Here is a 222,039-nt window from a genome sequence, read left to right as displayed (position 1 = left end):
CTTCGTCGGCTCGTTAACCTCGTTCGGCGCTCCGTCGACCCCGACGACCCCGACGTAAATCGAGATAGGCGCATGACGGAACGGGGACTCTCGAAGGTTATGGTTCAGCGACAAGTCATTACCGGTGAGGGTAATCGATCCTGACTTCGGGTTAATCTCGAAAGCCTGGCTCGGGAGGTCAACCTCGATTAATGCGCCATTCGTCGAGAAGTCCTTTCGCACCCCATCAATGATCGCGGTGACATCGTGAGCGCAAGAGGTGAACCGCTGATACTGGACAGCGGAAAACGCCGAAGTCTCTACGAACCAAGCCCATTCGAAGGAGCCGGATGCTACTGCGTTTTGATGACTGGTCGGCAACTGAATCATCGCCAAGCCTCCGTGACGCTAAAAGATACCTCGGCCAACCTCCCGCCCGTTGCCGAGCGAGAGATAAGAACCGAATCTTCGTTAAGGGAACAAGCCAGAGTCGCCCCCGAATAGGTGACGGAGTCGCTAGCCTCGACTGGGGCTCTCAATGGGGGGACGAGCTCGGCGACGTTGGTCGTCTCGTTGATCGTCTTCACCATGTAGAGTTTGTTATGGCCCGAGAATCGAATCATGCTGCCAATGGCAAGCTGACCGCTAAGAGAGGCAAACTCGACCCCCTTACTTCCTGCCGGAGTCGACAGAGGGTTTAGGACGTCAGTCGACCCGGTATGGTTGTCACTATGGAATGGGAGAGATAGCTCGAACCGACCGGTCCCGCCCCGCTGCCCGGTTAGCCATGCCTGAACCGCAAGAAGGTCTGAGCCCTCGAGCGGGACAGTCGTAACTTGAGCCTCCCAGCGTTGCGCCCCCGTTGATGCGGTCACCAGGGACCCGGACAGAGAACGAGTTCTGGACGTTTCCTGAATCGACTCCAAAGCAACCGAGCGGATGAAGCCGTTTACCGGTGTACTCATTAGATCCTTACTCCTTCAGCCCGTAGACCTTGGCGAACAAGGTCAACGATTTGCCCCCGACGCTGGCGAAGCAAATCATCCATCCCCTTCGAGTCGGTTGCGGATAGCGACAGGTTCACAGTCACGGAACCGCCCTCCGGTCCCTGACCGTCCTTAACCCGATGCGCCGCTTTGACACTCCCTCCGCGAACGCCCGTCGTCACATAGTCCCGACCGTCGACAGTGAAGAACTCGCCGCCCTGCTCGTTGATGCGATAGGTCGAGTTCGGGTTCATGTGACCGCCGAGCGCCCGTCCGGACATGCTCTCTCGGATCTTGGCGACGTTAGCCATACCGGATGCGATGACCGCCGCAGCGATACCGGCAGAGATAGGGAAGGGGAAATCGGCGAAGGCTCGGGTCGCGCCCTCATAGGTATTGCGAATCGCACTGTTGAGGTTCACCAGGGCGGTCGCTGCGTTGAACTCTTTCAGGTGCGCGAGAGCCTTGTCGTATGTCGACGGATCTGGCTCGTCATCCTCGGAACATTTTCCGTCTAAGGTGTTCGATAGAACCTCGCCAGTCTCGAGGCCGGCATCCCTCATTTCCCCGAGCTTCAACTTCACTCGCTCGGCGGTGCGCTCCATCGTTTCATCGATGCCCTGTGCGATGTAATCACCGAGGGGATTCTTCGCGACGAAGTCCAAGGCGTTGCTGTAGCCAGTTCGGAAGGAGTCGATACCCGCCATCGCGACAGCGGCGGTTTCGTCAGACATCAATCCGAGGAAGTTCATCGCCTGAACCATCGTCTTCACGATCCCTTGCACCCCGTCCAAGACGAAGTTAATCGGGGTCTGAAGGGTTCGGATGATCGCCGATAGAACATTCCCTAGAACTTGGAGAACGGAACCGACGGACCTCACTAGCGACTGAACTAGGTTGCGGATCCCTCCGAACCTCTTCGCCGCTTCTAGGATCCAGTTCGCGAAGAACTCAATCGCCGGGGCAACCGTGACGAGGATGGTCTTTCCAATCGTCGAGAATATCTCGCTAATCTTTGCTAGCTGATCCCCCGCATCCTCCACATGCCCAATGTCCAAGCGCGTTAGGACGATGCCGAGCTCGTTAGCTTCCCTCTGCATAGCCCCGATTCCCTCGGAACCAGCATCGAGCATGTTCACCATTGCTCGACCTTCATCGCCGAATATCTCGAAGGCGAGCGCGGCTTTTTGCGCCTGACTATCCATGCCCTGAAATTCGTCGGCGAGGAACTTTAGCTGTTCCTCGGGACGCATGTCGGCGAACTCTTGGGCCGAGATACCGAGATCCTCGAAAGCCTTGTTTGCAGCGCCGCCGCCGTTCCGAGCAAAGAACTCGGCTCGACGAGTCATCCGAGAAAACGCCTTGTCGAAACTGTCGGCGCTCACGCCAGATTGTTCGGCAGCAAAGCGGAGGGATTGAACGGCTTCGGCAGACTCGCCAATTGAATCGGCGAACTTACCCGTTGAGTCGATGGCGTCGGCATGAGCCGACACGAGATCCTTTACCGCCCGAGCGGCTTGAACCCCAATGGTGAGAGCCATTATGTTGCCGATGGCTTTTAGTTGGCGGCTGGTGTTCTGGCGAAACTTTTCGGTTTCTTGATACGCCTTCTTTAGTCCGGAACTGTAGTCTTGTTTGTTAAGCCCGAGTCGGGCGACCAAAGGGTTAAGAGCCATTGTCCCCCCCGTAAAGGTCCATCATCTTGTGATAAGCAGTGAGGCCGGAAGCGGTTGGACCGCTGGGTTCGGTTGGTGCGCTCGCGGCGCGTTCGGAAAGGTCAGGATTGGCGAGCTCGTAAAACGCCATCCATTCAATCAACAAAGACATCGGGCACTGAGACATGAACGAATCCACATCCCAGCGCCCGAGGTCATGACAAAGTCGAAAGGCGAACGCCCGAATTGGCCGGAGCTTTATGGCTCCTTTGCGTCTTCGACACTCGGCATCGAGCCCATCATTTCTTGAGACGCCTCGAAGAGCTTGTCGATAAACCAGACCGGACGCTTCGAGACTTCTTCGACCTGGTCGTTACGGAACAGACGTTGTCCGTTCTCGTCGACAGTGAACGCGACGACGGTCTTCGCCCGATGGTTTTCCATCGACATCGTTACGGCACCAGTCGGAGTAATCTCCGCCATCAGGTACTCGTAGGCGTCCCGATTCTCGGCGGCGGCTTGGACGTAAAGAACGCCCATTTCGCCGAAGTCCACTTCCTTGCGCTCGGGTCGCAACGCGAAGATTTCATCTAGGCTAATGACCTTCGTCATGTTTTCCCCTTAGGTAGTAGGCGCGGTTACTTGCTCGAGAGAGCCGTTAATCTGACCAGACACTTCCAGCTTGATAGAAGCGTTACGCTCGAACTCGGAGAAGTTCCAAGCGCCGAAAGTGATCGAAGCCATCAGGTGTTTAGCGATGCCGGGAATAGCAACTCGAACCCATCGGGTTTCGTTGTTCTCCGAAGCGAGGCGAATGGCGTCCTGACCTTCGTCGGTGTTGTCGGAATCGCTTCCGTCGTCAACGTAGTTGAAGGTGATCGCGAAATCGCGAGCGGCGCCAGTCGTCGCCTTAACCTTCGGACCGGCATCGGTCAGGCTGGTGACGTCTACGAACTCGGAGTCGGCAGAACCCATCGCAGGGATAGAAAGGGGGTCCAAGACTTGAACCCAATCGGCATTAGCGCCGGGAGTCCCGCTCGAGATGTTGCCGCTGTTTACGACTTTCTCGAGGAAAAACTCGGTCCCCACCGGGAGGTGAATCTCGGCGGCTTGTGCAACAGTAGCCATTGGTTACCTCACAATGTAGATAAATTGAATCGACATCCGCATCGAGGCGACGGAGCTATCGCCGGTTGAGTCGTAGGCTGGTTCGGACTGCTCGAGCGGCCCGATGAACTCGATTGAGTCTCCGAGGGCGGCTCCATGAGGGAGCGCCGACTCGATTTCGCCTCGTACATCCAACAATTCGCCATCGAGATCCGCATCGATCGGAGTCGCGGCGTATGCCTCGAAGTTGATGGTCAAGACTCGATATGAGAAGCCGGGACCGCTGGACTCTACGTCTTCGACGTCGTCGCCCATGAAAACCGCGACAGATGGCGCGGCTTCGGCTGGCCTCGAGATTGAGCGATAAACCGGAAACGTCATCGTCGCTTGAAGGTGCGAGACGACGGTATTGATCACTTCCTTTGCTTTAATCGACACACTCAACCTCCGTTATTCCTTGGACATCCAGACCAACCCGGCGAACTTTTTTGGTGATGCCGCTGGGGAGGGTTAACTCGTCGCCTTTCTTCAAAGGCCCGAGCTCGGAAGTCGCAACGGAGAGAATCGTCGACGGTCGATATCCGGCATCGTTCTCGATCTCGTCAGCTTCGATTACCGCAGTGATTACGCCATGGGGGGTTTTCACCACTTCCCCGAGGCCGAAAACGATCCTCGGTCCGAGAGCTGACCAGTCCATATCAATCCGCCTTTTTCTTGCGGCGGGTCGTCACCTTTGGAACAACGACGTCGTGTTTGTAGTGGAAGCCATTCCGAAGACCTTGCACAGAGTCGAGCTCTGCACCGGCTTTAACTGGCGCACCATTCATCCAGAAGTCGCGGATAGCGACGGCTTTCTTCTGTTCGCTCATTGGTTACCTCAAAAAAAAGAGGGGGCCGAAGCCCCCATTCAATTAGGCGGTAACCGCTTTTACGAAGGACTCGGGGTGACGAACTGCAACGTCCATCATCTGATGGATGCCGAGGTCGATGCCGCCGGTCGAAGGGTCACGCAGAGGAACGATTTCAACCGCGCCCCAAAAGCCAATCAGAACGTCGTTAAAGTTGCCGAAGATGGTTTCCTTCGCGGCGATCTGAGTAGAACCAAGCAGCGGATAACCGTTGGTGCTGGCGTTGTTGGAGTCGCCCATCGCAACGAAGATTCCGGAGCCGTCGTCCTTCTTCTTGGTCTTCAGGGCAGACACATGACCGGGAGTCGTCAGGTACGCCAGAGAGCCCATGAGCGCATCGGCGTCACCGAGCTTGCCCTCCATTGCGACGATCTCTTCCCAAGTCATATGCGCGTTGGTGGCGTCGGCAACAGTCAAAGTTTGAACGCCAGACTGGCTCAAGATGCCGGTCGGCTGGTTGCTCGCACCAGAGCCAGAGATGGCAGCGGCGTCGATAGCCAGAGCCATAGACTGAGACATATCCTGACGAACGAAGGCTTCAGCGGCGGGAAGCTGCTGGCGCAGAAGTTCGAAGGTGATCGGAACACTGCCGCCCAAGTGCTTCGGAGACAGGGTCACGGCACCAAGCGGAACGGTGCTCTCGGTTACCGGCGAGCCCTCGGCTACAAAGCCGATGGTGGAGTTGCCGGTCTTCTTCGGGATCTTCACGTTTTCGACCAGACCGGTCATGAAGTTGGCACCCAGACGACCCATAACGGTTTGGGCGCGGAGGGTGTCGATCCACATATCCGGACGGAGGTTTTCGCCGATACCACCGGCATTGGTGGTAGTCGTGTTACGAGCGAAGATCATGTCCATCGGAACGATGATGCCGCCATGGGAGCCGGGACCATGCTGGCGCTTGAACTCCTGAATCATCTCGCGCTCAAATCCGGCCTCGCTCCAATCCTTGCTAACGTCTGCCAGAATGGAGCGCACCAGGGAGAATTCCTCGGGCTTCGCTTCACCAGTGCCGCGCACTACAGCCGGAGCGCCGACATTGCGCTTCGCCTCTTCGGCTTTCTTTTCCTCGGCCTTTTGAGCCTCTTCGCGCAGGCGCTTAGCCTCGGCGATGGCAAACTCGGAAGCTTGCTTTCGGAAGACTTCGACGGTCACGCCGTTGTCTTGTGCTGCTCGAATGGCGTCGTCACCGATGCCAGCATCCGCGCCGATGGTACGAATCTCGGACACCCGAGAGCGTTCCGCTTCGAGGATTTCCTCGGCGGTCTTTTCAATTTCTTTGCTCATTGATGCAATTTCCTTCTCAAATGTTTTTTCGGACGGGGTGTCCTGAGCTCGGCCAATGCCGACGGAGGGGTCTGCCGGGACCGAGACGAAGGAGACTTCGTAAGGTGCCCAGTCAGTTACGCGCACAAGGGGGGAATCTGCGTCCCGTTCCTCGACGTCGTAATCGCGGATTTCATATCCAACTGAGATGTGACGGAGGATCCCGTCTTGGATGTCTTGCCAAGCCTCGGCGGCTTCGCTGTTCCTTCCGATACGGAGACGCGCTCGACCGACCTTGTCCGGGTCGATGCGAACTTCCTCAATCACTCCGATGATCCGGTCGTGGTTGTGCTGCATGAGCACAGCCCCGCCATCGCTCAAGCGAGACAGGTCAACGGAATCAGGGGAGTGAGTTAGGAGTTCGCCGCCGAACCAACGCTCGACGACCATCTCGGAAGAAAACGCGACCTCTACGGTTCGCGCTTCTTCGATGATGGTCTGGTTATCAATCGTCAGATTGCGGCGGTGAGTCTCCGCTCGGAGTCTGCTCAGATTCGTCATCTGGTGCGTACTCCTGCGGGGTTGGGGATGTTTCGCCGTATTCCTCGGCTAGCTCGCGATCCATGCGGCGTTGTTCGTAGACCTCTTCGGGGTCTTGACCCTGCTCCATGATGATCGCGGAGAAGGAAGTGATTCCGAGCTCTACGGCTTTTTGCTTCGCCTGAACTTCCTTGAGCGGGTCGACCCATTCCCATCGTCGACCGACGAACTCATGAAGGCATGTCCGACTGAAATCCTTGGACGGGGGAACCCCGACGATTCCCTCGTTTGCCATGCGGTCATAGAGCCATGCCTCGAAGACGGGAGTCATGAGGTGCTCAATCAAGAGTCTCTGGATGGTCTTCCAATACTCGCGAGTCTCGAGCATCGCGACTCGAGCCGAGGAATAGTTAACCGAGCTCATGTCGTTACCAATCGAGTGATAATCGACATTCATCCCAGACGAGACGCCCTTCAGTGCGCGGGACACGAATGGGTCGTACATCTCGCCGGGGTATGCAGGGTCAAAGGCGGTGAACTGCATGTTCCCGATGTTTTGAAAGGTGCCCGGCTCGGCGGTGATGGTGCCGGTCGATTGGTTACCCTTGAACTGACCGCCCGTCTCGCTATGGAAGAAGCCGAGCTTCGAGGCACCGATTCGGCCAGCGATTAACGCCGCATCCTCGAACTTCGAGAGGTTGTGAAGCCTCGTTAACGAGGTCGCGAGCCATGGGATCCCTCGCTCCTGTCCGACGAACTCTCGAATGAAGATGTGCCGAACATGGCTAGCATCGAGACGGATGCGAGGCGTTGCGACCCCGGCGACGTAACCGAACTCGGACGTATCCTTGTACGACTCGGTCATCCAGTACGCCACCGGGCGACCGTTGTCGTTGTACTCAATACCGAACCTGATGTTCTTCGTTGGCTCGTTGTAGTCGACATCGATTAACACCGGGTCGATTAGCTGAACCTTGTATCCCTCGGAGTCTGAGGTTTCGTAGACGAAAGCCTCGCCGTCCGTTACGAGCAATCCGACGACCTGTAACTGAAGGTCGATCATCGATTGGGTCGTATCGAGTACGCAGTTACCAGGGCGACACCAGGCTTTGAAGTTTCGTTCGATGGATGCGCGAGCGGCCTTGTTCGGCTTGCCGGTTGCGCTACCGGTCAGGGAGTGAAGCCGAAACCCGGCCTCGCCGACGACGTTGTTTCGGACTAGCTGAACCATCCGCTTCGCATAGTCGTTGTTCATGACTTCGCGTCGAGAGCGAGCTCGCAGAACAGTTAGGTCCCGGCGAATGACTTGCGCAATCGTGTAGTTAGCTGAATCCCAAGAAGCAAAAAGGCGGCCATTGCTAGCCGCCTCAAACATGCGTTTCCCGCCTATTGTCGCCTGAATACCGTTGGCGACTGGTGACACGTTCATAAGATTACCCTCACTTCGTCAGTCGCCGATTCGCCATCAATCTCGCCAGCGTCAATCTTCAAAAGCTGAAGCCTTTCCGCAGCGAGCTCCCGGCGATACTGGCTCAGTTCACCGGGCGAATAGGATGTCGCCGCCCTTCCGTTAAGCTGCATGGTCTTGAAGCCAGAGCTCAGGATCCCGAGTAGCGCGTTATCTATCGCCTCGAGCGCCTTGTTCAGCCACTCAAGCCGGTTGTGTTGTTCAGGTGTCAGCATTAGAACCCCGTCAATTTCATGGCGAAGGCTGGTTCGCTCCGCTGTTTCTCTTCGGACTCCGGAGAGAGACTCTCCCGAATGGATTGGAAATCAGGGTCGAGGATCATCACCGCCGCCGTGTTGTAGACGGAAAGATCGAATGCCTCGTTACGCTTTCGGACTTGGTGCCACTCCTGAACCGGTCGCCCCTTGATGTATCGAGTTCGGCGCTCTTCGGCTGCTAGCTGCTCGAAGAACTCGATATCGAACTTCTCGCTAACCGGCCAATGGCAATAGCCCGGCCCCGGTTCGAGGATCTTCATCCTCGCGGTAACGAGCTCCTTCGCCGTATCGACACCAATCGAGAACAGGTTCACCCGCCCTTTGTTGGCTCGAGATGGGCGAGAGATGATGGGCTTACCGGAGCCACCCAGACCCTTAATCGCGAATACTCGACGACCCTCGCGAGGCTTCACGAAGTCATAAACCTGTTGGGTAAAGTGACCGCCCGAGTCGATTACGGTGCAGTTGATTGGGAGCTTCGCCCCCGAGGAATGCTCGTATTGTCCAAGAAGAAATGAATCCAGTTGGTTCCATAGCTCGGGGCGTCCTGGGTCGCCTCGGAACACTCGGAAGTCGACAGCCCATGATTCGAAGCCTTCACCCCATGCTCGAACTTCGGCCTCGAGACGGTCGTCTTGCGTATCGACGGAACAGGTGAGTACCACTGCCCCAGCGGGGACCTCGGCTTCGTAATGCTCGCGACGTCGATAGAGGTCGTTCGAGTCTATGCGCTCGCCTTCTTCCTGCCACGATTCGCCCAGCGTGGTATTAACGAAGGTCTTGAGCTTGCCGAGATCCCCGCGACAGTTCGTCCACTCTTGAACGATGCGGGTCCAACTGGTGAACGACGAATACGCCGTCCAGATATGGAACGTCACTGCGAGCGGTGCCTTAATCGGCTCTAGCTCCCTGGTGAACCAGTCGATTCCGTCGACCGTTCTCACATTGGCTTTGTCGTCTAGCCAGTAGCCCTCTTTGAACAGGGGAATCCATTGGGCATAGCTCCCCAGAGCGCCGCAATGTTCACAGAGATAAGCGGCGGTATCAGGCTCGCCGTCTTCCCACTTGATCCCATGGTCGGCGTCTTTACCGCCCCATTTCAGAGCTTGATGCTCCCCGCAGTGAGGGCAGGGCACCCAGTAGCGAAGGACCATCCCAGACTCGGAAGCCGCTCGCTCGATTTGGCACTCGCCTCGAACCTTCGGGGTTGACCCTCGAATCGACTTGCGGAAGACCGAACCCTCGAGACGCTTATCCCCGAGGAACGTCGGCGAACCTTCCTTTTCGACATCTGGCGCAAACGCCGCGAGCTCGTCATAAACGATGGTGTCCAAGGACTTTTCGCGATAGTTCTTTGCCGTCGCGCCACCCAGACACCAGAGTTGGCGACGGTTGCTGAACTTCTTCGCGTTGAGAGTGTTGTCGGGATGCTTCTTGCCGTACCAGGGCGACAGCGTTCGTACTGCCGGGACGTCTCGAATCATGGTGTCGACATGAGACTTCATGAAGTCGTCGGCGGCTCCGTCCGTCGGCTGAAGTATCATCTGATTGCGTTGTTTGCTTGCCACCATGTAAGCGCAAGCCGCTTTGATCATCTGGGTATATCCAACCCGCGCCGACTTCACCAGGTTGACGACGTCAATCGAGTCGTTGCCCATCGCGTTGAGAATGGCGACTTGCCAACAGAGGGTTTTCCATCGCCCCTCGAGGTATGTCGATTCGGCGCTCAGGTAATAATTCTCGTCTGCCCACTCCGAGGCGGTCATCGGAAGAGGGAGCTCAACCGCGAGCATCCCTTCGCGGATTGCCTCTCGTACTCGACTAAGCTGGATTGTCCCTGATGTAATCAATGATTCGATCCTCGAGGCGTTCGTCGACCCGGCTGATCGTGTTGGCCGCTCTAGCGACCTCGCGGTCGAGAGTCGCCATCGCAGGCTCGGGGATTTCTGGATGTAGTCGCCGCATGTTCAGCGGTAGGGTTTTTAGGATTGAGCCAACCTCGGGCGAGACGTTGGCGAGAACGAAAGTGAGGAAGGCGTAGGGGACGACGTCCCTCCGAGTCTGCTCATTCTTAAGTTCTTGGGCGTCGGCTTGCGCCGACGTAAGCCGGAGCTTTTCGGCCTCTAGCGAAGTCCCGACTTCATCTTCGAGGGATGGCCGGTCATCCCGGCGACTCTGGTTCTCGAATTTCTCCGCGTAGAATGCAGTAACAGCTTCGGAAAATGGAACGCCGATCTTCGTCCGAGACTTAGGCAGGATGCCGGATCGCTGCTTACGCTGGATCGTGGCTATCCCACACCCTAGAAAGTCGGCTAACTCCTGTTGAGTGACGAATTTTGGGATGGACATACATCAATCACCGAACTCATGAAATTTTGGTAAATAGCGAAATCCCGAGCCGAGCGATACCCGCAGTGTTTTCATTGCGAAGGACCCGCGAAACGTCTTGACAAGGCATTAGAGCCATCCCCCCTCCCCCCCCTCCATGGGGGGGACGGGCACAAAAAACCCCGCACATTGGCGGGGCTTGTTCGTTCTCTGTGTGGTGCTACTTGTGGCTCATTGCCCACTCAAAGAATGCATATGCTTCACGAGAGGCCTCGGGCATATGGTGATATTCAGAGCCAAACGACACCCATACATCGCGCACATCATCGAAGGGTATCTCTCCCAGCGGATAGGAGTTGCCATCCTTATCGTATACAGAGACAGGCACCCCGTAATCACCGCCTGTGACATATGTGCGCCCATTGGATACATAGACCTCAGGATTATCGATTGTGGGCAGGATGTAATCAGCGTCCATATGGAATCCATAGAGGCTAAAAATTGCCCCCTCACCAGACCCATGCACAGCTAGGCGCACATCATAAATCGCGGAATCAAACAGATTGCGAGTAAGGGGAGCGCCAGCTTCCTTCAGGACCGCAAAAATGGCGTCTCTATGCGACTCCTTTCCCTCGAGCTCGAGGAATGCCTTCATCGCATACTGTTCGGCGGGAACAAAAGGCACAATATCATGCGCGATTTCTTGCCCGTCGACGAAAGCCGCGACTTTGATCTCGCCTTTTTCGGCCTCTTTCGCGATCTCTTCATTAAGGAAAAGAGTCCGAACGAGCGCATCGCCGATTACCTCTCCGTCGGAATTGAAGGCAAAAAATTCGCAATCGCGCATATTGCAAGCCCAATCCTCATAGGCTCGCATCAGGATATCGGAATCGAAAATGATTTCTTCGCCAGTCGGACTAGAGAGGAACGAGGTTTGCTTCGCATAGCCAAATTCGCCATGGATTCCCATGTCGATTCGCGCCGTTCCATAAAGGTCGCCATCTTGCTTCGGATAGCTCCAAATATCATGCCAATAGCCATCCTTGGACAGCAACTCGCCGACCTTGTCGCCTATTTCACAAATCCGGGGGTAAGGAGCACCTTCATCAACCATGCAGTTATTGACCACCGGGGGAAGATTAGGCGGCGTAACCTCGTTATCAGGAATGTTCGGCTCCTGCGGAATAGTCGGCGCATCGGAGCTAGAGCCACCACAAGCGGAGAGGCCGAGAACGAGCAAAGAGACAAGGGAGATTTTTGTATTCATTTTGAATTCACTGTTAGCTGGGGGTTCGTTATTGCTGCGCCTGACAGGCTTGGACCGCTACTTCGAGCAGGAACATCGCATTTTCGCGATGACGCAAGTCGCGAGAGTTACCACGCAAATTGGTCACGCGACCGACGATGTCTGTCCCGGCGTCAACTACGTCGATGAAGTCGTCGCAGGACAAGCCAAACCGACGGGTTGAACTGCGGCTAACGCCAGTTACGGAGCTCAGTTCTGTAATCCCCAGAGGCTTAGCCTCGATAACGGTATCGCCAATCCGGTAAGCAAGGCGCTCGATCGTTTCGTACTCACCGGCTCGGGTCAGGTGAATTTGAACGTATTCGCCGTTAACGACCGCGATGCGAGTGTACTCATACCCGCCACCCAGTTGCGGAGTGTACGCACCAGGGTTGCGGAATCGCGTCCAAGAACTTCCGTCAAACTCTGAGGCGTAAGACTCGGTCTGAACCCAACGAGGCTCCATTTGAGTCATCACACAGCCTGAAAGAGTCGAAACCATAAGCGCGGCAGCAACTTTCTTTTTCATGCTTCCTCGCAACATTAAATGTTTGTTCGTGTTTGTTGGTTGCGAGTATGCCCCTAGCTGTCCCCCTTGTGTACCCCCTTTGTCCCCGTTTGTGACGAGCGTCGAACAATATCCGCCAATGAAAACGCCCCTTATCGGGGCGCGTTCCATCGGTTCAATGCTATGCGACTTCCGCAGCTATATTCTTGCCACAGCCCTTCCATAGCCATAATCCGCTTTGCCTCTGTGTCGTAGCTGGTCGCCTTGCCATGGATGAACCCGATGCCCTGCCCGTGATACAAGGCTGCTAACGAGTTCTCGGACCGCATCAGGTTATGATGCCCCCAAAATTGTTCGTGGACATTTCGCAAGTCGAGAGCGTGTTCGAATTCACCAGCAAGGGCAGCGCAGCGACCCATTAGCTCCCATTCAACATTAGTTAGGGTTGGGTTCTCGAACTCATTCGGGAAGGCTTCACCGGCATTAGCGGTAGAGGCGACGACAAGAAGAAGCGCGGAAAGTTTGAGTCTCATTGTTCCATCCAAAGGGGAAATGTTTGCAATGCTGCATTATGAACCCTTCTTTCCCTCTGGTGTACCCGCCATGTCCCCTATGTGACCAGCTTCACTACTTCTTTATTCGCTTGTTATAGACCCGAGAAAACTCTTTGTCGTAGTGCTTTCGCATCATTTCCGCGGCTATCTGGTGGATGTCGATCTTCGTACTGTCAGCCTTCACCGGGAGAAACAAAAGCAGAGGCTCGAGAGCCCCATCCGAGCCCCGGTGCCATAGCCCCGGATCTAAATGGCGAACCTGTCGAGGCTTTACCCCAATTGAAGGCACTAGGAAGGTCCTAGCGATTTGGCTTCGTCCCGAGGGCCGCTTGCCCTGCTTGAGCCATGGAATCGCGGATTCGAGCCTACGCTTAACCCACATTCCGTTAAGAGCGCCGAACTTGTTGAGCCGAACATCTCGCGCGGGAATGATTCGGTCGTTGGCTCCGATAATCCCTTCTCGACGGAGCAGCGACTCACCTTTCGACATCCCGCGAAAACGGTCACCACCAGACACCCGGCCCATCATGATACTTTCGACGTTCGGGGAACTGTTATGTCCAAGAACCCCGACCTCTGACGTATATAGATTATCCCTCATACGTGAAGTGCGGAACCGAATCCCCCGCTTCACGTATGGCGTAGTCCCTCCGCTGAAGCGCCGATTTGCAGCATCAACAATCTCCTTCCGGGCTTCCCTTACGACCTTGTCGTTTGCGGTCAGCGCGGCAATCGTCGCATCCCGGTTAACCCGATCGAATCCCTTTTGGAGCTCCTTAACACCCTTAATCATCGCCACCCCTTACCAGAGACGCACCATCTTGATCCGCTTATTCCGGAGGGTAACGTTCCCCTCGCCATAGCAAACGACACGGACGAAGCTAGGCGGAAGCCCTTTCGTCTCGAAGAAGGTCGTCTCAATAGAGAGGGTCGTCGGTAACGTCTGAGGCCGAGTCTTGAACCGAACAGAGTCGTCTTCGTCCATGACCAGCGGGTTAGAGAAGTTCGTCGAGTCGGACCACTCGAACCAGATGGCGCAAGAGTTGTTCCCGCCTAGCTGAACCTCGCAATCGAAGTGCAAGATCCACATCTGTTCAGAGTCACCAGCGAACTCCATCATGTTCGTAGTTTCATTGAACAGGTTGGACACGACAGGGTGATCGCTGGTCGGCTGTCCGTTGATTTGCTGCCCGTTGGTCGTATCGATGGTTATGACCGCTGGCGCTCCGGCAGCGATGACCTGATCGTCGGGGTCTGCGTAATAGCTGAACCCAACATGCTTAGCGTTCATTGCCTCGGACCAGCCGTGACCCTGTCCGTGATAGTTGTAGACCTTATCTTCGTTGGGCGGATGGCCGACAAAGTCCAAGACAGACCAATCGCCATTCTTCCGGCCATATGGCTTCTGGTCTGCCGGTGCATCCTCGAAGGGATGAAAGGGCTCCCACTGCCCGTTATGCCGAGCATATAGGTTGGTGTCGACCGGAGCTTCTTGGACACCCTCACGTACTACCACCCAAGTCCCATCCTCTCGAGCGTACTTCTGAGAGTCGATGGGGGCCTCTCCGAGCGGGTCAAACTTCTGCCATTGCTGGTTATGCCTAGCGTAATACTCGCCATCGTTTGGGGCCTCTCCTATGCCACCGCCACCACCAGTCACCACAGACCAACCGCCATCCTGCCGGGCATACTGGGAACCGTCCTGCGGCGCGTCGGTGATGAATGCGACGTTCGGGTTCTGGGGCTGCAACGGCAATAGTTCGCGGAGCTTTACCGTGTCCCCCAGGCTGTCAGGGACCTGCACCTTCGAAAACGATACCGACTGACAGCCACCCCGAATCGAGAACGTGTAAGTCGTATCGTTATTCCCCATGGTGTTCGGCCATAGGTGGAGCTCTGCGGTCCCGTCAGCCTGAATTGGTGCCTCGATGGAACAAGGGATAATGACGCCCTCGGCGGCGTCGTAATCAGGCGCGGATAAATGCGCTTGAAAAGTGCCGGAGGATAATCGCTGTCCGTTCACCTCGAAGGCGTCGAGGGTTACTTTGATTTGCTTTAACACTTCCGGCGCTCCCTTCGTTAAATGCGCTTTGTCACCTTGAAGGCGATGTCAGCCGCCTTGTGAACGTCGTCGAGGTCAACCGGGTTGTCGTCCCGGCGTTGAAGTTGCTCGGCGATGAAAATCAACATCTGAGCCAGTGCCTCAGAGCCGAGCCGAATCACGAACGGGCGAAGTACCTTAGTCCACATGAAGAAACTCCTCTTCGAATTGCTCGGCTGGCAACCAACCGATAGAACCTTCCTCCCCCTCGCCCTGCTTGATGCAGAAACCGGGGGCGTCGTATGGGCGATCACCGGGCTCGGGCAATCCTCGAAGAATGCAGAAGTCACCCCACTGCATCTTGCAGGCGTGAACGTGTAGAACCTTGGTGTATTGGCGAAACTTCATGTTTGTTCCTCAGTCGTCAGAGATAAATGCCTCGCAGGACTCAGAGCAGCCGCCCGAGAGATACCTCGTTCTCCGGACCCGACCCATGAGCTCGTCTCGAGGGAATTCGGCGAATGTCTCGAGCAACTTCCTCGGCGTGAAGTGCCAGCGATAGATTTGCTCTTTGGGGAACTTGCGCCCCAAGTCCCGAACGCCGCCCTCTTCGAACATGCTCGACCATTCCTCGGCGAGCTCTGGCTCGTCTCGCATCGCGAGCGCAACCTTCGGGGGATTCTTCTTGATGCAGAAGACGCAGTTACCGAGATGTTCCTCGAGCTCTAAGTCGAAGGGCATCTCAGACCACCAGTCCAAGACATCTTGTTTCTCGAAGTCGGAGAGCTCGGCGAGGTATCGGAACCCCGGCTTCTCCTTGAGTCGGCGAGGCTCGTCAGCGCGGATGCCAATCCATTGCGTGATCTCTTTGCCCCAGTTCTGCCGGATGTACTTCCGAGCGATTTCCGTTTTCAGCCGCTCAGTACAGAAACCCCCTCCGGGATTGAAGGGGGTCGAGTGCTTGTAAATCATGGAGCGCCAGGTCGACAGGTCCCAACCAATCTCGTCGATGCTGAGCTTCTCTGGGACCGGACCCTTGCCGAGCTTGTCGGGGAAGTGAGTCTTCAAGCAGTGGAGCTCAATCCCGAAGTGGTCGACGACCTTCCGGATGAACTCATAAGTTCTTGGATGTTCCGCACCGGTATCCATGAACATATAACGGACATCCCAACCCTCGGACTTCCGCTTCTCTTCTAACAGGCTGACAAGGTAGGCCGAAGTTCGGCCTCCTGAAAACGACACGACATGAATCATTCAATCACCAGGCACAAAAAAACCGCCGTGAGGCGGTTGATTCCATTGGTTAGCCATCGCGTCAGCGATGCCATTGTATGTCTTTGCCCTCAGAAGCGCCCGGTCGGCGCTCGGGGGCAAGCGGTTCTGACCCGAGTCAGTTTGGTTTGCCCATCGAGGCTTACCCCTGACCCATCGAGGGGGGACAAAGTCTTCGGGGCTGGGGACGAGCTTCGGCAACCCCTTAAGCCATAACCCGGTTCGCTTCGATGCATCGTCGCCAAACTCGTAAGGGTGAATCCATGCGCTCCGTTCCAGAGTTTTCGCAGATTACGATTACTTTCATTGGGCCAAAAAAAGCCCCCCAGATGGGAGGCTTGTCCGTGATGGCTCCAAATTCAGAGCCTAAATGGGAAGTCAGTAAGACCAACGCGCCGACCGGCTGCGAACGTCGATGTGAACGGTCCCGCCGCTGGCGTTGTAGGCGATGCCGTACTTATTCGGGAAGCGACTTTTGAGGTACGTCGCCAGCTTTGATGCCTTAACGTGTTGGCATCGGATATCCGCCGCGATTCCGAATAGGTGCTTTGAACCGCTCGAACCTCCGACCCGTTCGTTGTGCTGTTGGCATCGGATACCGGAGACGATAATCACCGGGCCTAGGTCATCTCGAATGGTTTGGAGAACGGAAACGAGACGATGGCTCGGGCTGATTACCTTGCCGTCGCAGTCTGGATTTTTGCACTTGCAGCGGAATTCGCTCGACAGGAAGTTACGGGACAGTTGGCGGTTCATATCACAGCCTCTCTCGCTCTAAGTTGTCGACCCTCGCCTCCATGGCTGACAGGATCTCGGACTTGCGATTAAGGCGGTCCCCATGCTTCTCGAGCTTGACGTCGAGTCTAGCTAGATGGCGAGTCGCTTCGACCAAGAGAATATCGACCCCGGTCAGGGCCTCGGCTGTCTTCCGCTGATTCTCCCCAAGCTGGCCGATGTAGCCGACCCCGGCCAAAACCAGACCAATCGCGACACCAGTCGCAACGCCCCGATAGTCCATTTTTGAACCCCCAATAAAAAAACCCCTGAGCCACAGGGGCCTAGGGGTCGCAAGTAATACAGATTTGATCTGGAATCCGTTCCGGCTGAACTTTTCGCAGCCTATCTGGATTTAGAGGTTCGTGTAATTACCCAGAGGGGTCAATAGCGCGTCTGTGACGAGCGTCACAAATTCTCCCGATATTCGGAGTAAATGACGGCGTACTTAATCGAGAACATTCCAGCCACCAGGGCGACGGCTTCGCGATAGGTGATCGCTACCGAGTTATGGGAAACCTCGAACATGGGCGCACACTTACGGAACGACAACCCCATGAAGCTGACGGCGAATACCACCCTCGCGTGATGCCTGAACCGGTCGTCGTTTGCCAGTTGGGCCAGCAGCCGATCAACGGTCATGAACTCGAGCTCAGAGAAGCGATAAATCATCTCCGGCAGCGGTTCGAGTTCGGCCTCTTTCATCGACTTGTAGAAGTTCGCCGCGCTAGGGAAATCCCGAGAGTCCCGTTCTCGAGCCCAATGCCCCCACTCCCGGCAGAGCGAAGACGCCCGACCGATGGAGATGGACGTCGGAGGGGGCGGGGTGATCAGGCTGGCGTTGTGTCGGCGCTCCGCTTTGGACTGTGCATCGATCATTGAATCATTCCCTCCCGTACCAGTGAGCCGAAGTCTTCGACGGTCATAACGAAGTTACCGGTCAGGTGTTGGGTACTAGGGAGCGCCTTAGCCGACACCATCACCCGCCAAGCCATCCGGTCACCCCGGTAAGCAAGGACCGGAACCTTTCCGACCTTGATGGCTTGTTCTCGCGTCTCCGACCACCACCCAGCGACAAGCCCATCGGTCACCCGTTGATACCGCTTGCACTCAATCGCCAGATGGTGAACTAGCGCGATGGCTTCGTCAGGTTGGTTAGGCTCAGGTTCCAGATCGAACCCTCCCGCGAACTGATACTGATCCAACTTCCGGCGAAGCTTGATTCCGGTCCAAGCGTAAAACTCACCCGCGAATTCGCGCTCGGCGACCGCTCCTTTCGTCCTGCTCAACTTGCCCATTTTTTAACCTTGTACTCCTTGATCAAAGGTCAGTGGTCAAGGGGGGATGACCCCCCCCTTTAGGGGGGGGGTCATTCCCCCACCCTAAACCGCTGAGAGTTAACCAAGCTGGAAGCCGCATTCTTACTGGGTTTCTTGATTTCGTAACCGAAGATTACCCGAAGGCTTTCTCATCGATGTCTAACCAAACAGACGAAATCCAGTCCCCATGCGGGTTTGAGCTTGGTTAAGGGGTTTGGTTAAAAATCTCTAACCGAACCTTTTAACCATCGAAAACACCCCTTCTAACCGAACTCTCGGCCGAACATTTTTTGCACTATCCGGCTGAAAAACATACACGGCTGGTCGACGTCGACCCCCCCGCTTTTTCCCTCCAAACTCGATAGAATTTCCCCCCGACGAACACCCGCTCGCTCATGCTTGCCCCCTCGGGGATCAGACGCATTGCCCGGTTTGCGTTGCTGTCCCCAACGGCGAATCGGTCCTTCACATGCTCTTTCAGATCCGGCCAGTCGACGACGTCTCCGAGCCCCTTCATCTGCATAACTTCGACGAACCCGGTCATGGCGTCGTGCTTGGTCTTCATCTTCCGGCTCGACTTCGGAACGTCACCACCAGGGAAGACAGGGAGCAGAGACTCGCGGTTCGCCAAGGTCCATACCTCGGGCTGGTCGTCGATGGCTTCGCGCAATCGGACAGACTCAAAGGTCAGGGTCTTGTTGGGGGCTTCGAACTCCTTACAGAATCCGTCGCCATTGATGGTCAGCCGAGGCCGATCATCTTCTTGGACCTTTTTCACGAACAAGCCGAAGTCCAACGCAGCATGGAATGAACCATGCCCTCGGGGCGTCGGATTTCCGTCGCTGGTCTTCGGGGTGTGGTGGATGACGAGGTTCGTTACGCCGAACCGCTCACGGAGGGAGTCCATCGCCGCGATATACGAATTCATGTCCGTAGCATCGTTCTCCGAGCCTTCCATGGTTCGGGCGAGCGTATCCCAGATGATCAACCCGACCGGGTCACCGGACCTCTCGAGGTTCACGAGCTCAGAGATAACCCGAGACATCCCGTCGATGGAGTTCGGCTTCAGCGCGTAGGGCATCAGAACAACCGGACCCTGCAACCGCTGGTTGAGCATCCGGCCAGCAGCGCGGAGACGGTTCTTAATACCGGCGACACCCTCACCACAGACAATCATCACCCGGCAACGCTTCACCTTCTGCCCGTACCAGGGCGTTCCAGTGGCGACATGAGCGGCTAGGTTGACGGCGAGATAGGTCTTCATCGACTTAGGCGGTCCGAAGATAGAGCCGAGGCTCGCCCCCTGAATCATCCCGTCGACGATCATGTCGATGACTTCCGGCTCGTCGTCCCAATCGACGATCAGCTTCGAACGCCACTTCGGGTCATCGAGCCCTAGCTCGAGCGGTTCCTCGATGGGGCGAGGCTCCCACGTTGGGTTATTCCTCCGGTGAGTCTCGCGGATACTCTCGAAGACCTGTACGAGCTCAGCTTCGGGGAAGTCATCGCCGGCCTCGTGAGCAAACGCCAGAACCCCGCGAAGTAACGTCCAAGCAAGATCCTCGGGATAGCCTCGAGCCAACAGAGAACCCGCTAGGCGAGCATAATCGTTGTTCCTCGAACCCTCCTGAGGAACCTCGAAGGGCAAGTTCTGAATCGGCTCGTATGCGGTCGGGTCGAAGCCGAACCCCCCTTCCTCGAGAGGGACAATGTCGACTGCCGGAGCATCCTCGCCCCGGTTGTAAGCCTTGATCGCGGCAACGTCGGCGAGGGTGATCTCGCCCATGTCGGAGTGATGCGGGTCAGGGCAGAGCGCCGACCACTCGTAAATGACGCCCGAGGAATGAACCGAGCCAGCCGCGACGACGTATCCCCCAGTCCCCCGGATGTCGATCTTGTTCCGGCCAACAGAATTCCGGATGTCGAAGTCGGGCTTCGTGTAATAGAAATGCATCCCCTGAGACGTCGATACCCGAACCGGGGTGTGAGAGAGCTCCGTCTCGACGAAGTGAACCGCCTCTTCGGAATCCGCATCAATCACGATGAACGTCTTCCCGGTCACCAGCCCGATATTCGTCTCACTGGGGAACCGCTCGCACCAGTCTTCGAACTCTTGGTCCGAGACGTCTCGGCTCTGCAACTCCCGCCAAGTTGGGATAGCTGGCTTCTTAGGGAAACCCGCAACCGCCTCGGCCAGTTCAATATGGGTCAGGTCCCGATAATCGTCCCCCATCTTCTTTCGGCGCTCACGAACCGGGAGTTCGTGAGGTCCCGCGACAGCCGGGTTAAGCGGGATGGGCGTAAATCCCCTTTCGAGAAAGTCCGTGAGACGGTCAGCAAACATTTTGATGCCTTGAGGCAATTACGGGCAATCATCGTATGCTCAGCGTGACGAAAACCACAACCATAACGAACAATCTTTTGATGCACTTTTGGTTCTAAGCTTGTATCGCTATGTTCTTGATTTCGCGCCCAGTCCCCTTGTAGTCTCTATTCTGGCCCCGCAGGGGCGCGAAACTGTTATCTGTAGTTAAGGGTTAATATGTCTGCTTACCAACATGACGAAAGACAGCAAGCTATCTGCGACAAAATCCGCACATGGATGGATGAAAATCAAATTACCGTTAAAGGATTGGCGAAGATGACGGGATTATCTGCCGGTACGTTATCGCGTTGTATTGGTTCTGCTCCGACATATCCAATTTCGCAAAAAACCGCTCGTCGCATTGCTTTGTCAATGGGCGTAAATGTCGACGATCTGTGCAAGTATGACGCCCCAAAGTCGCCCGACTGGAAGGAAGACCCAGCCGACGCCGACCCCCGCAGATTGAGCTATAAGACGATGCGCGAGAACGAACTAGCTCACCAGAAGAAAGCCGATTACTTCTCAGCCTTAATCAAAGACCTAGATAAAAAGGTTCTCGATAGAGTAATCGAAGAGCTCCCCGACATTGCTAGAGAAAATGGGTTCGAGGCATGGTTCGAGGCCGGGAAGATGTTCGTCTTCAAAGAGACTCGTAGAGAGGTTCTCTTCGTGAGCGCCGGACTCCATGCCAAAGGCCGATTCACCATCTACAGAAAGCCCATCGAATTAAGCTACATTCCAGACAACCAGGTCGTTGTTATATATGGGCAAATAGACGGAAGAGATTTCGCTTACGGCTTTGGGAAAGACTTTGCGGATGTCTTGGACATAAACCACAAAGAAAAGGTGAGCCATATGCTCGTTATGACCGATGATTTGTTGAAGTCCACAACCGGACTTGATGTGACTCAGTTCAAACTTCTGTGACAAATTCTATAGGGGCTGAAAGATAGTGGAAAGGAACATTTAGCTCACGAAAAGCAACAACGGAGCGGCGGGTACGTCGACGGGACACATCAGAGGCATGACTCCCCGCGCCGCACTAGCGTAATTACCAACATTTACCCCATAGACGGGGACAATCATCGATCATAGACTCCTGATTTAAAGCAAATCATGGAGGCTTTCGCATGGGCTTCGACCTTTCGTGTATCGCAGTAACTAAGATCCTGCGACCACCCCGAATCATCCTGTATGGCGGGGCTGGAATCGGTAAGACGACCTTCGGCGCATATGCCCCAGATCCCGTTTTCATCTTCTCCGAGGATGGTGCTGGGTCCTTGAGCGTGAATGCTTTCCCCCTGGTGAAGTCGTTCTCCGACTTAATGTCGGCGGCAGATTCCCTGTTGCGAGGCGACCACCACTTCCAAACGGTTGTAATCGACTCCCTTGACCACATTGAGCCCCTGATTTGGGCCGAGACTTGCCGCCGCCACGGCTGGCAGGACATCGAGTCCCCCGGATACGGGAAGGGCTATGTATCGGCCTCCGAGGTTTGGCGCGAGTTCCTCTCCGCGATCGATGCCCTTCGCAACGAGCGGCATATGGGGATCATCTACCTTGCACACGATGAGGTTCGTCAGGTTAACGACCCGATGTCCGAGCCCTACGACCGACATCAGATCAAGCTTCATAAGCGAGCTTCCGAACTTGCCCAAGAATGGGTCGACTGCGTTTTGTTCGCGACGAAGAAGCTTGTCATCGTCCAAGACGACGCAGGGTTCAACAAGAAGATTGCCCGAGGCGTCTCCACCGGACAGCGCGTCATGCTGACTCACGGCGAACCGGCGTACCTCGCGAAAAACCGTTACAACCTCCCGGCAGAACTCCCCCTCGAATGGGCGGCATTCGAGAACGCCTTTAACCAGCAGTAAGGAATAAAGATGGATTTTGGATTTGACCCCAGTCAGTACCAGCCAAGCGAGAACAACTTCTCTCCCCTCCCTCGAGGCGAGTACCCGGTTCTGATTACCGGCGCTCGGATGGAAGACAACCAGAAGCGCACCGGCAAGCTTTGCATCGTTGAGCTTCAGGTAACCGACGGTCAGTTCAAGGGTCGTAAGCTTTGGCACAACATGAACATCTGGCACCAGTCCGAACAGGCTCAAGAGATCGGGCGAAAGGAGCTCTCTGGCTTGCTGCAAGCTATCGGGAAGCCGAACTCTCGCAACATGGCTGAGCTTCAAAACACCGTATGTCTCGCTCAGGTCACCCTGAAGGATGGCAAAAACGAGATCTGGGGCTATGCACCTATCCCCGGAGCTCTGGCACAACAGGCCAACCAGCAGCCGCGACAGCATCAGTATTCCGGATCACCGGGCGGCATGGCTGACCAGCGCCAGTACCGAGACGAGGCGTTCCGAGCTCAGGCTAACGCCACCGGCTAGGGTCAGAACTAATGGAGCGAAGCGGCTGCGTCTTGTTGACGAAGTACCTCGAATTGACCGGAGACACCAGGGACGCCGTTAAGAAGCGCATCCAGCGCGGGTACTGGGTAAGGGGAACGCATTTTTACACGATCCCCGGCTTCAAGGAGAAATGGATCGACGTTGAAGCGGTTACCGAATGGGTCAGGAATCACCCATCGTGATTTAATAAGCCCCGCAAGGGGCTTTTTCTTGGAGGAAACATGAGGAACAAGAAACAGGAAGGGATGCCACCCGGCGTCATGATTAGAACCTATGCGAGCGGCAAGGAAGCGATTTACGTCCGTTTCTCCCTTAACGGCAGGGCCTTTAGAGAGAAAGTCGAAGGACTCGACCCGGACAGTCGCCGCGACATTAGAGCGGCTGGACAACTCGTCCAGAGCATCAAGCATCAGATTTTCACTAATACATTCGACTACGCAAGAACCTTTCCAAAAGGCTCGAAGATTGACGAGTTTACTCGTTCTCGAACCCCTCACAACATTCGGACATGGCTGGTCGAGTACCAGAAGATGAACGAGCGCCGAGGATTGTCACCAAACACCGTCGCCAGCTATGAGCGATGGCTCACCAAGTTCGGGCTGATTGACCGCATCCCCCTAGAGCGGCTCAAGGCCAGCGACATCGCCGAATGGATCATGTCTTCGAACCAAGCTGCCTCAGTCATTAGAGGTCAGTTCCGTTTTCTGAGGGCGGCACTCGATGAAGCCGTACTCGCCGACGTCATCAACGCCAACCCGGCCCGGTCGGTTAGGCCTAACCGATACATCCGTACCGACTACGAGGAAAAGGAGTGCGATCCGTTCACCAGGTCGGAGAGAGACGACATCGTCGAGGCCGCTTTTTCCTTGGACGAAAGGGCGGGACTGGTGATCGAGTTCTGGTTCGAGGTAGGCGTTCGGACCTCGGAGTTAATCGGCCTCAAATGGGATTGCGTCGACCTGAACCGGAAACAGATCCACATCCGGAGAGCTCGAACCTGTAACGGCGTCGAGCGGGAAACCGTCAAGACTAAGAAGAGTCGGAGAACGATTGACCTCACGCCTAGAGCTTGCGAACTCCTTAAACGGCAGAAGGCATACTCCTTCTTACTCGGAGAATACGTCTTCCTTAACCGACAGGGAGCTCCGTATCACGACCCCGGTCGCTTCTCTAAGGTCTGGTGGAAGAAGGTCATCGAAGCCTCGGGGGTTCGCTACCGTCGCGCCTACACAATCAGGCACACATACGCCAGTCACCACATCACCGAGGGCTGCAATCTCTTCTGGCTAATGGATCAGATGGGCCATACATCGCTCGAGATGCTCTCTCAGGTCTACGGGAAGTTCATGTCGGAACGGACCGAGAGGGGCTCTCTCGAAGTGCGAGGGGGAGAGAAAGTGTGACAGAGTTCAAAAAACCAAACCACTGCCAAACTTTTTTAGCATCAACAATCACGCAACAACAATATACACAAACATTCTAAATTTTAGACCCGAAATTGGGTTCGTCCGTATATGGCCCCCGCCATCCCTTCGGAAACGTAAGTTCTTGTTTTGACTGTGGATATCTTTTGCCTCCGCGATCCTTTATAATCCCGGTAGATTTTTCTGCCCCTTAGGTCATTACCATGAGTTTCGCCTCCCAGGGCTTCGCCCCAGAGATTGTCCGTGCCCTCGAGCTTGGCGGCTACAGCAAGATGACGCCGATCCAGAGCAAGGCGATCCCCCTGGCCCGCAAGGGCCACGACATCCTGGCCAACGCCCAGACCGGCACCGGCAAAACCGCCGCCTTCGCCCTGCCCATACTGCAGCGGATGCTGGATGATCCCAGCCCCCGGGCCCGGCGCCACATCCGCGCCCTGGTGCTGGCCCCCACCCGGGAGCTGGCCCAGCAGGTCTCGGACAACATCACCCACTACAGCCAGTTCCTGCCCCTGACCTGTGCCGTGGCCTACGGCGGGGTGAAGATGGCCGGCCAGGCCCGGGCCCTGGAGCCGGGGGTCGATCTGCTGGTGGCCACCCCGGGTCGGCTGCAGGAGCTGGTGGAGACCCACCAGGTGAGCCTGGCCAAGGTGGAGTTCCTGGTGCTGGACGAGGCGGATCGCATGCTGGACATGGGCTTTATCGGCGACATCCAGCGGATCCGCGCCCAGATCAAACTGCCCCACCAGACCCTGCTGTTCTCCGCCACCTACCCGCCGAAGATGAAACAGCTGGCCAGCGAACTGCTGAACAAGCCCAAGCTGGTGGCCGTGGGGGAGGACAACCGCACCGCGGAGACCGTGGCCCACGTGTTTTACCCGGTGGACGAGTCCCGCAAGACCGAACTGCTGTCGGAGCTGATTGGCCGCAAGAACTGGCAACAGGTGCTGGTGTTCGTCAACTACAAGGAGCACGCCGACGCCATCGCCGAGGAGCTCAACGCCGATGGCCTGGCCACCGGGGTGTGCCACGGTGACCGCAGCCAGGGCAACCGCCGTCGGGCGCTGAAGGAGTTCAAGGAGGGCAAGCTGCGGGTGCTGGTGGCCACCGACGTGGCGGCCCGCGGGCTGGACATCCAGGGCCTGCCCCACGTGGTCAACTTCGACCTGCCCTTCTTGGCGGAGGACTACGTCCACCGCATCGGCCGCACCGGTCGGGCCGGCCTGCAGGGCCACGCCGTCTCCCTGGTGGGGCGCGAGGATGAGCTGACCGCGGTGCAGATCGAGAAGCTGATTGGCCAGCGGGTGCGCCGGGTTGAGCAGCCCGGCTACGAGGTGACCAACCGGGAGGCGCTGCTGGACAAGCTGCACCACAAGCCGGCGTTTCGCGACCGCCGCGGCCGCACCAACCGCTCCGACGATCAATTCGCCGCAGAGCGCCAGCTCCGGGTCCGCCAGGCGGCACGCAACCGTCTGAAAAACAAATAAACACGGCGCCCTTAGCGGGCGCCTATACTGTCTCCCAGGACCACCGTTTCTGGGAGGCACCATGACCCAACCCCTCTGCACCGAGTGTCAGGCCCTGCTGCAACAGCAGCCGGATCACCCCCACGAGCAGCTCCAGGAGTTTGCCCACAACGAAGCCAGTACCGTGGACGGCGGCTTCAGTGAGCACGAGTACCAGTGTCAGCGCTGTGGCCATCGTTTGCGCCACATGAGCGGCATCATCATGGACAGCGGCTGGAGTGAAATGCCCTGAATTCCCTGCCCGGTGCCGTCAGGCGCCGGGCCCCTCTTGTCGACACCGCCTCCCGCTGCTAACTTCAGAACCTCGAATCCAAACGAGTGTTTAAATATGGACGCCTTTACGCGCGACTACCCCATCCAGGTGGAAATCCCGGTGGCCTGGGGGGAGATGGACGCCCTGCAGCACGTCAACAATGCCGTCTACTTCCGTTACTTCGAGACCGCCCGTCTCCACTTCTTCGACCGCCTGGACCTGATGGCCCAACTGCAGCAGCGGGGGATCGCCCCGGTGCTCAGCGAAACCCGGGCCCGCTTTCGCCGCCCCGTGACCTACCCCGACCGTCTGAGCGTCGGGGCCCGGATCGCCACCCTGGGGGAGGACCGCTTCACCATGACCTACGGCGTCTTCAGCCACCGACAACAGACCCTCGCCACTCTGGGCGAGGCCGAGGTGGTGATGGTGGCCATCGACCGGGGCCGCAAGACGGTGATCCCCGACGCGATCCGGGCGGTGCTGGCCGGCCAGTTGGCCGAAGCGGTGGTCTGAGCGATGTGCATCATCGCCCTGGAGTGGCGACCGGGCAGCGACTGTCCATTGACGCTGCTGGCCAACCGCGACGAGTTCTATGCCCGCCCTGCTGAGGGGGTGCAGTGGTGGCCCCAGGGGTTCTGGGCCGGTAAGGATCTGGAGGCGGGGGGCAGCTGGCTGGGACTCAGCCAGGACGGGGCCCTGGCGGCGGTCACCAACGTGCGGGATCCCGCCGCGCCCCGGGGGGCCCGCTCCCGGGGCGAGCTGGTCACCGATTTTCTCGCTGGCGGCATGGCGGTGGAGGCCTACCAGGAAGGCATTCGGTCGCGCCGGGACGCCTACGGCCCCTTCAACCTGCTGCTGGCCCGGGGCGACCGGCTCTGCTACTACGCCAATCTGGAGGACGAGGTGCAGACCCTGGCACCGGGGCGCTACGGGCTCAGCAACGCCCGTCTCAACACCCCCTGGCCCAAGGTGGTGCGCCTGACCGACGCCCTGGCCCGGGGAGTAGACGGCCCGCTGGCGAGCCTGGCCGAGGCCCTGGCGGATCCCTGGCAGCCGGCGGACGCGGCGCTGCCGGATACGGGGATCGGCTGGGAGTGGGAGCGGGCCCTGGCCCCCATCTTTATCCAGAGCGACCACTACGGCACGCGCAGCAGCACCGCTCTGCGCCTGGACAGGGCGGGGCGCTTTCTCTGGCTGGAGCGGGAATACGGCCCCGAGGGGGCACGGCGTGACGCGGCCCACCGGGGCCAGCTGACACAGCCCCTGGGACGCTAGCGGGGATCCTCCGGCACCTCTTCACCGAGGATGACGTTTTCCGGCATCCCCTCGGGCTGGCAGAACAGCTCCCGGGTGGTCTGGTGCTTCTGGCAGTGGCCGCCGGTTTCGATGCCGGTGGGGCCGATGATGGTGCAGGCGTCGCCGGACTTGAACCCCTTGCAGGCTTCCACCATCCGCGGCGGCAGCTTCACCTTCTCATCCGGGGCCCCCTCCTCCTTGGCCTGGGCCGGCAGGGCCAGGCCTGCACCAATCAGTAGCATCAGGGCCAGCGTGGGTCTTATGGTCATGGTGTTTCTCTCCGTCGGTTCCTGCAGAAAAAGGTAGACGGCTCAGTGACCCAGCGCCAGAAAGCGAAACGGGGCCCGAGGGCCCCGTTGTGGTGACAAGCCTGCGGTTTAGAGCATGTTGTCTTCGAAGGTTTCCATCGCCACCTTCCACCAGTCGATGGTGTCTTCCAGGTTGTCGCGGCTGACGCCCTTGTGCAGGTTGACGGTGAACTCGATGTTCGGATCGCCGTCGCCGTCCAGGTAGGCCTTGCCGTAACGGGTGGTCTCGTTCCACTCGTTGATGTCGGTCAGGGTCACGCCGGTGCCACCCCAGGCAGCGTTGAACTGGATCTCGCGGCAACGACGGCCATCATCACAGCCGTAGAAGTAGATGACGTAGCGGGTGCCGTTGATGCGACCGACGATCATGGGATCCCCTTCCCCATCGGTATCCAGGCTGGCAGAGCCGAAGCCCCGGGCCAGGTTCATGATTTCAGAGGGGTTGGTGGCATCGACGAGGTCGGCGGAAAAAGCGGGCGCCGCCATAATCAGGGCGGAAGCCGCGAAGGCACGGAACAGGGTCATGACCGTCTCCTTGGTCGAAAAAAAGGCAGGTATATGAATTAGTAACAGCGTTACTGCAGGAACCATTGTCGTGTGCGAATGGGCTTCGTTCAACCCACATTCGCGCATTTTTTGCCACTTTCTTGCCACTGGGGGCTCCGTTCGCGGCCTAACCGCCCACCGAGCGCACCTCCGCCTCGGTCAATACCCGCCACTCCCCGGGGGCCAGGGCGGGATCCAGCTCAATGCCGCCGATCGCCTCACGATGCAGGGCGGTGACCTTGTTGCCGATGGCGGCGAACATCCGCTTCACCTGGTGGTACTTGCCCTCCTGGATGGTCAGCAGGGCTTCCCGTTCGGCCACCCGCTCCAGCACCGCCGGCAGGGTCAAGCCGTCCTCGCTGTGCAGCTGTACCCCCTGCTCGAACTGGGCCACCGCCGACTCGGGTACCGGATCCGCCAGCCAGACCCGGTAGCGCTTGGCGCACTGGCGCCGGGGAGCGGTGATCTGGTGGCACCACTGGCCGTCCTCGCTGAGCAGCACCAAACCCGTGGTGTCCACATCCAGGCGACCGGCGATCCTTAAGGTCTCCCGCTTGGGCAGGTCCACCAGGTTCAGGATGGAGGGGTAGAGCTCGTCCACGTTGGAGCAGAGAAAATCCACCGGCTTGTGCAGCATCAGGTAACGGGTGGCCACCGGGCCCAGCGGCCGCCCTTCCAGGGTCACCAGGGTGTCTTCGCTGACTTTGAAACCGGGATCCTTTACCACCACCCCATCACAGGTAACCAGCTGGTCACGGAGGGCTTTCTTGGCCATGGAGCGGGTGAGATCGGTGCAGCTGCAGAGGTATTTGTCGAGGCGCATGGCATCTGGGTTCAAAAGGGTTTGGGCCATTATCCGGATTTTCGCCGCCCCAGGCGATCCCTTCGCGCGCCTTGCGCTTCGGCCAAGGGGTGTTAGCTTCAAAACTCGCCCTTTCGCCTGGAGTCTGCCATGGCCGCCGGAGCCAACTCTCTCAAGTCGATTCTCTACGCCCTCGCCGCCAACCTCTCCATCGCCCTCGCCAAGCTGGCGGCGGCCCTGGTCACCCACTCCGGCGCCATGATGGCCGAGGCGATCCACTCCTTTGCCGACGCCGGCAACCAGCTGCTGTTGCTGCTGGGGCTCAAAACCGCCAAGCGTCCCCCCAGCCCGCAGCACCCCCTGGGCTACGGCAAGACCATCTACTTCTGGTCCTTTATCGTCGCCATCATGCTGTTCAGCATGGGCGGGCTCTACTCCCTCTATGAGGGGTGGCACAAGCTGCACGACCCCCAGCCCCTCAACAGCCCCTGGATCGCCGTGGCGGTGCTGCTGTTCGCCATCGTGGCCGAAGGGCTCTCCTTTCGGGCCTGTCTGGTGGAGGTCAACAAGGAGCGGGCGGGGCGCAGCTACTGGCGCTGGTTCCGGGAAACCCGCTCCAGCGCCCTGCTGGTGATCTTCGGCGAGGACCTGGCGGCCCTGCTGGGCCTGGTATTGGCCCTGGTGTTCGTGCTGCTGACCATGATCACCGGCGATCCCACCTTCGACGCCTACGGCAGCCTGGCCATCGGCGGCCTGCTGGTGCTGATCGCGGTGTTCATCGGCATCGAGGTCAAGTCGCTCATCATCGGTCAGGGGGTGGAGCCGCGGATCCGATCCCAGATGACGGAATTCATCGCCGAGCAGGAGGGAGTGGTCGAGGTGTTCAACCTGCTCAGCCTGCAGCTGGGGGAGGACGTGATGGTGGCGGTCAAGGTGCGCATGGCGCCGCACCCGGACGCCGATGCCATGGTGGCCCGGATCAACGCCATCGAGGCGGCGTTCAAGGGGGCCTTTCCCCAGGTGGTGTGGCTGTTCTTCGAGCCGGACCTGGCCGACTGAGCACCAACCGCCGCTTGTAACAATTTGTAAATGGGTCTAAAGGTTTAATTGAGTCAATAAGATAGGGAGGTCCTATGATTCGATTTCACGCCTTACCCCTGGCCGCACTGATCACCTTCGGGCTGTTCGCCTGGATGGCCTCGCTGGTGCAGCTGGGGGGCCGAGCCCCCATGGTCGCCGCGCCCCCCACCCTGCCGGATCTGGTGTTTGACCGCCAGGACGCCGAGCCCCGCGTCGCACCGCCCAGGACGCTGCCGCCCAAACCCGAGGTGTTGTCACCGCCCCAGACGCCTCCCCGAGGGACCGACGACCCCGGCCCGGGCTGGGGCGCCCCCACCCATCTGGATCCGCCCGAGCGGCCCACCCTCTCCCCGCCCACGGACGGGTTTGCACCGAGCGGTGCCACCCCCTTGGTGCGGATCCCGCCCCGCTACCCCATGGAGCAGGCCCGCGCCGGCACCGAGGGTTACGTGGTGTTGAGTTTCCGCCTCTCCGCTTCCGGTGAGGTGCGGGACATCCAGGTGGTGGAAGCCCAGCCCAAGCGGGCCTTCGAACGCGCCGCTATCGCCGCGCTGCGCCAGTGGCGCTACCGCCCGGGCCAGGACACCGACATCCGCCTGCAGGTGCGCCTGGACTTCACCCTGGCCCCCGAGGCCCCCTAGCGGCCAGCACGCTCCATCGGGCTGGGCTGGGGGTGGCGACGCAACCAGCTCAGCCAGCCCAGCACCAGAACCATGGCGCCCACCCCGTAAATCAGGGCCCAACCCAGGGCATAACCCAGCAGGGCACTGAAGCTGGCCCCCGCCAGGGCCATCCAGCGGTATCGTCCCCCCAGCAGCTTGTAACCCGCCGCCATCGCCAGCAGGTAGATCACCACGAACAGGCCGTTGACCCAGGGCAGCAGGACGTCAAAGTCCAGCCCGGTGAGGTAGGCCACCAGCAGGGAGCTGGCCAGCACACCGGCCAGGCCCAGCAGGGCCCGTTGGGGCACCCGGTGCCGGTTCAGCGGTGCCAGGACGCTGGGCAGGTAGCCCTGCTGACTCAGGCTCCAGATCAATCGGGACATGGCATTGAGGTAGGTGTTCATGGTGGCGATCCCCGCCAGGATCCCCAAAAGCCCAATCACCCAGGCCCCGCCACCGCCGAGGCTGAGGTCAAACAGCGCCACCATGGCCAACCCCTCCCCCTGGGGCAGGGCCAGAACCAGCGCGGTGCCGCACAGGTAGATCCCCCCCACCAGCACCGTGGCCCAGAGCATCGCCGGCACAAAATCCCGTTCCGGCGAGCGGAACTCGGCGGAAAGGTGGCTCATCGCCTCCACCCCCAGGTAGCTCCAGATCGCCACCCCGGCGGCGGCCAGCATAGCACCGCGCTGCCAGGACTCGCCCAGCGGCGCCAGGGAGACATCGGCCCGGCCGAACACTAAAACGGCGATGCCGACCATCACCGCCAGGATCACCAGGGTCAAGCCAAACTGCAGCCGGCCGGAGAGCTGCACCCCCCGCAGGTTGAGACCTACCATGGCCATCAGCACCCCGAGCTGAGCCAGCAGGGTGGCGGCGGGGGAGAGGGGCACCAGGGCGTGGACAAACTCGAAGGTCATCATCATCGCCGCCGGCAGTCCCACCGGGGCGGCGAACAGGAACACCAGCCCTACCGCCGCGCCGGCCCGCGTGCCGAACGCCTGGGCGACGAAGTAGGCGGGCCCTCCGGCGCTGGGGTAGCGCCGGCCCAGCTGGGCGAACACCAGGGTGATGGGCAGCATCGCCAGGATCAGCAATCCCCAGGCCCACATGGCGCCGGCCCCGGCCATGCTCACCGTCAGCTGCGGCAGGATAAAAACGCTGGTGCCCAGCAGGGCGGTAGCCAGCAGGCCGATGCCTTGCCAGCGGGTAATGGAGGGATTTAAGGTGGTCATCGCGGTTCCTTGGCCATCAAACACCGATGCGCTAGTGTACGCCCAGGACGGCCCGCAGGTCGTCGCCAATGACCGGCAGATCGTCGGCTTTCACCCGCAACCGGATCCCAAGGATGAATCCACTCGACAAGTTTGACCAGGCCATCATCACCGCCCTGCGCCACGACGCACGCCAGAGCATCTCCGCCATCGCCGAACAGGTGAACCTCTCCCGCTCCTCGGTTTCCGAGCGGATCAAGCGGCTGGAACAGAACGGCGTGATCCGGGGCTACCGGGTGCTGCTGCGCCCCAGCGCCCGCACCGACGTCAGCGCCTATTTCGAGATCCGCCACAACCAGAAGCAGTGCAAAGCCCTGGCGGACCGGCTCAAGCTGTTCCCCGAGGTGCAAAGCTGCCACGGCATCACCGGTGAAATTGACCTGCTGGTGCTGGTGCGGGCCGACTCCATGCAGCGCCTGCACCAGATCCGCGAAGAGATCGAAGCCCTGCCCGCCATCACTAAGATCGTCACCCACGTGGTGATGAGTGAATGGTTCTGAGCCGGCTCGGATATTCAGGCCATCACACCGCTTCGGTTCGCCATTGCAGGGGCTCACGCCTTCCCCTGCATCCGAAGGCGACTTAAGTTAGGGAAACCGTCCGCCATAGAACGAGGTTGTATGACCATTCGACGCCGTCTTCTGCTGCTTCTCCTGCTCTGGGCCCCGACCGCCTGGGCCGGCCAGGGCGCCATCGCCGCACCTGATCGCCACGGTGCCGAGACCGGAGCCGCCATCCTGGCGGCAGGGGGCAACGCCGTGGACGCCGCCGTGGCCACCGCCTTCACCCTGGCCGTCACTTACCCGGAAGCGGGCAACCTCGGCGGGGGCGGCTTTATGACCCTCTTTGTCGATGGCCAGCCCCATTTCCTCGACTTTAGGGAGACGGCGCCGGCCGCCGCCCACCGGGACCTGTTCCTGGACGAACAGGGTCAGGTGATCCCGGATCTGAGCCTGGTGGGGGGCAAGGCGGTGGGGGTGCCCGGCACCGTGATGGGCCTGTGGCAGGCCCACCAGCGATTCGGCCGGCTGCCCTGGGCGGATCTGCTGGCCCCGGCCATCGCACTGGCCGACCAGGGGTTTCTCCCTCACCCCCAGTTGCTGGCGCGCCAGCAAGACGCACTGGCCTACTTCGGCAAGCGCACCAACTTCGCCGCCCACTTCGGCCAGATGGCCAGCGACACCCCCTTTAAACAACCGGCCCTGGCCGACACCCTGACCCGATTGGCCGAGCAGGGCCCCAAGGATTTTTACCAGGGCCGTACCGCCGAGTTGCTGGTGGCCCAAGCGCTGCGCAGCGGCGGGCTCATCAGCCGGGCGGACCTGGCGGGCTACCAGGTCCACTGGCGGGCGCCCATTCGCCACAGCTGGCGGGGGCGCACCCTGGTGACCGCCCCGCCCCCCAGCTCCGGGGGGATCGCCCTGGCCCAGCTGCTGGCCCTGAAAGAGGCCCGGGCGGCGGACTTTGCCGGTCTGGCCCCCAACAGCGCCCAGTACGTGCACCTGGTGGCGGAGATTGAGAAACGGGTGTTTGCCGATCGCGCCCAGTACCTGGGGGATCCGGATTTCCACCCGGTGCCGGTGGCCAAGCTGCTGGCGCCGGACTACCTGGCCCGCCGGGCCAAGGAGGTGAGCCCCGATGCCATCTCCAACACTCTAGCGGTCAAACCCGGCCTGGAGTCCCCTCAGACCACCCATTTCTCCGTGGTGGATGGCCAGGGCAACGCCGTGTCCCTCACCACCACCTTGAACCTGGACTTCGGTTCCGGGGTGGTGGTCCAGGGGGCGGGTTTCCTGCTCAACAACGAGATGGACGATTTCTCCGCCAAACCCGGGGTGCCCAACGCCTTCGGGGTGATCGGCGGTGAGGCCAACGCCATCGCCCCGGGCAAGCGGATGCTCTCCTCCATGAGCCCCACCCTGGTGGTGGCCGAGGATCAGGTGGAACTGGTGATCGGCACCCCCGGGGGCTCCACCATCTTCACCTCGGTGTTCCAGGTCATGAACAACCTCTATGACCACGGCATGACGCCCACCGAGGCAGTGGCCCTGCCCCGCTTCCATCACCAGTTGTGGCCCAAGGATGAGATCCGTCGGGAGCCCTTCGGCGACCTCACCCCCCAGGTGCGCTCCGCCCTGATGGCGATGGGCTACAAGCTGGTGGTGCAGGACTGGGATCTGGGCGACGTCCAGGTGCTCAAGCGCCAGGGTAGCGGCTGGCAGGGCGCCGCCGATCCCCGGGGCCGGGGCCAGGTGCTGAAGGTCACCACCCCAACCGCGCAATAACCCTCGGGGGGGCCGCGCTCAGCGGCGCAGACCTTGCCAGGCTTGTGGACCCCTTTTATGCTGTGGGGCCAATAACAAGAAGGCGCTTGAGCGCCACAAGGAACCTCATGTCCCCCACCCCACTCAAGGGCTGGCTGCTGGCGCTGCTGGCCACCCTGATCTGGTCCGGCAACTTCATCGTCGCCCGCGGCCTGGCCGAGACCCTCTCGCCCCTGGCCCTGGCGTTCTGGCGCTGGACCGTCGCGGTCGTGGTGCTGCTGCCCTTCGCCCTGGGGCCCACTTGGCGCGCCCGTCATGCCCTCAGGCGCCACTGGCGATTCCTGCTGGCCAGCGCCCTGATGGGGGTGACCCTGTTCAACACCCTTATCTACCTGGCCGGTCACACCACCGAAGCGCTCAACCTGTCTCTCATTGCCATCAGTTCGCCCATATTTATCCTATTGTTCTTAAGGGTGTTTTACGGCGAACGCCTGCGCCTCGGCCAGCTTCTGGGCACCGCCATCACGGTGCTCGGTGTGGTGCTGCTGATCACCGATGGTGATCTGGGGCGCCTGACCGGCCTGGCCCTGGCCCAGGGGGATCTCTGGATGCTGCTGGCGGCCCTGCTGTGGGCCGGTTACACCCTGCTGCTGCGCCACAAGCCGGCGGAACTGAGCCCGACGGTGTTCCTGCTGGCCACCTTTGTGCCCGGCTGGCTGATGCTGCTGCCCCCCTATTGGCTGGACAGCCTGGGGCAGGCTCCGGTGGCCTGGAGCCCCACGGTGATTGGTGCCCTGCTCTACGTGGGCCTGGGCGCCTCCCTGGTGGCGTTTTTCTGCTGGAACCAGGCGGTGCAACAGCTGGGCGCCGCCCGTGCCGGGCTGGTGTATTACCTGCTGCCCCTGTTCAGCGGCCTGTTGGGAGTGTGGCTGCTGGCCGAGCCCATCGGCCTGAGCCAACTGACCAGCATGGCCCTGATCCTCAGCGGCATCGCCGTGGCCACCGGCGTGCTGTCCACTCAACCCAAGAAGGAGACCCCATGACCGATTACGCCGCCCTGCGACGGGACCTGCACCGCCATCCGGAGCTGGGCTTCGAGGAACACCGCACCAGCGCGGTGGTGGTGGAACACCTCAAGCGCTGCGGCGTGGACGAGGTCCACACCGGCTTGGGTCACACCGGGGTGGTGGGGATCGTCCGCGGTGCCCTGGGCGAGGGGGAGCGCATCGGCCTGCGGGCGGACATGGACTGCCTGCCGATGACCGAGGAGAACACCTTCGCCCACGCCTCCTGCCAGCCGGGCAAGATGCACGGCTGCGGCCACGACGGCCACACCACCATACTGCTGGCCACCGCCGAGGCCCTGTGCCAGCACCGCCAGTTCCGCGGAGAGGTGGTGCTCATCTTCCAACCGGCGGAGGAGGGCCACGGCGGCGCCGCAGCCATGGTGGCGGACGGGCTGCTGACCCGCTTCCCCATGAAGCGGGTCTACGCCCTGCACAACTTTCCCGGGATCCCCCAGGGCCACATCCACCTGCGCCCCGGCCCCATGATGGCCAGTTCCGATCGCTTCCGGATCCGGGTCCAGGGCAAGGGAGGCCACGGCGCCATGCCCCACCTGGCGGTGGACCCGGTGCTGGTGGCGGCCCACATCCTGGTGGCCCTGCAAAGCCTGGTCAGCCGCAGCCAGAACCCCATCCGCCCGGCGGTGGTCAGCTGCACCAAGGTGCAGGCCGGCGAAGCCACCAACGTGATCCCGGATCACGCGGTGCTGGAGGGCACCTTCCGCGCCTTTGACCCCGAGGACCGGGCCCGCATCGGCGCGCAGATGGCCACCCTGGCAGCCCACACCGCCCAGGCCTTCGGCGCCAGCGCCGAGACCACGCTGAACCAGGGGGATCACATCGGTTACCCGGCGGTGATCAACGCCGCCGACGCCACGGAGATCGCCCAGGCCGCCGCCCGGGCCGTGGTGGGCGACAGCGCCGTCAAAGCGGACGCCGATCCGGTGCCCGGCAGCGAGGATTTCAGCTTTATCGCCGAGCAGGTGCCCAGCTGCTACGTGCTGATGGGCAACGACCGGGGCAGCGAGCAGGACCAGTATTTCCTCCACCACCCCAGATACGACTTCAACGACGCCCTGATCCCCACCGGGGTGGCCTACTTTGCCAAGCTGGTGGAGTTGGAACTAGGGTAAGGAAAGGCCCACAACCGAGGCAGGCTATGAGATACACCACCGAGGTGCGCATCGCGCAGCCCAGGGCAAAGGTGGTGGCCCTGTTCGACAACCCGGACAATCTGCGCCAGTGGCAGCCGGAACTGCTGAGCATGGAGCCCCTGGAGGGGATCCCCGGCCAGCCCGGCTCCCGCACCCGCTTCCTCTACCGCATGGGCAAGGGGGAGCTGGAGATGGTGGAGACCATCGAGCTGCGTCAGCTGCCGGAACGCTTCCGCGCCGTGTTCGAGGCCGAGGGGGTGTGGAACCGCTGTGACAACCACTTTATCGATCAGCAGGCCCACACCCTGTGGCGAATGGAGAATGAGTTTCGCTGCCGGGGCTGGATGCGGCTGATGACCTGGTTTGCCCCCTGGATGTTCAAACGCCAGACCCGCCAGAGCATGGCCCGGTTCCAGGCCTTCGCCGAACGCGAAGGGGGAGAAGCGGGATCCGGCGGGTCGCAATAGCCGGCGGGCTTTGGTAGTCTGCCCGCCAATTTCCAACCAAAGCGATTCAAATGGAACATCTTTTTTGGCTGGAGCCCGGCCGCATCGCCGGTCGCAGTGGCCCCAATAAAGACCCCTGGCAACCGGGCGAGCTGGCCGAGGCGGGGATCACCACGGTGCTCTCACTCAACGACGCCGACCAGGTGGACGCCGCGGCCCTGGCCGAGGCGGGGATCCGCCACCACCACGTCGCCCTGCCCGACGCCATCCCCCCCGCGGAGCGGGACAAGGACGCCTGCCTGCTGCGCCTGCCCCAGGCTCTGGCCCGGCTCAACCCGGCCCTGACCCAGGGCGAACGGGTGCTGATCCACTGCCGTTCCGGCAAGGACCGCACCGGCATGCTGATGGCCTACCTGCTGATGGTGCGCCAGGGGCTGGCGCCGAAAAAGGCAATGGCCGAGGTGCGGCGGGTGCGCCCCATCGCCTTCTCCGCCGAGGGTTGGGAAGCGATGACCCTAGCGGTGCTGGAGCGGCTCGCCCCCCGCTAACGCCGCCTCCGGCTCCAGCTCCGCCCACAGCGCCTGGAACTGGGCCGTCAGCTTGTGTCGCGGCGCGAAGTGGCACAGCGGCGTCTGCGCCTGGTGGGACTCGCGCATCTTCACCGAGCTGCCCAGGTAACTGCTCATCACCGGCAGTTCCTGATCCGCCAGATCCGCCACCAGGGCCCGGGGCAGCCGGGCCTGGGGATTGAACTGGTTCACCACCACCCCCTCCAGCGCCAACTCCGGGTTGTGATCCCCCTTCAGCTCCAGCAGGTTGTCCATCAGCCGGGTGATGGCTTGGGCGGAGAAGCCGTCACAATCAAAGGGGATGAGCACCGAATCGGCGGCAATCAAAGCCGCTTTGGAGTAGAAGTTGAAATTCGGCGGGGTGTCGATGTAGACCCGGTCGTAGGCCTCCCCCAGCTGGTCCAGGGCATCCCGCAGCTTGAAGATCTTGTAGCGCATCTCCAGCTCCCGCTCCAGGGGCGCCAAGGCCTCGCTGGCGGGCAGCAGATCGAGATCCGGCCAGGGCGTTTCGTACAGGTACTCGCCGGCCGGCGGCAGGGAGCCGAACCAGCCCACGGTTCGCTTGAGCAGGTCCGCCACCGTCGGTCCGCTGCCGGGCCAGCCCAGGTAGTGGCTGCTGTTGCCCTGCACATCCAGGTCCACCAGCAGGGTTTTAAGCCCCGCTGCGGCGCTGATGGCCGCCAGGTTGACGCTGATGCTGGACTTGCCCACGCCCCCCTTCTGATTGAACACCACCCGTCTCATGGTCCACCTCCCTGGTCATCGTCCTGGTGATAATTTAACCAGCCACGGGGCAAAAAAAAATGCAGACACCGTCTGCATTTTTGATATCAATCATGACATTGCCATGACGTGGGGTCAGAGGGCGCGGATGATGCCCCCCTCCACGCGCAGCGACTGGCCGTTCATCGCCCGGTTGGCGGTCAGGTAGACGGTGGCCTTGGCCACTTCGTCCACGTCGACAAAGCGCTGCAGCAGCGAGGTGGGCTCATGATCGGCAAAGTAGTTCTGGGTCAGTTCCTCCACCGGCTTGCCCTCTTTGGCCGCCAGGGTGTCGAAGTAGTTCTCCACCCCTTCGGTCCAGGTGGGACCCGGCAGCACCGAGTTGACGGTGACGTTCTTGCCCTTGGTCAGCTCCGACAGCGCCCGGGACAGGGACAGCAGGGCGGTCTTGGTGACCGAGTAGTGCACCATCTGCCCCAGGGGCTTGATGGCGCATTCGGAGGAGACGTTGACGATGCGGCCGAAGTCCCGCTCCAGCATGGACGGCATCAGTGCCCGGGAGAGGCGCACAGCGCTCATCACGTTGACGTTGAAGTAGTGCATCCACTCGGCGTCGTCGATCGCCTCGAAGGCCTTAACCTCGAAGATCCCGGTGTTGTTGATAAGGATGTCGACGCCGCCGTCGGCCTCCAGTTTGGCCAGCAGGGCATCGCTTTGAGCCGCGTCGGACAGATCCGCCGCCATGGCCAGCGCACGGCCCTCGGCACCGGTGGCCTGGGCCAGCTCGGCCGCCACCGCTTCACAGCGGCCCTGGTCGCGGCCGTTGATGATCACCACGGCACCCTCTTCCAGGTACTGCCGGGCGATCGCCTTGCCGATGCCGCCGGTTGAGCCGGTTACCAATACGCGTTTGCCTTGTAACGCCAGATCCATAGGTCCTCCCACGGGGGTTTTTGGGTGTGGCTCAGAGTGTAGGAGGCACCATCAGAGACAGGAAATGATTCTTGATGATGGTTTTAATAACGTGGCGTTATGAACCTTACTGGGGCTCCAGGTGCTCCACCATCAACTGCACCGTGTCCCGCCCCCGCCAGTGGTTGACGTCCAGCTTGTACACCAGGGTAACCCACTGGATGGCGGCGTTGGGCCAGGTGGCCAGATCGACGTTGAAGGCGATGGCGTCCAGCTGACGGCCGCCGCATTCGGTCTCCAGGGCCAGCTTTAAATGCTTCTGCCCCACCAGGCGCTGGTCCAGGATGCGGAACCGTCCGTCGAACAGCGGCTCGGGGAAGCCCTGGCCCCAGGGGCCGGCCTGGCGCAGCATCTGGGCGGTCTCCAGGGTCAGGTCCAGCGCCCCCAGCTCGCCGTCCGAGAGCAGCTCGCCGGTAAGCGCCGCCTCGTCCAGCTGTTGGCGCACCTCGGCGTCGTAGAGCTCGGCGAAGCGGTCGTAGTCCGCCTCCTTGAGGCTGAGGCCCGCCGCCATGGCGTGGCCGCCGAACTTGAGGATCAGCCCCGGGTGCTGGGTGTCGATGCGCTCCAACAGATCCCGCATGTGCAGCCCGGGAATGGAGCGGGCGGATCCCTTGATCTCACCGCCGCCGGCATCGGCAAAGGCGATCACCGGTCGGTGGTAGCGCTCCTTGATGCGGGAGGCGAGGATCCCGATCACCCCCTGGTGCCAGTCGCTCTGGTAGAGCGCCACCCCCCAGGGCAGGGCCTGCTGCCCCAGGTCCAGCGCCTCCAGCGCCTTGACCGCTTCCTCCTGCATCCCCTGCTCGATCTCCCGCCGCTCGCGATTCAGCGCATCCAGCTCGCTGGCGATCTGACGCGCCTCCACCATGTTGTCGGTGAGCAGGCACTGGATCCCCAGCGCCATGTCGTCCAGGCGACCGGCGGCATTGAGCCGGGGTCCCACGGTAAAGCCCAGATCCGCGGCCACCAGGCGGTTCGCCTCCCGGCCAGAGACCTCCAGCAGGGCCTGGATCCCGGGGCGGCAGCGACCGGCGCGGATCCGCTTGAGCCCCTGGTGCACCAGCAGCCGGTTGTTGGGATCCAGCGGCACCACGTCCGCCACCGTCCCCAGAGCCACGATGTCCAGCAGCTCCGCCATATTGGGTATCGCCAGCCCCCGGGCCTCGAACCAGCCCCGGCGGCGCAGCTCTCCGCGCAGGGCCAGCATCAGGTAGAAGGCCACCCCCACCCCGGCCATCGACTTGGAGGGGAAGGGGCAGGCGTCCCGGTTGGGGTTGATGATCACGTCCGCCGCCGGCAGGGTCTCCCCGGGCAGGTGGTGATCGGTGACGATCACCGTCATGCCGGCGGCCTTGGCGGCGTCCACCCCGGCGTGGGCGGAGATCCCGTTGTCCACGGTGATCAGCACCTCGGCGCCGTCCCGCTGGGCCAGGGCCACCAGCTCCGGGCTCAGGCCGTAGCCGTAATCGAACCGGTTGGGCACCAAAAAATCCAGGTGCTGGCCGCCCATGGCTCGCAGCGCCAGCATGCACAGGGCGCTGGAGGTGGCGCCGTCGGCGTCGAAATCGCCGACGATCAGCACCCGCTTCGACTGGGCCAGGGCGTCCGCCAGCAGCCCCGCCGCTTCCGCCGCGCCGCTCAGTGAAGCGGGGTTGAGCAGGGCACTGAGCTCGGTCTCCAGTTCACTGGCCGCACCGACGCCACGGCGGGCGTAGATCTGGCGCAGCATGGGGGGCAGGCTGTCGGGAAGATGGCGGTCATCGACCTGGGGGCGTCGGGTGATACGGGGCATGGCGTCCGGTCTTGGCAATAAAAAACGGCGCGGGTCCACCGCGCCGTGATATCGGGGTCTGATTCAAGATTACTGGGTTTGCAGGGTCTTGAGCAAGCGCTCCGGCGGCAGGTAACCGGGCACCATGGCACCGTTGTCCAGCACCATGGCGGGGGTGCCGTTGACGCCGAAGGTCATGCCCAGGGCGTAGTGCTCCGCCACCTTCTTGCCGTCGGCGCAGGTGACGTGGTCCACCTTGCCACCACCCTTGGCGGCGGTCATGGCCGCGCGGGGGTCCTTGGCGCACCAGACGTCCTGCATGTCGGTCCAGGACTTGCTGCGCTCACCGCCGCGGGGGAAGGCCAGGTAACGGATGGTGATCCCCATGGCGTTGTAGGCCTCCATGTCGTCGTGCAGCTTGCGGCAGTAGCCGCAGGTGATGTCGGTAAAGACGTTGACCACGTACTTCTCGTCCTTGGCCTTAAACTCGATCACGGTGTCGCTCACCTTGGCCAGCAGCTCCTGGCGGACGCCGCTCATGCGCTGCTCGGTCAGGTTGGTCATGCCGTCGTCGAGGTCGTAGATGGCGCCGTGCACCAGCTTTTTGCCGTCGGCGGTGACGTAAAAGATCCCCTGGGGGGTGATCACCTCGTACAGCCCGGTCACCGGCGATTCGGCGATGGCTTCGGCGGGCAGGCCCAGCTTCTGCTTGAGGGCGTCGGCGATGGCCTGCTCGGGGGTCGCGGCCAAACTGGAGCCGCTGACCAGCAACAGGGCGGCAGCCAGCATCGAAGTGATTGGGTGTTTCATCATGGATATCCTGTTTTACGTCGTTATGGAGTGAGACCCGACCAAGGCGGAAAAAGTTACCGCAGATGGGGCACCAATGCCATCACCGCGGGTGGTGTTGTCGATGCAACTCGGTCAATCGCGCCTGTGCCACATGAGTGTAGATCTGGGTCGTCGACAAATCACTGTGTCCTAAAAGCAATTGTACGACCCGCAGATCCGCCCCATGGTTCAACAGGTGGGTGGCAAAGGCGTGCCTCAAGGTGTGGGGAGAGAGTGGTTTTGTGAGCCCACTCACCTGCGCGTAGAATTTCACCCGGTGCCAGAAGGTCTGACGGGCCATCTGCACGCCCCGACTGGAGGGAAAGAGCACGTCGGAGCGGTTCAGCCCCAGCAGCGCCGGTCGGCCCTGGCGCAGGTAGTGCTCCAGCTGATCCTGGGCCTGCTCCCCCATGGGCACCAGGCGCTCCTTGCCGCCCTTACCCACCACCCGCACCACCCCCTGGCGCAGGCTGACCTGCTCCATCTGCAGGCCGGTCAGCTCGCTGACCCGAAGCCCGGTGGCGTACAGCAGCTCCAGCATCGCCTTGTCGCGAAGCTGGATGGGGTCCTCGGGATCCGGTGCCGAAAGCAGCGCCTCCACCTCCGCCTCGGACAGGGTGTCCGGCAGCTTGCGATCCAGCTTGGGCTGGGCGATCAGCGCCATAGGATCGTCCTCCCGCTCCCCCCGGCGCACCAGATCGGCGTAGAAGCGGCGCAGCGCGGTCAAGCAGCGGGCGGTGCTGCTCTTGGCGCAGCCGGCCTGGCGTCGGGCGGCCAGATAGGCGCGCACCGCCTCACCACCGGCCTCGGCCAGGCGCTCCCCCCGGGGGGCCAGAAACTCGGCAAAACGAGAGAGATCAGAACGATAGGCCGCTAGGGTGTTGTCGGAGAGACCCCGCATCGCCCAGAGATCGTCGCAAAAGCGCTCGATGATTTGGTCGTTTTCCATCAATATCAGCGTATTACCCCTATGCCGCCACCCTAGTCAGGCGCTTTGGTTCGGTCAATGTAAATTTGCGTTATAACCCTTTACAATTGCCCCATTAACATCCGGCCACAGCCTGATAACGTAGGCTGCCATCGGTCCCCCTCGATGGCCAGTATCAGGCCGTGGGGTCGGAGCCCAAGTCAAAGAAGGATTTTTGCTATGCCATTGTTGCTCAGACGCACGATGCCCCTCTGGATTCTGCTGCTCTTTGTCGGTGCCGCCGTGGGGCTGGCCAGTCTCAAGCAGCCGCCGGAGAAGAAGGAGCAGGCGGAGGTGCTGCCCATCGTCGAGGTGGTGGAGGTGGCCAAGAGTGCCCACCGGGTCCACCTGCGCTCCTACGGCGTGGTGCAGGCCAAGCGTCGCACCCAGCTGGTGGCGGAGATCAGCGGCCGCCTGGTGGAGCTCTCCCCCAAGTTCGTGCGCGGTGAGTGGGTGCGCCAGGGCGAGCTGCTGGCCCGCATCGAGCCGGCGGACTACCAGGCCGATCTGATGCAGGCCCAGGCCAACCTGGCCCAGGCCGAAGCCCAGCTGCAGGAGGAGGTCGCCCGCGGCAAGGTGGCGGAGCGGGAGTGGCAGGGGGTGATCGAAGGGATCCCGCCGGAGCTGGGCCTGCGTAAGCCCCAGCTGGCCAAGGAGCAAGCCAATGTGCGCAGCGCCCAGGCCGCCCTGGCCCGAGCCCAGCGCAACCTGGAGCGCACCGAGATCCGCGCCCCCTTCGACGGCCTCATCGTGGCCCGGGACGTGGACCTGGGCCAATACATCAACGTCAGCTTGAAGCTGGGTGAGGTGCAGGGCACCGAGGTGGCGGAGATCCGCCTGCCGGTGCCGCCGGAGGACATGGAGTTCCTGGCCAGCCTGGACGGTGCCGAGGTGATGCTGACCCAGACCCTGGCGGAGCGCGAGCTGAGCTGGCAGGCCACCCTGGTGCGCTCCGAAGGGGTGGTGAACGACGACAACCGCATGGTTTACCTGGTGGCGGAGATCGCCGACCCCTACGGTCTGGAGCAGGACCGTCCCCACCCGCTGAAGTTCGGCAGCTTCGTCAACGCCCGCATCGCCGGGCGGCAGATCGACGGCCTGGTCAACCTGCCCCGCCACGCGGTGCGCAACCAGCGGGTCACCGTCATCAAGGCCGACAACACCGTGGAGCTGCGTCCGGTCAACGTGGTGCGGGCGGATCTGGAGAGCGTCTACATCCAGGGCGGCCTGGAGGACGGTGAGCGGATCAGCTTGAGCGCCATGGACAGCGTGGATTCCGGCCGCAAGGTCAAGGTGCTAGGTGAGGAGGTCCCCGGTGATGCCCCCGGCGCCGCCCAGCTGGCCGTAAGCGGAGCCAACTGATGGAACAGTACGATACCCGACGGGGGATCATCGCCTGGTTCGCCCGCAACAACGTCGCCGCCAACCTGCTGATGTGGGTGCTGCTGATCGGCGGCACCCTCTCCGCCTTCCTGATCAACAAAGAGGTGTTCCCCACCTTCGAGCTCAACCGGGTGATGGTGCAGGTGGCCTACCCCGGCGCCGCCCCCCAGGAGATCGAAGAGGGGATCATCATCAAGATCGAGGAGCAGATTAAGGACATCGACGGCATCAAGCGGATCCGCTCCGTGGCCTCCGAAAGCGTCGCCTCGGTGACCATCGAGGTGAAGGACGATTACGATCCCAAGGAGGTGCTGGACGAGGTCAAACTGCGGGTGGACGCCATCTCCACCTTCCCCGACAGCATCGAACAGCCCAACATCTACCAGCTCAAGCCCACCCCCGAGGTGATGTGGATCTCCATCTCCGGCGAGGAGCTGAGTCTGACCGAGCTTAAGGAGCTGGGCAAAACCATCCGGGATGAGATCACCGCCCTGCCCGGCGTCACCCGGGCCAGCCTGTTTGGCCACCGGGATTACGAGATCGCCATCGAGGTGTCCGAGAGCAAGCTTCGGGAGTACCGCCTGACCTTCGACGACGTCGCCATGGCGGTGCAGCGCTCCTCCATCAACCTGCCCGGCGGTTCCATCCGCGCCGCGGACGGCGACATCCTGCTGCGCACCGACGGCCAGGCCTACACCGGTGAGGAGTTCGAACGCATCGTGCTGCGCAGCCAGGCGGACGGCTCCCGACTCTACCTCTCCGACGTCGCCACCGTGGTGGACGGCTTCGAGGAGCGCCTGGGCTACGCCCGCTTCGACGGCAAACGTTCGGTGGGGATCGAGGTCAACAGCGTCGACAACCAGAACGCCCTGGCCATCGCCGAGACGGTGATTGACTACGTCGAGCGGAAGCAGGCGGAGCTGCCAGCCACGGTATCAGTCGAGTACTGGGGCGACTTGACCCAGTTCCTCTCCGGCCGCCTCAACCTGATGCTGAAAAACATGGTTCAGGGGGCGGCGCTGGTGTTCCTGGTGCTGGCCCTGTTCCTGCAACTGAAAGTCGCTTTCTGGGTGATGTTGGGCCTGCCCATCTGCTTCCTGGCGGCCCTGATGATGATGCCGGTGGAGCCCATGGGGCTGTCCATCAACATGATCACCCTGTTCGGCTTCATCCTGGTGCTGGGGATCGTGGTGGACGACGCCATCGTCATCGGCGAGTCGGCCTACGCCCAGGTGGAGAAGGACGGCCACAGCACCGAGGCGGTGATCAAGGGCGCCCGCAAGGTGGCCATGCCCGCCACCTTCGGGGTGCTGACCACGGTGGCCGCCTTTATCCCCATGCTGATGGTGACCGGCTTTATGGGCGCCATCATGGGCTCCATCGCCGGGGTGGTGATCCTCTGTCTGCTGTTCTCCCTGGTGGAGTCCAAGCTGATCCTACCGGCCCACCTGGCCCACATGACCCCGGCCAAGCCCGGTTACGGCTGGGGCCCCTGGCTGAACCTCAAAGCCTGGCTCAACGGCGGGATCCAGCGCTTTATCCATGAGAAGTACAAGCCCACCCTGCGCTGGCTGATGGAGTGGCGCTACAGCGTGCTGGCCAGCTTTATCGGCATGATGGTCCTCTGTGGCGGCCTTATCGCCTCGGGCCTGGTGCGCACCGTCAGCTTCCCGGACATCCCCTCGGACTTCATCAACGTTCAGCTGGAGATGGAGCAGGGCGTCTCAGAGCAGCAGACCCTCAAGGTGGTGCAGCAGATGGAGACGGCGCTGTTCGCCACCAACGACGCCATCGCCGCCGAGGAGGGCAAGGACGTGGTGCGCCACAGCTTTGTCTGGCTCGGCTCCCGCACCAACGCCTCCATGACCATCGAGCTTATCAAGGGCGAGGCGCGCACCATCGACGGCGTCGAGATCGCCGCCCGCTGGCGCGACAGCATGCCGGAGCTGGTGGGGGTCAAGGTGCTGGAGATCAACGCCTCCACCAACGGCGGGGGCGGCGACGTCGCCTTCCGCTTGAACGGCACCGATCTGGAGCAATTGGTCGCTGCCGCCGATGAGCTCAAGGCCAAGCTGGCCACCTACGATGGCCTGTACGACATCCAGGACAACTTCACCTCCGGCAGTCAGGAGGTGCGCCTGGCGGTCAAACCCGAGGCCGAGGCGCTGGGGATCACCCTTTCCGATCTGGCCCGCCAGGTGCGCTGGGGCTTCTACGGCTACGAGGCCCAGCGGATCCTCCGCAACAAGGAGGAGGTCAAGGTGATGGTGCGTTACCCCGCCGACCAGCGCCGCACCATCGGCCACCTGGAGAACATGCGGATCCGCACCCCTGCCGGCACCGAGGTGCCCTTCTCCAGCGTCGCCACCGTAGAGCTGGCCCAGAGCTACGCCTCCATCAGCCGCACCAACGGGGTTCGCTCCATCACGGTGCGCGCCGACGCCCACAAGGGCCGGGTGGAGCCGGGCAAGATCATCAGCGAGATCAACAGCGAGTATCTACCTGAGCTGACCGAGCGCTACCAGGGGATCACCACCGCCCTGGACGGCTCGGCGGAGGAGGACGCCGAGAATACCGCCAAGATGATCCAGGGGGCCTTCTTCGCCTTCTTCACCATCTACGCCCTGATGGCGGTGCCGCTGCGCTCCTACACCCAGCCGCTGATCATCATGTCGGTGATCCCCTTCGGCATGATTGGCGCGGTGATCGGCCACCTGGTGCTGGGGCTGGATCTCTCCATGCTGAGCCTGTTTGGCATCATCGCCCTGGCCGGGGTGGTGGTGAACGACTCGCTGATTCTGGTGGACTTCATCAACCGGGCCCGGGCCGAAGGGGTGCGCCTCAAGGACGCCGTGGTTCAGGCGGGCACCGAGCGCTTCCGCGCCATCGTGCTCACCTCCCTGACCACCTTCCTGGGGCTGGCGCCCATCACCCTGGAGACCAGCCTGCAGGCCAAGATCGTCATCCCCATGGCGGTCTCCCTGGCCTTCGGGATCCTGTTCTCCACCCTGGTGACCCTGGTGCTGATCCCCACCCTCTACCTCATCCTGGATGACGTGAAGCGGTTGATGAAGTGGTGGTGGCGCCCCGGTGGCGTGCCCCACCCCCTGCGCCGACCCGACTCGGCCATCAAGCCCTGAGCCCAAAACGCCACCGACCCGGTGGCGTTTTTTATGGCCCATCCGACCGGGGACATTGGCCTGCCCTCCAGGCACCCACCTTGGCCCCCCCCGCTCTCATCGCCGAGCGGGCAATAACACGCCCCGCCAATGGGCGGGGCTGGTTCGCAGGGGGTCGGTTAGCCTTGAACGGCCACCGACCCGGTGGCGTTGTTTATGGGCCGTCCGACCCATCCGGCGGCATTGGCCTGCCCTCCAGGCCCCCACCTTGGCCCCCCGCCCTCTTCGCCGAGCGGGCAATAAAAAGCCCCGCCGATGGGCGGGGCTGGTTCGCAGGGGATCGGTTAGCCTTGAACGGCCACCGGGGTCTGCTCGCGCTCGCTGCGCTTGTAGGCCATGCCGGAGACCATCACCAGCAGGGTGAGGGGCAGCCAGGCCATGTGCTGGTCGTACAGCGGCAGGAAGCTGAAGGCACCCACCAGGCCGGGGGCGAAGCCGGCCACGTTCAGGCCGCTCAGCACGCCGATGACGAAGGCGACAGTGATCATGGCACCCAGTACGGTCTTGCGCTGGCTGATCTGCTTGCGGGCGAACACGTACATGATCAGCGCCATGGCCACCGGGTAGACGATGAACAGCACCGGGATGGAGATGGCGATCAGCTGGGACAGGCCCACGTTGGCGACCACGGCACAGGCGGTGGCGACCACCAGTACCCAGTTGCGGTAGCTCAGCTTCGGCACCAGGGAGTTGAAGAACTCGGAACAGGCGGAGATGAGGCCCACGGCGGTGGTCAAACAGGCCAGGGTCACCACGGCGGAGAGGATGAACAGGCCGGGGGCACCGAACACCTGCTGGACGTAGGCGCTGAGGACCGCACCGCCGTTCTCGGAGCCGGCGGCCAGCACGGAGCTGGTGGCGCCCACGTAGAACAGGGAGATGTACACCAGGGCCAGACCCACGGCGGCGATCACGCCGGCCTTCATCAGGTAGCCGGCCTGGGCGCTGGCGTCGGTCACGCCTTTACGACGCAGGATGTCCACCATCAAGGTGCCGAACATCAGGGCGCCCAGGGCGTCCATGGTCATGTAGCCTTCCAGGAAGCCGGTGGTGAAGGCGTTCTCCTGCCAGGTTTCGGTAGCGGCACCGATGGGATCCTGGGGCGCCACCATCACGGAGATGGCCAGCACGGAGAGCAGCAGGATCAGGGCAGGGGTCAGCATCTTGCCCACGGTGTCCAGCAGCTTGCCGGGACGCAGGGCCAGCGCGGTGGCCAGCACGAAGAAGCCCAGGGTAAAGAACAGCTGGGTGGTGGCGGTGCCTTCGCTCAAAAACGGCAGCAAGCCAATCTCATAGGCCACCAGGCCGGTACGGGGGGCCGCAAAGGCCGGACCGATGATGATGAAGATGGCCACGGCCACGGCGGTGCCCACCCAGGCGGGCAGCATCTTGGTGATCACCGGGATCCCGCCACCGGCCTTGGCCACGGCGATCAGGCCCAGCAGGGGCAGGCCCACGGCGGTGACCAGGAAACCCAGCATCGCCGGGGTCAGGTTCTCACCGGCGCTCATGCCGGCCATGGGGGGGAAGATGATGTTGCCCGCGCCCAAGAAGAAGGCGAACAACATGAAACCCAAGCTGAGGGTATCGGTGGTGGTTAATGGCTTGCTCAAAATAAACCTCTACTGCGGCATGTTCTTGTTATCTATCTGCTAATACGCCCGTTGCGCGAATCAATCTGTACACCCAGATTTACACCTTCGGGACCCAATTCCGGCTCGTTCCATGCCGAGTTTTCCATCAACGTGCCGCCTCTCCCCTCGCCATCGGGTGAAAATCGCGTTCACCCATCGTAAAAGTCGGCGAGAAGATTGCTGACTGCGGGGGCAACTAATACCAGCCCCCAGAGGCCACCGCAATGACCCGGCGCCAATCTTAACCATTGAATACACCTGCGCAACATTCCCACTCTAAAGGTGCTACAGCCAAAATCGGCAAAATTTGCTAGAGTCTGCCGCCTCAAAACCCGGAGCCCCCGATGCCCTTCACCTTCAAGCAGTTCCATGTGGATGACCGCGCCTGCGGCATGCCCGTCAGCACAGATGGCGTGCTGCTGGGGGCCTGGGCTACCCTGCCCCAACGGGGACGGGTGCTGGATCTGGGCACCGGCTCCGGCCTGCTGGCACTGATGTGCGCCCAGCGCTGTGACGCCACCATTACGGCGGTGGAGCTGGACGACGCGGCCACCGCCCAGGCCAGGGCCAACTTTGCCGCCAGCCCCTGGTCGGCGCGCCTGAGCGTGCAGCAGGCCGACGTAAGACAGTGGCAGGCGGCGCCCTTCGACGCCATCGTCTGCAATCCGCCCTACTTTACCTCCGGCCTGCGCAGCGAGCGGGGCCCCGCCCGGGCCCAGGCCCGCCACGTGGACACCCTGGACCACGACAGCCTGCTGGCCAGCCTGGTCCGCTTGCTTGCCCCGGCAGGCTGTGCCAGCCTGATCCTACCCCTGGAGGCCGGCGAAGCCCTGGCCCGGCGGGCCGACGCCTTTGGCCTGGTACCGCGCCAGCGGGTGTGGGTGCGGACCCGACCCGAAAAGCCCGCCAGCCGCTTGCTGCTGGCCCTGGGCCGGTCGGGGGAGGAGGCCGAGGGGCAATCGCTGTGCATTCACCAGGCCGACGGCGGCTACAGCCCCGAGTTTCGCCGCCTGACCCAAGATTTTTACCTCAAGATGGGATCCTGATTTCCATGAGCTTTGCCGATTTCGATCTCGATCCGCGCCTGGAACGGGCGCTGACCAAAAGTGGCTACACCAAGCCCACCACCATTCAAACAGCGGTGCTGGAGCCGGCACTGGAGCAGCGGGACATCCTCGCCAGCGCCCCCACCGGCACCGGCAAGACCGCCGCCTACCTGGTGCCCGCGGTGCAGCACCTGCTGGATTTCCCCCGCCGGGAACCCGGCCACGCCCGGGTGCTGATCCTGGTGCCCACCCGGGAGCTGGCGCTGCAGGTAAAGGCCTACGGTGAGAAGCTGCTCAGTGGCGTTGACCTGACCATCGGCGCCATCGTCGGCGGCAAGGACTACCAGGTGGACGCGGATCTGCTGAAGCAGAACATGGACCTGCTGGTGGCCACCCCGGGTCGCCTGATCATGTACCTGGAGAAGGAGAAGTTCGATCCCCGCCAGGTGGAGATGATGGTGATCGACGAAGCGGACCGGATGCTGGACATGGGCTTTATGCCGGTGGTGGATCGCATCGCCGCCGAAACCCGCTGGCGCAAGCAGACGATGCTGTTCTCCGCCACTTTGGAGGGCGAAGGGCTGGAGGGCTTTGTCCGCGAGCTGCTGGAGGATCCCGCCCACTGCGATGCCAAGCCGCCGCGCAGCGAGCGCAAGAAGATCACCCAGTACTACTACCGGGCCGACGACAAGGCCCACAAGTTCGCCCTGCTGACCCACCTGCTGGCCGAGCCTGAGTGCACCCGGGCGGTGATCTTCACCAAGACCCGGGAGGCCGCCATCGAGCTGCACGGCAAACTGTTCGCCGCCAAGGTGCGCACCGCGGTGCTGCAGGGGGCCATGGTGCAGGGCAAGCGCGACGACGCCCTGGAGCGCTTCAAGAGCGGTTCGGTCCAGGTGCTGGTGGCCACCGACGTGGCCGCCCGGGGCCTGGACGTGGCCGGGGTGACCCACGTGTTCAACTACGACCTGCCCCGCAGCAGCGACGTCTACCTGCACCGCATCGGCCGCACCGCCCGGGCCGGCGCCAAGGGGATGGCCATCAACCTGGTGGAGGCCCACGACCAGCCGATGCTGGAGCGGATCCAGCGTTACACCGACGAGCCGGTCAAGGCCCGGGTGATCGACTCCCTGCGCCCCCAGACCAAGGCGCCCCGCTTCAGCAAGCCGAAGAAAAAGGCCAAGAGCGCCACGGGTGCCAAGAAAAAGCCTAAGAAAACCAAGGGTAAGAGCGCCAAGGCCGAGGACGCGCCGAAGCAGCGCCACCGCGACCGCAAGAACCTGGGCAAACGACGGGCCCCCAGCGGCGGCAGCGCGGCGGACAAGGGCACCGCAGAGGAGTGAACGCTCACCCCCGGCCAAACCGCTAGTCCAACTGGCCCAAGCTGTCAACCTCGTGCTAACATCGGCCCATCTTGAAGTACAGGGATGGTAACGTGTCCGAGCCGAGCGATTCACGATCGGACCTGAGCCAGGTGCTGGCCAGGTTTGAGCAAGCCACATCCGATACCCAGAAGCAGCTGCCCTTTATATGGCAGCTGCTTCTGATGGTGATCCTGGTGGCCGGCATCGCCCTGGGGGCCATGAGCGTGAACGCCGAGCTGCTGCGCACCAAGCTGGCGGAGCGCCGCTTCGCCGAGCTGCAGGTGTTCAGCGATCGCATCAACGACGGCATGTTCCGACTGGAAAACCGGGCCGAGCTGATGGCCCAGTACGGCATCGTCGCCCACCTGCTCAAACAGCCCACCCTGGAAGTGGAACCGGTTCAGGCCTTCATTCAGCAGCTGACCAGCACCGAACCCAGCTTCCGCATGATCGCCGTCCTCGACGGCAATGGCCGCCCCATGTTCCAGCAGGGGGAGGACACCTACTTCCGTCTCTCCCGGCGCGAGCTGCAAAAGAGCATCGCCGAGCTGGAGCCCGGCGAGATCTACAGCTCTCCCCTGAAACTGGAGGGGCGCCACGCCCACCGCTGGCTGCTGGTGCCTGTCATCGACAGCCCCCATGGGGCCAAGGCGATGCTGTTCGTGGTGGAGATGTCGGAGGCGTGGAAGAAGTTCCAGTCCATCGACGCCACCGACGGCGCCCCGCTCATCCTGGTGGACGCCCGAGGCAACTGTTTCGGCATCAATCGACCGGAAAAGGTGGGCCGCACCCCCATTCCCCAGGCCTACCCGGAGCTGTGGGACCGGATGGAGCAGAACGACTTCGGCCAGATGGCCGAAGGCCCGCTGCACTTTATCTACATGCAGGTGCGCCCCGGCTCCCAGTCCCCGGTCTACCTGCTGACCTACCTGGACAGCCGCCACCAGCACACCCTGGTCAAACGCTACCAGCGCCAGATCACCGTGGCGGCGCTGATCATCATCCTGATCCTCGCCCGCCTGATGTGGCACCGCCGCTACCAGGCGGACCACAGCCGCGCCCGCGCCCGGGCGGAGCAGCTGCTGGAGCATCTCTACCACGGCAGCCAGGGGCAGATGATCTTCAACGCCGAGGGGCGCTGCATCACCGCCAACCACGCCGCCGCCACCCAGGTGGACCTGCTGCCGGAGCGGCTGCAGGATCGTCGCTTCCGCCACCTGTTCGACAGCGACAGCCTGGGGGTGGACATGATCTGGCAACTGGCCCGCGCCTCCGGTTACTGGGAGGGGCGCCTGGGGCTGCGTCACGCCCCCCGGCTGACGGTCAAGGCCAAGGTGCGCTCCATCGTGCTCAACGACAACGAGCGGTTGTTCCTGGTCACCCTGGAGGAGAACCGCCAGCAGCAGGAGCTGGAGCAGCAGCTTAAGCGGGTGGAGCAGCTCACCGACAGCGCCAGCGGCCTGGCCCTTATCGACGCCAACCAGCGCCTCAAATCCGTCAACCGCGCCCTGGGCCGGATCCTGAACCAGCCCCAGGAGCGCCTGCTGGGGGTAAGCTGGCTGAGCCTGCTGAAGCTCACCAACAGCGATCTGGAGCAGAGCCTGAGCCACCAGCTCAGCAACCGGGGCTACTGGCAGGGGGCCCTGTGGATGAAGCGGGGCGATGGCGGCGTGGTGCGCTGCCTGGCCAACATCCACCAGGGGGACAGCCTGGGCCACGACGACGCCTACCAGGTGCTGACCCTGACCCCGCTGCTGGATCAGAAACTCAATAACGCCGTCCCCGATCAGGAGGAGCGGCCCCGCCACAACCTGGCCCGGGCGCTGACCCAGCCCCCCCACACCAGCGCCGCATTGATGCTGTTCAACCAGAGCCAGCACAACGCCCTGGCCAACTTTAACGACTCCGATGCCCTGCTGTTTCAGCAGCACCGCCTGGTGCAGCTGCTGGACGGCGCCCTGCCCCGAGAGGCCCTGCTGGGGGAAGCCGGCGAGGTGGGGGAGACCGCGGTGCTGCTGCCGGGGTGGAGCGACAGCCAGGCCACCACACTGGCCTCCAGCCTGGTGAGCCTTCTGGAGGAGGGTGACCTGATCGATGGCCTGGTGATCGGCCTGGCCCAGAGTCAGCCCGGACAGCCCTGGCACAGCCTGCTGGACAACGCCCGGGATGCGGTGACCCGCGCCACCCTTTCCGGCCAGCACTACTGTCAGGCCCACACCCGAAGCAGCGCCTGAACGGGCCCGCCAGCGACAAATACGCACAAAAAACACCGCCCGAGGGCGGTGTTTTTGTTGGCGCCAGGAAGGCTCAGAACTTGTAGAGCAGGGTCGCCGCCAGGGTGGTGTCGGTGCTCTTGTTGTCCGGACCCGGGTTGGAGTCGTGCTTGACGCTGTAGGAGAGCTTCATCGCCAGGCTGCCCACCAGGTTGGCGGTCACGTAGGTTTCGCTCCGGGTGATGGTGGAGCCCTCACCGAAGGCGATGTTGGAGGTCACCAGCTGCCCAAACTCGGCGTTTTGAGAGAACTTCCACCAGAAATCCACTTTGACCCGGCCGATGAAGTCGCTTTCGTCGTCCTCATCGGGACGCTTGTCGTCGTCGTACTTCTTGTAGCTGTAACCGGGGCCGGCTTCGGCCAGCAGGGTCATGGTGTCCTGCTCGATGATGCGACGGCCGTAACCCAGTGCGGCACTGACCACGTAGTCGTAGTCGGTGAACTTGTCGATCTCGCCGTCCACCATGCCAAAGACGTACTGCTTGCCGGTGGAGGGGTAGTCCCCCTGGTAGAGGGCGTAGTAGCGTTCACCGGAACGCTCGCCGGTGTCCTCGGCATAGAGGATGTCCAGCAGGTACTGGTTCTTGAGATCGCCGATCAGGTGGGTGGCGTCGATCTTGCCCTTGATGTTGGTGGTTTCGGTGTTGCCCGAGACGATGGTGGCCCCCAGTTCGGCTCCGCCGCTGAAGGTCGGCGCCGGCTCCTCCGCCAGGGCAGAGGTGGCGCCCAGCGCCAGCAGAACGCCCGCGCAGGTAATGGTTACGGATTTCATGCTCACTCCCTGAATACCCGGGTCAAACGACGCCCGGAAACGCCAACATTTTACCAACATTAAGGTTACAGGCACAAAAAAAACGCCTGCATAAGCAGGCGTTTTCCGATTTTTTTTCGTCTTAGATGTGCACTTTCGGGTCCAGCTCGCCGGCCAGGTAGCGCTTGTACATCGCCTGCAGGGACAGCGGCTTGATCTTGGAGCCCTGACCGGCACAGCCGAAGGCCTCGTAGCGGTCCTTACAGATCCCCGCCATGGCGTCCATGGAGGCCTTGAGGAATTTGCGCGGGTCAAACTCGGAGGGGTTCTCGGCCAGGAACTTGCGCACCGCACCGGTGGAGGCCAGGCGCAGATCGGTATCGATGTTCACCTTGCGCACGCCGTACTTGATCCCTTCGACGATCTCTTCCACCGGCACACCGTAGGTCTCCGGGATCTCGCCGCCGAACTGGTTGATCACTTCCAGCCACTCCTGGGGAACGGAGGAGGAGCCGTGCATCACCAGGTGGGTGTCCGGGATCCGGGCGTGGATCTCCTTGATGCGGTCGATGCGCAGCACGTCACCGGTGGGCTTCTTGGAGAACTTGTAGGCGCCGTGGCTGGTGCCGATGGCGATGGCCAGGGCATCCACCTTGGTGGCGGCCACGAAGCGGGCGGCCTCTTCCGGATCGGTCAGCAGCTGATCGTGGCTCAGTACGCCTTCGGCGCCCACGCCATCCTCTTCGCCAGCCATGCCGGTTTCCAGGCTGCCCAGACAGCCGATCTCGCCCTCAACGGACACGCCACAGGCGTGGGCGAAGGCAACGGTGCGCTGAGTCACCTGGACGTTGTAGCCGTAGTCGGCCGGGGTCTTGCCGTCTTCCCGCAGGGAGCCGTCCATCATCACGGAGCTGAAGCCCATCTGGATGGAGCGCTGGCAGACGTCCGGCGAGGTGCCGTGGTCCTGGTGGATGCACACCGGCACGTCCGGGTACTGCTCCAGGGCCGCGTTCATCAGGTAGCGCAGGAACTGGGGACGGGCGTACTTACGGGCGCCGGCGGAAGCCTGCACGATCACCGGGGAATCGGTTTCCTCGGCGGCCTGCATGATCGCACGCATCTGCTCCAGGTTGTTGACGTTAAAGGCGGGGACGCCGTAGTTGTGCTCCGCCGCGTGATCGAGCATTTGGCGCAGAGAGATCAATGCCATGTTGTCAGACTCCAATAGATAGAAAAGAAACGGATAGCGGGCACCTCCTGTGCCCACTTCGCCCGCCGTTCACTGCGGCGGGCCTTGATGATTCAGCCTTGGGCGCGCTGTTCCAGCATGGCCACCGCCGGCAGGGTCTTGCCCTCGAGGAACTCGAGGAAGGCACCGCCTCCAGTAGAAATGTAGGAAACTTTGTCGGCGATGCCGTACTTGTCCACCGCCGCCAGGGTGTCACCGCCCCCGGCAATGGAGAAGGCGTCGGACTCGGCGATCGCCTGGGCGATGCGCTGGGTGCCGGCCCCGAACTGGTCAAACTCGAACACCCCTACCGGGCCGTTCCAGACGATGGTGCCGGCGTTTTTCAGGATGGTGGCCAGGGCCTCGGCACTATCCGGGCCGATGTCGAAGATCATGTCGTCGTCGGCCACCTCGGCCACCGGCTTGAGGGTGGCTTCGGCGTCCTCGGCAAAGCGGGTGCCGCACACCACGTCGGTGGGCACCGGGATGTCGCCGCCGCGGCTCTGGGCCTGGGCGGTGAGGGCCTTGGCCTGGTCGATAAGATCGGCTTCATACAGGGACTGGCCCACCGGATGACCCGCCGCCGCAATAAAGGTGTTGGCGATGCCGCCGCCCACCACCAGCTGGTCCACCTTCTGGGACAGGGACTCCAGCACGGTCAGCTTGGTCGAGACCTTGGAGCCCCCGACGATGGCCACCATGGGGCGGGCCGGGTTGTCCAGGGCCTTGCCCAGGGCGTCCAGCTCCGCGGCCAGCAGCGGGCCGGCGCAGGCGATGGGGGCGAACTTGGCCACCCCGTGGGTGGAGGCCTGGGCCCGGTGAGCGGTGCCGAAGGCGTCCATCACGAACAGATCGCACAGGGCGGCGTAGGCCTTGGACAGCGCCTCGTCGTCCTTCTTCTCGCCCGGGTTGAAGCGCACGTTCTCGAAGATCACCAGCTCGCCGTCCGCCAGCTCAACGCCGTTCAGGTAGTCCTTCTCCAGACGCACCGGGGCGTTCAGCTTCTCTTTGAGGTAGTTGACCACCGGAGCCATGGAGAAGGCCTCGTCGTACTCCCCCTCGGTGGGGCGGCCCAGGTGGGACATCACCATCACCTTGGCGCCGGCCTTGAGGGCCAGCTCGATGGTGGGCAGGGACGCCAGGATGCGGGCGTCGGAGGTGACGACGCCGTCCTTTACCGGCACGTTGAGATCCTGGCGGATCAGCACGCGTTTGCCGGCCAGGTCCTGATCGGTCAGCTTGAGTACGGTCATGGTGGTTCCCTCGTAAGATGTCATTCAGATTCTGTCGCCGCCATCGCCATGGCGGTGTCCAACATGCGGTTGGCGAAGCCCCATTCGTTGTCGCACCACAGCAGCAATTTCACCAGGTGGCCATCGGAGACCCGGGTCTGGGTGCCGTCCACCACGCAGGAGTGGGGATCGTGGTTGAAATCGCTGGAGACCAGTGGGGCCTCAGTGTAGTTCAGGATCCCTCGGAACCGGCCCTGGGCGGCCTCCGCCAGCACCCGGTTGACGGTGTCGATGTCCACCCGCTGGGTCAGGGTCAGGGAGAGATCCATGGCGGTGACGTTGGTGGTGGGCACCCGCACCGCGATGGCTTCAAATTTGTTGTGCAGGCTCGGCAGGATCCGCTCGATGCCCCGGGCCAGCTTGGTGTCCACCGGGATGATGGACTGGCTGGCCGCCCGGGTCAGGCGCAGATCGTCGTGATAGGCGTCGATCACCTGCTGATCGTGCATGGCGGAATGGATGGTGGTGATGGCCCCGCGCTCGATGCCGAACAGGTCATTGAGCAGGGTGATCACCGGCACCGAGCAGTTGGTGGTGCAGGAGGCGTTGGAGACGATGGTCTCCTGGCCGGTCAGGCTGTCGTCGTTCACCCCGAACACCACGGTGGCGTCCACGGCGCTGTCCGCCGGGTGGGAGATCAGCACCTTCTTGGCCCCCGCCGCCAGGTGGGCTTCGCACTGGGCCCGGGTCTTGAGGGCGCCGGAGCACTCCAGCACCAGATCGATCCCCAGCTCGCCCCAGGGCAGGCTGGCCACGTCGCTCTGGTGGTACAGGGCGATGGCGTCGCCGCCGACGTTCAGGGTGCCTTCGCCCACGCTCACCGGCTGGGCAAAGCGGCCGTGGGTGGTGTCAAACTGGGTCAGGTGGGCGATCGCCTCCGGCTTGGCCAGCTCATTGATGGCCACCACGCGGATCTGCTCCCGCAGGCCGGTCTCGTAAAGGGCACGCAGGGTGGAACGGCCGATGCGGCCAAAACCGTTGATGGCGACGCGTAGGGTCATAAGCTCTTCGTGGAGGCACCTGGTCGGTGGGATAGGGATCCTGTTTGAAAACGGGCGCCATTTTAGCTCAGAACAGCCACTTACCAAAGTCCCACCGATAGGGTCGAGAAAATTTACGTATAGAAACGAACAAATCCACCATAACCCGTGGCTCGGCGGCCCGGATGAATGAAATAATACCGACATGAGACTGGATCGCCTGCTGTGCCAACACCCCCAATGGAGCCGCCGCCACGTCCTGACCCTGCTGGTCCAGGGCCGGGTGCGGGTCAACGGCGCCGTGACCCCAGACCCCACCGCCGAGGTGCGTCCCTTCGACGCCGTGACGGTGGATGACCAGGTGATCCAGGCCGCCACCCCGGCCCACTACCTGATGCTGCACAAGCCGGTGGGGGTGCTGAGCGCCACCGCCGATCCAGTGCACCCCACGGTGATGGGGCTGCTGCCGCCTGACCTGGCCGAACAGCTGCACATCGGCGGCCGGCTGGATCGGGCCAGCAGCGGCTTGATGCTGCTGACCAACGACGGTCAGTGGTCCCGTCGGGCCACGGCACCGGAGCGGCGCTCCCCCAAGACCTACCTGGTCACCCTGGCCCACCCCATCCACCCGGACACCGAGCGGGTCTTTGCCGAGGGGATCCACTTCCCCTTCGAGGACGTCACCACCTCGCCGGCCCAGCTGGAACGCCTCGATGAACGCCACTGCCGGCTCACCATCTACGAGGGGCGTTACCACCAGATCAAGCGGATGTTCGGCCGCTTTCGCAACCCGGTGCTGGCCCTGCATCGGGAAGCCATGGGGACGATCCGCCTGGACTCGGCCCTGGCCCCGGGCCAGTATCGCCCCCTGACCCCCGAAGAGGTGGCCAGCGTCTAGACTTGGTCCACACCCGGTCTGGACACTCTGGCGATGACGCGGCGGATCCATCAAGAGAACAACTGCTTCTACCTCACCGGCGCCCTGGTCCTGCTGCTGCTCAGCTCCTCGCTGGAGCAGGTGCTGCCCAGCGGGCCTTTGGAGATCACCCTGCAGCTGGTCACCCTGCTGACCTTCGCCACCTGCATCTACAGCCTGCGCTTCGAGCCGGGCTGGTCCCGCTTCCTCTGGCTGCTGGTGGGCCTGTGGGTGGTGCTGGCGGTGCTCAAGCGCTGGCTGCACGTTCAGCTGTTCGATCTGCTGGGCCTGGTCTTTATGCTGATGTTCTTCATCGGCACCTTCAAAGCCACGGTGCACCAGGTGCTGTTCACCGGCCGCATCACCGGCAACAAGGTGATCGGCTCCCTGGCGCTGTTCCTCCTGCTGGGGCTGATCTGGGCCATCCTCTACCTGCTGATCCTGGAGCTCTCCCCCGCCGCCTTTAACGGCATCGAGGCCAAGGCCTGGCCGGACAACTTCAACCGGGCGGTCTACTTCAGTTTCGTCACCCTGACCACCCTGGGTTTTGGCGAGATCACCCCGGCCCACGCCTTCGCCCAGACCGCGGTCTACCTGGAAGCGATCGCCGGCACCTTCTACCTGGCGGTAGTGGTGGCCAGTCTGGTGGGGGCCAAGCAGAGCGAGGGCTGACGACGCCCCGGCCAAAACCGGGTATACTTCGCGCCCACTCCCCCTTTCAGGCAGCGCAGCATGGTCAACATCGGACAAACCAACACCCTCACCGTCGTCAAGCGGGTGGGCTTCGGCCTCTACCTCGATGGCGGCGATCTCGGTGAGATCCTGCTGCCGAAAAAGTGGGCCCCCGAGGACGCCCAGCCCGGTGACGAGCTGGAGGTGTTCCTCTACCTGGACTCCGAAGACCAGTTCATCGCCACCACCCAGCGCCCTAAGGCCAAGGTGGGCCAGTTCGCCTCCCTCAAGTGCAAGGAGGTGGGTCGGGTGGGCGCCTTTTTGGACTGGGGGCTGGATAAGGATCTGCTGGTGCCCTTCAACCAGCAGAAGCAGCCGATGGAAGCGGGCCGCTACTACCTGGTGTACCTCTACGTCGACCAGCACACCGACCGCATCGCCGCCAGCGCCAAGCTGGACCGCTTCCTGGATAAGACCCCGGCGGACTACCAGGTCGGCGACAGCGTGCGGGTCACCATCGGCGGCAAATCCGATCTGGGCTACAAGGCGATCGTCAACGAGCGCCACTGGGGCGTCATCTACTACAACACGGTGTTCAAACCCCTGAAGCCCGGCCAGCGGATGAGCGGCACCATCGCCAAGGTGCGCGAGGGCGGCCGGCTGGACGTCAGCGTCAACCCGCCGGTGGCCAAACAGGTGGATGCCCTGGGTGAGACCATCCTCGCCTACCTGCGCAAGCAGCCCGGGGGCTTTGCGCCGCTGAACGACAAAGCGGATCCCGAGACCATCAAGGCCCTGTTCGGCGTCTCCAAAGGGGTGTTTAAGCGCACCATCGGCGGCCTCTACAAAGCCGAGCGCATCACCATCTTGAAAGACGGCATCGAGCTGCGCTGAGTCGCCCTCTTCGCTGCACCCGCCCGGCCCCGTGCCGGGCTTTTTGTTGCCGCGTCTATGGCAACCGCCCCCACCTTCTGGCAGCTTTGGGCTAAAACGGACGTTTGATTCTGACGGGCCAGCCACGGCCCCCGACGCAAAGGAGCGCGCCATGCCCAGCTACCAGGCCCCCCTCACCGAGATGCGGTTTGTCCTCCACAGCCTGCTCGACAGTGCCGAGCACTACGCCCAGCTGGGCTACGAGGAGGCCACACCGGACTTGGTGGACGCGGTGCTGGAGGAGGCGGCGAAGTTCACCGAATCGGTGGTGGCACCGCTCAACCGCATCGGCGACGAGCAGGGCTGTCGCATCGAGCAGGGCCAGGTGATCACCCCGACCGGGTTTCAGGACGCCTACCGACAGTACGTCGAGGCCGGCTGGCCCACTTTGGCCCAGCCGGTACAGTACGGTGGTCAGGGGCTACCCTACTCGCTGAACCTGGTCTGCGCCGAGATGCAGTCCGCCGCCAACCACGCCTTCGCCATGTACCCCGGCCTGACCCACGGCGCCCAGGCCACCTTGATGGCCCACGGCGACGCGGCCCTTCAGGCGCGCTTTATGCCCAAGCTGGTCTCCGGTGAGTGGACCGGCACCATGTGCCTGACCGAGGCCCACTGCGGCTCGGATCTGGGTCTGTTGCGCACCAAGGCCCTCCCCCAGGCCGACGGCAGCTACCGCCTCCAGGGCAGCAAGATCTTCATCTCCTCCGGCGATCACGACCTGGCGGAAAACATCGTCCACATCGTCCTGGCCCGCATCGAAGGGGCCCCGGCGGGCACCAAGGGGATCTCCCTGTTCCTGGTGCCCAAGCTGGAGGTGGACGACGACGGCAAGCTCACCGGCCCCAACGGCGTCCACTGCGGCGCCCTCGAAAAGAAGATGGGGATCCACGGCAACGCCACCTGCGTCATCAACTTCGATGGCGCCACCGGCCATCTGCTGGGGGCCCCCAACCGCGGCCTCCAGGCCATGTTTACCTTTATGAACGCCGCCCGGGTGGGGGTGGCCGCCGAAGGGGTGGCCGCCGCCGAAGCGGCTTTCCAGGGGGCCCTGGCTTACGCCCGGGAGCGGCGCCAGATGCGGGCCCTAAGCGGTGCCAAGGAGCCGGAACACGCCGCGGATCCGATCCTGGTGCACCCGGACGTGCGCCGCATGCTGCTGACCCAAAAGGCGGTGGCCGAAGGGGGCCGAGCCCTGGTGTACGAGATGGCCACCTGGGTGGACATCGGCAAGAGCCCGAGCGCCAGCGCCGAGGCCAAACAGCGGGCGGCGGACCGACTCAGCCTGCTGACCCCCATCGCCAAGGCGTTTCTCACCGAGATGGGGTTTGAGGCCACCAGTTTGGGGGTGCAGGTGTTCGGCGGCCACGGCTACGTGGCCGAGTGGGGCATGGAGCAGCTGATGCGGGACACCAAGATCTCCTGCCTCTACGAGGGCACCACGGGGATCCAGGCCCTCGACCTCCTGGCCCGCAAGGTGCTGGGCAGCCAGGGGGCCCTGTTGGAGAGCTACTGCGCCGAGCTGGCCCAGTATTGGCTGGCCCAGACCCTGCCCGACACCCTCAGCCCGCTGCGGGACCAGCTGTTGAGCCAGTTGCAGCGCTGGGGCGATCTCACCCGCGGCATCGCGGCCCGGGCCCAGGCCAACCCCGATGAGATCGGCGCCGCCTCGGTGGATTACCTGATGTTTGCCGGCTACCTGGTGCTGGCCCACCAGTGGCTGAGGATGGCCCTCACCGCCCACCAAAGCCCGGCCCTGGACGCGGATTTTCGCCAGGGCAAGCTGCACACCGCCCACTTCGTGTTCAAGCGCCTGCTGCCCCGGGCCGAGGCCCATGGGGCCCTGGCGGCCCAAAACGGCGACAGCCTGATGGCGATGAGTTCCGCCCAGTTCCGCTGAGCGCGCTTAGGGGGGCGCCAGGGTTGGCGCCCTAGCCGGTGACGGTGTTCCTGGGGCGATCGTCCAGGGCGAAGTAGATGCGGGCCACCAGCAGCTCGGCGGCGATGATGGCGAAGATCACCGTGAAAAAGACCGGGATCCCGTTCAGCGGGCCGATAAACTCCACCCTGGGGCCAAACAGCAGATCGATCGCTTCGAGCATCACGAACTTGGAGCCCACCAGGATGAGGTAGCTGCACAGCGCCCGGTAGATCTTGGGGGCCCGCCCCGGCTTGGCTTTGAAATAGTCGGCCAGGCGCTTCTCGGCACCGATGGAGAGCTTGAGCAGCAGCTGCAGCAGGATGGCGGCGGCCAGTGAGATGGTGAAGGAGTCGATGATCACGTATGACCAGTACTCCACGAACAGGTTGAGCACCGTCAGGTCCACCAGCACCGCCAGGGTGTAGCCGACGAACAACCGTTGGGGGGTGTTGAAACCGTACTCCCGGCCACCACTGGTCATCACCATGCCGCGTCTCCTTTGTTGTTTGGCGCAAGTGTAGCCAAGGGCCGCTCAGCCCGTGCCCAGGGCAGTGAGCACCCGTTGCAGTTGAGGCAGGTGCTCGCTGCCCGGCGGGTGCATCAGCGACAAGCGCCGCACCAGGGGGGTGGGCAGCTGAACCCGGGCCACCCGCCCTTGGGCCAAAGCCGCCTCCGCCGCCAGGTTGGAGACCAGCGACAACCCCAATCCGGCGGCCACCGCCTGCACCACCGCCTCCAGCTGCCCCAGCTCCAGCACCACCCGGTACTCCTCAAGCTTGGGGGCCAGGTGGTGATCAAACTGCTCCCGGCTGCCGGACATCACCTCCCGCAACACCCAATCCTGCCCGGCCAGTTGCGACCAACCCACGGTGCGATTGGCGAGGGGGTGCTCGGCGGGCGCCAGCACCACCATCTCATCCTCCCGCCAGGGGTGGCGTACCAGCTCGCCAAACAGGCTGTCGCTCTCCACCAACGCCAGGTCGAGCTCGAAAGTGGTCAGGCGCTGCTGCAACTGGTGGCTGTTGGCCAGGGTGATCCGGGGCAAGGGCCAGGTTTTGGGCCAGCGCTCGGCCAGCAACCGGGGCAGCAGGTAGTTGCCGATGGTGGCACTGGCCCCCAGGCGCAGCGGCGTGGCCCCGGCGCCGCTTTGGAACAGGGCCAGCATCCCCTGCTCCCGGGCTAGCATCTCCTCCGCCATCGGCAGCAGCAGCCGGCCCTGGGTGTTGAGCACCAGGCGCTGGGCCCGACGGTCAAACAGCGCCACCCCCAGCTGCTGCTCCAGCGCTTTGATCGCCTGGGACACGGCGCCCCGGGTGAGAAACAGCGCTTCGGCACTTATGCCCAGGTTGCCACTGCGGGCCACGGAGGCGAAGATCCGAAGTTGCCTGAGGGAGAGATCCACCATTTAGTAACTCTATACGCGGCATCAAATATCATTCGATATTATTAAATGCTAGGGCGAGGCACAATAGCGACGTCAATCGAGGAGTTCGTCATGTCACTTGCCACCCAACTCAACCGCATCCCTACCCCGCTGGCCGGCCTGGCCCTGGGGATCGCCAGCCTGGGCTACTGCCTGGAGGGGCGCTTCGACGCGAGCGGTTTGTGGCAACTGGCCGGCGCCGGCCTGGGGGGCCTGCTGTTGACCGCGCTGCTGGCCAAGTTCCTGTTAAACCCCGGTCAGCTGAAGATGGACGTCTCCCACGCCGTGGTGGGCAGCGTTATCCCCACCTTCGCCATGGCGGCCATGGTGATCTCCGTCAGCCTCTACCGCTTCCTGCCCTTCCAGGGACAGCTTCTGTGGCTGGCGGCGGTGGCGCTGCACCTGGCGCTGCTGGCCGGCTTCCTCTACCACAGAGCCAAAGAGCCGGGCTGGCATCACATGGTGCCCAGCTGGTTCGTGCCGCCAGTGGGGATCATCGTCGCTGCGGTCACCTGCCCGGATCCCTCCCTGCGCCCCCTGGCGACGGTGCTGCTCTACGGCGGGCTCATTGCCTACGCCCTGATGCTGCCGCTGATGCTCTATCGGCTGATTTTCCACACCAAGGTGCCGGATCCGGCCAAGCCGACCATCGCCATCCTGGCGGCGCCGGCCAGCCTCTCCCTGGCGGGGTACCTGAACCTGGTGAACGACCCCTCGCCGCTGATGGTGGCCCTGCTACTGGGGATCGCCCTGCTGATGACCGCCCTGGTCTACCTGGCGTTCTTCCACCTGATGCGCCTGCCCTTCAGCCCCGGCTACGCCGCCTTCACCTTCCCCATGGTGATCGGCGCCACCGCCCTGTACCACTGCGCCGCCCTGTTCGAGCGCTGGGGTCTGAGCCAGCACCAGGCGTTGCACCGCCTGGCGGATCTGGAGCTGCTGGTGGCCGCCGCCGTGGTCTGCTACGTGGCCCTGCGCTACCTCATCGCCTACTGGCCCAAGCCGCCCAGCGGTCCCGAAGCGCTAAGCCGCTGAAGCAAAACGCCGCCCAAAAGGGCGGCGTTTTTTGTTCAGGGGGCCGGGTTGAGGCCTTCGCGGATCACCCGGGCGGGGTTGCCCCCCACCAGGGTATCCGGCGGCACATCCTTGGTGACCACGGCACCGGCGGCGATCACCGCCCGGTCTCCTACCGTCACCCCGGGGCAGAGAATGGCGCCGCCCCCAACCCAGACGTCGTCCCCCAGGGTCACCGGCTTGGCCCACTCCACCCCGTCGCGCCGGGGCTCGGCCTCCAGCGGGTGGCAGGGGGTGTAAATCTGCACCTTGGGCCCCAGCAACACGTTGTTCCCCAGGGTGACCGGGGCGCAGTCGAGGATGACGCAGTCCATATTGATAAAGACGTTGCTCCCCAGCCGGATCTGGCCGCCGTAGTCGCACTGGAAGGGCGCTTCCAGCCAGAGGTTGTCGCCGCAGGCCTCGAACAGCTGGGCCGCCAGGGCCTGACGGCCGGCCTGATCCGCCATGTCGTGATCGTTCAGTTGCCGACAGCGCTGTCGGGCCGCCATCCTCAGGGCCACCAGGGCCGGGTCCATCCCCTGGTAGGGCTCACCGGCGCGCATGCGGCGCAGTTGTTCGTTCATTACAGGGCTCCCAATAAAAAGGCCGCACCGGAAACCGGGGCGGCCTTACAAATCATCGGTCAGATCACTTCAGGGTGATGCGGGCGAACTTGCGCTTGCCCACCTGGTACACCGCGGTGCCGGCTTCGGGCACCAGCTTGGTGTCGGCGATCTTCTCGCCGTCGATCTTGGCCGCGCCCTGCTTGATCATCCGCATGGCGTCGGAGGTGGTGTTCACCAGGCCGGCGTCCTTGAGCAGGTTGGCGATGGCCACCCCGGCGGCAAACTCCAGCTCCGGCATCTCGTCGGGCATGGCGTTCTTGGAGAAGCGCTGGGTGAAGTCGGCGTGGGCCGCCTCTGCCGCCGCCTCGTCGTGGAAGCGGGCGATGATCTCCTTGGCCAGGGCGATCTTCACGTCCCGGGGGTTGGCGCCGCCGGCCACCTCGGCCTTGAGCCCCTCGATCTCCTCCAAAGGACGGAAGGAGAGCAGCTCGTAGTAGTTCCACATCAGGTCATCGGAGATGGACATGATCTTGCCGAACATCTCGGTGGGCGCGTCGCTGACACCGATGTAGTTATGGGCGGACTTGGACATCTTCTTGACGCCGTCCAGCCCCACCAGCAGCGGCATGGTGATCACCACCTGACGCTCCTGGCCGGCGGCCTTCTGCAGCTCACGGCCCATCAGCAGGTTGAACTTCTGATCGGTACCGCCCAGCTCCACGTCAGCCTCCAGGGCCACGGAGTCGTAGCCCTGCAGCAGCGGGTACATGAACTCGTGGATGGCGATGGACTGGCCGCTGCCGTAGCGCTTCTTAAAGTCGTCCCGCTCCAGCATCCGGGCCACGGTCTGCTGGGAGGCCAGACGCAGCATCCCCTCGGCGCCCAGCTCCCCCAACCAGGAGGAGTTGAACTCGATGCGGGTCTTGGCGGGATCCAGGATCTTGTACACCTGCTCCTTGTAGGTCTCGGCGTTGGCCAGCACCTGCTCCCGGGTCAGCGGGGGACGGGTGCTGTTCTTGCCGGACGGGTCGCCCACCATGCCGGTGAAGTCGCCGATCAGGAAGATCACTTCGTGGCCGAGGGCCTGGAACTGACGCAGCTTGTTGAGGATCACCGTGTGACCCAGGTGGATATCCGGGGCGGTGGGATCAGCGCCCAGCTTCACCCGCAGAGGACGGCCCAACTTCAGCTTGGCCACCAGCTCCTCTTCCAGCAGGATCTCGTCGGTGCCCCGACAGATCTCCGCCAACGCCTTATCCAAATCAGTCATACAAGGTTCCGCTTGGTTTGAATCTGCTAACAAAGCGGATAATGTTACTGGTTAGCACCTATAAATAAAAGGGTGTAGGATAGCGTCGCCAAGCTGCCCTTGGGGTCTTTGTTCAACTGACTGTAGAGAATAAGGAAAGTGTCTCGAAGCCAGGCCCGTCCTGCGATCAATCGCAAGCGAACCGCCCCCCTGCCCGGCCTCGGCCGACGGATGTGGGGCCTCTACCGAACCCTCCCCGGCCCGCACCAGGGGCTCATCCTGCTCAGCCTCTTTCTGGTGCTGGTGGCCCTGATGCTGCCCTCGGGCAAAACCCTGGCGGCACGCCACAGTGACCCCATCCCCACCCACACCCGGCATGACCTGGGATTGAGCCTGCCGCCTTCTCTGGCCGCGGCCGAAAACCCCCGCCTGGAGTGGCGCCCCTTCGAGGTGCGCGCCGGGGACAGCCTGGCCCGGCTGTTTGACCGCGCCGGCCTCTCCCCCCAGACCCTCCATGCCATCAGCCAGCTGCCCCAGGCGGGCCAGACCCTGGTGAAGATAATGCCCGGCCAGGTGATTGAGCTGGGCTTCGAAGGGGAGACGTTGGCGGCGCTGAGCTACGCCATCGACGGTCAGCGCACCCTCAAGGTGAGCCGGGACGAGAGCGGCTTCCTGGAGACGGTGGAGGAGAAGGCGGTGGAGAAGCGCCAGTTCTTTGCCAGCGCCGAGATCACCTCCAACTTCTGGAACGCCGCCGTGGGCGCGGGCCTCTCCGCTAACCAGATCATGCGCCTGGCGGGGATCTTCGGCTGGGACGTCGACTTCGCCTTGGACATCCGCGCCGGCGACCACTTCGCGGTGATCTACGAGCAGGATTACATCGAGGGGCAGTTTGTCGGTGACGGCGACATCCTGGTGGCGGAGTTTTCCAACCAGGGGGAGACCTTCCGCGCGGTGCGCTACAGCGACGGCAACTACTACAACGAGACCGGCAACGCCATGCGCAAGGCCTTCTTGCGGGCGCCGGTGCAGTTCAACTACGTCAGCTCCAACTTCAACCCCCGCCGGCTGCACCCGGTAACCGGCCGGGTCCGCCCCCACAACGGCACCGATTACGTGGCCCCGGTGGGCACCCCCATCATGGCCGCCGGCGACGGCACCGTGGTGGCCTCCAGCTACAACCAGTACAACGGCCACTACGTGTTCATCAAACACTCCAACACCTACGTGACCAAGTACCTGCACCTGTCCAAACGCAGTGTGCGCAAGGGCCAGCGGGTCCGCCAGGGCCAGACCATCGGCAAGCTGGGGGCCACCGGTCGGGTCACCGGCGCCCACCTGCACTACGAGTTTCTGGTCAACGGGGTGCACCGCAACCCCCGCACCGTCAAGCTGCCGGAATCTCGCCCCATCGCCGACAGCGAGCGGGCCGCCTTTACCGAGCTGAGCGAGCAGCGCCTGGCCCAGCTGGCGCACCGCCAATCGATCCTGCTGGCGATGGAGCCCGCTGCCCAAGAGGAACAGCCATGACCTACTGCATCGGCCTGATGTCCGGCACCTCGATGGACGGCATCGACGCCGTGCTGGTGGCCTTCGATGAACACGGCCAGCCCAGCCTCAAGGCGCACCACAGCATCGAGATCCCGCCGCCGCTGTTGGCGGAGCTGCACCGCCTGTGCACTCCCCACGATAAGGAGATCGACCGCATGGGCCGGGCCGATCGGGCCATTGCCCTGGCCTTTGCCGAGGCGGTGCACAACCTGCTGGCCATCGCCGAGGTGCCGGCGGATGAGGTGGCCGCCATCGGCAGCCACGGCCAGACGGTGCGTCACATGCCGGAGGGCCCCCACGCCTTTACCCTGCAGTTGGGCTGCCCCAGCACCCTGGCGGCCGCCACCGGCATCGACGTGGTGGCGGATTTTCGCCGCAAGGACATCGCCCTGGGGGGCCAGGGTGCGCCCCTGGTGCCCGCCTTCCATCAGGCGCTATTTGCCACCAACCGACCGCGGATGATCCTCAATATCGGCGGCATCGCCAACCTCACCTGCCTGCCCGGCGACAAGAGCGACGTGGTGGGCTTCGACACCGGCCCCGGTAATACCCTGATGGACGCCTGGGCCCGGGAGCAGTTCAGTCAGCCGTTCGATGACAAGGGGGCCATCGCCGCCTCCGGTCAGGTCAATCCGGCGCTGCTCACCCGCCTGCTCAGCCATCCCTACTTCGCCCAACCGGCACCCAAGAGCACTGGCCGGGAGCTGTTCAACGCCAGCTGGCTGCGGGGCCACCTGCAAAGCGACGCCAACCTGCCCGCCGAGGACGTGATGGCCACCCTGTTGGCGCTGACGGTGGAAACCATCGCCCAGGGGGCCCGGGCCCACGCCCAGCAGGGGGAGATCTACCTCTGCGGCGGCGGCGCCTTCAACGACACCCTGCGCCGGTCCCTGGCCACCGCCCTGCCCGGCTTTGCCCTGGACACCACCGAGGCCCTGGGGCTGTCCCCCAAGTGGGTGGAGGCCACCGCCTTTGCCTGGCTGGCCTGGCGTCACCTCAATGGCCTGCCCAGCAACCTGCCGGCGGTCACCGGCGCCAAGCGCGAAGCGGTGCTGGGGGGCTGGTACCCGGCCCAATAGACCCAAACAAAACGGGCGCCGAATGGCGCCCGTTTTGGTTTTCACCGCATCACCCCAACAGCACCCACTGGGCCAGGAAGAGCACCAGGAAGAAGGCGGTGGCGTCGGTCAAGGTGGTCAGCACCGGGCTGGCCAGCATCGCCGGATCCATCCCCCATCGGCGCAGCCACAATGGCAGGGCCCCACCGAGCAGCACCGCCACCATGCTGGAGAGGGCGTAGGCCCCACCGACCACCAGCGGCAGCGCCGGCTCAGCGCTGCCACGCAACAGGGCCAGCAGCGACAACACCCCACCGATCACCAGACCCACCATCAATCCGATGGGCCACTCCTTGCGCACCACCTTGCCCACGGCGCCGGTGCCGATGCGATCCACCGCCAGCTCCCGGATGGAGACCGCCACCGCCTGGTTGCCCACCGCCCCGGAGAGGTTGGCCACCAGGGGCAGGAAGGCCGCCAGGATCACCAACTCCTCCAACACCGGCTCGTACCAGGCGATCACTGACACCGCGGCGTAGCTCAGCACCACCGAGGGCAACAAAAACGCCAGCCGCCTGAGGCCCCGACTGGCCAGGGGCATGCTGCGCAGCTCCTCACCGCCGAAGATCCCGCCCCGCTCCAGTGAGGCCTTCTCCGCCTCCTCGAACAGCGCCTCCTGCAAATCCTGCTGGTCCACCACCCCCTGAAGCTTGCCCTGGTCGTCCACCACCGGCAGCACCGAGTAGCGCACGTGGTCAAACACCCCCTTAAGCTCGGCGATGGGCAGTTCGGGGGTCACCGTGGGCACCCCAGTGTCCACCCAGTCCCGCAGTTGCCGGTGGCCCGGCTCGAGCAACAGACGCCTCAAAGGCACGGCGCCGAAATGCCGGCCCTGGTCGTCGTAGAGGTAGAGGTAACGGGTTTCGAAATGCTCGATCTGTTCATCCCGCTGACGCAACGCCTCGACCAGATCTGCCACCGTGGCCTGGTGGGACAGGGCCAGGCGCTCGGTTTTCAGGATGCTGCCGGTGACGTCGGCCTCGTACTGTCGCAGTTGCCCCCACTCCAGCTGCAGGGCCTCGGGCAGGTGGTGCTTGAGACCCATCCAGGTGGGGGCGTCCAGCAGCGCCATCACGTCGCAGCGGTCATCGGACTCCATCTCCTCCAGCAACTGGGCCCCCAACTCGTCGGGCAGTGCCTGCAGCAGGGTGGCGATGTGGGGATCCGGCAGGTGATCGAGCATGTCCGCCGCCTGCCGGGGATGGTCCTTGGCCAACAGGGTCCAGAAGGCCACCGCCTGCCCCGGCTCCAAACCCCGCAAAATCGGCCCCACCAGGGTGACCGGCATGCCGCTGAGCAGGGCCACCAGGCGCACGCCATCCCCCGCCTTCACGCTGCTGAGCAGGGCGGTTTCATACGGGCCGGTATCGGGGATTGGAGTCTGGGGCATGGTGGGGTTCCGCCGTGTGCTTGGGGCCGGCCCGGGCGCCACCGGACGAGCCATAAGGAGACTCCCATCCTAGAGCAGCCCAGCCGCACCGGCCAGACACTGAGCCGTTTGACAAGCTGTAGCGGATAGGGATCGCCCGGGATGGCTCGTGATCGGCGCCCTGTGTGTTCTGCATAGCGGGGTTACACCAGGGCCCAGCGGGCCAGGCTCATGGCCAGCATTGCCAGAATCAGCCAGAGGATGGGCAGCTTTCGTTGCTTGAGCAGGTAGAGGCCCACCACCACCATCGCCATGTCGGCGGCGTCGAACACCGCGCTGATGAACACCGGCTGATAGAGCGCGCTGAGCAGCAGGCCCACCACTGCGGCGTTGATCCCCGCCGCCGCAGCCGCCACCCGGGGTCGGGACGCCAGCGCCTCCCAGCCGTGGTAGAGCACCAGCACCAGCAGAAGGCCCGGCAGGAACAGCGCCACGGTGGCCAGCGCGGCCCCCAGCAGCGGCGCTTCCGGCGCCAGATCCGCCCCCAGGAAGGTGGCCAGGGTGAACATGGGCCCGGGCACCGCCTGGGCGGCGGCGTAGCCGGTCAGGAAGCGATCCGGGGTTATCAGCTCCCCGGTGGTCTCCTGCAACAGCGGCAGCACCACGTGACCGCCGCCGAACACCAGGGCGCCGGCCTGGAAGAAGTCGGCGTAGATCCGGTGCATCAGACCGGAGGCGGGCATCAAGGCCACCCCCACCGCCAATACCAGCAGCAGCAACGGCAACCATTGCACCCGCGGCGGGGTTTCGGGGGGCGTCGCAATGGATGTGGGCGCCTGCCAGGCCGCGACCAAGACCGCGATCCCCAGCACCGACAGCTGCGCGGCCAAGCCGGGCAGCACCAGCAACACCGCGGCACTGAAGATGGCCAGCGCCCAGTGCAGCGCCGTTTGACAGAAACTGCGGCTCATCCCCAACACGGCATCGGCCACCACCACCACCGCCAGCAGCTTGAGGCCGTGGATCACCGCCCCCATCACCGGGCTATCCAGGGCATCGACGCTCAGGGTCGCCAGCAGGTAGAGCAGAATGAACGAGGGCAGGGTGAAACCCACAAAGGCCACCAGGGCACCGGGCACGCCGGCACGGCGGTAGCCCAGGGCAAAGCCCACCTGGCTGGATCCGGGGCCGGGCAGGAACTGGGAGAGGGCCACCAGGCGGCCGTAGGCGGCGTCATCCAGCCACTTTTCCTGTTCGACAAACTTCTTGCGAAAGTAGCCGATGTGGGCGGCCGGGCCGCCGAAGCTGACGCAACCCAGCATCAAAAACTGAACAAACAGGGACCAGATCGATTTCACAGCAAAGACAAATTCATGGGCAAAGTCCCGGTATTTTATCGCATTTTATGACAGCAGGATGACGGCCCGATGGCAGAAGCCCTCACATAACCGCGTTCGACTTGAAAACTCCCCGTTACCTCACAGAAACCTCCGTCGACTTGCCGCCATACTGCCAGGCTTGGGGAGGTAACCGTGCTCGATACCCTGCTGACGTTTAACATCTACCTGTTCTACGGCCTGGTGTTCTTCACCATCGGCTGCGTGATCGCCTTTCGCAACCTTCGCCTGAGTCAGCTGGCCATCGCCTCCGCCCTGCCCGCTTTGGCGGCCTTCGGCTTTATCCACGCCTTCCACGAATGGTCCGAACTCTACATCCAGCTGATGGCCCCTCACACCCCCATGCTGTGGTGGTCGGAGATGAAGATCCTGCGGGTGCTCAAGCTGTGGTTCTCTTTCCTGGCCATGGCCTGGTTTGCCTGGAAGATGCTGGTGATCACCGGCCTGGCCCGCAAGCCCTGGGCCCTGGCCAGCCTGGCGGTCGCCCAGGCGGTGTTTGTGCTGCACCTGGTGGCCAGCTTCCCGCTGATGGAGCTCGACGCTTTCCTGAAGCTGGCCGCTCAGCTGACCCGCTGGATCTTTGGCCTGGGGGCCAGCGCCGTAGCGGGCCTGGCGATGATCTACTACGCCCGCCAGCAGTACCAGGAGCGGCAACTGGCGGGGCACTATTTCGGCTACTGCGGCCTGGCGCTCATCGCCTACGGTCTGGCGGCGGGACTGCTCTCCAGCCAGGCGGGCCTCTGGGTGCCGGCCCTGCGTACCCTGTGCGCCTTCGCCATCCTGGTCACCCTCTACCAGGCGCTGAAGATCTTCGACAAGGAGCGCGAAGCCCAGATCGAGGCCCAGCAGCGTCAGCTGTTCCGGGGAGAGAAGATGCGCGCCATGGGAGAGCTGGCCTCCGGCATCGCCCACGAGATCAAAACCCCCTTGAGCTACGCCACCTTAGGCTGCGATCTGCTGGACAAACAGCTGCCCAACGAGGGGCCCCATCAGCGCCAGATCGCCCGCATCCGCAAGGGGCTGGACAGAGCCACCCACATCTCCCAGGAGGTGCTGCACTTCGCCCGTCAGTCGGAGCAGCCGGATCGGGTGTTCCCCCTCGAGCCGGTGATCCAGTCCGCCCTGGAGCTGATGGGGCACCGACTCAAGGGCTTTACCGTGCACCGCAGCTTGGCGCCCAACCTTCAGGTCAGCGGCGATCCGGTGAAGCTGGAGGAGGTGCTGATCAACCTCATCAGCAACGCCATCGACGCCAGCGGCGACCAGAAACGGCTGGAGATCCACACCGAGGCGGCGGGCGAGCGGATCCGCATCCAGGTTCGGGACTACGGCAGCGGGGTGCCCGAGGCCAAGCAGGCCGAGATCCTGCGCCCCTTCTTCACCACCAAGGACAACGGCACCGGCCTGGGGCTGGCCATCAGCCAGCAGATCGTCCAGCAGCACCAGGGGGAGCTGAGCCTCCATAACTGGCTGCACGGCCTGTGCGTCACCATCCACCTACCGAGGAGCCTCGCATGAGCCTGACCATTCTCCTGGCCGAAGACGACCAGGAACTGCGCCTGACCCTGGAGGAGGCCCTGTCGCTGGAGGGGATGACGGTGATCGCCTGCGACAGCGCGGAAACCGCCCTGGACGCAGCGGAAAACCAGAGCTTTGATGTTGCCGTCCTGGATCTGGTGATGCCCGGCATGAGCGGCGTGGAGGCGATCGCCAACCTGAGGCGATTGCAGCCGGGGATGGGGATCATCATCACCACCGCCTTCGCCACCGTGGACACCGCGGTGGACGCCATGAAAAAGGGCGCCGACGAGTTCCTCTCCAAACCCTTCAACCTGGCGACCCTGGCCACCACGGTCAAACGGGTCAACGTCCAGCGTCAGCCCCAGCCCAAGCTCGACGACGCCGCCGCCGACAAGGTGTTCTCCGCCCTCTCCAACCCCATTCGTCGCCAGACCCTGCTGCAACTGGTGCGCCATCGCCAGCTGCGCTTTATGGACTTGTGCCGCCTGGTGGGGCTGGAGGATCACACCAAGTTCAACTTCCACCTTCGCCAGCTCAAGCAGTCCGGGCTCATCCAGCAAAATGTGAACAAGGTCTACTTTCTGACAACCGAGGGGCAGCAAATGTGCCACTTCCTGCTCCAGGAGTCAGCGGATTAAAGCGCGTAAAAACATTGACTTACAACTCAACTGATAAGGGGATTTCACAACCCGGGCCAGAAGGTTAATTCCCCTTATCTGGTCCTGTTACCGGGGGGTTTGGATACTGATCCTGCCAATAAAAAGACGCTTCGCGCGTCGCAGGAGATGATGATGAAAGCCTTCCAAAAAACCGCACTGGCCCTGCTGATGGGTTCCGTAGCCCTCGTCGGCTGCAGCAGTGACAACGACAACCCGCCGGTGGATCCGCCCGAGCCGCCGCCGGAGAACACCCCGCCGGTGGCCGCTGACGGCACCCGCATGACCGAAAGCAACCTGCCGATCACCATCAACCCCATGCTGCACGCCAGCGACGAGGATGAAGGGGACATCCTGACCCTGGCCGCGGCCACCGTGGACAACGGCGACCTGACCATCCAGGGCGATCGGATCCTCTTTGATCCCAAGGGCTACGTGGGTGAGGCTGCCATCGCCTACACCGTCAGCGACGGCACCGATGAGGCCACCGGCACCATCACCGTGGCCGTGGGTGAAGCCATCTTCGCCGGCAGCCAGAGCTGCCTGGGCTGCCACAGCAACCCCTCCCTGGGCGACATGCGCAGCCACCAGCTGCACGGTCACAACTTCAAGATCATGCAGATCGCCGATGACCAGGTGCCCGAGTTCCCCTACAGCGACGTCTCCGGTGCCCTGGAGCAGATCGACAACAACGGTGAGTCCACCGACAACACCCTGGGTACCCCGCAGACCTACGCCGACGTGAGCTACACCTCCGGTGGTTACGGCTGGAAACTGCGCTGGATGGACAAGGACGGTTACCTGGTGACCGGCTCCCAGGCCCAGCACAATATCCACGCCGAAGCCCTGGGCCTGGACGACCAGATCATGTCCAACTACAACGCCGGCTCCGTGGACAAGCCCTGGGATTGCGGCCACTGCCACACCACCGGCTGGAAGCCTTACGACGAAGCGCTCAACCCGCAGAAGCAGGACGACCTGCCCGGGATCTACGGCACCTTCGTGGCCGAAGGCGTGCAGTGTGAAAGCTGCCACGGTGCCGGTATCGAGCACACCAAGGCGCCGAGCAAGGACAACATCACCCGCTTCGCCACTCCGCGTCTGACCGCGGATCTGCAAAGTGAAGCCATGGGCTATGGCCAGCCGGTGCACTGCGCCGAATGTCACACCCGTGATGGCGACCGTAACCACAAGAACGGCTACGAGAGCAGCTTCAACAAGGCGTTCCCGGAAGGGCCCGAGTACGGCGCTCGTGTGATGGTGCGCAGCGGCCTGCCCCGCCACCACCAGACCCACGATGAGCTGATGGCCATCGATCCGGTCAGCGGCGAGATCACCGGCAAGCACTACGAGAAGTTCCCCATCTACTACGGGGCCGAAAACGCCTGTGCGGTCTGCCACGACACCCACAAGTCCACCCTGAACCAGGATGAAGCCATCCATCAGGGCGCGGTGAAGGCCTGTACCGATTGCCACAGCGGCGACCACGCGGTGGAGTTCAACTCCACGCTGCACGCCAACTTCGAGTGCACCACCTGTCACATGCCCGAAGTGGTGAAGAACGCCACCTCCGGTTACGTCACCGGTGAGGGCCGCCCCACTGCCGAGCTGCGCGGTGACATCCGCATCCACACCTTCGCCATCGACCTGTACAACGAACAGGGCCAGCTGGTGGACGCGGACGCCAAGGACACTCACATGTTCCCCTACCTGCAGCAGCGCTTTGCCTGTGGTCAGTGTCATGCCGAGGCGGACGATTACGCCCAGAAGCTGATGCAGAACCACGACGGCAAGATGCACAAGTAATTCACTCCCTCCCTGCAAAGAAAAAGCGGCCCCTCGGGGCCGCTTTTATTGTTTCTGCGCGGGGCTCAGTTGAGGCTTACCGGCCCCGTCACCTCTTTGAGGCTGAGCTGGCCGGAGCCGCCCTCCACCAGGGTGAAACCGCCGACATGGCGCACCCGGATGTCGCCGGAGCCGTCGTCGACGGTGACAACTCCGTCCACCTTTTCGACGCTCAGGTTGCCCGAGCCGTCCTCGATGCGCGCCGCTCCCGCCACCTCGACGATAGCCAGATCCCCGGAGCCATCGTCGACCTCCAGGTCCCCGCCGATGCGGCTCACCCACAGGTTGCCGCTGCCATCTTCAATGGTGGCCGACCCGGTCACATTGCGCACCCGGGCATCGCCGGAGCCGTCGTCCAGCACCAGGCGACTGCCGCCGTCGATCACCAGGTTGCCGCTGCCGTCCTCCACGGACAGGGCGCCGGTCATGCCGAGGATCTCCAGATCCCCACTGCCGTCGTCCACGGTCAGATCCAGACCGGCGGGCGCCTTGACCACCAGATCGATGCGGGGGGAGTCGCGCCAGCAGCCCATGGTGCTGTGCTGAGTGGCGGTCAGTACCGCGGTATCGCCGCGGCGCTCCAGGCGAAAATCGTGATCCTCCGCCTCCGGGCCGGTGCTGTAGAGGGTGGCCTCGACGCTGATCTCACTGCGCCCCGGCTCGCCGAAGATCAGCAGCTGGCCGGCGTCCGCCTTCACCTCGAACCGGCGAAGGTCCGAGGCGCTGAGCAGCAGGACCTCCTCGGTCTGGTAATCGGCGCTTTGGCAGCTGCTGCCATCGAGGTGGATGACGCAGCCAGAGAGCAGCAGGGGCAGGGCCAGCATCGGGGTCCATCGAATCATTGGGCTTTCCTTAATTGGGTTGAAAATGACGGTGGTGGCCAAAGACAAAGCAAGAGCCGGGCCAGAGAAACAACCCTTTATTTATCAACCGGATAAAAATTGGCGAGCGGCGAGCTGTGGTCAAAGGGCCCACCGGTTGGTTGAATCCCCCACCGGCGGGCTCGGGTTCAGACCGCGCCTTCCAGCGCCTCCTCCTGGGGCGGGGCCACCGTGGCGGCGGCCTTGCGCTCCTGGTGCCGGGCCCGCAGGGCCAGCAGCGCCGGGGTCAGCACCAGGGTCAGCACGGTGGCAAAGGCCAGGCCGCCGGCCACCGTGGTGGCCAGCTGGCTCCACCACTGGGTGGAGGGCCCACCCACCTCGACCACCCGGTGGATGAGGTCGATGTTGGTCTCCAGCACCATGGGCATCAGACCCAGGATGGTGGTGATGGTGGTGAGCATCACCGGACGCAGACGCTGGGCACCGGTGCGCAAGATCGCCTCGTGGGCGGCGATCCCCTGGGCCCGCAACACGTTGTAGGTGTCGATAAGCACAATGTTGTTGTTCACCACGATCCCCGCCAGGGCGATGATCCCCAGGCCACACATGACGATATTGAACGGCTTGCCGGCGATCATCAGCCCCAGCAGTACCCCGGCGGTGGAGAGCAGCACCGCGGTCAGGATAAGAAACGCCTGGTAGAAGCTGTTGAACTGGGTCACCAGGATCACCGCCATGATGAACAGGGCCACCAGGAAGGCGTTGACCAGGAACTGCTGGGACTCCGCCTGCTCCTCGTTCTCACCGGTGAAGCTGGCCTCCACCGAGGGGTGCAGCTTCAGCTCCGGCAAGCGAGCCTGCAGCTCGGGCATCACGTCCCCGAGCTGGACGCCGGGGGCCAGATCCGCCTTGATGGTCATCACCCGGCGGCCGTCGATGCGTCGGATGCTGTCCACCTTGGGGGCGGCGGTGCGCTCGACAAAGTTGGACACCGGCACCTGGCCATAGGGGGTGTTGAGGCGCAGCTGATCGAGCCGCAGGATGTGACGTTTGTCGGCGGGGAAGCGGGCGCGGATGTCCAGCTCCTCGTCGGCGTCGTCGGGGCGGTACTCCCCCACCTTGAGGCCGGAGGTGACAAACTGCACCGTGTTGCCCACGGCGGTGGCGTCGGCGGCGAAACGGGCCGCCTTGGAGCGGTCCACCAACAGTTGCCACTCGATGCCGGGCTTGGAGCCGGTGTCCTCCAGGTTGAGGAAGCGGCCGTCCGCCGCCAGCTCACGGCGCACCTTGCGCACCGCGTCGTTCAGGGCATCGGGCAGGCGCGAGGCCAGCTCCAACTGCAGCGCCTTGCCGGAGGAGGGACCGTTCTGGTCCTTGCGCACCTCGATCTCCAGCCCCGCCAGGCCCTCCAGCCGTTCACGGATCCGCGGCAGCAGATTGTCCGCGGTCTCCCGCTGGTCCCACTCCACCAGGTTCAAGCGGATGTAGCCGATGCGATCACCGCCGTCGGTGCGGGCGTAGAGGGTTTCCAGCTCCGGCATGTCCGACAGCCGGGATTCCACCCGCTTCATCAGCCGGTCCTTCTCGTGGATGGAGAGATCGCCGTAGCCGCGCACAAAGAGGTTGAGCCCCGAGGGCTCCACCTTGGGGAAAAACTCGGTGCCGTGGTTGAACTGGGTGTAGGCGCCGATGATAAGGCCCAGCCCCAAAAAGACGCTGCCCAGCACCTTCCAGGGGTGGCGGATCGCCCGGTCCAGCATCCGCACGTAACGGCCGGACAGCCCGGGCAAGGTGGTGATGTCGCCGGCTTCCGCCTGCAGGATCGCCCGGCGTTGCCCCTCACTCAAAGGCAATGGCTGACCGAACACGCCCCCCAGGGTGGGCACAAAGATGAGCGCCATCAGCAACGAGGCGGTCAGGGTGGCGATCAGGGTCAGGGGGAAGAACTTCATGAACTCGCCCATGATCCCGGGCCAGAACATCAGCGGGGCGAAGGCCGCCAGGGTGGTGGCGGTGGAGGCGATGATGGGCCAGGACATCCGCTGGGCCGCCTCGGCGTAGGCGCGCTTGCGCGGTGCCCCCTCGCTCATCCGCCGGTCGGCGTACTCGGTGACCACGATGGCGCCGTCCACCAGCATCCCCACCGCCATGATCAGCGCGAACAGCACCACGATGTTCACCGTCAGCCCCATGGTGGCCAGGATCAGAATGCCGGTGAGGAAGGATCCGGGGATCGCCAGCCCCACCAGGGCGGCACTGCGCGCCCCCAGGGCGGCGATCACCACGATCACCACCAGCAGGATGGCGGAGAGCACGTTGTTCTGCAGATCGGTGAGCATGCTCTCGACGTCCTCGGACTGGTCGCCGGTGTAGGTCACCTCCAGGGCCTGGGGCCACTGACCCTGGGCCGCCGCCATCATCGCTTTCACCTTGGCCACGGTGGAGATGATGTTCTCCCCGGGGCGCTTCTTGACCTCCAGCGACAACGCCGGCTGCTGATTGAGACGGGCGAAGGAGTTGGGATCCTTGAAGCTGCGGCGCACCGTGGCGATGTCACCGACGGTGACCACCTGGTCCCCCTGCACCTTCACCGGCAGCTCCAGGATGTCCTTCAGCGACTCGAACACCGAGGGCACCTTGATGGCGAAGCGGCCCTCGCCGGTGTCCATGGTGCCGGCGGGCACCAGGCGGTTGGAGCGGGCCACCAGGGTGGCGATGTCCCCCACCTCCAGCTGGTAGCTCTCCAAAAGCAGCGGATCGATGAGGATCTCCAGCAAATCTTCGCGATCGCCGCCGATCTCCACCTCCAGCACCTCCGGCAGGGACTCCAGCTTGTCCCTCAGGGTGCGGGCGATCTGCACCAGGGTGCGCTCGGGGATGGGGCCGGAGAGGGTCACGGTGATCACCGGGTTCTCCTCCGCCAGGGTCACCTCGTGCACCGTCGGCTCCTCGGTGTCCGCCGGCAGCTTGGCCTTGGCCAGGGTCACCTTGTCCCGCACGTCCGCCAGCGCCACCTTGGGATCGAAGCCGGCGTCGAACTCCATCACCAGGCTGGCGTGGCCCTCGGCGGCGGTGGCCCGCAGCTCATCGATCCCCTCGATGCTGCGCAGCTCCTGCTCCATTGGGCGCACCAGCATCCGCTCGGCGTCCTCCGGGGAGATCCCGTCGTGGACGATGGAGACGTAGATCACCGGGATGGTGATGTCCGGCTCGGACTCCTTGGGGATGCTGCGGTAGGTCATGCTGCCGGCGATCAGCAGCAGGACAAAGACCATCAATACACTGCGGCTGCGCGCCAGGGCGGCGGCGATCACCCCGGTCATTGACCCGCCTCCTCGTAGTGCACGTCAACCGGATCGCCGTGACGGACAAAGCCCTGACCCACGGTGATCAGGGTAACCTCATCGGGCACACCGCCGGTCCAGATCCCGTCGCCGTCCGCCTTGACCACCTCGATGGGCAGGAAGCTGACCCTGTCCTGCTCCACGGTCTTGATCCCCAGATTGCCCAGCTCGTCCAGGGCCAGCAGAGCCGGGGTAATGTAGATTGCTTTGCGGGACTCCAGGGGCACGTTGAGCTCGGTGCTTTTGCCCGCCCGCAGTCGGCCATCGGGGTTGGGCAGGGCCACCTCGATGCGGAAAGTGTTGGTGCCCTCGGTGGACACCGAGGCGATGTAGCGGACGGTGCCCTCCACCGGGGCGTCGCCGATAAAGCTGGCGTAGGCGGTCTGGCCCACGGAGAGGCCCACCACGTCGATCTCGGTGATCTGGGCGTTCACCACCAGGGGGTCGAGATCCGCCACCATGCCGATGGGATCGCCGATGGCCAGGTAATCCCCCTGCTCCACCACGCGGTCGTTGAACACGCCGTCAAAGGGGGCGCGCACCGTGGTGTGGGCTAGGTCCAGCTCCAGCCGTTTCACTTCGGCTCGGGCTTTGACCAGCTCGGTCTCCACCTCCGCCTGGCGCAGGCGCCCCTGCAGCCCCTGCTGGGCCAGTTTCAGGCTGGCGTCGAAGTCGATCTGTCGTTGATTGAGCTCCGCCTGGGCCCGGGCCAGTTGCTGGGGTAGATCCCGCTGGTGCAGCTGCACCAGGGGTTGGCCGGCGCGCACCCGGGCACCCCGCTCCGCCAGCACCTCCAGCACCCGCCCCTTCACCTCGGCCCTCAGGGTGGCCATGCGGTCCGGCTCGGTGCGGCCGTAGAGGTTCACCTCCCGCATCACCGTCTGGGCTTGTACCTTGCGCCCGGTCACCTCGGTGGCCTGCTCCTCGGTGGCGGTCGTGGCGGCCTTGGCCTGCTCGGGCTGGTTACCGATGCCGGACAGGATCCAGGCGGCCAACGCCAGGGCAATGACGGCGGCCAGGACGTAGGGGTGACGGGCAAGGGACATGAAAAACTCCGGGGAAAGAAAAAACTGCCTGCAGGATAAGCTTCGTCGCCGCAAAGCGAAACACAAGTTTGTTACTTTTATTTAACAGCTCCGTCAGCAGATTGCACCACCGCCCCCGACCACACCCACCGCTTTGACAAGCACGCCGGTTTTTCGCACAGTGGAGATTCGACACTGGACGTTAAAACACTTTGAAAAACATACGGATATGAATGCAGTTTTCCTAAATGCCCGCCGCACGCTGGCCCTGACCCTCACCCTGTTTCTCACTACCCCCGCCCAGGCCCAGGACCCGGATCAGGTCTACCAGGCCTTCGGCGAGTACCAGCAGGCCCTGGCCGCCGACGACCCGGTGCAAACCGCCGAACACGCCGAGCGGGCCTATCACCTGGCCCAGGTCCACTTTGCCGATGACGACGTGCAAACCGCCATGCTGGCGATGAACTGGGGCTCGGCCCTGGAGGCCCTGAGCCAACATCGGCCGGCGGATAGGGACGACGCGCTCTACCAAGCGCATCGACAGGCTCACCTGGAGATGGCTCAGCAGGCCTATCGCGAGGCCATTGCCCACTACGAAACCGCCCTGGGCCCACAGGCTCTTGAGCTGGTGGACCCACTGTTGGCCTCGGCGCGCCTGGCCTCGACGCCCAAAGAGAAGACCAAAGCCTTCGACCGTGCCCTGACGCTGACCCACGCCAATCCCCTGCTGAAGGCGGAGATCGGCATCCAGGCGTACGACGCCCTGCACGCCACCTCCGAGCGTTCGCAGCAGCGCCAGGCCAAGCGCTACCTCAACCAGGCCCTGGGGCTCTACCAGGCGCAGCTGCCCGAGAACGACGTGCGTCTGATCAACGCCCGCTATCGCCAGGGACAACTGCACTACGCCCAAGGAGAGCGGGTGCTGGCCAGTGAAGTGCTGGAGCAGGTGGTGGCCCAATACGACGGGCTGGATTACTCCCACCCGATCGCCCTGAGCGCCCGCACTCTGCTGGTGGACCTGTACGAACGCCGCGGCAAACGGGCCCAGGCCACGGCCCACTGCGTGGCCATTGGCCAGATGCGCCCCTGGAGCGAGAACCAGGAACAGGCACCGCTGTTTCGGGTGGCCCCGGGCTACCCGACGGAGATGGCCCGCCGCGGCAAGGAGGGGATGGTGATCCTGGATCTGGTGATCGACGCGCAGGGTTTCGTGGCCGAGTCCCGGGTGCGCGAGTCCACCGGCGGCAAGGCGTTTGAACGCAGCGCCATCAAGGCCCTGGAGGGCTGGCGCTACGCCCCCAGGTTTGAAGACGGCGAGCCGGTGGCGGCCGAAACCATGGTGCGACTGGATTTCAGCCTGAACCGCGGCCGCTCCTGAACCGGCGTTCTCGGTCAGGATCAAAAACGCCCCGCAATGCGGGGCGTTTTTCTGGGATTCGGTTTGCGCTTAGATGGAGAAGGAGGCACCGCAACCACAGGTGGTGGTGGCGTTAGGGTTGTTGACGAAGAAGCGGCTGCCCTCCAGCCCCTCGGTGTAATCCACCTCACCGCCCACCAGGTACTGCAGGCTCATGGAGTCCACCAGCAGGGTCACGCCCTCTTTCTCGATGGTGAAATCCCCTTCGTTCACCTTCTCGTCGAAGGTAAAGCCGTATTGGAACCCGGAGCAACCGCCACCGGTCACGTAGACCCGCAGCTTGAGATTGGGATTCTCCTCCTCCGCCAGCAGGGTCTTGACCTTGGTGGCAGCGGCATCGGAAAACTTAATGGGCATGGCTTGTTCGGCGGCGACTGTCATCTTTACCTCTCAACGTTCAGCCCGGCGATTATCCAATACCCGACCAAAGCATTCAAGCTTTGACCCTCATTGTCCGTCGGTCAGCTGGGCCAGTGTGGGCTGGCTCACCAAATCACTGAAGGGGTAGCTGGTCTCGGTGGAGGCGGCCCGCTGGCCACTGGAGGCGGAGACCCGCACCTGAACCACCAGGCGCTCGGGCATGAAATCCGCCGGCAGGGAGAAGTCGCTCTCAATCTGCTGGAAGTAGCGGAAGGAGAAGCGCAGGGCGTCGTTCTCCACCCCCATGGCGGTCAGGTTGCGGCTCACCGGCTGCCCCCGTTCGCTGCCGTGCAGGGTCAGGGTCACGTTGCCCTTGGCGAAGCGCTTGCGGATTTTCTGCTGGGTCAGCACCAGGCGGAACCGGAAGCGGTCGGCGTCGGCGGTTTCATCCAGCACGAAGTCGTGGATCTGCACGCCGTCGGCGCTCTTCTCCGGTGCCATGATGTTGCGGTAGAAGGCCAGCTCCGTCTCCAGCGCCTGCATCTGCTCGCGCTGACGGGCCATCATGTCGCGGGTTTCCAACTGGCTCTGATGCTCCATCCGGATCTCCAGCGCCCGGGTGGCCAGCTCCTTCTCCAGGGTCAGGCGCTGTTTGGCCCAGGCCTTCTTCTGGTCCTGGTAAAGATCCACCTGCTGGTGCAGTGCCCACTGCTCCAGGTAACCGATGCCATAGCCCACCAGGATGAAGCCCAGGGCCGCCAGCAGCAGCACCAGTCCCCGGGGCTTAAAGCGCTGCTCGAAGTGGCTCAGTGCGTGCCAGCGGTGCTTCCATTTTTGCATCATTATCTTCTACTTATCTTTACCAGTGGTATCATCACCCCATCCCCGACCGAACCGCAGACGCCATGCTCGCCGACTACAAGTTCAAGCTGTCCAGCGCCCGAATCAGCCTGCATCTTTGCCTGCTGGGGCTGCTGGTCGGCGCCCTGGCAAGCGGCCTGATCGTGCTCTTCCAGTTGTCGGTTTCCGGACTGCAACACCTTGTATTGATTGAGTCTGGCGATTTTACCGGGCTGCCGATGTGGATGCGAGCGGCACTGCCCATTCTGGGCGCCGGGGTCATCTACCTTCTGGTCAGCCGCACCGATACCGCGTACCGGCGGATGGGCATCGCCTACGTCATCCACCGGGTCAAGTGCCACTACGGCCGCATCTCCCTCACCAGTGGGGTGGGCCAGTTCGTCCACGCCGTGGTCGCCCTGGCCTGCGGATTCTCCGTGGGTAAGGAGGGGCCGGCGGTACACATCGGTGCCACGGCCGCCACCATGATGTCCAAGCGCTGGGAGCTGCCGGACAACACCATGCGGATCCTCTCATCCTGCGGCATAGCGGCCGGGATCGCCGCCATCTTTAATACACCGCTCGCCGGTGTGATCTTCGTCCTGGAAGTGGTGCTGCGGGATTACAAGATCCACTACTTCCTGCCCATCATGCTGGCGGCCATCATCGGTGCCATCATCTACCGCACCGTGTTTGGCGACATCCACGTCTACAGCCACCTGGAGCTGGTGCGGATCCCGCTGGACCAGTACCCCACCCTGCTGATGTTCGGCCTGGTGCTGGGGATCGTCGCCGCGCTGTTCAACCACTCGCTGTTGCTGGTGACCCGCAAGGCCAGCACCCTGGATCTGGGCACCCGCTTTGCCATCGCCGGGGTGGCCACCGCCCTGATTGCCGTGGTGGTGCCCGGCGCCATGGGCGGCGAGTACAGCGCCGTGACCCTGGCCCACTCCCACAACGCCACCATCCTGGGCCTGCTGGTGCTGCTGGTGGCCAAGGCTCTGGCCACCATCGCCGCCATTGGCCTGGGGATCCCCGGTGGCCTGATTGGCCCGCTGTACGGCATGGGCGCCCTGCTGGGGGCCATGGTGGCGCTGATCCTCAGCCCCATGCTGCCGCAACTGGAGGCCTACCAGGGGATCTACGCCGCCATCGGCATGACCGCCCTGATGGGGGTCTGCCTCAACGCCCCCATGGCCTCCCTGCTGGCCCTGGTGGAGCTGACCGACGATGCCTCGGTGATCCTGCCCTTCCTGCTGGTGACCCTGCCGGCCTTCCTGCTGGCCCACGAGGGCCTGGGGGCCCGGGCCATCTTCCTGCGTCAGCTCGACATCATGGGGCTGGAGTACCGGGTCCCGCCCCTGGAACAGGCGCTGCAGAAAACCGGGGTGCTGGCACTGATGAGCCGGGACATCGTGCTGGCCCGCCCTGGTCTGGCGGACGACGAGCTGCTGGAGCTGCTCAAAAGCGCCGACCAGCACCGTCTGCTGCGGTCCACCGAAGAGGGGCAGGAGCTGATCACCCTGCACGCCGACTTCACCGACCACAGCAACAGCGCCCTGAAACAGGAGCCGGTGCCCGGCCTGCCCACCCGGGCCACCCTGGCGGAGGTGTACCGGCTGCTGGAGCCCAAGCGCGGTGGCGCCGTCTACATCTACCTGGACAACCCGGACACGCCGGTGGGGCTGATCACCTGGCCCATGCTGCACAAGTTCTTCCGCGGCGGCGAGGTGTGATCCTCTCAGGCGGATAACCAAACCCCCTTGGGTTATCGCCGGGGGTTATCCGGGGTTTGACGACAAGAGGCGAATTCTATTCAATGGGTTAGGTAACGACTTGGCCTTAAAGCACGGAAGCCCCCATCGCCATGCGCTATCAAATCGACGACTTTATTCTCGACGTCCGTCACCACAGTCTTTATAGGGGCCAGACCCTGCTCAGCAGCGACGAACGCCTCATTCGCCTGCTGCAGCTGCTGATTGAACGGGCGCCGGAGCACCTGGACCAGGCCACTTTGCTGGCGGCCCTCTGGCCCGATACCCGGGTGAGCAACTGGTCCATCTCCCGCCTCATCTCCGACGCCCGCAAGTTGTTCAATGACGCCGGGGCCGACTTCCCGGTGATCCAGACGGTGCACGGCCGGGGCTACCGCCTGGCCAGCGAAGCCCAGGCTCGCCAGGTGCCCTTGCCCGAGTCCCCCAGCGCCCCCGAGCCGATGCCTGCCCCGGAGCAACCCTCAGCGCCACGCCGCCCACTGTGGGCCGCGGCCATCGCGCTGCAGCTGGTGGTGCTGGTCCTGCTGGGCTGGCTTATCCTGGAGCGCAGTGAAGCACCGCTCAAGATCGGTGAGATCCACAACCCGGTGGCCCGGGTGCTCTGGGTGGACGATCACCCGGAGAACAACGCCGAGGAGCGACACCGCTTGCAGCAGCAGTCCGTCGCCGTCTACACCACCACCTCCAGCCACGAGGCGAAGATGCTGCTGGCGATGTACCAGTACGACGTCATCATCTCCGACATGGGTCGGGCCGGGGATCCCCTGGCGGGACTCAAACTGGTGGAGACCCTGCGCCAACAGGGCAACGACACCCCCTACCTGATGTACACCATCCTGCCCTCCGAGGCACAGCGCCGCCTGGTGTTGGAGCACGGGGCCCAGGGGGTGGCGGTGGACGCCGACAACCTGTTCCAGATGCTGTCCCAATATATGCCTGTAACACTTTAAAAAATAACGACTCACTCCAAACAGCAGCCTCTAAGCCATTGTTTTTTATCGACTTCATTATTTTTCAAAAACTTTCAAAGACAAAATCACATCCGAATGCGTATATATCAGTGTGTCAGGCGCGGAGGGCATGCCCTCCCTGCCCAGCTTCGGCGACAACCGACGGGCAGGCACGCCATCCCAACCTGGCGAGCGCAACTTTCCCGGCCAGCAGGACGTTCCTCCGTCTGCTGGCTTTTTTTTGCCCTTTGCCCGCAACTTCATTGCGCCGGATCACAGCTTGCCCACCCGTTCGCTAAGCAGATGAATTGAGTCCGGTTCCCCGCCCCGGCGCCCCTTGCGCCCATCGCCCACGGCGGTATAATCCTCCGAAAAATGGCCACAGCAGGACAAAAAATGAACCGACACGTTGCCCCGCGCACCCAGTGCCGTCCGCCGGCCTTCGGTTCTCTCTCTATTTGCTGTGGTCACGAAAAAAGCCTCCTTTTTTAAGGGGGCTTTTTTTGAATAACACCCACACCCTACAGGCCTACCGGGAGCACATGTCATGGCGAGTTCGCTGTACAAGAAGCACATCATCTCCATTCCGGAGCTCAGCCGCGCTGAGCTGGAACTCATTGTCGAGACCGCCGGCACGCTCAAAGCCGAGCCCAACCCCACCCTGCTGAAGAACAAGGTGGTGGCCAGCTGCTTCTTCGAACCCTCCACCCGCACCCGCCTCTCCTTTGAAACCGCGGTCCAGCGCCTGGGCGGCAGCGTCATCGGCTTCGACAGCGGCGGCAACACCTCCCTGGCCAAGAAGGGGGAGACCCTGTCCGACTCGGTGCAGGTGATCAGCTCCTACGTGGACGCCTTCGTGATGCGCCATCCCCAGGAGGGCGCCGCCCGTTTGGCCAGCGAATACTCTAACGGTGTCCCGGTGATCAACGGCGGCGACGGCGCCAACCAGCACCCCTCCCAGACTCTGCTGGATCTCTTCTCCATCTACGAGACCCAGGGCCGGCTGGATAACCTCAACGTCGCCTTTGTCGGCGACCTCAAGTACGGCCGCACCGTCCACTCCCTGACCCAAGCCCTCTCCAAGTTCAACAACGTCACCTTCTACTTCATCGCACCGGACGTGTTGGCGATGCCCGACTACCTGTGCGAAGCGCTGGACGAGGCCGGGATCCAGTACCACGAGCTGACCAGCATGGACGAGGTGGTCCCCCAGCTGGACGTGCTCTACATGACCCGGGTGCAGAAGGAGCGCTTCGACGAGTCCGAGTACGCCCACGTCAAATCCGCCTACATCCTCTCTGCTGCCACCCTGAAAGGCGCCCGGGCCAACCTCAAGGTGCTGCACCCCCTGCCGCGGGTGGATGAGATCACCGTCGATGTGGACGCCACCCCCCACGCCTACTACTTCCAGCAGGCGGAGAATGGCATCTACGCGCGCCAGGCCCTGCTGGCCCTGGTCCTCAACGAATCCCTGTAATGGAGCCCCTCGACATGACCAAAGACAACAAACTCCAGGTGGAAGCCATTAAGAACGGTTCGGTGATCGACCACATCCCGGCCCACAGCGGCATCAAGGTGCTGCGCCTGTTTCAGCTGCACAAGTCGGAAAACCGCATCACCATCGGCCTGAACCTGCCCTCCTCCGCCCAGGGCAGCAAGGATCTCATCAAGATTGAGAACCTCTTTATCGGCGAGGAGCTGGCCAACCAGCTGGCGCTGCTGGCCCCCAACTGCACCGTCAACCAGATCGAGAACTACGAGGTGGTGCGCAAGCTGCAGCTCTCTTTGCCGGAGCAGGTCACCGGCGTGTTCCAGTGCCCCAACAGCAACTGCATCACCCACAGCGAACCGGTGCAGACCCGCTTTACCGTGGCCAGCAAGGGCGACAGCATCAAGCTCAAGTGCCACTACTGCGAGAAGGCCTTCACCCGGGAGAGCATGACCGAGCGACGCTGAGCGCTCGACCCCGCCAAGGCGCCCACCGGGCGCCTTTTTGCTGGTTTTCCACCGCCCTGTGATCACGCCGCTTGATCATCCCGGTCAAATGATGACACTCTCCCCTGCACAGGACGGCAACCCCATTGCGCGGGCCAACGCCCCGTGGTCGGGTGACACCCCGACCGCGTCGAACCGCACCCTTTGGTGGGCCGGCCACCGCGCCGGCTAGAGAGGATCCAGTAAGGAGAACCATGAACCGCAGCGAATCCCTGTTTGATCAGGCCCAGAAAACCATCCCCGGCGGCGTAAACTCCCCGGTTCGCGCCTTTAAAGGTGTGGGCGGCACCCCGGTATTCATCGACAGCGCCGACGGCGCCTACCTGTTCGACGTCGACGGCAAGCGCTACATCGACTACGTCGGTTCCTGGGGCCCGATGATCCTGGGTCACAACCACGACAGCATCCGCAACGCCGTGATCGAAGCGGCCCACAAGGGCCTCTCCTTCGGCGCCCCCACCCAGTCCGAGGTGGAGATGGCGAACCTGGTCTGCAAGCTGCTGCCCAGCGTTGAGCAGGTGCGGATGGTGAACTCCGGCACCGAAGCCACCATGAGCGCCCTGCGCCTGGCCCGTGGCTTCACCGGCCGCGACAAGTTCATCAAGTTCGAAGGCTGCTACCACGGCCACGCCGACTGCCTGCTGGTGAAAGCCGGCTCCGGCATGCTGACCTTCGGCGAGCCCACCAGCCCGGGCGTGCCGGCGGACTTCGCCAAGCACACCCTGACCGCCGACTACAACGATCTGGACAGCGTTAAGGCCCTGTTCGAGTCCAACCCGGGCGAGATCGGTGCCATCATCCTGGAGCCGGTGGCCGGTAACATGAATTGCATCCCGCCGGTAGAAGGCTTCCTGGAAGGCCTGCGTGCCCTGTGTGACGAGCACGGTGCCCTGCTGATCATCGACGAGGTGATGACCGGCTTCCGCGTCTCCCTGACCGGTGCCCACGGCCACTACGGCGTGACCCCGGACCTGGTGTGCCTGGGTAAGGTGATCGGCGGCGGCATGCCGGTGGGCGCCTTCGGTGGCCGCGCCGACGTGATGGCCCACCTGGCCCCCAACGGCCCGGTGTACCAGGCCGGCACCCTGTCCGGTAACCCGGTGGCCATGGCCGCGGGCCTGGCCCAGCTGGAAGTGCTGCAGCAGCCTGGCCTGTACGACGAGCTGACCGCCAAGACCGAGACCCTGATCCACGGCTTCAAGGCCGCGGCGGACAAGCACGGCGTGCCGATGGCGATCAACACCGTGGGCGGCATGTTCGGCTTCTTCTTCACCGAAGAGCAGAACATCAGCTCCTTCGCCCAGGTCTCCCGCTGCAACATGGACCACTTCAAGGCATTCTTCCACGGCATGCTGGACGAGGGCGTGAACCTGGCCCCCTCCGCGTTCGAAGCCGGCTTCCTCTCCATGGCGCACTCCGACGAGGACATCGCCGAGACCATCGCCGCCGCCGACCGCGTACTGGCCAAGATTGCCGCCGCCTAAGCGCTGAAGCAGTCGATCAAAAAAGCCGCCCTTTGGGGCGGCTTTTTTTGTGGGTGTCGGCGGGCTTAGAAGGCGTATCGGATGCCGATGGCGCCGTCCACGCCGAACTTGGCGCTGTCGTCGAAGTCCAGGTCCGGGGCGATCTGCACAAAGGCGTCCCAGCGGTTGTTGAGGTGGAACTCCAGGCCGAAGGGCACTCGTACCCCGTAGCCGTCATCCCAACCGACGAAGGCACCGCCGCCCACGTACCAGCTCACCGGGATCTCCTCCACCTGGGTAACGGCGCCTCGGGCGAACAGGTAATCCACCGCCACCCCGTCGTTGCCGATAAAGGCGTTCAGCTTGTTGTCGAACTGCATCAGCACGCCAAAGCCCTGGTCGTAACCAAAGCCCCCCTCAATGCGCGCCTGGGCTGAAACGGAGGTCAGGGCCAGGGCCGCCGCCAGGGCGGTAAGCGAGAGTGTTTTCATGGGAAGCGTCCCTCAATCTATCAAAAAGTGTGCAGAATCTACCTCTGTCGGCGCCCGCTGCCAAGGTTTCGTGGCCATTTTTTCGCCCTGACACGAACCCCATTCAGTTCAAGTTGGGTTCAAACGCCGGCGAATGCATCCGCTGGATTGCCGACTTTGCGCCTCCTTGCCTATGGTTTACTCAAGACAAGATCTCGCCCATTTTCAAGGCGACATCAGGCGCTTAAGGATAAACCCCCATGTACGCAGAACTGGCGCTGCTCGGTGTGCTCGTCTTCCTCTACGCCGGGGTCAACGGCCGCATGGCCCGCGGATGGGTCTCCGGGCCCATGGTGTTCGTCGCCGCCGGTTTTTTGTTCGGCCCCGCTGTGATGGGCTGGTTCCAGGGCGACATCGAGCGCGAAGAGCTGCACCTGCTGACCGATCTGACCCTGGCGCTGATTCTGTTTACCGACGCCGCCAACGCCGATCTCACCACCCTGCGCCGCCGCTTTGCCATCCCCGCCCGCATGCTGTTGCTGGGCCTGCCGGGGGTGATGCTGCTGGGCTTTGTGCTGGCCGCCGCGCTGTTTGAGAACCTGACCCTGTTGGAGGCGGGGATCCTCGGGGTGATGCTGGCCGCCACCGACGCGGCCCTGGGCAAGGGGGTGTTTGCCAACCCGGCGGTGCCGGCGCCGGTCCGGGAGGGGCTCAACACCGAAAGCGGCCTGAACGACGGTCTCTGCGTGCCCTTCTTGCTGCTGCTCCTGGCCCTGGAGAGCGGCAGCATCGAAGGGCTGGGGGATGGCCAGGCCCTGGCGCTGTTCGCCGAGGAGCTGGGGATTGGCTTGCTGGTGGGCCTGGGGGGCACCGCCCTGGCGGGGAGTTTCCTGCGTTTTTGCCATCGACGGGGCTACCTGGAGGAGTTGTGGCTCTTTATCGCCGTGGCGGCCCTGGCCCTGGCGCTGTTCGCCACCGCCCAGAGCCTGCACGGCAGCGGCTACATCGCCGCCTTCTCCGGCGGCCTGCTGTTTGGTTACCTGGCCAAGGAGCACACCCACACCGCGGTGATCGGGGCCGAGGTGGATGGCGAAAGCCTGGCGATGCTCACCTGGTTTGTCTTTGGTGCCGCCGTGGTGGGCCACCTGTCCCCCACCCCCACTGTGCTGCTCTACGCCCTGGTCAGCCTCACCCTGGTGCGGATGCTGCCTATCTACCTCTGCCTGGCGGGCAGCGGCGAGTCCCGCTACAGCCGACTGTTCCTGGGCTGGTTTGGCCCCCGGGGGCTGGCCAGCATCGTCTTTACCCTGATTGTTCTGGACAGCGGCCTGCCTGGCGCTCCCTTTATCGCCAATGTGGTGGCCTGCACCGTGTTGCTGAGCCTGGTGCTCCACGGCATCAGCGCCAACCCACTGGCGGCGCGCTTTCGACAGCAGGAGTGAGCTGGCGCTGTTAAGCTTAGTTCGCGACGTCTAGGCCAAAGAGGCAAAGTATTGATGTTGAGGCACTTCATTGGAGCGCTCTTACTGACGCTCTGCGCGGCGACGAGCCATGCCGCGGCCGAGCCCCCCACCCTCTACCACGGTGGCACCATACTCACCATGGAGCGCGACACTCCGGAGGTGGCAGCGGTGGTGACCGAAGGCAAGCGGATCCTCTTCACCGGCTCGCTCGAGGAGGCCCAGTCACGGTATCCCGACGCCCGCAGCGCCAATATGGAGGGGCTGGTGATGCTGCCGGGGTTCATCGAATCGAAGCTGCACCCGGTGTTGGCGGCCATGGCACTGGACATGGTGGTGGTGGCGCCGGAGACCTGGACCCTGCCCAAGGGCACCTGGCCCGGGATGCAGTCCCAGTTCGATTTCCTGGCGGCGCTGAACGAGGCGGAGCGGGGGATGGTGGACCAGACCCAGACCCTATGGAGCTGGGGGTATCACCCGGATTACCACGGCCGGCTGAACCGGCGGATGCTGGATGGGCTCAGCAAGACCCGGCCCATCGGCGTCTGGCACTACGACACCCGCTCCATCATCATCAACTCGGTGCTGATCCAGCGCTTCGCCCTGGATAAGGACACCCCGGCGGCCTACCAGGAGGTGCTGACCGACGGCGTCATCGATTACGAGCAGGCGATGGTGTGGTTTCTGGAGCAGGTTAAAAGCGACATTGCCTCGCCCAGCCGACTGCAGCCGGGGCTGTCCCAGTTGGTGCGCTGGATGCAGCAGCGGGGCTTTACCGCCTACCGGGTGCCCGGGGCCCTGAAGCTGCCGGCCATCGCCACCACCTATCAGGCCCTGCTGCGTCAGCACCCCATCCCCCTCTACACCCACCTCAGTGGCGATACCGTCAACCGGGCCGCCGAGCCCGACCTGGCCCGGCCCAAGGCCTACTGGCTGGGGCTGGTGCCCGACGGGCCGGCAGACGAGATGGAGATCGAACAGGTGCTCAGGGATCTGACCCTGGACGCCGCCCGGGCCTGGGGGCGGGAGAGCGAGCTGGGCAGCATCAAGGCGGGCAAGGTGGCCAACTTCACCCTGCTGAACCTCAACCCCCTGACCCTGTCCGCCGAACAACTGCCCGAACTTCGGGTGCAGGGCACGGTATTCGAAGGGCGCCTGTACCGGGTGGCGCCCTCCATGGAGTGAGCCGGCTGCGGGCGGCTCGCTTAGGGCTGATCGGGCTTCGCCTCCGGCGATTCCGGCTTGAGGTGACGGTCGAAAAACTCCGCCATCATGGTGTGCCAGTGGGTCCGGGTGGCCTTGCCCCGCAGGCTGTGCTTCTTGCCCGGGTAGGTCATCAGATCGAACTGCTTGCCCTCGTCCTGCAGCACCTTGATAAGCCGGGTGGTGTTGGTGAACAGCACGTTGTCGTCCGCCATCCCGTGATAGATGAGCAGCGGCCGCCCCAACGCCTTGGCGTAGGGGAACACCGAGGCGGCCTCGTAGGCCTGGGGCACCTTATCCGGGTGGCCCATATAGCGCTCGGTGTAGTGGGTGTCGTAGAGCCGCCAGTCGGTGACCGGCGCCCCGGAGATCCCCGCCGCGAAGTGATCCCCCGCCTTGAACATCATCATCAGCGCCATATAGCCGCCGTAGCTGTGGCCAAACACACCAATGCGGGAGGCGTCCACAAAGGGCAGGCTGCCCAGGTGCTTCACCCCGGTGACCTGATCGGCCACCTCCGGATCCCCCATCTTCTGGTACAGGGCGTCCTCGAACGCCTTGCCCCGGTAGTTGGAGCCGCGGTTATCCAGGGTGAACACCACGTAGCCCTGCTGGGCCAGGTACTGGTGGAAAGGCTTGTCCCAGCTGTTGGTCACCAGCTGGGCGTGGGGGCCGCCGTAGAGGTAGACGATGGCCGGGTAGCGCTTGGCCGAGTCGAAGCCCGCCGGCTTGTACATGCGGTAGTAGAGGGTGTGACCCTCGGGGGCTCGCAGGCTGCCAAACTCCGGGTTGATCCAGTCGCTCAGGTAGGGGAACAGCGGGTGCCCCGGCTCCACCCGGTTCTGCTCCAGCCAGGTAAGTTGGTTGCCGCGGGCGTCGTGGAGGGAGACCTGGGTGGGGGTGCGGGGATCGCTGAAACGATCGATGTAGCCGCTGCCGTCCTTGGCGAAGGTGACGCTGTGCATGCCGGGGCGATCGGAGATCCGCCGAATTTCCCCCTCGCCGTCCAAACGCACCCGGTAGAGGTGGCGCTCCAGCGGCGTGTCCCGGCGCCCGGTGAAGTAGAGCAGCCCCTTGGCCTCGTCTATCGCCTCGAGCTTGTCCACCACCCAGGTGCCCCGGGTCAGCTGACGCACCAGCTTGCCCTTGAGATCGTACAGGTAGAGGTGCTTGAAGCCATCGCGCTCCGAGGCCCAGACAAAGTGCTGGCCGTCCTTCAAAAAGCGCAGGTCCTTATGCAGGTTGACCCAGGTCGGGCTGGTTTCACTCAGCAGGGTGCGGGTGTTGCCCTCGGCCAGGTCCACCAGGCGCAGCTCCAAGGTCTGCTGATCCCGAGATTGCCACTGGTAGCTGAGCCGCTCGGCGCTGGCCCAGCGCACCCGCGGCAGGTAGATGTCGCGGCTCTTGCCCAGGTTCAGCCACTGCACCTTGCCGTCCGCCAGGGTGATCACCCCCAGTTTGACGGTGACGTTGGGACGCCCGGCGGCCGGGTAGCGCTGCTGGATCATCTCGATGCGATCGGCGTAGATCTCCGAGCGGGTCACCTGGTCCACCGGCGACTCGTCCACCTGGATAAAGGCCAGACGCTGATCGTCCGGCGACCACCAGTAGCCGGTCATCCGGCCCATCTCCTCCTGGGCCACGAACTCCGCCATGCCGTTTTTGATGGGCCCGGCGCCATCCTGGGTCAGCTGGCGCTCCTCGCCACTGGCCAGGTCCACCAGGTAGAGGTTCTGATCCCGCACAAAGGAGACGTAGCCCCCCTTGGGCGACACCTTGATGTCGGTTTCGAAGGCCTCGGTCTGGGTCAACCGGCGGGCCTGCTTCTCGGCGAGATCGTAGTAGAAGACGTCCCCGGCCAGGGGGAAGAGCAGGGCCTGGCCATCGTCAGACCAGCTGTACTCCATGATGCCGCTGCCGTAGATCCGCTGGCGCTCGCGGCGGGCCTTCTCCTCGTCTGAGAGGCGCTCTTCGCCGGCGTGCAGGGTATCGGAGTCCACCAGCAGACGGTTGGCGCCGTCCTCGATGTGGTACTCCCAGAGGTCGTAGCGGTGGTAATCCGCCTCCCGTCCCTTGAGGTAGGTGACCCGACTGCCATCCGGCGAGTAGCTCAGCGCCCGGGGGGCGGTGCCGGAGAGTTTGGGATCGGAGAACAGGCGCTCGATGGTGAGCCGTTCCGCCTGCACCGAGGCGGAGGCCCCGGCCAGGGTGAGGGCCAACAGGGGGGCGATCATCTTCATGGTCTACAGCGTATCCTTGCCAAAGTTGGCGCCAGTTTAGCAAAGGGCCAACCCAATCAACATCTTTGCAACCCAGGCACCGCCCCCGGGGCGTGATCCCCCTCCAAGGCCGGCGGGCCAACCATGTTCAGCGACCGCCAAATGGGGAATACTCTGGGGACACCCACAACGAGAGCGGGCCATGAGCTTTAAATCCCTATTGGGCAAGGTATTGCGCGACGGCGTCCTGGAGAAGGGGCTGATCGACACGGTCAAACCGGCGCTGGCCGACGCCAAACCGGCGGTGGACGAGGCCCGGGAGGCGGCGGACCAGCTGCTGACCGAGGCCGGGGTGCTGAACGCCCCGGACCCGGCCACCGATCCCAAGGGGGCACTGGCCCACCAGCTCAATGCCCTGGTGGCCTGTCTGCTGCAGCGACCCAAGAGCCAGGCCTACTACCTGATGGGGGAGCTGGCCGCCCTGGTGCCCCAGGTACTGGCCGCCCACCCGCGGCTGGGCGGGCTGATGGGCCTGGCCCGCGCCCTGGGGGTCAACCTGGGCCGTCCCGGGGGCGGCCACGGGGAGGCGGCCGCCGGCCTCTCCACCCTGCTGGGGGGTGGGCGCATGGCCCGCACCCTGGCCAGCAGCGGTCAGGCGATGCTCAACGGTCGTGACGCCTACGAGGTGCACGCCAGCCAGGTGCGCCAATGGGCGGACCTGACGCCGCTGCAACAGGCGGTGGTGGAGCAGTGTGGCGTCCTCAACGCCCTGCTGGAAGCCCAGGAGGAGCCGGAGCAGACCGCCGAGCTCAACCAGGGGATCGACCAGCTCGAAGCCCAGCTGCGCCAGCAGGATGAAACCCTCTACCAGGGCCTGGACGCGGCCCACCAGGCCCAGCTCGATGCGCTGCTGCAGGCCGGACTCTGTCGCCAGCCGCACTAGCGCTTAAGGGTCGCTGCGCAGCGCCATCCGCTTGCCCAGCCAGACTCCCAGGGCCAGGGGGGCAAAGAACACCGCCAGCAGGAACAGGATGAAGTAGAGGATCAGCCCCTTGAGGGTCTTGGTCAGCTCCTTGAACACCACGGTCACCGTGTGCTCGGCGATGGTGTCCAGATCCCCCGCCGCCGCTTCACGCTGCTGGGCCAACATCTGGTTCAGCGCCTCACGCTCGTTACGCACCAACTGCGCCAGGGCCTGGCGCTCGGTGGCCAACTGGGCCAGCTTGACGTCGCCGATGTCGTTCAACCGCTCCAACAGCGGCATCAGCTCGGAGTTGAGCTCCTTGACCAGGTTGTGCATCAGCTGGGGGCTCTGGGCCATCAGCAGCTGGAAGCGGTGCGCGGTGGCGCTCATCTCCGCCAGGGTGCGCTGGATCTCATCCACATTGATGTCGGCGTGCAGGGCGTAGAGCTGGGACTTCCAGCTGAGGATCTTGGGGGTCTGCTCGGTGATCATCGCCATGCGATCGGAGATGTCGCTCATCACCTCGGGCACGGTGCCGAAGGTGGTCACCGCCTCGAACTCGCTGATCCCCCGCTCCGCCAGCCAGTCGTTAAAGGCGCTGGAGCGGGCAAAGGTGAGATCCTCGATGGGGTTATCTGCGGCGTGGCGGGCCACGAACGCCCGGTTGCGCTCAAAGTCGTCGCTGCGCTGGAAGCCCTTGGCGGTGCGCTCAAACTCCCGCGCCAGGCGCCGGCTGGCCTCCACCGCGAAGTGCTGATAATCGCCGAACAGTCCCTGCCCCGCCCCGGTGTCGAAGAACTCGACCATCTGCACCGTCAGCACCCAGGTATCCAGCATGGCCGCCACCGGCGAGGCCTGGAAGATCGCCCGCTGCAGCGCCTGCTCGGCACCGATCTTCCACATCAAAGCGTGGCTTTCGATCAGGATATCGGGGGGACGCTCAGACAGCTGGGCCGCGGACAGCTCCAGGACGACGATGCGGTCGGCGGTGTGCTCCACCCGGCTGAAAAACGCGTGGGTGAAATCGCGGCTGAACACCCGCATATTGAGCTGCTCCTGGGGCAGCGGCTCGATGCCGCTTTCCAGGGTGATCTCCAACAGCGAACAGGCGACGCAACCGGCCGCCAGCAGCATCACCGTCAGTGTACGCCAAAGGGTTTTCATGGCCTGCCCTCACCACCGACACAACCTCGGGCCGGCCCTCAGTGGCCAACCCAATAGGAAGGTTATAGGTGATGGAGCGCCATTCGGGGATTATTGCAGCAAAGGATCGTCCTTGGGCAGCTTGCCGGCGATCCACTTGGCCAGGCGATGACGGATGTTGGCGCTGTTCTCCTGATCCTCCGGCAGGGGCGCCATCAGTTGCATGTGCACCAGCATGCGGTAGATGGCTTCGGCCTTGTCGTCCGCCGAGTCCGTGGGCTTAAAGGCGCTGAAGCCGGATTTCACCGCCAGGGCCTCGCCAATCTGCATCGCTTTGCGAAACAGCTCTTTCTCGTTTTTCAGCTTTTTCATTGTGCCGTCCTGACTGCGCTGAGCGTTGTCCACCACGTTAGCACGTTCTCCGCCAACCACCGATCGACACCTGCCGGTTTTCACGCCAATCAAAAATTTGCTAGTTTATTGAGGCATTTAACATGGAGAGTTAGCGATGCGTAATCTGTACCTTACCCTGGCACTGGTGAGCCTGGCCGGCTGTGGCGGCTCCAGCAGCGACGACGGCCCGGAGGACAACCGGCCGGACGGCTTCAACACCTTCGAAAGCGGCGCCGGGATCCACATCGGCGTCATCGGCGACGAAGACTATTCCGACACCACCTACTTCGGCCTGGGCATGTTTGCCCCGGACGGCACCATGGTCAGCTTCAGCCTCGATCAGAACAACGACGCCAATATCCGTTTCACCGACCACAAGGGCGCAGGCACCGACGGCTTCTTCGATGCCGAGGGCCGGGTGTACGACTGCCTGAACGCCGGGGCGTGCCAATGGCACAACAGCACCCTGAACGGCACCCTGAACTGGGATGTGCTGGCCTCCAATATGGAGTGGGCCAGCGAAGCAGAGCCGATGATGATGACCCGGGACGGTGAGGCCAGCTTTATGGTCTACCCCCTGTCGACCCTGGCCGGGGAGTTCAGCAACGGCTACATCACCCTGACCCTGGCCGAGTCCGGTGAACTGAGCGGCTGGGACATCGACGGCTGCAACTGGGCCGGCACCCTGGCCCCCTACGAGGATCTCAACCTCTTCGCCCTCAACCTCACCAGCAGCAATTGCGACTTCGCCGACCGCTTCGCCGGCCTGGCCTTTGTGATGGAGGACGACGAAGAGGGCCACATTCTCTGGGGCCTGACCAGCAGCGAGACCGCCTTCCTGCCCCTGGCCGTGTGGGATGGGGAAACCGCCAGTGCGGCGTCCTACGAGCGCCCCCAGGCCAACCGGGCCACCTTCGCCCTGCGCACCCTGGCCACTCAGGGGCCCATCCGCCGGTAAGGCCCTTGAATACGCGTCCCGGGCCCTGTCCCGGGGCGCTCTTTTTCGCTTCCCCCTTCATCCACATCCGAACAGAAACGACCCCTGTTCAGTGGTCTCCCGCCAGCACCTTGCCCTGCCCCCAAGCCTTCATTGAAGGGCCAAACCCTGTTCTGGTTCGTGCCTGTTTATTCGCCAGTGGCCAATGCGCTAGGTTAGGTGAGCGCTTTAACAAGGAGAGTGAGTGCCATGCAGAAGTTATTGATCGGTTTATCTGTTCTCGCCCTGGCCGGCTGTGGCGGTTCCAGCAGCTCGGACCCGGCGCCGAACCCGGACACCCCCACCTTTACCGCCGCCCAAAGCGGCATCTACCTGGGCACCGTAAGCGGCCCACAGGAGCTGGTCGGGCTGGCCCTGCTCTCCCCCGACGGGGACATTCGCTCGTTAAGCTCAGACCCCTACGACGGCTACACCGTGGCCTTTGGCGAGTTCGATGCCGAGGGCAAGAACGGCAGCTACAGTGCCGAGGGGCGGGTGTTCGGCTGCGACATCAACAGCTGCCTGTGGGAGAACACCAGCCTCAGCGGCCAGCTGCAAAACGGCCTGTTCAGCGGCACCCAGCGCTTTGCCGACAGCAGCGCCGAGTACAGCATCGAGATGCAGCGCGATCCGGACAGCAACCTGGAGTTTGACCTGAGCGCCCTGGGCGGCCGGTGGAGCGACGGCTACACCGAACTGGAGCTGGCCAGCGACGGCAGTTTCAGCGGTCTGGACCTGGATGGCTGCGTGATGACCGGCCAGATCACGCCCCACGACGGGGTTAACCTGCTGAGCCTGACCTTCAGCCTGAGCCAGTGCGAATTCGACGGCCAGTTCGAGGGGTTGGGGTTCATGTTCGTCGACGGGGATGGCCACAACATCTGGGCCCTCACCTCCAGCGAGCTCTACGTCTTCCCCTTTATTGTCTGGGACGGCAAGGCCACCTCCGGCCAGGCTCCGCGGTTTGAGCTCAACCTGCGCACCCCCACCGGCGATGGCCTCAAAGGCCTGCAGGGGATGGGCAAGCAGCGCCGCTGAGCCGCTCACAAACAGACGCCCCGCCAATCGGCGGGGCGTTTTTGTTGCCTCAGTCGGTGGCGGCCACCACCGTCAGCCAGCGAGCCTTCTCCTGGGGCGGCAGGAAGCTGGCCTTAAAGCCATTGGCCGCCAGCTGGCGCACCTGGTCGCGGTTCAGCGCCAGAGCCTCAACGCAGGCGGTGAAGTTCTCCAAAAGGTAGCCACCGAAGTAGGCCGGATCGTCGGCATTCACCGTCACCAGCAGATCCTGGGCCAGCAGCCAGGCCAGGTTGTGGTCCTTGAGATCCTCCACCACCTTGAGCTTCAAGTTGGACAGCGGGCAGACGGTCAGGGGCACCTGCCGCCGGGCCAGCTCGGCCACCAGCTCCGGGTCCTCCTGGCAGCGCACCCCATGGTCGATGCGGGCCACCTGAAGCCGCTCCAGCGCCTCCCAGATGTAACTGGCCGGCCCCTCTTCCCCGGCGTGGGCCACCAGTTCAAACCCCTGGCGACGGGCCGCGGCAAACACCCGCTCAAACTTGCTGGGCGGGTGGCCCAGCTCCGAGCTGTCCAGGCCAATGCCGATGATCTTGTCCCGGTGGGGCTCGGCCTGGGCCAGGGTGTCGAAGGCGCTTTGCTCACTTAAATGGCGCAGGAAGCAGAGGATCAGGTAGCTGCTGATCCCCAGCTCACGGCGCCCCGCCTCCAGGGCAGCGTGGATCCCGTTGATCGCCGTCTCGAAGGGGATCCCCCGCTCGGTGTGGGTCTGGGGGTCGAAGAAGATCTCGGTGTGCACCACGTTCTGCTCGGCGCAGCGGCTCAGGTAGGCCCAGGTCAGGTCGAAAAAGTCCTGCTCGGTGCGCAGCACGTCCGCGCCCTGGTAGTAGAGATCGAGAAAGGATTGCAGGTTGTCAAAATCGTAGGCGGCCCTCAGGGCCTCGACGCTGTCGTAGGGCAATGTAATGCCGTTGCGCTGGGCCAGCTGGAACATCAGCTCCGGCTCCAGAGTGCCTTCGATGTGGAGGTGAAGCTCGGCTTTGGGAAGGGATTGAATGAGAGTCTGCATGCAACGCCACCTTGGAATTCTTATCGGCTGTTGCCTTTAGCAGTCTACCGCGAAAGCCCTTCAGGGCAAGGGACGGGGCAGAGATCGGATCTCCTCGCCAACGCCAGCTCAATGGGTTAGGGTGGCGTTCGAGGGGGAATAACAATGAAAAAACACCTGCCCGCGGTCCTCTTATCTTTGGCGGCCCTGCCCGCCCAGGCCTATCAGGCCAGCACCTGGTCACTGACCATCGACAACGATGGTGCGGTGGGCAGCGATCGCGACTACTCCAGCGGCCTGTTCCTGGGCTACCACACACCTCACTGGCGCACCGACGCCGCCCCCAACTGGATGGCCGGCCTGGCCGACTGGCTGCCCGGCAGCGACCGTCAGAGCCTGGCCGGTTCGTTGCGCCTGGGCCAGATGATGTGGACCCCGGAGCACATCGAGGAGCCCCTGCCCCGGGAGGGGGAGCGACCCTACGCCGGGCTGCTGTTTCTTGAGGGGGGACTGGCCCGCTACGCCGAGGACCGGGCCGACCGCTACCAGCTGCTGTTCGGCACTGTGGGACCCAGCGCCCTGGCCGAGGAGGGGCAGCGCTTTATCCACTTCCTGATCGGCTCCGACGAGCCCCTGGGCTGGGACTCGCAAATCGAGGATCAGCTGGTGCTCAACCTGGATTACCGGGGGGATCGCCGACTGGTGCAGAGCCCCGGCCAATGGGGCCGCACCCCGGAGATCAGCGCCGTGGGCCGCCTGCGGGCGGGCAACTTCCAGAGTGAGCTGGCCATGGGGGCGCTGTTTCGCTGGGGGGAGAACCTGGGGGGCAGCTTCGCCAGTGCCGGCTTCCAGCCGGGGCAGCTGGTGGATCCCGGCGCCCTGGGGGGCAGTGCCCAGGGGCAGTTTCTCTTTACCGGGGTGGAGGGGCGCTACCGCTTCTACGACCTGACCATCGAAGGGGACCGCCCCGCCGAGGTGCCGGACACCTCGGTGGAGCCACTGCAGGCCAGCGTGGTGCTGGGCTACGTCTTCTACCGCCCCAGTTGGGGGGTCAGCGTCACCTTCGAGGCCCACAGCCGGGCCTACCAGGAAGCCGACCAACCGGTGGACGGCTACGCCTCCGTCGGCCTGTTCTGGCGTTTGCCTTAGGGCGCGTTACAGCGCCCGCTCCCCTTTGCCAAAGCGGTACACCAGCTGGCCGCTGAGCAGATCGTCGTTGTTGTGGAAACGGCCGCTGTAGTAGTGGCGCCAGTCCAGCTGCACCGCCCAGTTGGGGCTCAGGCGGTAGTGCAGCCCCGCCCCACCGTTGACCTGGAAGGTCTTAAGATCCCGGTCCTGGTCCCGCAGCGCCTCGCCGATGCCCGCGGTCAGGTAGGGGCGCAGATCCGACTGGCTGTTGAAGTAGTACTGGCCATCCAGGCTGTAGTTTTCGTAGGTGAGGGTTTCGCCGCTGCGCTTGTCGGTCAACTCGGTGCGGGCGTAGCTTAAGCGAGCGGAGAAGCTGCGGGTGAAGTAAACCCCCAGACTGATGGTGGGGGTCCACTCGTCGGTGGCCTGCCAGTCGCCGTCCAGGGCCAGGTATCCGCCCCCGAGGGTCATCCCCACCATGCCGTAATCCACGGGATCATTGGCGTGGTGCACGCCACTGGCGCGACGATGCTGGCTGACCCCGGGGCTGGCCTCGCCGCCGCCGAAGGCGTAGCGCAGGTTGAGCTGCACCTGGGTGTCCACCCGGCCATCGCGCATCGGCATCTCCTGCATCCCCAGGTAGCCGGTGCCCGCCTTGATGACGTCCTTGCCGAACAGCCGGTTCACCCCGCGGCCGATGGAATCCACCGGGTCCAGGAAGAACAGCGCCGTGCTGCCCCACCCCTCGGAGCCCCAGACGGTGCCACCGCGCTCGATGATCTCCCGCTCCTTGTTGAAGGCCCACTCACCGTAGACCCAGCCCAGCACCGGGGTGACCACCAGATCCTGGATGGAGGGCACTTCGGCAAAGGCCTCGATGCCGTATTCCCAGTAGAAGGTGGACATCAGGAAGGAGTAGACGAAAGCGTCCCACTGGCGGTAACCGGACTTACGGGCCACCTGGTAGTAGACGCCGCCGAAATAGGGGTGACCGAGGTAGTTGATGTACCAGACGTCGCGGTCCCACACCGGGCCTTCGCGGACGTTGTCCCACCACTTCTCCAGCAAGCGGTCGTCGCTTTTGTCCCAGTTGGTGAAGTCGCTGGGCAGCAAAGCCAAGAATCCGGCGACGCCGACGCCGTACCAGGCCACCGACTTGGTTTGCGACCAGACCCGCTCGGCATCCTCGCCGTTTGGAGCGGAGAACAGCGACACCGCGTAGGGATTGTCGTAGACGCTGGCCTCGATGGCCTTGTCTTCCCAGCTGCTGTTGGTGATGGGGGGCCGGTAGATCTCCGACTCCTCCGCCAGCACTGGCGCGTTCAACAGCGCCGCCAATGCCACCGCCGTACCCCGCGGTGCACTGCCCATAACCTGACTCCCTGCCCGGGCGCCGCCGTCGGTCCTGACTGGCTAACGCACTGAAATATCTTAAAGTTAAGTGGAGTAGTATAGCTGTGACCCGGCTCAAACACAGCATCCGACATCGGCCATTTTGAGCCGGGCAGAGTCAGCCGGACGCCGTCCCGGTCGCCTTGAGCCCACAAAGCAGTCTTTTGGGAGGCACCATGCACACCGACAGTCAGCGCGAACGATTCATCGTCGAATGCCGGCGCCAGCTGCAGGCGCTGTTCGAGCGGGCCCGATGCGGCGACAGCGAGGAGCTCGACAAGGCCCGCACCCAGGGGTTCATCCGGGCCGGGGAGTTTATGGGGCTGATCGAGCGGGCGGAGAGCTTGCAGATGATGGAAGAGGCCCACTTCCAGGTGTTCGGCGAGTCCATTGCCGAGCGCCAGCGGCGCAAGGCGATCCTCAAGTCCGCCCGGGAGGGGGACTACTCGCTGTTCGACATCCCGCCCTCGGAGCGCTGACCCCCGCCCACGAGCCCAGCTGCTAGCCTTGGAAGGTCAGCAACCAATCGGGCTGGGCTTATGCGCTACGACAGCATTCTGGGCACCATCGGCAACACCCCGGCGGTGCGGATCAACAACATCGACACCCACGGCACCACGCTTTACGTCAAGATCGAGGCCTTCAATCCCATGGGCTCGGTCAAGGATCGCCTGGCGCTGGGGGTGATTGAGGACGCCGAGGCCCGGGGCGAGCTCCAGCCCGGCCAGACCGTGGTGGAGGCCACCAGCGGCAACACCGGCATCGGCCTGGCCATGGTCTGCGCCCAGAAGGGCTACCCCCTGGTGGTGACCATGGCGGAGAACTTCTCCGTCGAACGGCGCAAGCTGATGCGCTTCCTCGGCGCCAAGGTGGTGCTGACACCGGCCCACGAGAAGGGCTCCGGCATGGTGGCCAAGGCGGTGGAGCTGGCCGAGGCCCACGGTTGGTGGCAGTCCCGTCAATTTGAAAACCCCGCCAACGCTGCCATCCACGAGCGCACCACCGCGGTGGAGATCCTCAACGATTTTGCCGATCTGCCCCTGGATTACTGGGTCACCGGCTTCGGCACCGCCGGCACCCTCAATGGCGTCTCCCGGGTGTTGAAGGAGAAAAGCCCCCACACCCGGGTGATGGTGTGCGAACCGGACAACGCCCCCATCCTGGCCAGCGGCATCGGCCAGCCGGAGGCGGGCAGCCACCCCAGCTTCCGCCCCCACCTGATGCAGGGCTGGAGCCCGGATTTCATCCCCAAACTGGCCCAGCAGGTGCTCGACGGCGCCCGCATCGACGGCTACCTGCCCATCGACGGCAACAAGGCCCTGGAGTGCTGCGCCGAGCTGGCCCAGAAGGAGGGGATCTTCGTCGGGATCTCCGCCGGCGCCACCTTTGCCGGCGCCCTGGAGGTGGCCAAGCAGGCCCCGGACGGCAGCACCTTGCTGTGCATGCTGCCGGACACCGGTGAGCGCTATCTCACCACGCCGCTGTTTGTCGATGTGCCGGAGCAGATGACCGAGGAGGAGATGGCGATCTCCCGCTCCACCCCGGGTTACCGCTTCGACGTCAGCCACGCCCCGCCCCCGCCGGCGGACGACACCCCCCAGCCCCTGGACGAAGCCGCGGCCGCCGAGGTGGCCCAGCACCTGGCGGACACCAAGCAGCCGGTGGTGATGTTTGCCCTGGAGTGGTGCGAGTTCTGCTGGTCGGTGCGCAAGGTGTTCAAGCAGTACGGCATCGACTATCGCTCGGTGGACCTGGACTCGGTGGCCTACCAGGCGGACAACCGGGGCGGCAAGATTCGCGCCGTGCTCAAGGACAAGACCGGCTGGAACACCCTGCCGCAGATCTTCATCAAGGGGGAGTTCATCGGTGGCTGCACCGATCTGTTCGATCAGCTCAAGGACGGCTCCATGGCCGCCCGGCTCAAGGAGAACGCCATCCCCTACGATCAAAGCGTTACCGCCGATCCCTACCAGCAGCTGCCCAGCTGGCTGCACCCCCGCTAAGGCTGCAGGGCCCAGAACGAAGCAGGCCACCCGATGGGCGGCCTGTTGAGTCTCAGTCGATCATCACCATAGGGCGGTTAACGTCGCCCCACTGGACGTGGAACCGCTTGCCAGTGGGTACGTCATTGCGCTCGAAACCGTGGGCACCGAAGTAGTCTCTTTGGGCCTGCAGCAGGTTGGCGGGCAGGGTGGCCGTACGGTAGGAGTCGTAGTAAGCCAGGGCGGAGCTCAGGGCCCCGCAGGGTATCCCCATCACGGTGGCGTGGGCGATCGCCATGCGCCAATTGGCCTGGTGACGGTCGATCTTATGGGCAAAGACGGGGTCCACCAGCAGGTTGGGCAGTTGTTCGTTTCGCTTGTAGGCCTCGGCGATGGACTGCAGGAACACCGCGCGGATGATGCAGCCGGCACGCCAGATCTTGGCGATGCCGGCAAAGTCCAGCTGCCAACCGTGCTCTTTCGCCGCAGTGGCCATCAGCTGGAAGCCCTGGGCGTAGGCGCAGATCTTGGCGCAGTAAAGAGCATCATGCAGCAGATCCACCATTTGGATCTTGTCCGCCTCGCTGAGCTCCAAGGGTTTGGGCGCGGACAGCACCTCTGAGGCCGCCACCCGCTCCTCCTTCAGACCGGAGAGTGCGCGAGCATACACCGCCTGGGCAATGGTGGGGGCGGGGGCACCCAGCTCCAAACTCGACACGGCGGTCCACAAGCCGGTGCCCTTCTGGCCGGCCTTGTCCAGGATGACCTCCACCAGCGGTCGGTCGCTCAATCCGTCCCAGCTCTCCAGCACCTCGGCACTGATCTCCATCAGGTAGCTGTCCAGCACCCCGCGGTTCCAGCGGCGGAACACAGCGGAGATCTCCACCGGGGCCATGCCCAGACCCTGGCGCATCAGATGGTAGGCCTCGCAGATCAGCTGCATGTCGGCGTACTCGATGCCGTTGTGCACCATCTTGACGTAGTGGCCGGCGCCGTTGGGGCCGATGTAGATGGCGCAGGGCTCCCCCTCTTTGACCGGGTTGCCCGGCTCCTTGCGCTCGATGGGTTTGCCGGTGAGGGGATCCACCTTGGCGGCGATCGCCTGCCAGATGGACTCGATGCGGGTCCAGGCCTGGGGGTCGCCGGAGGGCATCAGGGAGGGGCCGAAGCGGGCCCCCTCTTCACCACCGGAGACTGCGGTGCTGAAGAACTGGAACTTGCCCCGGTAGGCCTGTTCACGGCGGACGGTGTCGGTCCACAGGCTGTTGCCGGTGTCCACCACGATGTCGTCGGCCTGGATCCCGGCGTCAATAAGCTGCTCACAGACGTTGTCCACCGGCGCGCCGGCGGGCACCGACAGGATGAGGATCCGGGGGGTGGGGAGCTTGGCCAGCACCTCGGCAAAGGCGGTGCAGCCGAACACCCGGGGCGCGGCGCCATCGGTTTCGGCCTGGTCCTGGGCTTGTGCGGCGGCCACCTTGGCCGGGTCCAGGTCAAAGGCGGCGATGCGGTAGCCGTTGTCCGCCAGGTTGAGGGTCAGGCTTTTGCCCATCACCCCCAGTCCGATAAACCCGATGTCGCACTGCGCCTGTTGCTGTTCCATCCGCCAAACTCCCTTGCCCCGGCAAAATTTTTGCCGCGGATTATACTCAAGTGGCTTTATTTTCCGAGAGCCGGATCACGATTGTTCGCAACGCCCCTGTAAAGGGGCGCCACACCAGTGAAAAGCTCCGGGTCCGCTCAAGATAGCAGGGAACTGTGCCCAGGGGCCCCCGGTGCCAGCAAGGGAGAGAGACCATGAAATCCATCCTGATCGCGATGACCAGCCTGGCATTGCTGTTCAGTGCCGCCGCCTCCGCCGACAGCGCCGAGGAGGCGATTGCGGAGTTCAAGAAGGCCGAAGCCACCCAGCCCTTCTTTGCCAACGCCTACGGCTACGCGATATTCCCCACCATCGGCAAGGGCGGTGTGGGGATCGGCGGGGCCTACGGCGAGGGCAAGGTGTTCAAGGGCGGCACCCACACCGGCAACAGCAAGATGGCCCAGGTCAGCTTCGGTTTGCAGCTCGGTGGCCAGGCCTACAGCCAGATCATCTTCTTCCAGAACGCCGACGCCTATAACGAGTTCACCAGTGGCGACTTCGAGTTTGGCGCCCAGGCCAGTGCCGTGGCCCTGACCGCCGGCGCCTCCGCCGGCGCCAACACCAAGGGCACCACCGCCGGGGCGGGCACCTCCCAGGCGGAGAACGAGTACAGCGGCGGCATGGCGGTGTTCACCATGGCCAAGGGCGGCCTGATGTACGAAGCCAGCCTCAGCGGCCAGGGCTTCAGTTTCGACCCGGTCGAGTAAGTCCTACTCCGGCGCGCCCGTCGGTCGGCGGGCGTAGCTGGGGATCCCCTCCAGCGCGACTTTGCTGCGCACGAACACCCCGTTACCCCGCGCCACCTCCTTGCCGTCGTTGTAGGCCACCGCCTCGCAGATGAACTGGCTGCGGTTCTGGTTCACCACCCGCCCCACCGCGCTCAGGCGTCCCTGGGAGATGGGTCGGGTCAGGTAGGTGGTGAATGCGGTGGTCAACACAAACACCTCGCGCTCGCGGCTGTTGGCGGCGAAGAAACAGACGTCGTCCAGCATCTTGAAATAGACCGAGCCGTGCACCGCACCGGCGGCGTGGAAATACTTGGGCGCCAGCTCAATGCTGATCTCGGCCTCCCCGTCGGCCACCTGGATGCTGGGCCGGTAGTAGTCGTTGATGGGGGCCGACAGGTACATCTGCTCGAGACGGCGGTGGTGCTCCTCCATAGTCATTGCGGCGACTCCGGTTTGAGGATCTGACAGGTGGCGGTGGCCAAAGCATAGATCTTGCCCTCGGCGTCCTTGAGGCTGCCCTCGGCGACGGCCAGGGAGCGGGTTTGGCTCAGCACCTGGCCCTGGGCCAACAGGGGCGTGCCCCGAGGCACCGGGCGCACCATCTTGACCGTCAAATCCGTGGTGCAGTACCCCACCCCGGCGGGCAACTGGCTGTGGACGGCGCAGCCGGTCACCGAGTCCAGCACCGTGGCGGAAAAGCCGCCGTGCACCCCACCGAGCGGGTTGAGATGACGCTCATCCGCCTGGACCTCAAACACCACCCGGCCCAACACCGCTTCCCGGGCCCGCATGGGCACCGTTTCGGCCATGCTGGGGTAGGGCAAGGTGCCCGCCACCATCCTCTGCATCACCTCCAACCCCGTCAGTTGCATGAGCGACATCCTGCGATCTCCTTTTCCGTCTTGGCCTAGTGGTCCGAACCTGTAATCAAACACCCGCTTGAACGTTACCACAAGGTTGCAGCAAAAAACTCTTTACCGCTGCCAGGGCCGCTGTGACGGGCCAACAGCAAAACCCCCAGGAACGGGAGGGGGTTAACAGTTCTGATACAGCGTTCGGGGGAAGATGGAACCCAACGACAGTTGATGGACTCCATGAGGCGGAACCCGAATTCCCCCTCGTTGGCCTTAGGAGAATGCATGGCCCGTTATCTCACTTCGATGCTCTTTGGCATCCTTACCCTGTTCAGCACCCTGGTCCAGGCGGCCAACCCCGCCGTGGAGCCGGTCTGGCACCAGCAGGATGCCCAGGGTAACCCCCAGGTCACCCTATACTTTTTCTGGTCGGAAACCTGCCCCCACTGCGCGGAAGCCCATCCCTTTGTGGACGCCCTGGCGGAGCACTACCCCTGGATCCAGCTGGAGTCCCACAAGATCTCAGACTCGGACACCATGCCGCTGATGCAAAAGGTGGCGGCCCAGACCGGCGTGCCGGCCAACTCGGTGCCCTACCTGGCCAACTGCGGCCAGGCCACCGTCGGCTACAACGGCCACGACGTCACCGGCCAGTTCCTGCTCAGCCGCCTCAAGGCGTGCTACCAGGAGTTGGGGGGCACTCCGGCGGCCGAAGATCCGGCCGCCATCACCGCCTTTATCGGCGAAGCCCACAGCGGCGGCGGCCTGTTCGCCACCTGCGGTGACGGCTCCGAAGGCAGCGGCACCTGCGGCATGGAGTCCGCCAGCACCCAGGTGCAGCCGGTGGACCTGCCCTTTGTCGGCCTGGTGGCCCCGGAGCGGCTCTCCCTGCCCCTGCTGACCGTGGTGCTCGGCGGGGTGGACGCCTTCAACCCCTGCGCCTTCTTCGTGTTGCTGTTCCTGCTCTCCATCATGGTCAACGCCAAGAGCCGCGCCCGGATGCTGATCGTCGGCGGGATCTTCGTCTTCTTCTCCGGCTTCATCTACTTCCTCTTTATGACCGCCTGGCTCAACATCTTCACCCTGCTCGGCGGCGGGGACGGTGGCTGGATCATGGTGGTGGCCGGGTTAATGGCGCTCACCGCCGGCGGCATCAACATCAAGGAGTACGTCACCACCAAGGGGGAGGTGTCGTTGTCGATGTCGGCGGAGAACCGCACCTCGCTCATCAAGCGGATGGGCGCGCTCACCAAGGCCAGCAGCATGACCACCATGGTGATCGGCACCGTGGTGCTCTCCATCCTGGCCAACGCCTACGAGCTGCTGTGCACCGCCGGTTTCCCGATGATCTACACCAGCGTGCTGAGCATGCACGACCTGACCACCAGTGAGCGCTACTTCTACCTGGTGATGTACAACGTGGTCTACGTGATCCCGCTGGCGCTGATCGTGCTGGTGTTCGCCCTGACCATGGGCAAGCGCAAGCTCACCGAGAAGGAGGGCCAGACCCTCAAGCTGATGTCCGGCATCATGATGATGGGCATGGGCGGCTTGCTGGTGGTGGATCCCACCTCGCTGCAAAACCCCGTCCTGGCCATCGGCCTTATCGTCGCCTCCATCATTGCCACCGCGGTGATCGCCCTGACCCGCAAGGCCCTGGAGCGAAGGCGCGCCACCGACTCCTAGGTCGGAAACCCGCCATCAAAACGGCCCCAATGGGGGCCGTTTTTTTGTGCCCGAAAGGGGCCGAATCGTCACAAAAATTCTTCGCCCCCCACCGCAAAATTGCTCGCTTTACCCGAACCGGGTTTGACCCCATAGTGCCGCCGAAACTGCCCCGGCGGGCCCCGCCGAGTGCCCTACCCCTTTGCGTTTTTAAGCTGGAGCCTGCGGTGTCCGACGTCACTGTGATCCGTTCCGGCAACGGCCTGATGGTGCCCGTTGCCGGCCTGACCCTGTTTGCGGTGGCCTCGGGCTACCTGATGAGCCTGTTGCCCCTGGCCCTGCCCCACTTCCAGCTGTCCCCCACCCTGGCCCCCTACCTGGCCAGCGCCTTCTACGCCGGCATGCTGCTCGGTGCCCTGGGCAGCGCCCGCCTGGTGGGTCGGCTGGGCCATCGCCACGCCTTTGTGTTCTTCCTGCTGGTGCTGCTGGGCTCGGTGCTGGGGCTGCTGGCCCTGCCCCTGGCGCCGGCCTGGCTGGGACTGCGGCTGCTGGCGGGAATGGCCAGCGCCGGGGTCTACGTGGTGGTGGAGTCCTGGCTGCTGCTGGTGGACGACGACCGCCAGCGCGCCCGGCGGCTGGGGCTCTACATGGCCTCCCTCTACGGCGGCTCCGCCCTGGGGCAGCTGGGGATCGGTCAGCTGGGCACCCAGGGGGCGCTGCCCTTTGCCGCCATCCTGACCCTGCTGGCTTTGGCGATACTGCCCCCGATGCTGGTGCGCCGGGGCGCCCCGGCCATCGCCGTGCACCACACCCTGCCCATGGGGGCGCTGCGCACCATCAGCCGCCCGGCGGTGATCGGCTGCCTGGTCTCCGGGCTGGTGTTGGGCCCCCTGTACGGCCTGATGCCGCTCTACATCCACGGCCAGCCGGCCCTCAGTGACCACACCGGTCAGCTGATGGCGCTGGTGATCCTCGGGGGCATGCTGGTGCAGCCGGTGACCGGCTACCTGTCGCCGCGGATGAGCAAGACCCTGCTGATGGCGGCGCTGTGTGGGGTCGGTACCCTGGCCGTGGCCGGCATGCTGCTGGCCACCACCCTGGCGGCGGAAGCGGCCTGCTACCTGCTGCTGGGGGCCTGCGCCTTTGCCCTCTACCCGGTGGCGATCACCCAGGCCTGCCAAGGCCAGGAGAGCGGCAGCATCGTCGCCATCACCGAGCTGATGCTGCTGTGCTACGGCATCGGCTCAGTCACCGGCCCCCTGGTGGCCGGTCAGATGGTGCCGCTCAAAGAGGGGCTGCCGCTCTACCTGGGCACGGCCCTGGCGGCCACCTGCATCTACATGCTGATCCTGGCAGCCCGGAACGCTGCCACGGCGGGGGTCCGCCTGGATCCCCCCTCCGGGGAGTAAAAAAAGACCGCCCCGAAGGGCGGTGAAGTGAGACAAGGAAGGACACCCAAGGAGCATGGCAAAGCCCCGGTCGGCGCACCCGAGCCGCTGAGCCGACCGGGTGCGCCGGCCCCCTACTCCGCCCGCGGCCCGCCCCCCATCGCCCTGTGGGGGTGCCGCCTCCCTGAGCCAATCGAGGCGCCAAGGCGCCCCACCCCGCCGGCTCTGCGCCACGCATTCTCCTGCCACAGCCGGCACCCCCACACAAGCACCAAAGAATAAGTGACTGCTTTATAAGATCTTTTTATGTTAACAAAAGGTTTGGGTTCGGGTTTTTCAGCGCTTTCCCCGATTTTGTTGATGTTGATCAAAGGTTGAATGGCGCTCAGTTGATCTAGCGCACATCGGCACAGCATTAGCCTCCACTAAAGTTCGGTTACCAGCACTCAGTCATTGAAGGAACGGGAGAAACGGACCGCCCTCCCACATCGACTCTTGGGACGGCAACGGATCTCTTCGCCGGGAGAACTGCCATGACCGAACGCATCACCCTGGCCCACGGCAGTGGCGGCCAGGCCATGCAACGCCTGATCCGGGAACTCTTCCTGGCTCAGTTCGACAGCGCCGAACTGGCCCTGATGGAAGACCAGGCCCAACTGCCCCTGGCACCCATGACCGCCCAGGGGGATCGCCTCGCCTTTGCCACCGACTCCTTTGTGGTGGACCCCATTGAATTCCCCGGTGGCGACATCGGCAAACTGGCGGTGTGCGGCACCGTCAATGACCTGGCCGTCGGTGGCGCCCTGCCCCACAGCCTGAGCGTCGGCTTTATCCTCGAAGAGGGCCTGCCCCTGGAACAGCTGGAACGCCTGGTGCGCTCCATGGCCGACACCGCCCGCGCCGCCGGCGTGCGCATCGTCACCGGCGACACCAAGGTGGTGCATAAGGGCAGCTGCGACAAGATCTTCATCAATACCGCCGGGGTCGGGGTGATCCCTGCAGAGCGTCAACTGGGCGCCCGCCAGGTGCGTCCCGGGGACAAGATTCTGGTTAACGGCACCTTAGGCGATCACGGTGCCGCCATCCTTCAGGCCCGGGGCGAACTGGCCCTGTCCGGTACCCTGGAAAGCGATTGCCAACCCCTCAACAGCCTTATTGAATCCATGCTGGCCGCGGGCCCCATCCACGCCATGCGAGACGCCACCCGAGGGGGCGTCGCCGCGGTCTGCAACGAAATTGCCGAGGTGGCCAACGCCCGGCTCCAGCTCAAGGAAACCGCCCTGCCCATCCACCCCGAAGTCCGGGGGATCTCCGAGATCCTCGGCCTCGATCCGTTGCTGATGGCCAATGAGGGCAAGTTGGTGGCCTTTGTCCCCGCCGAGCACGCCGACGCGGTGCTCACGGCGATGCGGGCCCACCCCAGCGGCCAGGAGGCCGCCATCATCGGCGACGTGAGCGCCGCGGATTCCCCACAGGTTTTGGTTGAGGGGCTATACGGCACCTGCCGGCAACTGTTGATGCCGGTGGGAGAGCAGTTACCCCGTATTTGCTAGTTCGAAGGAGAAAATGATGAAAGCAAGGTTTGCACTGTTGGCCGCTCTGGCCCCCTCGATGGCTTACGCCCATCCCGGGCATGGCGGTTTGGGGCTGTTCCATCACGCCATGGATGTAGTGTTGGTGGCGGTGGTTGTGGCGGCTGCCGTCGCTGGCTGGCAGCTGTACAAGCGGCGCTAAGCCCTGGCCGTGCCAAGGAAGCAATTGCAAGGAGGTACACCCCGTGTCCGACTACCAAGCATTGATGGCGCGCTGTGAGGCCCGCCTGGAAAAACTGGCCGCCCAGGCCCCGGTAAAACCCACGCCGCTGGAGCAGCGACTGGAAGCCGAAGGGATCACCCGACGGGACTTCATGAAATGGTCGGCGGTCACCGCCACCGCCCTGGCGCTGCCGATGCAGTTCGCCCCCATGGTGGCCAAGGCGGCGGAAGTGGCCGACCGGGTGCCGCTGATCTGGCTCCACATGGCCGAATGCACCGGCTGTTCCGAGTCCCTGATCCGCTGCGACACCCCCACCATCGACACCGTGCTGTTCGACCACATCTCCCTGGAGTACCACGAGACCCTGATGGCCGCTGCCGGCTGGCAGGCCGAGGAGAACCTGGAGCACGCCCTGGAAGCCTACAAGGGTCAGTACCTGCTGGCCGTAGAGGGGGCCATCCCCACCGCCAACGGCGGCCACTTCCTGACCGTGGGCTGCAAGGGTCACACCGGCATGGAGATCATCCATGAGACCGCGGCCCACGCCGCCGCCATCGTCTCCGTGGGCACCTGCGCCGCCTTTGGCGGGGTCCAGGCCGCGGCACCGAACCCCACCGACGCCCGTCCGGTGGACAAGGTGATCCACCAGCCGGTGGTGAACCTCGGTGGCTGCCCGCCCAGCGAGAAGAACATCGTCGGCACCCTGATGTACTTCATCATGTTCGGCAAGCTGCCGCCGCTGGACATGTTCAACCGACCCAAGTGGGCCTACGGCGCCCGGGTGCACGACAACTGCGAACGCCGCGGTCGCTTCGACGCCGGCGAGTTTGTCGAGACCTTCGGTGACGAGGGCGCCAAAGAGGGCTACTGCCTCTACAAGGTGGGCTGCAAAGGGCCCTACACCTACAACAACTGCCCCACCGAGCGCTTCAACCACCACGTCAGCTGGCCGGTTCTGGCCGGACACGGCTGCATCGGCTGCTCCGAGCCGAACTTCTGGGACACCATGGCGGACTTCGAGAAGCCCCTGGGCCGTCGCGAGTTGCACAGCCTGGATAAGACCGCCGACTTCATCGGCGGGGCCATTCTCGGAGTCACCGTTGCCGGCATCGGCGCCCACGCCGTCGCCAGCGTTTTCGCCAAGGACAATAAGGAGGAGGGACAATGAGCAAGCGTGTCGTAGTTGACCCCATTACCCGCATCGAAGGCCACCTCCGGGTGGAAGTGGAAGTCGACGAGAACAACGTCATCACCAAAGCCTGGTCCTCCTCCACCCTGTGGCGGGGCATCGAGGTGATCATGAAGGGGCGCACTCCCATGGACGCGGGTCTGCTGACCCAGCGGATCTGCGGCGTGTGCACCTACTCCCACTACCGGGCCGGCACCGAAGCGGTGGAGAACGCCTTGGGGGTGAAGATCCCGGTGAACGCCGAGTACCTGCGCAGCCTGATGCAGTCCTCCCTCTACATGCACGACCACCTGGTGCACTTCTACCACCTCCACGCCCTGGACTGGGTGGACGTGGTCTCCGCCCTGTCCGCTGATCCGGCGGCCGCGGCCCAGGAGGCCCTGCGCTGGACCAGCACCCCGGTCGCCGCCGGCGAGGGTGAGCTGCGCGCCGTGCAGGAGCGGGTCGCCAAGCTGGTGGCCACCGGCAAGCTGGGACCCTTCGCCAACGCCTACTGGGGCAATGGCACCTACCAGCTGACCCCGGAGCAGAACCTGATCGCCGTATCCCACTATCTCAAGGCCCTCGAGGTTCAGCGGGTAGCGGCGGAGATGCTGGCCATCTTCGGCGGCAAGCAGCCCCATCCCCAGTCCCTGGTGGTCGGCGGCGTCACCTCGGTGCGCGACATGCTGAGCCCGGCGCGACTGCAGGAGTGGAAGGCCAAGCACGCCCAGGTGCACGACTTCATCCTGCGGGCCTACCTGCCGGACGTGCTGATGGCGGCGGCGGCCTACAAGGCGGAGCCCTCGGTGCTCGGCGGCGTCGGCGTGAAGAACTTCCTGGCCTGCCAGGACTTCGCCATCGGCAACGGCCAGTACCTGTTCCAGGGCGGCGTCATCATGAACGGCGATCTGAGCTCGGTCAGCGACATCGATCCGACCCTGATCAAAGAGGACGTCACCCACGCCTGGTACCAGGACGGTCCGGCCCGCCACCCCTACGACGGGGTGACCGAGCCCAACTACACCGGCTTCACCAAGCGGGACACCGTCTACGGTGAACTGCCGACGGTGGACGGCGACGGCAAGTACACCTGGGTGAAATCCCCGCGCTACAACGGCGAACCGGTGGAAGTGGGCCCCCTGGCCTGCCTGCTGGTCAACTACGCCCGTGGCAACGAGAAGGTGGTGGACGCGGTCAACGGCCTGCTGGAGATGACCGGCCTGCCGGTGGAAGCCCTGTTCACCACCCTGGGCCGCACCGCCGCCCGTCTGGTGCAGACCCTGCTGGTGTGCGACGCGGCGCTGGAGACCTTCGACGCCCTGGTGGCCAACATCGTGGTGGACCAGACCACCTTCCGCGAGCCGGTGATGGACCCCTCGGTGGAGTACGTCGGTCACTCCATGATCGAAGCCCCCCGCGGCATGCTGAGCCACTGGGTGCGGATCACCGGCGGCAAGGTGGAGAACTACCAGGCGGTGGTGCCCACCACCTGGAACTCCGGTCCCATCGACGCCAACGGCAAGATCGGCCCCTACGAGGCTTCGCTCATCGGCATGAAGCTGGAAGATCCCACCAAGCCTCTGGAAGTGATCCGGGTGATCCACTCCTTCGATCCCTGCATGGCCTGCGCGGTCCATGTGATGGATTACAAGGGTCAGGATCTCGGCCAGTTCCAGGTGGGGACCCCGGCGGCCTAAGGAGGGCGTTATGACGACCAAAACCCTGTACACCCGGGACTACGTGTTCAGCCCGGCGATCCGGATCATGCACTGGCTGCGCGCGCTGTCCATCGTGCTGCTGGTGATCACCGGGTTCTACATCGCCTGGCCGTTCCTCACCCCCTATGGCGGGACCGACAACCTGCAGCAAGGGTGGGTCCGGATGGTGCATCTCATTGCCGGCTTCGTGCTGGTGGGGATCACCCTGGCCCGGGCTTACCTGTACTTCTTCAGCCGCAGTGACATCGAGCGCCGCTCCTTCAAGGACGTGATGAGCGTCAACAGCTGGGTGGTGCAGCTCAAGTCCTACCTGTGGATGGGCAAGCTGCACAAGGCGGGGGTCTATGGCCCCCTCCAGTTCGTGACCTACCTGGCGGTGACCCTGGTGATCGTGTTCATGTGCCTGTCGGGCCTGGCGCTGCACGCCAACGTCTACCACGACGGCCTGGGCGGCATGCTCTACCCCTTTGCCGAGTGGTTTGTCGGCATCATGGGGGGACTGGCGCCGGTACGCGAATGGCACCACATCATGACCTGGGTGTTCATCATCTTCACGGTGATCCACGTCTACATGGCGGTGTGGAGCGGCATCCGCTTCAAGCAGAACTCGGTTGACGCCATCGTCTCCGGGTACGACGTGCACAAAGCCAAGCACTGAGCCCCCAGGGCCCGCCCTATCCCGGGGGCGGGCCCTGTTTTTACAGGAGCAGCCATGAGGCAAAAATTTCTGGTACTGGGCATCGGCAACGTGCTGTTCGCCGACGAGGGGATCGGTGTCCACCTGACCCACTACCTGCAACAAAAATACCGGATTGAGGGACCCCACCAGCTCGACTTCGTCGACGGCGGCACCCTGGCCCACGCCCTTATCCCGATGATCGCCCAGTACGACCAGCTGCTGGTGATCGACACCGTCCACTCCACCCAGGGAGCGGTCGGCAACGTCTATTTCTTCGATTTCGATAAGGTGCCTCACCATATCGATTTCCAGGGCAGCGCCCACGAGGTGGAGATGCTGCAAACCCTCAACATGATGGAGATGGTGGGCGATCGGCCCCCCACCCACATCCTCGGGGTGATCCCCGAAGTCCTCGAAGCGATGAGCTTCGAGTTGTCCGGCTCCGTCCGCCGCGCCGTGCCCCTGATGGAGCAGGCGTTCTGCGACCACCTGCGTGCCCAGGGCTTCACCCTGACCCAGCAGGCCGACCCGGACATCATCGAACTGGCCCGTCAGGCCTGCGACCAGGAGGCCTCCCATGAAATTGCGGTTTGAGTTCCACACCGCTCGCCCCGTGCCCCTGTACGGCCGCCTGTGCAACCAGTTCCTGCTCCACCCCCAGGTTCAGGCCATCGGCCAGGACGAGCGGGGCTACTTTATCGAAGCCGAGGGCGAGCAGGCCCCTCTGTCCGCCCTGGCGGATCTCATCGGCCGCACCTTCCCGCTCTCCTGCTGGCTGACCCACTCCGCCATCCAGCCCATCGAGCAGTTCAGCGGCGATGCGGTGGATCTCAAGGGCCCCGCCCCAGCGCTGCCCTACTGTCAGCACTGCCTGGAGACCCCCCGCAGTCTCTGCCCCCACTGCGGCGCCGTGCCGGCGGTGGCCGAGACGCCCCTGGAGCCCCGGCTGAGCGAGCTGGAAACCGCCCTGATGCAGCACGGCGAGGTGGCCTACACCGTGGCCGACAACCGCATCACCCTGTGCCGCCTCGACCGCCTGACTGCCGAGGATGACGGCCTGCTGTTCAGCGCCCCGGAGGCGCTGAACGACGCCCTGCAGATCAGCGAGCAGGGGATCAAGCAGCTGGGCAGCATCGAAAAGCCCCGCCTGCTGCTGATGCCCCGGGCCGAGTTTGCGAAGCGTCATGCCCTGCCCCGGGCCCGCTACTTCGTCCAGCAAAGCGCCGATCGCCTGACCCTGGCCCTGGCCAACCGCCTGACCCAGCGTGGCCTGACCGCGGTGGGGATCCGCCAGGAACGCCCCCCGCTGTGCCTGACCCAGTTTGGCGACACCCCGGTGCCCCTGGCCCTGGGTCACGCCCCGACCCCCATCGCCACCCACGAGCCGGGCCGCCATCGCGCCTCCCTGCTGGGGCTCACCGCCCACTGGGACGATGGCCGGGTGCGCTACCAGAGCGGCGACAGCCAGGCCGAGCCGGATCCCGACTGGGCCGCCGCCTGCGCCCTGGAAGGGGTGCGCCAGCAGGACCGGGTGCCCAAGCGCAGCGCCGTGCTCTATTTGAGCCGCCGCCACCGCTCCGGCCTGCTCTACCAGGACAACGAGGGCGAGTACCAGTGGCTGGTGCGCCTGCCGGACGCCAGCGAAGCGCCCCTGGCGCCAAAGGCCATGCTCGAGGCGATCGGCAACGGCGGCACCGGCGAGCGTCTGCTGGCCCGCTACCGCGAGGTGGACCCGGCCCACCTGGACGCCCTGGCAGCCCTGCCCCAGACCCCGCTGGCCGGCAGCTTCCACAGCCTGTTGGCCCTGGCGGCCTGGTTCAGCGGCCAGTCCAGCGCCACCGATCCGGCCAAGGCCGGCGAGGCCTTCCTCTGCCAGGCCCTGCGCTTCGGCGGCCAGGCCGCGCCCCGCATCGATTACGCGGTGGAGCGGGTGGACGGCACCCTGGTGGTGCAGTGGCAGCGGGCCCTGCAGGCCTGCCTCTCCTACCGCCTGGCGGACCCGGAACAGAAAGCCGGCGTGGCCTTCGGGGTGATCGACTCCTTCTGCGACTTTGTCTGCAACTGGGTCGAGCAGCTGGACATGAACATCGGCCTGGAGGAGGTGATCCTGGCCGGCGACGAATTGGATAACCCGGTGCTGCTGGAACGACTGCGGCTGCGCCTGGGCAAGAACATCGCCCTGCGCCTGCCCACGGATTTCGGCCCCGGCACCCTGGTGACCGGAGCCCTGTTCGTGCCCCAGGCCCTGGCGGACTAACGAGGACAAGCCCATGTGTTTCTCCATCCCCTCGAAGATCACCGCCCTGAACGCCGAGGCCCAGCTGGCCACGGTGGACACCCTGGGGCGGGAGCGTCACGTCAGCGTGCACCTGATCGGCGAACCGCTGGCCATTGGGGACTACCTGCTAATCCAGTCCGGGTTTGCCATGGAAAAGATCGCCGAAGACCGGGCCCTGGACAGCCTGGCGCTGTACCAGGAGATCGTCGACAAAATGGAGCGCGGGGAGGCCTGACATGAACGGCTGCAACGGCATCGCTATCCGGGTTCGCGGCCAGGTCCAGGGGGTCGGTTTCCGGCCCTTTATCTGGCAACTGGCCCAGGAAGCCCATCTGTGTGGGGACGTGTTTAACGACAACGAAGGGGTGCTGATCCGCCTCTGCGAGCCGGTGGACGGCGACGCTTTCGTCCGCCGCATGCGCGAGCAGTTGCCCCCCCTGGCCCGCCTCGATGCGGTGGAGCTGAGCCCCTGCCACTTCGACCCCCAGCCCCGGGAGTTTGCCATCACCCCCTCGGTGGGGGGCACCGCCAACACCCGCATCGCCCCGGACACCGCCACCTGCACCGACTGCCAGCGGGAGATGACGGACAAGGCCGACCGTCGCCACCGCTACCCCTTCACCAACTGCACCCACTGCGGCCCGCGTTTCACCATCATCCACCGGGTGCCCTACGACCGCCCCTACACCTCCATGGCGTCCTTCCCGCTCTGTCCGGATTGCCAGCGCGAGTACGACAACCCCGCCGACCGGCGCTTCCACGCCCAGCCCAACGCCTGCCCGGTGTGCGGCCCGCAGCTGAGCCTCACCGGCCCGGACGGCGGAGAACTGGCCCGGGAGGAGATGGCGCTGCAACAGGCGGTGTCCGCCCTGCGCGCCGGGGAGATCGTCGCCATCAAGGCCCTGGGGGGCTACCACCTGGCGGTGGACGCCGCCAACGAAGCGGCGGTGCTGCGACTGCGCGAACGCAAACATCGCCCCTCCAAACCCTTCGCCCTGATGGCGGCGGATCTGGCCATGGCTCAGACCCTGGCCCGCATCAACGCCGTCGAGGCGGAGCAGCTGCAAAGCGCCGCGGCCCCCATCGTTTTGCTCTCACCCCGGCCCGACCGGGTGCTGGCGCCGGCGGTGGCCCCGGGGATGGCCCGCATCGGCGTGATGCTGGCCAGCAACCCCCTGCAGCACCGGCTGATGGCCCTGATGGGCCGCCCCCTGGTGATGACCTCGGGCAACGCCAGCGGCCGTCCGCCCTGCATCGACGATGCCGTGGCCCTTGAGGAGCTCGGCCCCATCGCCGACAAGCTGCTCACCCACAACCGCGCCATCGTCAACCGCGCCGACGACAGCATCCTGATGGTGGAAGCCGGCGTGCCCCAGCTGCTGCGCCGGGCCCGGGGCTTTGTGCCCACCCCCGTCCCGCTGCCGCCGGGCTTCGAGGCCGCCGACGGCATCCTGGCCCACGGGCCGGATCTGAAAAACACCTTCTGCCTGCTGCGCCACGGCCAGGCGCTGCTCTCCCCCCACCTGGGGGACCTGGCGGACCCGGATCTCTTCGCCGCCTACCGCCACAACCTGGACCACTTCGCCGGGCTGTTCGACTTCACCCTGGTGCGGCGCGCCTGCGACAGCCACCCGGGGTACCTGAGCCACCAGCTGGCCCAGCAACTGGGCCAGGCCGAGGCGCAGCCCGCCCTGTTGGTGGATCACCACCACGCCCACCTGGCCGCCTGCCTGGCGGACAACGGCCAGCCCAGAGATACCGCCCCGGTGCTGGGGCTGATGCTGGATGGCCTGGGCTGGGGCGGCCCCGACACCGAACACCACCTGTGGGGCGGTGAGATCCTCCTGGGGGATTACCGCCACTGCCGCTATCTCGAAGGCCTGCCCCCGGTGGCCCTGCCCGGCGGCGACCTGGCGGCCAAGGCCCCCTGGCGCAACCTGGTGGCCCACCTGGACGAGGCCTGCCACGACTGGGAGGAGTGGACCATCGAGGTGCTGGAACGACTCAAGGCCAAGCCCCTGGGGCTGCTGCGCCAGGGGATCGCCTCCGGCCTCAACTGCCCCGAGGCCTCCAGCGCCGGGCGGCTGTTCGACGCCGCCGCGGCCCTGCTGACCGACGTGTTCGAGCTGCAGCATTTCGAAGGGGAAGCGGCCATGACCCTGGAGGCCCTGGCCTGGCAGGCGGTGTCCGATCCCGACGGCCCCCTGCCGATGGTGGAGCGGGAGGAGCTGATCCTCGGCACCCTGTGGTACGAGCTGCTCAGCGGCCTGGAGCAGGGGGTGGCCCCCGCGGCCCTGGCGCTGCAGTTCCACCAGGAGCTGGCCGCCGGTCTGGTGGGGCGCCTGGTGTACCAGGCCAAGGCTCACCAGGTGGACCGGGTTGCCCTCTCCGGCGGGGTGCTGCAAAACCGCCTGCTGCAACGCTTGCTGGTGCAGGGGCTTAAGGCCAACAACCTGATCCCCCTGACCCACGCCCAGGTGCCCGCCAACGATGGCGGTCTGGCCCTGGGCCAGGCGGTGATCGCCTGGGCCCGCCACCTCGAGGAGACGCCCGCATGACCCAAGCCCTGGCCACCCTGCACCTGTCCGAGCGGCGGGGACAACTGCACGTTTACCCGGAGCTGAGCCTGCCCAAGGTGCCGGCCCTGCTCAATGGCCTGGATCCCAAGGCGGTGCTGGATCGCCTCGGCCTCATCTACCGCCAGTGCGGCGAAGCCCAGCGCTGGGCGGCGGTCAGCCTGATCGAGCAGCACCAGGGACAAACCGCCAAGGCGGTGACCCAGGCCGCCCGGGATCAGGCCCTGGCCCTGGAGTGGGTGACCGAGCACAGCTGGGAGCTGTGGCGCATCGCCCACGAACTGCTGCCGCCATCGCTGGATCGGCTGACCCTGCTGACCCGCTGGCGCCAGGCCCTGACCGAGCGACGGGACGCCCTGTGCGCCCTGCACCACCTGCCGGGCGCCTCGGTCTCCCCCGCCGCACTGGCGCCGCTCACCGAGTGGCGGGGCGAGTGGGAGCGCCAGGTGCTGGACCCGGTGCAGGAGGCGGTCAGCCTCAAGGGCTGGGACAAGCTGTTTTTCACCCCGGCGGACGCGCTGTGCCGCTGGGAAACCGGCCCCGCCGCCCGCCTGGGGATGCGCCACCCCACCCTGGGGGATCGCCTCGAAGCCCTGTGGGCCGAGCTGTGGCAGGCCGCCGACGCCCTCACCCGGCCCGGCGCCCTGACCGGCGGTGGCGTGCAGCGTCCCGGCGAGGTGCCCGCCGCCCGCGGCACCCTGACTCACCAGTGCCTGTGGCAGGCGGACCGGGTGAGCGATTACCAAATTCGCATCCCCACCGAGGGCACCCTGGCCGCCATCGCCGCCAGCCTGTCGGGCCGGCCGGTGCCGCCCCAGCCGGACTGGCGCCAGGGGTTGGCGGTCTGGATCCTGGCCCACGCCCCCTGCCTGGAGGTGGCGATCAACGAACCGGAAACCGAGGAAGAGCGCGAGGAGCAAGCGCATGCATGAGATGTCCCTGGCGGAAGGGATCCTGCAGATCGTCGAATCGCAGGCCGCCGGCAGCCCCAAGGTCCACAGCGTCACCCTCAGCGTGGGTGAGCTGGCGGGGGTGGAGCTGGAATCCCTCAAGTTCTGTTTTGACGTGGTGACGCGCGAGACCTCAGCCGAGGGCGCGTCGCTGGAGATTGAATCGGTGCCCGGCAGCGCCTTCTGCTTCGACTGCCTGGCCCAGGTCCCCCTCGCCCGCCGGGGCGATCCCTGCCCCCGTTGCGAAGGCTACCAACTGACGGTGGTGGGCGGTGACCAGATGAAAGTGAAATCCCTGGAGATCGAATAGATGTGTACCGTATGCGGCTGTGCCGAAGGCAACGTTAAGGTGGAAGGCCACGACCACGATCATGACCATGATCACCACCACGACCACGCGCACCATCACGACCACCCTCATGCGCACCCCGAGGCCCAGCCGGCCACCGTGGTGCACCACCACTACCACTTCAAACACAAAGGCGACGTGCACATCCACTACCACGTCTCCGGCGCGCCGGCCCCCCGGCATGAGCAGGGCCACCAACACAGCCATGCCCACCATCATGGCCACGAGCACGGTCACGCCCATGATCATGAGCATGCCCACGCAGACGCCGAGGGCTTTGCCCCCGAGCAGCAGGGGGAGGATCTGCACTACGGCCAGGGCCCGGCCCACGCCCACGCCCCGGGAATGAGCCAGCACAAGATGGTGCAGATTGAGCAGGACATCCTGGGCAAGAACAACCACATCGCCGAGCACAACCGGGCCCACTTCCAGGCGGATCGCCAACTGGTGCTCAACCTGGTCTCCAGCCCCGGCTCCGGCAAAACCACCCTGTTGACCGAAACCGTCCGCCGCCTGTTCGGGCAGAAGCCGGTGGCGGTGATCGAGGGGGACCAGCAGACCGCCAACGACGCCGACCGCATCCGCGCCACCGGGGTGCCCGCCATCCAGGTCAACACCGGCAAGGGCTGCCATCTGGACGCGGCCATGGTGGACACCGCCTACCACCGCCTGGGGCTGGACCCCGGCGGCGTGCTCTTTATCGAGAACGTAGGCAACCTGGTCTGCCCCGCCGGCTTCGACCTGGGGGAAGCCCACAAGGTGGCCATCCTGTCGGTCACCGAGGGGGAAGACAAGCCACTCAAGTACCCGGACATGTTCGCCGCCGCCGATCTGGTGCTGATCAACAAAACGGATCTGCTGCCCCACCTGAACTTCGACCTGCCCCGCTGCATCGAGTCGGCCCGCCAGGTGAACCCCAACATCGAGGTGATCTGCCTCTCCGCCACCACCGGCGAGGGGATGGACCGCTGGCTGGAGTGGATCGAGCAAAAAGGAGGCGCACTATGTGCTTAGGGGTGCCGGCCCGCATCGAGGCCATCGTCGATGCCGAACAGCAGCTGGTCACCGTCGGTCTGAACGGCGTGCAGCGCAACGTCAACGCCAGCTGCATCTGGCCTGAGTCCCCCGAGGCCCTGCTGGGTCAGTGGGCGCTTATCCACGTCGGCTTCGCCATGGCGCTGCTGTCACAGGAGGAAGCGGAGCAGACCCTGGCCGCGTTGGCCGCCATGGGCGCCGAGGATCACGAGATGGCCGACTTCTCCGGCCTGGGAGCCGCCCAATGAAATTTGTCGACGAGTTTCGCGACCCGCAAGCGGTCAAGACCCTGATCGCCGAGATCGGCGAGGCCCTCAAGGGGGTCGACCCGGCTCGCCAGCCACTGCAGATCATGGAGGTGTGCGGCGGCCACACCCACGCCATCTTCCGCTTCGGCCTGGACAAGCTGCTGCCCGAAGGCATCGAATTTGTCCACGGCCCCGGCTGCCCGGTGTGTGTGCTGCCCCGGGGACGCATTGACGACGCCGTCACCCTGGCCAAGCAGCCCGGCACCATACTGTGCAGCTACGGCGACGCGGTGCGGGTGCCTGGCGATCTCGGCTCGTTGCTGGACGCCAAGGCCGCCGGTGCCGACGTGCGCATCGTCTACTCGCCCCTGGACGCCTTGACCCTGGCCAAGCAGCACCCGGACAAGCAGGTGGCCTTCTTTGCCATCGGCTTTGAAACCACGGCCCCGGCCACCGCCATCACTTTGATGCAGGCCCGCCAGCAGGGGGTCACCAACTTCTCGGTGCTCTGCCACCACATCACCATCGGGCCGCCGCTCAAGGCGATCCTGGACGATCCCGGCGTGCGTCTGGACGGCCTGGTGGCCCCGGGCCACGTCTCCATGGTGGTGGGCCAATCTCCCTACCAGTTCATCGTCGACGAGTACGACAAGCCGGTGGTGATCGCCGGCTTCGAGCCCATCGACTTCCTTACCGCCCTGCTGGGGGTGGTGCGGCAGATTGCCGAGGGTCGGGCCGAGGTGGAGAACGCCTACAAGCGGGCGGTGCAAAGCGCCGGCAACGCCATCGCCCAGCGGGCCATGGCGGAGGTGTTCACCCTGGCGCCCCAGAGTGACTGGCGCGGCCTGGGGGCCATCGACCAGTCCGGCCTGATGCTGTCCGAAGCCTTTGCCAAGTTCGACGCCGAGCGCCGCTTCGGCCTCAAACCCACCCAGGTGGCGGAGCCGGAGGGCTGCGGCTGCGCCCAGGTGCTGCGCGGTCAGATCCGCCCCGGCGACTGCCCCCTGTTCGGCACCCGCTGCACCCCGCAAACCCCGGTGGGGGCCCTGATGGTCTCCAGCGAGGGCGCCTGCGCCGCCTACTACCAATACCGCTGAGCACAGCAACAACAAGGGGGGCTTCATGCCCCCCTTTCTTTTACAGCGTCGACGTCCTCGGCTCAGCCACCCAGGTGCAGGTGCCGGTGTCATAGCGGTACCGGCCCCCCTTGATCCAGGCAGGCATCCACGGCAAAGGCCTCGCTGTCGAGCGCCATCATGGCCACAGCGGTGCACACTGCGGCCAGCATGCCGAGCCGCAGGGCCAGTGTTTTTCTGCGTTGCACCGCCAGCACCAAAGTCTCCAGCCAAAGCAGTATCGAGAGCCCGGCGGCGATAAAAAACAGAAGGTAAAGACTCACGGCTCGCCCCCTTTACTCATCGTTGGCGGCGCTTGCTGAGCTCCATTACCAACGGGAGTCGTTTTCACAGGGAATGCCATCCCCATCCCCGTCCATCTTGGTGTCGGGGCAGTGACGGGTGAAAAACACCGCCTCTTCCCGGGAGGTCATCTGGCTGCAGTATTGCCGACCGTCGCATCGAAACCGGTTGGAAACCGTGGGTTCTCGATGCTCGCTGGTCGAGTGTGGCGCCGCGAGGGGCTCATTGGAGTTAGGGTGTTGATTGGCGTAAAACAGCAGCCCGGCGACACACAGGGCCAATACAAACAGCTTGTTCATCCGGCGTCCTTACCTTAGCGGAAACGAGGCTCGAAGCGGCTCGAGATCTTCTCTGATCGAACACCGTTTCTTACTCTGTAACCCTACGCTTATCCCTAATCGAATCAATCATTTTGGAGTCAAGCTGCCCCGCTTTCACATTGCCTGGCTCAGACCGCTGCGCCCAGCCTCACCCAGCCGGGTCGTAGTCGCTTTGCCCCCTTTTATCTTCAAGCATTTCTAAAAACTCTTTAGCCAGAGCCCTGGATTCTCAATGTCGTGGTGGGCAATTAGGCTGTTTTTCATCCAGGGAACGCCGTCTCATCGCGGTGTCCCAAGCCACAACACAAGGGAGAGCAGCATGTTTAAACAGGTAGGTTGGATAGTGGAAGCCCGAATCAAACCGGGCCAGCGACAGGCCTTTGAGGCGGTGATGCAGGAGCTGGTAGCCGCCACCGAACAGGAGGCTGGCACCCTCAACTACCAGTACTTCGTCTCCGATGAGGGTGAGGTGCTGGTGTACGAGCGCTTTGCCGATGTGGCATCAGCCCATACCCACGTCAGCAACTGGGACCGCTTTGCCGAACGCTGGGTGGCCGCCGCCGAGCCCACCCGCATGGTGCACCTGGGCACCCTGCCTGAAGAACTGCGGGCCCGCCACGCGGCCCTCTCCCCCAAGTACTTAAAACCCCTGGGCGGCTTTGTCCGCTGAAACCCCATCTTGCCCATAAGGAGACCCATCATGGCTTACTACTCGGTTCTCGCCGTCACCCCCACCACGGACAGCTGGATCCCCGATTACATCGGCCCGGCCAACGCTCTGGTGGCCAAACACGGGGGGCAGTACCTGGCCCGTACCAACCAGCATCAGCGCCTGGAGGGCGAAGGGGCGGACGCGGCCCTGCGCATTGTGATCCAGTGGCCCTCCAAGGAGGCCTGCCTGGCTTTTATGGCCGACCCGGAGTACGTACCGCACCTGAAGGCCCGCACCGCCGGCTCCATCAGCGAACACTTCCTGATTGAGGGCAAGGACGACCTGGCCTGAAACGAAAAAGCGGAGGCCAGGGCCTCCGCTTTATGTCACTCGCCATAGGCGGGACTCAGTAGCCGTTCCGGCTTGATGTTGTCCGCCGCCTCCAGCGGGATCTCGGTAACGAATCGACCCGCCTCCCCGAAGGGCTCGGCGGGGATCTCGATGGCCATGCCGCTGTCCACCGCCAAATCCAGCACCTGTCGACCCAGGCGGTTGCAATCCTGCACCCAGTCCTTGGGCATCTCGGAGTGGGCTCGCTTAGGGGTGCAGGCCAACTGGAAGCTGTTGTTGGTGCGATCCACCACCACCGACAGCTCGACGTACTCGTTTTGCATCGGGTTGGCCAATGCCCCCGCCGACATCCCCAGGCAAAGCAGGGCAATCCCTCTGTTCATGGCTCTGTAATCCCATTCGCTGACGCCACCGTCAGACCGCCAAATCACGACAAGGGCTCCAAGCTAACAAAATCGGATGACGGTTTAAATGCACCGGTGCAAACCACAGTGTTCGCCCCGGGTGACTCCGGGGTGCGAAGGCAAAAATGCCTTACCCTTCCGCCCCCTACCCCAGGACATCCGCCCGTCTCCAACACGCCCCCCGGCCTGACCTAGAGTTGCCCTAAGACCGGCGCCGAGAAAAGTCGCCTCATCCCTGATGTCGATCAAGCTTGGCGCTGGCGACGGACCGGGCCTTGAACTAGAGTTTCGCCGCCTGGCCATAAGACCCGGATCCGCAGTTTGATCACAAGGGGTGCACTATGTCCGTTAATCCGTTCCGATGGCTGCTCCTGGCCATACTGTCCTCGCTCTCCCCTGCCCTGATGGCCGCCTCGGCCGATTCCGTCGATTGCGCCACCGAGCCCCTGCAAGGGGCCATTGACGCCGCCGAGCCCGGCTCGGTGCTGACCCTTCAGGGCCTGTGTGAGGGTCACTTCACCATCGACAAAGATCTCACCCTCAAAGGCGCGTCGGCCCAGCTGGTGGGCATCGACGACGGGCCGGTACTGACGTTGAAAAACGGCGCTACCGCGCCCAGGGTGCAGCTGATGGACCTGACGGTGCGCGACGGTGGGGCCTCGCTCTACTTCACGGAAGATCCCTTCTCCGCTGGCGGGGTGCTCATCCTCAATGAGGTTGCCGACCCTCTGGTGGTGTTGATGGACCGCATCACCCTGACGGACAACACCGTCCCCGCCAACGAGGAGGCCACCGGAGCCGGCGGCATCGCCACCCGGGGCCCGGTTTACCTGACGATTCGAGATTCAGTCGTTAGCAATAACGGGGTCCGCAACGCCTCCCTGGATCGCACCATCGTCGGCGGCATTTTGTTGGGTCCACAAGGCCGCCTGGTGATGTTCGACACCGAACTTCTGGGCAACTTCAACCTCACCGACGGGGGCGGCAGCGGCGGGCTGGATTGCGCCGGCCACTGCGTCATGGTGGGTGGCCAGATCACCGATAACCAAACCGGCAGCGACTCCACGAACTCCGGCGCCGGCTTCACCGTGCGCCAGGACGGTTTTTTGCTGATGAAAGGGGTGGGGGTTCAGGACAACCGCAGCGACTGGGATACCTTAGTGGCCGGCGGTGGCGTGGTGATGGGCCACGCGGTGCTGAGCGACACCCAGGTTCGCGATAACCATCTTGTTCCCACCGGCGACTCCGATGGCGCCGCCGGGCTCCTGGTGCACGGGGGCGTGCTGGAAATGGTGGACAGCACGGTTCAGGGCAACCGGGCACCGGGCATCTATCACCGGGGCGCCGCCGGGCTTACCGCCAGTGACAGGGCCCGGGTCACCCTGACCCGCACGGCGTTTCGCGACAACCAGGCGGCGCTCACCCCCAGCGGCACCAACGCCGGGGCCATCATGCTGAGTGACGACAGTCGTTTGAGCGGCTCGGACGTCACGGTACGCCAGAACGGCGGTCAGGTGGGCGGCATCCGCGTGGGAGAGGGGACTCGGCTGGTGCTGGACGGCAGCCGGGTTCAAGGCAACCTGGGGGATCAGGCCGGCGGCATCTGGCGGGATAGCACCGCCTCCACTCCGGGCGAGATCCTGCTGCTCGACACCCGGGTGTTTAACAACACCCCGAACGATTGCAGCGGCTTTACCAGCCCGGCCTGCCCATAACATCACCTTCGCCCGGGCCGGGCATAAAGGGCCTGCCCGAGCGTCAGCGAGAGGGGACATCCCATGTCCAACATCATCGCCAAACTGATCGCCACCGGCGCCCTGCTGTGCGCCGGATCGGCCCTGGCGGATCCTGCCGCCATCGAGGTGGACTGCCAAACCCAACCCCTGCAAGGGGCCATCGACAGTGCCGAGCCCGGCTCCGTATTGCGCCTGAGCGGGGTGTGCCTGGGCAATTTCGACATCGACAAGGACCTGACCCTGATGGGCGACTCCGCAATTCTGGACGGGGAGAACCAGGGCCCAGTGCTGACCATCCATGGCGACGTTTCGGCACCCAGTGTGTGGCTGCAGGATCTCACGCTGCAACATGGCGGCACCTACGTCGAGGTGCTTGAGAGTAACTACAGCGCCGGCGGCCTGCTGCTCAATAACCTCGGCGCCGCCACCATGGCGGTCACCCTGGAGCGGGTCATCCTGATGGACAACGACTTTCACGCGGATGAGGACTCCGCCGGGGCGGGGGGCATCGCCACCCTGGGGCCGGTGGCCCTGACCCTGCGGGACAGCACCCTGATCCGTAACGGCGGCATTGGGCCGGACGACAACCGGGTCGTGGGTGGCATTCGCCTGGGGGCCCAGGGCCAGCTGGTGATGACCGACTCCCACCTTATGGACAACGAGAACAACGGCGACGGCAGCGGCAGCGGCGGCATCGACTGCTTTGGCCACTGCGTGATCCTCGGCGGCAGCATGACCGGTAACTACGCCGGCAAGGACTCCGCCTCCGGTGGCGCCTTTACCGTGCGCAGCGATGGCTACCTGTTTATGCAAGGCACGCGGATTGAGCAAAACCGTTCGGACTCCTTTGGCAGCGGAGCCGGCGGCGGCGCCGTCTTTGGCCAGGCGGTGCTTCAGGGGGTGCGGTTCGACCGCAATTCCGCGGACAACTCCGAGTACGCCATGGGCGGCGCACTGTTCTTCCGAGGGGAGGCCCTCGAGCTGATGGGCTGCACGCTCAGCAACAATTTCGCCTCTGATGGCAGCGGCGGTCTCTTTGCTCTTGGCCAGGGCTACCTCTTTATCGATAACACCGATCTTAATGGCAACCGCGGACGGGTGGGGGCCATTGAGGCCCTATTTGGTCCCCAACTGGTCGCTCAGCGCGTCAAGATCACCCGAAACCAGGGCACCCACGGCGGTCTGCTGCTGGGGGAAGACACCTCGCTCACCCTGTTGGACAGCCGGGTTCAGAACAACCAGGGCGAGCTGTCCGGCGGGATCCAGGTGAGCGCCCCCACTCAGGGCGGCGAGCCCGCTCAAGTGCTGCTACTGGACACCCGGGTAATGAACAACAGTCCCACCGACTGCGACGGCTTTACCAGTCCCGCCTGCCAGTGAGCCCCGGGGCGCCCTAGTGGCGCCCCTTATTGGTCAGCCACACCGTCTGGTAGGGGGCCAGGGTGATCTCCCCGTGCAGATCCTCGAAGCCGCCGCCGCTGAGCAGATCCCACCAGTGCTCGGTGCCGATCAGGTTGAGGCTGGCCAGGCGCAGGGTCTGGGGGGCGTCGGTGACGTTGGAGACGGCGAAGATGCTCTGATCCCGATGACGGCTTTGTCGCCACAGGCCAAACAGCGCCTCCCCCAGGTGCAGCACAAACTGGGTGGCGCTGGGGTGAAACGCCGGCTGGTTCTGACGCACCCGCACCAGATCGCAGAGGCGGCCGAACACCCGGCTGTGGTGACTGTCCGGGTCCGCCAGTTCCGCTTCCAGCCGGTCGGCGTCCCAGTTGTGGCGGTTGATGCTGCGGTTGTTGCCGGTGTTGGCCAGCTTGGCGTGGTCGTTCTCGGTGGCCAGCAGGCTGTGCAGGTAGATGGCCGGCAACCCCTCCAGGGCCAGCATGATGGCGTGGGCGCAGAGAAAGCGCGCCTCCTGATGGCCATCCTCCCCTTTCAGGGTGCCCTTCATGGCGTCGAACAGGGCGATGTTGATCTCGTAGGGGCGCAGGCCGCCCCCGGCCAGGCTGCGCCAGGAGATCCGCCCGCCGAACCCCTCCATGGTGGTGGCGATGTCGGCGATCGCCTGCTCATCCAGCAGCCCCTCCACCGGCCGCAGACCGATTCCGTCGTGGGAGGCGATGAAGTTCAGGTAGGTGGTGCCCAGCTGGGCCGGCGGCATGCTCATCTGCCACAGCTTGAGGGCGTTGCAATCGCCGCTGAGCAGAGTGTGCAGCAGCAGCGGCGGCAGGGAGAAGTTATAGATGGCGTGGGCCTCGTTGCCGTTGCCGAAGTAGGCCAGGTTCTCCCGGTTGGGGATGTTGGTCTCGGTGATCAGGAGGATCCGCGGGTCGAAGAAGGCCACCAGGGTGCGCAGCAGACGAACGATCTCATGGGTCTGGGGCAGGTTGAGGCAACTGGTGCCCGCCTCTTTCCAGAGAAAGGCCACGGCGTCGAGGCGGAAAATCGTCACCCCTTTGCTGAGGTAGAGCTGGATGATCTTCACCATCTCCAGCAGCACCCGGGGATTGGCGAAGTTGAGATCCACCTGGTCGTGGCTGAAGGTGCACCAGACGTGGCGCTCCCCTTGTGAAGTCTGCACCGGCTTGAGCAGCTCACTGGTGCGGGGGCGCACCACCTGATGGTAGTCACCATCGGGATCGGCGCAGAGGAAATAGTCCCGGCCCGGCGCCTCCCCCGCCTTGAACTGCTCGAACCAGCGGCTGCGGCTGGAGCAGTGGTTGATCACCAGATCCGCCATCAGCTTGTAGTCCCCGGCGATCGCCTCGATGTCCCCCCAGCCCCCCAGGCTGGGGTTCACCTGGGCGTAATCGATGACGGCGAAGCCATCGTCGGAGCTGTAGGGAAAAAAGGGCAGGATGTGCACGCCGGTGGCCACCCCGGCCAGGTGACGGTCGAAGAAGGTTTTCAGGGTGTGCAGGGGGATCTCACCGGCCTTGCGGATGCTGTCCCCGTAGGTGATCACCACCAGATCGCTTTCGTCCCAGGCCTCGGCGTGGGGCCGGGGAATGGCGCAGTGGCCCTCGGCGCCGATGGCCGCCACCAGCTCCCGGGCCAATGCCGGGCCATCCTCGTCGGGGTAGATCAGGGCCAGGTGCTCCTCCACCCTCAGGTGCAGCTCCTCCAGCGAGGCCTGGCTCATCCCCGGCCCCCCATAAACTCCTGGTGATCCGCCTCCACCGCTTCCACCAGCTGCTCGAAAATGTCCGGGATGGCGCTGCGCACCCGGCTCCAGCTGGGGATAAAGGGCTTCTCCTTGGGGTGCTCCAGGAAGTGCAGCCCCGCCTTGAGCACGTTCTCGGCGAACAGCTCCACCGACTCCTCCTCACAGTGGACGTCGAAATCCAGGCCGTTAATCACCGCGTCGTTGCGGTAGGTCTCGATGAAATCCAGGGCGATGCGGTAGTAGGTGGCCTTGATGGAGCGGAAGGTCTCGGAGGAGAACACCACCCCGTTGGTGGCCAGCTTGCGGAAGATCGCCTTGCTGATGTCGATGGACATCTTGGACAGGCCGCCGTTGTCGTCGTCCTTGGACAGGTCCTGGTGCTTGTGGTCGTAGCAATCGGCGATGTCCACCTGGCACAGGCGGTTGGTGGCGTAGTTGCGTTTCATCTCCGACAGCACGCCGATCTCCAGCCCCCAGTCGCTGGGGATGCGGATGTCGTTGATCACGTCGATACGGAAGGAGAACTCGCCGGCCAGGGGGTAACGGAAGGAGTCGAGAAACTCCAGGTAATCCAGGTGGCCGAAGATCTTCTTCAGCGAACGCAGCAGCGGGGTCACCAGCAGCCGGGTCACCCGGCCGTTGAGCTTACCGTCCGCCACCCGGGCGTAGAAGCCCTTGCAGAACTCGTAGTTGAAGGTGGGATTGGCCACCGGGTAGATGAGCCGGGCCAGCATGCTGCGGTCGTAGGTGACGATGTCGCAGTCGTGCAGCGCCACCGATTCGGTTTGCCCCCGGGCCAGCACGTACCCCAGGCAGTACCAGACGTTGCGCCCTTTCCCCAGCTCAGTCGGCGCCAGCCCCTGGGCCCGCAGCTTAGCGTCGATGGCCTGCAGTCGGGGGCCGTCGTTCCAAAGCACCCGGTGGCTCTGGGGCAGGCGGTTGAAAAACTCCAGGGCGTGCTGGTACTGCGTCCGGTCGGCCCGGTCCAGGCCGATCACCACCTCGGAGAGGTAGGGCACCTGGGCCAGCTCATTGACGATGTTGTCCAGCGCCGGCCCCTCCAGCTCGCTGTAGAGCGAGGGCAACACCAGGCTCATGGGCCGAACCTTGGCGTGCTGGGTCAGCTCCGCCTCCAGGTCTTCGATGGAGCGGTCCGTCAGGTTGTGGAGAGTGGTAATGATGCCGTTCTGGTAGAAATCGCCCATGTGGTGCTCCCTGCCGCGAAAGAAAGTGGTTTCCCTACAACAAGGTTAGCAAGGGGGGTGCCAGTGTGCCGGTCAGGCCAATTGGTAGTGATCCAGCAACCGATGCACGGCCTGGTTCCAGCCCTCGGGGCCACAGGCCTCGGTCAGGGTGGCCCGGGGGCGGCTGGCGGCACTGAGCGGCGGCGGGGGATTGACCGGCGAGCGCACCACCACCGGGTGGTCGGCCCGCTCCAGCATGGCCACGTCGTTGTCACCGTCGCCCAGGGCGATCACCGTCGGGTTCTCCCCCCACAAGCTGGCGTAGGCCTGGCGCAACCAGTCCAGGGCCTGCCCCTTGTCGCTCTGGCCAATCACGTGGACAAAGCGCCCCCCCTTGAGCAGCCGAAGGCCATGGCGGCGCACCGCCCGCTCCAGCAGCGCCAGCTCCGTGTCACTGCCCCGCCACAACAGGGGCTCGGAGAAGCATCGGGCCAGCGCCTGAGCCGCGCTGGTCTTATCCAAACCGGTGTGGGCCACCAGGGTGGCCACGTCCCAGTCGGCGAAGCCCTGCAGGGCCAGACCGGTCTCGGTGCGCACCTGGGCCAGCACCTCGAGGATCTCCTGCCGGGTTGCCCCAAAAGGCTGCATCCGATGCCCCATCATGGCGCCCACCGGGCCAGATTGGTGCAAGGGAAAGTGCCCCTCGGGCCAGAGCACGGCGGCGCCGTTCTCCACCACGAAGGGGTGGGGGTTCTCCAGCTCGGCGCGCAGGGGCGCCAGCTCCGCAGCGGTCTTGGAGGTGTTGAGCACCACGGGGATCCCGTGGCGCTGCAGCCGCGCCAGTGCGGGCCGGGCGGCATCAAAGGCGTAGGTGTGGTGGTCCAGCAGGGTGCCATCGAGATCGGTCACCACCAGCAGCTTGGGGGCATTGGCCATCCGGGCTCCGAGTGTCAGTCCTTGGGGTCAGTGTAGCCAAGCAAGGATTGATCCAAGCGACAGTGGCTAAAGCCCAGCACGATGGGCGAAAAAAGGCCCCGCTCGATGGCGAGGCCTCAATTTGCCCGTCAGGCCGCTTCCGGGGTCGCACTCTGTTCCGTTTCAGCGCCAAAGCAGGCCCGTACCCGCAGGAAGTAAAGGGTGTTAACCACCCAGTAGAGGGGGTTGAAACTCAAAACCGTGGCGATAAACCAGGCCGCGGTGCCGCGTTTGAGCACCCAAAGGGCCAGGGGCACACTGATGATGCCCACCACCAAGGTGGCGGCCACTTCGATGGAGTAACCGTCGAGACCAAACTGGACCAGGGCGGCCAAGGCGAACAGCCCCCCTTGCACCAGCAGGTTGTAGCCAAACCAGGCATGCCACAAGAAGGAGCGACGCTGATCGCCGTCCTCCGCCTCCTGGCGATCCAGCCGGTTACAGGCGAGGAAGTAGCCCGCAAAGAACGCGGTGCAAATCACGATAAACTCAAGCATGGGAAATCCTTATCCACTGTGTTGAGCCTTGATTGTTAACCGATTTTTACTTTCAAGCCAAGGACGTTGGTGTCATCGGACACTCAGCGCCCTGCCCGCCAGTCGAGCGTATCCCCCACGGCAATGGCACTCCCCTCCCCCGCCAGCAGCACCGCATTGCCGCCGAAAAAGGCGCCCTTTTTCGCCAGGGGGTTCAGGGTCATCAGGGTGGCCAGGGGCTCCTTGGGATCGGGCCGCTGCCCGGTGGTTTGATCCACCGTGGTCACCGGGCAACGTTCGCAGGGCTTGCGGATCCCCAGTTCAAACCCGGAACCGCTGAGGCGGTGATCCTGAAGCTCGCTGAAGGGGCCGTCCAGGCGGTCCACCACGATGTTGGCGCGAAACCGCTCCATCCCTACCGGCGTCGAACCCTTGGCGGCCAGCGCTCGGTTCAGCTCCGCCAGGGATTCCCGGCTGGCCACCAGGTAGGGAAAGCCGTCGGCAAACTCGGTGTGGGCCTGCTCCCCGGACTCCAGGTACTTGGCCTTGATGGGGCGGGACTGGGCCCGGTTGAAGCGCACCAGGCGCAGGGGGGCACCGCGAAAGGCCCCCAGTCGTTCGGTCAGCCAGAGACTGGCCTCGGCCCCCTCGTCGTAGGCCGCCAATTGACTGTTCCAGACGGTGACCGGGGTCAGCTCGGTAAGGTCACGCACCAGGGGCAACACCAGCGGCGGGGCATCGGCCCGGCTCAGGGTCAGACTGTGGTCGCTCAGGGCGGTGGCGATGGTGGCCAGGGCGGGTAATTGACGCTGGGTGACGAAGCGCCCGGCGCCGTCCACCAGCATCCAGTGGCGGTCCCAGGGCAGTCCGGTGACGCCCAGGGTGGAGTGGGCCAGGGGGATCCCCCCCAGCCCCTTAACGGGGTAAATAATCAGGTCGGTGATGGTCATGTGGGTTTCACTGTGGTTCAGAACTGCTTGCCCCAGAACAGGTAGAAGCTGCTGTCGCCGGTGTCGGCGTGGCCAAAGGCCAGGGCCGCCGGGCCGATGCCGGTTTCCATGCTGATAAAGACGCTGCCGGCGTAGATGAGATCGTCCAGTTTGATGTCATCCCTGAGCAGCCAGACGTTGCCCGCCTCGAAGGAGGCGCCGAGGAACATCGGCCAGGTGATCCCCAGCAGCTCACGGCTGAGATCGTAGGTGTAGATCCCCCCCAGCAGCACCTTGTGGCTGCCGAACAGGCTGTCCTTGCTGAAGCCGGAGAGGTTCAAGAAGCCACCGATGGCGGTGAAGTGGGCCAGGGTCAGCTCATCTTCACTGATGGACTCGAAGCTGGCCTTACCGATGACGTTGTGGGCGCCCCAGCTGGTGGCGCCGCTCCACTCCAGCTGGTAGACCCAGAAGTGGTCCCGCTCCCAGCCGGTGTCGTCGAAGGTGACGCGGCTGCCGCTGGTCTGATAGGCCACCTGGGCCAACCAGCGCTGGCCTTCGGAGGGGAACATCGGCTGGTCCTGATCGTCGTAGCCCAGGCTCAGCTCCGGGCCATGGAACCAGTAATCCCCCAAGCGACCGATCTCGTTGCTGCCGACGCTGTGGTACTTGCCGTCCTCGTAGCGGTAGATGAGCTGCAGCTGGGCGTTGCGCCCCAGGTTGACCCCGCCCCCGGTGGCGATGCTGTGACGGATCTGCTCGATGCGGATAAATGGAAACTCCTGGACCAGTTCGAAGGCGTTCCACTCCTTCTGTTCGGCGTCCGCCATGGCGATGACGTAGTAGCGCTGCAGATCATCGATAGGCTGGTACCACTCGGTGGCGATGCGCCCCACGGTGCCGATGTTCAGCTCGGTGCGCCACTGGCCGCCGGAGTTGAACAGGTTGTTGGCGGTGTAGGCGGCGTCCAGGGAGATGTCGAGCTCGTTATCGAGGTTGTCCTCCAGGCGCAGCCCCAGGTCAAACACGTTGGGACCCCAGTTTTTGCCCCGGGTGGCCACCACCAGCTCCGGCCCCTCGGGGGTCTCTTTGAGGTAGGCGTCCACCCGCTCAAACTGGTCCAGGGAGTAGATCCGGGCGATGGCCGCTTCAATCTCTCGCTCGCCGAGGACGTCCCCCGCCTCCACATGGAGCACATCGCGAATCACGTCGTCCTTCACCCAGCTCTGGTTCTCCAGGCGCACCGCCACCACCGGCGGCTGCTCGCCCAGCCAGGTGGCGCGGTTAAGCTGCTTGGCCAGGTGGTAACGCTGGTAGTCCACCGCCGAGGTGGACAGGGCCTGCAGCGCATCGATGTGCGCCAGGGCCGCCAGCTCCCCCTGGGGCACCAGTTTCGCCATCTGGTCGAAGTCCGAGGTGCCCACCCCCTGGATGTCCGGGGTGATAAGGATGTCCCCCTCTTCCATCAGCGCCACCTGCTGGTCCCGGGAGAGGTTGGTGAGGTAGCCGCTGAGCTGATCCAGCACGTCGAACACGGAGTTGAGATCCTCCTTGCCCTTGAGCGGCGCGCCGATGTCCACGGCGATCACCACGTCGGCGCCCATCGCCTTGACCACGGAAACCGGCATGTTGTTGACCATGCCGCCGTCCACCAGCAGGCGGCCGTCCTTTTCGATGGGCGCCAGGGCGCCGGGGACCGTCATGCTGGCCTGCATCGCTTCGAGCAGGTTGCCCCGGTCGATCACCACTTCGCTGCGGTCGGTCAGATCCGTAGCCACGGTGCGCAGGGGGATGGGGAGTTGGTCGAAGTGGGGCACCTCGGGAACGGTGCCGATGGAGCGGCGGATAAGGGAGGACATGGTCTGGCCCTGCAGGGCCCCCTTGGCGAAGCGCATCTCCCCCTCGCGGTAGCCCATCTTGAGCTCCACCGGGTAGGCATCGCGGAACTGCTTGTCGCGGTAGCTCAGCGCCTCCCGGGGGATGTCGTCAGAGAATCCGGTATTGAAATCCATCGACAGCATGGTGGTTTCAATTTCATCGGCGGTGTACCCCAGGGAATAGAGGGCCGCCACGTAGGCGCCCATGGACGTCCCGGCGATGTAATCCACCGGGATGTTGTGCTGCTCCAGGATCCGCAGCACCCCCACGTGGGCCGCCCCCTTGGCACCGCCCCCGGACAGGGCCACCCCCACTTTGGGGCGCTCCGCCGCCACGGTGGACAGGGCCACCATCAACAGGGGGGTCAGCGCCCAGCGCCATCTTCTCGTCATCCGCATCCCCTTGTGAATCCATCCCGCACGTCACCAGTGTGCATATTTTAGATAAACAATGACTTAACGAGAAGTTTTACGGCTGAAACAGGGCCTCTTCGTTTTCGGGGAACACCCGGCTCCAATCCTTGGCCATGTCCACCAGCCACCAGCCCCGTTTGTCCGCTTCCTTTCGAGCCCGGTCCAGCTGGCCCACCGCGGAGGGGCTGTCGTAGGCCCACTCCCGCTCGGCGTCGGTGTGGTGGATAAGCGCCGCCATCCGCGCCCCCTCCCCGGCCATGGTCCAGGCCAGCATCTCCAGGTCGCCGTCGGAGTTGCCCACCGCCAGTATGGGGCGGCGGCCGATGTGATAGTGAATGGCCACCGGCTTGCCCGCCTTGTCGTCCAGGAAGCGCAGCTCGGGCTCACGCACCAGCACAGGATCCTCGCCACGCTGCTCCAGGCGCACCTCGATGCTGCTGCCGATCACCTGCTCCGGCGGAATGCCATAGGCCCGCTCACTGAACACCCGCATAAACTCGATGCCGCCCCCGGAGACGATGAAGATCTTGAACTGGTGGATCCGCAGGTAGTCCATCAGCTCCAGCATCGGCTGGTAGACCATCTCGATGTAGAGCAAGCCAGTGGTGGGGTGGCGGGCGCTCTGGATCCAGGCATCCACCTCGGCGGCGAATTGCTCCGGGGTGGTGTTGCCGTGGGTGGCGGCCACCAGGGTCAGCAACGCTTCGTCGCCGCCGGCAAACAGCGCCGCCATGTCCCCCTCCAGTGCCGCCTTGAACGGCTGGGTGTCGGTCCACTCCGGGTGCTGATGGGCCAGGGCCTTCACCCGGTCCAGGGCGAAGGCGAGCTGGAAGTAGAGGGGCTGCTCTGCCCAGAGGGTGCCGTCGTTATCGAACACGGCGATGCGCTCGCCCTCGGGCACATAGTCGTGACCGGCGCGGGTCACCCGGTCGACAAACTGGATGAAGGCGTCCTTGCGGGGACCGTCATTCCAGGAGGGCAGCGGATCGGCCCGGGCCGGGACGGCGCACAGCAGGCAGAACAGGACACAGAGGGTGCGAACCATGGGGACTCTCCTCGACTCAGCCCCCTGAAGTGTGGACCAGGGCCGCCCTTATCGGTAGCAGCCCTGCACTGCCTGGGCCAGCCAAGCCAACGCCGGGCCGGGCTGGCCGCCCTTGGCCAGCACCCGGTCCACCGGGGCCCGCCAGGGCTTGTGGTCGAAGCGGACCGACAGCCGCGCCAGAGTGCCCTGGGCCAGCTCGCTCTCCACCAGGTGGGTGGGCACATAGGCCCAGCCCAGCCCCTGACGGGCCAGCTCCCGCAGCAGGTAGAAGTTGTTGGCGGACCAGAGGCTCGCCGACACCGGCGGCAGGGGCGCCAGCCCCTCCCCACCATAGCTTTTCACCACCAGCTGGCGATGGCCAATGAGATCGGCCACCCCCACGGAGTCCAGGGCCGTCAAAGGGTGGTCCGGGCGCACCACCACCACGAAGGGCAGATCGCCCAGGAAACAGGGCTCCACCTCCCGGGGCAGGCTGGGATCGGCGAACATCAGCCCCAACTGGGCCCGACCCCGCTCCACCAGGGCCACCACATCGGGGCTGGCCACCGCGTGCAGCTCCAGGGCAGTGGCAGGGAAGCGCTGGGCAAACTCCGCCAGCACCGGCTCGATGTTCGGCACCAGCACCGCCTCGTCCACCGCCAGCACCAGCTCGGTCTCCTGGTCCTGGGAGAGGGCCCGGGCCGCCCGCTCCAGCTCGCTGGCCTGCTGCAACACCGCCCGGGCGTGGCCCAGCAGTCGCTCTCCTCTTGGGGTCAGAGTCGGGGTGCGGGTGCGCCGGTCGAACAGGGTGGCCCCCAGATCGATCTCCAGATTGGCGATCCCCTGGCTGACCGCGGACTGGGCCCGACCCAGCCGACGGGCGGCGGCGGAGAAGGAGCCCTGCTCCACCACGGTGACAAAGAGGCGCAGCTGTTCCAGGGAGTACATATCACCAAATCCGATGGTTACTAACTTGGTTCAATCATACATCCAAATAGAATGGCCGCCACTGTTCATCCAATTGGAGCCTTTCATGTCCACCCGCGAACGCATCCTGCACAGCCTGCTGTTTGAACTCATTGCCCTGGCCATCGTGGTGCCCGCCAGCGCCCTGCTCACCGGCCACGGCGCCGGGGCCATGGCCATGGTGGCGGTGACACTGTCGCTCATCGCCATGGGCTGGAACTACCTCTACAACCTGGGGTTTGACCGGGTGTACGGCGCCAACCGCCTGAGCCGGGGTTGGGGACTGCGGATCGCCCACGGGGTGGGGTTCGAGCTGGGGCTGGTGGCGGCCACCATCCCCATCCTGATGTGGCAACTGAAGCTGGGGTTCTGGGCGGCCCTGTGGCTGGACATCGGCTTTGTGGTGTTCTTCCTGGTCTATGCCATCGTCTTTAACTGGAGCTATGACCAGATCCGTGCCCGCTTGGAGCGCCAGGGCCGGCTGACCCCCATCCCCCACTAGGCCGGCGCTCAGCGTCGGTGCAGCGACAGGGGCTGGTCTACCGCCAGGGTGGCCGGCCCCTCTCCCATCAGGCTGACATAGGCGCCGAAGTGGGGGCCCGGCGTCTCCTTCAGGGGGCTTAATTCCGTCAGCGCCGCCAGGGGTTCACCGGCGGGGGCCAGGGCGCCGTTGCGCGGATGCAACCGGGTGACCCGGCATCGACGGATTGGCTTGACCAGGGCCAGGCGGTACCCCGGCCCCAACAGTTCGCTGGGGAACAGTTCGTGAAAGGGCGCCCCCAGGCTGTCCACCACCAGGTTGGGGCGAAAGCGCGCCAGCCCCACCCGGCCCTGGCCCTTCTCCTCCAGTCGCCGGTTGAGGGCCTCGAGACTGTCCAGGGTCGCCAGCGTCAAAGACCAGCCGTCGTTAAAGGGGGCGCGGGGCTCGTCGGAGGGGGCCACCCGAAGCAGTCGCAGGGGGTAGCCCCGCTGGGGGCCCAGCACCGAAGTCAGCCAGCCGCTGGCCAGGGCGCCCTCATCCAGGGCCCGGCACACCCGGTTGCCCAGACGAGCGGCACAGGGGGGCCCCGGTGGCGGGGTCAGGGGGATGGCCAGTTCACCGTGGCCCGGGGCACTGAGCAGCAGCGCCGAATCGCTTAAGAAAGGGGTCAGCTGGGTCAGGTCCGGGCGCTGGGCCAGGGTGAGCGCGCGGCCCACCGCGTCCGCCACCAGCCAGTGGCGATCCCAGGGCAAGCCAAGGGGCCCCAGCGGACTCTCCGCCAGGGGGATCCCGCGCAGGGTTTTGACCGGGTAGAGGTGAAGCTCGCGGATCCGCATCGGCCCTCCGGTTGCCCAAGGGGGGACGCGGTGCGCCCCTCTTTGATCCTAGGCCCCGGGGCCGGGTTCAGCTGAATTTACGCAGTTGGCTGAGGGGCAGAATCGCCAGCAGGTAGCGCATCCAGGCCCAGGGCCAGCTGGGCACAAAGACGTTGTCCCCCTCCTTCTCGATCGCCTTGACCAGGGCCCGGCAGCCGGTTTCGGTGTCGACAATAAAGGGCACCTTCTCCACCTTGTCGTTGATCTCGCTGCGGATGAAGCCCGGGTGCACCGTGGTCACCCGGATGGGGGTGCCCAGCAGATCCACCCGGATCCCCTCGGACAGGCTGGTCAGGGCCGCCTTGGTGGCGGCGTACACCGTCATGGCCCGGCGGAACCCGCGCACCGCGCTGACCGAGGAGACGGTCACCAGGTGGCCGGCGTTCTGGGCACGGAACTGGGTCAGGGCCGCTTCGCACTGGGCCAGGGCGGCGACGAAGTTGGTCTGGGCGGTCTGGCGATTGGCCTCGAAGTGGCCGGTGCCCAAAGAGGCCCCCTTGCCCATGCCGGCGTTGACGATCACCCGGTCAATCCGGCCGCCGAAATCCTCGGCAAAGGCCTGGAACACGGCGAACACCTGGTCGTGGTCATTCACATCCAGGGTGCGGATAAACACCTGGCAGTCCGGGTAGTCGCGCTCAAGCTCCGCTTTGAGCGCTTCCAGCCGGTCCATGCGCCGGGCGCACAGGGCCAGGTTGCGGCCCCGCTTGGCAAACTCGATGGCCATGCCCCGGCCCAGCCCGGAGCTGGCCCCGGTGATGAGGATGTTCTGTCGTTCCATGAGCGTCCCTGTTCAGAGGTAGGTGATCCATTCCGGCCGCGACTCGAAGGCGGCGTGTTCGTTGAGGCTGGAGAGCTGCCAGCCCCCCGGGCCCGGCACCAGCTTGGTGATCCCGGTGTTGACCAGGCGGGCATTGACGCTGAGCAGGGTGTCCATCGGCAGCCCCATCAGGGTCTGGGTGACCACGGTAATCGGCCCCCCGGAGGTGAACACCCACACCGGCCCGCCGTCGGGCTGGGGCAAGGCGGACAAGGCCCCCTGCACCCGCTGTTGAAAGGCGGTGGCGCTCTCCGGGTAGTCGTCGTCGAAATCGCCGCTGAGCCAGCGACCGAACGCGGCCTTGAGTTCGGCGCGAAAGAAGCGCTTGGGATCCGGCTGGTTGGCGGTGGCGGCCCGCAGCGCCGACATCTCCCGGTACGCGGGGTTGTAGGCGGCCAGGATCTGGCGATGATCGTACTCGTTCCAGTGGGCCTGGGTGTCCCAACTCGGGTCCACACCGGCGCCGGTCAGGCAGTGCTCGGCGGTCTGGCGGTGGCGCTTGAGGGCCCCGCTGATCACCGCCGAGGGGCGGATCCCACGGCGGGCCAGATCGGCCCCCAGGTGGGCGGCCTGCTGAGTCCCCAGGGAGGAGAGTTGGTCGTAATCGTCGGCCCCGGCACTGGCCTGGCCATGGCGTATCAGGTAGATGGCGCTCATCGACGTCCTAACGGTTGGCGCTGATCCGACGCTGACAGCGCCAGAGCAGGTAGTTAACGAAAAACCAGAACCGCTTGAATCTGGGGTTGCGGGTCTGGCCGTGGTGATAGCGGTAGTAGATCTGCTGCATGATCGCCGCCAGGCGAAACAGCCCGTACACCTCGTAATAGGTGAAATCGTCGCAGGCGATGCCGGTGCGGTCGGCGTAGTAGCGCACCACCTGGGCTCGAGTCAGCATGCCCGGCAGCTGGGTCGGCTGCAAGCGGGCGCTGCGCAGCACCGCATCGTCGTCCGCCTGAACCCAGTAGGCCAGGGTGTTGCCCAGATCCATCAGGGGGTCGCCGATGGTGGCCATCTCCCAGTCCAGCACCCCCAGCACCTGGGTGGGGTCCTGGGCGTCCAGCACCAGATTATCGAAGCGGTAATCGTTGTGGATGAGCGCCTGTCGCTCCCGGCTGGGCATCTTCGCCTCCAGGTAGTGCATCACGCTGCGCCCACGGCCCACGTTCCAGGTGCGGGCCCGGGAGAAGCGCTGGCACCAGCCCTGGATCTGCCGCTCCAGATAGCCCTGGCCCTTGCCAAAGGCCGCCAGCGGGGCAGTGTCCACCCGGTGCAGGGCCACCAGGGTGTCCAGGGCGCTGTGGCAGATGGCCCGGGTGCGCTCCGGGGTCAGGGCCAGCTCCGCGGGAAAGCGGCGCCGGGGGATCACCCCTTCCAGGCGCTCCATCAGGTAAAACTCCGCCCCCAGCACCCCCTCGTCGTCGCAGTGGGCCAGCACCTGGGGCACCTTGTCGAAATGGGGTTTGAGGGCCCGCTGCAGGCGGTACTCCCGCCCCATGTCGTGGGCCCCCTTGGCCTTGGTGCCGGCAGGCCCCCGGCGCAGAATGAGATCCCGCTGGGCGAAGCGCAGTCGGTAGGTCCAGTTGGAGGCGCCCCCGCTGTATTGGGTCACCTGGGGCAGACCGGTCAGCTCAGGCAGGGCGGTTCGCAACCAGGGCATCAGGGCGTCGAGGTCCAGCGCCTCGCCGGGGCGCACCGCGCCGGCGGTGTCAATCAGGCTCATGAGCCCAGCTCCCGCAGGCGCGCAGTCTGCTTGAGCATCAATCCCAGGTAGCCGCGCCAGGGCAGCAGGCGTTTGAGCCAATAGGCCTTGCGCCCGGCCGAGTGGGGCAAGATCAGGAAGCGGCGCTGGGCCACCCCCTGGGCGATCGCCTCCGCCACCTGCTCGGCGCTCAACGGCGCCTTGGCAAAGAGCCGTTGCAGCACCGCCGCCATGGCGGGATCCGGGCTGCGCAATGAGCGGTCCAGCCCGGTTTTGAAAAACGCCGGGCAGGCCACGCTGACCGAGATCTCCCGGTTGGCCAGCTCCAGGGCCAGGGTCTCGGAGAAGCTCACCACCGCCGCCTTCACCGCGCTGTAGCTGCCCATCCGGGGCATGGGGTTGAGCCCCGCCTGGGAGGCGATGTTGAGCACCTGGCCCCCCGGGCCCAGCAGTGGCACCAGGGCACGGCAGCTGCGCACCACCCCCAGCAGGTTAATCTCCATCACCCAGCGCCACTGGTCGATGGGCTCCTGCTCCAGGGTGCCGGCACTTGCCACCCCGGCGTTGCAGACCAGCAGATCCAGCCCACCCCAGTTTTGCTTAAGCTGCTGGGCCACCTGGGCCAGGCTGGCCTCTTCGGTGACGTCACAAGGCAGGCAGAGGCCCTGGCCACCGGCGGCCTCGATCTCCGCCACCACAGCGTCGCCCGCCTGGATGTCGGCAATGGCCACCCGGGCCCCCTGGGCGGCCCAGTGCAGGGCCAGGGCCCGGCCCAGCCCGGAGGCGCCGCCGGTGATCAACACCCTCATGCGCGCCTCCGCTTTTTCAGCTCCAGTCGGGCCACGCTGGCCAGGTGTACCTCGTCGGGGCCGTCCGCCAGACGCAGTGCCCGGGCCTGGGCGTAGAAACCCATCAGCGGGTGGTCCTGGCAGAGCCCGGCACCCCCGTGGATCTGGATCGCCATCTCCACCACCTGCTGCAGCACCCGCGGAGCCGCCACCTTGATGGCCGCGATGTCGGTCATGGCGGCACGCACCCCCTGGGTGTCGATCTTCCAGGCCGCCTGCAGGGTCAGTAGCCGGGCCTGGTCGATGGCGATCCGCGCCTCCGCCACCCGCTCCAGGTTGCCGCCCAGCTTGAGCAGCGGCCGGCCAAAGGCCTCCCGCCCCAAGCCGCGCTCGATCATCAGGTCAAGGGCGCGCTCCGCGGCCCCCAGGCAGCGCATGCAGTGGTGGATCCGCCCCGGTCCCAGTCGGCCCTGGGCGATGGCAAAGCCCTCCCCCCAGCCCTTGATGAGGTTCGCCGCCGGTACGCGGACGTTGTCAAAACGCAGCTGGCCGTGGCCGTAGGGCGCATCGTAATCGCCGCAGGCGGTGAGCATCCGCTCAACGGTGACCCCGGGGGTGTCCAGAGGCACCAGCACCATGGCGTGGCGGCGGTGTTTCTCGGCCTGTGGATCGCACAGCCCCATAAAGATGGCGATGCCGGCGTCCGGGTGGCCCAGGCCGGTGCTCCACCATTTGTGGCCGTTGAGCACCAGTTGGTCGCCATCGCGCTCTATGGTGGCGGCCATATTGGTGGCGTCGCTGCTGGCCACCTCAGGTTCGGTCATGCAGAACACCGAGCGCAGCTCGCCGCTGAGCAGCGGGGTCAACCAGCGGGCCTGCTGCTCGGCGTTGCCGAAGTGGTAGAGCACCTCCATGTTGCCGGTGTCCGGGGCGTTGCAGTTGAACAGCTCCGGCGCCAGCAGGCTGTGGCCCATCGCCTCGGCCAGGGGGGCGTACTCCAGCGTGGAGAGTCCGGCCCCCAGCTTCGGATCCGGCAGGAAGAGGTTCCAAAGGCCCTCGGCCTTGGCCTGGGCCTTAAGGGCCTGAAGCTCCGGCAGCAGCTGCCAGCGGCGCCAGTCGCCGTGGCCGTTGACGCGGTGGTTTCGGGCCAGCAGCTCGGCCTCCACCGGCAGCAGGGATCCGGCGATAAACTCGCGGACCCGGGTTTCGAGGGCGCGGCTGCGCTCACTGGGTTGAAAGGCCATCCTGGTCTCCTCCTGGCATCCGGTTCTCTGGTCACTCTAGAGCAAATATGTTAATGAATGAAACGAAACTAATTCACGATACTTGCTGAGCAGAATTCACAACCTATGCGTCCGGACCAGCTGGATCTCAACCTTCTCAAGGTGTTCGAAGCCCTCTACCGGGAGGGCAACGTCTCCGCCGCCGCCCAGGCCCTGCACGTCACCCCCTCCGCCGTCAGCCACGCCCTCAAGCGGCTGCGCACCCAGTTGGGGGAGCCCCTGTTTGAGCGCCAGGGCAACGGCATGCGCCCCACCCCCAGTTGCCAGCGCATGGCCCCGCTGCTGCTGGACCAGCTGGCCCAGTTACGCCAGTTGCTGCAGGCCTGGGGCCACTTCACCCCCGCCGAGGCCAGCCTGGCCTTTCGCCTGGGGATCCCCGATGCCCTGGAGCCTTTGGTGGTGCCGGCACTGGCCCGCACCCTGATGACCGAGGCGCCCCACAGCACCCTGACCAGTGCCCGTTTCGACCGCCAGCAGCTGGTGCGGGAGCTGGCTCAGGGGCAGGTGGACCTGGCGGTGGACGTGCGCCTGGCGCCGGAGCCGGAGCTTTGCCATCAGGCGCTGCTGGAGGACGAACTGGTGGTACTGAGCGACGTCGCCCTCACCGCCCTGGATCGCACCACCTACCAGCACCGCCCCCATGTGGTGGTCTCCAGTCGGCCCCGGGGACGGGTGCTGGAGGCACTGCCCCTGGCGGAGCAGGGGGTGGAGCGCCGGGTGACGATCCGCTGCCAGAACCACCAGACCGCCGCGACGATGGTGGCCGGTACCGACTACCTGCTGACCCTGCCCCGGCGGATCGCCGAGCCCCTGGTGGGACCCCAGTGCCGGCTGCACCCTTTGCCGGTGCCCCTGCCCCCGGTGCAGATCCACCTCTACTGGCACCAGCGCCGGGACGCCGATCCCGCCCTGGTGTGGCTGCGCCAGCGGCTGGCCAGCAGCCTGGAGCGTGGCCCCGGCGCCGCGCCCGCACCTTGAGGTTAATTCAAGGTTAAATCCCACACACTTTGTATCAGATTGATTTTTGTACAGTCGGCAACAAGGCGTTAACGTTCTGTTTTGCTTTTCAATTTACAGACAAGGAGTTGTCTATGCGCCGATTGACCCACAGCCTGATCCCCCTGGCCCTGACCCTGGTGCTTGGGGCCTGCAGCAGTGCTCCCCAGGGTGGGGACAGTGAAGAGGGCGCCACCACCGCCGAACGCAAGGACGGCTACCGCTGCGACCGGGTGGTGCAGGCCGGCTCCCGCATGCCCACCCGCCGCTGCACCACCTCGGCCCAGCGCGAAGCGGAAGCCCAGGAAGCGGCCCGCATCATGCGCACCCGCACCGTCACCCCGCAGAGCAACTGACGAAGAGCGCAGACACAAAAAAGCCCGCCAAATGGCGGGCTTTTTATTGGGCTATCGCGTCAGCTTACAGGGCGATGCCGCGGCGGATCAGCAGGGCCTCGGAGGTGGGCTCATCGCCCTTGAAGCCCTTGTAGGCTTCCATCAGGTCCTGGGTGTTGCCGATGGAGAGGATCTTCTCACGGAACAGCTGGCCACGCTCGCGGGTCAGGCCACCGGTGTCGCGCACGTGGGCGAAGGCGTCGGCCGCCAGGATCTCACTCCACATGTAGGCGTAGTAGCCCGCAGAGTAGCCGCCGGCAAAGACGTGGGCGAAGTAGGTGGACTTGTAACGGGGCGGGATGGCGCCCAGGTTCACACCGTGCTTCTTCAGCGCTTCGGCTTCGAAGGCTTCCACGTCGGTGACTTTCACGTCACTGCCCATGGCGTGCCACTCCATGTCCAGCAGGGCCGCGGACAGGTACTCCAGGGTGTCGAAGCCCTGGTTGAACTTGCTGGCCGCCAGCACCTTGGCCAGCAGATCCGCGGGGATCGGCTCACCGGTCTCCACGTGCTTGGCGTAGTTGGCGATCACTTCCGGGTGCACCGCCCAGTCTTCCTGGTAAGTGGAGGGGAACTCCACGAAGTCCCGGGACACGCTGGTGCCCGCCAGGCTGGGGTAGGTCACATCGGAGAACAGACCGTGCACACCGTGGCCCATCTCGTGGAACATGGTGGTGGCTTCATCGAAGCTAACCAGCTGGGGCTGGCCTTCGCCGGCCTTCTCGATGTTCATCACGTTGACGACCACCGGCTTGGCGTTCATCAGGTTGGACTGACCGACAAAGGCGTTCATCCAGGCACCACCGCGCTTGCCCTCACGGGCGAAGTAGTCGGCGTAGAACAGAGCCATGCTCTTGCCATCGTGATCGAACACCTCGTAGACCTCGACGTCCGGGTGGTAGCTCGGCAGGTCGGGGCGCAGCTTGAAGGTGACGCCGAACTGACGCTCCATGGTGTAGAAGACGCCGTCCTTGAGCACCTTGTCGAAGGAGAAGTACTTGGCCACCTCGGCGGCGTCCAGGTTGAACTTCTGCTGGCGCACCTTCTCGGCGTAGTAGAGCCAATCCCAGGGCTGAACCTCACCTTCCACCCCGTCGGCGGCCATCATGGCGGCGATCTCCGCCGCTTCCTTCTCGGCGTTGGCCACCACCTTGGGCGCCATGGAGCCCAGCAGGTCCATCACGTTCTCCGGGGTCTTGGCCATCTGGGACTGCAGCTTGTACTCGGCCCAGTTGTCAAAGCCGAACAGCTCGCCCTTCTCGGCGCGCAGCTTGGCCAGCTCCAGCAGGATCGCCTGGTTGTCGTACTCGCCTTCGGTGGCGCGGTAGGCGGAGGCCTCCCACAGCTTCTGACGCAGCTCGCGGTTCTCCAGGCTGGACAGGGCGGACTGGCGCGTGGTGTTGGTCAGGGTCAGCAGGTAGCCTTCCAGACCGGCCTGCTCGGCGGCGGCCTTGGCGGAGGCGATGGCGCCTTCGGTCAGACCGGCCAGTTGGGCCAGATCGGCCACGGGCACGGCGCTCTCCTTGCTGGCGGCCAGCAGGTTCTGGCCGAAGCGGTTGGTCAGCTCGGACAGGCGCTTGTTCAGCTCACGCACCTTGAGCTTCTGCTCGGCGGTGAGGTTGGCACCGGCGCGGACGAAGCGCTCGTAGGTCACTTCGGTCAGGCGCAGGCCCTCGGGAGTCAGGCCCAGCTCGGCGCGATGGTCGTAGATCGCCTTGACCCGCTCGAACAGCTTGGCGTTGAGGTAGATGTTGTCCTGGTGCTCGGCAAACTTGGGGCCCATCTCGGTTTCCAGGGCGCGACGGGCGTCGTTGCCGGTGGAGCTGGAGAGGTTGTAGAACACCGAAGCGGTGCGGCCCAGTAGCTGACCACTTTTCTCCATGGCCACCAGGGTGTTATCGAAAGTGGCCGGCTCGGGGTTGTTGGCGATGGCGTCGATCTCCGCCATGTGCTCTGCCATGCCCGCCACAAAGGCCGGCTTGAAGTGATCGTCGGTGATCTTGGTGAAATCCGGAGCCTGGTACAGCAGGGTGCTGGCGTGCTTGAGCGGGTTGCTGTCCGGCAGGGCGGCGGTGGCCACTTCGGCTTCAACGGCGGCGGCCGGAGCATCAACGGCGACGGAAACGGTGGGGTTGTCGGAGCAGGCGGCCAGGGCCAGGACAACGCTGGAGGCCAAAAGAGTCTTGCGTAACATCCAATCGATCCTTGTGGTTGAACGCGGGTGTCCCGGCCCCGAAACTCAGTGCCTTGCCGACAGCCCGAAAATGCGTGTTTTGATTGTTATGGTGTATCGCTGCGCAATCGCGGCAACGTGACCGATACATTATCCCAACACACATTAACCGTTAAGCCACAGAAGTAACAAAGTGTGTTTTCAAGATCCTACGAGTCGCCCCGGACTCCAGGGGCTCAGCCGTCGGTGCCCCAGGTGATGGCGAAGGGGTCCTGATCCGGGTCGTCGTTCCAGTGATACTCCGCCAGTGCGGCGATGCGCTCCGCTTCCTCCCGCCCCTTGAGCTGGGCCACCAGGGCCAGGGCCGCGTCGGTGCCTGCCGACACCCCCGAGGAGGTGATAAGACGGCCATCCTCCACCCAGCGGGCCCGCCCCTGCCACTGGGCCTGGGGGGCCAAAGAGGCCACCCACTCAAAGGCCGCCTTGTTGGTGGTCACCCGCTTGCCGTCCAGCAGTCCCGCCTGGGCCAGCAGCGCGGCGCCGGTGCAGACGCTGAAGACCCGCTCGCTCATCTGCGCCTGGCGGCGAATTTGGGCGACCAGCTCCGGCTGGTTCACCAGGGTTCGGGTACCCAGACCGCCGGGCACCAGGAACAGATCCAGCGGTTCGGGCTCAGACAGCGGGCGGTCCACCACCACCCGGGGGCCCTGGTAGGCCCGGGCGGTCTCCCCGGCGCCGATAAGCTGGATCTGGGCGCCGGGCATGTGGCCCAGCATCTCCACCGGGCCATGCAGGTCCAGGGTTTCGTAGTCATCGAACACCAAAGCGCCGATCCGGTAGGGGGTGCCGTCGCCGCGCAGCTGGGCGGGCATGGGGGTCTCCTTGGCCCACAGGGGGCGGCTGGCCAGAGCCAGGGTGCTGGCCCCAAGGGCGGTGAGGAAGTGACGTCGGTTCATTATGGTCATCCTTTGCGAAAGATGACCGGTAGAGGGAGAAAAGCGGGACGGGGTTCCGCCCCAACACCGGGCGATGGGCCAGTTTGCCGGCGAGTTCACGGCCCGGGCCGGCCGAGACGAAGCCCTCTGCGCAAGCGGTTACTTCACCGACACCTTACCGCCGACGATTTTAAACGCCGGCGTGCCGCGCACCAGGGTGTCCCGGGCGAACTGGCTGCCGCAGCCGGGACAGATCCCCGGCGCCTGGGTGAAATCCTCGGCGATGCGCTCCTTGAAGCACTTCACCAGGGCCCCCTTGCCGCCTTTGCGATAGCGGTACAACGGGGTACGGCACTTGGCGCAGGCGATGGCCACCGTGGTGCTGGGCCCCTTGGGGTTGGGCTTGGCCATCAGCGCAGTGCCTTGGCCAGATAGCGGTCCAAGGCGTTGGCGAAGGCCATCCGCTCAGTTTGCGACAACGGCGGCGGCCCCCCGGTCTGCACGCCACTGGAGCGCAGGGTGTCCATAAAATCGCGCATGTTGAGGCGGGCCCGGATGTTGTGCACCGTGTAGAGCTCGCCTCGGGGGTTCAAGGCCACGGCGCCTTTTTCGATCACCTCCGCCGCCAAGGGGATGTCGGCGGTGATCACCAGATCCCCCGCCTGCACCCGGCGGACGATCTCGTTGTCCGCCACGTCGAACCCCGCCTGCACCCGCAGGGTACGGATGTGGGGGCTCGGTGGCACCGACAGCGGCTGGTTGGCCACCAGCAGCAGGGTCAGGCCGGTGCGGTCCGCCGCCCGATAGAGGATCTCCTTGATCACCTTGGGGCAGGCGTCGGCATCGACGTAGAGGGTGGGCCGCTCAGCCATGCTGCACCGCCACCTCGTAGCCGGTGAACTTGCGGATGTTGATCACCCCGGTGTCGAAGATCAGGTACTGGCCCTTGATCCCCAGCAGCTGGCCGGACACCTCGGGGACCTTGTCGAAGTTGTGGGAGGCGATCTTCACCGGGTACTGGTTCACCGGGTAGTCGATTGTCACCACCGCCTCGTCCAGCCGCTCGATGGCGTCCACCCCGAACTGGCTGCCCAATGCCGTCAGCTTCTCTTCGATGGCCGGCAGCAGGCGCTCGGCCTCGGCCTTGAGATCCATCGGCGCGCCGGCGCCTTTGAGCATCGCCCGCCAATTGGTCTTGTCCGCCACCAGCTTGGCCAGTTCCACCTCCACCAGGCCCGACAGCTGCCGGGTGGCCACCTTGAGGATCGGCAGCGCCTGGGTGGCGCCCTGATCCAGCCAGCGGGTGGGCACCTGGCTGTGGCGGGTGATCCCCACCTTGAGGCCGGAGGTGTTCGCCAGGTAGACGAAGTGGGGGATCATGCAGTGGGTCTCGCCCCACTCGGGCTCCCGGCAGGTGCCGGCGGCGAAGTGGCAGGTCTCCGGCTTCATGATGCACATGTCGCAGCGCGCCAGCTTCTTCATGCAGGGGAAGCAGTGGCCCTGGGAGTAGCTCTTGCTGGTCTTGCGCCCGCAGGCGTCGCAGTAGATCTTGCCGGTGTAGTTGAGGGTCAGGGTCTGGCCGATCAGGGCGTTGAGGGGCAGGCGCTCATCGCCCACCTTGAGCTCGTACTGGGCGGGCTGGCCCAGCTGAATCGCCATCTTGGAGAGGGTGCCTTGCATGGCAAGCGTGCTCCTTGGGGAAAAAGCCCAGTGTACCAACCCCACCGCGGCTTGCCCAAGGGGCACGCACGATGGCGGCGTTCGATACACCACAACCTCAGACGCAGCGAATCAAAGGCAGTGCGTGAGAGCTATAGGCTCAAGAATCCCACGGTGACTTTCGTGCGACAAAGGGCGAAAGCCGAGGATACTGCTCTGGAGGACAAACCGGATATACCGCCTTCAAGTGCCAATTGATGTCATTGAGCATCTTATTATGTAAATCAGCTTTCCCCTCTTTTTCGGCAATGGTCCGGCTCAACTCCTCAATGAAAGGTCTATTTGCGCCCACCGCCGAGTCCAGCCCGATACACACCTGAGAAAAGTCCAATCCAGGTTCGCTCCATTTGGATATCTCAAGAACGGTGTTAACCGCCCCCTCGACAAAGCCAACTGAGCTCGATACATAGCTCTCGTTGAAGATATCCGCCGCAGCACTCCCTGAGACTCCGAGCATGGCAGCCCCAATCAGCATCCTTCTTGGAGACAGAGCAAGCATATGCATTTTCGTTATTTTTACTTTTCAGCCAGAGACTTAGACCGAGATTATCACGACTGGCGCTCTCGCTCTTCAGCCAACGAACACTAAGGCGGGAAAACACCCCCAAACATCGTCGACTGGCGGTGCCGAGTGAAAGCGACTTAGAGCGCCACCGAGGGCCAAGGATGGCCCGAGTGGCTGGCCGAGAAGGATTCGAGTCCGGCCAGAGTGGCGCGGCAAGGCGCGCCGAGCGAGGAGACTCGCCGCCCGGAGGCATTAGGGGGTGTCGGGGGACCTGTCCCCTGACCTGCCGCGGGGCAGTCCCCGCAATACCTCTGCGACCTCGGTGAAGTGCTGAGCGCGACGAACAATAGTGGCACCACGGGAAATTAGCGAACAAAGACAAACTAACCTCAATAAAATTAAGGCCATAGCCGGATTGCCGCACCCGGTAGGCAGTGCAATAATCGAACAATCTCGCGAGGGACAGCCAACACACTGCAGGGAGCACGCGATGGCGAAGGGCCGCAAGTTTTCGATCCGCATCACCGTTGGGGGATTACTGATCCTGGCAACGCTGCTCACCGGCCTGGTGGGCCTCAGCCTGCAGTACTACTTCACCCAGGAGATGACCAAAGCCGGCCTGGTGGACCGCCTCTCCCTGACCAGCAAGGCGGTCTCCAGCGAGATCCGAACGCTCGATGATGAGGCCAACTATGCCGCCCAGTTGCTGGCCCAGGTGGCCCAGGAGGCCCTGACGCCGGATCAGGAGGCCCGCCAGCAGTCCCTGCTCATTCAGGCCCTTGAGGGCAATCCCCTGTTCTACAGCGCCTACTTCGGCTATGGCGATGGCCGCTTTGTGCAGGTGCTGAACCTGCATTCCTCCCAGTTGGTGCGGGACAAGATGGGCGCTGCCCCGGACGACCGCTGGGCCGTCATCCACTACCCCGCCGACTCGGCCAAGCGCCTGCGTACCACCCGCCTGTTGGACGCCGCGCTGAGAGAAACCGACCGCCACCAGGAGTCGGACAACTACGCTCCCCATCAGCGGCCCTGGTACAAGGGGGCGATGCAAAGCGGCACCTACAAAACCGCGCCCTATCTGTTCCACAGTCTGGAGATCAACGGCCAGACCTACGCCCAGCGTGTGGGGGATTCCGAGGTGGTGGTGGGGATCGACGTGGTGCTCTCCTCCGTTGCCCGAAAGTTCGCGGACTACGCCCGTCACCATGAAGTGGACGCCACCGCGGAGGCCTACTTCTTCGACCAGAACGGCGAGATCCTGGCCACCAACCAGACGGTGCCCTCCGAGGTGCCTCTGCCCCCCTCCAAGCCGCTCACGCTCACCGCAGAGCAACAGCAGTACCTGGCCAACCTGGGCACGCTTCGCGTCTCCAACCAGGACGCCTGGGAGCCGATGGACTTTACCCTGGGCGGGGTACCCAAGGGCTACGCCATCGATCTCTTTGCCCTGATCAGCGAGATGACCGGCATCGAGTTCAACTTCAGCAACGGCCAGAGCTGGGATCAGTTGCGGCGCGGCTTTATCGACGGCGACATCGACGTCTTTCACTCGCTGCAGCGCAACCTGGGCAGTCGTCACCTGGGGCGCTTCACCCAGCCCATCTACCGGATGCCCTTCGCCCTGATGACCCGGCCCCAGGCCCCCATCAGCGCCCTGCATCAGTGGCAGGGCAAGCGACTGGGTATCATCGCCGGCTGGTCCATCATCCCCGCCCTCAAGGCCGACTACCCGCAACTGGAGATCGTCGAGTTCAGCGATCTCAAGCCCGCCTTCGATGCCCTGAGGGCCAACCGGATCGACGGCATCATCGACTCGGACGAGGTGCTCAAATACAAGATCTCCCAGTATTTCTTTGTTGATGCCCAGCTTCACGACACCCTGAGCGACATCAACAACCGCTACGACGGTGACTTCTACATGGTGGTCAGTCACGACCGGCCGGAGCTGCAGGAGATCCTCAACCGGGCGCTGGACAACATCAGTCCGGCCCAGCGTCAGGCGCTGAAGGAGAAGTGGCTGCAGGCGGAGCACGGCCGGCCCAGCGCCAAGTTCGCCAGCACCGTGCCCCATAAGGCGATCCTCGATATCGTCGACAGCGGTCGGGGCCTGGGCACCCTGCAGCGTCGCACCCTCAGCGACCAACCCGCCTACCTCTATGTGGAGCAGGTGGGGGATCTGAACCAGGTAAAGGACTACATCGCGGTGGCCATCCCCGAGGCCTTTGTTCAGAAATTAGTGACCGAGCGGATCACCCCCTCGGTGCTGATCACCGCTGGCGTCATCATCCTGTTACTGCCCCTGGCCTGGCTGTGCAGCCGGCCCATCGTCCGGCCCATACTGCAGTTGCGCCACGAGACGCTGAAGATCGAGGGGCGCCGGTTTGACGAGGTGCAGCGGGTCAAGACCCAGATCAAGGAGATCGACGATCTGTCCCAATCGGTCAACCAGATGGCGGCCACCATCCATGCCCATGAGCAGGCGCAGCAGGCCTTTATCGAGTCCTTCATCAAGCTGATTGCCAACGCCATCGACGACAAGTCCCCCTACACCGCCGGTCACTGCAACCGGGTGCCGGAGCTGGGGGCGATGCTGGCCGAGGCGGTGGAGCAGAGCCAGGCGGGCCCCTTCGCCGATTTCGCCTTCGCCAACGAGGATGAGCGCCGGGAGTTTCGCATCGCCGCCTGGCTGCACGATTGCGGCAAGATCACCACCCCCGACCACATCGTCGACAAGGGCAGCAAGCTCGAAGCAATCTACAACCGCATCCACGAGGTGCGGATGCGCTTCGAAGTGTTGTGGCGGGATGCGGAGATCAGTGCCCTCAAGGCTCAAGCCGAGGCCCCCGCACAAGCGGAAGAGATCACCCGGGCGCTCGAGGCGCGCCAACAGCAGCTGCAGCAGCAATTCGCCTTTGTCGCCCAGTGCAATGTCGGCGGGGAGTATTTCGATCCGGACAAGGTGGCCGAGCTGCACGCCATCGGCGCCCAGACCTGGGTCCGCCACTTCGACGATCGCCTCGGCCTCTCCCCCCAGGAGGAGAGCCTGCTGCAGGACGAGGGCCAGCCCTTGCCGGCCACCGAGCCGCTGCTGGCCGATCGGCCCGAGCACAAGATCCAAGCCCGCCAGGATCGGACGACGGACGAGGCGCTGGGGATCACCCTGCGGCCTCCGGCGCTGGAGCAGAACCTGGGGGAGCTGTACAACCTGAGCATTGGCCGGGGCACCCTCACCGCCGAGGACCGCTACCGCATCAACGAGCACATGGTCAGTGGCATCAAGATGCTGGAGAGCCTGCCCTTCCCGCCGGAGCTCAAACGGGTGCCCCGCTACGCCACCACCCACCACGAGACCCTGGATGGCCGGGGGTATCCCCGCGGTCTCACCGAGGCGCAGCTGTCGGTGCCGGAGCAGATCCTGGTGCTGGCGGACATCTTCGAGGCCCTCACCGCCTCAGACCGGCCCTACAAACGCGCCAAACCCCTGTCCGTGGCCATCGACATCATGCACAAGATGGCGCTGAACCGGCACTTCGACCGGGCGCTGTTCGAGCTGTTCCTCACCAGCGGCACCTACCTGCGCTACGCCGAGGCCTACCTGCCGGCCGAGCAGATCGATCCGGTGGACATCAGCCAGTACTTGAGCGACGACGAAGAGGCGGCGGCCTAGCCGCCAACGACGGGCTCAACCGCGCAGAGAACAGCGGCCCACAAAGGGGCCGCTTAAGACAGGAGAGGTCATCGGGTTTGGGCGCTCAGGCAAGCCGAAGTCCCGGATTCAGAAAGGCAGCTCCACACAGCCGCACTCTTCCCCCACGGACTCGTAAAAGCCGGTGATCCCCCCATCCAGGTTCACCACCCGCTCCCAGCCCATGGCCAGCAGGGTGTCCGTGGCCAGGCGGCTGCGGGCGCCGGTGCCGCAATAGACCACCACCGTCTTGTCCCGGGGCAGCTTGTCCCAGGCCTTGAACTCCAGGAACCCCCGGGGAATGTGCACCTCGTTATCGGTGAGGGTGCGGCCGTTTTCCCTCTCATAGAGGCTGCGCACATCCAGGATCACCAGCGCTTCGCCGGCGTCCAGTTTGGCGCGCAGCTGCTCGGCACTGAGGCTTTGGACCCCGGTGGCCTGGGTGGCCAGGTAGCCGGCCTTGTCCAGGGGCTCGGCCCCGAGGGAGCGGCTGCACAGGGCGGTCACCAGCAGCACCAAGATCAGGGTCAGCCATTGCAGCACGGGTTTCATGGGTGAACTCCTCAAAAAGGGGGCCTAATTTCAAGGTAGATCCCTGACATCAAAGGGCCTTGACCTAGCGCAAACCCGATTCAACTTTTGCCGGGAACCGCCCTTTTGGGGGCCGAACGGCCGCCGAAAAACGGCCTCAGCATCAGCTCCAACATCACGCTCAACAGCAGGGCCAGGCCCAGACCCCAGCCGATGGCCGTGGGGGTCAGCAACACCTGGTAGCGATAGTGGGCCAGGGCGTCCTGGCGCAGGCTGGCGTCGGCGCCGCTGACCAGATGCCAGGCCTGGCGAAACTGGCCGCCGGCCATGGCGGCCTGCTCCGCCTCCAGCAGGCTGACCCGCCCGACGATGAGGGCCACGGAGTCGGCGTCCTGGCGAAACACCGCGTCCTGGCTGTCGCGGTAGTGGGTCACCAAGGCGGTGAGATCGCCGTCGAAATGACGGTCGGCGGTGGCCTGGAACCCGCTGAGGTTCTGCCGCGCCTCCTTGAGGTGCGCATCGAGGCGCTGCTGGTAGAGGTGCATCACACCGGGGATCTGCACGCCCATCAGCACGCAACAGAGAAACAGGGTGAGTCGGGCGTAATCCTTGAACATGGGGTCTCCTTGGGGTGTGCCTGCTCAGGGCGACAGAATGGCGTCGGGCGTTGAGGGAACGGCGAGGGCGTTGGGGCTCAACCGGGCAGTGAGGATGTGATCCTGCCAGCGGCCGTTGATCTTGAGGTACTGTGGGGCGAAGCCTTCGCGGCGAAATCCCAGGCGGGCCAGCACGGCAACACTGGCGAGGTTGTGGGGCTGCACACAGGCTTCAATGCGGTGCAGCTTGAGGGTGTCGAAGGCGTAGTCCACCACCGCCCCCACCACTTCGGTGGCCAGCCCCGCTCCTTGACGATGCTGGGCGACGGAGTAGCCGACGCGGGCGCTTTGCCGCACCCCGCCCTCGATGCCGCTGAGGTTGACCACGGCGATCACCGCCTCGCCCTGTGGGTCCAGGGCCACCAGGGAGAGGGCGGTGCAACGTTCGAACTGTTGCCACTGGCCGTCCAGCCGGGTCAGCCAGGTCCGCTCGCAGTACCAGCTGTCGTCACGGGTCGGCTCCCAGGGGGCCAGGTGGGTGCGGTTGTCGCGGCAGTAGCGGGCCATCTTCGCCGCGTCCTCGGCCACCGGACTGAGCAGGGTAACCAGGCTCCGGGGCGTAGACAGGCGAGGGACGGCCAGCAGGGCGCTCATTCGATGGGCTTGCGCAACTTGACCGGTTCGGCGCGCCGCTTGCGCATCTTGAGATTGAGCATCTCCACCGCCACCGAGAAGGCCATGGCGAAGTAGACGTAGCCCTTGGGAATGTGCACTTCGAAGCCTTCGGCGATCAGGGTCATCCCCACCAGCACCAGGAAGGAGAGGGCCAGCATCTTCACCGTGGGGTGGCTGTCGACGAACTCGCCGATCGCCTTGGCGGAGAACAGCATCACGCCGACGGCGATGACGATGGCGATGGCCATCACCATGATCTGATCCGCCAGCCCCACCGCGGTGATCACCGAGTCGAGGGAGAACACCACGTCGAGGATGGCGATCTGCACCAGGATCATCCCCATGCTGGCGGTGCCGGAGCTGCTGTGCGCCTCGCTCTCCCCCTCCAGGCTGTTGTGGATCTCATGGGTGGCCTTGGCCAGCAGGAAGAGACCGCCGCCCACCAGGATCAGATCCCGGCCGGAGATCCCCTGGCCGAACACGCTGAACAGCGAGTCGGTCAGCCCCATCACCCAGGTCAGGGAGAACAGCAGCGCCAAACGGGTCACCATCGCCAGACCCAGCCCCAGGCGACGGGCAAAGTCGCGCTGACGCTCCGGCAGGCGGGACACCAGGATGGAGATAAAGATGATGTTGTCGATGCCCAGAACGATCTCAAGAGAGGTCAGGGTCGCCAGGGCGATCCAGGCTTCCGGGCTGTAGATCCAGTCAAACATGGTGATCAGATGCACCTGAGGATTGAAAACCTTATCTAACGCCTTTTTTTCAATCCTGGCAACGGGTTAACCATGAAATTCTGTTTAGCTTGGTGATCGCCCTGTTGCCATTTGGCGCAAGCGACGGGCAGAGCAGCGGGTTTTTGCGGCGCGAAGGGGAGCGCGGGCCCCGATCGGGGCCCGACGCGTCAGAGCTTGAAGTGTTCCACCTGGCGCTTGAGGGCCAGGGTGTCCTCCTCCATCTCGGCGGAGATCTGGCCCAGGGCGTCGCCGTGGCTGGCCAGCTTGAGGCTGTCGTCGCGGATCTCCACGGCGTTGGCGGAGAGTTCGGCGCTCACCCCGCGCTGCTGCTCGGCGGCGGCGGCGATCTGGGTGGCCATGGTGGAGATCTGGGTGATGGCCACCGTGATGCTGTCCAGGCTGGTGCGGGCCTGCTGGGCCTCCTCGGCGCTGGCGTCCGCCAGCTCGGTGCCCCGGGCCATGGCGTCCACCGCCTCCTGGCTGGTGGCCTGCAGCGACTCGATCATCTGGCGGATCTCCTCGGTGGAGGCGTGGGTCCGCTGGGACAGCACCCGCACCTCATCCGCCACCACGGCAAAGCCCCGGCCCTGCTCCCCGGCCCGGGCCGCTTCAATGGCGGCGTTCAGGGCCAGCAGGTTGGTCTGCTCGGCGATGGTCTGGATGGTCACCAGCACCTGGTTGATCTGCTGAGCGTGGCTCTCCAGCTGGCCGATCACCTCGGCGCTGTGGCCGATCTGGCGGGCCAGGTCGGTGCTGGCCTCGCTGGAGCGGCCGATCACCCGCTGGCCATCGGCACAGGCCCCGGCGGCGTCCTGGGCCGCCTCGGCGGTGGCAGCGGCGCCCTGGGCCACCTCGTTGGCACTGGCGGCCATCTCGGTCACTGCGCTGGCCACCTGGTCGAGCTGATGATGCTGGCGCGCCACCGCCTGCTGTTGCTGCTCCGCCATGCCGTGGTTGTCCCGGGCCCGGCCCAGCAACCGATCGCTGCGCTCACCGATGGCGGTGACCATGGCGGCCAGGTGGGCGACGAAGCCGTTGAGGCGCAGGGACACCCGGCCAATCTCATCCTCCCGCAGCACCGGCAGGCGGCGGCTGAGATCCCCCTCCCCCTGGGCCAGGTCCAGGATCGCCGCCTCCAGTTGCTCCACCGGCTTGAACAACAGGTGCAGCAGCCAGGCGGTGGCCAGGGCGACGAACAGGATGAGCCCCAGGGTGATCACCCCGGCCCGCTGCATCATGGCCACCGTGGCCTGATTGGCGTAGGTCTCATCCAGGGCCACCACCAGCTGCCAGTCGCTGCCCGGCAGGTTGCCCACCCGCACCAGGGTGTCGCGACCGTCCAGGGTCAGGCTGATCATTTCGTTGCTGCGGGCCAAACGGTCCAGCGCGCTTTGGTCCAGCTCCGGGTAATGCTGAGCCAGGGGGGTCAGCAGGCGGGCGCTGTCCGCGTGGGTGAGCAGCCGCTCGCTGCCGTCCAGCAGCATCAACTGGCCCTGCTGGGCCGGCAGTGCCTCGGTGGCCAGACGGGCCAGGGCATCGATGGTGATGTCCGCGGCGATCACCCCCTGGTGGGCGCCGTCGAAGGGGGCCGCCAGGCTGACCACCATGCCGCCACTGCCACCGACGTCCTGGTAGGGCGCGGTCATGATGAGGCGGCCGGCGGCCATGGCGTCCCGGTACCAGGGGCGCTGAGAGAGATCGATGTTCGGCGGCGGATTGACCAAGTCATCCCAGACGATGCGCCCCTCGGCGTAACCGGCGTAGAGGCGGGTCACCTCGGCGCTTTGAGCCAACAGGTGGAACACCTCGGGGCTCAGCGCCTGGTCGGCCAGTTGGGGGGCCATCTGGGAGACGGTACGGGCCCGCAGTCCCAACCAGGCGTCAAACTGCTGCTGGAAGGTGGCCATCAGGGCGGCGCTGTGCTGGGCGATCTGGGTTTCGCGCTGCTCTTGGTATCGGCTGAGGATCAGGCCGGTCTGGATCAAACTGGCGGCGATCACCACGGTGGCGATGAACGCCTGCAATCGGTGCTTGAGGCTCATGGGGTCCTGCGGCTTGGCGGCTGGGGGGAAAAACGGCCGCCCATCTTACAAAACCCACTGAAATATCAAGATAAAAACTTACAGATGACTGAGCTTGTTTGAGCGGGATCACGCCCGGCAGCGGCGCCGGGCGTCAGGTCCAACCTCAGCGGCGATAACGGCCCAGCAGGGCATCCAGCTGGGCCGCCCGCTGCTGCAGCTCGCCGCTGCTGGCCATGGTCTGCTCACTGGCCACCACCGCCTGGGCCATCTGGCCCTGAACCTGCCCCAGACCTTCGCTGACCTCGCCGGTCAGGGCCGCCTGTTCGGCGCTGCTGGCCACGGTGCGCCGCTGCAACTGGGCCAGTTCCGCCAGGCCCTGCTCCAACCGGCCTAGGGCCTGGCCCAGCTGGTCCACGGTATCCACGGTGGCCCCCACCTGCTCGGTGGAGCGGGCCATGGCGTGTACCGTCCGCTCGGTGCCCGCCACCACCGCCTCAATCATGCCGTGGATCCGCTGGGTGGAGTCGGCGGTTTTGCTGGCCAGGGCCCGCACCTCCTCCGCCACCACGGCAAAGCCCCGGCCGTGCTCCCCGGCCCGGGCTGCCTCGATGGCGGCGTTGAGCGCCAGCAGGTTGGTCTGATCGGCGATCTGGGCGATCACCTGCACCACGGTGTCGATCTCCTCGGAGGTGCGGGCCAGCTCCGCCACCACCTGTTCCGCCGAGCGGATCTCACTGACCACCTCACCCACCTGGGCCCGGGCCTGGGTCATCACCGTCAGGCCGTCGTTCATCTCCCGAGCCAGGGCCTCCAGGGTGTCCTGGCTGTGGCTGGCGTCCCCGGCCAGTTGTCGGGCATGGCCCGCCAGGGCGCCATTGGCCTCGGCAATCTGCCCCAGCTCCCCCTGCTGATGACGCACCGCCCGTTCCGACTCCCCCGCCGCCGCCAGCAAGTCGCTGCCCTGCTCATTGAGGGCCGTGGCGGTGCGCTCCAGCTCGTCCACCAAGGCGGCGGTGCCCAAGGCCAGGCTGTTGAAGTGTTCGCCGATGCGGTGCAGTTCATCGGCGCCCCGGGGCGGCACCCGGACGCTGAGATCCCCCTCGACAAAGGCGGCGGTGGCCCGCCCGGTGGCGGCCACCATGGCGCTCATGTGCCGGTAGAAACCGGCGGCCAGCAGCACAAAGCCCATCAGCCCGATGGCCAGCACCGCCAGCTGGACTCCCCGCTGCCACACCAGGGCGCGATGAGCCTCGGCCAGTTCCCCGGCCAGTTGGGCGGAGAGGTGGCCCAGGGCCTGGCTCAGTGCCTCACTCAGGGCCCGCTCCTGGGCCAGCAGATCCGGCTGGGCCGTGATGGCGTCGGCGTCGATAAAGTCCCGCTTCACCCGCACCAGGTAGCGCTCCAACGAGGGCAGCAGCTCCGCCACAGGGCCCTCGGTCTGGGCCACGGAGGCGGCCTGCAGGCGGCGCAGCTGGCGGCTGAGGCGCTCATGCTGGGCGGTCAGGGCCAGGTAGAGATCCGGGGTGAAACGCCCCAGGTGCAACAGGGCGCCGGTCTGGGCCTGCACCCGGGCCAGCTCCAGTTGCCAGGCCGGCAGCGCCAGGGCCCAGATCTGCGCCTCGGCGGGACGCTGCACCAGGCTTTGCAGGCCACTGCCCTGCAGCTGGCGGCGCAGCCAGAGGTCCACCTGGTCCGGATCCGACAATCCCTGGCCGTCGAAGGGGAAGTTGGGATGGCGCACCAGGGCCGCTTCCAGTGCCGGGGAGAGGGGGGCGATCTCCGGGTGGCCGCTGTCCTGGTATTGGGTCTGCAGCAGCAAACGATCGCGCCGGCTCTGGGCGTCCCACAGCGGCAGCAGTTCGGCCAGTTGGGCCTGCCACTGGCGGGCCTGGGCCAGCTTGGCCAGTTGCGCCTGGCTGTGGCCAAGCTGGGGGAGCAGCAAGCTTAATAGGGGGATCAGCAGAAACAGCGCCAGCAGGGCAAACTTGTGGCGAAACGGCAGCCGCGCCATCAGGCGTTCACTAAGGGTCAGCACCGGGACACTCCTTGTCGGGGTTGAGATCCATTCAGACCATTCTCATCCTAGACCGCGCTGCGGCGGTTTTGCTTTCCTCATTGAGTTAACTCAGAAAAAAAGCGGCCGAAGCCGCTTTTGTGAGGACAGGTGACGCTCAGATCTCGTAGTGCAAACCGCACTCCCGCTTGAGGCCGAAAAAGCGGGTCTCCTCCTCGCTCATCCCCAGCTCCAGCGGCCGACTGGTGTGCACGTCCCCCACGGAGACGTACCCCTCATGCCACAGCGGGTGGTAGGGCAGTTCGTGCTGCTGCAGGAACTCGTGCACCCGCTTGTTGTTCCAGTCGAGGATCGGCAGCAGCTTGAAGCGACCGGAGCGGACGTCGAGGAAGGGCAGCTCGGCCCGGCTGCTGGCCTGCTCGCGGCGCAGCCCGGCAAACCAGCTGCCGATGTTCAGCTCCTCCAGCGCCCGCTGCATCGGTTCCACCTTGTTGCGGCGATTGTAGCGGTCGATGCCGTCCTGGCCCTGCTCCCACTCCTGACCGAAGCGGGCGATCTGCCAGGCCGGGGAGAGCGCCGCCCGGTACACCTGAAGATTGAGATCCAGCCGCTCGGTCAGCTCATCGATAAAGCGGTAGGTCTCGGGGAACAGATGCCCGGTGTCGGTGAGGATCACCGGGATCCCGGGGGCCTGCTCGGTCACCAGCCGGAGCATCACCGCCGCCTGCACCCCAAAGCTGGAGGAGAGGGCGTGCTCGCCGGGCAGGTTTTCCAGGCCCCAGGCCACCCGCTCCTGGGCGGTCAGGGGGGCCAGCTCCCGATTGAGCTGGGCCAGCTCGGCCGCACTGGTGCGATCGGCCCGGCGCTGGGACAGTTGGGTCAAGGCTTGACTGGCCATCACGACGCTCCTTAGGCGTAGAAATCCTGCTTGGGCACCACCACGGGGGCGACGATGCCGGCGCGAAGCACAAAATCCCCGAAGCTTTCGCCGTCCTGGCGCTGGGCCACCCATTGGCCGATCAGCCCGTCGAGCTCCGCCAGGATGGCGTCCTCGTCCAGGTTCTCCCGGTACAGCTTGGGAATGCGGGTGCCGCTCAGGTTCCCCCCCAGGTGGAGGTTGTACTTGCCCGGGCCCTTACCCACCAGGCCCACCTCCGCCAGCATGGCGCGGCCACAGCCGTTGGGGCAGCCGGTGACCCGGAAGATGATCGCCTCGTCCGGCACCCCGTGCTGGGCCAGCACCCCGTCCAGGCGGTCGACGAAATCGGGCAGGAAGCGCTCCGCCTCCGCCATCGCCAGGGGGCAGGTGGGCAGGGAGACACAGGCCATGGCGCTCTTGCGCTGGTTGGAGTGGCCGTCGTTGATCAGGCCGTGCTCCCGAGCCAGGGCCTCGATGGCCGCCTTGTCGGCTTCGGCCACCCCGGCCACCACCAGGTTCTGGTTGGCGGTCATGCGGAACTCGCCCTGGTGCACCCGGGCGATGGCGGCCATGCCGCTTTTCAGCGGTTTGCCGGGGGTATCCAGCAGCCGGCCGTTCTCGATAAAGAGGGTCAGGTTGTGCTTGCCATCGATGCCCGCGGTCCAGCCAAAGGCGTCGCCGCGGCCGGTGAGGCGGTAGGGACGGGTCGGTTCGAAGGCCCAGTCGGCGCGGCGCTCCACCTCTGCCTTGAACACCTCCAGCCCCACCCGGTCCAGGGTGTACTTGGTCTTGGCGTTCTTGCGGTTGACCCGGTTGCCCAGATCCCGCTGGGTGGTCACCACGGCGGCGGCCACCTCCAGGGTCTTGTCCAGGGGCAGGAAGCCGAACTCGTCGGCGGTGCGCGGGTAGGTGCTTTCGTCGCCGTGGGTCATCGCCAGGCCGCCGCCCACCAGCAGGTTGAAGCCCACCAGCTTGCCCTGCTCGGCGATGGCCACAAAGTTCATGTCGTTGGCGTGCAGGTCCACGTCGTTGTGGGGCGGCACCACCACCGTGGTCTTGAACTTGCGCGGCAGGTAGGTCTTGCCGAGGATCGGCTCCTCCTCTTCGGTGCTCTCCACCTTCTCGCCGTCCAGCCAGATCTCGGCGTAGGCCCGGGTTTTCGGCAGCAGGTGTTCGGAGATCTTCTTGGCCCACTCGTAGGCCTCGGTATGCAGTTCCGACTGCTCCGGGTTGGAGGTGCACAGCACGTTGCGGTTCACGTCGCCGGCGGTGGCGATGGAGTCAATGCCGATGCGGTTCAGCGTCTGGTGCATCTGCTTGATGTCCCGCTTGAGCACCCCATGGAACTGGAAGGTCTGGCGGGTGGTCAGGCGGATGCTGCCGGCGTGGGTGTGCTCGGCGGCAAAGGCGTCGATGGCCAGCCACTGGCTGGGGGTGATCACCCCGCCGGGCATCCGGGCCCGCAGCATCACGGTGTGCAGGGGCTCGAGCTTCTGCTCGGCCCGCTCGGCGCGGATGTCGCGGTCGTCCTGTTGGTACATGCCGTGGAAGCGGATCAGCTGGAAGTTGTCGGCGGTGAAGCCGCCGGTCAGCGGATCTTTGAGATCCTCGGCGATAGTGCCCCGCAGCAGCTGGCTTTGGCCCTTGATCCGTTCGTTGTCCGCCAGGGTGCCCTGGACCACCAGGGGCGCCAGCTCGGCGGGCAGTCTGTGTTCGTTGCTCATCAGTACACGTCCTTCTGATAGCGCTTGGCTTCGCGCAACTGCGCCAGGTAGTGTTCGGCGTCCTCGACGCTGCGGTTGCCCTGTTCGGCGATCACCTCAACCAGGGCCGCTTCCACGTCCTTGGCCATGCGTTCGGCGTCACCACAGAGATAGAGGTGGGCACCCCGCTCCAGCCAGGCGAACAGCTCGGCGCCCTGCTCACGGACGCGGTCCTGGACGTAGATCTTGTGAGCCTGGTCCCGGGAGAAGGCCAGGTCGATGCGGGCCAGCAGGCCACTGTCGACGTAGCCCTGCCACTCCACCTGGTAGAGGAAGTCCTCGGTGAAGGTGGGGTTGCCGAACAGCAGCCAGTTGTCGCCCTCGGCGCCCCGGGCCTCGCGCTCCTGCATAAAGGCACGAAACGGCGCCACGCCGGTGCCGGGGCCGATCATGATCACCGGGGTGTCGTCCGACTCGGGCAGGCGGAAGTTGTCGTTGGGCTCGACGTAGACCCGCACCTCGGCACCGGCCTCCAGGCGGCGGGCGAAGGCGCCACTGACGGTGCCCAGGCGATCCTCACCGTCCCGCTGGTCGGCCACCAGGGCCACGGTCAGGTGCACCTCCTCCTCCACCTCCGCCTGGGAGGAGGCGATGGAGTAGAGCCGTGGGGTCAGCTTGCGCAACAGCCCCACCAGCTGCTCGGCACTGGGGCTTGCCGGATAACGACGGGCCAGATCGATAAGCTGGTGCGATTTGATGAGCGCCTTGAGGGCCTCATCGTCCGCCACCGTCGTGTTCAGCGCCTCATCGCCCGCCAGCTCTGCCCAACCCTTGACCAGGGCCGGGTGCAGCAGGGTCAGCTCGAAGGTGTCGGTCAGGGCCTGGCGCAGGCTGACTTCGCCGGCTTTGACCGTCACCGGAGTCTCACCATCCAGTTCGGTGGCCTCCAGCAGCTGGCTGACCAGCGCCGGATCGTTGTCCATCCACACCCCCAGGGCATCGCCGGGCTGGTAGCGCAGGCCGGAGTCCTCCAGGCTGAGCTCCACGTGGCGGGTGTCCTTGACCGAACCGCGACCGGTGATCTTCTGACTGAGCAGCAAAGGCGCCGGGAAGGGGTTGGCGCGGCTGTAACTGCTGGTGCTGGCAAAGGGCACTATCGCAGCGGAAAGCCCCTGGGCGGCTGCGGGGCCCTGGGCGGTGCCGGTGTCCAGCTGGCTGAGCACCTCCCCCTGCCACTGCTCGGCGCTGTCCTCGAAGTCGACGTCGCAGTCCACCCGCTCGGCCAGACGCTGGGCGCCCAGCTCCGCCAGACGAAGGTCGAATTCCTTCCCGGTCTGGCAGAAGTGATCGTAACTGGAGTCCCCCAGCGCCAGGACGCTGTACTTGAGCTCCGACAGTTTGGGGGCCCGGGCGGAGAAGAGAAACTTGTGGAAGGCGATGGCGTCGTCCGGCGGATCCCCCTCGCCGTGGGTGCTCACCACCAGCAGCAGCTGGCGCTCGCTTTTGAGCTGGCGCGGCTTGTACTGGGCCATGGAGACCAGAGTGACCTCGACCCCCTGGGCACGGGCCTGATCCGCCAGCGCGGTGGCCACCGAGCGGCTGTTGCCGGTCTGGCTGCCATAGAGGATGGTCAGGGGGGCGGCGCTCTGGGCCGCCGGTGCCACCGCCGCGGCGGCGGGGACGGCGCCCTGGTTGGCCACCGCCGCCAGGTAACCGCTGATCCAGGCCGCCTGCACCGGATTGAGCTCCGCTGCGAGGGCGCGCAAGGTCTGGATCTGCTCCGGGGCCAGCATGCCGGCCCCGGCTTCAAACTCCTTTAACAACATCGAATCGCCTACTGGTCCTGTTGGTGTGGCTACAGGGTAGGCAGTGCGAGTATTTATAAAAAAGATTGATTACCGAATTTTTATAACCAAATAGAATATTAATCTCGTGTTTAAAATTCACACTATGTGAAGTAAAACAAGAAATTGTTTTTCCGATTGCCCCTATCGTAGGCAGGTGTATGGCGAGGACTTCCGCCAACCGCACAGGGCATGGGAAACTGTGCCACCCATCACAGAGCCCGCACCCGAGATTGTGACCCGGGTGCTCAATGAAGAAGAGGACCGCTTCGTGAAGATCGCAGTGATCAAGGAGATCTACCCCGGGGAAACCCGAGTGGCACTGATCCCCGCCAACGTCAGCAAGCTGACTCAGGCCGGCCTGAGCATCGCCGTGGAGGCCGGTGCCGGGGAAGCCGCCGGTTTTGACGACGCGCGCTACGTGGAGGCCGGTGCCGTGATCGCCGACCGCGCCGAGACCCTGAAAGACGCCGCCGTGGTCCTGACCCACCATGGTCGCGGGGACGAACTCGACGCCCTGCTGCCGCACCTGACCCGGGGCCAGACCCTGGTGGCCATGATGGATCCCCTGTCCGGGCCCCAGGTGGCCCAGAAGCTGGCGGACGCCGGCATCAACGGCGTGGCGCTGGAGCTGGTGCCCCGCATCACCCGGGCCCAGGCGATGGACGTACTGTCCAGTAACGCCACCATTGCCGGCTACAAGGCCGCCCTGCTGGGCGCCACCCACTCCCACCAGCTGTTCCCGATGATGATGACCGCCGCCGGCACTTTGAAGCCCGCTCGCGTCTTTATCATGGGGGTGGGCGTGGCGGGCCTGCAGGCCTGTGCCACCGCCAAGCGCCTGGGCGCCGTGGTGGAAGCCTACGACATCCGCCCGGCAGCCCGGGAGCAGATCCTCTCCGTCGGCGCCCGTCCGGTGGAGCTGAACATCGAAGCGGAAGACACCGAGACCTCCGGCGGCTACGCCAAGGAGCAGTCCGCCGAGTTCATCGCCAAGCAGCAGCAGGCGATGGCCGACGTGCTGGCCCAGCAGGATGTGGTGATCACCACCGCCGCCATCCCCGGCCGCAAAGCCCCGGTGCTGATCACCGAGGCCCAGCTGATGCAGATGAAACCCGGTGCGGTGATCATCGATCTCGCCGCAGAAACCGGCGGCAACTGCGAACTGACCGAAGCGGGCGAAGTGGTGGTGCACCACGGTGTCACCATCCTCGGTCCCAAGAACTTCGCCGCCACCGTGCCCAACCACGCCAGCCAGATGTTCGGCACCAACCTGACCAACCTGCTGATGCTGATGGCCAAGGACGGTGAGCTGAACTGGGACTTCGAGGATGAGATCATCCGCGACGTCACCATCGCCAAAGAGGGCGAAGTGGTCAGTGCCCGCCTGCGGGATCTGCTGGGCCTGCCCGCCATCGAACCCGCCGAGCCGGCCGCCCCGGCCGAGGCCACCGATTCACAGAAGGAAGCCAACTGATGGAACTGATGCTGCTGATCACCATTTTCGTGGTGGCCCTGTTTTTGGGGGTGGAGCTGATCACCAAGGTCCCGCCGACCCTGCACACCCCGCTGATGTCCGCCTCCAACGCCATCTCCGGCATCACCCTGGTGGGGGCCCTGCTGGCCGCCGGCTCCGACTCCGGTCCGCTGGTCAACATCCTGGGCTTTGTGGCCGTGACCCTGGCCACCATCAACGTGGTGGGTGGCTACATGGTCACCAACCGCATGCTGGCGATGTTCAAGAGGAAGTAAGGACCGATGAGCGACATGTTGATTTATTCCAGTTACCTGGTGGCCGCGGTACTGTTCATCCTCGGCATCAAGAACCTGACCAAGCCCCGCACCGCGGTGCTGGGCAACCGCCTCTCCAGCATCGGTATGCTGATCGCCGTGGTGATCACCCTGCTGGACCGTAACATCGTCAGCTACGAGTGGATCATCGCCGGCATGGTGGCCGGGGGTGCCATCGGCGCCATCATGGCCCGCACCGTGCAGATGACCTCCATGCCCGAGATGGTGGCGATGCTCAACGGCTTCGGCGGCGGCGCTTCGCTGTTCGTGGCCCTGGCCAACGCCTGGGACCCGGCGGCGGCCACCTCCCTGGTGGCGCTGATCTCCATCGGCATCACGGTGCTGATCGGCTCGGTGACCCTGTCCGGCTCCTTCGTGGCCTTCGGCAAACTCAGTGAGAAGATCTCCGGCAACCCCATCAAGGTGCCCGGCAATACCCTGCTCAACGGCGCCCTGCTGCTGGCAGGTCTGGGCCTGGTGGCCATGACCGTGCTGGAGCCCACCAACCACCTGTGGATCTACGCCCTGGTGACCGTGGCCATCCTGCTGGGTCTGGTGCTGGTGCTGCCCATCGGTGGCGCCGACATGCCGGTGGTGATCGCCCTGCTGAACTCCTACTCCGGGATCGCGGCGGCCACCGCCGGTTTCATCAGCGGCAACACCGTGCTGATCATCTCCGGCTCCCTGGTGGGCGCCTCCGGCCTCATCCTCACCCGCATCATGTGTAAGGCGATGAACCGCTCCCTGACCAACGTGCTGTTCGGGGTGATGGCGGAAGGCGGCGAGACCGTCGACGCCGACGAGATCTACGCCGGCAAGGTGAAGTCCTCCTCCCCGGACGAAGTGGGCATGCTGCTGGAGACCGCCGAGCGGGTGGTGATCGTGCCCGGTTACGGCCTGGCCATGGCCCAGGCCCAGCACGCGGTGCGGGAGCTGGCCGACGTGCTCCAGGAGCGCGGCACCGACGTCAAGTACGCCATCCACCCGGTGGCCGGCCGGATGCCGGGGCACATGAACGTGCTGCTGGCGGAAGCGGAAGTGCCCTACGAGCAGCTGGTGGAGATGGACGAGATCAACCCTCAGTTCGAGCAGACCGACGTGGCCATCGTCATCGGCGCCAACGACGTGACCAACCCCATGGCCCGGGAAGACAAAGGCAGCCCCATCTACGGCATGCCCATTCTGAACGTCGACAAGGCCAAGACCGTGGTGGTGGTCAAACGCTCCCTGAGCCCCGGCTTTGCCGGCCTGCCCAACCCCCTGTTTGCCATGGACAACAGCCTGATGCTGTTCGGCGACGGCAAGAAGGCGATCGTCGAGCTGACCGGTTCCCTCAAAGAAGCCGGCTGATCGCGCTTATCCTTTGACTCAAAACGGCCCCAATCGGGGCCGTTTTTTTGCGCCGTCCCACCGGGGGGCAACTATCCTGTGCCCTACCCCATCCCGGCCCGAGGGCCCTGCCATGCGCCCCCTGTCTCGACTGTTGGTTTTGCCCCTGTTGTTGTTGGTTCCCGAACTGCACGCCGCCTGCACCGAACCGCTGTGGGACAGCGCCACCGAGTACCAGCGCCGGGACCGGGTGACCCACCAGGGCCACCACTGGCAGGCCAAGCGCACCAGCCTGGGGGTCACCCCCGGCACCCACAAACCCACCTGGGCGGATCAGGGCCAGTGCGAAGACCCCGGCACCGAGCCGCCACTGGAGCGCACACCGATGCAGATCTTCGGCGTCTGGCACGCCGGTAACCACTACGCCGACTGGAGCCTGGTGCGGGACATGGACGAGTTTGATCAGACCAACCGCTGGATCATCGACCGCGGCGACGGCCGCCCCTCGGTCAACCTGGTGGTGCTCAGCTTCCTGCAGCCGCTGGAGGTGCTGGCCATGGACAGCGCCGATCCGGCCAGCGGGGTGCCGGTGGGGATGACCCAGGCGGTGGTGGACTACTTCAAGGATCGGCAGATCCGGGTGATGATGTCCATCGGCGGCATCACCTACGTGGACTTCTGGGACCAGGCCCTGGCCCAGGACGCCACCCAGCTGGGGCTCAACGCCGCGGCCATCGCCGCCTTCTTCGGCGTCGGCATGGAGATCGACTACGAGAACGCCAGCGACCCCAACCTGACCGGTCTGCAGGCCTTTATCGACGCCTACCGCAGCGTGCACCCCTACGACCCCTCCGGCGCCAACCCCGCAGCGCGGCTGACCATCGATCTGGCCGCCGGCGGCCGCTACCTGCAGGATCTCAATCGCCACGCCACCACGCACTGGCTGGACAACGCCAACCCGGTGCTGGATTACGCCAACGCCATGGTGCACCGGGCCTCCGGCACCCCCAGCCACTGGCAGGAGCACGTGGATGGCATGCCCACCTATGATCCCAAGATCCCCCCCAAGGCCCCCAACCGGTTCACCGGCGGGCTCTTCCTCAAGGGCAACATGGACAACTGCACCGACTTCGACGGCTCGGAGCAGAAAGCCCACGAGGCCTATGTCCACACCGTGGCCCCCAACGGGGCCGGCACCACGCCGGGGATGCTGGGCTACATGTTCTGGGCCACCGGGGTGCCCTCAGCGCGCAAGAACTACGTGCCCACCTACCCGCCCAACAGCTGCGAAGGGGGGATGGGGGTGGCGGCCACCGTGTTCGAGGTGCCCATCCCTATGGAGCCCCTGCGCCAGCAGTAGGGCTCAGATGTCGTGGGTCTCGGCCCAGGTTTTCAGCTGCTCCAGGATCGCCAGGCTGGAGCGGCCAAAGTCGGTGATCCGGTAGGCCACCGCCACCGGCCGGTCGCTGAGCACCTCGCGCAGGATCAGGCCCTGCTCCTCCATCTCCTTAAGCCGCTGGTTGACCATCTTCTTGCTGGCCCCGCCCAGCATCCGCGCCAGGTCATTAAAGCGCACCGGCTCGTCCTTCAGATGCCAGAGGATGGAGCCTTTCCACTTGCCGCCGATGATCCGCATCCCCCGCTCGATGGGGCAGGGTTCCAGGCAGGGGGCGATGGCCCGTTTCTGGCCCTGGGCGTTGGTTTCCACCCGGGCTAAAGGGTCGGTCATAGTGAGATCTCCTCCCGGTGGGGCGCCGCCATCGGCGCCCTCGAACCAAGGTTACAAAAAGTACACTGGTTGACGTTGGTAACCACAGGGTACCAGAATGGGCGCCATCGGGCCACGGCCCCCTTTATGCCAACAGGAGCCACGACAATGAACGTGCTGATCATCAACACCCATCAACCCTACCCCTTCTCCGAAGGCAAGCTCAGCGGCGCCATGGTGGACCTGGCCGCGGAGCTGGCCCGGGGTAAAGGCCACGCGGTGCAGACCACCACCATGACCGAGTCCTATGACATTGAGACCGAGATTGAGAAGCACCTCTGGGCGGATCTGGTGATCCTGCAGATCCCGGTGAACTGGATGGGGGTTCCCTGGTCGTTCAAGAAATACATGGATGAGGTCTACACCGCCGGCATGATGGGCCAGCTGTGCGCCGGGGACGGCCGCAGCCGGGAGGACGCCCGTGCCCAGTACGGCAGCGGCGGCCAGCTTGATGGCACCCGCTACCTGATGTCCCTGACCTTCAACGCCCCCGCGGCGGCCTTCGACGATCCGGACCAGTTCCTGTTCGAGGGCAAGGGGGTGGACGATCTCATGTTCCCCATGCACATGAACTTCCGCTTTTTCGGCATGGCGGGCCTGCCCACCTTTGCTAGTTTTGATGTGATGAAAAACCCGGACACCGAGCGGGACCTCATCCGTTTCCAACAGCACCTGACCCCCTACCTCTAAGGAGCCCCTGATGGACCAGAACAAACTTGCCGCCGGCGACCGCTTCCCGGAGCTGCACGTCACCACTTTCGAGGGCGACAGCGTCCGCCTGGGCCAGCCGCGCCCCGGCACCGGCACCAACTGGCAGATGGTGGTGGTGTACCGTGGCCGTCACTGCCCCCTGTGCACCAAGTACCTCAACCAGCTGGAGGGCTTTCGCGAAGAGCTGCTGGCGATCGGTGTCGACATCCTGGCCGTGTCCGCCGACTCCCAGGCCCAGCTGGCGGACCACAAGACCCGGCTCGAGGTGGGCTTCCCCCTGGCCTACGGCCTGACCCAGGCCCAGATGGACGCCCTGGGGGTCTACGTCTCCCTGCCCCGCTCCGAGCAGGAGACCGACCACAACTTTGCCGAGCCCGGGCTGTTCGTGGTTAACGAGGAGGGCAACCTGCACGTGGTGGACCTGTCCAACAACCCCTTCGTCCGTCCCGAGCTTCAGGCCCTGGTCAACGGCCTGCGCTGGATCCGGGATCCGGACAACCACTACCCCATCCGCGGCACCCGTAAGGACGAACACTCCGAGCTGCAATACCGCTAAGTCTTCCCCACGCAACAGGGCGGCCCTCGGGCCGCCTTTTTTTGGTTTTCCCTCCCGCTCCTGCGCCCTCTTCCCCGCCCCAAGCACTGAATCCCAGCTGAACCCGCCCTCATCTTAGCCGGTCGGATCCCGCCGTTTTTTTGATCGCCCTCACGCCACAGCCAAATTAGAAGCAACACTGTGTTGCCTTATTAAATCACCATGTTGAATATATGACGCACAAATCAATCAACCCAAGACACCGCTCACGCCAAGGAGCCAACCGATGAAGACCTTGACCCGCGCCGCTCTGCTTCTGCTGTCCCTGACCGCAGGGACCGTCCACGCCAACACCTTTGGCCTGGTGGTGCAGCCCCAGGAGGGCCAGAGCGACCACGACATCAACGCCGCGATCCACCGGTGTGAGCAGTTGGCCGCCGGGGTCCAGGCTCCGGAGGTCGACGGCGTCCTGGAGGATGGGGTGAAGTCCGCCGCCCGAGCCGGTGCCGTGGGCGCCGCCGCCGGGGCCATCTCCGGCAACTCCGGCTCCTCCGCCGCCAAGACCGGTGCCGCCGTGGGGGCCTCCGTGGGCCTGCTGCGGGGCAGCGCCAACCGCCGTGGGGCGGAGAAACACCACGAGGCGGAACAGCGCCACGTCACCCGCCAATGTCTGATCAACGAGGGCTACACCGTCTTGAACTGACGGTCAGCCCAACCTCAAACCACCACTGAGCATTCACCATGACACACCTGAAACTGACCGCCCTGGCCACCCTGATGGCCACCGCCTCCGGCAGCGCCCTGGCCGCCACCAAAGCCGTCGGCGAGTTCAGCCTGAGCTCGAACCTCAACGACGACGCCGTGATCTACCTGGAGTCGGACCACCACTTCGATTACCTGGAGATGGGGGCCTATTGGCGTGCCCTGCAGGACAAGGACACCGCGCTGGATCTTCATGGCGCCTACATCGTCAACAGTCGCGACCGCGACCAGTATCAGTCCGGCGACGTTATCCGCGCCCAGGTGGGGGTCATCCAGCAGATCTACGACTCCCACTGGGGCGTGGCCTTCCAGTACCGCCACGATTGGCAGGTGACCCATGGCGCCGAGCGCGAGCTGCCCCTGCGGCCCACCCCGCTGGATGGCCACACCGGCCATCTGCCCAGCTACCCTGCCCAGGGCGAGGTACTCACCACCGACGAGCGCTCCTCGCTGGGCTCCCTGCGCTTCGGTCTGGGCTACGACAATGGCAGCGCCTACGTCTCCCTAGTGCACTCGGAGTTTTACGAGATGAACAGCGACTACAAGTACGCCGTGGGGTACGAACTGGAGCGGGAAACCGAACTGGAGGTCGGCCTGCGTAACTTCGGTGACAGCAGCTTCACCCCCTACTTCCGCCTGACCTCCACCCAGTACGATGGCCGCCCCACGGATGACGCCTTCGTGGTGGGCCTCAACCTGCACTTCTGACCCCAGGGGGCGCCAGGCGCGCCCCCACCCACTGACACATCGGAGGCCCTTGCCATGGCACCACTGCAAGCGTGGATCACCACCCTGCCCCACCATGATCAGCTGCTGGCCAGCATCCTCAGTGCCACGGCACTGGCGGTCGCCCTGGTGGCGCTGCTGGACTGGCTCAGCTGGCGCCATGGCGCAGCTCAATCCGGAGCGTATCCATCATGAAACACGAAAAAACCCGATCCCTCGCCTGGGCCAAGATCCGGCCGGTGCTGTTCACTGTGGTGCTGGTCAAGGGGGTTATCCTGGGGCTGGCCCTGCTGACCGGCTGCGCCACCACCAGTGCCCACACCCTGAGTAACAACGCGCTGTGCGAGCACTACACCCAGGCCGCCAGCAAGGGAGACATTGGCGATGCCATGACCTACCTGGAGGAGATGGCCAAGCGCCACCACAACGGCCAGATGGCGCGGCAAGAGTGCGAGGGGGAACCCCAGGGATGATGAACCAGATGATGGCCCTGGCCGAACTGCACAACCTGGATCTGAAATTCGCCGACGCCGGGCGGGGTGCGCCTCGCTGCCACTACCTGCTCAGCCGACCCGAGGGCCGGCAACTGGCCAGCTTCTGGTGCACGCCCGGCCGGGGCTGGCGGATCCGTCCGTTCAACGGCGAAGCGCAGCCGCTGACTCCGGCCCTGGCCAGCGCCTTGCTCCCCCGTTGGTTGGAGACTCAGCCATGACCACCATGACACCCCAGCAGGCGCGGATGCGTGCGGCCATCGAAGCGTTGGAGCGAGCCCTTGCCCACCTCATCGCCGGGCAGGCCCTCTCCGGCCCGCCAAGCGCCGAACGGCTGCGCGCCGCCCATGCCCTGACCCGTCACTCACAACAGTGCCTGGACGAATGGTTGTCGGCCCAGGGCCAACGCCGCTAACAGCGCAAACTTCGTCATCCTTTTTCAGTGGGCTGTCTGATGGCAGGGAGGGCCCACTGCTGTGGGGAGCGGGCCGAACCCTCACCTAGAGCGGGTTCGGGTTCCACCCCAACGCCAGCGGGTTACCGGGTCCCCGCCAATAACCCGGCAGAACCACAAGCAAAAGCCAGCGCCGCCCCTGGGGTTCACCGGGCGGCACCCTTTCCGCTGCATCGCCATTTTCGCGCTTCGCTTGCCCAGCCCCTCCACACGGGCAACAGGACGTTGTAAAATCGCCACAGAAGCACCGAGAAGGAACCGTCATGGCACTACCCACGCAACCCACCGAAGCCAGCCTGATCCTGGACAAGGCGATGGCCGAAACCGGGCTCTCCGTGGCCCAGGTCGCCGCCCTGTTCAATGTCCACCCGGAGAGCATTCGCCGCTGGCGCCGGGGCAATGTCCAGGCCGATGGCCCGGCCCTGGCGATGCTGCGGGCGATGCTGATCGCCAAGCTCGACGTGCGCGCGATGATCGCCCTGGGAGACTACAACCAGACTCTGGGCAAGGAGAGCGAACGCCCTCCGGAGGAGGCCCTGGAATCGCTCCTGACCCTGCGGAAACAGCTGCGCGACTGACTCTCCAGGCCCCACTCCGGTGGGGCTTGCTCGTATATCGAGGCTTAACCTCCATCAAATCACCATCAATCACCGCACCATTATCCAAAAAAGCGGGAAACTGAATCTCGATGCGCGGGGTGTTTCCCCAGCGAGTAAGCTCCTAACATGGCCACCACTGAATCGACCCTGTCCCGGAGCCCGTGATGCAACAGACCACCCGACTGATCCCCCTGGCCCTTGCCCTGTTGGCCGCGCCGATGCTGGCCGCGCCGCTGCTGGCCGCCGATGAGCCCCGCTCCGAGGTGGTGGCCGCCGACGACATTCAGTGGGGCTACCTCAACCCCCTGCGGGGCAAGCTGAGCCCCGGGGCCGCGGATCTGTGGGGGGATCGCACCACCGACAGTGCCACCGGGATGCTGGTGCGCTTCAACAAGGGCTTCGCCTCGCCGCCGCACATCCACAACATCACCTACCGCGGGGTGGTGATCGAGGGGCTGATGCACAACGACGATCCGGACGCCCGGCGGATGTGGATGCCCAAAGGCTCCTTCTGGACCCAGCCCGCTGGTGAGGACCACATCACCGCCGCCAACGCCGAGCACAACCTCATCTACCTGGAGATCGACAGCGGTCCCTACCTGGTTCAGCCCTCCAGCGAGCAGTTCGACAACGGCGAGCGCCCCCTGAACCTGCACGCCAACAATCTGGTGTGGGTGGACCAAGCCCAGCGGCCCGAACTGGACGCCGAGGGCACTGCACTGGCCGAACTCTGGGGCGATCCCAGCCCCGGCGCCATGGGCGGCACCCTAATTCGCCTGCCCGCCGGCTTCCAGGGCCGCCTGGTGGCCGACGCCGAGGAGTTTCGCGCCGTGGTGATCCAGGGCTCCCTGAGCTACCGCTCCGCCGAGCGGGACGGGGCCAGCGCCCTGGGCGCCGGCAGCTACTTCGGCTCCCGCGGTGCCTTTGAACACCAGTTGGCGTCCGAGCAAGGCGGGCTTATCTACCTGCGCACTGACGGCACCTACCGGCTGTCATCGAACTGAGGCGGCGCCGGATCCCGGCTGCCAACGCAGCCGGGGTTTGGCCTCAATAAAGGTCAATCACGAACAGGCAGTCGAAGCCGATGGGGTCCCCGGGGCCGCCGCCGAACATCGACATGTCCACCATGCCGGACAGGCGCACGGTGCCGCTGGCCCCGGCAAAGCGCCCGGTTCCCATCAGCACGCCGTTGCCGGTGCCGGACGCGCCGGTAACGTGGGTAACCAGTTGGCCTGAAGGGGTCATGGTGGGGTGCAGCACCGGCTGCACGCTGGTATTGCCCCGGGTGACCAGCATCCCCTGAGGCAAATGGAAGTAGGTGGTGCCCACCAGGGCCACCCCGGTTCCTGTGGGGGTTACATTGGACAGGCAATCGGTGGCCGTGCCAATCAGTTGCCGGTTTTTGCCATTGATCAGTTCAATGTCGAAGCAGATCGCCGGGTCGTCCACCCCGTCGCCATCGATATCCGGCACCGTACTTTCGTACATGCCACCGGCGCCGACCAGGTTGAGCACGAAGTGTTTGCCGCCGCCAGATTTGGCCGCTTGAAGGGGCGCCGCGCCAAGGAGCAAAGTGGTTGAAACAACGAGCAAAGCAGACAGTCTCATAACAACCTCTTTAGCTTCGCCTTTCGGCCCAAACTGGCCGTGCGAAGTAAAGGTTGATACTAGTGCATTACCGCCGCTATCGCCTCGAACGGATAGAGACACAAATCAATACAAATCAATACCTTACACTTTTAGCGTGGGGTTGAGAAAACGGCCTTTTACTTTCAATGGGTTGCCCGGTGCTCCGCACCGATGTTCTGCCCGATTATTGGTAACAACCTATGGCCTGGGTTGTGCCACCACGCCCGAATTGAGCGCCGTTCAGCTCGCTGAACCTTACCCCCGCGCCGGCCCCCGGTGTATACTGTGCCCCCGCGCCGTGCCCGGCGCGTCCTGACGGCCATCCCCGATGGCCTCATCGCGGCCCCGGCCGCCCTTTTCCCATTCAGGACCGACAGCAAGATGGCCCAAGGCAAAAAGTACGAACTGCGCGTTGTCGACAACGGCGGTGAGTGGACAGCCGAGATTGTCCGCAAGATCTCCAACCGCAAGAGCAAGGTGACCCAGCACCAGGCGGGGTTTGGCTCCGAAGCCGAAGCGCGCCAGTGGGGCGAGCAGACCCTGGCAAGCTTCCAGCAGCAGCAGGCCCAGCGCAACGAGCGCAAAGCGGTGCAACGCACCGAGCGCGAAGCCCAGGCCCTGCGCCAGGCGGCCAAGAAGCAGGCCGAGCGTGAGGCTAAGGCCCAGGACGAAGACGACGAGTTCGACCAGTAACACCGCGGCGCCCCAGGGCGCCGTTTCTTTTGCCCCTCGACCCACCACCGGCCCGCCTCAAAACCAGCAAAGCCTGTTCATCCCCGCCCGCCCGCTTTTTGACCGGGGCGACACTTTGCCAAACCCGGGATTTACCTGGCGGCAACAATGCACTCCAATGGTCGGCACCGGTCCCGTTTTGGAGCGCAGATGATCACCACCCTGTTACTGCTGGGCAGCCTTGGGCTGAGCGATGCCCCGGCGCCGGATCTGGCGGCGGTGGAGTGGCGCTGCCAGCGGATGGCCCGGCGTGCCTGGAGCCAGTGCGTCAAGCTGGGCGAGGAATCGGATCCCCAGTGCCGCCAGCGGGCGCAGATCGCCTACGACTACTGCCTGAAGAAGCTGACCGCCAAGGTCCCCCACCCGCCTCTCCAGGCCCACCGGGACTGACCGCCGCGATCATCATTGCCTCGCCCCCCTGAGCGGGCATAATGGCCGGACCCACCCCCAAACAGGTTCACACCCCATGAAAACCCTAGGCTTGCTCGGCGGCATGAGCTGGGAGTCCACCGTCAGTTACTACCAGGCCCTCAACCGGGGGGTGCAAGCCCGCCTCGGGGGCCTGCACTCCGCCAAGGTGATCCTCCACTCGGTGGATTTTGCCGAGATTGAACGCCTGCAACATCAGGGTGAGTGGGTCGCCACCGGCGCACTACTGGCTCAGGCGGCCCAGGGGCTGGAGAAAGCCGGGGCCGAGGGGCTGATGATCGGCACCAACACCATGCACAAGGTGGCACCGCAGATCGAAGCGGCGGTGGGGATCCCCCTGCTGCACATCGCCGACGCCACCGGGCGCAAGCTTCAGGCCGAGGGGATCGACACCGTGGCCCTGCTGGGCACCCAATTCACCATGGAGCAGGGGTTCTACCGGGAGCGGCTGACCCAGCACTTCGGCATCGAGGTGCGGATCCCCGACGCCGAGGCCCGGGCGCGGATCCACCGGGTGATCTACGACGAGCTGTGCCAGGGCCAGGTGAAGGAGGCCTCCCGAACGGATTTTGTCGCCATCATCGAAGCCCTCCACCGGGACGGGGCCCAGGGCGCCATCCTCGGCTGCACCGAGATCGCCCTGCTGGTGGGCCCTCGGCACACCCATGTGCCCCTGTTCGACACCACGGCACTGCACGCGGCGGCGGCGGTGGACTGGGCTTTGACCCCCTAAATGCGTTAGACCTTGGTCGATCCGCAGGCAAAAAGTCGCATTTGAGACAATACTGGAAGCAGTGCCGCATGAGAGTGCGGCGGTTCTCCCCCCCAGTTTTAAGGGACTCGCCGTTTGAGGCGACAGCGACATCATCCAACGTGACTTCACGGCGCCCTCGGGTGCCGTTTTTTTTGCCCTCAGGCGGTGTCGAGAAAGCGCCGGCGCAGTTCGGCGCTGGGCAGCTGGCACTGTTCGGAGCGCCCGAACCAGCGGTAGCGGCGACGGCCGATAAAGTCGTAGACGGCGTCGCGCAGGGGGCGCGGCACCAGCAGGAAACAGGCCATCAGCGGCCACAGCCCCGACAACTGCCGGGCGATGCGCAGCGCGGCCGCGGATTTCTGGTAGGCCCGACCGTTCTGGATCAGCACCACGGTGTCGCCGTTGCGCGGCAGGGGGTGGGCCGCCAGCAGGGTCTCGGCGGTGGCCGATTGCAGGGGGGCAAAACGAAAATACCCCTTGGGATCCCGCGCCCAGACAAAGCGCACCGTGGCGTTGCAGAAGTTGCACACCCCATCGAACAGGATAATGCCGTTATCGGGCCGCATGACGCTCTCTCTCCAGCGGAGTGGTCAGGGGCAAAATCCAATCCACGTGGGCCAGGGTGCGCGGCTCGGCCGCCAGATCCACCTTGGGATCAATCAGGGTCTGGTAGGGGCGCCCGTTCAGGGTGCAGCGCACCCGGGCCGAGACTTCAGGCCGGGGTTGGCCGCGGGCCTGCGCCTGGTCCGCCAGGTGGTGGGCAAACTGCAAAATCATGTCCGGTCGACAGGTCATCTTACTCAATTGCCGCGGGGTCAATATCGCCAGGGGATCCGCTCGCCACACCCGGCCGGAGTCCGGATCCCGCAGCACAAAGTCTATGGTGCCGCTTTTGGCCCTCAGTTTCATCCGCCAGGCAAAGCGGTGGCCCTCCTCCGTCCAGCTGGGATCGCCGGGATAGAGGTAGTGACGCAGGGGAAAGAGGATCTGCACTGCGAACCAGGCCGCCAGGACGCCCACCCAAAGCGGGTGTATCGGGGTTGTCGGGCGCGGGGATGACGACGGCGCCAACACTGGGGCTTGCCCCCGCCAGCGCTGCCACAGACGCAGCGGCCAGTCCGGCTCGAAGAACAGCGTGGTGCCCGCCAGGGTCAGCCAGGGGAAGATCCCGATGCTGAACTGCAGATGGTTGAGCAGATGGAAGCCGGCGTAGGTCCAGAACACCCAAACCCGGGTGCGCTTGAACAGCAGCAGCGGCGCTCCCAACAGGTGCAGGGCGATGGTGCCGTAGGCCGCCACCGCCGCCACCCAGGGCTCGGCGATCCAGGGGCCGTACTGATCCACCTGGGTGGCGAACCAGCCACTCATGGGCTGCAGCGCCAGCCAGTCGCTGTTGATCTTCACCAGTCCCGCGTAGAGGTACATCACCTCCATCTGCAGCAGGAAGATGAGCCGGGTCCAGGCGGGCACCTGGGCGCGGGCCAGCTCGGGCCGGCGACGGGCGTCCACCGACCAGGCGCCGTGGGCCGGCACCACGCACAGCAGCACGTTGAGCAGGATGACGAAGTAGAAGTGGTTGAGGTAGTAGGTCTGATCCAACAGGAACACGTAGCTGAACAGCACCAGGAACAGGGTAACGCTCAGTCGATACCAGGCCCCCAGGGCGATCCCCAACGCCGCCAGCCTCATCAGGGCCAGGTGCCAATAGAGACCGTCGCCGGGCCAGAGAGTCACCCATTCGAAACCGAAGTATTTGAAGTGAAAGGGGGGGTCTATGTAGTACCGGCTGACCCACCCGAAATAGAAAAACCTCCCGGTCTCCACCAGCATGGTGAGGCCGAAGGCGATGCGAAAAAAGGCCAGTGCCGCGATGGACACCGGCTGGGACAGCCGTTCTGTCAGTGTGGTCATCATAAGATCCCCGCGCCTGGATCCCTGACCTTAACGGCGCCGGGTGCCGACAGGATCACCCACTGGGGGCCTCGGGGTGGATCGCCACGGCAAACTCACCGTGAAACTCCCCCAGGTAGGCCAGCAGCGAGCGGATGAACAGCAGCACGCCGGTCAGCTCCAGGGTCTCCTCGAACTGGCTCATGGCCCAATAGATCTCGTCGGTTTGCTTGTCGTGGGCCTCGAAATACCAGCCCCCCAGGCTCTCCATCCCCAGCACGCCGGACAGGTATACCGCCCCGGCCAGGAGAAAGCCCCGCCGGTAGACCGGCGGCAACTGGCGTATGAACCGGAACAGCACCAGGCCCACCACCAGCACCAGCAGCGCCCCGGGCAGCACCCAGGCGAAGCGCAGCGGGCCCAGCTCTCCGCCGCCAAGCAGGGTGCGCATCGGGCTGGAGAGGCGTTCATGGAAGGACATCACCTCGTCCACCGCCATCAGGGCAAAGCCCAGTGACAGCAGGGTCCAGTGGGGGGTGTAGGGATCGGCCTTGGCCGCGCTCAGTCGGGCGATGAGCGCCAGCAGCAGTGCCGAAAGCATCAAGATGACAAAGGCGAAGGCGGTGGGCAGGTTGTCCTCGGCGCTCAAGTTCAAAAAGCGCGCCAGTGCCCGCAGGTAGCGGTGGCTCTGCTCGCCGATCAGCCAGTGGCTCAACAGGCTCAGGGCGATCAGGCCCACGGCCAACAACACCAGGGTTCGATACAGGGGCCGGGAGGCCAGGTGGATGCGCGGGAGCGTCATCGGGCTCCCTCCAATAATCGATTCAATATCTGAACCTTAGACCAGAACCCCCGCTTGGTGCAGGGCCCGGCGGGTTTTGCACCGCCCCGTCGGACGCAGTATGCTCGCGGTTTGCCTTTCAACCCCGACGCGCGATGAACGAACTCTCCCTGCTGCTCTCCCTGGCAGCCATCCACCTGGTGGCCCTGGCCAGCCCCGGCCCGGACTTCGCCCTGGTGGTGCAAAACGCCAGTCGGCACGGCCGGCGCATCGGCCTGGCCATCGCCCTGGGGATCTCCCTGGCGATCCTGCTCCACTCGGTGTTTGCCCTGACCGGCGTCACCCTGTTGATCCAGCAGCACCCGCTGCTGCCCACCCTGCTGCGTCTGGCCGGGGGCAGCTACCTGCTCTATCTGGGGGTGGGGGCGCTGCGCTCGGTGCATCGTCAGTGGCAGGCCGGGGGCGCTTCGGCCCCCGCCCAGGCGGCGGAGCTGACCTCGGTAGGGGCGGCCCTGGCCAAGGGGTTCACCACCAACCTGCTTAACCCCAAGGCGCTGGTGTTCTTCCTCAGCCTGCTCACCTCCTTGGTGCCGCCGGGGATGTCCACTGGCGGCAAACTGGCGGCGGTGGGGATCCTGTGGGGGTTGTCGCTGGCCTGGTTTGCGCTGCTGGCCTGGCTGCTCACCGGGCCGCGATTGCAGCGGCGCCTGCACCAACTGGCGCCGGTGATCGACGGGGTGTGTGGCGCCCTGTTCGTGCTGGTGGGGGGCGGCATCCTGCTGGCGACCCTGCTCTGAGGGGTCAGCCGAGCTTGCGGATCTCCTTGTCCAGATCGAAGCCGCTGTCGGTGACGATCGCTTCGAGGGTCTGCACCCGCTCCTTAAGCTGAGCGTTGCTGGCTTTCACTTCCGCCAGCTCCGCCTGGATCGCCTTGAGCTCTTCGCTGTTGGCCTGCTTCAGTCGGCTCTTGTGCTTGGTCTTGTAGGCGTCCAGCAAAAAGGCGCCGCCGAAAAAGATGGCCAGAAAGGTCCAAAGGGTCATGGGATGCTCCTTAGCCCAGCTTGCGGATCCGCTGGTCCAGTTCGTAACCGGGATCGGTGACGATCGCCTCAAGGGTGGCCAGGCGCTCCTTGATGGCGGCGTTCTCCGCCTCCAACTGCTTGAGCCGCTCGCGGGCCTCGAAATCTTCGCTCTCGGCACGACGGCCGTTGAGGTCCCCCTCCATCCCCAGGGCGCGGGCCCATTGACGGAAACGACCCGGATCCCGCCAGGCCATCACCATCAGCACCGCCAGGGCCACCAGAATAAATACCACCACCAGCTCTTTCATTGTCCTTTCTCCTCACTGACCGGGCGACTCAGCCCAGCTTGCGGATCTCTTGGTCCAAGTCGAATCCCCGATCGGTCACGATCGCCTCCAGCGTGGCCACCCGCTTGGCCAGCAGCTCGTTCTGCTGCTTCAACTCGGCCATCGCGTCGTCCATCTGCTGCTTCTGTTTTCGGCCCATGCCTTTGCTGTGATGACGGCTCATCTCCATCACACAGCCCATCACTATGGCCACGATCACCACCACCATGGTTGTTGCGGACATGCTTACTCCTTGCCTTGGATTCAGGGGATCATTGAAACATCGTTCCGGCACGCCGCCCTGTCAAGGCCTGCGGTGCCCATCGCCCCTCTGTCGGGAAGGGCGAAGTCAGGCCCCGCAAGCGGGGCCGTCTGTCGTCGTCATCGGTCGCGGAACCCGCCACCGTGTCCGGGCGGTCAAACTCGGACTTTTGTTAACAAACACGAAACGTGCCAGATTTTAAATCCGTTTTAAATCATTATCTTATGAATTGACGACTTGGCCAGGTTGGCCAAATGCCCCGCCCGTTGGTCAGTTTGCTCACCGCCGTGGGCCGCCGATCAACGGAACCAGGTGCAGACGGTGTCGTGCTCGGGCAGCTGGTGGCGGGCCAGGTAGGGGGGCAGGTCCACCGCCAGCCACTCCAAGGTGGGTTGCAGCAGGGCGGCCCAGCGGTCCCGGTGATCCGCGGCCAGGTAGGGCTGGTCGATGCTGGGCCGGGTGAGGGCGAACTGGCGCTCACCCAGCAGCCGGTACTGGGCCAGGGGCGGCGCACTCTGCCAGCTCAGGGCCGCATCGATAAAGGGTTCCAGGGGGCGCCGGGACCACTCCCGCAGCTCCTCGGGACGACACAGCAGGGGCACCAGGATGGGGGTGGTCCAGTGGGTCCAGTCGGGCTTGGCCTGGATCAGGCCCAGGTTGCGCAGGTGGACCTGGGCCCACAGCTCGTCCAGGCTGCCCCCCTCTCGCAGTTGGTGCCAGAACAGGTAGAGATCCGCCAGCACCTCTTCGGGCCAATGTTCCGGCCAGTTGGGGCGATGCAGGCGGTCAAGCCAGGGGGAGTGGCGGGTGGCGACGTGGCCGATCTCGTGGTAGTAGGTGGAGCGGAAGTTACGCAGGGGCGGGCGTTCGATCAGCTGCTCATCCAGCAGCACCAGGTGGTTGCGCTTGAGGCTGGCCGGATCCAGCAGGATCAGCGCCTCGCGCTCGGTCAACAGGGTCACGCCGCCCTGCCCCGCCAGGGCCCGGCGAACCGATTGCTGGGGCTCCCCCGGCCAGAGTTCGGTGAGGATCCCCAGCCAACGGGGGGAGAGGCTGTCCAGGCACTGCTCCAACTGATCGACCCGGCACAGCTGGTGCTCGGGGGCGGCGGTGGCGGGAGAGAGCGTCGTCAGGCCGAGGGCCAACCCCAGCGCCCCCATCAGCCAGTCCCTACCGCGCCGGCGTGCCCCTTTGGGGGCCCGCCCGCGGGACATCCGTTCGCCCCACATGGTGAATCCTTCACTCAACTCTCAGGGGAAGCAGTGTATCACGGCCCCGGCCCCTTGGCTGTCCCGCCTCCCCGCCTTTGAGTTACACTATCGCCAACCTGAAAAGTCGATATTGGTCCAATGCATACCACCGCTGAGTTCAGCCGGGCCCTGCTGCACCCCAAGTACTGGGGGATGTGGCTGGGGGTCGGCGTGATGCGCCTGCTTATCCTGTTGCCCCTCGCCACCCAGTTTCGTCTCGGCGCCGCCCTGGGCCGCACCATGATGCGCCTGATGCCCAAACGGGTGCACGTCGCCCGTCGCAACCTGACCCACTGCCTGCCGGAGCTGTCGGAGCCGGAGCGCGAGGCGCTGATCCGCAAAAATTTCGAAGAGACCGGCATGGCCCTGTTTGACAGTGCCAACGCCTGGTGGTGGTCCGACGCCCGGGTGCAGCGCCATATGAGCGTCGCCGGCTGGGAGCACATCGAGCAGGCCCAGGTGGAGGGCACCGGGGTGTTGCTGATGGCCGCCCACTGCCTGATGCTGGAGCCCGGCGCCCGAGTGTTCGGTCAGCAGCGGCCGGGGATCGGCGTCTACCGCCCCCACAACAACAAGATGATGGAGTACCTGCAGGTCAAGGGCCGGTTGCGCTCCAACAAGGGCCTGATCCCCAAGCGGGAGGTGCGCCAGATGGTCAAGGCCCTGCGCGCCGGTGAGGTGCTCTGGTACACCCAGGACCAGGACGGCGGCCGCCGCGGCAGCGTCTTCGCCCCCTTCTTCGGCGTCGAGGCGGCCACCGCCGCCGGTGCCGCCACCCTGGCCAAGCTGGGGAAGGCCAAGGTCTACCCCTTCTTTGTCGAGCGCAAGGCGGATCACAGCGGCTACCACATCGAAGTGGGGGCCCCGTTGACCGATTTCCCCACCGGCGACGAACTGGCGGACACCACCCGCTGCAATCGGGTCACCGAGGAATTGGTGCGTCGCCGCCCGGAGCAGTACATGTGGCTGCACCGCCGCTTCAAGACGCGGCCCAACGCGGACGACCCCAAGTTCTACTGATGTCGACTGACCCTCGACAATCAAAAAGGGCGGCCCAGGGCCGCCCTTTTTTGGTTCACTCGCCCAGATGGGCCTGCCAGATCCCCCGCACCGCCTCGCAGGCGGCCGGGCGCGCCTCCAAGGGCACCAGGCCGCTCTGGCCTGCCAGCACCCGGTGGTGGTTGGTGTCCCTAAGCTCGATGTAGGTGCGGATCAGCCTATCCGCCGCCTCCGGGCTGAGCTTGCCCTCGGACAGGGCGGTCTCCAGGATGCGGACGTTATCGGACCAGGTGGCCAGGGCCGGGCACTGGGCCGCCTCCTTGAGCACCAGGTACTGGGTGAGAAACTCGATGTCGGTGATCCCGCCGGGGCCCTGCTTGAGATCGAACGCGTCCTTGGTGCTGCGATCCAGGTGATCGCGCATCTTGGCCCGCATCGACACCACGTCCGCCTTGAGCGACTCGGCGTCCCGGGCCTGGCACAGCAGGCTGCGGCGCAGGCGGGCGAAGCGACCCGCCAGGGCGTCATCGCCAAACACGAAGCGGGCCCGCACCAGGGCCTGGTGCTCCCAGGTCCAAGCCTCGCCGCGCTGGTACTCCTCGAAGCGGTCGATCTGGCTCACCAGCAGACCGGCACTGCCGGAGGGGCGCAGCCGGGTATCCACCTCGTAGAGCACACCGGAGGCGGTGCGGGTGGCGAACAGGTGGAGAATGCGCTGGGCCAGTTTGACGTAGAAGTGGCCGTTGTCGATGGGCTTGCGGCCGTCGGTCTCGCCGGGGCCGGCGCCGTGCAGGAACACCAAGTCCAGATCCGAGCCGTAGCCCAGCTCCAGCCCCCCCAGCTTGCCGTAGGCCACCACCGCAAACCCTTTGCCGGCCCCCTCGATGCTGGGGCAACCGTGGCGTTCGGTCAGCTGCTGCCAGGCCAGGTTGACCACCTGCTCGATGATCGCTTCGGCCAGCCAGGAGAGGTGGTCGCTCACCTTCATCACCGGCAGCACCCGGGTGACGTCGGCGGCGGCGATCCGCAGCTGATGGGCCTGCTTGAACTGGCGCAGCGCCTCCATCTGTTGCTCCAGATCGTCCTCCGGCACCCGCAGCAGAAACTCCCTCAGCTCCGCGGCATAGCCCTCCGGCGGCAGGGGCTGATAGAGGGCCACGGGATCGATGAGCTCGTCCAGCAGGATGGGGTAGCGGGCCAGCTGTTCGGCGATCCAGGGACTGGCGGCGCACAGGGTCACCAGTTGGCCGCGGGCGCCGGGGTTCTCCAGCAGCAGCTCCAGGTAGGTGGTGCGGGTAAGGATGGGGGTCAGCACCGAGGTGATCCGCATCCACACCGCGCTCTGGTCCTTCTGCCGGGCCAGCTTGTGCAGCAGGCGGGGGATCAGCTTGTCCAGCACGTCCCGCCCCCGAGGGCCAACCCGGCGCTGGTAGAACTCCTCCCGCACCGAACGGATCTTGGGAAAGAGCGTCGGTTCCAGCCCCTGCTCGGCGAGGATCGCCTCCCCGTCCAGGTCCAGCCCCGGCCCCTGCCACAGGGCCGGCAGGGCACCGAGCTCCTCCTCGTCGTCCTGCTCGGCACCGATGGTGTCGCGAAACACCCGGTGGATCCCCGCCATGGCATCCTGAATTCGCCCCCATAGGGCGTCGAAACTCTCCTCCCCCATGGCCAGGGCCAGGCGCAGCCGATCCTCCTCGCTGTCCGGCAGGCTCTGGGTCTGACTGTCGGTCAGCGCCTGCAGCCGGTTCTCCACCTGGCGCAGCAGATCATAGCCCTGCTTAAGATCCCGGTGACTGGCGTGATCCAGCAGGCCGAGGCGCTTGAGCTCCGCCAGCACCGGGGTCAGGGGGCTCTGGCGCAGGTTGGGCTCCCGGCCGCCGCGGATCAACTGGTAGGTCTGGGCCACGAACTCCACTTCGCGGATCCCGCCCCGGCCCAACTTGATGTTGTGGGTCAGGGCCTGGCGGCGCAGCTGGGACTCGATCAGCGACTTCATCCGTCGCAGGGCGTCGATGGCGGAGAAGTCCAGGTAACGGCGGTAGACGAAGGGGCGCAGCAGGTCCGCCAGGGCCAGGGCCTCGCTGGCGCTGGGGCCCAACAGGCGGGCCTTGACCATGGCGTAGCGCTCCCACTCCCGGCCCTGCTCCTGGTAGTAATCCTCCAGCGCCGCCAGGGAGACCACCAGGGGGCCGGAGTCGCCGAAGGGGCGCAGACGCATGTCCACCCGGTAGCAGAAGCCGTCCACCGTGGTCTGGGAGAGCAGGTTGATGAGCTTCTGGCCCAGGCGGATAAAGTACTGCTGGTTGTCCAGCTCCCGCCGGCCCCCCACAGTGCTGCCGTTTTCCAGGTAGGTGAAGATAAGGTCGATGTCGGAGGAGAAGTTGAGCTCGCCGCCCCCCAGCTTGCCCATCCCCAACACCATCAGGTTCAGGCGCTGACCCTCACCGCCGGTGGGGTAACCCCACTGGGGGGCCAGCAGCTCGGCCAGGAAATCCCGGGCGGCCACCACGCAGGCCTCCGCCAGAGCGGAGAGGTGGGCCAGGCCCTCCTCCAGACTGGCCAGGCCCAGCAGATCCCGCAGGGCGATGCGGCTGAGCTCCCGGTGGCGGTAACGACGCAGGGCCACCATGGCGGCGGCCTCGTCGGCGCACGCTGCCAGGGCCTCGGCCAGGGCTGGGCGGTATTGCCCCAGGCGCTCGGCCCGGTCCAGCTCCCCCTCGACAAACAGCGCCTCCAGCCAGGCCGGGTCCCGCACCAGCACCTGGCCGACGTAATCGGACAGGGCCAACGCCCGCCACAACCGGGCCCGGGCATCGGCGTCGAGCCGGGCCAACCGCTCGGCGTCCAGCCGCGCCCAGTGGCGTTCGGCCTGCTGCTCGAGGGCGGGAGTAAGCTTGTTGTCGTGGGGCACGCTGGTCATAATAACTTTTTGTAAACCTTAACGTCTTTGCAGTGCCGCCACCTTACCACGGCACAACCGACACAGGGAGGAGTCGCAATGACCTTGGCGTCCGCGTTGGCGGAGTTTGAACGGATCAGCGGCCAGCCCCTGCCCCTGCTGGCGACGGAACTGGCCCTGGTGCTGGTTCTTTTTGTTATAGCCCGCTTTACCCACGGCTGGTGGAACGGCGTCAACACCCGGGAGGAGTTGGCGGAGCGGGACAACATCGCCTTTGGGATCAGCCTGGCCGGCGGGATCACCGGCCTGTGCCTGGTGCTGACCGGGATCTTTCACCTGCCCATTCCCGAAAATCCGCTGGCCCGGGCCGCCTGGCTCGGGGGCATGGGCCTGGCGGCGCTGGCGCTGATCCGGCTGGGCCGCTGGTGGTACGACAAACTGGCACTGCACCAGGTGGACAAGCGGGGCCTCATCATGGAGGGCAACATCGCCATGGCCGTGGTGGACGCCGCCGTGGCCCTGGCCACCGCCCAGGTGCTGCTGGGGGCCCTGCGCTGGATGGAGACGCTGAGCCTGGGGGCCCTGGTGCTGCTGTGCCTGAACTACTTCATCGCCCTGACCCTGCTGGTGGTGATCACCCGGGTGCTGGAGCGGCGCTATGGCCGCGTCAACCAGGGGGGCAGTCTGCAAAGGGCCCTGGCCCAGGATCACCGCTCCGTCGCCCTGCGTCATGGCGCCTACCTGTTGGCCAGCGGCAAAGTAATCGCCAGCGCCGCGTCTTTGAACCCCTACACCCCCGGCGCGCCGGTCACCAACCTGGCGGGCTGGCTGCTGTGGTCCATCATCGGCCTGATGCTGTTGCTGCTGCTCTCCGGCCTGCTGCGCCGGGTGGTGCTGGCGCAGATCAAGGTCAGCCGCGAGGTGGAACTGCAAAACAACAGCGGCATCGCCCTGCTCGATGGCGCCCTGGTGTTCGCCAGCGCCTATTTGCTGGCCGATCTGATCACGCCCTGAGGTGCCCATGAGCAAGGAGACCGAACACACTCTCACCCCCCGGGAAATGGGGATGATGCTGCTGTCGCTGTTCTCGGTGATCGTGGTGCTGACCATCGTCTTTAGCGACAACGACAAGGAAACCATCCGCCTGCTGATCAAGATAGATTTCTACATCTGCATGATCTTCATCGTGAACTTCTTTTACGGTCTGTGGCGGGCGGAACAGAAAGGGCGCTATCTGCAGACCCACTGGATCGATCTGGTGGCCTCGATCCCGGTGGTGGAGCAGCTGCGTTTCGTGCGGATCTTCCAGATCCTGCGGGTGGTGCGGCTGATCCGCATGAGCCGCTCGGTGCTGGGGCCCCTGCTGCAACAGAAGCGGGAGACCACCCTGACCAGTCTGCTGCTGGCGATGATAACCATCATCACCTTCGCCTCCATCCTGATCCTGCTGGTGGAGGACGGGGTCGAGGGGGCCAACATCCAATCGGCGGAGTCGGCCATCTGGTGGGCGCTGATCACCATCTCTACCGTCGGCTACGGCGACTACTACCCGGTGACCACCGAGGGCCGGGTGATCGCCGCCGTAGTGATCATCACCGGCGTCAGCTTCTTCGGGGTGGTGGCGGGCTTTTTGGCCTCGCTGTTCGTCCGTGAGGAGGACAAGGACGCGCCGGAGGTGGCGCGCCTTCAGGCCCAGCAGCGGCGGCTGGAACACCAGCAGGCCCAGCTGCTGGAGGAGATCCGCGCCCTAAGGGCCCAGCTGCCCGGCGCGGATCAGGCCAATACCCCGGCCAAGCCGGACAGCTGACACAGGCCGTAGCGCCTGTCCCTTATCGCCTCCAGCAACACCGCCTCGGGCTCGCTGGCGGCGCTGAGCTCCGCCGCCAGGTAGCGCAGCCAGTCGGCGGACTCGACCGGCAGCTGCGCCGCCAGGGCCACCAGCTGACGCGCCAGAGGGGCCGCCGCGCTGCCCTCCCCCGCAAGCAGCCGCTCCTCGTTGCGCTGCCAGGCCGCCAGCAACAACGCAGGGGTATCCGCCACCTCGCTGACCACCGCCGGTTGCGGTGCCAGGCCGGCCAGGCGGTAGCCCCGGGCGGCCTTGGAGTCCAGCCCCAGGCGCAGGGGCAGCTCGGTCATCAACGCCCGGGCCAGGGGAAGCAAGGCGCTCGCCTCCCCGTCCACCAGCTCCAACTCCAGCTCGGCGATGGACTCGCTGCTCTGGCCGGCGCGGATCACCCCCCGGTCCAGCGCCAGCTCCACCCGGGTGCCATCGGCCAGGGTCAGCTCCCCCTGTTGCCGCTCAAAATCGGTGTGAAACTGCACCGCCAGCGCCCCCTGGATGGCATCGCGATCCTCCACCGTCCATAGGGTGTCAGGAAATCGTGCCAGTTCCGGCGTGGCGCCGCTGACCGGGGTGTTGTACTCGGGCCGGGCGTGCAGCCCCCCGGCAACCTGGCCGGCGGTCTTGAGGGTTTGCTCCTGGTCCTCGCCCCGCCGGCGGATCCGCAGCCCCATGTCCCGTTGGCGCAGGGCCAGCTGCGGGGTGTCGAAATAGGCGTTGCCCAGGGCCTGGGTCTGGACCCGGCTCAAGGGCCCGAGAAAGGTAAGGCGACCCAGCTCCCATTGTGGGGATCCCGGGGGCAAAAGCAGTTTCAGTTCAACTTCCATAGCAATCCAAAGTTCATCAAAATATCATCCGCGCGAAATAAAAACGTCACGCTGTCACCGAACTGTCATATAACAGTCATAGGATCCGCATCCGATTGCTCTCGCTCAGCAAAGTGGACAGCAACGAATACACTATAGGGGTCGGCCGCACGGATGGTGCTTGCCAATTGCCATCAGGCGAGTATGATTCGCCCGCCGATCCCGTTTGGCTCCATAAAGGAACAAGGCAATGCCGGTAAATTTTCTGGGCGTATTCGCTAAGTCGCCTATCAAACCGCTGGAACAGCACATTGACAAGACCACGCAGGCCGCCAAGCGTCTGATCCCCTTCTTCGAGGCCGTCCGGGCCGGAGACTGGGAGCAGGCCACCAGCTTGCAAAAAGAGATCAGCCAGCTGGAGCGGGACGCGGATCAGCTCAAGCGGGAGATCCGCATGGGCCTGCCCACCGGGATCTTTATGCCGGTGCAGCGCACCGACCTGCTGGAGATGCTGACCCAGCAGGACAAGATCGCCAACAAAGCCAAAGACATCGCCGGCCGGGTCATCGGTCGTGAGATGCAGATCCCCGAGCCGATGCAGATCGACTTTGCCGCTTACGTGGCCCGCTGCATCGACGCCGTCAAACAGGCCCGTAAGGCCATCAACGAACTCGACGACCTGCTGGAAACCGGCTTCCGGGGTCGCGAGGTGGAGCTGGTTGAAGAGATGATTCACCAGCTGGACCTCATCGAGGACGACACCGATTCCATGCAAATTGCGTTGCGCCGTCAACTGTTCGAGATCGAGAAAGATCTCAACCCGGTGGACGTGATGTTCCTCTACAAGATCCTCGAATGGGTGGGCGACCTGGCAGACCTGGCGGAGCGCACCGGCGCTCGCCTGGAACTGATGCTGGCCCGCACCTAATTAAATCCTAATAATTCGTTATTCCTAACAAGGTTTTACCATGGTAGACGCACTGGTAATTTACGGCCCGTGGCTGATTATGGCCGCGGCACTCTTTGGCTTCCTGATGGCCTTCGGCATCGGCGCCAACGACGTAGCCAACGCAATGGGCACTTCGGTGGGATCCGGCGCCCTGACCATCAAACAGGCCATTATCATCGCCATGGTGTTCGAGTTCGCCGGGGCCTATCTGGCCGGCGGTGAGGTCACCAACACCATCCGCAAGGGGATCATCGATCCCGCCTTCTTCGCCGCCACTCCGGACCTGCTGGTGTACGGCATGATCTCCGCCCTGCTGGCCGCCGGCCTGTGGCTGGTGGCGGCCTCCTGGCTGGGCTGGCCGGTTTCCACCACCCACTCCATCATCGGCGCCATCATCGGCTTCGCCGCCGTGGGCGTAGGCACCGAAGCGGTGGCCTGGGGCAAGGTGGCTGGCATCGTCGGCTCCTGGGTCGTGACCCCGGCCATTGCCGGCTTTATCGCCTACCTCATCTTCCAGAGTGCGCAAAAGCTCATCTTCGACACCGACAACCCGCTGGATAACGCCAAGCGCTACGTGCCCTTCTACATGGCACTGGCGGCGTTCATCATGTCCCTGGTGACCATCACCAAGGGCCTCAAGCACGTCGGTCTGCACTTCTCCACCTTCGAAGCCTACGGCCTGGCCGTACTGATGGCGGGACTGATCGGCCTGGCCGGTCGCGGCTTCATCGGTCGCATCAAGTTCGACACCAAGGGCAACCGGGAAACCCACTTCGCCAACGTGGAGAAGGTGTTTGCCGTGCTGATGGTGGTCACCGCCTGTTGCATGGCCTTCGCCCACGGCTCCAACGACGTGGCCAACGCCATCGGCCCCCTGGCCGCGGTCGTGACCATCGTCCAGGCCGGCGGCGAGATCCCCGAGAAGGCCCCTCTGGCCTGGTGGATCCTGCCCCTGGGCGCCGTCGGCATCGTAGCCGGTCTGGCCATCCTGGGTAAGCGGGTGATCACCACCATCGGTAAGAACATCACCCACCTGACCCCGAGCCGTGGCTTTGCCGCCGAGCTGGCCGCCGCCTCCACCGTGGTGATCGCCTCCGGTACCGGCCTGCCGATCTCCACCACCCAGACCCTGGTGGGTGCGGTGCTGGGTGTGGGCATGGCCCGCGGCATCGCCGCTCTGAACCTGGGTGTGGTACGCAACATCGTGATCTCCTGGGTCATCACCCTGCCTGCCGGGGCGGCTCTCTCCATCCTGTTTTTCACCATCATTCGGGGCATCATGGCCTGATTGGGTGAATCGCCTTCGAAAAGGGAGCCTTGGGCTCCCTTTTTTCGGATTCAAGCCTTGCCAGCGACGGGTCGATCTCCTAGCATGGTCCCCCCAATTCACGGGTCGTATCACTATGTCCAAACGCATTTTTGCCGCTCTGCTGTGCCTGCTGGCCGTGAGCGGAACCTCCATGGCACGGGAAGCCACCCACACCGTTTCGGAAGACATCTACATCTACCTGCTGGCTGGTCCGAGCACCCAGTTCCGGATCCTCGGCAGCCTCAAGGCCGGTGACCCCCTGGTGGCCACCGGGGAAACCCAGGGCGAGTACAGCCAGGTCATCGACGAGCGCGGCCGCACCGGCTGGATCCAGACCGAGCAACTGGCCGCCGGTCAGAGCTTCCGCACCCAGCTGCCGGCCCTGACCCGGTCCCTGGAAGAGGCTCGCGAACAGCTCAAGGCGGTCACCGCCGAGCGCGACGATCTGCTGGCCAACAGCGCCTCCGCCGCCAACGAGAGCCGCAGCCAGGCCCGCGAGCTGACCCGCCTGGAGCGGGAGAACACCGAGCTCAAGGCGGAAGTCGCCAAGCTGAGCAACAGCGAGCGCTTTATCTGGATGCAGCAGGGCGGCATGGTCGCCGGTGCCGGCCTTATCCTGGGCCTCATCCTCGCCTACCTGCCCCGCCCCAAGCGGCGCAAGAAGAACGACCGCTGGATGTAAGTTCGCGTCCTCCAAGAAAAAGCAGGCCAAGGGCCTGCTTTTTTGTTGTCCTCTCCCCGTCTCAGCGTCGTCATCTTTGCTTGCCAGCCCCGCCTGAAAGACCACGAAATGCCTGCCCTGCCCCTATGTTCCACCTCACGTTTTCTGGGTATACTGTGCGCGCCGTCGGCAAGGATTGTATACAAAATAAGATAACAGCTGACCTCGCGGTTGAAGAGGACCCCCCGCATGTTTAAAGCCAGCAGCGTTTTGACTCCGGCGATCCACGATCAGGAACCCGCCGCCCTGTTTGAGCTCATCACCGCCAACTACGGCGTCGATGAAGCCCAGTACCTGGAAGAATTGATCCCCCTGGTACCCGCCGAACCGGAGGCCATCGAATCGGTCACCGCCAGTGCCCACCAGATGGTGGCCTCGGTGCGCCAGTTCGAGAAGAAGGGGCTGATGGTGGGCATCGACGCCTTCCTGCAGCAGTACAGTCTGGAGACCCAGGAGGGGATCATCCTGATGTGCCTGGCGGAGGCGCTGCTGCGGATCCCCGACGCCGCCACCGCCGATGCCCTGATCGAGGACAAGCTCTCGGGGGCCGACTGGGCTCGCCACCTCAAGGGCAGCGACTCGGTGCTGGTCAACGCCTCCACCTGGGGCCTGATGCTGACCGGCAAGGTGATCACCCTGGACAAGACCCTGGACGGGCGCCCCAATAACCTGCTGGCCCGGGTGGTCAACAAGCTGGGGGAGCCGGTGGTGCGCCAGGCGATGTACACCGCCATGAAGATCATGGGCAAGCAGTTCGTGCTGGGCCGCGACATCAGCGAAGCGCTGAAAAACAGCGACGACAACCGCGCCCTGGGCTACACCCACTCCTACGACATGCTGGGGGAAGCGGCCCTGACCGCCGCCGACGCCAGTAAGTATTTCGACAGCTACAGCCGGGCCGTCACCGCCCTGGGGGCTCACAGCTACGACGTCAGCCAGGCCCCCCGCCCCACCATCTCCATCAAGCTATCGGCCCTGCACCCGCGCTACGAGGTGGCCAACGAGGAGCGGGTGCTGACCGAGCTGTACGACAGCGTGGTGCGCCTGATTAAGCAGGCCCGCAGCCTGGACGTGGGGATCTCCATCGACGCCGAAGAGATGGACCGCCTGGAGCTTTCCCTCAAGCTGTTTGAGAAGCTCTACCAGAGCGACGCCGCCCGCGGCTGGGGCAACCTGGGCCTAGTGGTGCAGGCCTACTCCAAGCGGGCCCTGCCGGTGCTGGTGTGGATCAACGCCCTGGCCAAGCAGCAGGGGGATCTCATCCCGGTGCGCCTGGTCAAAGGCGCCTACTGGGACAGCGAGCTCAAGTGGTGCCAACAGGGGGGCAGCGACGGCTACCCGGTGTTTACCCGCAAGGCGGGCACCGACGTCTCCTACCTGGCCTGCGCCCGCTTCCTGCTGTCCGAGGCCACCGTGGGCCGCATCTACCCGCAGTTTGCCACCCACAACGCCCAGACCGCGGCCACCATCCAGTCCGTCGCCGGTGAGCGCGATTACGAGTTCCAGCGCCTGCACGGCATGGGCCAGGAGCTTTACGACACTCTGCTGAGCCAGCAAAAGGGTCTCAAGGTGCGGATCTACGCCCCGGTGGGTGCCCACAAGGATCTGCTGCCCTACCTGGTGCGCCGCCTGCTGGAGAACGGCGCCAACACCTCCTTCGTGCATAAGCTGGTGGACCCCAAGACCCCCATCGAGAGCCTGATCGCCCACCCCCTGACCACGCTCAAGGGCTACCCCAGCCTCGCCAATCACAAGATCGTGCTGCCCGAAGGGATCTTCGGCAACGAACGGCCCAACTCCAAAGGACTGAACATGAACATCGCCCAGGAAGCCCGTCCCTTCTTCGCCAAGCTGGACACCTTCAAGACCACCCAGTGGCAGGCCGGCCCGCTGATCGGCGGCGAACGGCGCACCAGCAGTGAGGCCCTGGCGGTGCTGAGTCCCCAGGATCAGCGTCAGCAGGTGGGCCAGGTGCACTTCGCCGGTGAGGCGGAGATCGAGGACGCCATCGCCCGGGCCAGCGCCGCTTTCCCGGCCTGGCGCGATACCCCGGTGGAGCAGCGCGCCCGGGCCCTGGAGGAGCTGGCGGATAAGCTGGAAGCCAACCGCGAAGAGCTGATCGCCCTGTGCACCCGGGAAGCGGGCAAAGGGCTGCAGGACGGCATCGACGAGATCCGTGAGGCGGTGGATTTCTGCCGCTACTACGCCATCCAGGCCCGCAAGCTGATGGGCGAGTCCACGGTACTGCCGGGCCCCACCGGCGAGTTGAACGAGCTCTTTGTCCAGGGCCGTGGCCCCTACCTGTGCATCAGCCCCTGGAACTTCCCCCTGGCGATCTTCCTCGGCCAGGTGGTGGCGGCCCTGGTCACCGGCAACACGGTGATCGCCAAGCCGGCGGAGCAGACCAACCTGGTGGCCTACCGGGCCACTGAGCTCGCCCACCAGGCCGGGATCCCGGTGGACGTGCTGCAGCTGCTGCCGGGCAAGGGTCGGGAGATCGGCGGCCGGCTGACCGCGGACGAGCGCATCGTCGGCGTCTGCTTCACCGGCTCCACCGAGACCGCCAAGGTGATCAACCGCTCCCTGGCGGCCCGCGACGGCGCCATCGCCAAGCTGGTGGCGGAAACCGGTGGCCAGAACGCCATGGTGGTGGACTCCACCTCCCTGCCGGAGCAGGTGATCACCGACGTGGTGCACTCCGCCTTCCAAAGCGCCGGCCAGCGCTGCTCCGCGCTGCGGGTGCTCTACGTTCAGGACGACGTGGCCGAGCGGGTGATCGAGCTGCTCAAGGGCGCCATGGCCGAGCTGCACGTGGGCAACCCGGCCCACTACAAGACCGACGTGGGCCCGGTGATCGACCAGGCCGCCCAGCAGAACCTGCTGGCCCACATCGAGCGGATCAGCAAGGAGGGGCAGCTTATCGCCCAGGCCCAGCTGTCCGACGATTGCGGTCACGGCCATTTCGTGCGACCCACCGCGGTGGAGATCAAGCACATCGGTCAGCTGGAGAAGGAGCACTTCGGCCCCATCCTCCACGTGATCCGCTACAAGGCTGCCGAGCTGAGCCGGGTGGTCGAGGAGATCAACAGCACCGGCTTCGGTCTGACCCTGGGGGTTCACAGCCGCAACGAGGGCCAGGCGCTGGCCATCGCCCAGCAGGTCAACGCCGGCAACGCCTACATCAACCGCAACCAGATCGGCGCGGTGGTGGGGGTGCAGCCCTTCGGTGGCAACGGCCTGTCCGGCACCGGTCCCAAGGCCGGCGGTCCGCACTACCTGCACAGCTTCGTGACCGAGAAGACCATCAGCAACAACATCACCGCCATCGGCGGCAACGCCACCCTGCTCTCCCTGGGTGACGGCTGATCCCAGCGGGCAGACGCAAAAAAGGGGCGCTTCGGCGCCCCTTTTTCATTGGCCCACGCCTCAGCGGGCGTGCTTGCCGCCGGTCCAGCCGCCCTGGGCCAGCACCTCGTCCCCCATCGCCTTGGCAGGGCCTTCAATCTCAGTGGCCATGGAGTCGTTCCAGCGGTTGAGGAAGCCGTACAGGGCAATGGCACCGAGGATCTCCACGATCTGCTCCTCGCTCCAGTGCTGGCGCATCCGCGCCATCAGCGGCTCGTCCACGGCGTTGGGCACGCTGCCCGCCGCCAGGGCGAAATCCAGCGCCACCCGCTCCGCCTCGGTGTAGAGCGAGCTGGTCTGGTACTCCCACACCGCCAGCACCTTCTCATGGGGCACGTCGTGCAGTTCGGCGGCGATCAGAGAGTGGGCCTCGCAGTACTGGCAGCCGGCGGCCCGGCTGCAGAAATGGGCCAGCAGGCGTTTGAAGCCGGGATCGACGCTGCCGTTGGGGTCCATCACCGCCCGGGTCAGGGCGCCGAAGCCGGACACCATGGCGGGTACCCGCTGCATGGTCAGCAGACTGTTGGGCACGAAGCCGAGGATGCGTTCAAAGAGGGCAAAATCGTCCGCCAGTTCCGGGGTGGTGTCGGCGGGCAGGGGGGGAAGCAGGGCCATGGGGATCTCCGTATCGGGGGGAGATCCCAACCTAACAGCCCTGCCGGGGATGGCAAGCTCAGTCCCGGTTCATCAGGGTGCGGTTCTGCTCCACCGTCAGCTGCACCACCTCCGAGCCGCTGATGCGGTCGTGGAAGGCGCAGCGCTCGTCGTCCCACAGCAGGCTCAGCATCGCCAGGCCGCCGAAGGAGACCGAAGCACGCAGCCAGGCCTGACGGGCGTCCAGCTCCTGGCCATCCGGGCGCTGCACCCGCAGCCGCCAGGCCCGCATCCCCAGGGTCTGGCCCTTTTTCTGCCAGCTCCAGACAAAGAGCCAGGCCACCGCCAGCAGCTTGCCCACCTCGTTGAGGGTCAGCCACACCGGGCTGGCCTGAAGCAGATCGATGTTGTGGGTCATGCCCCCCTTATCGATCAGGCCCACAGACACCAAAAGGGAGAACAGGGCAAACAGCGCCGCCCCGGCCAGCATGTAGACCGCGAGGGCCACCATAAAATCGTAGATCCAGGCCGCCAGCCGGCGACCCAGGGACGCCCGGGGGGCGTTGGCAAGGGAGGACATGTCAGCTCCATCGAAAGTCACTGCCGGGCAGTGTACCAGAGCACCGGATCCCGGGGTGTGCAGTTTTTACCCGATCACACACGGCGGACTTGCCGCGCTAAGACTTCGGTATATAATGCCTTCTCCTTAGCCGGGATGGCGGAATTGGTAGACGCAGCGGATTCAAAATCCGCCGGTGGTGACACCTTGGGGGTTCAAGTCCCCCTCCCGGTACCAGATACAGAGAAAGCCCCAGTCGCAAGACTGGGGCTTTTTCGTTGCCTCCCGAAGCCCCTTTCTCTTTCTGCCAACAAAACTGTCGACCGGCCCCCGCCCTGTACCTGAGTCCAATTTGTCTCGGGCTCGCGAGTTCCCTGGGCTTTTTACATCCCGGTCACATATCCCGCAACAACTGGCGTAATTAAGCTTTGCTGGGCCCGCCCGGCACAGTTTGGAATCGATTCCAGCCGTACGCTAACTCGTGCTAACTGACTTACGAGGCAACAACCATGAGTGAGCACACCTTCAACCCCACGCGCCGCAAATTGATGCAGGGGATCGGCGTCACCGGCCTGGCCGCCGTCGCCGCCCCCAGCTTTGCCGGCGACCGTTACGCCAAAGACGTCCAGTGGCACCAAAGCCACGACTTTGTGATCATCGGCTCCGGCTTCGCCGCCCTGGCGGCCGCCATTGAGGCCAAGCGCAAAGGGATCCAATCCGTCGCCATTTACGAGCAGATGCCCACCTTCGGCGGCAACTCCTCCATCAACGGCGGCCTCTTTGCCGTGCCCGGTTCGCCGATGCAGAAGCAGGAGGGGGTCAAGGACTCCGTCGATCGCATGGTGGACGATCAGCTCAAATCCGGCCGGGGCATCGCCGATGAGGCGCTGCTGCGCCACGTGGCGGAGCACGCCAACGAAGCACTGCAGATGACCCTGGACGCCGGTGCCGAATACCTGCCCTACCTGCAGCAACTCGGTGGCCACAGTGCGCCGCGCACCTACCAGACCACCGTAGCCTGTGGCGCCGGCATCACCCAGCCGCTTTACAAGGAGGCGGTGCAACTGGGGGTGGAGATGCACAGCCGCTGCCGCATGAGTGGCTTCATCCGCGGTGACCAGGGCGAAGTGCTCGGGGTGACCGTCGAGACCCGCTACTACGCCGACCGTAAGGTCTCCGAAGGGGAAACCCTGGCGATCCGCGCCAACAAGGCGGTGCTGGTGGCCACCGGCGGCTTCTCCCAGAACATCAACCTGCGCATGGCCCAGGATCCCACCCTGACCGCCGACGTCGGCTGCACCAACATCAAAGGAGCCACCGGCGAAGCGATGCTGGAGATGTTCCGCCTGGGCGCCGTGCCGGTGCACATGGCCCACATCCAATCCGGCCCCTGGGCCTCCCCGGACGAGGGCGGCTTCGGCTACGTCTCCAACTACTCCATCTACAACTTCCCCCACTCCATGGCCATCAACCGGATGACCGGCAAGCGTTTCATGAACGAAATCGCCGACCGCAAGACCCGGGCCGATGCCCAGCTGGCCAACCGGGACGCCCAGGGCAACCCGGTGCCGCCGCTGATGATCACCCACTACCACGACGCCGATAAGCACCCCAACTGCCAGAAGGTGCTCAAGTACGGTGTGGGCTGGAAGTTCGACACCCTCGAAGCGCTGGCCAAGCACTTTGATGTGCCCCTGGCGCCGCTCAAGGCCCAGATCGAACAGTACAACGGTTACGTCAAATCCGGCGTCGATGAGCAGTTTGGCAAGCCGATGGCCAAGGCCAAGGACAAGTACATCAAGGCCCCCTACATGGTGGTTCGTCTGTGGCCCAAGGTGCACTACTGCCAGGGCGGCGTGAAGATCAACCAGCTGGCCCAGGTGGAAGACTCCCTGACCGGCCAACCGATCAAGGGCCTGCTGGCCGCCGGCGAAGTGGCCGGGGGGATCCACGGGGTCAGCCGCTTGGGCAGCTGCTCCATCCCGGAGTGCATGGTCATGGGCATCACCGCGGCGCGCACTGTGGCCGCCGGCAAAGCTTAAGAGGAAAGACGATGAGACAGTTACTGAAGATTGCGCTGGCCACCCTGACCCTCGGCCTGTTTGCCACCTCTGCCCAGGGGATGGAGATCCGCGACTGGCACAAGGGGATGGACATGAACTGCGCCTCCTGCCATGAGGGCGCGCCCAAGGGCTACCCCGAGGACGACGCCTGCCAGGTGTGCCACGACGTGGACGACCTGGCCGAGCAGACCGCCCGTCCGGAAGAGGACAAGTGGCAGAACCCGCACAACAACCTGCACTACGGCAAGGACATCCCCTGCGTCGAGTGCCACTCCGAGCACGGCACCAAAGAGCCGATGTGCGCCCAGTGCCACACCTTTAAGTACCCGGCCCACAAACAGTGAGCCCCCCTCCCTGCAAACACAAAGCGGCGCCCTGAGGCGCCGCTTTTTTGTGGGTTCGAAAACTCAGCCGACGATGGCGGCGCGGTGGGTGCGCAGCAGCTCAATCAGCTGGCTGATGGCGGGGGTCGGCTGGGTCTGACCCAGGTAGACCGACTCGTTGAAGCTCGGCAGGGCGGGCAAGCCCACGCTCTGCGGATCCAGCACCGTCATGGTGTCCCGTACCCGAAAATCGGCGATGGGCGCCACCGCCAGATCGTTCTCCACCGCCATGCAGATCGCCTCGGGGGACGGGGTGGAGAGCACCGCCCGGATGGGGGCCATGTTGAGGTGGTGGTGGGCGAACACCTGGGCCCGGATGGGGCAGTTCTCCGGGTAGAGGGCCAGGGGAATGGGCCGACGCAGATGGGCGTTACCGCCCTTCTTGCCCACCCACTGGAAGCGCCGCTCCACCAATACCTCGGCATTGGGCTGGGCTTCCCAGTGGGTGCCGATCACCAGATCCAGCTCCCCCTGCTCCAGGCGGCGGTAGAGGTTGCCACTGACGTCGGTGTCCAGCACCAGCTCGATGGCGGTGAATTCGCGAATGAACTCCAGGATGGAGGTGCTCAGGTAGCGCACCACGTAGTCAGTGGGCAGTCCCAGGCGGATCACCTCCCGCTGCTCCCCCTGGCTGAGATCGTCCAGCGCCGCCAGGTTCAGCTTCACCATCTGGCGGGCGTAGGTGAGCAGCCGCTCCCCGGCGGGGGTCAGGCGGGTGCCCTTATTGTCCCGACTCAACAGTTGCTGGCCGACGGTCTCCTCCAGCCGCTTGAGCTGCAGGCTGACGGCAGACTGGGTGCGGCACAGCTGCTCGGCGGCCCGGGAGAGGCTGCCGGACTCGGCCACGGCGATAAAGCTTTCCAGTAATTCGATCTTCAGCATGGGGTATTGAGAAAGTTCATGTCGCCATGAGAATAACTCGATTTACCCTTTCCCTGCCCCTCTCTATGCTGGTTTTGTGACCCACTGTGACGATTTGGAATTGAGTTCAAGGAGGCCGCCATGGGCGATTGGAAAAAGCGGGACCGTTACCTGACGGGGATCGCTGAGCGCCTGTTGCAGGGCCAGAAGACCTTTACCCTGCGTCGGGTCCACCTGGTGGAAGCCAGTGGCATCAGCCGCGGCACCATCTACAACCACTTCCCCACGGAAGAGGACCTGATCCTGGCCCTGTGCCGGCACCGCTTCGAGCAGGTGATGAGCCAGGCCGAGGCGTTCGCCGAGCGAACCGAGGATCCCCTGGAGGCCTTTGTCCTGCACCAGTGCTGGATCCTCTGGGACCTGCTGAATCACCAGCGCTTCGTGCTGCAGCGGCTGATGCCCAACCCGGAGATCCTGGCCCAGGCCTCCTCGGAGCAGGTGACCCTCTACCGGACCTTGGCCGAGCGTCATCGGGATCTGTTCGAGGGTCAGGTCCGCACCCTGAGCGCCGACCGAGCCTTTGACCGGGCCCCCATGGTGTGCGGTTACGTGCGCGGCTCGCTGATCCAGTGCGACGACGACGACTGCAACGCCCAGGACCCGGCGCTGTATGAGCAGTACGCCTACGGGCTGATCCAGCTGCTGGGACGCTCCGACCGGCGCGCCCCCAGCCGGGCCCGGCTCGAGGCGGAGCTGGCTCACTGGGCCGGCCTGGACGCCAGCGCGCGCCAGTGCGCCTGAGGGGCCTCGGCGGCGTCCTCGCCGCCATGTGGTATAACTGAGGCAGAATGCCCCTTTGGACCTGCCCATGAAACCCACGATCACCCTCGCCCTGGCGGCCCTGCTGTCCGCCTGCGGCGCCACCAACACCACCTTTACCCGGCCCTATGCCCCCGAGGCGGAGGACCGAGCAGAGGCGTCCGTGCCCCCGGCTACGGCCAAGGCCGCCCAGGGCGGTGAGCGGGCCCTAGTGCGGGAGGTGGTGGCCATCGAGAGCGCCGGCAAGCTGCGGGTGCACATGGCCCAGTGGCCGGAGATCGTTGGCGCCAACCTGCTGGTGGAGCTCAAGGGGGTGTCGCTGCCCCAGTCTCCGGGACAGTGCCAGCAGGAGAAGAACCTGGCCCGGGCCGCCAAGGCCTACGTCAGCGAGCGCCTGGCGGCGGCGCAGCGCATTGAGCTGACACAGATGACCCGGCTTGACCACTTTGCCCTCGCCGCCCGTATCCAATTGGACGGGGCGGACCTGGGGCAGGCCCTGCGCGACGAGGGCCTGGCCGGTAGCGGGGACACCGGGTGGTGCCCCTGAGCCACAGGAACAGGTAACCCGCTGAATCGGCGGTCAATGGATGGAACCACCGCTCCCCCCTCCCCCTGGAGGGGGGAGCGCTCGTTTTACGGTAACCCATTATGGTGAGATACATTTTGCATTCCCAAGCCCTCGGCGCCCAGCTGGTGCGCCTGGTCCTGCTGCTGGCCCTGGCCCTGCTGGCCCTGCACCACAGTCCGCGCCTGATTGCGTCCCTCTCCGAGCAGGCGGTCAACGCCGGCTGCCACCAGGGGGGCGGCAGTCACCACGACCACCACGACCATCACCACCACCCGGAGCCCTGAGCATGAGCATCTTTCGTTACCCCCTGCTGGTGTGGATGGGCATCGCCATTCTGATCCTGAGCCTGGGGATCCGCCAATCCTTCGGCCTCTTTATGACCCCCATCAGCCAAAGCTTCGAGGTGGGGCGGGAGTTCTTCAGCCTGGCCATCGCCCTGCAGAACCTGCTGTTTGGCGTCTTCCAGCCCTTCGTCGGCATGGCCGCCGACCGCTTCGGCCCGCGGCGCATCATCGTCGTCGGGGCGGTGGCCTACGCCGCCGGCCTCTACCTGACCTCGGTGGCGGTGCAGCCGGAGTGGCTCTACCTGACCCTGGGGGCCCTGGTGGGGCTGGGCCTGGCCGGCACCAGCTACGTTATCGTGCTGGGGGCCGTGGCCCGGGCGGTGCCCGCCGAGCACGCCGCCAAGGCGTTCGGCCTGACCACCGCCGCCGGCTCCTTCGGCATGTTCGCGGTGATCCCCGGCGCCCAGGCGTTGCTTACCGAGCTGGACTGGCAGGGCGCGTTGCAGATCTTCGCCCTGGCCTGCGCCCTGATGCTGGCCTTTGCCGCCTTTATGCGGCCTCGCGAGGCGGGGGCCCTGCCCACCACCACGGCGGACCAGCAAAGCCTCAAGGCTGCCCTGTCGGAGGCCCTGGGTCACCGGGGGTACTGGTTCATCCATTTGGGCTTTTTCGTTTGTGGCTTCCACGTGATGTTCATCGCCACCCACCTGCCCAGCTACCTGGCGGACAAGGGGCTGGCGGCGGACACCGCGGCCATGGCCCTGGCCTACGTGGGGATCTTCAACATCTTTGGCTCCTATTTCTGGGGCCTGATGGGGGACCACTTCGACAAGCGCTACGTGATGACCAGCCTCTACGTGCTGCGTGCGGCAGTGATCGCCGCCTTCGTCACCCTGCCGGTGACCCAGACCACCGCCGGCCTGTTCGGCGCCGCCATCGGCTTCTGCTGGCTGGGCACCGTGCCCCTGACCTCCGGCCTGGTGCGCCAGATCTTCGGCCCCCGCTACCTCTCCACCCTCTACGGGCTGGTGTTCTTCACCCACCAGGTGGGCAGCTTCCTCGGCGCCTGGTTCGGCGGCTACCTGTACGACGCCACCGGCAGCTACGAGCCCATCTGGTGGGCCACCGTGGTTCTGGCGCTGGTGGCGGCGCTGCTGCACCTGCCCATCGACGCTCGCCCCCTGGAGCGGGCGCCTTCCCCCGCCTGAGTCCAGGCTGGCTTCGGTCATGGCTGAAGCCAGCCTAAACCCCTGAACAAGTTTCCCTCCGCCTCACTGGTGGAAATGGCTTATCATTGAAGCCATTACCCGATTAATTACCCTTTTTTGAGTCGATACATGACACAACCGGAAAACAAAAACCGCGGGGTGCTGCGCTTCTTCCAGGCCGGGATCTACTCCATGCAGGGGCTCAAGGCCGCCTACCGCCACGAAGAGGCCTTCCGCCAGGAGCTGTTCCTGGCCATCGTGCTGATCCTCGCCGCCTTCTTCTTCGACGTCACCGTGCTGGAGCGGCTCTTTATGATCGCCGTGGTGCTGCTGGTGCTGATCGTTGAGCTACTCAACTCCGCCGTGGAAGCGGTGGTGGATCGCATCGGTCCGGAGCACCACGAACTCTCCGGCCGGGCCAAGGACATCGGCTCGGCGGCGGTGTTCATCTCTTTGTGCCAGGTGGCCGTGGTGTGGGGGGGGATCCTGCTGTGGTAAGTCGATTCCTGCCCGCGCTGGCGCTGCTGCTGAGCCTGGGCACCGCCCAGGCGGACACCGTGCGCATCGAGCCCGCCCCGGGCGACAACTGGCGCTCCGCCTCGAACAAGGGCCAGGCGGAGGTGTTCACCCGCGAGGTGCCCGGCACCGCCATTCGCGAAGTGAAGATGGTCGCGACCATCGACGCCCCGGTGGTCAAGGTGTGGGAGGCGATCAGCGACATCCAGCACTACCCGGCGTTCATGCCCTACATCGACGACATCGAGATCATGGGGCCGGCGGACAACGGCGGCCAGTACGTCTATCACCGGGTGGATCCGCCGCTGGTCAGCAAGCGCGACTACACCCTGCTGATCGTCAACGAAGTGGATGAGGAATCGGGCAGCTACTACCGCTACTGGACCCAGATGAACCAGTTCGGTCCCGAGCCCAAGAAGGGGGTGGTACGGCTGGTGATCTGCGACGGCAGCTGGGCACTGCAGGGTACCGAGGACGGGCGCACCCAAGCCACCTACTGGGTCTACACGGATCCCGGCGGCAAGATCCCCAGCTGGCTGGCCAACAAGGCCAACACCGTGGGCCTCTACGATGTGCTCAAGGCGATCGAGCAGCGGGCCACGGAGCTGGCCCAGTAGGCATAAAAAAACACCGCCCGAGGGCGGTGTTTCTTATCGCATTCAGTAAGTCGTCACTTACTCGGCAGCGGCAACGATGGCGATCTGAACGGTCGCGGTTACGTCGCTGTGCAGCGCGATCACGATGTCGTACTCGCCAGTCTGACGCAGAGCGCCTTCCGGCAGACGAACTTCGGCCTTGGCCACTTCAACGCCAGCGGCGGTCAGGGCGTCAGCGATGTCGCGAGTACCGATGGAGCCAAACAGCTTGCCTTCGTCACCGGCTTTGGAGGCGATTTCTACCGCTTCCAGAGCAGCCAGCTTCTCAGCGCGGGCTTCGGCAGCAGACAGGTCAGCGGCCATTTTGGCTTCCAGCTCGGCACGACGAGCTTCGAACACTTCCAGGTTAGCGGCGTTGGCAACTACTGCTTTGCCCTGAGGCAGCAGGAAGTTACGAGCATAACCGGCTTTAACAGTAACTTTATCGCCCAGGCCACCCAGTTTGGCGACCTTGTCCAGCAGAATTACGTCCATTACCTTTCCTCTACTTAAAGTTGAACTTGTAAGGACTTAGCCTTGCAGGTCAGTGTACGGCAGCAGAGCCAGGTAACGAGCACGCTTGATAGCGCGGGCCAGCTGACGCTGGTACTTGGCGCTGGTGCCAGTAATACGGCTCGGTACGATTTTGCCACTCTCAGTAACGTAGTTCTTCAGAGTAGCGATGTCTTTGTAGTCGATCTCGGTTACACCTTCAGCGGTGAAACGGCAGAACTTGCGACGACGAAAATAACGTGCCATGGGGCAGTCTCCTAGCAAATCGGTTCTATCATGTCGGCGTGCAATACCAGTCGGCTTTGGCCATTTCGGCCTTGTTGCCAGGCGAGAAACCCGCCTACGGTGATATTGCAGCCCGGTTCCAGATAGCGCAGTAAGGGTTGAGTGTCTTCGCCACTCAAGACCACCTGAATCTTGCAGTACACCGGGCGCTTGTGTCCGGCTTCCCGCTGCATCGAGCGGTGTTCCAACAGAAAGTAACTGTGGGGGACACCATTGATGCCGGTCAGGGTCTTGGGTGCTCGATGGACTTGGCCACTGAGCACCAGGCGGTTTGCGTCACTCAATCAATTACTCAGCAGCGGCTTCCTGAGCCGGCTTGGCTTCCGGACGCTCACGGCGCTCTTCGCGCTCGCGACGCTCTTCCTTGGCTTTGGCCATGGGAGAGGCTTCGGTGACGGCAGCCTTGGTGCGGATCACCAGGTTGCGGATCACGGCGTCGTTGTAACGGAAGTTGGTTTCCAGCTCGGCAACGGCTTCAGCGGTGGCTTCAGCGTTGATCAGCACGTAGTGTGCCTTGTGCAGCTTCTCGATCGGGTAAGCCAGTTGACGACGACCCCAATCTTCCAGACGGTGGATTTGACCGCCGTCCTTCTCGATGGTCGCGGTGTAACGCTCGATCATGCCTTGAACTTGTTCACTCTGGTCAGGGTGAACCATGAAGACGATTTCGTAATGACGCATTATCGCTCCTTACGGTTAATTAGCCTCAAATGGCTCGGCCGGACCTATGAGGCAAGGAACAAAAAGGGGTTTGACCGAATTAGCCGGCGCATGTTACCGAAAGCCTGGCCAGAACACAACCAAAATCACCCCCGACCAGGGCGCGATGCCCCCGGGCGGCGGGCCCTGGCGGGATGGCGAAGGAGAGTCACACCGCCAGAGGGCGGTAGAGCGCGCTGAGCCATTGAACCGTTAGCAATTTTTTTCCGTTGCGTTAGACTGGGCCAAGCCGTCAAACCCCCAAAAGTGTAGATCCCACCACCGTGAACCGCCCGCTGCTGCTGATCGCCACCCTGATGAGTGCCCCCGCCCTGGCCCTGGTGCCGCCCAACTACTCGGATCCGCCGACGGACCTGGACGCCGAGCTGGAACTGGGGATGCAGTACAACAGCGGCAACACCAACTCCGCCAACTTCAACACCCGGGGCAAGCTGGTGTACGACACCGAGAACGCCCGTCAGGAGGCGGTGGCCCGGGCCTACTTCGCGGCGGACGACGAGAAGACCACCGCCGAGCAGTACCAGTTGCAGTACCAGTCCGACTACAAGCTGGAGGGCACCCAGTACCTGTTCGGCCGGGGGGACATGCTGTGGGACCGGTTCGGCTCCTTCCAGAAGCAGTTCACCTACTCCTTCGGTTACGGTTACACCCCGCTGGACGCCAAGCGCACCAAGCTCAACCTGGAGGCCGGTGCCGGGTACCGTTACAACGAACCCAACCTCTCCAACTCCGACGACGCCAGCAACGGCACCGAGGACGAAGGGATCGTCCGTTTCGCCAGCCGCCTGGAGCACCGACTTCAGGAGTACACCACCTTCAACGCCGACGCCTCGGTGGAGACCGGCAACCGCAATACCGTGGCCAACTTGAACCTCGCCTACCGGAACCAGTTCTGGGCCGACCTCGCCCTCAAGGTGGGGCTGGACATCAAGTACACCGACAAGGTGCCGGAGGGCACCGAGAACCACGACGTCATCTCGACGGTGAACCTCATCTACTCCTTCCGCTGATCAAAAACGCCTCCCTGACGGAGGCGTTTTTCATGGTGAGCCGGGCTCAGTCCTGGCGCTGGCGTACCGCCTCGAACAGGCAGACGCCGGTGGCCACCGAGACATTGAGGCTGGACACCGCCCCGGCCATGGGGATGCTGATGAGGTCGTCACAGTGCTCCCGGGTCAGGCGGCGCAGGCCCTTACCCTCGGCGCCCATGGCGATGGCCAGGGGACCGGACAGCTTGGCCTGGTAGAGGGTGTGAGTGGCTTCGCCGGCGGCACCGACGATCCACACGCCCCGCTCCTGCAGCGCCCGCAGGGTACGGGCCAGGTTGGTGACCTGGAACAGCGGCACCGCTTCGGCCGCGCCCACCGCCACCTTGCGCACCACAGGGCCCAGCCCGGCGGAGCGGTCCTTGGGCACAATCACCCCATGGACTCCGGCGGCGTCGGCACTGCGCAGACAGGCCCCCAGGTTGTGGGGATCGGTGACTCCATCGAGCACCAGCAGGAAGGGGGTCTCCAGACGATCCAGCAGGGCGTCGAGCTCGTGCTCGCCCTTGACAGGCTCGGGCTTGCAGCGGGCCACCACCCCCTGGTGCTGGCTCGACTCGGCTTTCTCATCCAGCACCTTGCGCGCCGCCAACTGGGGGCGCACGCCAAACTGCTGGGCCAGCTCGGCCACCCGGGTCAGGCGCTCGTCCTCCCGCCCCTTCATCAGCCACAGCTCCATCACCCGCTCGGGCTGGCGCTGCAACAGGGCCTCAACGGCGTGGAGGCCAAACACCATTTCGTGCTTCATCTATCGCTTGTTCCGCTTGGACTTGGGTTTCTTGGCGCCGCGGGACTCGCTGCCAGAGGCCTTGTCGCCACCGGACTTGCCGCGGGCTTTCTTATCGCCGCTTTTGCGGCTGCCGCCCTTCTTGACGCCTTTTTTCGCCCCACCGCGCTTGCCCGGCTTCTTGTCGCCGGCGGACTCGATGAGCCCCAGATCGATCTGGCGATCGTCCAGCTTCACCGCCATCACCTTGACCTCCACCGGGTCACCCAGGCGGTAGCGGCGGCCACTGCCCTCGCCAATCAACGCCTGGCGCACCGGATCGAAGTGGTAGTAGTCGTTGGCCAGGGTGGAGATGTGCACCAGACCGTCGATGTGCAGGTTCTTGAGGCGCACAAAGAGGCCGAAGCTGGTGACCCCACTGACCACCGCCTCGAAGGTGTCGCCCACGTGGTCCAGCATGTACTCGCACTTGAGCCAGTCGGAGACGTCGCGGGTGGCGTCGTCGGCCCGGCGTTCGGTCATGGAGCAGTGCTCCCCCAGCTCCGCCAGGGGGCCGGTGTCGTAACCGAAGGCGCCGTCGGCCTGCAGCTGCTGACGGGGCAGCTCCGGGTTGTCCTGCTTGGCCAGCAGGTAGCGGATCACCCGGTGCAGCACCAGGTCCGGGTAGCGACGGATCGGGGAGGTGAAGTGGGCGTAGCTGGGCAGCGCCAGGCCGAAGTGGCCGATGTTGTCCGGGCTGTAGACCGCCTGCTTCATGGAGCGCAGCACCATGGTCTGAATCAGCTCCGCGTCGGCCCGACCCTGGGTCTTGGCCAGCAGATCCGCCACGTCCTCCGGGGTCGGCTCGGTGCCGCCGCCCAGGTGCAGCCCCTGCTGCCCCAGGAAATCCCGCAGGGTCTCCAGCTTCTGCTCGCTGGGCCCTTCGTGCACCCGGTAGAGCACCTCGCCCTTGGCTTTCTTGACGAACTTGCCCGCCGCCACGTTGGCGAGGATCATGCACTCCTCGATCATCTTGTGGGCCACGTTGCGGGTGCGCGGCACGATGCGCTCGATGCGCCGCTGGGCGTTGAACAGGAACTGGGTCTCCTCAGTCTCCAGCACCAGGGCACCGCGCTCCTGGCGGGCGTGGTCCAGGGCCAGGTAGAGGCGGTTGAGCTCCTCCAGATGCGGGAACACCTCGGCGTACTGCTCAATCAGGCCCTGGTCTCCCTCCAGCATCGCCGCCACCTTGGTGTAGGTGAGGCGGGCGTGGCTGTGCATCACCGCCGGGTAGAACTGGTAGCCGGACAGGTTGCCCGCCGCCGAGATGGTCATCTCCGCCACCATGCAGAGCCGGTCCACGTGGGGGTTCAATGAGCACAGGCCGTTGGAGAGCTTCTCCGGCAGCATGGGGATCACCTGGGCGGGGAAGTAGACCGAGTTGCCTCGAGCCAGGGCTTCGCCGTCCAGCGCGCTGCCGGGGCGCACGTAATGACTGACGTCGGCAATGGCCACGTAGAGGCGCCAGCCACCGCCCTTCTTAGGCTTGACGAACACCGCGTCGTCGAAGTCCCGGGCGTCCTCGCCGTCGATGGTCACCAGCGGCAGGTGACGCAGGTCCTTGCGGCCGACCTTGTCGGCCTCCTGCACCTCGTCGGGGATGGCGGCGGTTTCCGCCAGCAGGGCCTCGCTGAACTGGTGGGGCAGGTCGTGGCTGCGCAGGGCAATTTCGATCTCCATCCCCGGGGCCATCTCGTTGCCCAGCACCTCCAGCACCCGGCCAATGCCGTGGGTGTGGCGACCGGGGCGCTTGACCAGCTCCACGACGATCACCTGGCCCTCGCGGGCGCCGGCGCGGCCATCTTCCGGGATCAAAATGTCCTGGGACAGGCGGGCGTCGTCGGGCACGGCGAAGCCGATGCCGTCCTCGTTGAAGTAGCGGCACACCAGCTCGGTGCTGCGAGGCTCGACGATGCGCACGATGCGGCCCTCTTTGCGGCCGCGGCGATCGACGCCGTCCACCTGGGCCAGCACCCGATCACCGTGCAGCACTGAGTACATGCTGCGCTCGGACAGGTAGAGATCGTCGGTGCCGTCGTCGGGGCGGAAGAAGCCGAAGCCGTCCCGGTGGCCCATGACCACGCCAGTCAGCAGGTCCATGCGCTCCGGCAAACCGTAGCGGCCCTTGCGGGTGTAGACAATCTGGCCGTCGCGCTCCATGGCGCGCAGGCGGCGGCTGAGGGCGACGAACTGGTCACCCTCGAGGTTGAAGTGCGCCGCCAGCTCTTCCCGGGCGACGGGCCCGGAATGCTCGCGCATGCGCGCGATAAGAAACTCACGACTGGGAATGGGATTGGCGTATTTTTCCGCCTCCCGTTGGTAATGGGGGTCCTGACTCATTTGACTGCCAAAGGTTGGAAATTGGGTGAAAGTATAACCCGAAAGGCCAGTTAGCGGCCCAGGGCGGCTCGGTGGGCCTGTTCACGAACGCTGGGCGGCAACTGCAGGGCCAGCTGTTCCTTCAGGCGCTGGGCCTGGCGGCGTTCCGCCTCGGTTTCAAATACCGCCTGGTGCAACCAGCGGTAGACCTCAGGGTAATCCAGGGGACTGCCCTGGCCCTGGGCGTAGTGCTCTGCCAGGGTCAGCAGGGCGCGGTGGTGGCCCAAAGACGCGGCCACCTGGGTGAGGCGCAGACCCCGCGCCTCGTCGGACACCACGAACCGCCCCTCGAGGTAGTAACGGCCCAGCTGTTCGAGGGCGTCGGGCAAGCCCTGCTCCGCCGCCTCGTTGAGGTACTGGAAACCGAGTTCGGTGCTTTTGCGCACGCAGACGCCGTACAGGTGCATGTCCGCCCACAGCATCTGGTAGGCGGGCTGCTTGAGCACGTCGGCCCGGGCCTGGATGTCCTGGACCAGCTGGCACTCGTCGCGCTTGACCCGGATAAGGTGGGTATTGGCGCGGATCATCGCCAGGAGATCATCCTGGGAATAGAGCTCCACCGCCCGGATATCCTGGGCCAGGGCGCTGGGGGCCAGCAGCATCACTGCCGCGAGTAGGGTCCGTTTCATACCTTCCTTATCGACGTCGCCGGGGCAAACTTTAACGGGGCCCGAAGGCCCCGTTGTGCTACCCCATTCAGGCGAACGGGTGACGCAGGATCATGGTCTCGTTGCGGTCCGGACCGGTGGAGATGATGTCCACCGGCACTTCCAGCAGCTGCTCGATCCGCGCGATGTAGTCCAGCGCTTGCTGGGGCAGCCGGTCACGCTCGGTGACCCCGAAGGTGTTGGCGTCCCAACCCGGCATGCTTTCGTACACCGGAGTGGCGGCCTCGTAGCCTTCGGCGTCCATCGGCGGTACGTCACGCACGCTGCCGTCGGGCATCTGGTAACCGGTGCAGATCTTCAGCTCTTTAAGGCCGTCGAGCACGTCCAGTTTGGTCAGGCAGAAGCCGGTGATGCCGTTGATCTGCACGGCGCGGCGCATGGCCACGGCGTCAAACCAGCCGGTGCGGCGCTTACGACCGGTGGTGGCACCGAACTCGTGACCTTTCACACCCAGGTGAGTGCCCACTTCGCAGTCCAGCTCCGTGGGGAAGGGACCGCCACCGACACGGGTGGTGTAGGCCTTGACGATGCCCAGCACGTAGTCGATGTGGTTGGGACCAAAACCGGAACCGGTGGACACGCCGCCGGCGGTGGTGTTGGAGGAGGTCACGTAGGGGTAGGTGCCGTGATCGATGTCCAGCAGAGTGCCCTGGGCGCCCTCGAACATGATGCGCTGGCCGGCCTTGCGGGCCTTGTCCAGGGTGTCGGTGACGTCGACGATCATCGGACGCAACACCTCGGCCAGCTCCAGGGCGTCTTTGAGCACGGTGTCGTAGTCCACCGCCTCGGCCTTGAAGTACTGGGTCAGCATGAAGTTGTGGTACGCCAGCACCTCTTTGAGCTTGGTGGCGAAACGCTCGGCGTCCATCATGTCACCCACGCGCAGACCGCGACGGGCGACCTTGTCCTCGTAGGCCGGGCCGATGCCGCGACCGGTGGTGCCGATCGCCTTGTTGCCACGGGCGGCTTCACGGGCCTGGTCCACGGCGACGTGGAAGGGCAGGATCAGCGGGCAGGCTTCGGAGATCATCAGACGCTCTTCCACCGGCACACCGCGCTCCTTGAGCATGGTCAGCTCTTTGAGCAGGGCTTCGGGGGACAGCACCACGCCGTTGCCGATAAGGCATTTGACGTTTTCGCGGAGGATACCTGACGGGATCAGATGAAGGACGGTTTTCTCGCCATCGATCACAAGCGTGTGACCGGCGTTGTGGCCGCCTTGGTAGCGAACCACATAGTGGGCCTGGTCGGTGAGAAGGTCGACAACTTTACCTTTGCCTTCATCACCCCACTGGGTGCCCAGCACAACTACATTTTTACCCATTTCTCGATCGGCAGTTAGTGGTTAAAGCGGGATTCTAGCAGATCAGACCTGGTCAAAACACCGCCTAGACGGAAAAAATATAGAGGAGCACCGCACCTGCAGTGACCAGTGCGCCGCCGATGCGTCTGAGCAGCATCGTGTCCTGCGTCGCCAGCTCGCGCATCATCGCCTGCCATTGACGGGGAAACAGCAAGGGGCCCAGCCCCTCGATCAGCAGGATCCCCCCCAGCACCATCATCCAGCTCATAGTGACTCCTTAACGAAAAAGGGCCCGGTCAATGCCGGGCCCTTGGGATGGTGTTCAATCAGCGGGTTTTGCTGTTCATGAACTGGAAGAACTCGGAGTCCGGTGAGACCACCAGCACGTCCTCTTTGCTGCGGAAGGAGGCCTTGTAGGCGTCCAGGCTGCGCAGCAGGGCGTAGAACTCGGGGTTCTGGCCGTAGGTGTCGGCGTAGATCTTGGCCGCTTCACCGTCCCCTTGACCCCGCAGGGTACGGGACTTGCGCTCGGCTTCCGCCAGGATCACCGTGGCACGGGCGTCGGCACCGGCGCGGATCACCTCGGCACGTTCCTGACCCTCGGAGCGGTGGGCACGGGCCACGGCCTCACGCTGGGCGCGCATCCGGTCGTAGATGAACTCACTCACCTCACGGGGCAGGTTGATCTGCTTCACCCGCACATCCACCACTTCGATGCCCAACTCCTTGGCGTCTTCGCGGGTGGCGCGCAGCGCCTCCTGCTGAAGCTCGTCACGGCTGCCGGAGACGATTTCACGGATGGTGCGGCTACCGAACTCGGAGCGCAGGCCGTTGTTGATCTTACTTTGCAGCAGGGACTCGGCCAGCAGCTGGTTGCCCTGGGTGGCCAGGTAGAACTGCCCAAAGTCGACGATGCGCCACTTCACGTAGGAGTCGACCATCAAGTCTTTCTGCTCGGAGGTCACGAAACGGTCCGCCGCAGCGTCCAGAGTCAGGATCCGGGCGTTCAGGGTGAACACCTGGTCGATCAGCGGCACCTTGAAGCGCAGGCCCGGCTCGTAAACCTTGTTGTTGCCTTCGGCGTCCTTCTGAATCACACCAAAGCGCTTAACGATGGCCCGTTCGCCCTCCTCCACCACGAACAGGGAGGAGAAGCCACCGAAGAGCACCGCCACGAGGAAAATCAAACTAATGGGACGCATGATCAGTTTCTCCCCTGACGAGTGCGGTCGGTACGGCTGCTGCGATCGTCAGTGAGGTCGCTGCGTACGGGTCGGCTTTGGCTGCTGGGGGCCGGCTGCACCATCTGCGGCGCCGGAGACGCCTGGGACTGGCCCTGCATGATCTTGTCCAGCGGCAGGTAGAACATGGAGCCACCCTCATTGTCCACCATTACCTTGGTGGTGCTGCTGAACACCTGCTCCATCGTCTCCAGGTAGAGACGCTCACGGGTCACCTCGGGGGCGGCCTCGTACTCGGGCAGCAGCTGAGCAAAGCGGGCCACCTCACCCTCGGCTTCCAGGACCACACGCTGCTTGTAGGCTTCCGCCTCCTGCAGCATCCGCTCGGCACGACCACGAGCCTGGGGCTCAATCTGGCGCACGTAGGCGGTGGCTTCCTGGACGTAACGCTCTTCGTCCTCCTGGGCCGCAATGGCGTCATCGAACGCGGGCTTCACCTCTTCCGGCGGACGGGCTTCTTTAAACGCCACGTCGACCACCACCAGACCCATGTCGTAGGTCTCGATGATCCCTTCGAGCTCCTGCCAGGTATCGCGACGTACTTTGTCACGGCCCACGGTCAGGATGTTGTCCATGGTGGTGTGGCCGATGACGTAGCGCAGGGCACTGTCCATCGCCTCACTCAGGGACTGGTCCGGATTGGTCACGGCAAACAGGTACTTGCGCGGGTCGGCGATGCGGTACTGCACCTCCATCTCCACCCGCACCACGTTCTCGTCCTGCGTCAGCATCATGCCCGAAGCGCTCAGGCGGTTAACCCGCTGGATGTTGACCGGGTAGACGGTGTCCACGAAGGTGGGTTTCCACTTCAGGCCGGGCTCAACCAGATCGTAGAATTGACCGAAGCGCAGCTTCACGCCCCGCTCGGCTTCCTCAATCTTGTAGAAGCCAGAGAAGGCCCAGACCAGCACCAGGCCAAGCAGGATGAGTCCCGCGCCCAGGCCGCTGAATTGGTTGCCGCCGCCAAAGCGGGAAGAAAACTTGCGGAAGACCTCATCCAGGTCCGGCGGACCCTGATCTTTGCCGCCTCGGTTGCCCCAGGGGTCTTTGCCTTGATTGCCAGGCTCATTCCAAGCCATTAACACTGCTCCATTAGGTGGGATTCGGTAACTCTAGCTAATTTATCAGCCAATTACTTGAGGATAAAGTCAGACAGCCTGCCCTCGGACGCTTTCAGCAGGCGCTGCCAGTCTCGCTCAGGCAACCTTAACTGAACCTGAGTATGGCCCTGTTCATCGTACTCGGTAGCGAGAACGGCATTGAGCTCGTGGCAGCGGGCCACCCAGCGCCCTTCACTGGGGGGCAGGCTCAGGGTGAGCTCCACCATGCTGTCCCCCAGCCGCTCCGACAAGGCCTGGAACAACAACTCGATGCCCTGATCATTACGGGCGCTGAGCCACACTCGGATCGGTTTGCCCTCGTCGTCGCGATCGATGCGGGGCGGCACCTCTTCCAGCAGGTCCAGCTTGTTGTAGACCAGCAGGCTGGGCACCTCGCCGGCATCGATCTCCTCCAGCACCTCGTGCACCGCCTCAACGTTCTGGCCCGAGCGCTCGTCCGCGGCGTCCACCACGTGCAGCAGCAGGTCCGCCTCCCGGGTCTCGGTCAGGGTGCCCTTAAAGGCCGCCACCAGGTCGTGGGGCAGATGGCGAATGAAGCCGACGGTGTCCGCCAGGATCGCCGGCCCCACGTCGGCCACTTCGATGCGCCGCAAGGTGGGATCCAGGGTGGCGAACAGCTGGTCCGCCGCGTACACCCCGGAGTCGGTGATGCGGTTAAAGAGGGTGGACTTGCCGGCGTTGGTGTAGCCGACCAGGGAGACCGTGGGCACTTCGCGGCGCTGCCGGGCACGACGGCCCTGCTCCCGCTGACGGGCCACCTTGTCCAGGCGCCGCAGGATCGCCTTGATCCGCTCGCGCAGCAGGCGGCGGTCGGTTTCCAGCTGGGTTTCCCCGGGACCGCGCAAGCCGATCCCCCCCTTCTGGCGCTCCAGGTGGGTCCAGCCCCGGATCAGCCGGGTGGAGAGGTGACGCAGCTGTGCCAGTTCGACCTGCAGTTTCCCTTCATGGGTGCGGGCGCGCTGGGCAAAGATGTCGAGGATAAGACCGGTTCGGTCCAGTACACGGCAGTGGCAGAGGCGCTCCAGGTTTCGCTCCTGGGCGGGACTGAGGGCGTGGTTGAAGATGACCACGTCCGCCTGCTCGGCTTGCACCAGAGCGGCGACCTCTTCGGCCTTGCCGGTACCACAGAAATACTTGGGGTGGGGACTCGCACGACGCCCTGTGACAACGCCACAGGACGTGACCCCGGCGGAGCTCACGAGTAACTCGAGCTCCTCCAGGTCTTCGCGCTCACCTTCCGAGGAAAAGTCGATGTGAACGAGAATCGCACGTTCGCCTGCTTCATACCGCTCAAACAAGCAAACTTTCTCCTAATGGGGCTTAGTGATTGCCGTTGTCGCCGCCGTCCTGGGACTGGTAACCGCCCTGGTTACCCTGGTGGCCCTGATGGCCGCCCTGGCCACCGTGTCCGCCCATGTTGAAGGGACGGCCGGGAACGACGGTGGAGATGGCGTGCTTGTACACCATCTGGCTTACGGTGTTCTTCAGCAGAATGACAAATTGGTCAAAAGATTCGATCTGGCCCTGGAGCTTAATGCCATTTACCAGATAAATAGAAACAGGAACACGCTCACGACGCAGCGCGTTCAAAAACGGGTCTTGTAAAGATTGCCCCTTAGCCATTCTTAATTCCTTATTAAAATTGTATTACTTATCAACGAAGTGATATCTGCGTGCAACACCCATGCGCGCCAGTTACTTATAGCTCAAACCAAATTGTAAGGCTAACTTCTGTAACACTTCGCCTACATTATCATCGTGCTCTGAATTGAGCCAGTGCAACCCTTGCCAGCCGCGCAGCCAGGTAACTTGGCGTTTGGCCAATTGACGGGTTGCCGCCACCCCTTTTTCGACCATGGTCGAATGGTCGTATTCGCCGTCCAAATAGCCCCACATCTGCCGGTATCCCACACAACGAATGGCGGGGAGGCCCGGGTGCAGATCCGGCCGCTGTTTGAGGGCCCGAACTTCCGCTTCGAAGCCCTGTTCGAGCATGGTCATAAACCGCTGCTCGATCCGCTGGTGCAGTCGCGCTCTGTCTTGGGGAACGATCGCAAATTGCGCTGCACGAAACGGCAGGGGCGGGCGTTTTTGCCGGGTCAGGGTGGTCAGAGTCTGGCCGCTAATTCTATAGACTTCCAAGGCGCGGGACAATCGCTGCGGATCGTTGGGGTGGATCCGCGCCGCGGACTCGGGATCGATGTCCGCCAGCTCCTGATGCAGGGCGTTCCAGCCCCGCTCTGCCGCCTCCGCCTCGATGGCCGCTCGTACCTCTGGATCGGCACTGGGCAGGGGCGAAAGCCCCTCCAGCAACGCCTTGAAATAGAGCATGGTGCCACCCACCAGCAGGGGGATGCGACCACTGGCCTGGATCTGGGCCATCTCCGCCAGGGCGTCGGTGGCGAAGTCCGCTGCCGAGTAGCTCTCGGCGGGGTCCTTGATGTCAATCAGCCGATGGGGCGCACGGGCCAGCTCCGCGGCGGTGGGCTTGGCGGTGCCGATGTCCATGCCACGGTAGATGAGCGCCGAGTCGACGCTGATCAGCTCCACCGGCAGGCGGTCGCGCAGGGCCATGGCCAGGTCGGTCTTGCCGGAAGCGGTGGGGCCCATCAGGCAGATCGCCAGCGGGCGGATATCGGTCATTCGGTGGACTCCAGGTGCTGTTGCCAGGGCAGTTCGGTGCTGACTTGCGCCAGCAGGGTCTGCCGCTCGTCTTCGGGCAGCGCGGCCCATTGCCGCCACAGGCCGGGAAGGGGATCAAACTCGCGGCACTGGGCCGACAGCCAGGTGGCGAGGGCCGGGTGCGCCGGCGACTCCGCTTCCAGCCATTGGAGCAGCTCCGGCATCAGGGTGGCCAGATCGGCGTGGCGCAGCAGGGCCGGCACGGTGCGGATCACCAGGCGCTGGCCCTGTACCGCCATTTCGATGCCCAGCCGACGCAGCAGTTCCGAGCGCTGCTCCAGAACCGTGACCCAGTTCACATCCAAGGGCACGCTGACCGGCAGCAGCAGGGGCTGGCCCACCAGCCCCTGGGGCAGGCGATCGCACAGTTGAGCCTTGAGCAGCTGCGATCCCAGGGCCTGGCGGGAGATCAGTCGCAACTGGGGCCCCTGCTGAACCAGGGCGTGTGCCTCATCCAGGGCACTCAGCCAGCGCCAGCCGGCGGTGTCCGTTACCGGGGCTGGATCCGCGGCTGCCGAGGGCACCGCCTGCGCGCTGGGGGTCTGCATCAGGTGGCCGTAGCTGTCCACCGCCCGCTGACTGGGGGCGGCGCTGCGCAGCGGCGAGGGCTGGTAGCCACCGCCACTGTAGCTGGCGCCGGGCCGCGGCGCCGAAGCGGCGGGGTGGGGCTCGGCGCGGGGCGCCGGCGAGGGGGTGTGGTAGGGCTCGGGGGCCCTCTCCTGCACCGCCGGAGTCTCGAGGGTCGTCGCTGCAGACGCCGTCGGGCGTTGGGCCAGCCCCTGCTGCAGGCCCTGGAGGATAAAGTCGTGGACGTAACGGGCCTGGTGGAAGCGCACTTCGTGCTTGGCCGGGTGGACGTTGACGTCCACCTCCTGGGGGTCGAGGTTCAAATAGAGGACGAAACCGGCCTGGCCGGGCACCCCGGCCTCCTCCAGCGCCTGGCGCACCGCGTGGTTGACCAGGCGGTCCCGCACCACGCGGCCATTGACGTAGAAATACTGGATGTCGGAAACCCGGGCCCGCACATCGTCCAAAGCCAGGTAGCCGTGCAGCGCCAGATCGTCGTTGGCGCTGACCAGGTGGAAGGCCCGCTCGGTAAAGGCGCTGCCGCAGATCGCCCCCAGCCGCTGCTGACGCTGCCGCTCGTTGGTGGCGGGACGGTACTGGCGGATCACCTTGCCGTTGTGGCGCAACACGAAGTGGATCTCGTCCTTGGCCAGAGCGATGCGACGCAGCTGCTCCTCGATGTGGGTGAATTCGGTTTTGTCGGCCTTGAGGAAGCGGCGGCGGGCGGGGGTGTTGAAGAAGAGATCCACCACCTCCACCGTGGTGCCCACCGGGTGGGCCGCCGGCTGCACCCGGACCGCCATCTCCCGACCCTCGGCGTAGGCCTGCCAGGCCTCACTGGCGTCGGCGGTGCGGGAGGTGAGGGTCAGACGGGCCACGGAGCTGATGGAGGCCAGGGCCTCACCGCGAAAACCGAAACTCAGGATCGCTTCCAGATCGGACAGGGTGGCCACCTTGGAGGTGGCATGGCGGGCCAGGGCCAGCTCCAGCTCGGCTTTGGGGATCCCCTTGCCGTTGTCGCGGATCAGCATCTTCTTGCTGCCGCCGCGCTCAATCTCGATCTCGACGCGGGTGGCGCCCGCATCCAGGCTGTTTTCCACCAACTCCTTGATC

At 64.6% G+C, this 222,039-nt stretch carries 223 protein-coding genes and 1 tRNA gene (2 of these 224 cut by a window edge); 105 read left to right on the top strand and 119 right to left on the bottom strand.

Going from position 1 to position 222,039, the window contains the following annotated elements; all coding sequences use genetic code 11:
- From KUV81_RS10375 to KUV81_RS10260, 24 genes are all read right to left on the bottom strand, one after another.
- Nucleotides 1-369, bottom strand: the 5' end (the start) of a protein-coding gene (locus tag KUV81_RS10375; protein ID WP_222543796.1) for a hypothetical protein. 5,727 nt of this gene lie to the left of the window's left edge; 369 of the gene's 6,096 nt are visible here — the first part of the coding sequence; its start codon is at nt 367-369; its stop codon lies off the left edge, out of view.
- A 574-nt stretch (nt 370-943) separates the two neighbouring features.
- A complete protein-coding gene (locus KUV81_RS10370; protein ID WP_222543795.1) occupies nt 944-2,641 on the bottom strand; it encodes a hypothetical protein in 1,698 nt (565 codons plus the stop codon).
- Between the two features lie 237 nt (nt 2,642-2,878).
- Nucleotides 2,879-3,232 carry a hypothetical protein gene (locus tag KUV81_RS10365; protein WP_222543794.1) on the bottom strand — a complete coding sequence of 118 codons (354 nt, stop codon included), beginning with the start codon at nt 3,230-3,232 and terminating at the stop codon, nt 2,879-2,881.
- Between the two features lie 9 nt (nt 3,233-3,241).
- Nucleotides 3,242-3,748 carry a hypothetical protein gene (locus tag KUV81_RS10360; protein WP_222543793.1) on the bottom strand — a complete coding sequence of 169 codons (507 nt, stop codon included), beginning with the start codon at nt 3,746-3,748 and terminating at the stop codon, nt 3,242-3,244.
- A 3-nt stretch (nt 3,749-3,751) separates the two neighbouring features.
- On the bottom strand, nt 3,752-4,165 hold the full coding sequence (locus tag KUV81_RS10355) for a hypothetical protein (RefSeq protein WP_222543792.1): 414 nt from the start codon (nt 4,163-4,165) through the stop codon (nt 3,752-3,754).
- Complete coding sequence (locus tag KUV81_RS10350; protein WP_222543791.1) at nt 4,155-4,424, bottom strand: hypothetical protein; 270 nt, start codon at nt 4,422-4,424, stop codon at nt 4,155-4,157. Before KUV81_RS10350 ends, KUV81_RS10355 begins: the two co-directional genes overlap by 11 nt.
- A gap of 1 nt (nt 4,425) precedes the next feature.
- On the bottom strand, nt 4,426-4,596 hold the full coding sequence (locus KUV81_RS10345; RefSeq protein WP_222543790.1) for a hypothetical protein: 171 nt from the start codon (nt 4,594-4,596) through the stop codon (nt 4,426-4,428).
- Between the two features lie 42 nt (nt 4,597-4,638).
- Nucleotides 4,639-6,462 (bottom strand): phage major capsid protein, encoded by a 1,824-nt coding sequence (locus KUV81_RS10340; protein ID WP_222543789.1) that lies wholly within the window; start codon nt 6,460-6,462, stop codon nt 4,639-4,641.
- A complete protein-coding gene (locus KUV81_RS10335; RefSeq protein ID WP_261389375.1) occupies nt 6,407-7,816 on the bottom strand; it encodes a phage portal protein in 1,410 nt (469 codons plus the stop codon). The genes KUV81_RS10340 and KUV81_RS10335 overlap by 56 nt, the downstream gene beginning before the upstream one ends.
- A gap of 50 nt (nt 7,817-7,866) precedes the next feature.
- A complete protein-coding gene (locus KUV81_RS10330; protein WP_222543787.1) occupies nt 7,867-8,124 on the bottom strand; it encodes a hypothetical protein in 258 nt (85 codons plus the stop codon).
- A complete protein-coding gene (locus tag KUV81_RS10325) occupies nt 8,124-9,932 on the bottom strand; it encodes a phage terminase large subunit family protein (RefSeq protein ID WP_222543786.1) in 1,809 nt (602 codons plus the stop codon). Before KUV81_RS10325 ends, KUV81_RS10330 begins: the two co-directional genes overlap by 1 nt.
- A gap of 55 nt (nt 9,933-9,987) precedes the next feature.
- Nucleotides 9,988-10,515, bottom strand: a complete 528-nt coding sequence (locus KUV81_RS10320; RefSeq protein ID WP_222543785.1) for a terminase small subunit — start codon at nt 10,513-10,515, stop codon at nt 9,988-9,990.
- A 199-nt stretch (nt 10,516-10,714) separates the two neighbouring features.
- Nucleotides 10,715-11,761, bottom strand: a complete 1,047-nt coding sequence (locus KUV81_RS10315; protein ID WP_222543784.1) for a hypothetical protein — start codon at nt 11,759-11,761, stop codon at nt 10,715-10,717.
- A gap of 28 nt (nt 11,762-11,789) precedes the next feature.
- A complete protein-coding gene (locus KUV81_RS10310; RefSeq protein WP_222543783.1) occupies nt 11,790-12,308 on the bottom strand; it encodes a hypothetical protein in 519 nt (172 codons plus the stop codon).
- 131 nt (nt 12,309-12,439) lie between these two features.
- Nucleotides 12,440-12,820, bottom strand: a complete 381-nt coding sequence (locus KUV81_RS10305) for a hypothetical protein (RefSeq protein ID WP_222543782.1) — start codon at nt 12,818-12,820, stop codon at nt 12,440-12,442.
- A gap of 94 nt (nt 12,821-12,914) precedes the next feature.
- Nucleotides 12,915-13,634, bottom strand: a complete 720-nt coding sequence (locus KUV81_RS10300) for a hypothetical protein (RefSeq protein ID WP_222543781.1) — start codon at nt 13,632-13,634, stop codon at nt 12,915-12,917.
- A gap of 9 nt (nt 13,635-13,643) precedes the next feature.
- Nucleotides 13,644-14,903, bottom strand: a complete 1,260-nt coding sequence (locus tag KUV81_RS10295; protein WP_222543780.1) for a hypothetical protein — start codon at nt 14,901-14,903, stop codon at nt 13,644-13,646.
- A 17-nt stretch (nt 14,904-14,920) separates the two neighbouring features.
- Nucleotides 14,921-15,091 (bottom strand): hypothetical protein, encoded by a 171-nt coding sequence (locus KUV81_RS10290; RefSeq protein WP_222543779.1) that lies wholly within the window; start codon nt 15,089-15,091, stop codon nt 14,921-14,923.
- Nucleotides 15,081-15,290 carry a hypothetical protein gene (locus KUV81_RS10285; protein ID WP_222543778.1) on the bottom strand — a complete coding sequence of 70 codons (210 nt, stop codon included), beginning with the start codon at nt 15,288-15,290 and terminating at the stop codon, nt 15,081-15,083. The genes KUV81_RS10290 and KUV81_RS10285 overlap by 11 nt, the downstream gene beginning before the upstream one ends.
- 9 nt (nt 15,291-15,299) lie before the next feature.
- Nucleotides 15,300-16,136 (bottom strand): phosphoadenosine phosphosulfate reductase family protein, encoded by an 837-nt coding sequence (locus tag KUV81_RS10280; protein WP_222543777.1) that lies wholly within the window; start codon nt 16,134-16,136, stop codon nt 15,300-15,302.
- Nucleotides 16,137-16,532: 396 nt separating this feature from the next.
- Nucleotides 16,533-16,910, bottom strand: coding sequence for a D-Ala-D-Ala carboxypeptidase family metallohydrolase (locus tag KUV81_RS10275; protein ID WP_222543776.1), 378 nt, complete (start codon nt 16,908-16,910; stop codon nt 16,533-16,535).
- 426 nt (nt 16,911-17,336) lie between these two features.
- The gene (locus KUV81_RS10270) at nt 17,337-17,807 is read right to left on the bottom strand and encodes a hypothetical protein (protein ID WP_222543775.1); all 471 of its coding nucleotides are present in this window, start codon (nt 17,805-17,807) and stop codon (nt 17,337-17,339) included.
- Nucleotides 17,804-18,226 carry a hypothetical protein gene (locus tag KUV81_RS10265; protein WP_222543774.1) on the bottom strand — a complete coding sequence of 141 codons (423 nt, stop codon included), beginning with the start codon at nt 18,224-18,226 and terminating at the stop codon, nt 17,804-17,806. Before KUV81_RS10265 ends, KUV81_RS10270 begins: the two co-directional genes overlap by 4 nt.
- Before the next feature lie 316 nt (nt 18,227-18,542).
- Nucleotides 18,543-20,591 (bottom strand): AAA family ATPase, encoded by a 2,049-nt coding sequence (locus KUV81_RS10260; RefSeq protein WP_222543773.1) that lies wholly within the window; start codon nt 20,589-20,591, stop codon nt 18,543-18,545.
- Between the two features lie 198 nt (nt 20,592-20,789).
- Between KUV81_RS10260 and KUV81_RS10255 the strand changes: the two genes are divergently transcribed.
- The 8 genes from KUV81_RS10255 (at nt 20,790) to KUV81_RS10220 (ending at nt 27,495) form a co-directional block, all read left to right on the top strand.
- The gene (locus KUV81_RS10255) at nt 20,790-21,539 is read left to right on the top strand and encodes a helix-turn-helix domain-containing protein (protein ID WP_222543772.1); all 750 of its coding nucleotides are present in this window, start codon (nt 20,790-20,792) and stop codon (nt 21,537-21,539) included.
- A gap of 203 nt (nt 21,540-21,742) precedes the next feature.
- Entirely contained in the window at nt 21,743-22,486 is a 744-nt protein-coding gene (locus tag KUV81_RS10250) for an ATP-binding protein (protein ID WP_222543771.1), read from the top strand.
- A 9-nt stretch (nt 22,487-22,495) separates the two neighbouring features.
- Nucleotides 22,496-22,999: a DUF669 domain-containing protein gene (locus KUV81_RS10245; protein WP_222543770.1), complete on the top strand. Its 504-nt coding sequence runs from the start codon at nt 22,496-22,498 to the stop codon at nt 22,997-22,999.
- Between the two features lie 242 nt (nt 23,000-23,241).
- Nucleotides 23,242-24,423, top strand: a complete 1,182-nt coding sequence (locus tag KUV81_RS10240) for a site-specific integrase (protein ID WP_222543769.1) — start codon at nt 23,242-23,244, stop codon at nt 24,421-24,423.
- Nucleotides 24,424-24,647: 224 nt separating this feature from the next.
- Nucleotides 24,648-25,928, top strand: coding sequence for a DEAD/DEAH box helicase (locus tag KUV81_RS10235; protein ID WP_222543768.1), 1,281 nt, complete (start codon nt 24,648-24,650; stop codon nt 25,926-25,928).
- A gap of 61 nt (nt 25,929-25,989) precedes the next feature.
- Entirely contained in the window at nt 25,990-26,199 is a 210-nt protein-coding gene (locus KUV81_RS10230; protein ID WP_222543767.1) for a hypothetical protein, read from the top strand.
- Between the two features lie 96 nt (nt 26,200-26,295).
- Complete coding sequence (locus KUV81_RS10225) at nt 26,296-26,733, top strand: acyl-CoA thioesterase (RefSeq protein ID WP_222543766.1); 438 nt, start codon at nt 26,296-26,298, stop codon at nt 26,731-26,733.
- Between the two features lie 3 nt (nt 26,734-26,736).
- Entirely contained in the window at nt 26,737-27,495 is a 759-nt protein-coding gene (locus KUV81_RS10220; RefSeq protein ID WP_222543765.1) for an NRDE family protein, read from the top strand.
- On the opposite strand, the gene KUV81_RS10215 is transcribed toward KUV81_RS10220, so the two are convergent.
- From KUV81_RS10215 to KUV81_RS10205, 3 genes are all read right to left on the bottom strand, one after another.
- Complete coding sequence (locus KUV81_RS10215; RefSeq protein ID WP_222543764.1) at nt 27,492-27,785, bottom strand: hypothetical protein; 294 nt, start codon at nt 27,783-27,785, stop codon at nt 27,492-27,494. The genes KUV81_RS10220 and KUV81_RS10215 overlap by 4 nt on opposite strands.
- A gap of 108 nt (nt 27,786-27,893) precedes the next feature.
- Nucleotides 27,894-28,349: a YbjN domain-containing protein gene (locus KUV81_RS10210; protein ID WP_222543763.1), complete on the bottom strand. Its 456-nt coding sequence runs from the start codon at nt 28,347-28,349 to the stop codon at nt 27,894-27,896.
- Nucleotides 28,350-28,497: 148 nt separating this feature from the next.
- Entirely contained in the window at nt 28,498-29,193 is a 696-nt protein-coding gene (locus tag KUV81_RS10205; RefSeq protein WP_222543762.1) for a pseudouridine synthase, read from the bottom strand.
- A 129-nt stretch (nt 29,194-29,322) separates the two neighbouring features.
- On the opposite strand from KUV81_RS10205, the gene KUV81_RS10200 reads away from it, so the two are divergent.
- Both KUV81_RS10200 and KUV81_RS10195 read left to right on the top strand, forming a co-directional pair.
- A complete protein-coding gene (locus tag KUV81_RS10200; RefSeq protein WP_222543761.1) occupies nt 29,323-30,231 on the top strand; it encodes a cation diffusion facilitator family transporter in 909 nt (302 codons plus the stop codon).
- A gap of 74 nt (nt 30,232-30,305) precedes the next feature.
- A complete protein-coding gene (locus KUV81_RS10195; RefSeq protein WP_222543760.1) occupies nt 30,306-30,893 on the top strand; it encodes an energy transducer TonB in 588 nt (195 codons plus the stop codon).
- On the opposite strand, the gene yjeH is transcribed toward KUV81_RS10195, so the two are convergent.
- Complete coding sequence (gene yjeH, locus KUV81_RS10190) at nt 30,890-32,149, bottom strand: L-methionine/branched-chain amino acid transporter (RefSeq protein ID WP_222543759.1); 1,260 nt, start codon at nt 32,147-32,149, stop codon at nt 30,890-30,892. The genes KUV81_RS10195 and yjeH overlap by 4 nt on opposite strands.
- Nucleotides 32,150-32,262: 113 nt before the next feature.
- Here yjeH and KUV81_RS10185 point away from each other — a divergent pair, with 113 nt between their 5' ends.
- The 6 genes from KUV81_RS10185 to KUV81_RS10160 all read left to right on the top strand — a co-directional run bounded on the left by KUV81_RS10185 (nt 32,263) and on the right by KUV81_RS10160 (nt 37,664).
- A complete protein-coding gene (locus KUV81_RS10185; protein WP_222543758.1) occupies nt 32,263-32,688 on the top strand; it encodes an Lrp/AsnC family transcriptional regulator in 426 nt (141 codons plus the stop codon).
- 120 nt (nt 32,689-32,808) lie between these two features.
- A complete protein-coding gene (gene ggt, locus KUV81_RS10180; protein WP_222543757.1) occupies nt 32,809-34,473 on the top strand; it encodes a gamma-glutamyltransferase in 1,665 nt (554 codons plus the stop codon).
- Nucleotides 34,474-34,580: 107 nt separating this feature from the next.
- A complete protein-coding gene (locus tag KUV81_RS10175) occupies nt 34,581-35,495 on the top strand; it encodes a DMT family transporter (RefSeq protein ID WP_222543756.1) in 915 nt (304 codons plus the stop codon).
- A complete protein-coding gene (locus tag KUV81_RS10170) occupies nt 35,492-36,649 on the top strand; it encodes a M20 aminoacylase family protein (RefSeq protein WP_222543755.1) in 1,158 nt (385 codons plus the stop codon). The genes KUV81_RS10175 and KUV81_RS10170 overlap by 4 nt, the downstream gene beginning before the upstream one ends.
- 26 nt (nt 36,650-36,675) lie before the next feature.
- Nucleotides 36,676-37,137: an SRPBCC family protein gene (locus KUV81_RS10165; protein WP_222543754.1), complete on the top strand. Its 462-nt coding sequence runs from the start codon at nt 36,676-36,678 to the stop codon at nt 37,135-37,137.
- A gap of 50 nt (nt 37,138-37,187) precedes the next feature.
- A complete protein-coding gene (locus KUV81_RS10160; protein WP_222543753.1) occupies nt 37,188-37,664 on the top strand; it encodes a dual specificity protein phosphatase family protein in 477 nt (158 codons plus the stop codon).
- Here the strand turns inward: KUV81_RS10160 and KUV81_RS10155 are convergent.
- The 5 genes from KUV81_RS10155 to xerD form a co-directional block, all read right to left on the bottom strand.
- A complete protein-coding gene (locus KUV81_RS10155; RefSeq protein WP_222543752.1) occupies nt 37,632-38,429 on the bottom strand; it encodes a ParA family protein in 798 nt (265 codons plus the stop codon). The two genes, KUV81_RS10160 and KUV81_RS10155, sit on opposite strands and share 33 nt — an antisense overlap.
- Before the next feature lie 114 nt (nt 38,430-38,543).
- Nucleotides 38,544-39,341, bottom strand: a complete 798-nt coding sequence (locus KUV81_RS10150; RefSeq protein ID WP_222543751.1) for an SDR family NAD(P)-dependent oxidoreductase — start codon at nt 39,339-39,341, stop codon at nt 38,544-38,546.
- Between the two features lie 106 nt (nt 39,342-39,447).
- On the bottom strand, nt 39,448-41,172 hold the full coding sequence (recJ, locus tag KUV81_RS10145; protein WP_222543750.1) for a single-stranded-DNA-specific exonuclease RecJ: 1,725 nt from the start codon (nt 41,170-41,172) through the stop codon (nt 39,448-39,450).
- Nucleotides 41,173-41,241: 69 nt separating this feature from the next.
- The gene (gene dsbC / locus KUV81_RS10140) at nt 41,242-41,961 is read right to left on the bottom strand and encodes a bifunctional protein-disulfide isomerase/oxidoreductase DsbC (RefSeq protein ID WP_222543749.1); all 720 of its coding nucleotides are present in this window, start codon (nt 41,959-41,961) and stop codon (nt 41,242-41,244) included.
- Between the two features lie 82 nt (nt 41,962-42,043).
- A complete protein-coding gene (gene xerD, locus KUV81_RS10135) occupies nt 42,044-42,931 on the bottom strand; it encodes a site-specific tyrosine recombinase XerD (RefSeq protein WP_222543748.1) in 888 nt (295 codons plus the stop codon).
- 222 nt (nt 42,932-43,153) lie between these two features.
- Between xerD and KUV81_RS10130 the strand changes: the two genes are divergently transcribed.
- Together KUV81_RS10130 and KUV81_RS10125 are read left to right on the top strand one after the other, a co-directional pair.
- On the top strand, nt 43,154-44,311 hold the full coding sequence (locus KUV81_RS10130; RefSeq protein ID WP_261389333.1) for an efflux RND transporter periplasmic adaptor subunit: 1,158 nt from the start codon (nt 43,154-43,156) through the stop codon (nt 44,309-44,311).
- Nucleotides 44,311-47,472: an efflux RND transporter permease subunit gene (locus tag KUV81_RS10125; RefSeq protein ID WP_222543746.1), complete on the top strand. Its 3,162-nt coding sequence runs from the start codon at nt 44,311-44,313 to the stop codon at nt 47,470-47,472. Before KUV81_RS10130 ends, KUV81_RS10125 begins: the two co-directional genes overlap by 1 nt.
- A 323-nt stretch (nt 47,473-47,795) precedes the next feature.
- Here the strand turns inward: KUV81_RS10125 and brnQ are convergent, their stop codons facing one another.
- A complete protein-coding gene (brnQ, locus tag KUV81_RS10120; protein WP_409995571.1) occupies nt 47,796-49,127 on the bottom strand; it encodes a branched-chain amino acid transport system II carrier protein in 1,332 nt (443 codons plus the stop codon).
- Between the two features lie 362 nt (nt 49,128-49,489).
- On the opposite strand from brnQ, the gene KUV81_RS10115 reads away from it, so the two are divergent.
- The 3 genes from KUV81_RS10115 to KUV81_RS10105 all read left to right on the top strand — a co-directional run bounded on the left by KUV81_RS10115 (nt 49,490) and on the right by KUV81_RS10105 (nt 53,789).
- Nucleotides 49,490-50,191 carry a tRNA1(Val) (adenine(37)-N6)-methyltransferase gene (locus KUV81_RS10115; protein ID WP_222543744.1) on the top strand — a complete coding sequence of 234 codons (702 nt, stop codon included), beginning with the start codon at nt 49,490-49,492 and terminating at the stop codon, nt 50,189-50,191.
- Nucleotides 50,192-50,196: 5 nt separating this feature from the next.
- A complete protein-coding gene (gene srmB, locus KUV81_RS10110; protein ID WP_222543743.1) occupies nt 50,197-51,534 on the top strand; it encodes an ATP-dependent RNA helicase SrmB in 1,338 nt (445 codons plus the stop codon).
- A 92-nt stretch (nt 51,535-51,626) separates the two neighbouring features.
- Nucleotides 51,627-53,789: a PAS domain-containing protein gene (locus KUV81_RS10105; RefSeq protein ID WP_222543742.1), complete on the top strand. Its 2,163-nt coding sequence runs from the start codon at nt 51,627-51,629 to the stop codon at nt 53,787-53,789.
- 73 nt (nt 53,790-53,862) lie between these two features.
- Here the strand turns inward: KUV81_RS10105 and KUV81_RS10100 are convergent, their stop codons facing one another.
- From KUV81_RS10100 to epd, 4 genes are all read right to left on the bottom strand, one after another.
- Complete coding sequence (locus KUV81_RS10100) at nt 53,863-54,600, bottom strand: YdiY family protein (RefSeq protein WP_222543741.1); 738 nt, start codon at nt 54,598-54,600, stop codon at nt 53,863-53,865.
- Nucleotides 54,601-54,721: 121 nt separating this feature from the next.
- Nucleotides 54,722-55,789, bottom strand: a complete 1,068-nt coding sequence (gene fba / locus KUV81_RS10095) for a class II fructose-bisphosphate aldolase (protein ID WP_222543740.1) — start codon at nt 55,787-55,789, stop codon at nt 54,722-54,724.
- Between the two features lie 92 nt (nt 55,790-55,881).
- Nucleotides 55,882-57,060 carry a phosphoglycerate kinase gene (locus KUV81_RS10090; RefSeq protein WP_222543739.1) on the bottom strand — a complete coding sequence of 393 codons (1,179 nt, stop codon included), beginning with the start codon at nt 57,058-57,060 and terminating at the stop codon, nt 55,882-55,884.
- Nucleotides 57,061-57,080: 20 nt separating this feature from the next.
- The gene (gene epd / locus KUV81_RS10085) at nt 57,081-58,100 is read right to left on the bottom strand and encodes an erythrose-4-phosphate dehydrogenase (protein WP_222543738.1); all 1,020 of its coding nucleotides are present in this window, start codon (nt 58,098-58,100) and stop codon (nt 57,081-57,083) included.
- Nucleotides 58,101-58,284: 184 nt separating this feature from the next.
- Here epd and KUV81_RS10080 point away from each other — a divergent pair, with 184 nt between their 5' ends.
- The 4 genes from KUV81_RS10080 (at nt 58,285) to KUV81_RS10065 (ending at nt 62,500) form a co-directional block, all read left to right on the top strand.
- A complete protein-coding gene (locus KUV81_RS10080) occupies nt 58,285-58,977 on the top strand; it encodes a pseudouridine synthase (RefSeq protein WP_222543737.1) in 693 nt (230 codons plus the stop codon).
- Nucleotides 58,978-59,010: 33 nt separating this feature from the next.
- On the top strand, nt 59,011-59,667 hold the full coding sequence (locus KUV81_RS10075) for a potassium channel family protein (RefSeq protein ID WP_222543736.1): 657 nt from the start codon (nt 59,011-59,013) through the stop codon (nt 59,665-59,667).
- A gap of 60 nt (nt 59,668-59,727) precedes the next feature.
- On the top strand, nt 59,728-60,561 hold the full coding sequence (locus KUV81_RS10070; RefSeq protein WP_222543735.1) for a S1 RNA-binding domain-containing protein: 834 nt from the start codon (nt 59,728-59,730) through the stop codon (nt 60,559-60,561).
- Between the two features lie 151 nt (nt 60,562-60,712).
- Nucleotides 60,713-62,500 (top strand): acyl-CoA dehydrogenase C-terminal domain-containing protein, encoded by a 1,788-nt coding sequence (locus KUV81_RS10065; RefSeq protein ID WP_222543734.1) that lies wholly within the window; start codon nt 60,713-60,715, stop codon nt 62,498-62,500.
- Nucleotides 62,501-62,531: 31 nt separating this feature from the next.
- On the opposite strand, the gene KUV81_RS10060 is transcribed toward KUV81_RS10065, so the two are convergent.
- Nucleotides 62,532-63,008, bottom strand: coding sequence for a hypothetical protein (locus KUV81_RS10060; protein ID WP_261389332.1), 477 nt, complete (start codon nt 63,006-63,008; stop codon nt 62,532-62,534).
- A 45-nt stretch (nt 63,009-63,053) separates the two neighbouring features.
- Complete coding sequence (locus tag KUV81_RS10055; protein WP_222543733.1) at nt 63,054-63,926, bottom strand: LysR substrate-binding domain-containing protein; 873 nt, start codon at nt 63,924-63,926, stop codon at nt 63,054-63,056.
- Between the two features lie 90 nt (nt 63,927-64,016).
- Between KUV81_RS10055 and KUV81_RS10050 the strand changes: the two genes are divergently transcribed.
- Nucleotides 64,017-64,979: a TDT family transporter gene (locus KUV81_RS10050; protein WP_222543732.1), complete on the top strand. Its 963-nt coding sequence runs from the start codon at nt 64,017-64,019 to the stop codon at nt 64,977-64,979.
- Between the two features lie 35 nt (nt 64,980-65,014).
- Here the strand turns inward: KUV81_RS10050 and KUV81_RS10045 are convergent, their stop codons facing one another.
- Both KUV81_RS10045 and tyrS read right to left on the bottom strand, forming a co-directional pair.
- Complete coding sequence (locus KUV81_RS10045; protein ID WP_222543731.1) at nt 65,015-65,584, bottom strand: sugar O-acetyltransferase; 570 nt, start codon at nt 65,582-65,584, stop codon at nt 65,015-65,017.
- 64 nt (nt 65,585-65,648) lie between these two features.
- Nucleotides 65,649-66,836, bottom strand: a complete 1,188-nt coding sequence (gene tyrS / locus KUV81_RS10040; RefSeq protein ID WP_222543730.1) for a tyrosine--tRNA ligase — start codon at nt 66,834-66,836, stop codon at nt 65,649-65,651.
- Nucleotides 66,837-67,046: 210 nt separating this feature from the next.
- Here tyrS and KUV81_RS10035 point away from each other — a divergent pair, with 210 nt between their 5' ends.
- Nucleotides 67,047-68,345, top strand: a complete 1,299-nt coding sequence (locus tag KUV81_RS10035; RefSeq protein ID WP_222544235.1) for a peptidoglycan DD-metalloendopeptidase family protein — start codon at nt 67,047-67,049, stop codon at nt 68,343-68,345.
- Nucleotides 68,342-69,445 carry an anhydro-N-acetylmuramic acid kinase gene (locus KUV81_RS10030; RefSeq protein ID WP_222543729.1) on the top strand — a complete coding sequence of 368 codons (1,104 nt, stop codon included), beginning with the start codon at nt 68,342-68,344 and terminating at the stop codon, nt 69,443-69,445. Before KUV81_RS10035 ends, KUV81_RS10030 begins: the two co-directional genes overlap by 4 nt.
- A gap of 49 nt (nt 69,446-69,494) precedes the next feature.
- Here KUV81_RS10030 and KUV81_RS10025 read toward each other — a convergent pair whose 3' ends face one another.
- On the bottom strand, nt 69,495-70,874 hold the full coding sequence (locus KUV81_RS10025) for a magnesium transporter (RefSeq protein ID WP_222543728.1): 1,380 nt from the start codon (nt 70,872-70,874) through the stop codon (nt 69,495-69,497).
- 182 nt (nt 70,875-71,056) lie between these two features.
- Nucleotides 71,057-72,202, bottom strand: coding sequence for a chromate efflux transporter (gene chrA / locus KUV81_RS10020; protein WP_222544234.1), 1,146 nt, complete (start codon nt 72,200-72,202; stop codon nt 71,057-71,059).
- A gap of 183 nt (nt 72,203-72,385) precedes the next feature.
- On the opposite strand from chrA, the gene KUV81_RS19860 reads away from it, so the two are divergent.
- From KUV81_RS19860 to KUV81_RS10005, 3 genes are all read left to right on the top strand, one after another.
- Entirely contained in the window at nt 72,386-73,768 is a 1,383-nt protein-coding gene (locus KUV81_RS19860; protein ID WP_222543727.1) for a sensor histidine kinase, read from the top strand.
- Nucleotides 73,765-74,409: a response regulator gene (locus KUV81_RS10010; RefSeq protein WP_222543726.1), complete on the top strand. Its 645-nt coding sequence runs from the start codon at nt 73,765-73,767 to the stop codon at nt 74,407-74,409. Before KUV81_RS19860 ends, KUV81_RS10010 begins: the two co-directional genes overlap by 4 nt.
- A 153-nt stretch (nt 74,410-74,562) precedes the next feature.
- Nucleotides 74,563-76,233, top strand: a complete 1,671-nt coding sequence (locus KUV81_RS10005; protein ID WP_222543725.1) for an Ig-like domain-containing protein — start codon at nt 74,563-74,565, stop codon at nt 76,231-76,233.
- Between the two features lie 65 nt (nt 76,234-76,298).
- On the opposite strand, the gene KUV81_RS10000 is transcribed toward KUV81_RS10005, so the two are convergent.
- From KUV81_RS10000 to KUV81_RS09990, 3 genes are all read right to left on the bottom strand, one after another.
- Nucleotides 76,299-77,114, bottom strand: a complete 816-nt coding sequence (locus tag KUV81_RS10000) for a DUF4097 family beta strand repeat-containing protein (RefSeq protein WP_222543724.1) — start codon at nt 77,112-77,114, stop codon at nt 76,299-76,301.
- A 167-nt stretch (nt 77,115-77,281) separates the two neighbouring features.
- A complete protein-coding gene (locus tag KUV81_RS09995) occupies nt 77,282-80,416 on the bottom strand; it encodes an efflux RND transporter permease subunit (protein ID WP_222543723.1) in 3,135 nt (1,044 codons plus the stop codon).
- Nucleotides 80,413-81,483 (bottom strand): efflux RND transporter periplasmic adaptor subunit, encoded by a 1,071-nt coding sequence (locus KUV81_RS09990; RefSeq protein ID WP_222543722.1) that lies wholly within the window; start codon nt 81,481-81,483, stop codon nt 80,413-80,415. The genes KUV81_RS09995 and KUV81_RS09990 overlap by 4 nt, the downstream gene beginning before the upstream one ends.
- Nucleotides 81,484-81,691: 208 nt before the next feature.
- Here KUV81_RS09990 and KUV81_RS09985 point away from each other — a divergent pair, with 208 nt between their 5' ends.
- Nucleotides 81,692-82,840, top strand: a complete 1,149-nt coding sequence (locus tag KUV81_RS09985) for an energy transducer TonB (RefSeq protein ID WP_222543721.1) — start codon at nt 81,692-81,694, stop codon at nt 82,838-82,840.
- 69 nt (nt 82,841-82,909) lie between these two features.
- Here KUV81_RS09985 and erpA read toward each other — a convergent pair whose 3' ends face one another.
- Both erpA and KUV81_RS09975 read right to left on the bottom strand, forming a co-directional pair.
- On the bottom strand, nt 82,910-83,260 hold the full coding sequence (gene erpA, locus KUV81_RS09980; protein ID WP_222543720.1) for an iron-sulfur cluster insertion protein ErpA: 351 nt from the start codon (nt 83,258-83,260) through the stop codon (nt 82,910-82,912).
- Nucleotides 83,261-83,326: 66 nt separating this feature from the next.
- Complete coding sequence (locus KUV81_RS09975) at nt 83,327-84,079, bottom strand: DUF6776 family protein (protein WP_222543719.1); 753 nt, start codon at nt 84,077-84,079, stop codon at nt 83,327-83,329.
- Between the two features lie 65 nt (nt 84,080-84,144).
- Here KUV81_RS09975 and KUV81_RS09970 point away from each other — a divergent pair, with 65 nt between their 5' ends.
- The 5 genes from KUV81_RS09970 to hemL all read left to right on the top strand — a co-directional run bounded on the left by KUV81_RS09970 (nt 84,145) and on the right by hemL (nt 90,283).
- Nucleotides 84,145-85,815, top strand: a complete 1,671-nt coding sequence (locus KUV81_RS09970) for a chloride channel protein (RefSeq protein ID WP_222543718.1) — start codon at nt 84,145-84,147, stop codon at nt 85,813-85,815.
- 131 nt (nt 85,816-85,946) lie between these two features.
- Nucleotides 85,947-86,804, top strand: a complete 858-nt coding sequence (locus tag KUV81_RS09965) for a response regulator (RefSeq protein ID WP_222543717.1) — start codon at nt 85,947-85,949, stop codon at nt 86,802-86,804.
- A 547-nt stretch (nt 86,805-87,351) separates the two neighbouring features.
- Complete coding sequence (pyrB, locus tag KUV81_RS09960) at nt 87,352-88,281, top strand: aspartate carbamoyltransferase (protein WP_222543716.1); 930 nt, start codon at nt 87,352-87,354, stop codon at nt 88,279-88,281.
- 14 nt (nt 88,282-88,295) lie between these two features.
- Nucleotides 88,296-88,760 (top strand): aspartate carbamoyltransferase regulatory subunit, encoded by a 465-nt coding sequence (gene pyrI, locus KUV81_RS09955; protein ID WP_222543715.1) that lies wholly within the window; start codon nt 88,296-88,298, stop codon nt 88,758-88,760.
- A gap of 233 nt (nt 88,761-88,993) precedes the next feature.
- Nucleotides 88,994-90,283 carry a glutamate-1-semialdehyde 2,1-aminomutase gene (gene hemL / locus KUV81_RS09950; protein WP_222543714.1) on the top strand — a complete coding sequence of 430 codons (1,290 nt, stop codon included), beginning with the start codon at nt 88,994-88,996 and terminating at the stop codon, nt 90,281-90,283.
- 65 nt (nt 90,284-90,348) lie between these two features.
- Here hemL and KUV81_RS09945 read toward each other — a convergent pair whose 3' ends face one another.
- Nucleotides 90,349-90,753 (bottom strand): hypothetical protein, encoded by a 405-nt coding sequence (locus KUV81_RS09945; protein WP_222543713.1) that lies wholly within the window; start codon nt 90,751-90,753, stop codon nt 90,349-90,351.
- Nucleotides 90,754-90,992: 239 nt separating this feature from the next.
- Here KUV81_RS09945 and KUV81_RS09940 point away from each other — a divergent pair, with 239 nt between their 5' ends.
- Together KUV81_RS09940 and KUV81_RS09935 are read left to right on the top strand one after the other, a co-directional pair.
- A complete protein-coding gene (locus KUV81_RS09940; RefSeq protein WP_222543712.1) occupies nt 90,993-92,174 on the top strand; it encodes a cation:proton antiporter in 1,182 nt (393 codons plus the stop codon).
- Nucleotides 92,175-92,228: 54 nt separating this feature from the next.
- Nucleotides 92,229-93,377 (top strand): amidohydrolase family protein, encoded by a 1,149-nt coding sequence (locus KUV81_RS09935; protein WP_222543711.1) that lies wholly within the window; start codon nt 92,229-92,231, stop codon nt 93,375-93,377.
- A gap of 20 nt (nt 93,378-93,397) precedes the next feature.
- On the opposite strand, the gene KUV81_RS09930 is transcribed toward KUV81_RS09935, so the two are convergent.
- On the bottom strand, nt 93,398-95,635 hold the full coding sequence (locus KUV81_RS09930) for a S9 family peptidase (protein WP_222543710.1): 2,238 nt from the start codon (nt 95,633-95,635) through the stop codon (nt 93,398-93,400).
- Between the two features lie 181 nt (nt 95,636-95,816).
- Between KUV81_RS09930 and KUV81_RS09925 the strand changes: the two genes are divergently transcribed.
- Nucleotides 95,817-96,557, top strand: a complete 741-nt coding sequence (locus KUV81_RS09925) for a hypothetical protein (protein WP_222543709.1) — start codon at nt 95,817-95,819, stop codon at nt 96,555-96,557.
- 3 nt (nt 96,558-96,560) lie between these two features.
- Here KUV81_RS09925 and KUV81_RS09920 read toward each other — a convergent pair whose 3' ends face one another.
- Nucleotides 96,561-97,742: a chemotaxis protein gene (locus tag KUV81_RS09920; protein ID WP_222543708.1), complete on the bottom strand. Its 1,182-nt coding sequence runs from the start codon at nt 97,740-97,742 to the stop codon at nt 96,561-96,563.
- 90 nt (nt 97,743-97,832) lie between these two features.
- Nucleotides 97,833-98,093: a DUF5062 family protein gene (locus KUV81_RS09915; RefSeq protein ID WP_222543707.1), complete on the bottom strand. Its 261-nt coding sequence runs from the start codon at nt 98,091-98,093 to the stop codon at nt 97,833-97,835.
- 136 nt (nt 98,094-98,229) lie between these two features.
- Between KUV81_RS09915 and KUV81_RS09910 the strand changes: the two genes are divergently transcribed.
- Together KUV81_RS09910 and KUV81_RS09905 are read left to right on the top strand one after the other, a co-directional pair.
- Complete coding sequence (locus KUV81_RS09910) at nt 98,230-99,072, top strand: hypothetical protein (RefSeq protein ID WP_222543706.1); 843 nt, start codon at nt 98,230-98,232, stop codon at nt 99,070-99,072.
- Between the two features lie 228 nt (nt 99,073-99,300).
- Nucleotides 99,301-100,128, top strand: a complete 828-nt coding sequence (locus KUV81_RS09905; protein ID WP_222543705.1) for a hypothetical protein — start codon at nt 99,301-99,303, stop codon at nt 100,126-100,128.
- Between the two features lie 49 nt (nt 100,129-100,177).
- Here the strand turns inward: KUV81_RS09905 and KUV81_RS09900 are convergent, their stop codons facing one another.
- Nucleotides 100,178-101,173, bottom strand: coding sequence for an adenosine deaminase (locus tag KUV81_RS09900; protein WP_222543704.1), 996 nt, complete (start codon nt 101,171-101,173; stop codon nt 100,178-100,180).
- 144 nt (nt 101,174-101,317) lie between these two features.
- Between KUV81_RS09900 and KUV81_RS09895 the strand changes: the two genes are divergently transcribed.
- Entirely contained in the window at nt 101,318-102,301 is a 984-nt protein-coding gene (locus tag KUV81_RS09895) for a lipid A deacylase LpxR family protein (RefSeq protein ID WP_222543703.1), read from the top strand.
- A gap of 6 nt (nt 102,302-102,307) precedes the next feature.
- On the opposite strand, the gene KUV81_RS09890 is transcribed toward KUV81_RS09895, so the two are convergent.
- On the bottom strand, nt 102,308-103,651 hold the full coding sequence (locus KUV81_RS09890) for a DUF3943 domain-containing protein (RefSeq protein WP_222543702.1): 1,344 nt from the start codon (nt 103,649-103,651) through the stop codon (nt 102,308-102,310).
- 197 nt (nt 103,652-103,848) lie between these two features.
- Here KUV81_RS09890 and KUV81_RS09885 point away from each other — a divergent pair, with 197 nt between their 5' ends.
- Together KUV81_RS09885 and KUV81_RS09880 are read left to right on the top strand one after the other, a co-directional pair.
- Entirely contained in the window at nt 103,849-104,151 is a 303-nt protein-coding gene (locus KUV81_RS09885; protein WP_222543701.1) for a hypothetical protein, read from the top strand.
- A gap of 60 nt (nt 104,152-104,211) precedes the next feature.
- Nucleotides 104,212-105,675 carry a pyridoxal-phosphate dependent enzyme gene (locus KUV81_RS09880; RefSeq protein WP_222543700.1) on the top strand — a complete coding sequence of 488 codons (1,464 nt, stop codon included), beginning with the start codon at nt 104,212-104,214 and terminating at the stop codon, nt 105,673-105,675.
- Nucleotides 105,676-105,727: 52 nt separating this feature from the next.
- On the opposite strand, the gene gndA is transcribed toward KUV81_RS09880, so the two are convergent.
- Complete coding sequence (gndA, locus tag KUV81_RS09875; RefSeq protein WP_222543699.1) at nt 105,728-107,257, bottom strand: NADP-dependent phosphogluconate dehydrogenase; 1,530 nt, start codon at nt 107,255-107,257, stop codon at nt 105,728-105,730.
- A 194-nt stretch (nt 107,258-107,451) separates the two neighbouring features.
- On the opposite strand from gndA, the gene KUV81_RS09870 reads away from it, so the two are divergent.
- The gene (locus KUV81_RS09870) at nt 107,452-108,003 is read left to right on the top strand and encodes a YSC84-related protein (RefSeq protein ID WP_222543698.1); all 552 of its coding nucleotides are present in this window, start codon (nt 107,452-107,454) and stop codon (nt 108,001-108,003) included.
- Nucleotides 108,004-108,006: 3 nt separating this feature from the next.
- On the opposite strand, the gene KUV81_RS09865 is transcribed toward KUV81_RS09870, so the two are convergent.
- Nucleotides 108,007-108,462, bottom strand: a complete 456-nt coding sequence (locus KUV81_RS09865) for a PaaI family thioesterase (protein ID WP_222543697.1) — start codon at nt 108,460-108,462, stop codon at nt 108,007-108,009.
- Nucleotides 108,459-108,905 carry a PaaI family thioesterase gene (locus tag KUV81_RS09860; protein ID WP_222543696.1) on the bottom strand — a complete coding sequence of 149 codons (447 nt, stop codon included), beginning with the start codon at nt 108,903-108,905 and terminating at the stop codon, nt 108,459-108,461. Before KUV81_RS09860 ends, KUV81_RS09865 begins: the two co-directional genes overlap by 4 nt.
- A gap of 258 nt (nt 108,906-109,163) precedes the next feature.
- Between KUV81_RS09860 and KUV81_RS09855 the strand changes: the two genes are divergently transcribed.
- The 16 genes from KUV81_RS09855 (at nt 109,164) to hypD (ending at nt 125,787) form a co-directional block, all read left to right on the top strand.
- Nucleotides 109,164-110,564 (top strand): TlpA family protein disulfide reductase, encoded by a 1,401-nt coding sequence (locus tag KUV81_RS09855; protein WP_222543695.1) that lies wholly within the window; start codon nt 109,164-109,166, stop codon nt 110,562-110,564.
- 206 nt (nt 110,565-110,770) lie between these two features.
- A complete protein-coding gene (locus tag KUV81_RS09850; protein ID WP_315900068.1) occupies nt 110,771-111,952 on the top strand; it encodes an MFS transporter in 1,182 nt (393 codons plus the stop codon).
- Nucleotides 111,953-112,464: 512 nt separating this feature from the next.
- Entirely contained in the window at nt 112,465-113,484 is a 1,020-nt protein-coding gene (gene hypE / locus KUV81_RS09845) for a hydrogenase expression/formation protein HypE (RefSeq protein WP_222543694.1), read from the top strand.
- A gap of 16 nt (nt 113,485-113,500) precedes the next feature.
- Nucleotides 113,501-113,665, top strand: a complete 165-nt coding sequence (locus tag KUV81_RS09840) for a hypothetical protein (RefSeq protein WP_222543693.1) — start codon at nt 113,501-113,503, stop codon at nt 113,663-113,665.
- A 64-nt stretch (nt 113,666-113,729) separates the two neighbouring features.
- Nucleotides 113,730-114,854 carry a hydrogenase small subunit gene (locus KUV81_RS09835; RefSeq protein WP_261389372.1) on the top strand — a complete coding sequence of 375 codons (1,125 nt, stop codon included), beginning with the start codon at nt 113,730-113,732 and terminating at the stop codon, nt 114,852-114,854.
- Nucleotides 114,851-116,554: a nickel-dependent hydrogenase large subunit gene (locus KUV81_RS09830; RefSeq protein ID WP_222543691.1), complete on the top strand. Its 1,704-nt coding sequence runs from the start codon at nt 114,851-114,853 to the stop codon at nt 116,552-116,554. Before KUV81_RS09835 ends, KUV81_RS09830 begins: the two co-directional genes overlap by 4 nt.
- Nucleotides 116,555-116,564: 10 nt before the next feature.
- On the top strand, nt 116,565-117,233 hold the full coding sequence (gene cybH / locus KUV81_RS09825) for a Ni/Fe-hydrogenase, b-type cytochrome subunit (RefSeq protein WP_222543690.1): 669 nt from the start codon (nt 116,565-116,567) through the stop codon (nt 117,231-117,233).
- A 54-nt stretch (nt 117,234-117,287) separates the two neighbouring features.
- A complete protein-coding gene (locus tag KUV81_RS09820; protein ID WP_222543689.1) occupies nt 117,288-117,848 on the top strand; it encodes a HyaD/HybD family hydrogenase maturation endopeptidase in 561 nt (186 codons plus the stop codon).
- Nucleotides 117,832-119,511, top strand: a complete 1,680-nt coding sequence (locus KUV81_RS09815) for a hypothetical protein (RefSeq protein WP_222543688.1) — start codon at nt 117,832-117,834, stop codon at nt 119,509-119,511. The genes KUV81_RS09820 and KUV81_RS09815 overlap by 17 nt, the downstream gene beginning before the upstream one ends.
- A gap of 13 nt (nt 119,512-119,524) precedes the next feature.
- Complete coding sequence (locus tag KUV81_RS09810; RefSeq protein ID WP_222543687.1) at nt 119,525-119,767, top strand: HypC/HybG/HupF family hydrogenase formation chaperone; 243 nt, start codon at nt 119,525-119,527, stop codon at nt 119,765-119,767.
- 1 nt (nt 119,768) lies between these two features.
- A complete protein-coding gene (gene hypF / locus KUV81_RS09805) occupies nt 119,769-122,090 on the top strand; it encodes a carbamoyltransferase HypF (RefSeq protein ID WP_222543686.1) in 2,322 nt (773 codons plus the stop codon).
- Entirely contained in the window at nt 122,087-123,040 is a 954-nt protein-coding gene (locus KUV81_RS09800) for a hypothetical protein (protein WP_222543685.1), read from the top strand. The genes hypF and KUV81_RS09800 overlap by 4 nt, the downstream gene beginning before the upstream one ends.
- Nucleotides 123,033-123,368 (top strand): hydrogenase maturation nickel metallochaperone HypA, encoded by a 336-nt coding sequence (gene hypA, locus KUV81_RS09795; protein WP_222543684.1) that lies wholly within the window; start codon nt 123,033-123,035, stop codon nt 123,366-123,368. Before KUV81_RS09800 ends, hypA begins: the two co-directional genes overlap by 8 nt.
- Nucleotides 123,369-124,421, top strand: a complete 1,053-nt coding sequence (gene hypB, locus KUV81_RS09790) for a hydrogenase nickel incorporation protein HypB (protein ID WP_222543683.1) — start codon at nt 123,369-123,371, stop codon at nt 124,419-124,421.
- Nucleotides 124,412-124,690, top strand: coding sequence for a HypC/HybG/HupF family hydrogenase formation chaperone (hypC, locus tag KUV81_RS09785; RefSeq protein WP_222543682.1), 279 nt, complete (start codon nt 124,412-124,414; stop codon nt 124,688-124,690). Before hypB ends, hypC begins: the two co-directional genes overlap by 10 nt.
- Complete coding sequence (gene hypD / locus KUV81_RS09780; protein ID WP_222543681.1) at nt 124,687-125,787, top strand: hydrogenase formation protein HypD; 1,101 nt, start codon at nt 124,687-124,689, stop codon at nt 125,785-125,787. Before hypC ends, hypD begins: the two co-directional genes overlap by 4 nt.
- 89 nt (nt 125,788-125,876) lie before the next feature.
- On the opposite strand, the gene KUV81_RS09775 is transcribed toward hypD, so the two are convergent.
- Both KUV81_RS09775 and KUV81_RS09770 read right to left on the bottom strand, forming a co-directional pair.
- Complete coding sequence (locus KUV81_RS09775) at nt 125,877-126,089, bottom strand: hypothetical protein (RefSeq protein ID WP_222543680.1); 213 nt, start codon at nt 126,087-126,089, stop codon at nt 125,877-125,879.
- 45 nt (nt 126,090-126,134) lie between these two features.
- Nucleotides 126,135-126,407 carry an excalibur calcium-binding domain-containing protein gene (locus KUV81_RS09770; protein ID WP_222543679.1) on the bottom strand — a complete coding sequence of 91 codons (273 nt, stop codon included), beginning with the start codon at nt 126,405-126,407 and terminating at the stop codon, nt 126,135-126,137.
- Nucleotides 126,408-126,747: 340 nt separating this feature from the next.
- Here KUV81_RS09770 and KUV81_RS09765 point away from each other — a divergent pair, with 340 nt between their 5' ends.
- On the top strand, nt 126,748-127,098 hold the full coding sequence (locus KUV81_RS09765) for a putative quinol monooxygenase (RefSeq protein ID WP_222543678.1): 351 nt from the start codon (nt 126,748-126,750) through the stop codon (nt 127,096-127,098).
- Between the two features lie 30 nt (nt 127,099-127,128).
- Nucleotides 127,129-127,431, top strand: a complete 303-nt coding sequence (locus tag KUV81_RS09760) for a DUF1330 domain-containing protein (protein ID WP_222543677.1) — start codon at nt 127,129-127,131, stop codon at nt 127,429-127,431.
- Nucleotides 127,432-127,466: 35 nt separating this feature from the next.
- Here the strand turns inward: KUV81_RS09760 and KUV81_RS09755 are convergent, their stop codons facing one another.
- Nucleotides 127,467-127,814, bottom strand: a complete 348-nt coding sequence (locus KUV81_RS09755) for a hypothetical protein (protein ID WP_222543676.1) — start codon at nt 127,812-127,814, stop codon at nt 127,467-127,469.
- Nucleotides 127,815-128,176: 362 nt separating this feature from the next.
- On the opposite strand from KUV81_RS09755, the gene KUV81_RS09750 reads away from it, so the two are divergent.
- Both KUV81_RS09750 and KUV81_RS09745 read left to right on the top strand, forming a co-directional pair.
- Nucleotides 128,177-129,550: a hypothetical protein gene (locus tag KUV81_RS09750; RefSeq protein WP_222543675.1), complete on the top strand. Its 1,374-nt coding sequence runs from the start codon at nt 128,177-128,179 to the stop codon at nt 129,548-129,550.
- A 63-nt stretch (nt 129,551-129,613) separates the two neighbouring features.
- Entirely contained in the window at nt 129,614-130,951 is a 1,338-nt protein-coding gene (locus KUV81_RS09745) for a hypothetical protein (RefSeq protein ID WP_222543674.1), read from the top strand.
- 13 nt (nt 130,952-130,964) lie between these two features.
- Here KUV81_RS09745 and KUV81_RS09740 read toward each other — a convergent pair whose 3' ends face one another.
- From KUV81_RS09740 to KUV81_RS09705, 8 genes are all read right to left on the bottom strand, one after another.
- Nucleotides 130,965-132,710 (bottom strand): sugar phosphorylase, encoded by a 1,746-nt coding sequence (locus tag KUV81_RS09740; protein WP_222543673.1) that lies wholly within the window; start codon nt 132,708-132,710, stop codon nt 130,965-130,967.
- The gene (locus KUV81_RS09735; protein WP_222543672.1) at nt 132,707-133,939 is read right to left on the bottom strand and encodes a glycosyl transferase; all 1,233 of its coding nucleotides are present in this window, start codon (nt 133,937-133,939) and stop codon (nt 132,707-132,709) included. The genes KUV81_RS09740 and KUV81_RS09735 overlap by 4 nt, the downstream gene beginning before the upstream one ends.
- Before the next feature lie 72 nt (nt 133,940-134,011).
- Nucleotides 134,012-134,854, bottom strand: a complete 843-nt coding sequence (locus tag KUV81_RS09730; protein WP_222543671.1) for an HAD-IIB family hydrolase — start codon at nt 134,852-134,854, stop codon at nt 134,012-134,014.
- Nucleotides 134,855-134,982: 128 nt separating this feature from the next.
- Nucleotides 134,983-135,390: a hypothetical protein gene (locus tag KUV81_RS09725; RefSeq protein ID WP_222543670.1), complete on the bottom strand. Its 408-nt coding sequence runs from the start codon at nt 135,388-135,390 to the stop codon at nt 134,983-134,985.
- An 83-nt stretch (nt 135,391-135,473) separates the two neighbouring features.
- On the bottom strand, nt 135,474-136,319 hold the full coding sequence (locus tag KUV81_RS09720) for an MOSC domain-containing protein (RefSeq protein ID WP_222543669.1): 846 nt from the start codon (nt 136,317-136,319) through the stop codon (nt 135,474-135,476).
- Nucleotides 136,320-136,336: 17 nt separating this feature from the next.
- A complete protein-coding gene (locus KUV81_RS09715; protein ID WP_222543668.1) occupies nt 136,337-138,568 on the bottom strand; it encodes a patatin-like phospholipase family protein in 2,232 nt (743 codons plus the stop codon).
- Nucleotides 138,569-138,644: 76 nt separating this feature from the next.
- Nucleotides 138,645-139,634 (bottom strand): HAD family hydrolase, encoded by a 990-nt coding sequence (locus KUV81_RS09710; protein ID WP_222543667.1) that lies wholly within the window; start codon nt 139,632-139,634, stop codon nt 138,645-138,647.
- 48 nt (nt 139,635-139,682) lie between these two features.
- The gene (locus KUV81_RS09705) at nt 139,683-140,561 is read right to left on the bottom strand and encodes a LysR family transcriptional regulator (protein WP_222543666.1); all 879 of its coding nucleotides are present in this window, start codon (nt 140,559-140,561) and stop codon (nt 139,683-139,685) included.
- Nucleotides 140,562-140,646: 85 nt separating this feature from the next.
- Between KUV81_RS09705 and KUV81_RS09700 the strand changes: the two genes are divergently transcribed.
- Nucleotides 140,647-141,081, top strand: coding sequence for a PACE efflux transporter (locus KUV81_RS09700; RefSeq protein WP_222543665.1), 435 nt, complete (start codon nt 140,647-140,649; stop codon nt 141,079-141,081).
- Between the two features lie 8 nt (nt 141,082-141,089).
- Here the strand turns inward: KUV81_RS09700 and KUV81_RS09695 are convergent, their stop codons facing one another.
- The 6 genes from KUV81_RS09695 to KUV81_RS09670 form a co-directional block, all read right to left on the bottom strand.
- Nucleotides 141,090-141,896 (bottom strand): MOSC domain-containing protein, encoded by an 807-nt coding sequence (locus KUV81_RS09695; protein WP_222543664.1) that lies wholly within the window; start codon nt 141,894-141,896, stop codon nt 141,090-141,092.
- Nucleotides 141,897-141,963: 67 nt separating this feature from the next.
- Entirely contained in the window at nt 141,964-142,716 is a 753-nt protein-coding gene (locus tag KUV81_RS09690; protein ID WP_222543663.1) for an SDR family oxidoreductase, read from the bottom strand.
- A 12-nt stretch (nt 142,717-142,728) separates the two neighbouring features.
- Nucleotides 142,729-143,412 (bottom strand): histidine phosphatase family protein, encoded by a 684-nt coding sequence (locus KUV81_RS09685; protein WP_222543662.1) that lies wholly within the window; start codon nt 143,410-143,412, stop codon nt 142,729-142,731.
- A 7-nt stretch (nt 143,413-143,419) separates the two neighbouring features.
- Nucleotides 143,420-144,475: a phosphotransferase family protein gene (locus KUV81_RS09680; RefSeq protein WP_222543661.1), complete on the bottom strand. Its 1,056-nt coding sequence runs from the start codon at nt 144,473-144,475 to the stop codon at nt 143,420-143,422.
- Nucleotides 144,472-145,263 (bottom strand): SDR family oxidoreductase, encoded by a 792-nt coding sequence (locus tag KUV81_RS09675; protein WP_222543660.1) that lies wholly within the window; start codon nt 145,261-145,263, stop codon nt 144,472-144,474. Before KUV81_RS09675 ends, KUV81_RS09680 begins: the two co-directional genes overlap by 4 nt.
- On the bottom strand, nt 145,260-146,486 hold the full coding sequence (locus tag KUV81_RS09670) for an acyl-CoA dehydrogenase family protein (protein ID WP_222543659.1): 1,227 nt from the start codon (nt 146,484-146,486) through the stop codon (nt 145,260-145,262). The genes KUV81_RS09675 and KUV81_RS09670 overlap by 4 nt, the downstream gene beginning before the upstream one ends.
- Nucleotides 146,487-146,591: 105 nt before the next feature.
- On the opposite strand from KUV81_RS09670, the gene KUV81_RS09665 reads away from it, so the two are divergent.
- Together KUV81_RS09665 and KUV81_RS09660 are read left to right on the top strand one after the other, a co-directional pair.
- Nucleotides 146,592-147,503, top strand: coding sequence for a LysR family transcriptional regulator (locus KUV81_RS09665; protein WP_222543658.1), 912 nt, complete (start codon nt 146,592-146,594; stop codon nt 147,501-147,503).
- Nucleotides 147,504-147,616: 113 nt separating this feature from the next.
- A complete protein-coding gene (locus KUV81_RS09660) occupies nt 147,617-147,877 on the top strand; it encodes a hypothetical protein (RefSeq protein WP_222543657.1) in 261 nt (86 codons plus the stop codon).
- 64 nt (nt 147,878-147,941) lie between these two features.
- Here the strand turns inward: KUV81_RS09660 and KUV81_RS09655 are convergent, their stop codons facing one another.
- The 6 genes from KUV81_RS09655 to KUV81_RS09630 all read right to left on the bottom strand — a co-directional run bounded on the left by KUV81_RS09655 (nt 147,942) and on the right by KUV81_RS09630 (nt 153,242).
- Nucleotides 147,942-150,110 carry a M3 family metallopeptidase gene (locus KUV81_RS09655; protein WP_222543656.1) on the bottom strand — a complete coding sequence of 723 codons (2,169 nt, stop codon included), beginning with the start codon at nt 150,108-150,110 and terminating at the stop codon, nt 147,942-147,944.
- Between the two features lie 215 nt (nt 150,111-150,325).
- Nucleotides 150,326-151,045, bottom strand: a complete 720-nt coding sequence (locus KUV81_RS09650; protein ID WP_222543655.1) for a DJ-1/PfpI family protein — start codon at nt 151,043-151,045, stop codon at nt 150,326-150,328.
- A gap of 138 nt (nt 151,046-151,183) precedes the next feature.
- Nucleotides 151,184-151,435 (bottom strand): hypothetical protein, encoded by a 252-nt coding sequence (locus KUV81_RS09645; RefSeq protein WP_222543654.1) that lies wholly within the window; start codon nt 151,433-151,435, stop codon nt 151,184-151,186.
- Nucleotides 151,435-151,896 carry a YaiI/YqxD family protein gene (locus tag KUV81_RS09640; RefSeq protein WP_222543653.1) on the bottom strand — a complete coding sequence of 154 codons (462 nt, stop codon included), beginning with the start codon at nt 151,894-151,896 and terminating at the stop codon, nt 151,435-151,437. The genes KUV81_RS09645 and KUV81_RS09640 overlap by 1 nt, the downstream gene beginning before the upstream one ends.
- Nucleotides 151,889-152,704, bottom strand: coding sequence for a DUF2797 domain-containing protein (locus KUV81_RS09635; protein ID WP_222543652.1), 816 nt, complete (start codon nt 152,702-152,704; stop codon nt 151,889-151,891). Before KUV81_RS09635 ends, KUV81_RS09640 begins: the two co-directional genes overlap by 8 nt.
- A gap of 139 nt (nt 152,705-152,843) precedes the next feature.
- Complete coding sequence (locus KUV81_RS09630; protein WP_222543651.1) at nt 152,844-153,242, bottom strand: hypothetical protein; 399 nt, start codon at nt 153,240-153,242, stop codon at nt 152,844-152,846.
- A 496-nt stretch (nt 153,243-153,738) separates the two neighbouring features.
- Here KUV81_RS09630 and KUV81_RS09625 point away from each other — a divergent pair, with 496 nt between their 5' ends.
- Nucleotides 153,739-156,915, top strand: a complete 3,177-nt coding sequence (locus KUV81_RS09625; protein ID WP_222543650.1) for an HD domain-containing phosphohydrolase — start codon at nt 153,739-153,741, stop codon at nt 156,913-156,915.
- 108 nt (nt 156,916-157,023) lie between these two features.
- On the opposite strand, the gene KUV81_RS09620 is transcribed toward KUV81_RS09625, so the two are convergent.
- The 9 genes from KUV81_RS09620 to KUV81_RS09580 all read right to left on the bottom strand — a co-directional run bounded on the left by KUV81_RS09620 (nt 157,024) and on the right by KUV81_RS09580 (nt 167,958).
- Nucleotides 157,024-157,485 (bottom strand): rhodanese-like domain-containing protein, encoded by a 462-nt coding sequence (locus KUV81_RS09620; RefSeq protein WP_222543649.1) that lies wholly within the window; start codon nt 157,483-157,485, stop codon nt 157,024-157,026.
- An 80-nt stretch (nt 157,486-157,565) separates the two neighbouring features.
- Complete coding sequence (locus tag KUV81_RS09615) at nt 157,566-158,081, bottom strand: DUF2937 family protein (RefSeq protein WP_222543648.1); 516 nt, start codon at nt 158,079-158,081, stop codon at nt 157,566-157,568.
- Nucleotides 158,082-158,105: 24 nt separating this feature from the next.
- Nucleotides 158,106-158,714: a GNAT family N-acetyltransferase gene (locus KUV81_RS09610; RefSeq protein ID WP_222543647.1), complete on the bottom strand. Its 609-nt coding sequence runs from the start codon at nt 158,712-158,714 to the stop codon at nt 158,106-158,108.
- A complete protein-coding gene (locus tag KUV81_RS09605; protein WP_222543646.1) occupies nt 158,711-159,451 on the bottom strand; it encodes a TerC family protein in 741 nt (246 codons plus the stop codon). The genes KUV81_RS09610 and KUV81_RS09605 overlap by 4 nt, the downstream gene beginning before the upstream one ends.
- Nucleotides 159,452-159,639: 188 nt before the next feature.
- The gene (locus KUV81_RS09600; RefSeq protein WP_222543645.1) at nt 159,640-161,514 is read right to left on the bottom strand and encodes a methyl-accepting chemotaxis protein; all 1,875 of its coding nucleotides are present in this window, start codon (nt 161,512-161,514) and stop codon (nt 159,640-159,642) included.
- 145 nt (nt 161,515-161,659) lie between these two features.
- Complete coding sequence (locus tag KUV81_RS09595) at nt 161,660-163,531, bottom strand: methyl-accepting chemotaxis protein (RefSeq protein ID WP_222543644.1); 1,872 nt, start codon at nt 163,529-163,531, stop codon at nt 161,660-161,662.
- A 136-nt stretch (nt 163,532-163,667) separates the two neighbouring features.
- Complete coding sequence (locus tag KUV81_RS09590) at nt 163,668-164,408, bottom strand: phosphoadenylyl-sulfate reductase (RefSeq protein WP_222543643.1); 741 nt, start codon at nt 164,406-164,408, stop codon at nt 163,668-163,670.
- An 11-nt stretch (nt 164,409-164,419) separates the two neighbouring features.
- A complete protein-coding gene (gene cysI / locus KUV81_RS09585) occupies nt 164,420-166,153 on the bottom strand; it encodes an assimilatory sulfite reductase (NADPH) hemoprotein subunit (protein WP_222543642.1) in 1,734 nt (577 codons plus the stop codon).
- Nucleotides 166,153-167,958 carry an assimilatory sulfite reductase (NADPH) flavoprotein subunit gene (locus tag KUV81_RS09580; protein WP_222543641.1) on the bottom strand — a complete coding sequence of 602 codons (1,806 nt, stop codon included), beginning with the start codon at nt 167,956-167,958 and terminating at the stop codon, nt 166,153-166,155. Before KUV81_RS09580 ends, cysI begins: the two co-directional genes overlap by 1 nt.
- 220 nt (nt 167,959-168,178) lie before the next feature.
- On the opposite strand from KUV81_RS09580, the gene KUV81_RS09575 reads away from it, so the two are divergent.
- The 4 genes from KUV81_RS09575 (at nt 168,179) to KUV81_RS09560 (ending at nt 172,456) form a co-directional block, all read left to right on the top strand.
- Nucleotides 168,179-169,453 (top strand): Re/Si-specific NAD(P)(+) transhydrogenase subunit alpha, encoded by a 1,275-nt coding sequence (locus tag KUV81_RS09575; RefSeq protein WP_315900065.1) that lies wholly within the window; start codon nt 168,179-168,181, stop codon nt 169,451-169,453.
- On the top strand, nt 169,453-169,728 hold the full coding sequence (locus KUV81_RS09570; RefSeq protein ID WP_222543640.1) for an NAD(P) transhydrogenase subunit alpha: 276 nt from the start codon (nt 169,453-169,455) through the stop codon (nt 169,726-169,728). The genes KUV81_RS09575 and KUV81_RS09570 overlap by 1 nt, the downstream gene beginning before the upstream one ends.
- A gap of 6 nt (nt 169,729-169,734) precedes the next feature.
- Nucleotides 169,735-171,117, top strand: a complete 1,383-nt coding sequence (locus tag KUV81_RS09565; RefSeq protein WP_222543639.1) for an NAD(P)(+) transhydrogenase (Re/Si-specific) subunit beta — start codon at nt 169,735-169,737, stop codon at nt 171,115-171,117.
- A 112-nt stretch (nt 171,118-171,229) separates the two neighbouring features.
- Nucleotides 171,230-172,456 (top strand): hypothetical protein, encoded by a 1,227-nt coding sequence (locus KUV81_RS09560; RefSeq protein WP_222543638.1) that lies wholly within the window; start codon nt 171,230-171,232, stop codon nt 172,454-172,456.
- Between the two features lie 3 nt (nt 172,457-172,459).
- On the opposite strand, the gene KUV81_RS09555 is transcribed toward KUV81_RS09560, so the two are convergent.
- A complete protein-coding gene (locus KUV81_RS09555) occupies nt 172,460-172,825 on the bottom strand; it encodes a winged helix-turn-helix transcriptional regulator (RefSeq protein ID WP_222543637.1) in 366 nt (121 codons plus the stop codon).
- Nucleotides 172,826-172,972: 147 nt separating this feature from the next.
- Here KUV81_RS09555 and KUV81_RS09550 point away from each other — a divergent pair, with 147 nt between their 5' ends.
- From KUV81_RS09550 to KUV81_RS09505, 10 genes are all read left to right on the top strand, one after another.
- Nucleotides 172,973-173,554, top strand: a complete 582-nt coding sequence (locus tag KUV81_RS09550) for an NAD(P)H-dependent oxidoreductase (RefSeq protein ID WP_222543636.1) — start codon at nt 172,973-172,975, stop codon at nt 173,552-173,554.
- Between the two features lie 10 nt (nt 173,555-173,564).
- The gene (locus KUV81_RS09545; protein WP_222543635.1) at nt 173,565-174,131 is read left to right on the top strand and encodes a redoxin domain-containing protein; all 567 of its coding nucleotides are present in this window, start codon (nt 173,565-173,567) and stop codon (nt 174,129-174,131) included.
- Between the two features lie 265 nt (nt 174,132-174,396).
- Nucleotides 174,397-174,813 carry a hypothetical protein gene (locus KUV81_RS09540; RefSeq protein ID WP_222543634.1) on the top strand — a complete coding sequence of 139 codons (417 nt, stop codon included), beginning with the start codon at nt 174,397-174,399 and terminating at the stop codon, nt 174,811-174,813.
- Nucleotides 174,814-174,851: 38 nt separating this feature from the next.
- A complete protein-coding gene (locus tag KUV81_RS09535; protein WP_222543633.1) occupies nt 174,852-175,580 on the top strand; it encodes a hypothetical protein in 729 nt (242 codons plus the stop codon).
- Between the two features lie 54 nt (nt 175,581-175,634).
- Nucleotides 175,635-175,793: a hypothetical protein gene (locus tag KUV81_RS09530; RefSeq protein ID WP_222543632.1), complete on the top strand. Its 159-nt coding sequence runs from the start codon at nt 175,635-175,637 to the stop codon at nt 175,791-175,793.
- The gene (locus KUV81_RS09525) at nt 175,790-176,071 is read left to right on the top strand and encodes a hypothetical protein (RefSeq protein WP_222543631.1); all 282 of its coding nucleotides are present in this window, start codon (nt 175,790-175,792) and stop codon (nt 176,069-176,071) included. Before KUV81_RS09530 ends, KUV81_RS09525 begins: the two co-directional genes overlap by 4 nt.
- Nucleotides 176,068-176,310: a hypothetical protein gene (locus KUV81_RS09520; RefSeq protein ID WP_222543630.1), complete on the top strand. Its 243-nt coding sequence runs from the start codon at nt 176,068-176,070 to the stop codon at nt 176,308-176,310. Before KUV81_RS09525 ends, KUV81_RS09520 begins: the two co-directional genes overlap by 4 nt.
- Entirely contained in the window at nt 176,307-176,504 is a 198-nt protein-coding gene (locus KUV81_RS09515) for a hypothetical protein (RefSeq protein ID WP_222543629.1), read from the top strand. Before KUV81_RS09520 ends, KUV81_RS09515 begins: the two co-directional genes overlap by 4 nt.
- A 302-nt stretch (nt 176,505-176,806) precedes the next feature.
- On the top strand, nt 176,807-177,121 hold the full coding sequence (locus KUV81_RS09510; protein WP_222543628.1) for a helix-turn-helix domain-containing protein: 315 nt from the start codon (nt 176,807-176,809) through the stop codon (nt 177,119-177,121).
- Nucleotides 177,122-177,306: 185 nt separating this feature from the next.
- Entirely contained in the window at nt 177,307-178,146 is an 840-nt protein-coding gene (locus tag KUV81_RS09505; RefSeq protein WP_222543627.1) for a DUF4437 domain-containing protein, read from the top strand.
- A gap of 43 nt (nt 178,147-178,189) precedes the next feature.
- On the opposite strand, the gene KUV81_RS09500 is transcribed toward KUV81_RS09505, so the two are convergent.
- The gene (locus KUV81_RS09500) at nt 178,190-178,750 is read right to left on the bottom strand and encodes a hypothetical protein (RefSeq protein WP_222543626.1); all 561 of its coding nucleotides are present in this window, start codon (nt 178,748-178,750) and stop codon (nt 178,190-178,192) included.
- A gap of 402 nt (nt 178,751-179,152) precedes the next feature.
- Here KUV81_RS09500 and KUV81_RS09495 point away from each other — a divergent pair, with 402 nt between their 5' ends.
- From KUV81_RS09495 to KUV81_RS09485, 3 genes are all read left to right on the top strand, one after another.
- Entirely contained in the window at nt 179,153-179,464 is a 312-nt protein-coding gene (locus KUV81_RS09495) for a DUF3622 domain-containing protein (RefSeq protein WP_222543625.1), read from the top strand.
- Between the two features lie 189 nt (nt 179,465-179,653).
- The gene (locus KUV81_RS09490; protein ID WP_222543624.1) at nt 179,654-179,893 is read left to right on the top strand and encodes a hypothetical protein; all 240 of its coding nucleotides are present in this window, start codon (nt 179,654-179,656) and stop codon (nt 179,891-179,893) included.
- Between the two features lie 76 nt (nt 179,894-179,969).
- Nucleotides 179,970-180,665 (top strand): aspartate/glutamate racemase family protein, encoded by a 696-nt coding sequence (locus KUV81_RS09485; protein WP_222543623.1) that lies wholly within the window; start codon nt 179,970-179,972, stop codon nt 180,663-180,665.
- Between the two features lie 179 nt (nt 180,666-180,844).
- Here the strand turns inward: KUV81_RS09485 and KUV81_RS09480 are convergent, their stop codons facing one another.
- From KUV81_RS09480 to KUV81_RS09470, 3 genes are read right to left on the bottom strand one after another with little or no spacing between them, the layout of a single operon-like run.
- The gene (locus KUV81_RS09480; RefSeq protein ID WP_222543622.1) at nt 180,845-181,252 is read right to left on the bottom strand and encodes a thiol-disulfide oxidoreductase DCC family protein; all 408 of its coding nucleotides are present in this window, start codon (nt 181,250-181,252) and stop codon (nt 180,845-180,847) included.
- A complete protein-coding gene (locus tag KUV81_RS09475) occupies nt 181,239-182,597 on the bottom strand; it encodes an HTTM domain-containing protein (protein ID WP_222543621.1) in 1,359 nt (452 codons plus the stop codon). Before KUV81_RS09475 ends, KUV81_RS09480 begins: the two co-directional genes overlap by 14 nt.
- 55 nt (nt 182,598-182,652) lie before the next feature.
- A complete protein-coding gene (locus tag KUV81_RS09470) occupies nt 182,653-183,378 on the bottom strand; it encodes a hypothetical protein (protein WP_222543620.1) in 726 nt (241 codons plus the stop codon).
- Between the two features lie 134 nt (nt 183,379-183,512).
- Between KUV81_RS09470 and KUV81_RS09465 the strand changes: the two genes are divergently transcribed.
- The gene (locus KUV81_RS09465; RefSeq protein WP_222543619.1) at nt 183,513-184,154 is read left to right on the top strand and encodes a LysE family transporter; all 642 of its coding nucleotides are present in this window, start codon (nt 183,513-183,515) and stop codon (nt 184,152-184,154) included.
- Between the two features lie 4 nt (nt 184,155-184,158).
- Here the strand turns inward: KUV81_RS09465 and KUV81_RS09460 are convergent, their stop codons facing one another.
- The 4 genes from KUV81_RS09460 to KUV81_RS09445 all read right to left on the bottom strand — a co-directional run bounded on the left by KUV81_RS09460 (nt 184,159) and on the right by KUV81_RS09445 (nt 186,196).
- A complete protein-coding gene (locus KUV81_RS09460; RefSeq protein WP_222543618.1) occupies nt 184,159-184,398 on the bottom strand; it encodes a hypothetical protein in 240 nt (79 codons plus the stop codon).
- A gap of 10 nt (nt 184,399-184,408) precedes the next feature.
- A complete protein-coding gene (locus KUV81_RS09455) occupies nt 184,409-184,687 on the bottom strand; it encodes a hypothetical protein (RefSeq protein ID WP_222543617.1) in 279 nt (92 codons plus the stop codon).
- A gap of 28 nt (nt 184,688-184,715) precedes the next feature.
- Nucleotides 184,716-184,949 (bottom strand): hypothetical protein, encoded by a 234-nt coding sequence (locus tag KUV81_RS09450; protein ID WP_222543616.1) that lies wholly within the window; start codon nt 184,947-184,949, stop codon nt 184,716-184,718.
- Nucleotides 184,950-185,266: 317 nt separating this feature from the next.
- Nucleotides 185,267-186,196, bottom strand: a complete 930-nt coding sequence (locus KUV81_RS09445) for a hypothetical protein (protein WP_222543615.1) — start codon at nt 186,194-186,196, stop codon at nt 185,267-185,269.
- A gap of 120 nt (nt 186,197-186,316) precedes the next feature.
- Here KUV81_RS09445 and lpxL point away from each other — a divergent pair, with 120 nt between their 5' ends.
- Nucleotides 186,317-187,237, top strand: coding sequence for an LpxL/LpxP family Kdo(2)-lipid IV(A) lauroyl/palmitoleoyl acyltransferase (gene lpxL / locus KUV81_RS09440; protein WP_222543614.1), 921 nt, complete (start codon nt 186,317-186,319; stop codon nt 187,235-187,237).
- 55 nt (nt 187,238-187,292) lie between these two features.
- Here lpxL and glnE read toward each other — a convergent pair whose 3' ends face one another.
- Entirely contained in the window at nt 187,293-190,136 is a 2,844-nt protein-coding gene (gene glnE, locus KUV81_RS09435) for a bifunctional [glutamate--ammonia ligase]-adenylyl-L-tyrosine phosphorylase/[glutamate--ammonia-ligase] adenylyltransferase (RefSeq protein WP_222543613.1), read from the bottom strand.
- A 78-nt stretch (nt 190,137-190,214) separates the two neighbouring features.
- Here glnE and KUV81_RS09430 point away from each other — a divergent pair, with 78 nt between their 5' ends.
- Together KUV81_RS09430 and KUV81_RS09425 are read left to right on the top strand one after the other, a co-directional pair.
- Nucleotides 190,215-191,129, top strand: a complete 915-nt coding sequence (locus KUV81_RS09430) for a DUF350 domain-containing protein (RefSeq protein WP_222543612.1) — start codon at nt 190,215-190,217, stop codon at nt 191,127-191,129.
- A 7-nt stretch (nt 191,130-191,136) separates the two neighbouring features.
- Nucleotides 191,137-191,922 carry a potassium channel family protein gene (locus KUV81_RS09425; protein ID WP_222543611.1) on the top strand — a complete coding sequence of 262 codons (786 nt, stop codon included), beginning with the start codon at nt 191,137-191,139 and terminating at the stop codon, nt 191,920-191,922.
- Here KUV81_RS09425 and KUV81_RS09420 read toward each other — a convergent pair.
- The gene (locus tag KUV81_RS09420; protein ID WP_222543610.1) at nt 191,889-192,782 is read right to left on the bottom strand and encodes an inorganic triphosphatase; all 894 of its coding nucleotides are present in this window, start codon (nt 192,780-192,782) and stop codon (nt 191,889-191,891) included. The two genes, KUV81_RS09425 and KUV81_RS09420, sit on opposite strands and share 34 nt — an antisense overlap.
- A gap of 229 nt (nt 192,783-193,011) precedes the next feature.
- Between KUV81_RS09420 and KUV81_RS09415 the strand changes: the two genes are divergently transcribed.
- The 4 genes from KUV81_RS09415 to putA all read left to right on the top strand — a co-directional run bounded on the left by KUV81_RS09415 (nt 193,012) and on the right by putA (nt 199,106).
- A complete protein-coding gene (locus KUV81_RS09415; RefSeq protein WP_222543609.1) occupies nt 193,012-193,689 on the top strand; it encodes a TIGR00153 family protein in 678 nt (225 codons plus the stop codon).
- A gap of 40 nt (nt 193,690-193,729) precedes the next feature.
- Nucleotides 193,730-194,998, top strand: a complete 1,269-nt coding sequence (locus tag KUV81_RS09410; protein WP_222543608.1) for an inorganic phosphate transporter — start codon at nt 193,730-193,732, stop codon at nt 194,996-194,998.
- Between the two features lie 115 nt (nt 194,999-195,113).
- Nucleotides 195,114-195,701 (top strand): TIGR04211 family SH3 domain-containing protein, encoded by a 588-nt coding sequence (locus KUV81_RS09405; RefSeq protein ID WP_222543607.1) that lies wholly within the window; start codon nt 195,114-195,116, stop codon nt 195,699-195,701.
- A gap of 228 nt (nt 195,702-195,929) precedes the next feature.
- Nucleotides 195,930-199,106 carry a bifunctional proline dehydrogenase/L-glutamate gamma-semialdehyde dehydrogenase PutA gene (gene putA, locus KUV81_RS09400; RefSeq protein ID WP_222543606.1) on the top strand — a complete coding sequence of 1,059 codons (3,177 nt, stop codon included), beginning with the start codon at nt 195,930-195,932 and terminating at the stop codon, nt 199,104-199,106.
- Nucleotides 199,107-199,166: 60 nt separating this feature from the next.
- Here putA and KUV81_RS09395 read toward each other — a convergent pair whose 3' ends face one another.
- Complete coding sequence (locus KUV81_RS09395) at nt 199,167-199,760, bottom strand: carboxymuconolactone decarboxylase family protein (protein ID WP_222543605.1); 594 nt, start codon at nt 199,758-199,760, stop codon at nt 199,167-199,169.
- A gap of 58 nt (nt 199,761-199,818) precedes the next feature.
- The gene (locus KUV81_RS09390) at nt 199,819-200,319 is read right to left on the bottom strand and encodes an RDD family protein (protein ID WP_222543604.1); all 501 of its coding nucleotides are present in this window, start codon (nt 200,317-200,319) and stop codon (nt 199,819-199,821) included.
- A 129-nt stretch (nt 200,320-200,448) separates the two neighbouring features.
- Here KUV81_RS09390 and KUV81_RS09385 point away from each other — a divergent pair.
- From KUV81_RS09385 to KUV81_RS09375, 3 genes are all read left to right on the top strand, one after another.
- Nucleotides 200,449-200,535 (top strand) — tRNA-Leu (locus tag KUV81_RS09385).
- Between the two features lie 272 nt (nt 200,536-200,807).
- Entirely contained in the window at nt 200,808-202,340 is a 1,533-nt protein-coding gene (locus KUV81_RS09380) for a flavocytochrome c (RefSeq protein WP_222543603.1), read from the top strand.
- 11 nt (nt 202,341-202,351) lie between these two features.
- Entirely contained in the window at nt 202,352-202,705 is a 354-nt protein-coding gene (locus KUV81_RS09375) for a cytochrome c3 family protein (RefSeq protein ID WP_222543602.1), read from the top strand.
- A gap of 63 nt (nt 202,706-202,768) precedes the next feature.
- On the opposite strand, the gene KUV81_RS09370 is transcribed toward KUV81_RS09375, so the two are convergent.
- On the bottom strand, nt 202,769-203,626 hold the full coding sequence (locus KUV81_RS09370) for a LysR family transcriptional regulator (RefSeq protein ID WP_222543601.1): 858 nt from the start codon (nt 203,624-203,626) through the stop codon (nt 202,769-202,771).
- A 120-nt stretch (nt 203,627-203,746) separates the two neighbouring features.
- Between KUV81_RS09370 and KUV81_RS09365 the strand changes: the two genes are divergently transcribed.
- From KUV81_RS09365 to KUV81_RS09340, 6 genes are all read left to right on the top strand, one after another.
- Nucleotides 203,747-204,406: a TetR/AcrR family transcriptional regulator gene (locus tag KUV81_RS09365; RefSeq protein WP_222543600.1), complete on the top strand. Its 660-nt coding sequence runs from the start codon at nt 203,747-203,749 to the stop codon at nt 204,404-204,406.
- 67 nt (nt 204,407-204,473) lie between these two features.
- Nucleotides 204,474-204,971, top strand: coding sequence for a hypothetical protein (locus KUV81_RS09360; RefSeq protein ID WP_222543599.1), 498 nt, complete (start codon nt 204,474-204,476; stop codon nt 204,969-204,971).
- A gap of 116 nt (nt 204,972-205,087) precedes the next feature.
- The gene (locus KUV81_RS09355; RefSeq protein WP_222543598.1) at nt 205,088-205,276 is read left to right on the top strand and encodes a hypothetical protein; all 189 of its coding nucleotides are present in this window, start codon (nt 205,088-205,090) and stop codon (nt 205,274-205,276) included.
- A gap of 2 nt (nt 205,277-205,278) precedes the next feature.
- Nucleotides 205,279-206,484 carry an MFS transporter gene (locus KUV81_RS09350; protein ID WP_222543597.1) on the top strand — a complete coding sequence of 402 codons (1,206 nt, stop codon included), beginning with the start codon at nt 205,279-205,281 and terminating at the stop codon, nt 206,482-206,484.
- Nucleotides 206,485-206,613: 129 nt separating this feature from the next.
- The gene (locus KUV81_RS09345) at nt 206,614-206,982 is read left to right on the top strand and encodes a diacylglycerol kinase (protein WP_222543596.1); all 369 of its coding nucleotides are present in this window, start codon (nt 206,614-206,616) and stop codon (nt 206,980-206,982) included.
- A complete protein-coding gene (locus KUV81_RS09340; protein WP_222543595.1) occupies nt 206,976-207,617 on the top strand; it encodes an START domain-containing protein in 642 nt (213 codons plus the stop codon). The genes KUV81_RS09345 and KUV81_RS09340 overlap by 7 nt, the downstream gene beginning before the upstream one ends.
- Nucleotides 207,618-207,674: 57 nt before the next feature.
- On the opposite strand, the gene rplI is transcribed toward KUV81_RS09340, so the two are convergent.
- The 4 genes from rplI to rpsF are packed head-to-tail and all read right to left on the bottom strand — an operon-like array spanning nt 207,675 to nt 209,114.
- Nucleotides 207,675-208,130: a 50S ribosomal protein L9 gene (rplI, locus tag KUV81_RS09335; RefSeq protein WP_222543594.1), complete on the bottom strand. Its 456-nt coding sequence runs from the start codon at nt 208,128-208,130 to the stop codon at nt 207,675-207,677.
- 36 nt (nt 208,131-208,166) lie between these two features.
- A complete protein-coding gene (gene rpsR, locus KUV81_RS09330; RefSeq protein ID WP_013344048.1) occupies nt 208,167-208,394 on the bottom strand; it encodes a 30S ribosomal protein S18 in 228 nt (75 codons plus the stop codon).
- 11 nt (nt 208,395-208,405) lie between these two features.
- Nucleotides 208,406-208,696, bottom strand: a complete 291-nt coding sequence (gene priB, locus KUV81_RS19905) for a primosomal replication protein N (protein WP_409995570.1) — start codon at nt 208,694-208,696, stop codon at nt 208,406-208,408.
- A gap of 25 nt (nt 208,697-208,721) precedes the next feature.
- A complete protein-coding gene (gene rpsF, locus KUV81_RS09320; RefSeq protein WP_222543592.1) occupies nt 208,722-209,114 on the bottom strand; it encodes a 30S ribosomal protein S6 in 393 nt (130 codons plus the stop codon).
- A 302-nt stretch (nt 209,115-209,416) separates the two neighbouring features.
- Here rpsF and KUV81_RS09315 point away from each other — a divergent pair, with 302 nt between their 5' ends.
- Nucleotides 209,417-210,163, top strand: a complete 747-nt coding sequence (locus KUV81_RS09315) for a YdiY family protein (RefSeq protein ID WP_222543591.1) — start codon at nt 209,417-209,419, stop codon at nt 210,161-210,163.
- A gap of 46 nt (nt 210,164-210,209) precedes the next feature.
- Here KUV81_RS09315 and rlmB read toward each other — a convergent pair whose 3' ends face one another.
- From rlmB to mutL, 11 genes are all read right to left on the bottom strand, one after another.
- The gene (gene rlmB, locus KUV81_RS09310) at nt 210,210-210,947 is read right to left on the bottom strand and encodes a 23S rRNA (guanosine(2251)-2'-O)-methyltransferase RlmB (protein WP_222543590.1); all 738 of its coding nucleotides are present in this window, start codon (nt 210,945-210,947) and stop codon (nt 210,210-210,212) included.
- Nucleotides 210,948-213,305, bottom strand: a complete 2,358-nt coding sequence (gene rnr / locus KUV81_RS09305; protein ID WP_222543589.1) for a ribonuclease R — start codon at nt 213,303-213,305, stop codon at nt 210,948-210,950. It lies immediately after the preceding gene.
- A 50-nt stretch (nt 213,306-213,355) separates the two neighbouring features.
- Nucleotides 213,356-213,973 (bottom strand): tetratricopeptide repeat protein, encoded by a 618-nt coding sequence (locus tag KUV81_RS09300; protein WP_222543588.1) that lies wholly within the window; start codon nt 213,971-213,973, stop codon nt 213,356-213,358.
- A gap of 67 nt (nt 213,974-214,040) precedes the next feature.
- Nucleotides 214,041-215,336 (bottom strand): adenylosuccinate synthase, encoded by a 1,296-nt coding sequence (locus KUV81_RS09295; RefSeq protein WP_222543587.1) that lies wholly within the window; start codon nt 215,334-215,336, stop codon nt 214,041-214,043.
- A 64-nt stretch (nt 215,337-215,400) separates the two neighbouring features.
- Complete coding sequence (locus KUV81_RS09290; RefSeq protein ID WP_222543586.1) at nt 215,401-215,583, bottom strand: DUF2065 domain-containing protein; 183 nt, start codon at nt 215,581-215,583, stop codon at nt 215,401-215,403.
- Between the two features lie 58 nt (nt 215,584-215,641).
- Nucleotides 215,642-216,517 (bottom strand): protease modulator HflC, encoded by an 876-nt coding sequence (hflC, locus tag KUV81_RS09285; RefSeq protein WP_222543585.1) that lies wholly within the window; start codon nt 216,515-216,517, stop codon nt 215,642-215,644.
- Between the two features lie 2 nt (nt 216,518-216,519).
- Nucleotides 216,520-217,635 carry an FtsH protease activity modulator HflK gene (gene hflK / locus KUV81_RS09280; RefSeq protein ID WP_222543584.1) on the bottom strand — a complete coding sequence of 372 codons (1,116 nt, stop codon included), beginning with the start codon at nt 217,633-217,635 and terminating at the stop codon, nt 216,520-216,522.
- A 53-nt stretch (nt 217,636-217,688) separates the two neighbouring features.
- The gene (hflX, locus tag KUV81_RS09275; RefSeq protein WP_222543583.1) at nt 217,689-218,975 is read right to left on the bottom strand and encodes a ribosome rescue GTPase HflX; all 1,287 of its coding nucleotides are present in this window, start codon (nt 218,973-218,975) and stop codon (nt 217,689-217,691) included.
- 22 nt (nt 218,976-218,997) lie between these two features.
- The gene (gene hfq, locus KUV81_RS09270) at nt 218,998-219,300 is read right to left on the bottom strand and encodes an RNA chaperone Hfq (protein ID WP_222543582.1); all 303 of its coding nucleotides are present in this window, start codon (nt 219,298-219,300) and stop codon (nt 218,998-219,000) included.
- Between the two features lie 72 nt (nt 219,301-219,372).
- Nucleotides 219,373-220,320, bottom strand: coding sequence for a tRNA (adenosine(37)-N6)-dimethylallyltransferase MiaA (gene miaA, locus KUV81_RS09265; protein ID WP_222543581.1), 948 nt, complete (start codon nt 220,318-220,320; stop codon nt 219,373-219,375).
- On the bottom strand, nt 220,317-222,039 hold the 3' portion of the coding sequence (mutL, locus tag KUV81_RS09260) for a DNA mismatch repair endonuclease MutL (RefSeq protein WP_222543580.1). Its footprint extends 77 nt past the window's final position; the window shows 1,723 of its 1,800 coding nt (coding positions 78-1,800); its start codon lies beyond the right edge, outside the window — the gene reads right to left on this strand; the stop codon is at nt 220,317-220,319. The genes miaA and mutL overlap by 4 nt, the downstream gene beginning before the upstream one ends.

Source organism: Ferrimonas balearica (assembly GCF_019802085.1).
In the GTDB taxonomy this organism is placed as follows: Bacteria; Pseudomonadota; Gammaproteobacteria; order Enterobacterales; family Shewanellaceae; genus Ferrimonas; species Ferrimonas balearica_B.
Note: the sequence above shows the minus strand (reverse complement) of the source record. Positions and strands in the feature narration are given on the sequence as shown.

Bases quoted from the DNA above. Each gene is read 5' to 3' on its own strand.
- KUV81_RS10370 (WP_222543795.1), bottom strand. From the start codon at position 2,641: ATGGCTCTTAACCCTTTGGTCGCCCGACTCGGGCTTAACAAACAAGAC.
- KUV81_RS10365 (WP_222543794.1), bottom strand. From the start codon at position 3,232: ATGACGAAGGTCATTAGCCTAGATGAAATCTTCGCGTTGCGACCCGAG.
- KUV81_RS10360 (WP_222543793.1), bottom strand. From the start codon at position 3,748: ATGGCTACTGTTGCACAAGCCGCCGAGATTCACCTCCCGGTGGGGACC.
- KUV81_RS10350 (WP_222543791.1), bottom strand. From the start codon at position 4,424: ATGGACTGGTCAGCTCTCGGACCGAGGATCGTTTTCGGCCTCGGGGAA.
- KUV81_RS10345 (WP_222543790.1), bottom strand. From the start codon at position 4,596: ATGAGCGAACAGAAGAAAGCCGTCGCTATCCGCGACTTCTGGATGAAT.
- KUV81_RS10340 (WP_222543789.1), bottom strand. From the start codon at position 6,462: ATGACGAATCTGAGCAGACTCCGAGCGGAGACTCACCGCCGCAATCTG.
- KUV81_RS10335 (WP_261389375.1), bottom strand. From the start codon at position 7,816: ATGTTTGAGGCGGCTAGCAATGGCCGCCTTTTTGCTTCTTGGGATTCA.
- KUV81_RS10330 (WP_222543787.1), bottom strand. From the start codon at position 8,124: ATGCTGACACCTGAACAACACAACCGGCTTGAGTGGCTGAACAAGGCG.
- KUV81_RS10325 (WP_222543786.1), bottom strand. From the start codon at position 9,932: ATGACCGCCTCGGAGTGGGCAGACGAGAATTATTACCTGAGCGCCGAA.
- KUV81_RS10320 (WP_222543785.1), bottom strand. From the start codon at position 10,515: ATGTCCATCCCAAAATTCGTCACTCAACAGGAGTTAGCCGACTTTCTA.
- KUV81_RS10315 (WP_222543784.1), bottom strand. From the start codon at position 11,761: ATGAATACAAAAATCTCCCTTGTCTCTTTGCTCGTTCTCGGCCTCTCC.
- KUV81_RS10310 (WP_222543783.1), bottom strand. From the start codon at position 12,308: ATGAAAAAGAAAGTTGCTGCCGCGCTTATGGTTTCGACTCTTTCAGGC.
- KUV81_RS10305 (WP_222543782.1), bottom strand. From the start codon at position 12,820: ATGAGACTCAAACTTTCCGCGCTTCTTCTTGTCGTCGCCTCTACCGCT.
- KUV81_RS10300 (WP_222543781.1), bottom strand. From the start codon at position 13,634: ATGATTAAGGGTGTTAAGGAGCTCCAAAAGGGATTCGATCGGGTTAAC.
- KUV81_RS10290 (WP_222543779.1), bottom strand. From the start codon at position 15,091: ATGTGGACTAAGGTACTTCGCCCGTTCGTGATTCGGCTCGGCTCTGAG.
- KUV81_RS10285 (WP_222543778.1), bottom strand. From the start codon at position 15,290: ATGAAGTTTCGCCAATACACCAAGGTTCTACACGTTCACGCCTGCAAG.
- KUV81_RS10280 (WP_222543777.1), bottom strand. From the start codon at position 16,136: ATGATTCATGTCGTGTCGTTTTCAGGAGGCCGAACTTCGGCCTACCTT.
- KUV81_RS10275 (WP_222543776.1), bottom strand. From the start codon at position 16,910: ATGAACCGCCAACTGTCCCGTAACTTCCTGTCGAGCGAATTCCGCTGC.
- KUV81_RS10270 (WP_222543775.1), bottom strand. From the start codon at position 17,807: ATGATCGATGCACAGTCCAAAGCGGAGCGCCGACACAACGCCAGCCTG.
- KUV81_RS10265 (WP_222543774.1), bottom strand. From the start codon at position 18,226: ATGGGCAAGTTGAGCAGGACGAAAGGAGCGGTCGCCGAGCGCGAATTC.
- KUV81_RS10260 (WP_222543773.1), bottom strand. From the start codon at position 20,591: ATGTTTGCTGACCGTCTCACGGACTTTCTCGAAAGGGGATTTACGCCC.
- KUV81_RS10255 (WP_222543772.1), top strand. From the start codon at position 20,790: ATGTCTGCTTACCAACATGACGAAAGACAGCAAGCTATCTGCGACAAA.
- KUV81_RS10250 (WP_222543771.1), top strand. From the start codon at position 21,743: ATGGGCTTCGACCTTTCGTGTATCGCAGTAACTAAGATCCTGCGACCA.
- KUV81_RS10245 (WP_222543770.1), top strand. From the start codon at position 22,496: ATGGATTTTGGATTTGACCCCAGTCAGTACCAGCCAAGCGAGAACAAC.
- KUV81_RS10240 (WP_222543769.1), top strand. From the start codon at position 23,242: ATGAGGAACAAGAAACAGGAAGGGATGCCACCCGGCGTCATGATTAGA.
- KUV81_RS10235 (WP_222543768.1), top strand. From the start codon at position 24,648: ATGAGTTTCGCCTCCCAGGGCTTCGCCCCAGAGATTGTCCGTGCCCTC.
- KUV81_RS10230 (WP_222543767.1), top strand. From the start codon at position 25,990: ATGACCCAACCCCTCTGCACCGAGTGTCAGGCCCTGCTGCAACAGCAG.
- KUV81_RS10225 (WP_222543766.1), top strand. From the start codon at position 26,296: ATGGACGCCTTTACGCGCGACTACCCCATCCAGGTGGAAATCCCGGTG.
- KUV81_RS10220 (WP_222543765.1), top strand. From the start codon at position 26,737: ATGTGCATCATCGCCCTGGAGTGGCGACCGGGCAGCGACTGTCCATTG.
- KUV81_RS10215 (WP_222543764.1), bottom strand. From the start codon at position 27,785: ATGACCATAAGACCCACGCTGGCCCTGATGCTACTGATTGGTGCAGGC.
- KUV81_RS10210 (WP_222543763.1), bottom strand. From the start codon at position 28,349: ATGACCCTGTTCCGTGCCTTCGCGGCTTCCGCCCTGATTATGGCGGCG.
- KUV81_RS10205 (WP_222543762.1), bottom strand. From the start codon at position 29,193: ATGCGCCTCGACAAATACCTCTGCAGCTGCACCGATCTCACCCGCTCC.
- KUV81_RS10200 (WP_222543761.1), top strand. From the start codon at position 29,323: ATGGCCGCCGGAGCCAACTCTCTCAAGTCGATTCTCTACGCCCTCGCC.
- KUV81_RS10195 (WP_222543760.1), top strand. From the start codon at position 30,306: ATGATTCGATTTCACGCCTTACCCCTGGCCGCACTGATCACCTTCGGG.
- yjeH (WP_222543759.1), bottom strand. From the start codon at position 32,149: ATGACCACCTTAAATCCCTCCATTACCCGCTGGCAAGGCATCGGCCTG.
- KUV81_RS10185 (WP_222543758.1), top strand. From the start codon at position 32,263: ATGAATCCACTCGACAAGTTTGACCAGGCCATCATCACCGCCCTGCGC.
- ggt (WP_222543757.1), top strand. From the start codon at position 32,809: ATGACCATTCGACGCCGTCTTCTGCTGCTTCTCCTGCTCTGGGCCCCG.
- KUV81_RS10175 (WP_222543756.1), top strand. From the start codon at position 34,581: ATGTCCCCCACCCCACTCAAGGGCTGGCTGCTGGCGCTGCTGGCCACC.
- KUV81_RS10170 (WP_222543755.1), top strand. From the start codon at position 35,492: ATGACCGATTACGCCGCCCTGCGACGGGACCTGCACCGCCATCCGGAG.
- KUV81_RS10165 (WP_222543754.1), top strand. From the start codon at position 36,676: ATGAGATACACCACCGAGGTGCGCATCGCGCAGCCCAGGGCAAAGGTG.
- KUV81_RS10160 (WP_222543753.1), top strand. From the start codon at position 37,188: ATGGAACATCTTTTTTGGCTGGAGCCCGGCCGCATCGCCGGTCGCAGT.
- KUV81_RS10155 (WP_222543752.1), bottom strand. From the start codon at position 38,429: ATGAGACGGGTGGTGTTCAATCAGAAGGGGGGCGTGGGCAAGTCCAGC.
- KUV81_RS10150 (WP_222543751.1), bottom strand. From the start codon at position 39,341: ATGGATCTGGCGTTACAAGGCAAACGCGTATTGGTAACCGGCTCAACC.
- recJ (WP_222543750.1), bottom strand. From the start codon at position 41,172: ATGCCCCGTATCACCCGACGCCCCCAGGTCGATGACCGCCATCTTCCC.
- dsbC (WP_222543749.1), bottom strand. From the start codon at position 41,961: ATGAAACACCCAATCACTTCGATGCTGGCTGCCGCCCTGTTGCTGGTC.
- xerD (WP_222543748.1), bottom strand. From the start codon at position 42,931: ATGGAAAACGACCAAATCATCGAGCGCTTTTGCGACGATCTCTGGGCG.
- KUV81_RS10130 (WP_261389333.1), top strand. From the start codon at position 43,154: ATGCCCCTCTGGATTCTGCTGCTCTTTGTCGGTGCCGCCGTGGGGCTG.
- KUV81_RS10125 (WP_222543746.1), top strand. From the start codon at position 44,311: ATGGAACAGTACGATACCCGACGGGGGATCATCGCCTGGTTCGCCCGC.
- KUV81_RS10115 (WP_222543744.1), top strand. From the start codon at position 49,490: ATGCCCTTCACCTTCAAGCAGTTCCATGTGGATGACCGCGCCTGCGGC.
- srmB (WP_222543743.1), top strand. From the start codon at position 50,197: ATGAGCTTTGCCGATTTCGATCTCGATCCGCGCCTGGAACGGGCGCTG.
- KUV81_RS10100 (WP_222543741.1), bottom strand. From the start codon at position 54,600: ATGAAATCCGTAACCATTACCTGCGCGGGCGTTCTGCTGGCGCTGGGC.
- fba (WP_222543740.1), bottom strand. From the start codon at position 55,789: ATGGCATTGATCTCTCTGCGCCAAATGCTCGATCACGCGGCGGAGCAC.
- KUV81_RS10090 (WP_222543739.1), bottom strand. From the start codon at position 57,060: ATGACCGTACTCAAGCTGACCGATCAGGACCTGGCCGGCAAACGCGTG.
- epd (WP_222543738.1), bottom strand. From the start codon at position 58,100: ATGACCCTACGCGTCGCCATCAACGGTTTTGGCCGCATCGGCCGTTCC.
- KUV81_RS10080 (WP_222543737.1), top strand. From the start codon at position 58,285: ATGAGACTGGATCGCCTGCTGTGCCAACACCCCCAATGGAGCCGCCGC.
- KUV81_RS10075 (WP_222543736.1), top strand. From the start codon at position 59,011: ATGACGCGGCGGATCCATCAAGAGAACAACTGCTTCTACCTCACCGGC.
- KUV81_RS10070 (WP_222543735.1), top strand. From the start codon at position 59,728: ATGGTCAACATCGGACAAACCAACACCCTCACCGTCGTCAAGCGGGTG.
- KUV81_RS10065 (WP_222543734.1), top strand. From the start codon at position 60,713: ATGCCCAGCTACCAGGCCCCCCTCACCGAGATGCGGTTTGTCCTCCAC.
- KUV81_RS10060 (WP_261389332.1), bottom strand. From the start codon at position 63,008: ATGGTGATGACCAGTGGTGGCCGGGAGTACGGTTTCAACACCCCCCAA.
- KUV81_RS10055 (WP_222543733.1), bottom strand. From the start codon at position 63,926: ATGGTGGATCTCTCCCTCAGGCAACTTCGGATCTTCGCCTCCGTGGCC.
- KUV81_RS10050 (WP_222543732.1), top strand. From the start codon at position 64,017: ATGTCACTTGCCACCCAACTCAACCGCATCCCTACCCCGCTGGCCGGC.
- KUV81_RS10045 (WP_222543731.1), bottom strand. From the start codon at position 65,584: ATGAACGAACAACTGCGCCGCATGCGCGCCGGTGAGCCCTACCAGGGG.
- tyrS (WP_222543730.1), bottom strand. From the start codon at position 66,836: ATGACTGATTTGGATAAGGCGTTGGCGGAGATCTGTCGGGGCACCGAC.
- KUV81_RS10035 (WP_222544235.1), top strand. From the start codon at position 67,047: ATGTGGGGCCTCTACCGAACCCTCCCCGGCCCGCACCAGGGGCTCATC.
- KUV81_RS10030 (WP_222543729.1), top strand. From the start codon at position 68,342: ATGACCTACTGCATCGGCCTGATGTCCGGCACCTCGATGGACGGCATC.
- KUV81_RS10025 (WP_222543728.1), bottom strand. From the start codon at position 70,874: ATGCCCCAGACTCCAATCCCCGATACCGGCCCGTATGAAACCGCCCTG.
- KUV81_RS10010 (WP_222543726.1), top strand. From the start codon at position 73,765: ATGAGCCTGACCATTCTCCTGGCCGAAGACGACCAGGAACTGCGCCTG.
- KUV81_RS10005 (WP_222543725.1), top strand. From the start codon at position 74,563: ATGAAAGCCTTCCAAAAAACCGCACTGGCCCTGCTGATGGGTTCCGTA.
- KUV81_RS10000 (WP_222543724.1), bottom strand. From the start codon at position 77,114: ATGATTCGATGGACCCCGATGCTGGCCCTGCCCCTGCTGCTCTCTGGC.
- KUV81_RS09995 (WP_222543723.1), bottom strand. From the start codon at position 80,416: ATGACCGGGGTGATCGCCGCCGCCCTGGCGCGCAGCCGCAGTGTATTG.
- KUV81_RS09990 (WP_222543722.1), bottom strand. From the start codon at position 81,483: ATGTCCCTTGCCCGTCACCCCTACGTCCTGGCCGCCGTCATTGCCCTG.
- KUV81_RS09985 (WP_222543721.1), top strand. From the start codon at position 81,692: ATGAATGCAGTTTTCCTAAATGCCCGCCGCACGCTGGCCCTGACCCTC.
- erpA (WP_222543720.1), bottom strand. From the start codon at position 83,260: ATGACAGTCGCCGCCGAACAAGCCATGCCCATTAAGTTTTCCGATGCC.
- KUV81_RS09975 (WP_222543719.1), bottom strand. From the start codon at position 84,079: ATGCAAAAATGGAAGCACCGCTGGCACGCACTGAGCCACTTCGAGCAG.
- KUV81_RS09970 (WP_222543718.1), top strand. From the start codon at position 84,145: ATGCTCGCCGACTACAAGTTCAAGCTGTCCAGCGCCCGAATCAGCCTG.
- KUV81_RS09965 (WP_222543717.1), top strand. From the start codon at position 85,947: ATGCGCTATCAAATCGACGACTTTATTCTCGACGTCCGTCACCACAGT.
- pyrB (WP_222543716.1), top strand. From the start codon at position 87,352: ATGGCGAGTTCGCTGTACAAGAAGCACATCATCTCCATTCCGGAGCTC.
- pyrI (WP_222543715.1), top strand. From the start codon at position 88,296: ATGACCAAAGACAACAAACTCCAGGTGGAAGCCATTAAGAACGGTTCG.
- hemL (WP_222543714.1), top strand. From the start codon at position 88,994: ATGAACCGCAGCGAATCCCTGTTTGATCAGGCCCAGAAAACCATCCCC.
- KUV81_RS09945 (WP_222543713.1), bottom strand. From the start codon at position 90,753: ATGAAAACACTCTCGCTTACCGCCCTGGCGGCGGCCCTGGCCCTGACC.
- KUV81_RS09940 (WP_222543712.1), top strand. From the start codon at position 90,993: ATGTACGCAGAACTGGCGCTGCTCGGTGTGCTCGTCTTCCTCTACGCC.
- KUV81_RS09935 (WP_222543711.1), top strand. From the start codon at position 92,229: ATGTTGAGGCACTTCATTGGAGCGCTCTTACTGACGCTCTGCGCGGCG.
- KUV81_RS09930 (WP_222543710.1), bottom strand. From the start codon at position 95,635: ATGAAGATGATCGCCCCCCTGTTGGCCCTCACCCTGGCCGGGGCCTCC.
- KUV81_RS09925 (WP_222543709.1), top strand. From the start codon at position 95,817: ATGAGCTTTAAATCCCTATTGGGCAAGGTATTGCGCGACGGCGTCCTG.
- KUV81_RS09920 (WP_222543708.1), bottom strand. From the start codon at position 97,742: ATGAAAACCCTTTGGCGTACACTGACGGTGATGCTGCTGGCGGCCGGT.
- KUV81_RS09915 (WP_222543707.1), bottom strand. From the start codon at position 98,093: ATGAAAAAGCTGAAAAACGAGAAAGAGCTGTTTCGCAAAGCGATGCAG.
- KUV81_RS09910 (WP_222543706.1), top strand. From the start codon at position 98,230: ATGCGTAATCTGTACCTTACCCTGGCACTGGTGAGCCTGGCCGGCTGT.
- KUV81_RS09905 (WP_222543705.1), top strand. From the start codon at position 99,301: ATGCAGAAGTTATTGATCGGTTTATCTGTTCTCGCCCTGGCCGGCTGT.
- KUV81_RS09900 (WP_222543704.1), bottom strand. From the start codon at position 101,173: ATGCAGACTCTCATTCAATCCCTTCCCAAAGCCGAGCTTCACCTCCAC.
- KUV81_RS09895 (WP_222543703.1), top strand. From the start codon at position 101,318: ATGAAAAAACACCTGCCCGCGGTCCTCTTATCTTTGGCGGCCCTGCCC.
- KUV81_RS09890 (WP_222543702.1), bottom strand. From the start codon at position 103,651: ATGGGCAGTGCACCGCGGGGTACGGCGGTGGCATTGGCGGCGCTGTTG.
- KUV81_RS09885 (WP_222543701.1), top strand. From the start codon at position 103,849: ATGCACACCGACAGTCAGCGCGAACGATTCATCGTCGAATGCCGGCGC.
- KUV81_RS09880 (WP_222543700.1), top strand. From the start codon at position 104,212: ATGCGCTACGACAGCATTCTGGGCACCATCGGCAACACCCCGGCGGTG.
- gndA (WP_222543699.1), bottom strand. From the start codon at position 107,257: ATGGAACAGCAACAGGCGCAGTGCGACATCGGGTTTATCGGACTGGGG.
- KUV81_RS09870 (WP_222543698.1), top strand. From the start codon at position 107,452: ATGAAATCCATCCTGATCGCGATGACCAGCCTGGCATTGCTGTTCAGT.
- KUV81_RS09865 (WP_222543697.1), bottom strand. From the start codon at position 108,462: ATGACTATGGAGGAGCACCACCGCCGTCTCGAGCAGATGTACCTGTCG.
- KUV81_RS09860 (WP_222543696.1), bottom strand. From the start codon at position 108,905: ATGTCGCTCATGCAACTGACGGGGTTGGAGGTGATGCAGAGGATGGTG.
- KUV81_RS09855 (WP_222543695.1), top strand. From the start codon at position 109,164: ATGGCCCGTTATCTCACTTCGATGCTCTTTGGCATCCTTACCCTGTTC.
- hypE (WP_222543694.1), top strand. From the start codon at position 112,465: ATGACCGAACGCATCACCCTGGCCCACGGCAGTGGCGGCCAGGCCATG.
- KUV81_RS09840 (WP_222543693.1), top strand. From the start codon at position 113,501: ATGAAAGCAAGGTTTGCACTGTTGGCCGCTCTGGCCCCCTCGATGGCT.
- KUV81_RS09835 (WP_261389372.1), top strand. From the start codon at position 113,730: ATGGCGCGCTGTGAGGCCCGCCTGGAAAAACTGGCCGCCCAGGCCCCG.
- KUV81_RS09830 (WP_222543691.1), top strand. From the start codon at position 114,851: ATGAGCAAGCGTGTCGTAGTTGACCCCATTACCCGCATCGAAGGCCAC.
- cybH (WP_222543690.1), top strand. From the start codon at position 116,565: ATGACGACCAAAACCCTGTACACCCGGGACTACGTGTTCAGCCCGGCG.
- KUV81_RS09820 (WP_222543689.1), top strand. From the start codon at position 117,288: ATGAGGCAAAAATTTCTGGTACTGGGCATCGGCAACGTGCTGTTCGCC.
- KUV81_RS09815 (WP_222543688.1), top strand. From the start codon at position 117,832: ATGAAATTGCGGTTTGAGTTCCACACCGCTCGCCCCGTGCCCCTGTAC.
- KUV81_RS09810 (WP_222543687.1), top strand. From the start codon at position 119,525: ATGTGTTTCTCCATCCCCTCGAAGATCACCGCCCTGAACGCCGAGGCC.
- hypF (WP_222543686.1), top strand. From the start codon at position 119,769: ATGAACGGCTGCAACGGCATCGCTATCCGGGTTCGCGGCCAGGTCCAG.
- KUV81_RS09800 (WP_222543685.1), top strand. From the start codon at position 122,087: ATGACCCAAGCCCTGGCCACCCTGCACCTGTCCGAGCGGCGGGGACAA.
- hypA (WP_222543684.1), top strand. From the start codon at position 123,033: ATGCATGAGATGTCCCTGGCGGAAGGGATCCTGCAGATCGTCGAATCG.
- hypB (WP_222543683.1), top strand. From the start codon at position 123,369: ATGTGTACCGTATGCGGCTGTGCCGAAGGCAACGTTAAGGTGGAAGGC.
- hypC (WP_222543682.1), top strand. From the start codon at position 124,412: ATGTGCTTAGGGGTGCCGGCCCGCATCGAGGCCATCGTCGATGCCGAA.
- hypD (WP_222543681.1), top strand. From the start codon at position 124,687: ATGAAATTTGTCGACGAGTTTCGCGACCCGCAAGCGGTCAAGACCCTG.
- KUV81_RS09770 (WP_222543679.1), bottom strand. From the start codon at position 126,407: ATGAACAAGCTGTTTGTATTGGCCCTGTGTGTCGCCGGGCTGCTGTTT.
- KUV81_RS09765 (WP_222543678.1), top strand. From the start codon at position 126,748: ATGTTTAAACAGGTAGGTTGGATAGTGGAAGCCCGAATCAAACCGGGC.
- KUV81_RS09760 (WP_222543677.1), top strand. From the start codon at position 127,129: ATGGCTTACTACTCGGTTCTCGCCGTCACCCCCACCACGGACAGCTGG.
- KUV81_RS09755 (WP_222543676.1), bottom strand. From the start codon at position 127,814: ATGAACAGAGGGATTGCCCTGCTTTGCCTGGGGATGTCGGCGGGGGCA.
- KUV81_RS09750 (WP_222543675.1), top strand. From the start codon at position 128,177: ATGTCCGTTAATCCGTTCCGATGGCTGCTCCTGGCCATACTGTCCTCG.
- KUV81_RS09745 (WP_222543674.1), top strand. From the start codon at position 129,614: ATGTCCAACATCATCGCCAAACTGATCGCCACCGGCGCCCTGCTGTGC.
- KUV81_RS09740 (WP_222543673.1), bottom strand. From the start codon at position 132,710: ATGAGCCAGGCCTCGCTGGAGGAGCTGCACCTGAGGGTGGAGGAGCAC.
- KUV81_RS09735 (WP_222543672.1), bottom strand. From the start codon at position 133,939: ATGGGCGATTTCTACCAGAACGGCATCATTACCACTCTCCACAACCTG.
- KUV81_RS09730 (WP_222543671.1), bottom strand. From the start codon at position 134,854: ATGGCCAATGCCCCCAAGCTGCTGGTGGTGACCGATCTCGATGGCACC.
- KUV81_RS09725 (WP_222543670.1), bottom strand. From the start codon at position 135,390: ATGCTTGAGTTTATCGTGATTTGCACCGCGTTCTTTGCGGGCTACTTC.
- KUV81_RS09720 (WP_222543669.1), bottom strand. From the start codon at position 136,319: ATGACCATCACCGACCTGATTATTTACCCCGTTAAGGGGCTGGGGGGG.
- KUV81_RS09715 (WP_222543668.1), bottom strand. From the start codon at position 138,568: ATGACGAGAAGATGGCGCTGGGCGCTGACCCCCCTGTTGATGGTGGCC.
- KUV81_RS09710 (WP_222543667.1), bottom strand. From the start codon at position 139,634: ATGGTTCGCACCCTCTGTGTCCTGTTCTGCCTGCTGTGCGCCGTCCCG.
- KUV81_RS09705 (WP_222543666.1), bottom strand. From the start codon at position 140,561: ATGTACTCCCTGGAACAGCTGCGCCTCTTTGTCACCGTGGTGGAGCAG.
- KUV81_RS09700 (WP_222543665.1), top strand. From the start codon at position 140,647: ATGTCCACCCGCGAACGCATCCTGCACAGCCTGCTGTTTGAACTCATT.
- KUV81_RS09695 (WP_222543664.1), bottom strand. From the start codon at position 141,896: ATGCGGATCCGCGAGCTTCACCTCTACCCGGTCAAAACCCTGCGCGGG.
- KUV81_RS09690 (WP_222543663.1), bottom strand. From the start codon at position 142,716: ATGGAACGACAGAACATCCTCATCACCGGGGCCAGCTCCGGGCTGGGC.
- KUV81_RS09685 (WP_222543662.1), bottom strand. From the start codon at position 143,412: ATGAGCGCCATCTACCTGATACGCCATGGCCAGGCCAGTGCCGGGGCC.
- KUV81_RS09680 (WP_222543661.1), bottom strand. From the start codon at position 144,475: ATGAGCCTGATTGACACCGCCGGCGCGGTGCGCCCCGGCGAGGCGCTG.
- KUV81_RS09675 (WP_222543660.1), bottom strand. From the start codon at position 145,263: ATGAGGGTGTTGATCACCGGCGGCGCCTCCGGGCTGGGCCGGGCCCTG.
- KUV81_RS09670 (WP_222543659.1), bottom strand. From the start codon at position 146,486: ATGGCCTTTCAACCCAGTGAGCGCAGCCGCGCCCTCGAAACCCGGGTC.
- KUV81_RS09665 (WP_222543658.1), top strand. From the start codon at position 146,592: ATGCGTCCGGACCAGCTGGATCTCAACCTTCTCAAGGTGTTCGAAGCC.
- KUV81_RS09660 (WP_222543657.1), top strand. From the start codon at position 147,617: ATGCGCCGATTGACCCACAGCCTGATCCCCCTGGCCCTGACCCTGGTG.
- KUV81_RS09655 (WP_222543656.1), bottom strand. From the start codon at position 150,110: ATGTTACGCAAGACTCTTTTGGCCTCCAGCGTTGTCCTGGCCCTGGCC.
- KUV81_RS09650 (WP_222543655.1), bottom strand. From the start codon at position 151,045: ATGAACCGACGTCACTTCCTCACCGCCCTTGGGGCCAGCACCCTGGCT.
- KUV81_RS09645 (WP_222543654.1), bottom strand. From the start codon at position 151,435: ATGGCCAAGCCCAACCCCAAGGGGCCCAGCACCACGGTGGCCATCGCC.
- KUV81_RS09640 (WP_222543653.1), bottom strand. From the start codon at position 151,896: ATGGCTGAGCGGCCCACCCTCTACGTCGATGCCGACGCCTGCCCCAAG.
- KUV81_RS09635 (WP_222543652.1), bottom strand. From the start codon at position 152,704: ATGCAAGGCACCCTCTCCAAGATGGCGATTCAGCTGGGCCAGCCCGCC.
- KUV81_RS09630 (WP_222543651.1), bottom strand. From the start codon at position 153,242: ATGCTTGCTCTGTCTCCAAGAAGGATGCTGATTGGGGCTGCCATGCTC.
- KUV81_RS09625 (WP_222543650.1), top strand. From the start codon at position 153,739: ATGGCGAAGGGCCGCAAGTTTTCGATCCGCATCACCGTTGGGGGATTA.
- KUV81_RS09620 (WP_222543649.1), bottom strand. From the start codon at position 157,485: ATGAAACCCGTGCTGCAATGGCTGACCCTGATCTTGGTGCTGCTGGTG.
- KUV81_RS09615 (WP_222543648.1), bottom strand. From the start codon at position 158,081: ATGTTCAAGGATTACGCCCGACTCACCCTGTTTCTCTGTTGCGTGCTG.
- KUV81_RS09610 (WP_222543647.1), bottom strand. From the start codon at position 158,714: ATGAGCGCCCTGCTGGCCGTCCCTCGCCTGTCTACGCCCCGGAGCCTG.
- KUV81_RS09605 (WP_222543646.1), bottom strand. From the start codon at position 159,451: ATGTTTGACTGGATCTACAGCCCGGAAGCCTGGATCGCCCTGGCGACC.
- KUV81_RS09600 (WP_222543645.1), bottom strand. From the start codon at position 161,514: ATGAGCCTCAAGCACCGATTGCAGGCGTTCATCGCCACCGTGGTGATC.
- KUV81_RS09590 (WP_222543643.1), bottom strand. From the start codon at position 164,408: ATGGCCAGTCAAGCCTTGACCCAACTGTCCCAGCGCCGGGCCGATCGC.
- cysI (WP_222543642.1), bottom strand. From the start codon at position 166,153: ATGAGCAACGAACACAGACTGCCCGCCGAGCTGGCGCCCCTGGTGGTC.
- KUV81_RS09580 (WP_222543641.1), bottom strand. From the start codon at position 167,958: ATGTTGTTAAAGGAGTTTGAAGCCGGGGCCGGCATGCTGGCCCCGGAG.
- KUV81_RS09570 (WP_222543640.1), top strand. From the start codon at position 169,453: ATGGAACTGATGCTGCTGATCACCATTTTCGTGGTGGCCCTGTTTTTG.
- KUV81_RS09565 (WP_222543639.1), top strand. From the start codon at position 169,735: ATGAGCGACATGTTGATTTATTCCAGTTACCTGGTGGCCGCGGTACTG.
- KUV81_RS09560 (WP_222543638.1), top strand. From the start codon at position 171,230: ATGCGCCCCCTGTCTCGACTGTTGGTTTTGCCCCTGTTGTTGTTGGTT.
- KUV81_RS09555 (WP_222543637.1), bottom strand. From the start codon at position 172,825: ATGACCGACCCTTTAGCCCGGGTGGAAACCAACGCCCAGGGCCAGAAA.
- KUV81_RS09550 (WP_222543636.1), top strand. From the start codon at position 172,973: ATGAACGTGCTGATCATCAACACCCATCAACCCTACCCCTTCTCCGAA.
- KUV81_RS09545 (WP_222543635.1), top strand. From the start codon at position 173,565: ATGGACCAGAACAAACTTGCCGCCGGCGACCGCTTCCCGGAGCTGCAC.
- KUV81_RS09540 (WP_222543634.1), top strand. From the start codon at position 174,397: ATGAAGACCTTGACCCGCGCCGCTCTGCTTCTGCTGTCCCTGACCGCA.
- KUV81_RS09535 (WP_222543633.1), top strand. From the start codon at position 174,852: ATGACACACCTGAAACTGACCGCCCTGGCCACCCTGATGGCCACCGCC.
- KUV81_RS09530 (WP_222543632.1), top strand. From the start codon at position 175,635: ATGGCACCACTGCAAGCGTGGATCACCACCCTGCCCCACCATGATCAG.
- KUV81_RS09525 (WP_222543631.1), top strand. From the start codon at position 175,790: ATGAAACACGAAAAAACCCGATCCCTCGCCTGGGCCAAGATCCGGCCG.
- KUV81_RS09520 (WP_222543630.1), top strand. From the start codon at position 176,068: ATGATGAACCAGATGATGGCCCTGGCCGAACTGCACAACCTGGATCTG.
- KUV81_RS09515 (WP_222543629.1), top strand. From the start codon at position 176,307: ATGACCACCATGACACCCCAGCAGGCGCGGATGCGTGCGGCCATCGAA.
- KUV81_RS09510 (WP_222543628.1), top strand. From the start codon at position 176,807: ATGGCACTACCCACGCAACCCACCGAAGCCAGCCTGATCCTGGACAAG.
- KUV81_RS09505 (WP_222543627.1), top strand. From the start codon at position 177,307: ATGCAACAGACCACCCGACTGATCCCCCTGGCCCTTGCCCTGTTGGCC.
- KUV81_RS09500 (WP_222543626.1), bottom strand. From the start codon at position 178,750: ATGAGACTGTCTGCTTTGCTCGTTGTTTCAACCACTTTGCTCCTTGGC.
- KUV81_RS09495 (WP_222543625.1), top strand. From the start codon at position 179,153: ATGGCCCAAGGCAAAAAGTACGAACTGCGCGTTGTCGACAACGGCGGT.
- KUV81_RS09490 (WP_222543624.1), top strand. From the start codon at position 179,654: ATGATCACCACCCTGTTACTGCTGGGCAGCCTTGGGCTGAGCGATGCC.
- KUV81_RS09485 (WP_222543623.1), top strand. From the start codon at position 179,970: ATGAAAACCCTAGGCTTGCTCGGCGGCATGAGCTGGGAGTCCACCGTC.
- KUV81_RS09480 (WP_222543622.1), bottom strand. From the start codon at position 181,252: ATGCGGCCCGATAACGGCATTATCCTGTTCGATGGGGTGTGCAACTTC.
- KUV81_RS09475 (WP_222543621.1), bottom strand. From the start codon at position 182,597: ATGACCACACTGACAGAACGGCTGTCCCAGCCGGTGTCCATCGCGGCA.
- KUV81_RS09470 (WP_222543620.1), bottom strand. From the start codon at position 183,378: ATGACGCTCCCGCGCATCCACCTGGCCTCCCGGCCCCTGTATCGAACC.
- KUV81_RS09465 (WP_222543619.1), top strand. From the start codon at position 183,513: ATGAACGAACTCTCCCTGCTGCTCTCCCTGGCAGCCATCCACCTGGTG.
- KUV81_RS09460 (WP_222543618.1), bottom strand. From the start codon at position 184,398: ATGACCCTTTGGACCTTTCTGGCCATCTTTTTCGGCGGCGCCTTTTTG.
- KUV81_RS09455 (WP_222543617.1), bottom strand. From the start codon at position 184,687: ATGAAAGAGCTGGTGGTGGTATTTATTCTGGTGGCCCTGGCGGTGCTG.
- KUV81_RS09450 (WP_222543616.1), bottom strand. From the start codon at position 184,949: ATGTCCGCAACAACCATGGTGGTGGTGATCGTGGCCATAGTGATGGGC.
- KUV81_RS09445 (WP_222543615.1), bottom strand. From the start codon at position 186,196: ATGTGGGGCGAACGGATGTCCCGCGGGCGGGCCCCCAAAGGGGCACGC.
- lpxL (WP_222543614.1), top strand. From the start codon at position 186,317: ATGCATACCACCGCTGAGTTCAGCCGGGCCCTGCTGCACCCCAAGTAC.
- glnE (WP_222543613.1), bottom strand. From the start codon at position 190,136: ATGACCAGCGTGCCCCACGACAACAAGCTTACTCCCGCCCTCGAGCAG.
- KUV81_RS09430 (WP_222543612.1), top strand. From the start codon at position 190,215: ATGACCTTGGCGTCCGCGTTGGCGGAGTTTGAACGGATCAGCGGCCAG.
- KUV81_RS09425 (WP_222543611.1), top strand. From the start codon at position 191,137: ATGAGCAAGGAGACCGAACACACTCTCACCCCCCGGGAAATGGGGATG.
- KUV81_RS09420 (WP_222543610.1), bottom strand. From the start codon at position 192,782: ATGGAAGTTGAACTGAAACTGCTTTTGCCCCCGGGATCCCCACAATGG.
- KUV81_RS09415 (WP_222543609.1), top strand. From the start codon at position 193,012: ATGCCGGTAAATTTTCTGGGCGTATTCGCTAAGTCGCCTATCAAACCG.
- KUV81_RS09410 (WP_222543608.1), top strand. From the start codon at position 193,730: ATGGTAGACGCACTGGTAATTTACGGCCCGTGGCTGATTATGGCCGCG.
- KUV81_RS09405 (WP_222543607.1), top strand. From the start codon at position 195,114: ATGTCCAAACGCATTTTTGCCGCTCTGCTGTGCCTGCTGGCCGTGAGC.
- putA (WP_222543606.1), top strand. From the start codon at position 195,930: ATGTTTAAAGCCAGCAGCGTTTTGACTCCGGCGATCCACGATCAGGAA.
- KUV81_RS09395 (WP_222543605.1), bottom strand. From the start codon at position 199,760: ATGGCCCTGCTTCCCCCCCTGCCCGCCGACACCACCCCGGAACTGGCG.
- KUV81_RS09390 (WP_222543604.1), bottom strand. From the start codon at position 200,319: ATGTCCTCCCTTGCCAACGCCCCCCGGGCGTCCCTGGGTCGCCGGCTG.
- KUV81_RS09380 (WP_222543603.1), top strand. From the start codon at position 200,808: ATGAGTGAGCACACCTTCAACCCCACGCGCCGCAAATTGATGCAGGGG.
- KUV81_RS09375 (WP_222543602.1), top strand. From the start codon at position 202,352: ATGAGACAGTTACTGAAGATTGCGCTGGCCACCCTGACCCTCGGCCTG.
- KUV81_RS09370 (WP_222543601.1), bottom strand. From the start codon at position 203,626: ATGCTGAAGATCGAATTACTGGAAAGCTTTATCGCCGTGGCCGAGTCC.
- KUV81_RS09365 (WP_222543600.1), top strand. From the start codon at position 203,747: ATGGGCGATTGGAAAAAGCGGGACCGTTACCTGACGGGGATCGCTGAG.
- KUV81_RS09360 (WP_222543599.1), top strand. From the start codon at position 204,474: ATGAAACCCACGATCACCCTCGCCCTGGCGGCCCTGCTGTCCGCCTGC.
- KUV81_RS09350 (WP_222543597.1), top strand. From the start codon at position 205,279: ATGAGCATCTTTCGTTACCCCCTGCTGGTGTGGATGGGCATCGCCATT.
- KUV81_RS09345 (WP_222543596.1), top strand. From the start codon at position 206,614: ATGACACAACCGGAAAACAAAAACCGCGGGGTGCTGCGCTTCTTCCAG.
- rplI (WP_222543594.1), bottom strand. From the start codon at position 208,130: ATGGACGTAATTCTGCTGGACAAGGTCGCCAAACTGGGTGGCCTGGGC.
- rpsR (WP_013344048.1), bottom strand. From the start codon at position 208,394: ATGGCACGTTATTTTCGTCGTCGCAAGTTCTGCCGTTTCACCGCTGAA.
- rpsF (WP_222543592.1), bottom strand. From the start codon at position 209,114: ATGCGTCATTACGAAATCGTCTTCATGGTTCACCCTGACCAGAGTGAA.
- rlmB (WP_222543590.1), bottom strand. From the start codon at position 210,947: ATGAAGCACGAAATGGTGTTTGGCCTCCACGCCGTTGAGGCCCTGTTG.
- rnr (WP_222543589.1), bottom strand. From the start codon at position 213,305: ATGAGTCAGGACCCCCATTACCAACGGGAGGCGGAAAAATACGCCAAT.
- KUV81_RS09300 (WP_222543588.1), bottom strand. From the start codon at position 213,973: ATGAAACGGACCCTACTCGCGGCAGTGATGCTGCTGGCCCCCAGCGCC.
- KUV81_RS09295 (WP_222543587.1), bottom strand. From the start codon at position 215,336: ATGGGTAAAAATGTAGTTGTGCTGGGCACCCAGTGGGGTGATGAAGGC.
- KUV81_RS09290 (WP_222543586.1), bottom strand. From the start codon at position 215,583: ATGAGCTGGATGATGGTGCTGGGGGGGATCCTGCTGATCGAGGGGCTG.
- hflC (WP_222543585.1), bottom strand. From the start codon at position 216,517: ATGCGTCCCATTAGTTTGATTTTCCTCGTGGCGGTGCTCTTCGGTGGC.
- hflK (WP_222543584.1), bottom strand. From the start codon at position 217,635: ATGGCTTGGAATGAGCCTGGCAATCAAGGCAAAGACCCCTGGGGCAAC.
- hfq (WP_222543582.1), bottom strand. From the start codon at position 219,300: ATGGCTAAGGGGCAATCTTTACAAGACCCGTTTTTGAACGCGCTGCGT.
- miaA (WP_222543581.1), bottom strand. From the start codon at position 220,320: ATGACCGATATCCGCCCGCTGGCGATCTGCCTGATGGGCCCCACCGCT.